The sequence below is a fragment of the Granulicatella seriolae genome (assembly GCF_024543085.1).
Classification (GTDB): domain Bacteria; phylum Bacillota; class Bacilli; order Lactobacillales; family Aerococcaceae; genus Granulicatella; species Granulicatella seriolae.
Genome location: NZ_JANHNZ010000001.1, coordinates 230685 through 461370 on the forward strand (window position 1 = coordinate 230685; position 230686 = coordinate 461370).

205 protein-coding genes, 2 tRNA genes, 1 other RNA gene, 2 pseudogenes, 1 riboswitch and 1 other annotated feature (1 of these 212 running past the window's edge) are annotated in these 230686 nt (G+C 37.1%); of the genes and pseudogenes, 44 read left to right on the plus strand and 166 right to left on the minus strand.

From position 1 onward, the window contains the following. Positions 1-221: 221 nt before the first annotated feature. From NPA36_RS01000 to NPA36_RS01010, 3 genes are all read right to left on the minus strand, one after another. Positions 222-911, minus strand: coding sequence for an adaptor protein MecA (locus NPA36_RS01000; RefSeq protein WP_256944252.1), 690 nt, complete (start codon positions 909-911; stop codon positions 222-224). Positions 912-1011: 100 nt separating this feature from the next. Continuing rightward, positions 1012-1578: an ECF transporter S component gene (locus NPA36_RS01005; RefSeq protein WP_256944253.1), complete on the minus strand. Its 567-nt coding sequence runs from the start codon at positions 1576-1578 to the stop codon at positions 1012-1014. A 30-nt stretch (positions 1579-1608) separates the two neighbouring features. After that, a complete protein-coding gene (locus NPA36_RS01010) occupies positions 1609-2457 on the minus strand; it encodes a pyridoxamine kinase (RefSeq protein ID WP_256944254.1) in 849 nt (282 codons plus the stop codon). A gap of 114 nt (positions 2458-2571) precedes the next feature. Between NPA36_RS01010 and pdxR the strand changes: the two genes are divergently transcribed. Next, positions 2572-4020 carry a MocR-like pyridoxine biosynthesis transcription factor PdxR gene (gene pdxR / locus NPA36_RS01015; protein ID WP_256944255.1) on the plus strand — a complete coding sequence of 483 codons (1449 nt, stop codon included), beginning with the start codon at positions 2572-2574 and terminating at the stop codon, positions 4018-4020. Between the two features lie 40 nt (positions 4021-4060). Here the strand turns inward: pdxR and spxA are convergent, their stop codons facing one another. After that, complete coding sequence (gene spxA / locus NPA36_RS01020) at positions 4061-4459, minus strand: transcriptional regulator SpxA (RefSeq protein ID WP_256944256.1); 399 nt, start codon at positions 4457-4459, stop codon at positions 4061-4063. Positions 4460-4810: 351 nt separating this feature from the next. Between spxA and trpS the strand changes: the two genes are divergently transcribed. Then, positions 4811-5803 (plus strand): tryptophan--tRNA ligase, encoded by a 993-nt coding sequence (gene trpS / locus NPA36_RS01025; RefSeq protein ID WP_256944257.1) that lies wholly within the window; start codon positions 4811-4813, stop codon positions 5801-5803. 369 nt (positions 5804-6172) lie between these two features. Here trpS and ssrA read toward each other — a convergent pair. Continuing rightward, positions 6173-6540, minus strand: a transfer-messenger RNA (tmRNA) gene (ssrA, locus tag NPA36_RS01030). A gap of 482 nt (positions 6541-7022) precedes the next feature. Between ssrA and NPA36_RS01035 the strand changes: the two genes are divergently transcribed. Together NPA36_RS01035 and NPA36_RS01040 are read left to right on the plus strand one after the other, a co-directional pair. After that, positions 7023-7496, plus strand: coding sequence for a hypothetical protein (locus NPA36_RS01035; RefSeq protein WP_256944258.1), 474 nt, complete (start codon positions 7023-7025; stop codon positions 7494-7496). A 32-nt stretch (positions 7497-7528) separates the two neighbouring features. Next, positions 7529-8563, plus strand: a complete 1035-nt coding sequence (locus NPA36_RS01040; protein ID WP_256944259.1) for a branched-chain amino acid aminotransferase — start codon at positions 7529-7531, stop codon at positions 8561-8563. A gap of 177 nt (positions 8564-8740) precedes the next feature. On the opposite strand, the gene NPA36_RS01045 is transcribed toward NPA36_RS01040, so the two are convergent. The 6 genes from NPA36_RS01045 to NPA36_RS01070 form a co-directional block, all read right to left on the minus strand. Beyond that, positions 8741-9463 carry a histidine phosphatase family protein gene (locus NPA36_RS01045; protein WP_256944260.1) on the minus strand — a complete coding sequence of 241 codons (723 nt, stop codon included), beginning with the start codon at positions 9461-9463 and terminating at the stop codon, positions 8741-8743. A gap of 473 nt (positions 9464-9936) precedes the next feature. After that, the gene (gene smpB, locus NPA36_RS01050; RefSeq protein WP_256944261.1) at positions 9937-10398 is read right to left on the minus strand and encodes an SsrA-binding protein SmpB; all 462 of its coding nucleotides are present in this window, start codon (positions 10396-10398) and stop codon (positions 9937-9939) included. A gap of 49 nt (positions 10399-10447) precedes the next feature. Further along, complete coding sequence (rnr, locus tag NPA36_RS01055; RefSeq protein ID WP_256944262.1) at positions 10448-12841, minus strand: ribonuclease R; 2394 nt, start codon at positions 12839-12841, stop codon at positions 10448-10450. A 42-nt stretch (positions 12842-12883) separates the two neighbouring features. Further along, positions 12884-13636, minus strand: a complete 753-nt coding sequence (locus NPA36_RS01060; protein ID WP_256944264.1) for an alpha/beta hydrolase — start codon at positions 13634-13636, stop codon at positions 12884-12886. A gap of 103 nt (positions 13637-13739) precedes the next feature. Beyond that, the gene (gene secG / locus NPA36_RS01065; RefSeq protein ID WP_256944265.1) at positions 13740-13973 is read right to left on the minus strand and encodes a preprotein translocase subunit SecG; all 234 of its coding nucleotides are present in this window, start codon (positions 13971-13973) and stop codon (positions 13740-13742) included. A gap of 116 nt (positions 13974-14089) precedes the next feature. Continuing rightward, on the minus strand, positions 14090-14701 hold the full coding sequence (locus NPA36_RS01070; protein ID WP_256944266.1) for a 50S ribosomal protein L25: 612 nt from the start codon (positions 14699-14701) through the stop codon (positions 14090-14092). Between the two features lie 186 nt (positions 14702-14887). On the opposite strand from NPA36_RS01070, the gene NPA36_RS01075 reads away from it, so the two are divergent. Continuing rightward, positions 14888-15655: a Cof-type HAD-IIB family hydrolase gene (locus NPA36_RS01075; protein WP_256944267.1), complete on the plus strand. Its 768-nt coding sequence runs from the start codon at positions 14888-14890 to the stop codon at positions 15653-15655. 182 nt (positions 15656-15837) lie between these two features. On the opposite strand, the gene NPA36_RS01080 is transcribed toward NPA36_RS01075, so the two are convergent. After that, entirely contained in the window at positions 15838-16149 is a 312-nt protein-coding gene (locus NPA36_RS01080) for a DUF2500 domain-containing protein (RefSeq protein ID WP_256944268.1), read from the minus strand. A 390-nt stretch (positions 16150-16539) separates the two neighbouring features. On the opposite strand from NPA36_RS01080, the gene NPA36_RS01085 reads away from it, so the two are divergent. Further along, entirely contained in the window at positions 16540-17679 is a 1140-nt protein-coding gene (locus NPA36_RS01085) for a hypothetical protein (RefSeq protein WP_256944269.1), read from the plus strand. Positions 17680-17830: 151 nt separating this feature from the next. Here NPA36_RS01085 and eno read toward each other — a convergent pair whose 3' ends face one another. From eno to NPA36_RS01125, 8 genes are all read right to left on the minus strand, one after another. Beyond that, the gene (gene eno / locus NPA36_RS01090; RefSeq protein ID WP_256944270.1) at positions 17831-19132 is read right to left on the minus strand and encodes a phosphopyruvate hydratase; all 1302 of its coding nucleotides are present in this window, start codon (positions 19130-19132) and stop codon (positions 17831-17833) included. Positions 19133-19235: 103 nt separating this feature from the next. After that, positions 19236-20765, minus strand: coding sequence for a 2,3-bisphosphoglycerate-independent phosphoglycerate mutase (gpmI, locus tag NPA36_RS01095; protein ID WP_256944271.1), 1530 nt, complete (start codon positions 20763-20765; stop codon positions 19236-19238). Next, positions 20765-21520 carry a triose-phosphate isomerase gene (tpiA, locus tag NPA36_RS01100; protein ID WP_256944272.1) on the minus strand — a complete coding sequence of 252 codons (756 nt, stop codon included), beginning with the start codon at positions 21518-21520 and terminating at the stop codon, positions 20765-20767. Before tpiA ends, gpmI begins: the two co-directional genes overlap by 1 nt. 76 nt (positions 21521-21596) lie before the next feature. After that, entirely contained in the window at positions 21597-22787 is a 1191-nt protein-coding gene (locus NPA36_RS01105) for a phosphoglycerate kinase (protein WP_256944273.1), read from the minus strand. Between the two features lie 146 nt (positions 22788-22933). Then, positions 22934-23935 (minus strand): type I glyceraldehyde-3-phosphate dehydrogenase, encoded by a 1002-nt coding sequence (gene gap / locus NPA36_RS01110; RefSeq protein WP_256944274.1) that lies wholly within the window; start codon positions 23933-23935, stop codon positions 22934-22936. 33 nt (positions 23936-23968) lie between these two features. Then, a complete protein-coding gene (locus tag NPA36_RS01115) occupies positions 23969-25012 on the minus strand; it encodes a sugar-binding transcriptional regulator (RefSeq protein WP_256944275.1) in 1044 nt (347 codons plus the stop codon). Positions 25013-25598: 586 nt separating this feature from the next. Further along, a complete protein-coding gene (locus tag NPA36_RS01120; protein ID WP_256944276.1) occupies positions 25599-26834 on the minus strand; it encodes a site-specific integrase in 1236 nt (411 codons plus the stop codon). A 59-nt stretch (positions 26835-26893) separates the two neighbouring features. Beyond that, entirely contained in the window at positions 26894-27172 is a 279-nt protein-coding gene (locus NPA36_RS01125) for a helix-turn-helix transcriptional regulator (RefSeq protein WP_256944277.1), read from the minus strand. A gap of 175 nt (positions 27173-27347) precedes the next feature. Between NPA36_RS01125 and NPA36_RS01130 the strand changes: the two genes are divergently transcribed. After that, positions 27348-27590 carry a hypothetical protein gene (locus tag NPA36_RS01130; protein WP_256944278.1) on the plus strand — a complete coding sequence of 81 codons (243 nt, stop codon included), beginning with the start codon at positions 27348-27350 and terminating at the stop codon, positions 27588-27590. A 66-nt stretch (positions 27591-27656) separates the two neighbouring features. Here NPA36_RS01130 and NPA36_RS01135 read toward each other — a convergent pair. From NPA36_RS01135 to NPA36_RS01150, 4 genes are all read right to left on the minus strand, one after another. Next, a tRNA-Arg gene (locus tag NPA36_RS01135) sits at positions 27657-27729 on the minus strand. Positions 27730-28183: 454 nt separating this feature from the next. After that, entirely contained in the window at positions 28184-28375 is a 192-nt protein-coding gene (locus tag NPA36_RS01140) for a helix-turn-helix domain-containing protein (RefSeq protein WP_256944279.1), read from the minus strand. A 34-nt stretch (positions 28376-28409) separates the two neighbouring features. Further along, complete coding sequence (locus NPA36_RS01145; protein ID WP_256944280.1) at positions 28410-28817, minus strand: sigma-70 RNA polymerase sigma factor region 4 domain-containing protein; 408 nt, start codon at positions 28815-28817, stop codon at positions 28410-28412. Positions 28818-28880: 63 nt separating this feature from the next. Beyond that, entirely contained in the window at positions 28881-29333 is a 453-nt protein-coding gene (locus tag NPA36_RS01150) for a hypothetical protein (protein ID WP_256944281.1), read from the minus strand. 585 nt (positions 29334-29918) lie between these two features. Here NPA36_RS01150 and NPA36_RS01155 point away from each other — a divergent pair. Continuing rightward, positions 29919-30257: a helix-turn-helix domain-containing protein gene (locus tag NPA36_RS01155; protein WP_256944282.1), complete on the plus strand. Its 339-nt coding sequence runs from the start codon at positions 29919-29921 to the stop codon at positions 30255-30257. 42 nt (positions 30258-30299) lie between these two features. Here NPA36_RS01155 and NPA36_RS01160 read toward each other — a convergent pair whose 3' ends face one another. The 7 genes from NPA36_RS01160 to NPA36_RS01190 all read right to left on the minus strand — a co-directional run bounded on the left by NPA36_RS01160 (position 30300) and on the right by NPA36_RS01190 (position 40625). Next, positions 30300-32831 carry a heavy metal translocating P-type ATPase gene (locus NPA36_RS01160; protein ID WP_256944283.1) on the minus strand — a complete coding sequence of 844 codons (2532 nt, stop codon included), beginning with the start codon at positions 32829-32831 and terminating at the stop codon, positions 30300-30302. Positions 32832-32846: 15 nt separating this feature from the next. Further along, a complete protein-coding gene (locus NPA36_RS01165) occupies positions 32847-33167 on the minus strand; it encodes an ArsR/SmtB family transcription factor (protein WP_256944284.1) in 321 nt (106 codons plus the stop codon). Positions 33168-33288: 121 nt separating this feature from the next. Further along, positions 33289-35241, minus strand: coding sequence for a heavy metal translocating P-type ATPase (locus NPA36_RS01170; RefSeq protein WP_256944285.1), 1953 nt, complete (start codon positions 35239-35241; stop codon positions 33289-33291). A gap of 151 nt (positions 35242-35392) precedes the next feature. Next, positions 35393-36715, minus strand: a complete 1323-nt coding sequence (locus NPA36_RS01175; protein ID WP_256944286.1) for a murein hydrolase activator EnvC family protein — start codon at positions 36713-36715, stop codon at positions 35393-35395. A 185-nt stretch (positions 36716-36900) separates the two neighbouring features. Further along, positions 36901-37215 carry a hypothetical protein gene (locus NPA36_RS01180; RefSeq protein WP_256944287.1) on the minus strand — a complete coding sequence of 105 codons (315 nt, stop codon included), beginning with the start codon at positions 37213-37215 and terminating at the stop codon, positions 36901-36903. Then, positions 37202-37531 carry an ArsR/SmtB family transcription factor gene (locus tag NPA36_RS01185; protein ID WP_256944288.1) on the minus strand — a complete coding sequence of 110 codons (330 nt, stop codon included), beginning with the start codon at positions 37529-37531 and terminating at the stop codon, positions 37202-37204. The genes NPA36_RS01180 and NPA36_RS01185 overlap by 14 nt, the downstream gene beginning before the upstream one ends. 397 nt (positions 37532-37928) lie before the next feature. Further along, positions 37929-40625, minus strand: coding sequence for a cation-translocating P-type ATPase (locus NPA36_RS01190; protein ID WP_256944289.1), 2697 nt, complete (start codon positions 40623-40625; stop codon positions 37929-37931). A gap of 354 nt (positions 40626-40979) precedes the next feature. On the opposite strand from NPA36_RS01190, the gene NPA36_RS01195 reads away from it, so the two are divergent. Genes NPA36_RS01195 through NPA36_RS01205 form a run of 3 tightly spaced genes read left to right on the plus strand, consistent with a single transcriptional unit; the run spans position 40980 to position 43058 of the window. Further along, positions 40980-42404: a Y-family DNA polymerase gene (locus NPA36_RS01195; protein WP_256944290.1), complete on the plus strand. Its 1425-nt coding sequence runs from the start codon at positions 40980-40982 to the stop codon at positions 42402-42404. Next, positions 42401-42769, plus strand: coding sequence for a hypothetical protein (locus NPA36_RS01200; protein WP_256944291.1), 369 nt, complete (start codon positions 42401-42403; stop codon positions 42767-42769). The genes NPA36_RS01195 and NPA36_RS01200 overlap by 4 nt, the downstream gene beginning before the upstream one ends. Then, complete coding sequence (locus NPA36_RS01205) at positions 42759-43058, plus strand: DUF5960 family protein (RefSeq protein ID WP_256944292.1); 300 nt, start codon at positions 42759-42761, stop codon at positions 43056-43058. Before NPA36_RS01200 ends, NPA36_RS01205 begins: the two co-directional genes overlap by 11 nt. A 53-nt stretch (positions 43059-43111) precedes the next feature. Here the strand turns inward: NPA36_RS01205 and NPA36_RS01210 are convergent, their stop codons facing one another. The 18 genes from NPA36_RS01210 to NPA36_RS01295 form a co-directional block, all read right to left on the minus strand. Next, positions 43112-44032, minus strand: a complete 921-nt coding sequence (locus tag NPA36_RS01210) for a conjugal transfer protein (protein WP_256944293.1) — start codon at positions 44030-44032, stop codon at positions 43112-43114. Positions 44033-44048: 16 nt separating this feature from the next. Then, complete coding sequence (locus NPA36_RS01215) at positions 44049-45068, minus strand: bifunctional lytic transglycosylase/C40 family peptidase (RefSeq protein ID WP_256944294.1); 1020 nt, start codon at positions 45066-45068, stop codon at positions 44049-44051. Positions 45069-45078: 10 nt separating this feature from the next. Beyond that, positions 45079-47292: a CD3337/EF1877 family mobilome membrane protein gene (locus NPA36_RS01220; protein WP_407932750.1), complete on the minus strand. Its 2214-nt coding sequence runs from the start codon at positions 47290-47292 to the stop codon at positions 45079-45081. Positions 47293-47301: 9 nt separating this feature from the next. After that, positions 47302-49749 carry a conjugal transfer ATPase TcpF gene (tcpF, locus tag NPA36_RS01225; protein ID WP_256944295.1) on the minus strand — a complete coding sequence of 816 codons (2448 nt, stop codon included), beginning with the start codon at positions 49747-49749 and terminating at the stop codon, positions 47302-47304. Beyond that, positions 49733-50125 carry a conjugal transfer protein gene (locus NPA36_RS01230; protein ID WP_256944473.1) on the minus strand — a complete coding sequence of 131 codons (393 nt, stop codon included), beginning with the start codon at positions 50123-50125 and terminating at the stop codon, positions 49733-49735. Before NPA36_RS01230 ends, tcpF begins: the two co-directional genes overlap by 17 nt. Before the next feature lie 57 nt (positions 50126-50182). Then, the gene (locus NPA36_RS01235) at positions 50183-50686 is read right to left on the minus strand and encodes an antirestriction protein ArdA (protein WP_256944296.1); all 504 of its coding nucleotides are present in this window, start codon (positions 50684-50686) and stop codon (positions 50183-50185) included. 108 nt (positions 50687-50794) lie between these two features. Next, positions 50795-51190, minus strand: coding sequence for an SRPBCC family protein (locus NPA36_RS01240; RefSeq protein WP_256944297.1), 396 nt, complete (start codon positions 51188-51190; stop codon positions 50795-50797). 52 nt (positions 51191-51242) lie between these two features. Beyond that, a complete protein-coding gene (locus tag NPA36_RS01245; protein WP_005881294.1) occupies positions 51243-51464 on the minus strand; it encodes a hypothetical protein in 222 nt (73 codons plus the stop codon). 13 nt (positions 51465-51477) lie between these two features. Further along, complete coding sequence (mobT, locus tag NPA36_RS01250; protein ID WP_256944298.1) at positions 51478-52683, minus strand: MobT family relaxase; 1206 nt, start codon at positions 52681-52683, stop codon at positions 51478-51480. Positions 52684-53071: 388 nt separating this feature from the next. Next, entirely contained in the window at positions 53072-53413 is a 342-nt protein-coding gene (locus NPA36_RS01255; protein WP_256944299.1) for a hypothetical protein, read from the minus strand. A 58-nt stretch (positions 53414-53471) separates the two neighbouring features. Next, positions 53472-53759, minus strand: a complete 288-nt coding sequence (locus NPA36_RS01260) for a hypothetical protein (RefSeq protein WP_256944300.1) — start codon at positions 53757-53759, stop codon at positions 53472-53474. Positions 53760-53779: 20 nt separating this feature from the next. Further along, complete coding sequence (locus NPA36_RS01265) at positions 53780-54064, minus strand: hypothetical protein (protein WP_256944301.1); 285 nt, start codon at positions 54062-54064, stop codon at positions 53780-53782. Further along, positions 54054-55430, minus strand: coding sequence for an FtsK/SpoIIIE domain-containing protein (locus tag NPA36_RS01270; RefSeq protein ID WP_256944302.1), 1377 nt, complete (start codon positions 55428-55430; stop codon positions 54054-54056). The genes NPA36_RS01265 and NPA36_RS01270 overlap by 11 nt, the downstream gene beginning before the upstream one ends. A gap of 3 nt (positions 55431-55433) precedes the next feature. Beyond that, positions 55434-55805 carry a YdcP family protein gene (locus NPA36_RS01275; RefSeq protein ID WP_256944303.1) on the minus strand — a complete coding sequence of 124 codons (372 nt, stop codon included), beginning with the start codon at positions 55803-55805 and terminating at the stop codon, positions 55434-55436. 15 nt (positions 55806-55820) lie between these two features. Continuing rightward, entirely contained in the window at positions 55821-56135 is a 315-nt protein-coding gene (locus NPA36_RS01280) for a YdcP family protein (protein ID WP_256944304.1), read from the minus strand. A gap of 145 nt (positions 56136-56280) precedes the next feature. Continuing rightward, positions 56281-56688, minus strand: a complete 408-nt coding sequence (locus NPA36_RS01285; RefSeq protein ID WP_256944305.1) for an antirestriction protein ArdA — start codon at positions 56686-56688, stop codon at positions 56281-56283. A 2-nt stretch (positions 56689-56690) separates the two neighbouring features. Next, positions 56691-56918: a hypothetical protein gene (locus tag NPA36_RS01290; RefSeq protein WP_256944306.1), complete on the minus strand. Its 228-nt coding sequence runs from the start codon at positions 56916-56918 to the stop codon at positions 56691-56693. Continuing rightward, positions 56911-58014 (minus strand): DNA cytosine methyltransferase, encoded by a 1104-nt coding sequence (locus NPA36_RS01295; RefSeq protein WP_256944307.1) that lies wholly within the window; start codon positions 58012-58014, stop codon positions 56911-56913. Before NPA36_RS01295 ends, NPA36_RS01290 begins: the two co-directional genes overlap by 8 nt. Before the next feature lie 555 nt (positions 58015-58569). On the opposite strand from NPA36_RS01295, the gene clpP reads away from it, so the two are divergent. Continuing rightward, complete coding sequence (gene clpP / locus NPA36_RS01300; protein ID WP_256944308.1) at positions 58570-59163, plus strand: ATP-dependent Clp endopeptidase proteolytic subunit ClpP; 594 nt, start codon at positions 58570-58572, stop codon at positions 59161-59163. A 243-nt stretch (positions 59164-59406) separates the two neighbouring features. Here the strand turns inward: clpP and NPA36_RS01305 are convergent, their stop codons facing one another. The 21 genes from NPA36_RS01305 to NPA36_RS01405 form a co-directional block, all read right to left on the minus strand. Beyond that, a complete protein-coding gene (locus tag NPA36_RS01305) occupies positions 59407-60045 on the minus strand; it encodes a GOLPH3/VPS74 family protein (RefSeq protein ID WP_256944309.1) in 639 nt (212 codons plus the stop codon). A 61-nt stretch (positions 60046-60106) separates the two neighbouring features. Further along, positions 60107-61279 carry a DUF2325 domain-containing protein gene (locus NPA36_RS01310; protein ID WP_256944310.1) on the minus strand — a complete coding sequence of 391 codons (1173 nt, stop codon included), beginning with the start codon at positions 61277-61279 and terminating at the stop codon, positions 60107-60109. 222 nt (positions 61280-61501) lie between these two features. Next, positions 61502-63292, minus strand: a complete 1791-nt coding sequence (locus NPA36_RS01315; RefSeq protein WP_256944311.1) for a M20/M25/M40 family metallo-hydrolase — start codon at positions 63290-63292, stop codon at positions 61502-61504. Positions 63293-63543: 251 nt separating this feature from the next. Then, positions 63544-63738, minus strand: coding sequence for a DNA-directed RNA polymerase subunit beta (locus NPA36_RS01320; protein ID WP_256944312.1), 195 nt, complete (start codon positions 63736-63738; stop codon positions 63544-63546). A gap of 3 nt (positions 63739-63741) precedes the next feature. Then, entirely contained in the window at positions 63742-64815 is a 1074-nt protein-coding gene (mreB, locus tag NPA36_RS01325; RefSeq protein ID WP_256944313.1) for a rod shape-determining protein, read from the minus strand. A gap of 23 nt (positions 64816-64838) precedes the next feature. Further along, positions 64839-66161: a UDP-N-acetylglucosamine 1-carboxyvinyltransferase gene (gene murA, locus NPA36_RS01330; protein WP_256944314.1), complete on the minus strand. Its 1323-nt coding sequence runs from the start codon at positions 66159-66161 to the stop codon at positions 64839-64841. 55 nt (positions 66162-66216) lie between these two features. Next, positions 66217-66462: a DUF1146 family protein gene (locus tag NPA36_RS01335; RefSeq protein WP_256944315.1), complete on the minus strand. Its 246-nt coding sequence runs from the start codon at positions 66460-66462 to the stop codon at positions 66217-66219. An 831-nt stretch (positions 66463-67293) separates the two neighbouring features. Beyond that, on the minus strand, positions 67294-67722 hold the full coding sequence (locus NPA36_RS01340; protein WP_256944316.1) for a F0F1 ATP synthase subunit epsilon: 429 nt from the start codon (positions 67720-67722) through the stop codon (positions 67294-67296). Positions 67723-67734: 12 nt separating this feature from the next. Beyond that, positions 67735-69153 carry a F0F1 ATP synthase subunit beta gene (gene atpD / locus NPA36_RS01345; RefSeq protein ID WP_256944317.1) on the minus strand — a complete coding sequence of 473 codons (1419 nt, stop codon included), beginning with the start codon at positions 69151-69153 and terminating at the stop codon, positions 67735-67737. Between the two features lie 58 nt (positions 69154-69211). After that, positions 69212-70153: a F0F1 ATP synthase subunit gamma gene (locus NPA36_RS01350; protein ID WP_256944318.1), complete on the minus strand. Its 942-nt coding sequence runs from the start codon at positions 70151-70153 to the stop codon at positions 69212-69214. 26 nt (positions 70154-70179) lie between these two features. Beyond that, positions 70180-71694, minus strand: coding sequence for a F0F1 ATP synthase subunit alpha (gene atpA / locus NPA36_RS01355; protein ID WP_256944319.1), 1515 nt, complete (start codon positions 71692-71694; stop codon positions 70180-70182). Positions 71695-71698: 4 nt separating this feature from the next. Next, positions 71699-72241, minus strand: coding sequence for a F0F1 ATP synthase subunit delta (locus NPA36_RS01360; RefSeq protein WP_256944320.1), 543 nt, complete (start codon positions 72239-72241; stop codon positions 71699-71701). Then, positions 72238-72750 (minus strand): F0F1 ATP synthase subunit B, encoded by a 513-nt coding sequence (gene atpF, locus NPA36_RS01365; protein ID WP_256944321.1) that lies wholly within the window; start codon positions 72748-72750, stop codon positions 72238-72240. Before atpF ends, NPA36_RS01360 begins: the two co-directional genes overlap by 4 nt. Positions 72751-72792: 42 nt before the next feature. Next, positions 72793-73008 (minus strand): F0F1 ATP synthase subunit C, encoded by a 216-nt coding sequence (gene atpE, locus NPA36_RS01370; protein ID WP_256944322.1) that lies wholly within the window; start codon positions 73006-73008, stop codon positions 72793-72795. 56 nt (positions 73009-73064) lie between these two features. Continuing rightward, positions 73065-73781: a F0F1 ATP synthase subunit A gene (gene atpB, locus NPA36_RS01375; RefSeq protein WP_256944323.1), complete on the minus strand. Its 717-nt coding sequence runs from the start codon at positions 73779-73781 to the stop codon at positions 73065-73067. A gap of 141 nt (positions 73782-73922) precedes the next feature. Further along, entirely contained in the window at positions 73923-74558 is a 636-nt protein-coding gene (gene upp / locus NPA36_RS01380) for a uracil phosphoribosyltransferase (RefSeq protein ID WP_256944324.1), read from the minus strand. Between the two features lie 100 nt (positions 74559-74658). Further along, the gene (locus tag NPA36_RS01385; RefSeq protein ID WP_256944325.1) at positions 74659-75909 is read right to left on the minus strand and encodes a serine hydroxymethyltransferase; all 1251 of its coding nucleotides are present in this window, start codon (positions 75907-75909) and stop codon (positions 74659-74661) included. 103 nt (positions 75910-76012) lie between these two features. Further along, positions 76013-77032, minus strand: a complete 1020-nt coding sequence (locus NPA36_RS01390) for an L-threonylcarbamoyladenylate synthase (RefSeq protein WP_256944326.1) — start codon at positions 77030-77032, stop codon at positions 76013-76015. 18 nt (positions 77033-77050) lie between these two features. Further along, positions 77051-77962, minus strand: a complete 912-nt coding sequence (gene prmC / locus NPA36_RS01395; RefSeq protein WP_256944327.1) for a peptide chain release factor N(5)-glutamine methyltransferase — start codon at positions 77960-77962, stop codon at positions 77051-77053. Beyond that, positions 77949-79028 (minus strand): peptide chain release factor 1, encoded by a 1080-nt coding sequence (prfA, locus tag NPA36_RS01400; RefSeq protein ID WP_256944328.1) that lies wholly within the window; start codon positions 79026-79028, stop codon positions 77949-77951. Before prfA ends, prmC begins: the two co-directional genes overlap by 14 nt. Before the next feature lie 54 nt (positions 79029-79082). Further along, a complete protein-coding gene (locus NPA36_RS01405) occupies positions 79083-79661 on the minus strand; it encodes a thymidine kinase (RefSeq protein ID WP_256944329.1) in 579 nt (192 codons plus the stop codon). Between the two features lie 201 nt (positions 79662-79862). Here NPA36_RS01405 and NPA36_RS01410 point away from each other — a divergent pair, with 201 nt between their 5' ends. Both NPA36_RS01410 and NPA36_RS01415 read left to right on the plus strand, forming a co-directional pair. After that, complete coding sequence (locus NPA36_RS01410; RefSeq protein WP_256944330.1) at positions 79863-81212, plus strand: Mur ligase family protein; 1350 nt, start codon at positions 79863-79865, stop codon at positions 81210-81212. After that, entirely contained in the window at positions 81209-81862 is a 654-nt protein-coding gene (locus NPA36_RS01415) for a type 1 glutamine amidotransferase (protein WP_256944331.1), read from the plus strand. The genes NPA36_RS01410 and NPA36_RS01415 overlap by 4 nt, the downstream gene beginning before the upstream one ends. Before the next feature lie 67 nt (positions 81863-81929). Here NPA36_RS01415 and NPA36_RS01420 read toward each other — a convergent pair whose 3' ends face one another. The 16 genes from NPA36_RS01420 to NPA36_RS01495 all read right to left on the minus strand — a co-directional run bounded on the left by NPA36_RS01420 (position 81930) and on the right by NPA36_RS01495 (position 99753). After that, positions 81930-82514: a glucosaminidase domain-containing protein gene (locus NPA36_RS01420; RefSeq protein WP_256944332.1), complete on the minus strand. Its 585-nt coding sequence runs from the start codon at positions 82512-82514 to the stop codon at positions 81930-81932. A 10-nt stretch (positions 82515-82524) separates the two neighbouring features. Beyond that, positions 82525-83295 carry a prepilin peptidase gene (locus NPA36_RS01425; protein ID WP_256944333.1) on the minus strand — a complete coding sequence of 257 codons (771 nt, stop codon included), beginning with the start codon at positions 83293-83295 and terminating at the stop codon, positions 82525-82527. 10 nt (positions 83296-83305) lie between these two features. Further along, a complete protein-coding gene (locus NPA36_RS01430) occupies positions 83306-84361 on the minus strand; it encodes a VanW family protein (protein ID WP_256944334.1) in 1056 nt (351 codons plus the stop codon). Beyond that, positions 84342-85283 carry a hypothetical protein gene (locus NPA36_RS01435; protein ID WP_256944335.1) on the minus strand — a complete coding sequence of 314 codons (942 nt, stop codon included), beginning with the start codon at positions 85281-85283 and terminating at the stop codon, positions 84342-84344. Before NPA36_RS01435 ends, NPA36_RS01430 begins: the two co-directional genes overlap by 20 nt. A gap of 4 nt (positions 85284-85287) precedes the next feature. Then, positions 85288-86637, minus strand: a complete 1350-nt coding sequence (locus tag NPA36_RS01440; RefSeq protein WP_256944336.1) for an SSA_2305 family type IV pilus system protein — start codon at positions 86635-86637, stop codon at positions 85288-85290. Between the two features lie 51 nt (positions 86638-86688). Continuing rightward, the gene (locus tag NPA36_RS01445; protein ID WP_256944337.1) at positions 86689-88278 is read right to left on the minus strand and encodes a hypothetical protein; all 1590 of its coding nucleotides are present in this window, start codon (positions 88276-88278) and stop codon (positions 86689-86691) included. Further along, positions 88271-88858 carry a PilN domain-containing protein gene (locus NPA36_RS01450; protein ID WP_256944338.1) on the minus strand — a complete coding sequence of 196 codons (588 nt, stop codon included), beginning with the start codon at positions 88856-88858 and terminating at the stop codon, positions 88271-88273. The genes NPA36_RS01445 and NPA36_RS01450 overlap by 8 nt, the downstream gene beginning before the upstream one ends. 2 nt (positions 88859-88860) lie before the next feature. Then, complete coding sequence (pilM, locus tag NPA36_RS01455) at positions 88861-90234, minus strand: pilus assembly protein PilM (RefSeq protein ID WP_256944339.1); 1374 nt, start codon at positions 90232-90234, stop codon at positions 88861-88863. Between the two features lie 21 nt (positions 90235-90255). After that, positions 90256-91746, minus strand: coding sequence for a type IV pilus modification PilV family protein (locus NPA36_RS01460; RefSeq protein WP_256944340.1), 1491 nt, complete (start codon positions 91744-91746; stop codon positions 90256-90258). A 13-nt stretch (positions 91747-91759) separates the two neighbouring features. Continuing rightward, positions 91760-93070, minus strand: coding sequence for a VWA domain-containing protein (locus tag NPA36_RS01465; protein ID WP_256944341.1), 1311 nt, complete (start codon positions 93068-93070; stop codon positions 91760-91762). A gap of 16 nt (positions 93071-93086) precedes the next feature. Then, positions 93087-93563: a type IV pilus modification PilV family protein gene (locus NPA36_RS01470; RefSeq protein WP_256944342.1), complete on the minus strand. Its 477-nt coding sequence runs from the start codon at positions 93561-93563 to the stop codon at positions 93087-93089. Positions 93564-93680: 117 nt separating this feature from the next. Next, positions 93681-94130: a prepilin-type N-terminal cleavage/methylation domain-containing protein gene (locus tag NPA36_RS01475; RefSeq protein ID WP_256944343.1), complete on the minus strand. Its 450-nt coding sequence runs from the start codon at positions 94128-94130 to the stop codon at positions 93681-93683. Positions 94131-94219: 89 nt separating this feature from the next. Next, positions 94220-95437 (minus strand): type II secretion system F family protein, encoded by a 1218-nt coding sequence (locus NPA36_RS01480; protein WP_256944344.1) that lies wholly within the window; start codon positions 95435-95437, stop codon positions 94220-94222. A 10-nt stretch (positions 95438-95447) separates the two neighbouring features. Then, a complete protein-coding gene (locus NPA36_RS01485; protein ID WP_256944345.1) occupies positions 95448-96506 on the minus strand; it encodes a type IV pilus twitching motility protein PilT in 1059 nt (352 codons plus the stop codon). Beyond that, entirely contained in the window at positions 96503-98182 is a 1680-nt protein-coding gene (locus tag NPA36_RS01490; protein ID WP_256944346.1) for a GspE/PulE family protein, read from the minus strand. Before NPA36_RS01490 ends, NPA36_RS01485 begins: the two co-directional genes overlap by 4 nt. 353 nt (positions 98183-98535) lie before the next feature. Further along, the gene (locus NPA36_RS01495) at positions 98536-99753 is read right to left on the minus strand and encodes an AI-2E family transporter (RefSeq protein ID WP_256944347.1); all 1218 of its coding nucleotides are present in this window, start codon (positions 99751-99753) and stop codon (positions 98536-98538) included. A 170-nt stretch (positions 99754-99923) separates the two neighbouring features. On the opposite strand from NPA36_RS01495, the gene NPA36_RS01500 reads away from it, so the two are divergent. Continuing rightward, the gene (locus tag NPA36_RS01500) at positions 99924-100952 is read left to right on the plus strand and encodes a lactonase family protein (protein WP_256944348.1); all 1029 of its coding nucleotides are present in this window, start codon (positions 99924-99926) and stop codon (positions 100950-100952) included. Positions 100953-101063: 111 nt separating this feature from the next. On the opposite strand, the gene NPA36_RS01505 is transcribed toward NPA36_RS01500, so the two are convergent. Continuing rightward, positions 101064-101582, minus strand: a complete 519-nt coding sequence (locus NPA36_RS01505) for a PTS sugar transporter subunit IIA (protein WP_256944349.1) — start codon at positions 101580-101582, stop codon at positions 101064-101066. A gap of 656 nt (positions 101583-102238) precedes the next feature. Here NPA36_RS01505 and NPA36_RS01510 point away from each other — a divergent pair. Further along, positions 102239-103060, plus strand: coding sequence for an undecaprenyl-diphosphate phosphatase (locus tag NPA36_RS01510; protein ID WP_256944474.1), 822 nt, complete (start codon positions 102239-102241; stop codon positions 103058-103060). A 160-nt stretch (positions 103061-103220) separates the two neighbouring features. Here the strand turns inward: NPA36_RS01510 and NPA36_RS01515 are convergent, their stop codons facing one another. Then, positions 103221-103838: a histidine phosphatase family protein gene (locus NPA36_RS01515; RefSeq protein WP_256944350.1), complete on the minus strand. Its 618-nt coding sequence runs from the start codon at positions 103836-103838 to the stop codon at positions 103221-103223. A 272-nt stretch (positions 103839-104110) separates the two neighbouring features. Here NPA36_RS01515 and NPA36_RS01520 point away from each other — a divergent pair, with 272 nt between their 5' ends. Beyond that, positions 104111-105982, plus strand: a complete 1872-nt coding sequence (locus NPA36_RS01520; protein WP_256944351.1) for a heavy metal translocating P-type ATPase — start codon at positions 104111-104113, stop codon at positions 105980-105982. A gap of 354 nt (positions 105983-106336) precedes the next feature. Here NPA36_RS01520 and NPA36_RS01525 read toward each other — a convergent pair whose 3' ends face one another. The 6 genes from NPA36_RS01525 to glgB all read right to left on the minus strand — a co-directional run bounded on the left by NPA36_RS01525 (position 106337) and on the right by glgB (position 116331). Continuing rightward, a complete protein-coding gene (locus tag NPA36_RS01525) occupies positions 106337-107716 on the minus strand; it encodes an aspartate kinase (protein ID WP_256944352.1) in 1380 nt (459 codons plus the stop codon). 592 nt (positions 107717-108308) lie between these two features. Continuing rightward, positions 108309-110714 carry a glycogen/starch/alpha-glucan phosphorylase gene (locus NPA36_RS01530; RefSeq protein WP_256944353.1) on the minus strand — a complete coding sequence of 802 codons (2406 nt, stop codon included), beginning with the start codon at positions 110712-110714 and terminating at the stop codon, positions 108309-108311. Between the two features lie 11 nt (positions 110715-110725). Then, the gene (gene glgA, locus NPA36_RS01535) at positions 110726-112165 is read right to left on the minus strand and encodes a glycogen synthase GlgA (RefSeq protein ID WP_256944354.1); all 1440 of its coding nucleotides are present in this window, start codon (positions 112163-112165) and stop codon (positions 110726-110728) included. Positions 112166-112178: 13 nt separating this feature from the next. After that, a complete protein-coding gene (locus NPA36_RS01540; RefSeq protein ID WP_256944355.1) occupies positions 112179-113222 on the minus strand; it encodes a GlgC family sugar phosphate nucleotidyltransferase in 1044 nt (347 codons plus the stop codon). A gap of 2 nt (positions 113223-113224) precedes the next feature. Next, complete coding sequence (locus NPA36_RS01545) at positions 113225-114358, minus strand: glucose-1-phosphate adenylyltransferase (RefSeq protein WP_256944356.1); 1134 nt, start codon at positions 114356-114358, stop codon at positions 113225-113227. A 62-nt stretch (positions 114359-114420) separates the two neighbouring features. After that, the gene (gene glgB / locus NPA36_RS01550) at positions 114421-116331 is read right to left on the minus strand and encodes a 1,4-alpha-glucan branching protein GlgB (protein ID WP_256944357.1); all 1911 of its coding nucleotides are present in this window, start codon (positions 116329-116331) and stop codon (positions 114421-114423) included. Between the two features lie 784 nt (positions 116332-117115). Between glgB and NPA36_RS01555 the strand changes: the two genes are divergently transcribed. Both NPA36_RS01555 and NPA36_RS01560 read left to right on the plus strand, forming a co-directional pair. Beyond that, positions 117116-117364 carry a hypothetical protein gene (locus NPA36_RS01555; protein WP_256944358.1) on the plus strand — a complete coding sequence of 83 codons (249 nt, stop codon included), beginning with the start codon at positions 117116-117118 and terminating at the stop codon, positions 117362-117364. Next, the gene (locus NPA36_RS01560) at positions 117351-117713 is read left to right on the plus strand and encodes a hypothetical protein (protein ID WP_256944359.1); all 363 of its coding nucleotides are present in this window, start codon (positions 117351-117353) and stop codon (positions 117711-117713) included. The genes NPA36_RS01555 and NPA36_RS01560 overlap by 14 nt, the downstream gene beginning before the upstream one ends. A 93-nt stretch (positions 117714-117806) precedes the next feature. On the opposite strand, the gene gloA is transcribed toward NPA36_RS01560, so the two are convergent. Then, positions 117807-118187 (minus strand): lactoylglutathione lyase, encoded by a 381-nt coding sequence (gloA, locus tag NPA36_RS01565; protein ID WP_256944360.1) that lies wholly within the window; start codon positions 118185-118187, stop codon positions 117807-117809. Between the two features lie 254 nt (positions 118188-118441). Here gloA and NPA36_RS01570 point away from each other — a divergent pair, with 254 nt between their 5' ends. After that, complete coding sequence (locus tag NPA36_RS01570) at positions 118442-119338, plus strand: zinc ribbon domain-containing protein (protein ID WP_256944361.1); 897 nt, start codon at positions 118442-118444, stop codon at positions 119336-119338. 207 nt (positions 119339-119545) lie between these two features. Here the strand turns inward: NPA36_RS01570 and cdd are convergent, their stop codons facing one another. From cdd to NPA36_RS01595, 5 genes are all read right to left on the minus strand, one after another. Continuing rightward, positions 119546-119938 (minus strand): cytidine deaminase, encoded by a 393-nt coding sequence (gene cdd, locus NPA36_RS01575; protein ID WP_256944362.1) that lies wholly within the window; start codon positions 119936-119938, stop codon positions 119546-119548. Beyond that, entirely contained in the window at positions 119935-120414 is a 480-nt protein-coding gene (locus NPA36_RS01580) for an S-ribosylhomocysteine lyase (RefSeq protein ID WP_256944363.1), read from the minus strand. The genes cdd and NPA36_RS01580 overlap by 4 nt, the downstream gene beginning before the upstream one ends. Before the next feature lie 400 nt (positions 120415-120814). Next, entirely contained in the window at positions 120815-121777 is a 963-nt protein-coding gene (locus NPA36_RS01585) for a DUF1002 domain-containing protein (protein WP_407932756.1), read from the minus strand. Positions 121778-121934: 157 nt separating this feature from the next. Next, positions 121935-122504, minus strand: coding sequence for a hypothetical protein (locus tag NPA36_RS01590; protein WP_256944365.1), 570 nt, complete (start codon positions 122502-122504; stop codon positions 121935-121937). A 105-nt stretch (positions 122505-122609) separates the two neighbouring features. After that, positions 122610-123128, minus strand: coding sequence for a transcription repressor NadR (locus NPA36_RS01595; protein WP_256944366.1), 519 nt, complete (start codon positions 123126-123128; stop codon positions 122610-122612). Between the two features lie 215 nt (positions 123129-123343). Between NPA36_RS01595 and NPA36_RS01600 the strand changes: the two genes are divergently transcribed. Next, positions 123344-124408, plus strand: coding sequence for a PTS sugar transporter subunit IIC (locus NPA36_RS01600; protein ID WP_256944367.1), 1065 nt, complete (start codon positions 123344-123346; stop codon positions 124406-124408). Between the two features lie 41 nt (positions 124409-124449). Here NPA36_RS01600 and proC read toward each other — a convergent pair whose 3' ends face one another. The 6 genes from proC to NPA36_RS01630 are packed head-to-tail and all read right to left on the minus strand — an operon-like array spanning position 124450 to position 131165. Next, positions 124450-125268 carry a pyrroline-5-carboxylate reductase gene (proC, locus tag NPA36_RS01605; protein WP_256944368.1) on the minus strand — a complete coding sequence of 273 codons (819 nt, stop codon included), beginning with the start codon at positions 125266-125268 and terminating at the stop codon, positions 124450-124452. 10 nt (positions 125269-125278) lie between these two features. Continuing rightward, entirely contained in the window at positions 125279-126541 is a 1263-nt protein-coding gene (locus NPA36_RS01610) for a glutamate-5-semialdehyde dehydrogenase (RefSeq protein WP_256944369.1), read from the minus strand. A gap of 17 nt (positions 126542-126558) precedes the next feature. Beyond that, positions 126559-127686: a glutamate 5-kinase gene (gene proB / locus NPA36_RS01615; protein ID WP_256944370.1), complete on the minus strand. Its 1128-nt coding sequence runs from the start codon at positions 127684-127686 to the stop codon at positions 126559-126561. A 47-nt stretch (positions 127687-127733) separates the two neighbouring features. Then, entirely contained in the window at positions 127734-129203 is a 1470-nt protein-coding gene (locus NPA36_RS01620) for a TrkH family potassium uptake protein (RefSeq protein ID WP_256944371.1), read from the minus strand. A 28-nt stretch (positions 129204-129231) separates the two neighbouring features. Beyond that, on the minus strand, positions 129232-130584 hold the full coding sequence (trkA, locus tag NPA36_RS01625) for a Trk system potassium transporter TrkA (RefSeq protein ID WP_256944372.1): 1353 nt from the start codon (positions 130582-130584) through the stop codon (positions 129232-129234). Between the two features lie 53 nt (positions 130585-130637). After that, on the minus strand, positions 130638-131165 hold the full coding sequence (locus NPA36_RS01630; RefSeq protein WP_256944373.1) for a SprT family protein: 528 nt from the start codon (positions 131163-131165) through the stop codon (positions 130638-130640). Positions 131166-131344: 179 nt separating this feature from the next. On the opposite strand from NPA36_RS01630, the gene NPA36_RS01635 reads away from it, so the two are divergent. Next, positions 131345-131428, plus strand: a tRNA-Leu gene (locus NPA36_RS01635). Positions 131429-131712: 284 nt separating this feature from the next. Here NPA36_RS01635 and NPA36_RS01640 read toward each other — a convergent pair. The 6 genes from NPA36_RS01640 to NPA36_RS01665 all read right to left on the minus strand — a co-directional run bounded on the left by NPA36_RS01640 (position 131713) and on the right by NPA36_RS01665 (position 140536). Continuing rightward, positions 131713-132120, minus strand: coding sequence for a hypothetical protein (locus tag NPA36_RS01640; protein ID WP_256944374.1), 408 nt, complete (start codon positions 132118-132120; stop codon positions 131713-131715). A gap of 29 nt (positions 132121-132149) precedes the next feature. Then, on the minus strand, positions 132150-133895 hold the full coding sequence (locus NPA36_RS01645) for a pre-toxin TG domain-containing protein (protein WP_256944375.1): 1746 nt from the start codon (positions 133893-133895) through the stop codon (positions 132150-132152). Positions 133896-134949: 1054 nt separating this feature from the next. Then, positions 134950-135837 carry a CPBP family intramembrane glutamic endopeptidase gene (locus NPA36_RS01650; protein WP_256944376.1) on the minus strand — a complete coding sequence of 296 codons (888 nt, stop codon included), beginning with the start codon at positions 135835-135837 and terminating at the stop codon, positions 134950-134952. Between the two features lie 16 nt (positions 135838-135853). Next, positions 135854-137461, minus strand: coding sequence for a hypothetical protein (locus tag NPA36_RS01655; protein ID WP_256944377.1), 1608 nt, complete (start codon positions 137459-137461; stop codon positions 135854-135856). Beyond that, positions 137451-138284, minus strand: coding sequence for an ABC transporter ATP-binding protein (locus tag NPA36_RS01660; protein ID WP_256944378.1), 834 nt, complete (start codon positions 138282-138284; stop codon positions 137451-137453). Before NPA36_RS01660 ends, NPA36_RS01655 begins: the two co-directional genes overlap by 11 nt. 38 nt (positions 138285-138322) lie before the next feature. Further along, the gene (locus tag NPA36_RS01665; protein WP_256944379.1) at positions 138323-140536 is read right to left on the minus strand and encodes a Tex family protein; all 2214 of its coding nucleotides are present in this window, start codon (positions 140534-140536) and stop codon (positions 138323-138325) included. 376 nt (positions 140537-140912) lie between these two features. On the opposite strand from NPA36_RS01665, the gene NPA36_RS01670 reads away from it, so the two are divergent. Both NPA36_RS01670 and NPA36_RS01675 read left to right on the plus strand, forming a co-directional pair. Then, positions 140913-142376 carry an NCS2 family permease gene (locus tag NPA36_RS01670; RefSeq protein ID WP_256944380.1) on the plus strand — a complete coding sequence of 488 codons (1464 nt, stop codon included), beginning with the start codon at positions 140913-140915 and terminating at the stop codon, positions 142374-142376. A 319-nt stretch (positions 142377-142695) separates the two neighbouring features. Then, positions 142696-145359: a cation-translocating P-type ATPase gene (locus NPA36_RS01675; RefSeq protein WP_256944381.1), complete on the plus strand. Its 2664-nt coding sequence runs from the start codon at positions 142696-142698 to the stop codon at positions 145357-145359. 132 nt (positions 145360-145491) lie between these two features. On the opposite strand, the gene NPA36_RS01680 is transcribed toward NPA36_RS01675, so the two are convergent. After that, positions 145492-146577: a branched-chain amino acid aminotransferase gene (locus NPA36_RS01680; RefSeq protein WP_256944382.1), complete on the minus strand. Its 1086-nt coding sequence runs from the start codon at positions 146575-146577 to the stop codon at positions 145492-145494. A 353-nt stretch (positions 146578-146930) separates the two neighbouring features. Between NPA36_RS01680 and NPA36_RS01685 the strand changes: the two genes are divergently transcribed. Next, on the plus strand, positions 146931-148328 hold the full coding sequence (locus NPA36_RS01685; RefSeq protein WP_256944383.1) for a deoxyguanosinetriphosphate triphosphohydrolase: 1398 nt from the start codon (positions 146931-146933) through the stop codon (positions 148326-148328). Between the two features lie 186 nt (positions 148329-148514). Beyond that, entirely contained in the window at positions 148515-151043 is a 2529-nt protein-coding gene (locus NPA36_RS01690; RefSeq protein ID WP_256944384.1) for a transglycosylase domain-containing protein, read from the plus strand. Positions 151044-151083: 40 nt separating this feature from the next. On the opposite strand, the gene NPA36_RS01695 is transcribed toward NPA36_RS01690, so the two are convergent. From NPA36_RS01695 to zapA, 17 genes are all read right to left on the minus strand, one after another. Beyond that, positions 151084-153183 (minus strand): BglG family transcription antiterminator, encoded by a 2100-nt coding sequence (locus NPA36_RS01695; RefSeq protein ID WP_256944385.1) that lies wholly within the window; start codon positions 153181-153183, stop codon positions 151084-151086. 30 nt (positions 153184-153213) lie between these two features. Then, positions 153214-153843 carry a beta/alpha barrel domain-containing protein gene (locus tag NPA36_RS01700; RefSeq protein WP_256944386.1) on the minus strand — a complete coding sequence of 210 codons (630 nt, stop codon included), beginning with the start codon at positions 153841-153843 and terminating at the stop codon, positions 153214-153216. A 24-nt stretch (positions 153844-153867) separates the two neighbouring features. Then, the gene (gene dapA, locus NPA36_RS01705) at positions 153868-154740 is read right to left on the minus strand and encodes a 4-hydroxy-tetrahydrodipicolinate synthase (RefSeq protein WP_256944387.1); all 873 of its coding nucleotides are present in this window, start codon (positions 154738-154740) and stop codon (positions 153868-153870) included. Between the two features lie 17 nt (positions 154741-154757). After that, complete coding sequence (locus tag NPA36_RS01710) at positions 154758-155354, minus strand: SIS domain-containing protein (protein ID WP_256944388.1); 597 nt, start codon at positions 155352-155354, stop codon at positions 154758-154760. A gap of 87 nt (positions 155355-155441) precedes the next feature. Next, entirely contained in the window at positions 155442-156713 is a 1272-nt protein-coding gene (locus NPA36_RS01715) for a PTS ascorbate transporter subunit IIC (RefSeq protein ID WP_256944389.1), read from the minus strand. A gap of 23 nt (positions 156714-156736) precedes the next feature. Beyond that, positions 156737-157021 carry a PTS sugar transporter subunit IIB gene (locus NPA36_RS01720; RefSeq protein ID WP_256944390.1) on the minus strand — a complete coding sequence of 95 codons (285 nt, stop codon included), beginning with the start codon at positions 157019-157021 and terminating at the stop codon, positions 156737-156739. Beyond that, complete coding sequence (locus tag NPA36_RS01725; protein WP_256944391.1) at positions 157022-157486, minus strand: PTS sugar transporter subunit IIA; 465 nt, start codon at positions 157484-157486, stop codon at positions 157022-157024. It abuts the gene before it with no gap. 209 nt (positions 157487-157695) lie between these two features. Then, the gene (pepT, locus tag NPA36_RS01730) at positions 157696-158937 is read right to left on the minus strand and encodes a peptidase T (RefSeq protein ID WP_256944392.1); all 1242 of its coding nucleotides are present in this window, start codon (positions 158935-158937) and stop codon (positions 157696-157698) included. Between the two features lie 170 nt (positions 158938-159107). Beyond that, a complete protein-coding gene (locus tag NPA36_RS01735) occupies positions 159108-159326 on the minus strand; it encodes a hypothetical protein (protein WP_256944393.1) in 219 nt (72 codons plus the stop codon). A gap of 481 nt (positions 159327-159807) precedes the next feature. Then, entirely contained in the window at positions 159808-159969 is a 162-nt protein-coding gene (locus NPA36_RS01740; protein WP_256944394.1) for a hypothetical protein, read from the minus strand. A 120-nt stretch (positions 159970-160089) separates the two neighbouring features. Then, positions 160090-160362 carry a zeta toxin family protein gene (locus NPA36_RS01745; protein WP_256944395.1) on the minus strand — a complete coding sequence of 91 codons (273 nt, stop codon included), beginning with the start codon at positions 160360-160362 and terminating at the stop codon, positions 160090-160092. Between the two features lie 402 nt (positions 160363-160764). After that, positions 160765-161124: a 50S ribosomal protein L20 gene (gene rplT / locus NPA36_RS01750; protein WP_256944396.1), complete on the minus strand. Its 360-nt coding sequence runs from the start codon at positions 161122-161124 to the stop codon at positions 160765-160767. 61 nt (positions 161125-161185) lie between these two features. Beyond that, positions 161186-161386 (minus strand): 50S ribosomal protein L35, encoded by a 201-nt coding sequence (gene rpmI, locus NPA36_RS01755; protein ID WP_256944397.1) that lies wholly within the window; start codon positions 161384-161386, stop codon positions 161186-161188. A 22-nt stretch (positions 161387-161408) separates the two neighbouring features. Continuing rightward, positions 161409-161912 carry a translation initiation factor IF-3 gene (gene infC, locus NPA36_RS01760; RefSeq protein ID WP_256944398.1) on the minus strand — a complete coding sequence of 168 codons (504 nt, stop codon included), beginning with the start codon at positions 161910-161912 and terminating at the stop codon, positions 161409-161411. A 45-nt stretch (positions 161913-161957) separates the two neighbouring features. Next, positions 161958-162082, minus strand: a sequence feature (ribosomal protein L20 leader region). A 97-nt stretch (positions 162083-162179) separates the two neighbouring features. Further along, entirely contained in the window at positions 162180-164543 is a 2364-nt protein-coding gene (locus NPA36_RS01765) for an endonuclease MutS2 (RefSeq protein ID WP_256944399.1), read from the minus strand. A 62-nt stretch (positions 164544-164605) separates the two neighbouring features. Beyond that, positions 164606-165238 (minus strand): CvpA family protein, encoded by a 633-nt coding sequence (locus NPA36_RS01770; RefSeq protein ID WP_256944400.1) that lies wholly within the window; start codon positions 165236-165238, stop codon positions 164606-164608. A gap of 12 nt (positions 165239-165250) precedes the next feature. Next, positions 165251-165613 (minus strand): cell division protein ZapA, encoded by a 363-nt coding sequence (gene zapA, locus NPA36_RS01775; protein WP_256944401.1) that lies wholly within the window; start codon positions 165611-165613, stop codon positions 165251-165253. A gap of 179 nt (positions 165614-165792) precedes the next feature. Between zapA and rnhC the strand changes: the two genes are divergently transcribed. After that, positions 165793-166734: a ribonuclease HIII gene (rnhC, locus tag NPA36_RS01780; protein WP_256944402.1), complete on the plus strand. Its 942-nt coding sequence runs from the start codon at positions 165793-165795 to the stop codon at positions 166732-166734. Positions 166735-167849: 1115 nt separating this feature from the next. Here rnhC and pheT read toward each other — a convergent pair. The 16 genes from pheT to NPA36_RS01860 form a co-directional block, all read right to left on the minus strand. Further along, positions 167850-170264: a phenylalanine--tRNA ligase subunit beta gene (gene pheT, locus NPA36_RS01785; RefSeq protein WP_256944403.1), complete on the minus strand. Its 2415-nt coding sequence runs from the start codon at positions 170262-170264 to the stop codon at positions 167850-167852. Positions 170265-170268: 4 nt separating this feature from the next. Continuing rightward, the gene (gene pheS / locus NPA36_RS01790) at positions 170269-171324 is read right to left on the minus strand and encodes a phenylalanine--tRNA ligase subunit alpha (protein WP_256944404.1); all 1056 of its coding nucleotides are present in this window, start codon (positions 171322-171324) and stop codon (positions 170269-170271) included. Between the two features lie 430 nt (positions 171325-171754). Next, complete coding sequence (locus tag NPA36_RS01795; RefSeq protein WP_256944405.1) at positions 171755-172273, minus strand: HD domain-containing protein; 519 nt, start codon at positions 172271-172273, stop codon at positions 171755-171757. A gap of 80 nt (positions 172274-172353) precedes the next feature. Then, complete coding sequence (locus NPA36_RS01800) at positions 172354-173127, minus strand: TrmH family RNA methyltransferase (RefSeq protein WP_256944406.1); 774 nt, start codon at positions 173125-173127, stop codon at positions 172354-172356. Between the two features lie 136 nt (positions 173128-173263). Next, entirely contained in the window at positions 173264-174565 is a 1302-nt protein-coding gene (locus NPA36_RS01805; RefSeq protein WP_256944407.1) for a murein hydrolase activator EnvC family protein, read from the minus strand. Between the two features lie 708 nt (positions 174566-175273). After that, positions 175274-176683: a dipeptidase PepV gene (gene pepV / locus NPA36_RS01810; protein WP_256944408.1), complete on the minus strand. Its 1410-nt coding sequence runs from the start codon at positions 176681-176683 to the stop codon at positions 175274-175276. Positions 176684-176861: 178 nt separating this feature from the next. Further along, complete coding sequence (locus NPA36_RS01815) at positions 176862-178523, minus strand: sensor histidine kinase (RefSeq protein WP_256944409.1); 1662 nt, start codon at positions 178521-178523, stop codon at positions 176862-176864. Next, positions 178510-179205 (minus strand): response regulator transcription factor, encoded by a 696-nt coding sequence (locus NPA36_RS01820; protein WP_256944410.1) that lies wholly within the window; start codon positions 179203-179205, stop codon positions 178510-178512. Before NPA36_RS01820 ends, NPA36_RS01815 begins: the two co-directional genes overlap by 14 nt. Before the next feature lie 57 nt (positions 179206-179262). Then, on the minus strand, positions 179263-180666 hold the full coding sequence (locus NPA36_RS01825; protein WP_256944411.1) for an ABC transporter permease: 1404 nt from the start codon (positions 180664-180666) through the stop codon (positions 179263-179265). After that, positions 180626-182191, minus strand: a complete 1566-nt coding sequence (locus NPA36_RS01830) for a COG1361 S-layer family protein (protein WP_256944412.1) — start codon at positions 182189-182191, stop codon at positions 180626-180628. The genes NPA36_RS01825 and NPA36_RS01830 overlap by 41 nt, the downstream gene beginning before the upstream one ends. Further along, positions 182184-182906, minus strand: coding sequence for an ABC transporter ATP-binding protein (locus tag NPA36_RS01835; protein ID WP_256944413.1), 723 nt, complete (start codon positions 182904-182906; stop codon positions 182184-182186). Before NPA36_RS01835 ends, NPA36_RS01830 begins: the two co-directional genes overlap by 8 nt. Before the next feature lie 418 nt (positions 182907-183324). Further along, positions 183325-183624, minus strand: a complete 300-nt coding sequence (locus tag NPA36_RS01840; RefSeq protein WP_256944414.1) for a rhodanese-like domain-containing protein — start codon at positions 183622-183624, stop codon at positions 183325-183327. A gap of 23 nt (positions 183625-183647) precedes the next feature. Beyond that, positions 183648-184379, minus strand: a complete 732-nt coding sequence (locus NPA36_RS01845; RefSeq protein ID WP_256944475.1) for a pseudouridine synthase — start codon at positions 184377-184379, stop codon at positions 183648-183650. Positions 184380-184386: 7 nt separating this feature from the next. After that, complete coding sequence (locus NPA36_RS01850; protein WP_256944415.1) at positions 184387-186081, minus strand: putative polysaccharide biosynthesis protein; 1695 nt, start codon at positions 186079-186081, stop codon at positions 184387-184389. A gap of 592 nt (positions 186082-186673) precedes the next feature. After that, positions 186674-187036: a hypothetical protein gene (locus tag NPA36_RS01855; protein WP_256944416.1), complete on the minus strand. Its 363-nt coding sequence runs from the start codon at positions 187034-187036 to the stop codon at positions 186674-186676. Next, complete coding sequence (locus NPA36_RS01860) at positions 187033-188448, minus strand: Y-family DNA polymerase (RefSeq protein ID WP_256944417.1); 1416 nt, start codon at positions 188446-188448, stop codon at positions 187033-187035. Before NPA36_RS01860 ends, NPA36_RS01855 begins: the two co-directional genes overlap by 4 nt. Positions 188449-188723: 275 nt before the next feature. Between NPA36_RS01860 and NPA36_RS01865 the strand changes: the two genes are divergently transcribed. Then, positions 188724-190106, plus strand: a complete 1383-nt coding sequence (locus NPA36_RS01865; protein ID WP_256944418.1) for a glycoside hydrolase family 1 protein — start codon at positions 188724-188726, stop codon at positions 190104-190106. Here the strand turns inward: NPA36_RS01865 and NPA36_RS01870 are convergent. Continuing rightward, positions 190100-190894, minus strand: a complete 795-nt coding sequence (locus NPA36_RS01870) for a MurR/RpiR family transcriptional regulator (protein ID WP_256944419.1) — start codon at positions 190892-190894, stop codon at positions 190100-190102. The two genes, NPA36_RS01865 and NPA36_RS01870, sit on opposite strands and share 7 nt — an antisense overlap. A gap of 28 nt (positions 190895-190922) precedes the next feature. Here NPA36_RS01870 and NPA36_RS01875 point away from each other — a divergent pair, with 28 nt between their 5' ends. The 3 genes from NPA36_RS01875 to NPA36_RS01885 are packed head-to-tail and all read left to right on the plus strand — an operon-like array spanning position 190923 to position 194504. Beyond that, positions 190923-192236 (plus strand): PTS sugar transporter subunit IIC, encoded by a 1314-nt coding sequence (locus NPA36_RS01875; RefSeq protein ID WP_256944420.1) that lies wholly within the window; start codon positions 190923-190925, stop codon positions 192234-192236. Continuing rightward, positions 192226-193590 carry a glycoside hydrolase family 1 protein gene (locus tag NPA36_RS01880; protein ID WP_256944421.1) on the plus strand — a complete coding sequence of 455 codons (1365 nt, stop codon included), beginning with the start codon at positions 192226-192228 and terminating at the stop codon, positions 193588-193590. The genes NPA36_RS01875 and NPA36_RS01880 overlap by 11 nt, the downstream gene beginning before the upstream one ends. Positions 193591-193604: 14 nt before the next feature. After that, entirely contained in the window at positions 193605-194504 is a 900-nt protein-coding gene (locus tag NPA36_RS01885; protein ID WP_256944422.1) for an ROK family protein, read from the plus strand. 224 nt (positions 194505-194728) lie between these two features. On the opposite strand, the gene allD is transcribed toward NPA36_RS01885, so the two are convergent. From allD to fdrA, 5 genes are all read right to left on the minus strand, one after another. Continuing rightward, positions 194729-195796 (minus strand): ureidoglycolate dehydrogenase, encoded by a 1068-nt coding sequence (allD, locus tag NPA36_RS01890; protein ID WP_256944423.1) that lies wholly within the window; start codon positions 195794-195796, stop codon positions 194729-194731. A gap of 65 nt (positions 195797-195861) precedes the next feature. After that, positions 195862-197088, minus strand: coding sequence for a dicarboxylate/amino acid:cation symporter (locus tag NPA36_RS01895; protein WP_256944424.1), 1227 nt, complete (start codon positions 197086-197088; stop codon positions 195862-195864). Positions 197089-197139: 51 nt separating this feature from the next. Continuing rightward, entirely contained in the window at positions 197140-198387 is a 1248-nt protein-coding gene (locus NPA36_RS01900; protein ID WP_256944425.1) for an MFS transporter, read from the minus strand. Positions 198388-198414: 27 nt separating this feature from the next. Continuing rightward, positions 198415-199242 (minus strand): DUF2877 domain-containing protein, encoded by an 828-nt coding sequence (locus NPA36_RS01905; RefSeq protein WP_256944426.1) that lies wholly within the window; start codon positions 199240-199242, stop codon positions 198415-198417. Then, entirely contained in the window at positions 199208-202216 is a 3009-nt protein-coding gene (gene fdrA, locus NPA36_RS01910; protein ID WP_256944427.1) for a bifunctional FdrA/YlbE family protein, read from the minus strand. The genes NPA36_RS01905 and fdrA overlap by 35 nt, the downstream gene beginning before the upstream one ends. A 120-nt stretch (positions 202217-202336) precedes the next feature. Here fdrA and NPA36_RS01915 point away from each other — a divergent pair, with 120 nt between their 5' ends. Continuing rightward, entirely contained in the window at positions 202337-203917 is a 1581-nt protein-coding gene (locus tag NPA36_RS01915) for a PucR family transcriptional regulator (protein WP_256944428.1), read from the plus strand. Positions 203918-204298: 381 nt separating this feature from the next. Here NPA36_RS01915 and NPA36_RS01920 read toward each other — a convergent pair whose 3' ends face one another. From NPA36_RS01920 to NPA36_RS01950, 7 genes and pseudogenes are all read right to left on the minus strand, one after another. Continuing rightward, entirely contained in the window at positions 204299-205336 is a 1038-nt protein-coding gene (locus NPA36_RS01920; RefSeq protein ID WP_256944429.1) for an oxidoreductase, read from the minus strand. A 2-nt stretch (positions 205337-205338) separates the two neighbouring features. Then, positions 205339-205824, minus strand: coding sequence for a zinc-binding dehydrogenase (locus NPA36_RS01925; RefSeq protein ID WP_256944430.1), 486 nt, complete (start codon positions 205822-205824; stop codon positions 205339-205341). Next, positions 205817-207175: an IS4 family transposase gene (locus NPA36_RS01930; RefSeq protein ID WP_256944431.1), complete on the minus strand. Its 1359-nt coding sequence runs from the start codon at positions 207173-207175 to the stop codon at positions 205817-205819. The genes NPA36_RS01925 and NPA36_RS01930 overlap by 8 nt, the downstream gene beginning before the upstream one ends. Before the next feature lie 131 nt (positions 207176-207306). Further along, a pseudogene (locus tag NPA36_RS01935) lies at positions 207307-207888 on the minus strand (alcohol dehydrogenase catalytic domain-containing protein); the annotation flags it as partial. After that, positions 207888-208523, minus strand: coding sequence for an ABC transporter permease (locus NPA36_RS01940; protein ID WP_256944432.1), 636 nt, complete (start codon positions 208521-208523; stop codon positions 207888-207890). The pseudogene NPA36_RS01935 and the gene NPA36_RS01940, both read right to left, overlap by 1 nt. Beyond that, positions 208520-209287 (minus strand): ABC transporter ATP-binding protein, encoded by a 768-nt coding sequence (locus tag NPA36_RS01945; RefSeq protein ID WP_256944433.1) that lies wholly within the window; start codon positions 209285-209287, stop codon positions 208520-208522. Before NPA36_RS01945 ends, NPA36_RS01940 begins: the two co-directional genes overlap by 4 nt. Beyond that, the gene (locus NPA36_RS01950; RefSeq protein ID WP_256944434.1) at positions 209268-209912 is read right to left on the minus strand and encodes an ABC transporter permease; all 645 of its coding nucleotides are present in this window, start codon (positions 209910-209912) and stop codon (positions 209268-209270) included. The genes NPA36_RS01945 and NPA36_RS01950 overlap by 20 nt, the downstream gene beginning before the upstream one ends. A 118-nt stretch (positions 209913-210030) precedes the next feature. Between NPA36_RS01950 and NPA36_RS01955 the strand changes: the two genes are divergently transcribed. The 5 genes from NPA36_RS01955 to NPA36_RS01975 all read left to right on the plus strand — a co-directional run bounded on the left by NPA36_RS01955 (position 210031) and on the right by NPA36_RS01975 (position 217629). Next, entirely contained in the window at positions 210031-210918 is an 888-nt protein-coding gene (locus tag NPA36_RS01955; protein ID WP_256944435.1) for a glycine betaine ABC transporter substrate-binding protein, read from the plus strand. A gap of 666 nt (positions 210919-211584) precedes the next feature. Further along, positions 211585-212445 carry a MurR/RpiR family transcriptional regulator gene (locus tag NPA36_RS01960; RefSeq protein WP_256944436.1) on the plus strand — a complete coding sequence of 287 codons (861 nt, stop codon included), beginning with the start codon at positions 211585-211587 and terminating at the stop codon, positions 212443-212445. 154 nt (positions 212446-212599) lie between these two features. Beyond that, on the plus strand, positions 212600-214534 hold the full coding sequence (locus tag NPA36_RS01965) for a beta-glucoside-specific PTS transporter subunit IIABC (protein WP_256944437.1): 1935 nt from the start codon (positions 212600-212602) through the stop codon (positions 214532-214534). A 24-nt stretch (positions 214535-214558) separates the two neighbouring features. Beyond that, entirely contained in the window at positions 214559-215983 is a 1425-nt protein-coding gene (locus NPA36_RS01970) for a 6-phospho-beta-glucosidase (RefSeq protein WP_256944438.1), read from the plus strand. Positions 215984-216333: 350 nt separating this feature from the next. After that, positions 216334-216407: riboswitch (Fluoride riboswitch) on the plus strand. Positions 216408-216450: 43 nt separating this feature from the next. Beyond that, positions 216451-217629, plus strand: coding sequence for a cation:proton antiporter (locus NPA36_RS01975; protein WP_256944439.1), 1179 nt, complete (start codon positions 216451-216453; stop codon positions 217627-217629). A 346-nt stretch (positions 217630-217975) separates the two neighbouring features. Here the strand turns inward: NPA36_RS01975 and NPA36_RS01980 are convergent. Next, a pseudogene (locus tag NPA36_RS01980) lies at positions 217976-218565 on the minus strand (TMEM175 family protein). A 217-nt stretch (positions 218566-218782) separates the two neighbouring features. Here NPA36_RS01980 and NPA36_RS01985 point away from each other — a divergent pair. Both NPA36_RS01985 and NPA36_RS01990 read left to right on the plus strand, forming a co-directional pair. Then, positions 218783-219847, plus strand: a complete 1065-nt coding sequence (locus tag NPA36_RS01985) for an ABC transporter permease (protein ID WP_256944440.1) — start codon at positions 218783-218785, stop codon at positions 219845-219847. 11 nt (positions 219848-219858) lie between these two features. Then, the gene (locus NPA36_RS01990) at positions 219859-220530 is read left to right on the plus strand and encodes an ABC transporter ATP-binding protein (RefSeq protein ID WP_256944441.1); all 672 of its coding nucleotides are present in this window, start codon (positions 219859-219861) and stop codon (positions 220528-220530) included. Positions 220531-220708: 178 nt separating this feature from the next. Here NPA36_RS01990 and NPA36_RS01995 read toward each other — a convergent pair whose 3' ends face one another. The 3 genes from NPA36_RS01995 to NPA36_RS02005 all read right to left on the minus strand — a co-directional run bounded on the left by NPA36_RS01995 (position 220709) and on the right by NPA36_RS02005 (position 223951). After that, positions 220709-221560 (minus strand): carbohydrate ABC transporter permease, encoded by an 852-nt coding sequence (locus NPA36_RS01995; protein ID WP_407932752.1) that lies wholly within the window; start codon positions 221558-221560, stop codon positions 220709-220711. A 15-nt stretch (positions 221561-221575) separates the two neighbouring features. After that, positions 221576-222475, minus strand: a complete 900-nt coding sequence (locus tag NPA36_RS02000; RefSeq protein WP_256944442.1) for a carbohydrate ABC transporter permease — start codon at positions 222473-222475, stop codon at positions 221576-221578. A gap of 162 nt (positions 222476-222637) precedes the next feature. After that, the gene (locus NPA36_RS02005) at positions 222638-223951 is read right to left on the minus strand and encodes an ABC transporter substrate-binding protein (RefSeq protein ID WP_256944443.1); all 1314 of its coding nucleotides are present in this window, start codon (positions 223949-223951) and stop codon (positions 222638-222640) included. Positions 223952-224218: 267 nt separating this feature from the next. Between NPA36_RS02005 and NPA36_RS02010 the strand changes: the two genes are divergently transcribed. The 4 genes from NPA36_RS02010 to NPA36_RS02025 all read left to right on the plus strand — a co-directional run bounded on the left by NPA36_RS02010 (position 224219) and on the right by NPA36_RS02025 (position 226877). Continuing rightward, positions 224219-225055: a helix-turn-helix domain-containing protein gene (locus tag NPA36_RS02010; protein WP_256944444.1), complete on the plus strand. Its 837-nt coding sequence runs from the start codon at positions 224219-224221 to the stop codon at positions 225053-225055. Between the two features lie 15 nt (positions 225056-225070). Next, positions 225071-225715 (plus strand): hypothetical protein, encoded by a 645-nt coding sequence (locus NPA36_RS02015; RefSeq protein ID WP_256944445.1) that lies wholly within the window; start codon positions 225071-225073, stop codon positions 225713-225715. Positions 225716-225949: 234 nt separating this feature from the next. Further along, positions 225950-226357, plus strand: a complete 408-nt coding sequence (locus NPA36_RS02020; RefSeq protein ID WP_256944446.1) for a GNAT family N-acetyltransferase — start codon at positions 225950-225952, stop codon at positions 226355-226357. 31 nt (positions 226358-226388) lie between these two features. Beyond that, positions 226389-226877, plus strand: coding sequence for a prolyl-tRNA synthetase associated domain-containing protein (locus NPA36_RS02025; RefSeq protein ID WP_256944447.1), 489 nt, complete (start codon positions 226389-226391; stop codon positions 226875-226877). 114 nt (positions 226878-226991) lie between these two features. Here the strand turns inward: NPA36_RS02025 and tnpA are convergent, their stop codons facing one another. The 3 genes from tnpA to rplM all read right to left on the minus strand — a co-directional run bounded on the left by tnpA (position 226992) and on the right by rplM (position 228509). Then, complete coding sequence (tnpA, locus tag NPA36_RS02030; protein ID WP_256944448.1) at positions 226992-227465, minus strand: IS200/IS605 family transposase; 474 nt, start codon at positions 227463-227465, stop codon at positions 226992-226994. Positions 227466-227659: 194 nt separating this feature from the next. After that, positions 227660-228052, minus strand: coding sequence for a 30S ribosomal protein S9 (gene rpsI, locus NPA36_RS02035; protein WP_256944449.1), 393 nt, complete (start codon positions 228050-228052; stop codon positions 227660-227662). 13 nt (positions 228053-228065) lie between these two features. Continuing rightward, positions 228066-228509: a 50S ribosomal protein L13 gene (gene rplM / locus NPA36_RS02040; RefSeq protein WP_256944450.1), complete on the minus strand. Its 444-nt coding sequence runs from the start codon at positions 228507-228509 to the stop codon at positions 228066-228068. Positions 228510-229506: 997 nt separating this feature from the next. On the opposite strand from rplM, the gene NPA36_RS02045 reads away from it, so the two are divergent. After that, positions 229507-230686, plus strand: partial view of an MFS transporter gene (locus NPA36_RS02045; RefSeq protein WP_256944451.1) — the 5' portion only. Its footprint extends 110 nt past the window's final position; 1180 of the gene's 1290 nt are visible here — the first part of the coding sequence; the start codon lies at positions 229507-229509; the stop codon falls past the right edge of the window.

Below are 230686 nucleotides of genomic sequence, written 5' to 3' on the forward strand. Positions count from 1 at the left end.
CGAGAAAAGTTAAGCCATACTTCGTTTTTTTTGATTTTTTAAAATGAGTAAACATGGCCTGAGTATACACGAGTCTCCTTGTTAACTTTTTAAAATCGGAAACTCTCTTATAATTTAGAAATTCATTTTATTCGTTATGTACTTCTTGCCAAGTCAAGGCAACAAAAAAACTGCAAAAACCAAATATGATTTTTGCAGCATTATTTCATCACAATATTAACCTACTTAAAATACTCTCTAGCGATGTCTAGCGCATTATCTTTCATAATGACGGTCCCATACTCGGACAGGAACTCTGGCGATAACCTTGCTGGTTCACCATATTCTAAGAGCAAGGCAATATCTGTTGAAGGGTCCTCTTCCTTTTCTAATTGATCAAACACATGAAGCACATAACGCCCTTTGTAGTGGTATAAAGTGGCTTCATCTAAGTCATATAGATAGTGTTTTGCTAATTCAAAGAAGTCTTCAATCGATTCAAACACAATAGTTTGGTTCAAGCTAGCCATTTTTTCTTCTGGTTTATGTTGAACCGAACTGCCTTTTTCCTTGCTTGAGTCTTCCTTGCTATTCTTAGCAGACGATGAAGAATTTTCCTTAGAGACAGTGTTATGAATTGATTCAAGAATTTTTTTCATAACATCATTTTCCTCGATATTGCTCGCTTCGTCTGTCCAATTTTTTGAGATATAGACTTCGATCCCTTCTGAGTTGGGCATCACCTGAAAAGAGAGTGCTTCGGAACCGATAAATTGGTCATCAACTTCAAACTCTTCCAAAATTTCTTGAAAGAATGCCTCGATTTGTTGCGGATTTCCAAACAAATCCATTACGGTCATTCCACGTTCTTGAAGATCTCGATTCTCAATTTTTATTAAAATAGTATTATCATTGATCCGTTCCATTTCCATCATATACACCTCACTTATCTTAATCTATTATCTCATTGTAAATCAAATACCAGAAAAGTAAAGTAATTAGAATTATGACGGTTTGGAAAGATAGGTTTGTCTATTGACCAACTGGATGGAAGCGTTCCACTACTCGTTTCATCGGGAAATAAAGAATTGGCACTAAAATAGCTGTAACAAATGCAGTAAAAACAGAGGCTGGTAGTGCTGAAAAAGCAACAATCATAGCAGCTGTCACGTTTAAGCCTAGAGCCATTTGTGCTAATAAAAATTTAATGTAAATAACAACTAACTTAGTTAGTGCAGCCACAATTCCGGTAATGATAATATTGGCAGGCTTATCATTGCCCTTTAGCAGTTTGAAGAATACCAAATGGATCATCAAGATAACAATCAAGGACTCTAAAACGGTGAATGGGGCACTGGTTGCGTACCCTGCTGTAATATCAAAAATTAACAATCCAATAGAAGCGGCTATTGCACCTCTTTTTGAACCCATTAACAAGGCTCCAACCGCTACTAAAGCATTACCCATATGAACAAATGAGTTGCTAATAGCTGAGGGCATTGGGAAACGGAAAAAATAGATACCAATAATAATAAGTGCTGCATATAATGAAATTTCGATTAATTGAAATGTGTGGTTACTTTGTTTTGTCTTGTACATGTTTATCCTTCTTTCTTACTTAATTTTTTCTTAAACGTTACACAATTCTCTCATCGCAAGGCCTAAGTCTATCAATAGTGGCTCTATGGACAAGCCATATTTGATTGGTTTGCCACTGGCCAATGAGCGCTCAAGAATGGTGTGCATCCATTTGACCGTGAATTCTAACGTCTCTTGGACATTGACGCCTTTTATCAGCAGGCTGGAGATGAGTGCGGTTGACAAATCACCCGTCCCATAAAAATCTTCTTGGAACCGTTCGTGTGATACATAGATTCTGCTGGACTTGTCAGAGGCATAAAATCCAATCTGCTGTGAGTCAAAACTAATCCCAGTTAAAATAACCCTCTCTGGACCCAAAGCATGTAACTTATCCACCAATTGGTCTACCTGTTCCAAAGTGTAGTCATCACCTAAATATGGTGTATCCGTTAATAAACAGGCCTCGGTAATATTGGGTAGCAGGATGTTAGCTTTATGGACCAAGTTTTTCATTACTTGCGGATACGACACATCAAAACCTCGGTAAAGTTTTCCTTTGTCAGCCATCACTGGGTCGACGATGACTTGTGCTGACGTCATGAGTGGCTGCTTCAAGTTATCAATTAAAGTTTCAATTTCTTGATTCCCGGCAAAATATCCTGTCACTACATGGTCAAAAGAAATTGGTAGACTATTCAAATGGTCAAGTGAATCCTGCATGATTTGCGTCATAGGATGAATCACATTTGATGGAAAGCCACCGGTATGCGTGGATAAATAGACTGTTGGCAAAAAAGACACATTGAAGCCTGCTATGGAAAATATAGGAGTCATCATGGGACCAGCAACTTTTCCCACAGTTACCCAATCGTGCACTAGTAATATAGAGTTCTCCATAAGTTTTCTTCCCACCTTTCTTGTCAATTGACTAGCTCTACTATCTATTTTAATATCAGTCTGGTACTATTAACAGTATCAATACTAAAAATCTTTAGGTACCAGGAGGCGTTTATGTCTAAGTTCAATCAAACATCATTTACCAATGAGTCTCTTGCCAAGGACAAGCTGACACTCTATGTGGAACTCTATAAACGAGTAAAGACTTCCATCCTTCATGGAGAGTTTCCTGCTGGTTCAAAGCTTCCTAGTAAGAGAAATCTCTCTATCCAAACAGGTTACAGCATCAATACCGTCCTTAAAGCCTATGAGCAGCTTGAAGTAGAAGGATATATTTATAGCATGGAACGCAAAGGGTATTTTGTTGCCGATATTAAAACACTAATCCAACCTATTCAGCAAATACAGGAAATGAATCAAACAACCCATTCACAAACACAAGAGATTCGCTTTGACTTTACCAGTTCCATTCCCGACCAAGAAAACTTTCCCTTTACTGACTTGAGAAAAGCCTTTAACACCATTCTTATGGAAGAAGATGACTCCATCCTGAAAACTAGTCCACTAGCCGGAGACGACTCACTGCGCCAATCCATTCAACAGTACTTAAGCCTTTCTAGAAATGTACCTTGTCGCATGGAACAAATCGTCTTAGGACCAAGTTCTCAGTATCTTTTTACCCTCTTGTGCCAGATAATAGAGCCTAAGTCATGCTTTGCCTTTGAGGATCCGGGTTACCATCGCTTTATGGAGCTTATTGAGCTGCACCATTTCCAAACCTGTGCCTTACCAATCGATCAGCATGGGTTATCTATAGAAGAATTGCATCAGTCTAAAGCGAGCTTGGTCTACCTGTCACCCAATCATCAATTCCCTACCGGTAGCATTATGCCAATTGAAAGACGACAGGATTTGCTGGAATGGGCTAGTCAAGATGAACATCGTTACCTGATTGAGGATGACTATGACAGTGAGTTTCAGTATGCAGGTAAACCGATTCCTTCTCTTAGCTCGCTAGACCAAAAAGGGAAGGTTATTTATATGGGAAGCTTTTCTCGTTCCTTGGCTACCGGCTTTCGAATGTCCTATATGGTCTTGCCTGAGCAATTATTAAACGCCTTTAAGCGCATCGAAACGATGTTTACCTGCCCGATTAGTAGTTTGACGCAAAAAGTCATGGATAAGCTGATGAGGTGTGGGCAATTTGAACGTCACCTCAACCGTAGTCGCCTTAGAAATAAACGGAAAAGAGAGAGCTTGCTTGCTGCTATAAGTCAACATGACCATCAGGCAAAATTAATCGGTGCTCCAGCCGGACTTCACATTCTGCTCAAACCTAGTTTGCCATTCGATACTGAACCGCTAAATGAAGCTTTAAAGATGTTAGGGCTTAAGATAGCCTTTCTAAATGATTTTTTGAATAAGCCTAGCTGGCTAAAGAACTTTACAGAATATGAAAATACCATCTACCTTGGTTTTTCTAGTCTAAGTCTTACAGAAATTCCGCAGGCTGTTGACTTGCTCTATCAAGCTCTTAGACAACAAACAAAAAAAGTCAGGTAACAATTGCTGTTACCTGACTTTCGACTATAAGGTTTTGGTTCTAAAAATTAACGAGTTTTTGTGCTTGGCTTAATTCATAAGCACGGACTTCTTTTGGTAAGAAGCGACGAATTTCATCTTCGTTATATCCTACTTGAAATCTCTTTTCATCCAACATAATTGGACGTCGTAACAATCCAGGGTGTTCTTGAAGTAGTTGGAATAGTTGGTTTAGAGGAACTTCATCTAAATCAATATTTAGTTCCTGGAAAGCTTTTGAACGAGTAGAAATAATTTCTTCTGTACCGTCTTCTGTCATGCGCAAGATATTCTTGATTTCTGGAATTGATAATGGGTCAGAGAATATATTTCTTTCAGTGAACTCAATATTATGTTCTTCCAACCATGCACGCGCTTTGCGACAAGAAGTACAACTAGGTGACGTATATAAAGTAACCATTTAAACCACTCCTTTATGAGTATGATTCGGCAAATGCCTAAACTCATTTACAATTAACATTATATAACATTTTTCGGAATAAATCTATATAATCTTGACATAAATTTGTCTTTTTTTAAAGAATTTTTTTTACTAGATTTTTGTAAATTTCATGTAAAGCCCAATCCTATAAGTAAATATTAAGTAAATTATTTCATCCCAGCTTACTAGATTAGATTAATTATCATCTGTAAGCCTAGTCATAGTTTTTACCCAAGAGATAGGATTCCTTAGAAAAAAAGACTTTTTATAGGAATACGACTTATCTTCCTGTATAATAACCTTATGATTTGAACGTTAGGAGAAGAATTTATGAAGAAAAAAATATTTTCGGGGGTTCAACCCTCTGCCATCCCTACTATTGGAAATTATATTGGTGCTATGAAGCATTTTGTGGCTTTGCAAGATGATTATGATTGTACTTACTGTATCGTTAATCAACATGCGATAACGGTCCCTCAAAACCCAAAAAAGCTTAAAGAACAAACTCGCTCTCTAGCAGCACTCTACCTTGCTTTAGGGATTGATCCAGAAAAATCGATTATTTTTGTTCAGTCTGAGGTTCCTGCTCATGCTCAAGCCGCTTGGATTGTCCAATGCAATGTGGGTATTGGGGAATTGGAAAGAATGACACAGTATAAGGATAAGTCTCAAAAACAAGAATCCGTTTCTGCTGGTTTACTAACTTACCCACCATTGATGGTAGCTGACATCATTTTATACAATAGCGAATTTGTTCCAGTTGGTGAAGACCAAAAGCAACATATGGAGCTTACACGTGATTTTGTACTACGTTTCAATAGCCGCTACGGTAATGGCAATGATCTTCTTGTCTTGCCTGATGCTATCATTCCTAAAGAAGGCGCACGTGTTATGAGCTTGCAGACACCAAATAAAAAAATGAGTAAATCTGATGATAATGTCAAAGAATATATCTCCCTTCTGGATGAACCAGCTGTTATTCGCAAAAAAATTAAGAGTGCGGTTACTGACTCTAGTGGTGTGATTGAATACAATCCTAGTGAAAAACCTGGCATTTCTAATCTATTGACTATTTTTTCTGCTTTTACTGATCGTTCAATTGCGGATTTAGTTGAGCAATATGCAAGTTCTGGTTATGGAAACTTTAAAGCTGATTTAGCGGAAGCGATCATCGCTGTTTTAGAACCTATGCAAGAAAGATACAAGCAGTTATTAGCTTCTACTGAGTTGGATGATATTTTAACAGATGGTGCTAAAAGAGCTAACGCCATTGCTAGCAAAACTCTTAAAAAGATGGAGAGAGCTGTTGGATTAACTCGTTAATATGTACGAAAAGAACTGGGTAATAAATCCAGAAAAAACAAAAACTATTTCTAAAACGCAAAAGAGTTATCGGAAAATGTTACCTGAAATAAGAACGGTGGCACCGTCGTGAGCCTTGGTCTCACTGCTTGGCTGTCTACGTGGCTGTAATCGGCTGAAGCCGAAACATCCACTGTGCGTCAGCTATGCTTTACACCGTTATTTCAGGTAACATTTTCCGACAACTCTTTTACTTTAATTTGGCTTGTTTAAAGTTAAGTCTTTTAATTATTGGTGTTTTGTATAACTATTAAAAAACTAGATTCTAATAGGTTACAAATACTGATTGAATAACAGTCGTAACCTAATAAAATCTAGCAATAGTTAGCTTTATGGAGCCGAGGGGAGTTGAACCCCTGTCCAAGCATAACGATACATCCACTTCTACATTCATAGTTTATCTATTTGGAGGTTCGCTGCATATTAGCTGATAAACAAGCGTCATATTTAGCTAGTCTGGTTATCTCTGTTTAACTTAGACAGACGGAAAAGTTAACCGTAGCCCACTGAAAGTGAGACCCGGATTCGAGCACATGGGCGATGCCGAGCGGATCTTAGCTAGCAGGTATTAAGCTGCGAAAGCTAAAGTGTTTGTTTGTTTTTTGTCAGTTATATTTAACTGTAACGTTTTTACGTAGCCGTAACCTACGAAATGCGATGAATGCTCGACCTATACCTGTCGAATCCGTAACGACCCCTGAAATAAATTGAGCATAATTATCATAACAAATTGCCTACATACAAGCAAGTTTTACATACTCAAAGCATCGGATAAAAAAACACTACTAAATAGAAATAGTTTTCAAGATACTGTAGATTCTTAAGATAATTTGTCAAAAATCAAAACGATGGCAACGACTTGGGCCAAGGTCTCATGACTTATCTGTCTTCGTAGTTGTAAGGGGCTAGGCAAAAAGTCCAGGCTGCTATTCAAACAAAAGGGTTTTGCCCAGCCCCAACATCCACAGTGCGAATAGCTATGCTTACACACTGTTATTTCTGGCACATTACCTTAAGACTTTACTCATTGAATAATAAAACAAGCTCATTCATCTCTACATTTTTCAAGCGCTTTATTATGTCAGAGATTTAGACTTTTTTAAAATTACCTTACAGACCTTTACTTTTTGTTTGGTGATGTTATCATGAAGGTTGAATAAAAAAAGGAGTTGTTTACCAAATGAAAAAAAATATAACTATACTGTTAACACTTACTGCTTCTTCCCTACTCCTTGCTTCTTGTGGTGAGCAACCAACTGAAACCATAGAATCTTCTGATACTGTTACTATTTCTACGAATTCTGAAGCACCAGCTTCATCTGCAACCATAGATTCCTCGTCTACTCAAAAGCCTAACGAGTCAGCAAAAAGTGATTCCGCAGCCAACTCTACTAGTAAATCAACAGCTAGTACAGAACAAAATGCTCTAGGCAAAGAAGCCATGCGTAAAATAGAAAAAGCCAAGAATGTTGCTTTTGATGATTCTTATCTTATGATTATTCAAGAACAAACAGACGACATGATAGTCATTAACATCCGCAAAGAAAATGATTCCGTAACTACTAACTATGGCATTTTCCGTTATACAAAATCAAAGAATACCATTGAAGAAATTGATGAAACCACTGGAGAATATAAAGTTCTTCCAGAATAGATTCTACGAAAATAACTAACGAGGTGCAATGAATGGAAAAACAAGTTGAATTAGATTGGGAAAATCTGGGATTTACATACATCAAAACAGATTTACGTTTTATCTCATACTACAAAGATGGGCAATGGGACGAAGGAGAATTAACAACCGATAACAAAGTGCGAATCAGTGAAGGGTCAACGGCCCTCCATTACGGACAGCAATGTTTTGAAGGCTTAAAAGCCTACCGCTGCAAGGACGGCTCTATCAACCTTTTTCGTCCTGACCAGAATGCTGCTAGAATGGCAAGGTCTTGCAGACGTCTACTTATGCCAGAATTCCCTGCTGAACGATTTATTGAAGCTGTCAAACAAGTCGTTATTGCCAACCAACACTGGATTCCTCCATATGGAACAGGTGGCAGTCTGTATTTACGCCCCTATATGATTGGAGTTGGCGACAATGTTGGTGTGAAACCCGCAGAAGAGTATATCTTCTCTATCTTTGCAACACCTGTTGGGGCTTATTTCAAAGGTGGGCTTTCTCCTGCTAATTTTATCGTTACAGACTATGACCGAGCAGCGCCATCAGGTACAGGTGCTGCAAAAGTAGGTGGCAACTATGCCGGTAGCTTACTTGCAAATAAGGAAGCTAAAGCTAGAAATTTTAGTGATGCCATATACTTAGACCCAGCTACTCATACTAAGATCGAAGAAGTCGGTGCTGCAAACTTTTTTGCCATCACTGCCAATAATCAATTCATCACTCCTCTTTCCCCATCGATATTACCAAGTATTACCAAATACTCACTGTTGTGGTTAGCTGAACATCGTTTAGGAATGACTGTTTCCGAAGGCGATATCTTTATCGATCGCTTAGATGATTTTGTTGAGGCTGGTGCCTGTGGTACAGCAGCAGTGATTACTCCAATTGGTGGTATTCAATATGGAGACCAGTTCCATGTCTTTTATTCTGAAACCGAAGTTGGACCTGTCACCAAACGTTTGTATGACGAACTGGTTGGTATACAATACAGCGATGTAGAAGCACCAGAAGGCTGGATTGAAAAAATTATTGTAGACGACTAACTTTCACTTGTATACGAAAAATGACCATTTAGCATTGTTTCAAAAAACAATGCTAAATGGTCATTTTTTATAATGTACGGTCAAATCAGGTCCAAAGTTCTTAGTTTCTGTTGCTTGCACTTGGCTTATTGGTGGCACTAGGTTTATAACTCACATTTGTTTTCCTTTTTTGCATTTTTATTTAAACATTTCTTGTGGAATCAAATCAAATTCACGTTCAACAGCCTTTTTACGGTGTGCAAAATGATTAGTTTGGTTGAGAGCTTTTAGATGATATGCACCATTTGAATACTCTACGATATTCAATGAAGAATTATGGATTGGTTCAGACAATTGAAAATCTGGGATAAGTTCGTGCAACATATTACGGATGGTCATACCGTGACTGACAACTAGAATATTTTGATTTGTATCACGGTGGCGTTGAATTAACTTCAACAAGCCCTGTTCAACACGTAGCCAAAACTCCATAAAGTTCTCACCTAAATGATCTGGGTCCAACTCTTTTAGAGCATTAAGTTCATCTTGTATATTACGACCGCCAACCTCATCAAATGACCGTTGGAGGGTTTTATATAATTCATTCCAAACTTGCACAGAATCTTGCCCTTCTAAACTGCCAAAGAAAACCTCACGAAATTCTGGCATCATCTGAATCGTTAAATTATCTTTTGATGGATGGTCTCTAAAGAAAAGTTGTGCCGTTTCAACGGTTCTACGTAAATCACTTGTATAGACTGCGTCGAACTGAACATCTCGCATGCCTAAACCACTACGAATAGCGTCTAAACGTCCTTCCTTTGTTAATGGCATATCTGACCAACCTTGCATTCTTGCATAACGGTTAAAATAAGTTTCTCCGTGTCGCATAAAATAAAGTGTTACTCCATTTTTACCCATCTTTTATCCTCCTTAAGACCCTGTTAAAATGAATATTCTATCAGGCTTCTTATTGGTTATATTTACTTCTCTATTGTACCGAATTTTTCCACTTCTGTCATGTATGGTGACGATAAATCAAGTTTTGCTTTTAGAATAAAAAGATTAGTCTTGAACACAAAATCTTACCAGGGGCTGGGCAAAAAGTCTGTAATAAAATAAAAAAATTTCTAAATCATAAAATAGTTCCCCAGAAATCTATCAGAAATGGAAACGGTGGCACCGCCGTGAGCCTTAGTCTCACTGACTTAGCTGTCTACGTGGCTGTAAATCGGCACAAGCCAACATCCACTGTGCGTCAGCTATGCTATACACCGTTCTGTACGGGTAGATTTCTGGGGAACTATTTTATTTGGTTATCATTTAGACTTTTTACCCAGCCTCAACAATCACTGTGAGTCAGCTTGCTTCATCCTCATAAGCTAAAAACCTTATTAGCGAATTTTTAAAGCTCGGTCCATTTCTCGTTTCATATCTTTTTGCTTTAGGGCTTCCCGCTTGTCATAATTCTTCTTCCCTTTAGCAATCCCAATCAACAGTTTTGCCACGCCATTTTTAATGTAAACCTTTAACGGCACAATGGTATTTCCTGATTGCTTTACTTCCTCGGAAAGACGTTTAATTTGACTCTTGTGGAGCAAAAGCTTTCTAGTACGTAAGGGGTCATGGTTAAAGAGCGTTCCCTGTTCAAATGGACTAATGTGTACATTGACTAGGAAAACTTCTCCATTGCGAATACTACAATAACCATCCTTAAGATTGATTCTTGCATTTCGAACAGATTTTATCTCTGTACCAGTCAAAACCATTCCCGCCTCAATTGTATCAAGAATAGTATAATCATGACTAGCTTTTCGATTTTGTGCTAATACTTTATCAGTTTGACCTTTTGGCATAGTACCTCCTCATGCTTAACAGTGGCATAGGCTTATATCAAAGTGCCACTTATTTTTGTCGAATGGTAAAGGAGCGTTTGGCTTTTTTATTCTTTTTGCCATTTTTGCTGCTTGGTCCATTCTTTTTACCTTTGTTCTTTTCTTTTGAAATTTGTCCAGATTGCTTTTTGCCAGATTTAGCTCTAGCAGTTTTTGACGAGTTTGAATTTTGGTTCATTTTCTTATCATTGAAGACTTGTTGTCTTGCTGTTTCTAACTGGCTATCTTCTTCTAAGATAAAATCAATCTGTCTGCTATCACTATCTACTTTTACTAGCTTCACTTTAACCTTGTCCCCGATACGGAAGGTTCTTCCAGTACGTTCACCAATTAAGAGTAAATGGCTTTCAACAAAGTTATAATAATCTGAATTCATATGTGAAATATGGATTAAACCTTCAACTGTATTTGGCAACTCTACAAAGATACCAAATTTAGTAACAGAACTAATGACTGCTTCAAAGCTTTGTCCAATCTTATCCTGCATAAATTCTGCTTTCTTCAAGGCATCCGTTTCTCTTTCAGCAGTGACAGCTTTTCGTTCCATCTTAGAGGATTGGTCTGCAATTTCTTGCAAACGTGCTTCAAGCCCATTTATCTGCTCCTGAGAAAGGTTTTTGCCATGCTTAAAGTAGTAACGCATCATACGATGAACAATTAAGTCAGGGTAACGTCTGATTGGAGAAGTAAAATGCGTATAGTCCCTGGAAGCTAATCCGAAATGTCCACTAGGTTCAATATCATACTTAGCCTGTTTCATGGAACGAAGCATCATCGTCGAAACAACTGCTTCATACGCTTCCCCTTTAATTTGTTCTAAAGCTTTTTGAAGTTTTTTGGGACTAATACTATCCGAACTTCCCTTAATAGAAATACCAAAAGCTGTAATAAACTCTAAGAAGCGTTGCATTTTGTCCTCATTGGGCTGCTCATGAATCCGATAAATAAATGGTACATGCAAATTATCATGGTGTTTGGCTACTGTTTCATTAGCTGACAACATGAAGGATTCGATCAATCGTTCTGAAACGCCACGTTCTCTCACTTGGATATCAATAGGGTGCCCTTTGTCATCGACAATAATCTTGGCTTCATGGGTATCAAAATCAATGGCCCCACGTTCCTTACGACGACGTTCCAAAATATGATGAAGGTCTTTCATATCCTCTAACATAGGAACAATTTCATGGTACTTATCTCTTAAAGCCTTATCCCCGTCATAAATGGCATTCACATCCGTATAAGTCATCCGATAATCCGATTCAATAACCGATGGGAACAAGTGATAAGAATAGACAGTTCCACTTTGGTCAATTTCCATTTGACAGGTCATGGTTAGACGGTCTTCATTAGGATGAAGAGAACAGATGCCATTGGATAATCGTTGCGGTAACATTGGAACAACTCGGTCGGTCACATAGACACTGGTGCCTCGTTCAAAGGCCTCTTGGTCCATGGCACTATTTTCCTGTACATAATGAGATACATCGGCAATATGAACCCCCAACAGGTAAGTTTCATCTGGTCGTTTGGTTAGGGAAATGGCATCATCTAAGTCTTTGGCATCAGCGCCATCAATAGTAATCGTCAAGTCTTTTCTGAAGTCTTGTCTTCCTTCTAAATCTTGAGCACTGATTGTATCCGGTGTGCGTTTGGCTTCTTCTAGAACGGCCTCAGGAAACTCAGTTGGGATTCCTAATTGGTAAAGAATGGTTAGGATATCCATCCCCACTTCATCTTTATAACCAATTTCTTTGGTGATAACACCTTTCATCACCGGCTTGCCACCCAGGTCCGGATAGCTTGTAATCTCAACAATTACAACCGTTCCATCTACAGGAAAGAGTCCACCGGCTTCAATAACACACTCATATTGAGCTAACTTATTATCAGTTAGGGCTACCGTTCCGTAATCTGCTCTTTCATTAATGTCTTTACTAGAATATCTAGTAAAGATACCCACAATTTGTGTTGTTTTTCGTTCAATAATTTCCACTACTTGAGCTTCTTCACCGCGGTCTGAGTAGGAGTTGGCTTTTTTGGTAATCTTAATGACTACTAGGTCTCCCTCCATTGCAGTAGCAGTACTTCCTTTAGGTATAAAAATATCTGGCTGACTTGGGTCAACCGTTACAAAACCAAACCCTCTTTCATTGGCACGAAAGATTCCTTGCAGCTTTCCTTTATTGTTTTTTAGGCCAAAACGTCCATATTTGTTTAACACAAGAAAATTAGCTTCTTCTAAAGCTGCTAATATTTTTACTAAAGATTTAAAACTGGTAGAGTCGTCTGCTTGAAAAATTTGGCTAAGCTCTTTCACCAAGAAACTTTCTTGTGGATGCTCTTGAAAATAATCTTTGACAGATTGCTCCAGCATAGAATATTGGTCTTTTATTTCTGACATGTTATCACTTCCTTTGTCTTTCATTTTCTATTTTCTAAGTTTTTATTGTTGGGTCACTTTTTCTATAAATTTTTTGACACTTTCTTGAAATGCCAAACGGTCTTTACCGACACTGATCACGTGAGGGCTGTCTTCAAACCAGTGGAAATCCACTTGACTTTGAGTCAAGGAGTCGCGAAATGTTACAGAAGCCATTGGGTCAACGAAGGTATCCTTACCACCTTGGGCAATATAGTATGGGACATCAATCTTTTCTACCTTTTGAGCCGTATCTTTGGTTAAGTCTTCTAAAGCTTTTAGATTGCTTTTAGCAGACTTCTCAATCTTGACTAATTTATCTGCAATTTCTTCTTGACTGAAGCCTTGTAATTGGTAGGATTTTTCAGCATAAGCCAAAAAGTTCTTGTATAGGGTTTGGGACAGAGTAGTTTCAAGAGTTACTGGTGAACAAAAACTACCGGCAGCCAAAACATCATACTCTTCAGCCGCACGTGCCGCCATCATACCACCCATGGATAATCCCATAACGATAATCTTTTTATAGCCCTTATCTTGTAAATACTGGATAGCCTCTTGAGTATCTAGCCACCAATCCTCAGCAGAGTAAGCTAAGATGTCCTCTACGTTGACAGTTCCATGGCCGCGGTAAATGGGTAGATAGACCGTATAGCCTTGGCGAGATAAGTCTTGTGCTAAGAGTCTAAGGTCATTTGATGAACCGGTATAGGCATGCAGTAAAAGAATGGCAATATCGTTTCCTGCTATAAATATTTCTTGTGGCGCTTTAATAGACATAGAATTACTCTCTTTCTCTAATAGTATAGACTATTGGTCTTTAGATAAACTATGCAAAAAAGCACAATGGTCTGGAATACCAAACGCACTGTGCTTTTATCGGCTAGTTAGATGACAAGAAGACTAATAAGCTCGCTAGGATTAAAAATGCAGCTCCTAAAACGACGGTTACACGAATTAAAAATGCTTCAAAGCCTCTTGCTTTTTGCTTTCCAAAAAGTTGTTCAGCACCACCAGTTAAAGAACTAGCAGCATTTGTCTTTGATGGTTGCATTGCTACAATAATAATCAGTAAAACACTGACAATAAGCATACTGGTTAATACAATATTGTACAAGGACTATTCCTCCTTAGTGATTGATTCCTAAGAAAGAGTGTACCATAAAAATAAGGGTAAATCTATAGCCAAAGCCCTCTTTATCAGATAGAAGTCAAGTATTACTGGCTATAGCCTTATTCTTCTTCACCAACGACCTGAACTTCTTCAACAAGCTCTTCTTGACCAGCAGAAGATTCTAATTCTTTATCACTTCTAAATGGAGATACCCCAGCAATAGAAGCCCCTGCTTCTGTTGTATAGGTCACACCATCAATTTTTGGCAACTCTTCCACCGTAATGGTTTCACCAACAGTTAGTTTAGAGGTGTCAACCGTAATTTCACTTGGGATAGCATCTGGTTTAGCTTCTACCGTTATAGTTAATAAATGTTGGTCAAGCACCCCGTCACTACGTTTATCGCCATCCTGTAATACAATTGGTACTTCAACCGTTAGGGTATCTGAGGCATTTACAGCATGTAAGCTGACACTATATACTTCATTTTTCAATGCAGCACGTTGGATTTCAGCAAGAATAACTTTATGTGTTTTGCCATTTAGGCTAACATCAAATACTGCATTTTCTCCCTTGCTACGAATAACTTCTTCTAACTCTTTGCGATTAATAGAAACAGAAACGGCATCGATATCTGAGCCAAATAAAGTTGCAGGTACCAGTTGTTCTCTTCTAACTTTTCTTGCCGCACTTGTTCCGACATGTTCTCTCTTTTCGATCTTTGTAGACATTTTTGTTTCCTCCTCATATTGACTAATAAAAAATCTTATACATTAACCATACCGAATTAATCCTCATAATTAAAGGAATAAGGTCTGAAAATCAGTCAATGATCGAAATAGTGTTCTTTCATGACTATTTTCGGTATACTAGTAGTAATGTACTATAATATTACCCGTATTGAGAGGAAGGTATTGATGAAAGGACTTGTATTCTTTGACCTAGATGGAACTTTGTTAAACGGTCAATCAGCCATAAGCGAAAATGTGGCTCAAGCAGTCAGACAACTGAAAGCCAATGGTTTTGAACCAGTTATCGCTTCAGGTAGAACACATGTAGAAATAATTGATATTATGAAGGAAGCTGATATCGAATCAGCCATTCTAATGAATGGTCAATTCGTACTGTTTAAGGGACAACCATTGATTGCCAAAGAAATAAGTAAGAGCTTAATAGCTGACCTATCTAACCACGCAAAAAAACTCAATCATGGGCTAGCCCTATACAATGATAAGGCAATAAAAATAGTGGTTCCTTCTGACTTAGCTGTAAAAACTTACGACCACATCAGTTCACCTGTCCCAGAAACCAGTAAAGATTTCCATCATCATAATCCAGTATATATGGGCTTAATCATATCCGAATCCGGCCAAGATGAAAGCTATACACAGACATTCCCTCAATTGCGTTTTGTGCGTAACGCTCCTTATTCCATCGATGTTATTCATGCAGGCGTCTCTAAAGCCCTTGGTATCCAAGAACTACTGACAGCTTTAGAACAAGAAGATATTGAAACCTACGCTTTCGGTGATGGATTAAATGACCTCGAAATGTTTCAAGTCGTCGATCACCCAATAGCCATGGGAAATGCCATCCCACAACTAAAAGAGATTGCCGAATACATTACTGGCGACCATAAAGCTGATGGGATTGTTAGTGGCTTGAAGCACTATGATTTGATTTAAAGAATGCTTGGTTAACAAAAGCTCCTAACAAATAACTCAATTCCAAGGCATAAAAGAGTCTCCAGATACGAATTAGAAGTAACGGTGTAAAAATTGCTACCGCTTTGACTTCTAATTCGTACCTGGAGACTCTTTAATAGATTTAAAAATCGTTCTACCAAATAACAATTCTTGCCTATTTTCTAAATCTGAAAATCATTCATTCGTTTTCTTTGAAAGATTAAGACTCCCTCATCCCCAACAATATATTTTACATATTGTCGATGATTGACGATAAATGTTCTTCTTTCTTTATTTTCAAGCTCAAAAGTTAACATAAATCTAGTATACATACCATCTCTATTTCCGCTTGTTTGCGAGGTTTTATCAATTAAAACAGCCTTAACACTCTCTTTTTCAGCCATAGAATTGAGTAATATATCTCCAAGTTTGAAAATCAATACTCCAGCGAAAATAAATAATATTACATAGATACCTATGTGCATTGTTGTCATAGCATTCCCTCCATATCATTAATAGTATAAGAATCAATCTCAACTTGATAGCACTATCTCTAGTTTCATTATACCATCCTTGTCTTGCTTCGTCATACGGAGAATTAGCATAGGCCTTAATGAATAGGAATATAAAAAACTTCGCCTAGCCTTTAAAAGAGCTATCAAGTATTTTCACTGAAAGAATTTTGTAAGTGGAATCAGAAAAGAGCTAGCGTGTCGTTACTATTTATTTTTTACTCAACAAATAGTATACTTCAATCAATGATCAGATAACTTACTATTCTTGCTTATGAGCAAACTTAGTATAAAATTAGAACATTCAACAACCTTACACAAAGTAATTGACCTATTTAGTTTGATGATAATAATTGGGAGGATTGACTATTTATGAAAAAGATTAGAATATTGACCCTATCACTACCCATAATTTTATTAGTAGCCTGCAATAACATCACTAAAGAAGAAAGCTCATCAACCAGTATAGTATCATCAAATAATGAAGTTTCTTCTAGTAAGACTGCCGATAGTGCCAAAAAATTAGGCGTTACAATATCAGATGTTGTCAAACAAGATTTTGAAAAGTTCCAAAAAGTTGACCTCTTCAAAAATAATAAATTTTCAAAAATTGAGTATGCACAAAGCGAATATGGAACAATGGGTCTGTATGCTTATTATAATAACTCTGACTATCCTAGTGCTATTGTCTTAAGAGGTAGTGTTAACAACGATACCGTAAAAAGTCAATTTGATAATATGGCACAATCAATAAATAAAACATATTTTTCTGATAAACCACTAGTATCTATAGAAATACCGACAGATATTGAAGGGGACAACGATCATTATCTCATGTTCGTTTTTGACAAGGAGTACACATTTTCTGACCTACCAATATACATGAGGGATATAGACCCTGATTCATTCCTAAGCAAGATGGACAATATTGAAACACTTAACAAGCTCTTAGAAAAAGCTCAATTTGCTGAAATACAAACTATTCTCAACCAACATAAAGATGATAAATCACTTGACCCAATTAGAGGATGCCTAGATATCATTCTGCCTCTTTTAACGGATACCACTACTGAAACAGATAGTTTAACCGGAAAAGTCACTATGTATTACAAAGATATTAGAACTGTTAACCAAAAGACACATTTTGCTACTTTCTATTCCCCTATCGGTTCTGTAAAAACTATAATCGGTTTTGTCAATGATAATTGGTTGTTTTGGGACAAAACATATATCAAGGTTGATGAGAACGAACCTTTAAGTGAATCAACACCACAACCTAAACGTGATATAAATGACGATGGAACAATTACAGAAAGTAGTGAATTTGTTGCCAATAGAAGAATTCTTGAACAACTGAAAGAAAATAGTAAGGTCACCGTACGTTTTGAAGGTCTTGAGGGAATTCTTGACTATGACTTGTCTAACGATGAAGTACAAGCTTATAAAATATTCAAGACGATTTCAGATAATGCTATAGACATATCCAATTACCTTTTTATAAGAGCAAACTAAGATGCCCTGACTTATAGTTCTTTCACTGTTTTGATTTTCTGGCAAACCTATTGGGAGTCCCTTTTCGTAGTATAGACAGCCACTTTTTTTGTATACAAAAAGCCCTTCTCATGTCGGTAAACCGACACGAGAAGGGCTCTTCATTTAGAAATTATTTATTTTTTAGGTTGTAGAAAGCTTTTAATCCTTGGTATTCAGCTAATTCACCTAATTGGTCTTCAATACGTAACAATTGGTTGTATTTAGCAATACGGTCAGTACGGCTTAATGAACCTGTCTTGATTTGGCCAGCGTTTGTTGCAACTGCGATATCAGCAATTGTTGAATCTTCAGTTTCACCAGAACGGTGAGAAACTACTGCAGTGTAACCAGCTTTTTGAGCCATTTCAATCGCATTGAATGTTTCTGTCAAAGTACCGATTTGGTTAACTTTGATAAGGATTGAGTTACCGATGTTTTGATCGATACCACGAGATAAGATTTCAGTATTTGTAACGAACAAGTCGTCACCTACTAATTGAACTTTTGAACCTAAACGTTCAGTCAATAGTTTCCATCCATCCCAATCGTTTTCGTCCATACCGTCTTCGATAGAAAGGATTGGGTATTTGTTTACTAATTCTTCTAAGAAGTCTACTTGTTCAGCAGAAGTACGTTTTGCTCCACCTTCTCCTTCGAATTTAGCATAGTTGTATACGCCGTCTTCGTAGAATTCAGATGCTGCACAGTCAAATCCTAGGTATACATCTTTACCTGGTGTTAATCCAACAGCCTTGATTGCTTCTAAGATTGTTTCAACTGCATCTTCAGTACCTTCAAATGTAGGTGCAAAACCACCTTCATCCCCAACAGCTGTTACTAAGCCACGGCCTTTAAGGATTTTAGCTAATGCGTGGAAGATTTCTGCTCCCCAACGTAATGCTTCTTTAAATGTTGGAGCTCCAACTGGTAAGATCATGAATTCTTGGAATGCAATAGGAGCATCTGAGTGAGATCCACCATTAACGATGTTCATCATTGGTGTTGGCAATACTTTTGTATTGAATCCACCTAAATAGTGATATAGAGGTTGTTCTAGGTAGTCAGCAGCTGCACGTGCTACAGCGATTGATACGCCTAAGATAGCATTAGCTCCTAATTTACCTTTGTTAGCAGTTCCATCTAAATCGATCATTAATTTATCGATTGCCATTTGTTCACGAACATCGTAACCGATAATTGCTTCAGCAATAATGTTATTTACGTTGTCAACAGCTTTAAGTACACCTTTACCTAAGTAACGGTCTTTGTCTCCATCGCGTAATTCTACTGCTTCGTATTCACCAGTAGAAGCTCCTGAAGGAACCATACCGCGTCCGAATGCACCGCTTTCTGTGTAAACTTCAACTTCAATTGTTGGGTTACCACGTGAATCTAGTACTTCTCTTGCAAAAACATCTGTAATAAATGGCATGATTTATTAACTCCCTTTTCATTATTTTTACTTGCATCTTTATTTTATTAAAAATAGGCCAAACTTTCAAACATTTCTATAAAAGAAAGCCTTTTCTAATCAATTATTTAGCGATTAGTGACTCGCCTGTCATTTCTTCTGGTTTTTCTACTCCAAGTAGGTCTAACATGGTTGGAGCAATATCTGCTAAACGCCCACCTTCACGCAATGTTACACCAGCTTTTGTAACGATAACTGGTACCGGAACGGTTGTATGAGCTGTATGCGGTGTACCTTCTGGCGTGATCATAGTTTCTGAATTACCATGGTCAGCAAAGATAATCGCTGTTCCACCTCGTTCAATGATGGCATCCACTACTTTACCAAGGTTTTCATCTACTGCTTCAATGGCCTTAATCGTTGGCTCTAGCATACCTGAGTGACCAACCATATCTGGGTTAGCAAAGTTTAATAGGATAGCATCGTTTTCATTGTTAACGATACTGTTGTATAGAGCATCTCCTACTTCATAAGCACTCATCTCTGGTTTAAGGTCATAGGTTGCAACTTTTGGTGAAGGAATTAGAATTCGGTTTTCACCTGGGAATTCTTCATTACGCCCACCATTCATAAAGAAGGTTACGTGCGGGTATTTTTCTGTTTCTGCAATACGCAATTGTTTCAATCCATGTTTAGACAAAACTTCACCTACAACATTGGTCATAGGAATTGGAGCAAATGCGACTTCTGCATCAATAGATGGGTTGTAAAGTGTCATGGTAATGAACTTGACATTTTCAGCACGTTGTCCACGGTCAAAATGTGTCCATTCTTTATCTGTAAAGGCATTAGAAAGTTGAATGGCACGGTCAGGACGGAAGTTGAAGAAAATAATTGCGTCATTGTCTTCAATCTTAGCAACTGGTTTACCATTATTTACGATAACAGATGGAATAACAAATTCATCTGTCACGCCTTCAGCATAACTAGTTGCAACAACATCTTGTGCATGTTCAAATTGTGGTCCTTGTGAATGAGCGATAGCGTTATAAGCTAACTCCACACGTTCCCAACGAGTATCTCGATCCATAGCGTAGTAACGACCTGATACTGTTGCAATTTGTCCAAGTCCAACTTCTTCTAACTTGTCTTCAAGTGTTTTAATATAACTTGGTCCAGCTTTAGGATCCACGTCACGTCCATCTAAGAAAGCATGGATGTATAATTTTTTGATCCCTTTTTCTTTAGCAGTTTCTACCAATGCCAAAACGTGATTGATATGGCTATGAACACCACCATCAGATAGAAGTCCAAATAAGTGAAGAGCTGAATCATTTTCTAGAACGTGATTGTAAGCATTGTTTAAAGCAGCATTTGTAGCAAATTCGCCTTCTTCAATAGCTTTATCAATACGAGTCAGACTTTGATAAACAATACGTCCAGCACCAATATTGGTGTGTCCAACTTCTGAGTTTCCCATTTGCCCTGCTGGTAAACCAACATCTAAGCCGGCTGCCTTTAAGGTTGTATGAGGGTAATGGTTATAGTAACGATCAAAATTTGGTTTGTTTGCTTGAGCAACAGCATTCCCTTCCACTTCTGGTCTCCAACCAAAACCGTCAAGGATGATAATTGCTACAGGTGATTTTGTCATTATTTTACTGCCTCCAATAATGCTAAGAATGAATCAGCTTGTAAGCTTGCGCCACCAACTAATGCACCATCAACGTCTGGGCACGCCATATATTCAGCGATGTTTTCTGGTTTAACAGAACCACCATATTGAATCCGTACAGCATCAGCAACGTCTTGACCGAAGTCTTTTGCGACAACTTGACGTACAGTTGAGCACATATGTTGTGCATCATCTTTAGTAGCTGACTTACCAGTTCCGATAGCCCAGATTGGTTCATACGCAATGACAAGTGATTTCACTTGATCATCACTTAAGCCTTCTAGTGCAGCAGAAATTTGAGCACCTACGAATTCGCCGGCTTTACCTGCTTCATAAGTTTCTAGCGTTTCACCACAACATACAATTGGTGTCATACCATTACGGATAACGGCATGTGCTTTTTTGTTAATGTCTTGGTCAGTTTCGCCAAAGTATTCACGACGTTCTGAATGTCCAATAATCACATAGTCAATTCCTAGAGCAGCTAGAGCTTTTGGACTGATTTCACCAGTGAAGGCACCTTCATCTTCAAAATAAGCATTTTGTGCCGCTAGTTTAACTGCTGATCCTTCAAGTCCTTTTTTCATACCTTCTAAGAAAAGTGCTGGTGCTCCAATTACTGTGTCAACAACATCACTTGATGGTACCTTATCCTTTACTGCTTCAACAAATTCACGTGCTTCTACATTTGTTTTGTTCATTTTCCAGTTTCCTGCAATGATCGGTTTACGCATATTGCCATTCCTCCTTGATTAATTTCTTATTCTTTAAATAGACTCAATCAAAGGGTGAAAAATCACCCTTCATGTCTTATTTATCAGAGATTGATGCTACACCAGGAAGTTCTTTTCCTTCTAGGTATTCTAAAGATGCTCCACCACCAGTAGAGATGTGAGTAAATTTGTCAGCAAAGCCTAAAGAAATAGCCGCTGCTGCTGAATCTCCCCCACCAATAATGGTTGTAGCTCCTTCAAGGTTTGCAATGGCTTCACAGATACCGATAGTACCTTTAGCAAAGTTAGGCATTTCGAATACACCCATTGGTCCATTCCAAACAACTGTCTTAGCGCCTTGTAATAGAGAAGCAAACAATTCGACTGTTGCAGGTCCAATGTCTAATCCCTCTTGATCAGCTGGGATTGCATCTGAAGAAACAATAGTGATTGGTGCATCATTGTCAAAATCTGGAGCAACTTTTGTATCGATTGGCAATACTAATTTGTCACCAGCTTTTTCTAACAAACCTTTTGCTAATTCTACACGATCAGCTTCTAGAAGTGATTTACCGATTTCTTTGCCTTGTGCTTTGTAAAAAGTATAGGCCATTCCACCACCAATAAGAACTTTATCAGCCTTATCAAGTAAGCTTTCGATAACACCAATTTTGTCAGAAACTTTAGCTCCACCCAAGATAGCGATAAATGGACGTTCTGGATTGTCAACAGCGCCACCGATGAACTTGATTTCTTTTTCCATCAAGAAGCCAGCTGCTGAATCTAGTTGGCTAGCAATCCCAACGTTTGAAGCATGCGCACGGTGAGCAGTACCAAATGCGTCATTCACGAATAGGTCACCTAGGCTTGCCCAGTATCTTCCTAATTCAGGGTCATTTTTAGATTCTTTCTTGCCATCTAAGTCTTCAAAACGAGTATTTTCAAATAACAATACTTGTCCATCTTCTAGATTAGCAATCGCATCTTCTAGTTCTTTTCCACGAGTAACTGGTACGAAAGTAACATCTTTCTTCAATAATTCTGATAAACGAGTAGCTACTGGTTTCAAGCTCAACTTAGCTTTATCCTCTTCTGATTTTACTTTACCTAAGTGAGAGAAAAGAATTACTTTCGCGTTATTTTCTAATAAGTACTCAATGGTTGGCAAAGCTTGAACGATACGGTTATCATCCGTAATCACTCCGTCTTTCAAAGGTACGTTAAAATCAACACGAACTAATACTTTCTTTCCACTTACATCTAAGTCGGTTACTACTTTTTTTGCCATTGGCTTTCCTCCTAAAATTAGTTTGGAGCGAGAAAAATCTCACATGTTAAAAAATAATCCAAAATAGAAAAACTTATGAAAAAAGAGCGCGGAAGCGAATGCCTCCGTCGCTCTTCCTTTCGACACGATTTTGTTATTGAAGTAAATTATAGTTTAGCAAAGTATTCTAAAGTACGAACTAATTGTGCAGTGTATGACATTTCGTTATCGTACCAAGAAACTGTTTTAACTAATTGTTTGTCGCCAACAGTCATCACTTTTGTTTGAGTTGCATCAAATAATGAACCGTAAGTGATTCCAACAATATCAGATGAAACAATTTCATCTTCTGTGTAACCATAAGATTCGTTAGCAGCAGCTTTCATAGCAGCGTTAACTTCTTCTACAGTAACTGGTTTTTCTAATACTGTTACTAATTCAGTTAATGAACCAGTTGGAACTGGAACACGTTGAGCAGCACCGTCTAATTTACCATTTAATTCTGGGATTACTAAACCGATAGCTTTAGCAGCACCAGTTGTGTTAGGAACGATGTTAGCAGCTGCCGCACGTCCACGACGTAAGTCTCCACCACGGTGAGGAGCATCTAAAGTATTTTGGTCACCTGTATAAGCGTGAATAGTTGTCATCAAACCTTCAACAACGCCAAAGTTATCTTGTAATGCTTTCGCCATTGGTGCTAAACAGTTTGTAGTACATGAAGCACCAGAGATAACTGTTTCGTCACCAGTTAAGATATCATGGTTAGTGTTGAATACAACTGTAGGAACATCGTTACCACCAGGTGCAGAGATAACCACACGTTTAGCTCCACCTTGTAAGTGTAACTCAGCTTTTTCTTTAGAAGTAAAGAATCCAGTACATTCTAATACGATATCCACGCCTAGGTCACCCCATGGGATTTCAGCAGGATTTGGGTTAGCAAATACTTTTAATTCTTTTCCATTAACTGTGAATGAACCTTCATTAACAATAACTTCACCGTTGAAACGACCTTGAGTTGTGTCATATTTTAACAAATGAGCTAATTGTCTTGCATCTGTTAAATCGTTAACCGCAACTACTTCGATCCCTTCTAAATCTTGGATACGGCGGAATGCTAAACGTCCAATACGTCCAAAACCGTTAATACCTACTTTTACTGTCATAATTTGATTTCCTCCTTGGAAATAATTTTATTTTTAACGAGTTGCCTCGCTTAAAACCAGATTAGCAACACCTTGATCAACCACAAACCATGTTTTTAACCTTGGTGCTAGTTTGGCATAGGCTTTTAAGGCCTCTACCTTTTCTATTCCCGTTACAATTGCAACTGAGAAAGGAATAGATGTTAAATCACTCAAATGCAGCCCTACTCGTGGCAACTTATAAACCACTTCTCCGGACGCAGTAAAAAAACAGCCGAAAGCTTCACCGATTGCTTTTTTTTCATGGATGAGTTCTAAATCCTCAGATTTAAGTCCTCGTCTCTCTCCCATTATTTTAGCATCTCCGACACTATATAACAAACAGTTTGCGTGTTTCATCAAATTTATTGCTTTAGATATAGTCGGTTCTTGCATAAGAGGAAGATATGTCTCCTTGCTGACATGTTCTGGAATATAGAGAGAATAGTGTTTACCACCAGTTCTACTGGCCATCATCTCACTAACACTAGAGGCTTGAATGATGGTAGATCCACCTACACCACCTCGTGCAGGAACAAATGTCAGACTTCTATGTTTGGATAGCTCCTTAGTAAATCGACTAGCTAAACTCGCCATAGTCGTTCCACCCGTTACCGCTAGGATAGAATCTCCAAGAGGTAAAATCTGTTCTAAAATGGCTTGAACCGCATCCCCAATGGATTGGTTGAGCAATTCCTGATAACCATCTCCTGTGGTTTTTTCAACAATACGACAAAAGGATACTCCTAGTTTGGAAGCTAGTTGTCTCTCCAAATAGCTCATTGTAATCAGGCAGTTCGCTTGTGCACTCAACTGTGTTAGAAGCTCCGCACCTACATCTGTCAAGACCATCCCTTTAGACTGAATATCTATCAGTTTTTGGTCCTTGAGCAAATCGGTTTCAGTCCTAAGTGTCCTCTCAGTCATCTCTAGCTCTTTGGCTAAAGAACGTCTGCCAATTGGTTGATGGTTAGCAATCATCTGAAGAATCCTAAACCGAACTCTCATGCTAACAAATGACTCAGGCACAAGGTCCTGCATCAATGAAAATGCATCCATAGCAGACTCCTTTCAAAGGGTTCACTAACAGGGTCTAAAAACGTCCCTCTTAATTTCTAGATTGAATTTCAGACACTTCCAGTAAAATGACTCATATATCATTTACTACACGTTCATTCTATCAGTAATTATTTTAAAAATCAAGCCTAAACTTTCCCTTTAGAGAAAGATGTTAGAAAAAGTAAAATTAAAACCGGTCATTTATCTGGACGTTTTTTGTCCCATATTAATAAATTTGTTTTTGAGCATTCATAACAACTTAACAAGAAAGATTCTGATTTGAAAAGATTTTTTATTTCTATATCCTATGAATTGCTCAAAAACGTTTTTATCTGTAATTTGACAAAATAGCAAATAATATAAGACTTACATATATTTGTTCGTGACTCTTGATATTTGTTAGGGAATCAGATAAAATTATTCTATTGTCGTCACCTTAGTGTAATGGATATCACATAAGATTCCGGTTCTTTTAATACAGCGTGTCCAAATATCTAGTTAAAATGCTTATATATCAATGTTTTTCAGCACTTTTTTTGACAGAGAAAAGTGCTATTTTTGTGCGATAGATACATAAATAGATACATCATGCTTCAATTTTAGCCTCATCCAATGTTTTTTTAAATCCTGAGTATACAGTTAAACCGACAACGTCTTCAGTATTTACATAAGTACGAGTGATTTCTGTATCAGAATGGGTGAGAGCACTAGAAATGTCATTCATCGTTACACCAGCCTCTCTAGCAAGCGTTGCAAAGGTGTGTCTGAGCTTATGGGGTGTTAGATGGGCTAATTCAGGGTGACGCCTCTCCATAGCCTCTAAGCGTCTATTAAGATAGCATGCATGAACTTGCTGATTCATTTCACCTTTTCTATTAGTAAAAGTGAATAGAAATTGTTCTTCATCTTGTTTTACACCCATTTTAAATAATTCTTTCTTTTGAATTCGTCTCCATTTAAGCAAAATTTTATAGAGCTCATCAGGAATTTGAAAGATAGTTTTCTTACGGCCTTTTGTAGGAACTACTGCAGCATTTCTATCTTGAGCCTGAACTAAACGAATACACTTCTTTTTAAACAGAATATGCTTCCATTGTAGGGCATAGGATTCAGATTTTCTATCTCCTAATATCATAGTGATCATAAATAGGGCATAATCTTGAAAAATAATATCCCCGTTGATTAAGTCCGTGCTTAATGCTTCCAAATATGCATTTAATTCTTTTGCTGACAATGCTTTATTCTTATGATATTTTTCTTTAGCTAATTCATCTTTTTTAGGGGAGGTTAATAGATTCATAACTTTATCTAGCCTATTATATTCGATATATCCAAAAACTTCAGCAATATCAAAAACCTGGACCAAATATATTTTTATTTGATTGATATTCGCATACTCCATAGATTTTTTTCTCATCTTTGCAGAAACAATTTCTAATCTGTCATTCAAATAATTCAATGAAAAATCACCAAACATTGGAAGCAAATGATTCTTAAAAATTCTCTGAGTATTTTCAACTGTAGCTGAGGATGGAGATTTTTTTGTTCGACTCGTTTGTCCAACTAAATACATATCCCACCAAATTTCCTCAAAAAATTTTTTAAATTTTATGTTTCCCTTAAGTTCTAATGATCGAGCAGAATTATTTTTGATAACTTTATCTATACTTTTTTTCATATCTTTTTCGGCTTTCTCTGCTTCTTCGAAAGTGGAAAAAGTTTTTTGAAATCTAGTAGAGTCAATACCGGATATTTCACGAAATTTTACTGGATAAGGGACGTTAACTTTGAATGAACCGCTTTTTTGTTTTTTAATAGACATGTTTTTTCTCCTTTCTAAAAGCGGAACATAGTCTATCTACGCTCATATTGTACCATGATTTAGCTAATATTTGAACGCTCTGTCATCCATTGATCCACTTGCAATTTATCAAAACGTATTACACCTTGAATTTTTATTAAGGGAAAATCTTCATTCTTTATCATTTGGTCAAGTTTATTGTTTGACACTCCGAGATAGGAGCATACTTCAAATTTTTTCATATAACGAATTCCATGATAATCTTTAAACTTCTCAACTTCTTCGTTTAAAATTTGACGCAATTCTGTTTTAAGTGTTTCTTTTTGAGTGTTTGATAGTTCAAATCGAATTGTCTCCATAACAAAACCTCCTCGTGAAACAGTTTTAGAAACAATATCTAAAAGAAGTCCCCTATCGAAAAAGTGTGTTTTTTGACTAAATTAACAATTTTACCCCTACAGTACCCTTTTTTATACAAAAAATGCCCTTGTGGTGGTATAATGATTTTTGTGCAAGAAGGGAGGTTGAAGCCTTATGCAGCAAGGAATTGCTGATATTGCTAAAATTCACGAAATTTTGGAAAAAAAGACCGCAAATGACATTTCAAAAGGAACTGGAATCAGTTTAAGCTCTATTAAAAAGTTAAAATCTGGGGAAAGATCAATAGAAAAATTGAACTTAAAAGATGCAATAGTTTTAACAAATTTTGCAGTTGGTAATACATCAGCTGAGATAGAAATTTGGCAAAGAAAGTATATAGTAGAAGGGTCTGAATAGTACCTACACAATTATTAGGAAAATATAAAAAAGCTGAAACCCTAAAATATAAGGTTTCAGCTTTGACGCCCCCGAGAGGATTTGAACCTCTGGCCAACAGCTTCGGAGGCTGTCACTCTATCCACTGAGTTACGGGGACCAATTCACTTTTATAAGTCTAATGCTTTTAGTTAGTAAAATCAAGAGAAATTGGTTTATTAATCCTAAGTATTTACTGTTTTCTTATAATGTAAATCTTTAAGATTTGTAACTCAATGATTGAGAAGTTTTAATTCTTTATACAGTTTTTACATCTATTAGTTGCGATTGTCCATCGCCATAGGTTTTAGCAACCTCCCCCCAGTCTTTGGCGGCCTTGCGGAAGTATCATTATCCTCTAGTAAGTCTTAGCATCACAGAATTGACTAAAAACTATGACGATTGAAAGTATTTTTATCGCTCGTTGATTTGATCAAGTTAAGGCGATACTTCAATCTCGCTCGTACTAGATTAATGTAACTAATAGATTTATTCAGTTTTCAAAGATCAATTTGTGTTTCTACTTAATATAAATAAAAGTAAAGGAATAAATGATACACTTTACAAAAATTGTTTCATTCCCTTAATTCAAACTTTTCAATCGAGGCTATCAAAGCAACGACACATTCTTGGTAACAGTCTTTATCTAAAATGCCATTTTTCCTAGAAACTTTTTTCATTAATGGTTCAAATCGTTCAATTATTTCTGCTACAGCACTCGTTTGTCCTTGTCTTGCAGCAACATAAAGATCGTAAAGACTTTCCATGATAAACACTCCTTTTGTTACTTAATTCACATGTTTAGTTGAAGTAATGCTTCTTCCAGTTCTTTATAATCCTTTTATACATTCGATTCTTAAAATTAGTTACAGCAGGTCTCCCTACACCAAGTTTTTGACTTAGTTCTTCATCGGTTTGATCAAATATTACTTTGTTAATGAGTATAAACTTTTCTTTATCATTTAATTCTTCCAACACTTGTCTTAATTTTTCGTCTTTAATATACAATTTAATATTAAATATTACGATATTAGGAATTTCAAATGTATCATTCATTGATACTGGGTCTATAAATTCTCTTGAAGTATCATCTATTAGTATCTCTAAATTTTGTTCTCGAATTTTCTTGTAATTATATTGTGCAGCTCGATTTCTGATTACACGCACGAAATAGCTAGTCAACTGAGCGCTGTATACATCTTTTTTCATCTGAACCACTTCTCTTTCAAGTATTATTGAAAGAAGTAGCTAGGTTATTACCATGATGGATAGCTAATGAAGTCGATATTGCCAGTATCCTCTATATGCTCTTTCTACAGGTATATGCTTATCTTTATTCATTCTGGGTAAAATATTAACACTTAAATTTTTCATAGATACTTGGTAGTCTCCTTTTTCTTTTAAAATTGAATAAATCTCTTGATTTCTTAAAGGTGTTTGAGATTCTTTTAGTATTGAGGCAATAGTCAGACTTATTTGCTGATACGACACTATCTTTTTAGGAATAGAACGGTCAGTCATATATCTTTGAATTTCACTTTCCTTTTTTAAATCAATTTTTGAGCTTTTGCTGGTTTCTAAGTTAAATTGTTCATCATTGGAATCATTGTCCAATTGATTAAGTTTTTTTTTCAAATCATAATAAAGCTCAGTCAGTCGTCTCCTTTCCTCTATTATTAATCTCATCTGTTCATAGATATATTTTTTTTCATCGTATTTGTCCATCTGCTTCTCCTTTCGTAGTAATAAATAAAATAGGAGTTAAAAATGATACGGTTAACAGAAAATTTTTAGTCGAAGTAATATAAGATATATAGGCTGTATTCGATTCATACTCTCACCTCCTTTCGTAGCAAACACCTTAAAGGTGAGAATTGATTATTTTTCAACACTTTTGGAACAACGCAAAAATGCGAATTTACTGAATGATAGTCCAGAAAATTCGCACTTATAATTCCCTTAATAGGATTTGACAAATCACTTTTTTGAGCATTTTTACTCACTGATTTATAAATATTTTTTTTAACTGTATTACGGCTTTTTTTATTTTTTTATTTTCAGTATTAGAGTAATTCATAATAGTCGCTCCAAAAACTGATTATTTAGTTAGATAACAAAAAAAGACGATTTAGAAACCGTCTAATCTTATCTCGTTTAAAACATACAAAGAGAACCACTAAATGACAGTTTTTTTTTATCATTAGCAGTTAACTGTTATTTAAAATCAGGAACTATTGAAGGTGCATGCACATTATATAAGACCTGTTTCCTGTTTAAGAGGAACAGTATAATGTTATTGGGTGATATATAATGTTTGATGAAAATGAAAAATTTGATTTTCGACCTATTGGTCTTGCCATAAAAGAAGCACGTATGAATCAAGGTTTAACTCGTGAACAAGTAGGATCAATCATCAAGATTGCGCCTAGATATTTAACGAATATTGAAAACCAAGGACAGCAACCTAGTTTGCATATTTTATATCAGTTGGTAACACTACTTAATGTTTCTTTAGATAGTTTTTTCTTAGAGCAAAAAGATACAATAAAAAGTTCTAGACGAAGACAACTTGAAAGTATGTTGGACGAACTAAACGACGAAGACTTGGTCATAGTGCAAGATATAATCAAGATAATATTTAAGAAATAAAGAAAAAATCAACAAAATCTTACCTTGCTGAAGACTAATACTTTATTTTTTTATCTTAGCTAAGCGTAATGCATTCAAAGTGACAATCACTGCTGCACCAGAATCACTTAATACTGCCATCCATAAAGACAACCATCCAGGAAAAATAAAGACTAACGCAATCAATTTGATAACCAAAGAGAAAATAATATTCTGTTTAATAATTTTCAATGCACGTTTACTCAAATCAATCGTATAAGGTAATTTTTCCAAATTGTCGGCCATCAATACAATGTCTGCTGTTTCAATCGCTGTATCCGTTCCTGCACCACCCATTGCGATACCCAAATCGGCTATTGCTAGAGCAGGCGCATCATTGATTCCGTCACCAATCATGGCAACGACTTCTTGTTGCTTTAATTCTTCAATCGCCAATACTTTATCTTCTGGCAACAAGTTCGCTTTGACATCCGAAACACCAGCTTCGTTAGCAATTTTTTGTGCTGCACCTTGATTATCACCAGTCAACATAACTGTTTTACGAATACCGACAGAAGACAATTGGGTGATAGCATCTTTTGATGTTTGACGAATCTTATCCGCTACGCCAACCAAACCTATAATTTTTGTGTCAGTTCCTAGAAAAACAATCGTATGTCCAGTTTTTTCTAGGTTTTCTGCTGCTTGCCTATGTGTTGAACTAAATACCTTTTCGGAAAAAAGACTAGTTGAACCCGCATAATATTTTTGCCCATCGATTGTTGCTTCAATTCCTTTTCCTGTAATTGTTTGAAAATCAGTGGATTCAATCATGGACAGCTCTTGTTCTTCAACAAATGAAACAATCGCTTTTCCGATTGGATGGGTCGTGTGGCCTTCCAAAGAAGCTAAAATCTGTAAGAAGGTTTCTTTTGACCCTTCATAAACGGATACTTCTGTCACTTGTGGTTTGCCTTCTGTAATCGTCCCCGTTTTATCAAAAGCAATCGCTGTTAATTCGCCAGCTTTTTCTAAAAAAGTGCCCCCTTTGATTAAGACACCATTTTTGGCGGCATTGCCAATGGCAGATACAATCGAAACAGGTGTAGAGATAATTAAGGCACACGGACAGGCAACCACCAATAATTCTAAACCTCGATAAAACCAAGTCGCAAAATCCGCTTGAAAAACAACGGTTGGTAAAATCATCACCCCTAAAGCTAAAATAAAAACAATTGGTGTATAGATTTTAGCAAACTTATCAACAAACGCTTCAGACGGAGCTTTATTAGCTTGTGCGTCTTCGACCATTTGAATGATGTGAGCAATCGTTGAATCTTCTGACAAATGAGTCACTTTTATTTCTAATGAGCCTTCTTGATTAATCGTTCCCGCAAATACTTCAGCTTGTTCGGATTTATAAACAGGAATCGATTCTCCTGTGATCGGTGATTGATCCACCATTGAATTTCCTTTAGTTACTAGTCCATCCAACGGAATTCTTTCGCCAGCCTTTACCAGTAAAGTATCACCCAATAGAATATTTTCAACCGCTACTTCAACAAATGTCGTCCCACTTTTTACGAAAGCTGTTTGAGGTGTTAAATCCATTAATCCTTGAATCGACCTGCGTGTACGTTCCACAGCTTTATTTTGTAAATAGTTTCCAATCGCAAATAAGAAGACAACTAGCGCTCCTTCTCCCCATTCACCAATAATCCCTGCGCCAATCGCTGCCGTAACCATCAATACATTCATATCCAACGACTTACTTTGCACTGCATAAAAAGCACTTCTAGCCGGTCGCCAACCACTAATCATCATAGATGCTGCAAAGAAGAATGGCGCAATAGGAAGATTAATTGAAAAGACTGAGCTACCATACCCCAAAAGTAAAAGAATTCCTGACAAGATCAAATTTTTAGTGGCCGAATCGATCGTTCCTTTTTTAGCAATAGCCGTTTGTTCTTTTTCAACAACTCCTTGATAACCTAACTTCTTTAATTCTTTTTTAATCTCTGTTAACGGATTGGTATGTGCGACTACCATAGAACCATTCGCAAAACTTACAGAAACAGTATCTATTTCCTTCATCTTAGAAAAATGTTTCTCAATCGTTTGAGCGCAACCGCCACAATCCATCCCAGTGACTTTTAAGGTGTGTTCATTTTTTGAGAGCGTCTGGACCAGTTGATAACCTAATTTTTCGACGTGTTTTGGAATCGTGTTTAAAATATCATTGTTGCTGACAGTAACATTCATTTTTCCTGTACTAAAATTGACTTGTACCTCTTCAATACCAGACAGTTGTTTCAAACCTTTTTCAATTGTTAAAGCGCAGCTGCCACAATCCATTCCAGAAACTTGGTAGGTTTTCTTGATAGGGCTTGTATTTTCTTTTGATTCTTTTTCATAATGACAACAGTCGTCCACTTCTTCTTTATCTTCACTACAACAAGATGATTGTTCTTTCTCAAGACAACAATTCGATTCAGATGAAGAAGGAGTTGATTCACAACAGGAATCGGTCACTACTTTCGTCTGATTTTGACAACAATTTTCTTTTTCTCGATGTGTGTGTGATTCACAACAAGTTGATTTTATTTCCTTACTCATAACCATTCCTTCTTTCTATTCCATATGGTGTTTACATTCAATCACTTCGCCATCCCAATGAAAATCCTGAACCGTTTCATTAAGAAAATCCATGAGTTGAGTAATTTTTGGTGTGGTAATGGTATAAAAATAATATTTTCCTTCCGTACGTTTTTGAATCAAACCGCAATCGCGTAAACAGGCCAAGTGTTGAGAAACACTGGATTGTGAACCTTCTACTTGCTCGATCAACTCTGTGACATTGACTTCTCCATTCCTCAACACTTGTAAAATTTGATACCTAGTTTTGTTGGACAAACCATGAAGTAATTTTAGTTGTAATGTGTAATCTTTCATATACATCCACCTTTCAAATTAAGTTTTACTAATATAAAAATCATATTAACATTTTTTAATATGTACGACAACAAAAAACTTACTAAAATAATTTCAGTAAGTTTTTTTCTATTGATTTATTTTAATTATTTAAAAATTTTTTAGGAGTTCTTAATAATCGAATACCATTCAAGATAACAGCGATTGTGCTAAATTCATGTAGAATGACACCTAGCGCTATATCCATTTTTCCAAGGAAATTGAGAATAACTAAAGTCACAACTACAAACATTGAGAACCAGATGTTTTGCCAAGTAACTTTGTCCATTTTTTGAGATAGTTGATGTGCATAAACTAATTTTGATAAATCATTTTTCATCAATACCAGATCCGCCACATCCATCGCCACATCAGTTCCTTCTCCCATCGCTATTCCAATATCTGCAGTAACCAATGCTGGCGCATCATTAATACCATCTCCAAGCATGGCTGTCGTCCCATATTTCTTTTGTTGTTCTTGAACTATTTCGGCTTTATCTTCTGGCATAACGTTGGCCACAACCTCGTCGATACCTAATTGTCTTCCAATTGCTTCTCCAGTTAATTTAGCATCTCCAGTAATCATAGTGGTATGAATTCCTACTTGTTTGAAATAATCAATCGCTTTTTTAGCATGCTCATTAGGAAGATCCATTAATGCCACATAACCAATCACTTGTTCATTTTCAGCTATAAAGACGACAGTTTTTCCTTCCATCGATAATTTTTTTTCTTGTTCTTTATAAACAAAAGATACTTTATCAAAAGAAGATGGTTTTCCAATTCTATATTTCTTATTATCATAATTTGTTGATAAACCTTTACCCACTTCATTTGTGACCTCAATGTTTAATGTTCTTCTTTTTGGAAACTTATTAATAATTGCTGTCGCCAGAGGATGGTTCGATTGTTTTTCCATTGATACTACAAGATCAATCATTTCTTCTTGATCTAAATCTTTGTCAAATTCAAAATTAGTTACTTCGGGTTTACCATGAGTTAAAGTTCCAGTTTTATCAAATGAAATTGATTTTACATCAGAAAGTTTTGAAAGAAAAGCTCCCCCTTTAACTAATACTCCTTTTCTAGACAAATTTGAAATAGTAGAAAGTGTTGTAGGTACTGCACTAGCAGCTAAGGCGCACGGTGAAACTGAGATTAAATAAACCATACTTCTATATAAACTTAATTCCCAAGACCAATTAAAAATAAAAGGACCTGCTAATAAAACTAGTGGATACAACAATAAAACTATGGTCACATATCTCGGTTCTAATCGTTGAATCAACGTTGCAGTTTTTGTTAAACTCTTCTGAGATTGATTAACCAATTGTAAGATTTTTGAAAACACTGTTTCCGAACTATCTTTTGTTACTCTCATGGTAAATGATCCCGCACCGTTAATTGTACTACCAAAAACTTCATCACCAACATTTTTTTCTTTAGGAATACTTTCTCCATTAATTGACGATTCATCAACGGATGTAGAACCATTAAGTATCACACCGTCCGTTGGAATTTGATCTCCATTTAATACTTGTAGTGTATCGCCGACATTGACTTCATCCACAGGAACAACCTTAGTAGAACCATCAGATAAAATTATACGAGCTTCTGTCGGGTTTAAATTAAGTAAATTCGTAATTTCTCGTTTGCTTTTTCCATCTACATATTCTTCTAAAAAATGCGCTCCAGCAAAAATAACAATTAATAACGCACCTTCCTCAAAATTACCAATTAACACAGCTCCCGCAGTAGCTAAAGCCATAAGAAAATGAACATTAGGCATAAACTTCTTAGCTTTTTTTGTATTTCGAATCGTATCACCGATTCCTTCTCCAACGATGTGATAACCCGAAGTCATTATTGTCAAACTAAATGCAATATTTGCGATTAAACCATTAGTTCCTTCAAGGAAAAGACCTCCAACATATAAGAATAAACCAATGAAATACATTATAATTTGTAATTTCCCTCCATGATTGTGGTCATGATCATGAGAGTGATTATGATCATGTTCATGATTATGTTCATGATTATGATGTTTTTCTACCATTTAAAACAACTCCTTAAAAGTTTAATACAAATGATTGATTATTCATTTGTTAAATCTATTATAATTGAACGAGTATTCATATGTCAATACATTCATTTGTTTGAGTAAAAAAATACTACAAAAATGTAGTATTTTATTATTTTCATTTATTTTAAAAACTCAAGTATGATGATGGATTTTGAAATCCACTCCATAACCCAGATGAAATAGCAAAGTGTAAATGTACTCCTGTAGAGTTTCCAGTTGTCCCCATTCCACCAAGATAAGTACCTTGTGAAACAGTTTGACCTACAGAAACAGCTGGAGATGAATTCATGTGTAAATAGTAAGAATACAAACCATTTGAACCTCTAATAATTACATGATTTCCTGCGCTACCATCGTAACTTGCAGCAACTACTTCACCACTCGTCGCAGCATAAATTGGTGTGTTCACTCCTCCAGTCATGTCAATCCCATTATGTTGATTACCAGAAGAACCTGTTGGATCAACTCGATTACCGAACCCACTTGAAACATTAATTGAATCCAATGGTAATCTCCATCCTCCACTACTTTGAGGTTGTTGATTAGAAGATTGTGCTGGCGTATTATTTTCTACGGGTGATTCTGTTATAGTTTCTTTAGGAGTTTCACTGATATTGCTATTCGTCGTATTAGCACTGACTTCTGATTTAATTTCAGATTGAGCTACTTGTTGAGATAACCGAATTTGACGCTCTTTTTCCTCTTGTTCTGCTTTTTCTCTAGCTAATTTCTCTTGTTCTTTTTGTTTCTCAATCGCTCTTAAAGCTTCTTGACGTTTACGTTCTGCTTCTTCTTTTTCTTGTATCAAAGATTCTTTTTCTTGTTCCTCTTTGTTTAGCTTTATTTTTAAGTTTGCAATTTCAACTTCTTGATTAATTTGCAATTCAATTAACTCTTCTTGTTTACTTTTTAACTCATCTGTTTTAATAGCAATTTGTTCTAGTTCTGTTTCAAGTTCTGTTTTTGAAGCATCTAAATTTTGCATATCTTCAAATTGAGTTTTTACGATTTCGTTATTCGCATTGACTAAAGTGCTTGTGCTTATTGTTTGATTAACAAAATCAGAAACCGATTCAGCATTCAAAAGAATTGCAAGTATATTATTTTCTTTACCTGATGTCTGAAGCTCTCTTGCTTGTTTTCCAATTAGAACTTTTCTATTTTCAATTTTTTCTTCTAATTCTTTAATTTTAACTGTTAGCTCATTAACATTTTGTTCTTTAGTATTTTTTTCTTCTAAAATTAGATTGATTTCACTATTTAAGTTAGAAATATTTTGATTGGTCTGATTGATTAATTCCTCAACTGCGTTTGTCTCAGATTTAATACTGTTAATTTTTTGATCTTGTTCAGAAATTTTTTGGTCATATTCATCAGCTAAAATAATAGATGGATTAGCAATTAATAAACCTAAAATAAAAGTTGTAACTAATTTTCTTTTAAACATAATTTCCCTCTCTTTTACACAAGTATTCATTTGCCTTATAAACATCATTCTATCTAAAAAAAATAAAATATAGTACATGTATTAAAATTACAACATTTTTAAATCTGTTTGTAATATTCACGTAACAAAAAACATATCAACGTGCATTGATATGTTTTAATCTTTTGTTTAAATGTCATGAAACTTTATTCATTATCTTTCGTTCTCCAATAACCATTTTGTTTGCGCCATTCAATAAATTCACTAGGATCAAAGTATAGAGATTTTTGTATTTGTAAATTTGTTAAACCAATATTCAGTAAATACAGGTATTGCTCATCTGTAAAATTATCTAATGAAAAATAGATGTTCTTAGAACGCTCTTCACTTAGTACCTCGCCCAATGCTTGAATTTCCGAATAGACAGGTGACGTTTCATCTTCCATCCAATCAGGGTATTCATTTAATAATTGCATAAGTTCTTTACGAAGTTTTTTCTTAAGCTCCTTATCCATTTTCATTGCTGTAAACCTCATCAATCATAGAGTTATTTTTTTCTAATACATGTTCTCTTAAGGAAGATAGAATTTCATAGATATGTCTATCACTTAAAGAATAAATTATATTTCTTCCGTCTTTTTCGTATTTCACAAGATTTTCACTTCTTAGAACAGCAAGATGATGTGAAATGGCTGATTGTGATCTACTTGTAAGTTTTTGGAGTTCTTTAACATTAGCTGGACTATCTTTTAATAAAAATAAAATTTTAAGTCGTGTCAATTCATTAAAAGAATTTATTGAGCTGACAATCTTACTAATCGAATCATCAGACAACATTATTTTTCCCTCCTTTTTACTCAATCAGGTACTAAATTGAGATTGAATGTCCAATCAATCATATGTCTATACAATCATATTAATATTATTTAATATTTACGTCAATGAAAATTTATATCACTTATTCAAAATTTAATGGCTCACAATTTCTTAAACATTAAGATGAACCTAAATATGAAATATTTTCAATCTCCTCCTTCGCTACCAAACTTCATCAATTCTTTTTTAATCATTATTTACTAATAAAAAAGACAAACAATTTTTTGTCTGCCTGATATTTATCTTATTTTTAATATCCAACATAATTATCTTAATTAAGGATTAAAAAATCTTTACTACTATTTATAAAAAGTTGTCGTAAGATTAGATTAACTAATAAAACGACAACTCATTTTTTTTATTCTTTACCCACTGCACGTTGGACAGCTTTCACAATTTCAACCACTGGAATAATTGCAAAGGCTGCTGCTGAAACAATGGCCCATTGATACCAATTCAAACTTGTTACTTTAAAAATATCATTTAATCCTGGAATTAAAATAATTCCCATCATCAATACAAATGATAGCAGAATTGCCCAGTTAAAGGATTTATTTTTAAATGCTCCAACCTTAAAAATAGATTGATACACAGATTTTACGTTAAATGCATGAAATAGTTGCATTAATCCTAGAGTAGCAAAAGCCATTGTCAAGGCATCCGCATGAATTAAATCATACGCTTCATGGACTGGCCATTGGATTGCGGACCAATAAACAAATAAAACTGTTGCAGCTTCTAGAATACCTTGATAGATAATACTACTCATAACACCACCTGAGAAAAAGTTAGAATTTTTACCACGAGGTTTTTGAGACATTAAATCTTTTTCAGTGGGTTCCAAACCTAAAGCAATTGCTGGAAAAGTATCTGTTACTAAGTTAATCCACAATAAGTGAATAGGTAATAATGTCCCCCAACCTAATAGTGTAGCAATAAACAACGTTAAAACTTCTCCTAAGTTTGCAGCCATTAAGTATTGAATAGCTTTTTGAATATTTGAGAAAACTTTACGACCTTCTTCTACTGCAACTACGATTGTGGCAAAATTATCATCTGCAAGTACCATATCAGAAGCACCTTTAGAGACTTCTGTACCAGTAATACCCATTCCAACACCAATATCGGCTTGTTTTAACGAAGGAGCATCATTTACACCATCACCTGTCATAGCAACTACTTTTCCTTCGTTTTGCCAAGCTTTCACAATACGTACTTTATGCTCTGGTGAGACACGAGCGTACACTGAATATTTTGAAATATTTTTTGCTAATTCTTTATCAGTAAGTTGATTTAACTCAGTTCCTGTCAAAATAGCACTATCATCACCCGGTCGAATAATCCCTAAACGTTCAGCTATCGCTTCAGCTGTATCTCGGTGATCACCAGTGATCATGATTGGACGAATACCCGCTTCTTTTGCAACTCTAACTGCATCAGCAGCTTCAGCACGCTCAGGGTCAATCATTCCAACCAAACCAGCAAAAATTAAATTATTTTCTAAGTCCTCTGAATTTAATTTTTCAGGAATAGTTTCAATGTATTTATATGCCATTCCTAGCACACGTAAAGCTTGTTTAGCCATATTTGTATTGTTTTGCAAAATAGATTGTTTAACATCTGCAGTCATCACCGTTACATGATTATTTAGTAAAATTTCGTTGGTACGATCTAATAATACGTCTGGTGCTCCTTTAACTGCTACCAACAAACGGCCATCTTTTAGTTGATGGATAGTACTCATTAACTTACGATCTGAATCAAATGGTAAATCAGCTACACGTGGCTCTTCAACAATTTCCTCTAATATGTTAAAACCTTTGTCACGACCAAACTGAATTAAAGCAGTTTCTGTTGGATCTCCCATCAAATTACCCTCTTGACCAATTCGTGTATCATTGGCATAATTCATAATTTTAATTGCCATATTATCAGTTGAAATTGTATCTTTTGCGTCGTGTTGAAAATCATCAAAATAGAGTTTTTCGACAGTCATTTGATTTAAAGTTAAAGTCCCTGTTTTATCAGAAGCAATAATATCGGTTGCTCCTAATGTTTCAACAGCTGGTAATTTTCGAATCATTGCATTACGTTTGGCCATAACTTGTGTACCTAAAGCCAAAATAATGGTCACAATAGCGGGTAAACCTTCTGGAATTGCAGCAACCGCTAATGAGATAGAAGTTAATAACATTTCGACCCAATCACGACCATTAATTACAGTTCCTACAAAAAACATAATCACTGCAATAATTAAAATAGAAAATGTTAAGAATTTACCTAATTGATTTAAGTTCCGCTTTAATGGCGTCTCTGTTTCATTCGTATTTGCTAACATTCCAGCAATTTTCCCTACTTCGGTACTCATTCCAGTGTTAACTACAATCCCTTTACCACGACCATACGTTACGTTGCTATTTGAGTAAGCCATATTAATTCGATCGCCAATCCCAATATCTTTACCTTTAAGAATTGTAACTTCTTTTTCAACAGGAACAGATTCTCCAGTCAGGGCAGCTTCTTCTATTTTTAGTGAGCTCGCTTCGATAAGTCGAATATCAGCAGGAACTACGTCACCAGCCTCTAATAGAACAAGGTCTCCAGGAACTAATTCTGTACTACTAACAGATAAGCTGTGACCATTACGAAACACATTTGCATTTGGAGTAGACATTTCTCGCAAAGCCTCAATTGCTTGTTCAGCTTTAGCTTCTTGGATCACACCCATCACTGCATTAATAATGACAACTGATAGAATAATTAGCGCATCCACCCACTCACGATGTCCTTCTGCATTTGGTACCATTGCTGAGACACCTGCTGCAACTAATAAAATCAAGATCATTAAATCTTTAAATTGCTCAAAGAATTTTTGAAGCAATGATTTTTTCTTAGTTCCTTCTAATTCATTTGTACCATACAATTCTAAACGATCATTAACTTCTATTTCTGAAAGTCCTTCCGATTTTGTTTCAAGTAGATTGAAAACCTCATCTTCCGTTTGAGAATAAAAATCCTGAATTACCTGTTTTTTCTTTACATTTCTTTCTGACATGTTTTTCCTCCTTAAATTTGACACCATAAGTCTATTTTTAAACAAAAAAATAGACCTATGTATGTTTGACACATACATAAGTCTCATTAATTAAGGCAACACCAGAAAAAAATTTTTCGGTTGGTGATGTTACCACAGCTTGTCAACTGCAAGTTACTCCCTTATGAAAAAACTAATATAGGTGGAGTATACTAAAAGTTTTTTTAAATGACAATAAATTTGATTTTTGTTTAATATTAAAATTCTACGATTCAAATTTTCATAATTAATTAACAACAATTACACACTTGCAAAAACGAACGTGAGTTCGTATAATGGTGATATGAATAACGAATTTCATTGGAGGTAGGGACTATGGGAATAATTGATTATAGTAAAGAACCTAAATCAGATATTGCATTTTTTGACATAAAATCCTTTTACGCCAGTGTTGAGTGTGTTGAACGTGGACTGAATCCTCTAACTACCTCTCTGTGTGTTATGAGTCGAGCGGATAATAGTGAAGGTCTAATATTGGCAAGTTCTCCTACTTTCAAAAAAGTATTTGGCCGAGATAATGTTAGTAGAAGTTACGATCTTCCATTTGATATTCGAACGAGAAAATTCCGCAGTTTCATTGCGAAAAAAAATAATATCCCTATTACGAAAGAGTACATTCAATTTATTGAAAATTGGGCAAAGCGAACTCTGATCGTCCCACCGAGAATGACCTTATATATCGAACGAAATATTGAAATTCAGCAGATTCTACAGAACTACGCACCACCAGAAGAAATTTTACCTTATTCTATCGACGAAGGTTTTATAGATTTAACAAAATCTCTAAATTATTTTGTTAAGGACCCTAATATTTCTCGACGAGAAAAATTAGATTTATTATCAAGTAAAATCCAACATGATATTTGGAAAAAAACGGGTGTGTATTCGACTGTTGGCATGAGTAATTCCAACCCTCTTTTAGCAAAACTAGCATTAGACAATGAGGCCAAACATACACAAACGATGCGTGCTAATTGGTCATATGAAGATGTGGAAACTAAAGTTTGGAATATCAATGAAATGACTGATTTTTGGGGAATTGGCCATCGTACTGAACTTCGCTTAAATAAATTAGGTATTTATTCTATCAAAGAATTAGCTAATGCTAATCCTGATATTCTCAAAAAAGAATTCGGTGTAATTGGTGTACAACTTTTTTTTCACGCAAATGGTGTAGACGAAAGTAAAGTAACAATGCCATACAAACCTAAATCAAAAGGCATTGGGAACTCACAAGTCCTTCATAAAGATTATATCCATGAGAGAGACATTGAATTGGTTCTTTCTGAAATGGCTGAACAAGTGGCGATTCGTCTACGAAAAAGTCATAAAAAGACCACTGTTGTTTCAATCTATGTAGGTTTTTCCAGAGACATGGAGAAAAAATCTATCAGTGTACAGAAAACAGTTGATCCAACACAAAACACGCAAATTTTAATCAGGCATGTACTAGATTTGTTTAGGAAAAAATACACATATGGAGCTGTCCGAAATATAGCTGTTCGATATGATGGGCTAGTAGATGAAGCTTATACCGTCTATTCTCTTTTCGATAACGTAGAAGAGATCGAACGCATGGAAGCATTAGAAAAGACTATCGATCAAATTAGAGATAAACATGGATTTCTGGCTATTCAAAAAGCGACAGTCTTATTCGAAAACTCGAGGAGTATTGCAAGAAGTAAACTCGTGGGTGGTCATGCTGCTGGTGGAGCTGGTGGATTGGATGGATTAAAATGAGTGTCGATCGTAATTACTTACCATATAAATCCGCAAGAGAATATCAGGATCGCAATATGGCAAAATGGATGGGTTTTTTTCTTTCTGAACACTCGTCAGCTCTAAATGAACCTGGTCAATTAATCGATTTTAAAAACGCCTTATCGTTAGGCGAAAAAGTGTTGCTACTGAATCAAGCTTACACCAATAAATTGACAGTAAACTTTAATTATGTAGAAAACGAAAAAATAAAAATTATAACCGGTTCAATAAATCAAGTATCAATGGAAGAAATCAGCATAAGAACAAAAGAAAACTATTATTTAGTTAAAGTGGATGATTTAATCAACATTAGTTTAGCGGAGGCGATTGATAGTGAAAACTAAAAAAATTAGACAAAACGAAATTCAATTCGATTATTTTAGTGACAATTATCATCAATTTGAAGAAGATTTTTATGAATTTTCCGCTTTAAATACCCCTTTAACGTTTTTAAGTGATGATATTTTATTTTCTATGGCCAGTGCACAAAAAAATTACTTTAAATTAAATCGACAAAATGCAATTGATGCGCAAGATCATTATTACATTTTTAAAGTAAGAACACCGAATGAGTCCAAACAGATTCGAGTTTATGAATATCAAGGACAAACTCTGTATATCGATGATAAATAACAAAGAGGAAGCAATCAGATAAGTTTGATGCTTCCTTTTTGTCTATTCAATGATTAAGGTAATTGTGCAACGATCTTCCAATTATCTGCTTTCTCTAACACTAGTTGATATTGAGAGACAATTTCACTTTTGGTTTCACTGTCCAAGTATCTTATAGCTACTTTTACAATATATTGTTGCTCTTTCTTTTGAATGGAAGGGTAAATCAATTCTGAAAAAATCAACTCTTTGTTAATCATTGGTAAGGTGTTTTCTGCCATGTAATAAGTTAGTTCACTACTACTTGCGTTTGGATATAACTTAAAGAAGGTTTCTAAAAAAGCGATTATTTCTTGTTGAAGTGCTTCTTCAATACTGTTGTCATTTTCAAAAAATTCTGGTTGAAAATCAGACGTTTGAGGAGTGGTCCAAATCGTCGGATTGGTGGTAATAACTAAATCGGCTGTTTCATCTTGATGAACCGTGATACGATAAGATGATGTACTATATTTATTCTCTTCGCCTTCTGTAATCCGTTGGGTAACCGAGTAAATCACCTCAAAATTTTGTTCATCAATGGCTTGTATTTGCCAAATTTTGCGATCACTGACAGAAGAACTCGTTGGAATATCGGTCCGAATGGTATCTACATTTAATTCTTGTAATTCAGAAGTCAGGTAACGATTGATTCGTTCAGGTCGTTGTTCAATGGCTTCTTTGTTATTTTCCCAAGTATAATATTCTTGAATAAAATTAAGGGTAAAACTCTCAATCGCATGAGTATCAACCAGCATAGGTTCAATGATTGTTGTCTCATGAATGATGTGTGTATCAATGGCAGTAAAGTTTTTATAGAGACCAAAACTAAAGCTACCAATCAATAAGAGCCATAAGAAAAGGACACTCTTTTTGTGAGTGCCCAAGTGAATCGTTTTGACTTTATTTTGTTTAGATGTTTTATCTTTTTTAGGTTTGCGTTCAATATGAATTTTCATGAATTGTCCTCATTTCTTATTGTTTTATTCGTCCCGCACCAATTAAATGTTGCTGCCAATAGTTTTCGTTTAAGTCGGTGTAACCAATCGGATTGCCGGCATGGTACATTCTCATATCTCCTACATAAATCCCGACATGGGTCACATAATCGGCTGTCGCATAGGTCGAATGAAAGAAAATTAAATCTCCTGGCTCCGCTTGCGATAAAGGCAAGTGATCCATTACCTCATATTGTGCTTGGGAAGTACGAGGCAAAGTAATGCCCGCTTTTTGAAAGGTCCATTGGGTAATGCCGCTACAGTCAAAGGACGTATTTGGATTGGACCCGCCAAAGACATAGGGATACCCTTGATATTTCAAGGCTTCATCCATAATTGTCTGAACAGTTTGGTTATCAAATTTTTGCGAAGTGGTTTCTAAATATTGGCTAACTAATAACACATAGAACATATTGCCGTAGTTATAACGCCAGCCACCATTTTTAGGAATAGAAATTTCATTTCTATAAGTGACTCGTTGACCGTTGGCTTGTTCATTAGAAAAACTTTCCGCTAATTCAAAGGAATAGGTTCGCCCATTCTTTGCGACATAATTTAAAAAGCCACCACCGTAATTGTAGGCTTGGATCACACTTTGTTGGTCCAAGACTAATGATTCCGCAGAACGAACCAATCCTGCAAAATAGGAAACACCTTGTGCGATGGATTCTTCGGGGTCAGCAATCGTATTTGGTGATAAGCCTTTTGATTCCGACGATTGCATGACATCTTTTAGAGTTCCACCACTTTCAACTTGAATAATCGCTAAGAGAATATTGATGTAGTCCTCAATATTCTCTTGTTTTGCATATTTTTCTACTAAGGAGCGATACTTCAGAACCTCTGGTGAAACAGACAAACCACTTCCTTGAATAACGATTGATTCAGAAGAAGTATCTTGAGGTTCATCTGCCACAAAAATTGCCACAAAAGACAATAAGCCAAAGAAGGAAAGAAAGAGTGTCAAAGCCACCATTAATTTTAGTTTCCATTTCATAGCGATTGACCTACTTTCTTTTCATTGGACGTGTGAAACGGACATTTTTCTTTTGACGTGTATTTTGGGAATAACGGACTGTTGACGTTGCTTGTTTCTGATTTGTCCTATTCTTTGTCGGTTGCTTGTGAGAAATAGGCGCTTGTTGCTTAATAGAAGGTCGTTGTTTCATTAATCTATTCTTTTGTTTGGTAATTCGCTTTTGTACTTTGGAAGCAGTCTGTTCTTGTGGTACTGTTTGGACCTTATCCGACGGTTTATGTTGCACAGTTGGACGAGTGACAGTAGAACGAATTGGTTTCATTTCTTGTTTTGTTTTTAGAGGTTGAGTAATCGGACTGTTTTTATTCGTTACTGAATCTATTCGTTTGTCGGACATACTAGGTTGTTTGGTCTTGTTCGCTGCTTGAATTGAATCAACAGCTGGTCGTTGATGCTTTTTGTCAGTCGTAGAATTTGTTGTTCCTCGTTTTGTTTTTCGAGATTGCACAACGGGTCTGTTTTTACTTGTTACTGTTTCTGTTCGTTCATCTGACATCCCTTGTTTAAAATCAGAAATGGTTTGATGAAGATTCCCTGTAACTGTTTTAGGGAACTCTTTGACTTGTTGTGTCTTTTGAGTCACAAAATTGCTCGCTCGATGTTTACTATCCAAAACTTTACCAATTTGTTGCCCAGTCTGATAACTTCGAGTGGTCGGTCGTTGTGTGCGCTCATTATTTTGTTGATTAGAGGAAACAGAAGCACGAGAATTGGAAGGCGTTGTATCTGCAGTTGAAGGAAGTTGCTTAGCATTTTTTCTTCCTTTGGTTTTGCCTGCCAAATACCCAAGAGAGCCACCAATCATGGTCCGACTAATCGTTCGTTGAAGTCGTCTGGCTCCTCGATGCATATATTGTTTGGGTCGTCTCATGACACCACGACTAATTTGTTGGGAATCGTTGGCTTGAAGGTTAAACAAGCTCATAATATCGCCCATCTTTAAATAGATACCCGCAAAAGTCACGATTTGTAGAAAAGCAACAAGGAAAAAAGGATAACTAGTGGTTAGGCTATACAACATGGTCGATAGACTAAACGCCACCGTAATAATCAACGTGATACCAGCCCGCAACATAATGGTATTAAAGAGTTTCATCAAAGCTGCTTTTCCCATGCCACTAAAGGTTGGCAACATAGCCAATAAGAAACTAATCGGTAGAAACATAGCATAGAGAATAAAAAGGATTTGACTGAAAATCATGATACCAGTCAATAGGAAAACAAAAATGGAAATCCCGATATTAAACAAGACTAAAAAGCTAACTGTCCCTAATCGATTGACCGTTTTCGTTAAAGTCAGTTGTTGGTTGTCGTGTTCTTCAATTTCATTTTTAACCGCTTCTTCCCGATCCTTGCCATTATTGGTATCAGGATTGACTTCTAAAAGGGCATTGACCCGACTTTCGCCAATTTCTTCTTTATTAGAGTTATCAAATTGTAGTAATAGCCAAGGTTGTTCGACTTGTACCGAAAACAAGGTATCTCGAATACTGTCTACACTATCTGTTCCTTGTGAAGAGGAATGAGGAAAAATAATTTGAGCCCCTAAATCTAAACTTGCTTGCGAAATATCGGCAGAAAATTCATTGATTCGTTGGATATACGAAGGGGCAAAGGCAATGAAACCTGCCGACAAAACAAACACCACAAGAAAATTCGTGACTGCTTGAATCGCTTTGGATGTTTCTCGTTTAATCAGGCCGACATAGGCAACATACGCACCGACAATCAGAATAAACAACAAGAGAAAGCCAACATAAAAGCCAGTAGTAGAAAAGCCATTTTCTGATACACCTGCCAATATTTGAATGTTTTCGCCAATTTGATTGGCTGTATCAGAAATAAAATCCAGTTTGTAGGCTTGTTGGATCAAGTAACCCGTCGCATTGGAGAGATACAAACTAATGGTCCAAATAAAATCAGACATAGCATACAAACCATATTGCACTTGATTCCCAATGCCATCTTTCCAATTCCAGGGCAGCCAATCCCAACCGGTATCAACATAAAAATCTAATTGATAATGCGCCAATGGATAGTGCGAATAAAGATTTTGCGCGTCCACGGTATCATCAACTAGCCCAATTGCCTGAGCGACAGAACCGAAAAGCAAGAGAAATAAAAAAGTCATTCCTCCAATCAGAAGAATGACACCGAACATTTTTTTCAATTTTGGTTTCATGAATACACCTCACTCTTCTTGATGAACGGGGGGACGAGTATCAAAGGCATGGAATAAATCTTCAAAGACTGGATGGACTTGAATGGTTCCCACACGTCCATACAAATCTTGGATTAAGCATTGGCCATTTTCTAATTCTCTTAAACGCTTTTGGTTATCCTCATCGTCTGGATCAACACCAAAAAAGGCTAAAGTCTTTCTGATTTCTTGACTATCCGTTGAACGAAAAGCAAATTTTAAGCCAATATTGTTTTTCAATTTTTCATCGATTAAATCGTCCGCATTTTGCGTGACAAAATAAACACCCGCATTCATTGAACGCCCTGCACGAACTAAACGATTCGACAAGGTTTTTCCTTGCGCTACTTGTAAAAACGACCAGGCTTCGTCCAAATCAACAATTTTAAATTTGGTTCGATCAGAATGAATGAAATCCAAAGCAAAAGTCGAAATGACAATCAACATAGCCACACTCAATAATTCAAGCGTGGTGTAATCTGAAAAATTGGATTGAGCGTCTGGCAAGACTAAATCGGCGACTTGAATAATGTTCAATTGTTTGTCTAAACTAATCGAGTTTTCTGTGGTTCCATCACTAAATAGTAAATGGGCAAAGTCGTAATCGGTAAAACTTTCAATGTGATCTGCTATCGAATGCGATAGTGGGTTTTCATCTTCTCGTAATTCATCAATCACTAACCACAAACCACGAATTTCTTTTTGAGTGACGGAGCGAATTGCTTTTCGTAAAAGAGGGAAACGTTCGCCATCTCGACTAGAAATTCCAGTTAAAAAAGTCAGAATATCAATTGCTAAACTTTCCGCGTCTTTCTTACGCTTCATGAGAACATAGGGATCAAGCAAGCCTTGACTCTTCTCTTCACTGGTTAGATTGACAATATTGATTTCATTCGCCATGTCTGGCAAGGTTTCTTTCCAATTGCCACGTTCAGCTTTCGGGTCTACAATCAAGGCTTGTGCCCCAAATAAAACCGAGTAATACACCAACAAGTTATTAGAGAAGGATTTACCGCCACCTAAAGAACCAAGAAAAGCCGACGCCAGGGCGTTCGTCACAGAACCTTTGACCCCTTGACTCGCAAGACTAGGTTTAAGATAGACATTTTTTCCAGTCTCGATATTGTAGCCAATGTAAATGCCTTCGGTTTCTCCTAACATTTGTGACGCACCAAAACCTAAGCCAGCTAGAAAGTCCGAAGTCACATATTGTACATAATCATTGATGTATCGTTTACTTGAAGGAAGAAATTCATAATGTAAGCCCAACATATCGCCAAAGGGACGAACCAATTTAATACTCCAATCGTCATAGAAATCTTTGATTTCATTACAGCGACGTTTTAATTCTTCATAGGAAGAAGCTGCCACTCGAATAACATAGCTTAGTTTGTACATGGCTTCTTTAGTTTGATCCAGTTCGGCTTCTAACTCATTCACATCTTCTAAGGCTTCTAAGACATTGTTTCCTGTTTCATTGTCACTATTCCACGCGTGATCGTCCAAGTCTTTGAGTTCTTTTTTCTTGTTTCGAACGGTAGACAAAGCTTTTTTATTGGCGACAATTTCAATGTTCATATTAGTGTCAATGGGAAAATCAAATTGCTGTTGCTGGTAATAGAAAATCTCGTTGGAAGGGAAATCCAATTCTCCCACAATTGAATCAATCGTAAAATACGCAACATAGATAGTTGTCTCGTCATTTTGAATTTTCAAATAGCGTTGATTCTCTTCAATGAGAGAGCGAGTCGGTTTCAGTAAATCGTATCGTTTCACGAGTGTTTGGTGTTTCAACTTTTTGAGAGGCAAAGGGAACTCGTACTCTTCAAAAGAACTTGTTTCTTTGCCATATAGATGTTCAATCAAATAGCCAAAATCATTTTTATCTAAGGGTCTGATATGGAAACGACGTTCAATCTTTGCTTGTAAGAGGTCAGCCATTTTTGTGTAACGACGGACTTCATCTTGTGGCATAACGACAAAATCACCCATCAATTTTTGATTTACTTCTCTAAGAAATGTAGTGACCGTATTTTTGGCAGATTTTTTCAAATTCTTTAAGGACACTTCTTCTTCGTTGACTAGTAATTTAAAGCCAATAAAAAAGCGATAGTCCACTTGATTGTCGCCAATCATGTTTACTAACGCTTCGGTTTGTTCATCAATCCGTTGAAAAGCAAGGTCTTTCAATCGACCTGTGACTGTTTCTTTACTTTTTTGTTGTATCGAACGAATGGATCGTTCGGTACTTATTTGTAAGGCATGGATCTTGCCTTCACGATTTTGAGCAATTAATTGACGAAAATTTTGGTGGACTTGTAGTTTTTGTTCTGGGGTCAAAAAGGAATAGTTATAGGGCAACAATTCATAATAGGCAAAACATTCGCCTTCATGATTGAACACGAGGTTGTTTTCAATATATTTAATCGGATAGTTCAATCCACTCACTCCTTACAATAGTGGCAGTTTCATTCATTTTCTCTTTTTCAAATGTTACTTTTTTTCCAGCATAGGTTCGTTTTGGACGGAAGGCATAGGTGACAACAGTTTGAATGAAACGATAGGGTTTCTTTCCATCAAAAGTCTTTTGACTCATGAACCAAGTCAAACAAACAGGAATGCCGACATACTTCAATAACGCCCCCTCAATAAATGAAAGAGGTGGGACATCAGCCAATAGAATGACTGTAAACAGACTACACACAAACCAAGCCATCTGACTAAAACTAATTGGAAAGGGCAATTTAAAGTCATTAATTGCATAAATCACTTTTTCAACAGACCAAATACTGGTATAGCTTTTTAATTTTTTCAGTTTAAACACCTCCATAAAAAGGAGTTTCCACTGTTACATGCAGAAACTCCTTTATTGTTATCCTACATACTCAAATACACCATTACTTGTTATTAAAAAACTTCCCTCCAATTCCATATCTCGACCAAGTGAGTGATAGTCAATATAATTACGAAGATTGGCAGGTACTTCACCAAGTTGTCCTGTTTCTTCGACATAATAAGCCGCCACATCTTCCATCGAATCACAATCCGAATAACAGATAATCTCGTCTTTGTGTTCAATCAATTCTTCCAAACTAGAAAACCACATGCTTTGTATTTCTCTTAATTCTTTGAAAATGTCTGAATCCTCAATTTCTTCAATTAAGGCACATAATCGATTAATTTCTGAAATTGGAGTGTATTCGCCAATCTCAAAAGGTAACTCGTAGTCATGGATGGCATATTCTTCGTATTGATCATTCAGTCCGATTTTTTCTTTGACCTCTTCCATATCAATTGGCGGTTGAAACCAAGCGCCGACTAATTCGCCTTCGTTGTATTTGCCTAAATTGGAAATATAAACTTGCATATCGTCCATATGTTTACGTCCTTTCATGTCAATTAGGATAAAAAAATACAGCCAACTTTAAAAAGTTGACCGCATATAGCAATATTACATTTTTGTTTGATATTTTTTCTGGTTCGATTAAATATATGGAAGTTCTTTATCCTCTAAGAGTGCTTTCAAATTTGCTAGGGATTCATCATAATCCTCTGTATTGGCTTCAACTTTCACACTATTCTCTAATTCCTCCAGTACAAAGGAAATAATTCCTTCCATTGAATCGACAGAAAACGAAAATTCTTTATGGGGTATAACTTTCTCGATAGTTATATCCATTGGAAGTGCTTCTTTCAGGGAGTTATATGCATTAGGCATTAAAGTAAACAAGATTTTTTCGCCTTTAGCTAATTTAGGAATCTTCCAAGGAGAATTAGGAGCATACCATTTTGTCAGCATATCTTCATTGGTAAGTGCTTGCCAAACCTTGTCAATGTTTGCATTAACTATTACTTCACTATTTTTTTGGTTGTCTCCCATGTTCTTTCTCCTCCAAGATTTTTGATATTACTATTATAACATAGCGGTTTTATTAGGCTCCAATAATTCTATTGAAGAGATTCAATAAGACATCTTTTACCCCAGCGGCATTGAACACCAAGCCAACCGCAATCAAGGCAATAATCAAGAAACCAATCAATTTAGAAAATTCTCGTTTAAAACCTAAATACACACCAATCACTACAATCGCTAATAAGACTAGAGACTCCGCGTTGGAAAGAAACCAATTGTATAAATTTTGTCCAAAATTCATAAGACATTCTCCTTTATTTGATAATAACTTCCTCCACTGGAAGCGTTTGTTGTTGTAAAATCTTTTTTTGACGATCCGATAATTCCGCATAATCAATCATGTTTTGAATGACACTCGTTTGATTAAGCTTATCGATTTTCATAGCTAGCTTTAAAGTTGGAATGACTTGTCGCCCCAACCAGTTCAAGGTACGGTCAAATGAATAGGGTTCAGGTTCAGACGTTAATCGCAGTTTTCGTTGATTTTCGCCTAAGAAAAAAGCCCAATCAGCATTGATTTTCCATTGGCTCCGACGTTTGTTAGGGTCTTTATCAACAAATCGAATGTAACGATTGATAATGGAAAAGGTTGTGTCACCAACATTGCCATTATTCAATAAATCAATCACCGCATGTAAGGCACGCTCATTTTTTAAACGAATCTCAAAGCGATTCTTTACTGGATTTTCTTCTAAGGGAATGCCAAGTTTGACATATTGTTCATAGTCTTTCTGATAGATACAAAAATATACTTCTGATTTTAAAGAACCAATGTAAAGGGTATCGCCCATATCGGCTTTTTCGTTTTGGCGAACCAATTCGCCTGACCGATAATTCTTAAAGTTGCGAAAGACAGAAATACATTCTTCATTCTGGCATTTACGAGTGAGTTCAGGAATATTTAATAAACCGACTTTATCGTTGATTGCTAAATCTAAACGTTTATAAACACCATCTACAGAAAAGACATCTAAGAAAAAGTCAACCCACGTTCTACGTTGTGCTAGTAAGAAGTGTTCAAATTGCCGACATCCTTTGCCTTTCATTTCCACAAGCACACCTTTTTCAATATCATGAGAAACCATGACCGCAATATCGCCAAAGATATACTGTTCTTCATACGAGTAAAAAGCATATTCTTCATGTAACATGTACTTCATTTTTAGTTTGAGAATATTCTCGATTACACCTTCTGGATTGGTTGTCGGAAAACGAATCCGCACATAATCGAATAACATTTCTAAGGGGAGTTCTGGATTGAAACGTTCTAACATATCATCTAATTCTGAAAGTAAATCACTGGAAGGAATCACTTTCTCTGTTTCAATTTCACTTAAATACTGGCGAGAGATTCCCACAGCAGTGGCTAGTTTATTTTGGGAAACACCATAGGTTTTCCGCCGTTCTTTTAGTTCTAAAATTTGTTGCTTGAGGTTTGTCACAATCAATCCTCCTGTCATTTATTAGATAAACAAAAAAGATGTCAACTATTCATAAAAAGTTGACACCTTACAAAGTGAGACAAAGACTGTTACATCAAAGTTTCTAAGCCTTTTTTGCTTATTCTATTTGTATTTCTACCCCCCTGTTAGAATGGGGGGGTTAATCAAGGTGGGTGTGGCAAGCCACACCCACCAGGCTAGAAAAAGCCATGACTTATGCGCTGCCGTCATGACTTTTTCTGCCTGTGTTCCGTTTATTACATTGTTCTTTCCACGAATGGAGAGTGAAATTGTTGCTAGTCTTTCTTTTATACATTCGACTACGCTCATGTTTCCCCTCTAAATGATATGAAGGATCAGTTCCTTCGATCATTCACACCCTTTTTACGGGACGGTTAAATTCCTTCTACTTTCGATTGATAAAATAGACAAGTAGGATGCCAACTGGCGCAATCAACACACTAAAGAAGTAAATCAATAAAATTTTGATAAAGCCCCAAATCAAGGCAAACAATCCACTGGTGATCCACACGTTATCGCCCATCAAAAGTGAGACAGCCGAATCATACACAAACATAGCGAATGGATAGAGGAGAAAATTTACTCCTAGAAAAACATAAAAGGAAGTTGGGGCCGTACTAGGGCTTGAAAAATAGAACAAGGCAGTAACTACACCACTAAAAATATACTGACGAATCAAATAAAACGGAGGCAAACTAGTAACAACGGTACGAACAAAGTGAGACATGTCATTTCCTCCAATCTTGTTACATTTACTATACCGCAGGTTGTTAAAAATTTCCGCTTCAATCCTCCTCATAGTCAAAACCAATATAGGCAATAAGTGGTGGACGTCCTTCTTCTTCAAAGTGTGTCACACGAAAGTAAAAAATCACATCGGTACAATTAACAGTCGTTCCAGCTGGCATGATTAGGTGAAAATCAGGTTCATTTGTTAAAATTTCAAAAAAATCAGTGATTTCAGTTTCCTTATCTTGCGTAAAAGGAAACATGATTTCATTCTCAAAATCAGGTAGGTATTGTTCGTAACCAACAACTTGTTCAATGAATTTATAGTGATCAGATATATTCAACCTGTTCCTCTCCTTCCTAATTATAGGGTATAACCATAGACACCTTCTGATAGTAAGTCACTATACAATGCTTCAATCTTTGTTCGATCAAGAAGCGTGGTGGCTTGCTCCAACCCTGATTGTAAAGTAGAAAGAATCATAGTGAATGGGACACCATCTGTAATGCCACCTTCTTCAAGGGGAACTAAACCAGTAATCCCATTTTTACTGACATTAAAAGCCAAAAAGTGAAACCGCTGCTTTAACTCTTCATCATCGCTCCTTGAAATGTCGTACAACCGATAAATACATACATCAAAGTCCATCTTTGAATTCCTCCTTCTTTACTAATGGTTTAGGACGACACAAAGCACCAATTGTTTCTAAAAAATCATGTTCTTTAGGAACAAGAGGTGTGTAGAATTCACTAATGACATTGGTCCCAACATCTACGTAGCCACGACCTCTAATCTGTTTCAAAAAGAAATCTTTATCGACATCCCCAAACATCATGGAATACCCAAGCTCACTCATGCGCCCAAGTGCCACCCGAAAATTAAACTGATCACGAATCCCATCTTGTAAGTATTTTGCGTCGGGACGCTGACAAGCGAGGATAATAAAGAAACCTGCTTGACGCCCTAACATGACAATTTGTTTCAATTTATTCATGACCGCCATATTTTCTTTGGCACTTAACATTTCCATATACGCCACATACTCATCAAAGATAAGAAAATTCGGTTCTAAGTCTAGATAAGCGTAATTTTCGCCTGTTTTATAGTTAGTCATTTTCTTCATATCAAGACTACGAGCCATCATGCGATCATAAAAATCATCGATACATGCAGAGATTTCTTCTTTCTTGTAATAGACATTTTCCATCACGGTTCCTAAGTCCGATAAATCGGCATTCTTAGGATCAAGAATAAAAAGCTTTGCGTTAGTTTGAAGGAGTGATTCAATGATGGTTAGAATAAAATACGTTTTCCCTCCACCAGTCCCGCCTGCAATTAACATATGAGGCAAAGAATCGAAGGCCCATGCTACATTTTTCATCAATTGCATGGAACCATTTTTCACAGAAACCTCTTCAATTGAAAGTCGATTAGCAATCGTGTCATAAAGTAGGGTATATTCCACAAAAGAATCTTTGAGTTCTTTATCGACCAACTCGCAATACAAGCCGGATTCCAGTTTCTTTTCTAATCGCAACAATTGATCCTGATATTTTCCTAATGTAATCTCAACAGTAATGACAATCAATCCATCTTTCATACGATAATAAAATTTAGGAAAGTAACTGATTTTTTCTTTCTTTTTAGAGGGCGAATCTTCAAAAAGTTGAAATTCTTCCACTTGTTTGATTTCCAACCACCCATTTTCCAAAATCATTCGAGCCAGTTTTTGACGATGGGTTAAACTTTTATAGTAATCAAAGCAATAACGATAGAAAAGAAAACTAAAAATTAATACGATGACAATTGAAAAAATCAATGCCGACAAACCATATAAACTTAAGAAATGATACTCCAATTCCTCTAGCTGCCAAGTAGTCCGACTGATAAAAGCCAGATGAAAAGGAAGAAATGCAAGTAACCAACAACTTAATATAGAGACAAAGAAAAACTGAAAGACCAAGTGTTTATCGCTTGGTCTGATCCGTTTTCCTTTTCTTTCTAGAAGTTTCATGGGCTAGCCCTGTTTATTCTTTGGCTCAATCTTTGGGGCAGGTGTCGGTTTATTTTTTAGCACCAAATCATCAGCCTTAATGTACCAATCGACATCCGCTCTACGAAAAGTCGCATTGGCTACGGTGTCTGCGATTGGATTAATCAATTCTACTTCTGTGTTGTAATCAAACTCTCGTAATGGAATAGAAGCGGGAATACTGACTTGGATCATTCGTCCTTGTTCGCGTGATTTTAAGTCATAGGTTCGTTCTTTGACTTCGGTTGAGACTGTGCCATCTTCATTGGTTAAAAATACTTCCCGACGTAATTCGGAAAATTTTAACCGTCCAAATGTTTTTTCTTTGTCGATAATAATTCCTTGTGCTAATCTCATGTGTGTTTTCCTCCTTTAGGCTTTGACCATATCGTCCGCATGTAAAATGTAATTGGTAAATCCACGTTCGCCAATCTTATAACCTTCTGCGACAATACGTGGGTTGACTAGTTGAATCGGCTCTTCAAACTCAAAGAACTTTTCTCCAGCAGTATGAGGCAAAATGACCTCAATATCATCTGCGCGTTGCACGTCCGAATACAAATTGTAACTACGAGAAACAGTGGTGAGACGACCATTGACACGTCGTTGTTCGACGTTTCCTTCGCCCGCAAATTCTAAGTGACCAAACGTCTCTTTCATAATTGGTACTACGTGTTTTAATTCCATTGTTTTTCCTCTTTTCATTCAAAATTTTGTGTTGAAATAAGTTTAAATATCTTAAATCCTCGGTGGAGAACGTGAGGTATTCTTCACTGAAACACTTCCTTTCCAAACAAAAAAGCAGTTCAACTATTGGATTAGTCAAACTGCTTCAAATGGTAAAATAAGTGCCATCTGATAGCTCAAAGGTATCTTCCAAAACATCTGGATCAGTTGGTTTTTCTTTTAAGTGTGTTAATTGATTTAATCGCTTTAAGGCATCTTCGTGAGATTCAAAGACATCCAAGTCAATCAATTCATCCAAATAGGGAAATAGGTCATAGTGACTGTTTTCTTCGATTAAGAGCGCTAAACGATTGAGTGTCAAAATATCTCGATCATCCATTAATCGGAAAGGAGCTTCCCAATCTTCAATTTCATAACTTTCATCTGTTTCCAATTGTAGTTTTTCTCTCAATTCATCTAATGATACTGGTAAGGTGAGCCAAGCGGCAATAATCACACTATCATATTCATAACGACTTAAATTTGTCACATATACCTGAATTGTACAATCCATAGTTACACCTCCTTGTATAAATTCCGTATGGTTTGTATTTGATTTTTGACGATCAGAAGATATTCTTCGACTTCCACCAATTGTTCTGCGATTGCTTGTCGACCTCGTTCTTCTCGACCGTCAATGTGTTGTAAAAACTGGAAATTATTGACAGCCGCAGACAACTGGTTAATTGAGTTGGTACATAATAATTGTTGGGCAGCTTTTAACCGTTCACGTTCTCTAATCATGGGTTTCTCCTTTGTAATAAACCTTCGCAACATTTGATAAAATATATTCAGCACAAGGAACCACAATAGAATTTCCTAATGCTTTGTATCTTGCGGAATCACTGATTAATTGATGATCCATCCCATATTGAGTCCAATTTTCAGGTAAATCCATGATTCGTTCACATTCAAGGGGCGTCAGTTTCCGAACAAAGCCTTCTGTTTCTAACCCTTCTTGCCAATACGCAAAGACGTCAACAGTTCCAGCTAAGAGAGTGGGAAAAGGGTCAGTTGGTTGTCCGAAACTGGAGATGTATCCTTTGGCATTTTTTTCTTTACCATAAGAGCGCATTCGGCGCTCTTGGAAGGGATAGAGGAATAAGTGCCGCCCTGTTTCAGTAATAAAGCTTCGATGGTCTTTGGTGGGCGACAACCTGATTTTGTCGCAAGGGTTAGAATTCGCGTGCATTCCTTTGGGTTCAAATAGTATTTCTCTGGCACGGAAGTCTCTAAAATCTGCGACGAGAAAGATTCTTCGACGTCGTTGGGGCACTCCCCAGTATTGACTATCGAGGAGTCGCCAACACACATCAACATTTCTCCCTCGCACCATGCCGGCGTTTGCCCATTGACGAGAGAGAGGAATTGGAACTTCGGTTTGAACGAAGGCTTCCAAGACGGCCTTAAAATCCAGTCGGTTATTTGACGAAAAAGCTCCCATGACGTTTTCCCAAATAGCGAGAGTTGGATACTTTCCATTGGTTGTTTCCCTCATTTCTTCAATAATTCTAATCGCTTCATAAAATAGATTGGATTTCTTGCCAGCTAATCCTTCACGATTTCCAATGGTTGATAGATTCTGACAAGGCGATCCAAAAGTGACAATATCAACGGGTGGGATTTCACCACCGTGTAATTTGGTTAAGTCTCCTAAATGAATCATATGAGGAAACTGTTTCTTTGTAATACGAATCGGTGCCTTTTCAATTTCACTTGCCCATAATGGTGTGATACCATTTCTTTGAGCAGCTAAAGGAAAGACACCGATACCGTCAAAAAGACTTCCTAAAGTAAGATTTGTAATTGTTATCAACTCCTCTTCATACAAAAAAGACACCTCATTTAATATGAAGTGTCCAAATTATTTTTATTATTTAGTTAAAAATTTACTTTACTAAAACTTACTCATAAAACAATATTCCTTTAGAATATTTAAAAGTAAATAGCAATTAAGTTAAAATAGAGGATACGAATGTTAGTTTGAAATCAGTATATATTTTTTTATTTCTATTAAAGAGTATCGTCATTAATTCTAATTGTAGATTAGCTATGCTCCGTTATATGTTATATTATAGATACAAGTTGAGATACATCCTTAATGAAACTTATAGAAATCTATTGAAAGTTGATTTTTTTAATACATCGAAAATCCTATCATATCAACCTTAGTGACACTTATTGAAAAATCGAATTAATTTTCCGGTTCTTATGATGGGGGTTCGATTCCCTCAGGTGACATTGGTTTGACCTTCTACAAATTTTGCTATTATGTGTAAGTCCCCTCTAGTCATTTCCCAGTGGCTTTGGGGGCTTTTTCTTTCAATCATATTAATTGACCTTATTTGACCTTTTTAGTAAACTAATCCTATATGAATGAAATGGAGGAAATAAAATGAATCTAATACCTACAGTTATTGAACAATCTTCTCGTGGTGAACGTGCTTATGATATTTATTCTCGTCTTTTGAAAGACCGTATTATTATGGTTAGTGGTCCTGTGCATGATGATATGGCCAACTCAATTATTGCGCAACTTTTATTCTTGGATGCGCAAGACCCTGAAAAGGATATCTATATGTATATCAACTCCCCTGGTGGCTCTGTTACAGCTGGGCTAGCTATTTTTGACACCATGAACTTTATCAAAGCTGATGTACAAACGATTGCTATGGGATTAGCTGCTTCGATGGGTTCTTTCCTACTGACAGCTGGTCAAAAAGGCAAACGTTACGCTTTGCCAAATGCAGAAATCTTAATTCACCAACCTCTTGGCGGAGCACAAGGTCAAGCAACTGAGATTGAGATTGTGGCACGTCAAATCCTAAAAACTCGTGAACGTCTCAATAAAATTTTGGCTGAACGCACTGGTCAAAGTTTAAAACAAATTGAAAAAGATACTGACCGCGACAACTACATGACTGCTCAAGAAGCTTTGAAATACGGCTTAATTGACGGTATCATGGAGAATGCTAACGAGCTTAAATAAGGATAATGATGGCTTAGGCTGATGAATCTTAGCTTGAACATTATTTAAGAATACAAAAAATGCCTAGAATCAACGTTTATATGGACGTGATTCTAGGCGTTTTTGTATTCTTGGATTTTTTGACCCAATTAATAAATGTTTATATTCTAATTTCTTTGAAAAGGTAAAACTCTATTTACACTGAAGTTCTAACATACTACTAAAAAACAAGCATTTCCATAATAGAATCTTGATTGTTATTCTCTAGAGAAACGGCACAAGCATTGCTACAGAAAATCCATCGATACTTGCCAACATTTCTTTCACTATATTTTTGGAATCAGATTCACCAATCTCTTTAATCCTTTGTCGAATAACTTTTATCTCTTCTTTTGAAAAATAGAGTTTCAAAACTTTTACTGGATCCAGTATGGTTGTCAGAATAATAATTTGTTCGTCTTCCTTTTGCGTATCGATTAAGAAGGATGAACGAATATCACTAATAATCTGTTCCTTTGCCCTGTCACTACTTTGCCATTTTCCATTGTGGTCAACAAGAACCGTGTCCGTATTTTGCAAAGAGTCAAAAATACTGGTTTGGTACAGAGAAAAAGGATTCTTCAAAATACTTGTTACATAAATATTCGTTAAGTTCATAATACTCATTTTTTCTTTAGTTTTCAGAACGTCATATAAAGGCTTCAAGTACTTTAACTCATCAGTTAATCCTGAAATAACTGTAATTTTCTTATTTTCAATCTGAATGACACCGCCCATTTGTAAATCAATTAGCCCTGCAACAAGTAAACCTACCCCAACAGGTGCTTTTGTATTAGAAACTGAAAACTGACCTTTTTTTGGTAAAGCGACAATAAAATATTTTTGACTAATTCCTAAATTCATTTTTTCCTCCTTATTTATTTTGTTTTGACGTATAAATCTAAAAATATACAACACTTCATTTTTAGACTTGTTTCATAGAATCTTCCTCTAGCACTAACTTTTTCTTCATCACTGACAGTCTTCTAACCAATTCAATTCCACCTATATTTTTAGTATAGCCATGTACCTTGCCCATTTTTTTACAGTGTTCTTTTGCTAAATACATAGCCTCATGACTAATACTTTGAGTATAAATCATTATCAAATCAGCTTTTCTAATTTGAGAAATTATTGAAGCATGGCTCTCGTTACCAGACAAATATGAATATGTCCCATCTCTTTTAATAATTTCTTCTTTTGCATTTTTATGCAAATTTTTATTTGTTCCACCAATAGTTAAAACTGTTAATCCTTTGAAGATAGGTTTAACAGGTCGACCTTGTTTAGAAGTTTTACTAACTTTTTTCTTTTTCGAAACTACAGTATCTTTAGCTTCTTTTTTGGTTGGAATTTCCTCTATTTTATACTTCCAAATCACATTGCCAATCATTGAATTGTCTATTTGGTGAGCATAATCGATGATGTCTCCTTCTTCCAATCTGAACGTAGCCCTGTCTCCATCAGAAATAAGTGCTCTAATCTCAATTTCTGATTCCTTATCTGGGAATTCAATATACAAACGATTTAAATCCTCATGTTTCTTTACTGTCAGAAATGTATGTATCTCTCTGACTTTTTCACGTTTTGTAGTATTTTTTTGAAGAATCACAAAATCATAGTGTACTCGATTAGATTTTTTCTTATTTTCTATATCATAATAAGGACTTTTTGAAACATAAGTTGCACGGACAAAATCTCCCTCTTCAATACCAAGGTCCCTTATTGCTTTTTCTGGCACAAACAGTTCTTGCTGTTTATTAATGACTCCTCCTCTGATTTTTTGTTGGAAGTATCCTTCTATGATTTTTCCATTAGCACTTATTTTCTCTTTTCGATTTATTGTAGAAACTTTTGGAATCATTGGCTCAATTCTTGTTTTTACTCCATTAATTTCCTTATAAATCGCTGTATCCTTTTCGACCTCACTTCTTTGTTCGTTACTTTCTGATAGGAAATTAATATCTTTAATCACATCTAATATAGCTAGTTGCTCTTTTATTCTTGCAGAAATTTCTTCCACATTAAAACTTGTTAAATTATCTAAACAATATTGAATTTCTCCCTTAACCAACGAAATGAATTGATCTTTTTTCAAATTATTGCCTCCTAGTTAATTAAAAATTTTACTTATTTAATTATTATGACCTAAAAATATGTTTTTCACAAGTTCTTTAAGATTATTTGATAAAAATTATTATTTTACTTACCTATATCTGAAGATATTTTGATTAGCTTTACTATCTCCAGTAAATTTCAGACAAAAAAAGACCTCAACACAAAACAATCTGTGTGAGGTCTCCCGATTCTTTAAAACCTTCTATTTCTTAACAGTTTTCTTAGTTCTCAATTTCTCCGAAGCCATCAGCCCTAGTCCCGCAGCTAGGCCAAATAATGCCCAACCGGTACTTGATAGGTCTGTACCTGTTTCTGGCAATTTACCTACAGTACTTGCGGCTACTTTAACTGGTTTGGTTCCTGGTTTTGAACTTGTATCTTTTGTCGGTTTATCGTCAATGATAATTGGTTTAGATCTACGTTTAATCACTCGATTAGTCGGCAAGTTAGTGATTTGTGTCTCAACGATTACACCGTCAATAACTTTACTGGTTAATACGCCCTTTGTACCTTCTGTTACAACGACTTCCTCATTAGTTGTCAAAGTATCATCAATTTCATAGATAGTCTCAAAAGGAATATCTTCTGTTATATACTCAATTTTCGCATCTGGATTGGTAATATTGGTTAACAAATTGTACAAGATACTTGAGAAGCTATAAAGATGTGAGCTGACACGCCCAGGGAAATGCTCATTGAGAAAATCTAGATTGTCCATTCCTGTATGGAATATAGGACCAAACTCTTCTGTTTGATTATAACCATCTAAGTCACCAATATTCCAGTTTGTCGCTTCAAAATAAACAACAGGGATTCCAACTTCATTAAATGGTGCATGGTCACTCCAGTCTCCAGTTTCACCATAAGGATATTCTTCATTTAACCCTGGATTTGTTTGCATACCTGGAATATTTATGGCTTCAGCAATATCGAAAGCTTGGTCCCGTACCCAGGTCTTACCACCTAAGCCAGAATACATATACTTATAGTCTCCTGAAATTAGAGAGTCTAAATTAATCATAGCAAGAGTGTTGTCAATCTCCTCTTGCGACATCTGTGACACATGGTACTTAGAGCCTTGTAACCCAACCTCTTCTGCCCCAAAAGCAATAAAACGAATGGTATAATCAGTAAATTGACTATACAGTCGTTGCGCCATTTCTAATAGGATACCTGCTCCAGAAGCATTGTCATCCGCACCATGCGAACCACCTGAACTTACAGAATCATAGTGAGCTCCTAAGATCACTTCTTGAGAAAGTGCTCCTGGTTTTACAACAGAAATATTTTGCGAAGTGTAGGTAGTTCCTCTCCGTTCAAAACTAAACTCATCCGTAATAACTTCATAACCCATCTGTTTAAATTGGTCAATCACGTATTCTTGAGCTAATTTTTCGCCTTCAGTTCCCACAACACGACTGCCAATTGTCTCTGATAGGTATTCAACATGTTCCAAGGCTTTTTCGCCAAATGTTGGATCTTCTACCAGATTATCCATAATAAGTGATGGGTCATTTCCAACTTCTTTTGTTTCTACTTTTGGTTCTGCTGTTGCTTCGGTACTAGTTTTTTCAACCGGAGTACCTGTTTCTGGTAAAGCTTGGGTACTTGTTTCAGTAGGTTCTACTAACGGTGCAGCTTCATCAGCTTTTTCTGTGATTGTTTCTGTAGTAGATTCAGCAGAAGTCTCCTCTTTTGCGACCTCTGGACTAGCTTCTACTTCTGGAGTATTTTCACTTATGGCTACTGGTGCATCAACAAGTGTTCCTTCCGCCAGATCTTCCGATTCTTTTTCAGTAGGTTCTACCACTTCAGTCGTTACACTTGCCTCTGTCCCCTCTACTTGATTAGCACTGACTACTTGGCTACCGAATAAAAAGCAGGATCCAATCATAGCAGAAACTAAGCCAACTCGAAGTTTTCTTAGGGTAAAGGTTTTTGTCTTTTGCCCCATCTGCTTCTTACGCATGTCTTCATTGTTCTTCCCAAACATAAAATCACTCCTCTTAATTATTTGTAACACTTAACACCCAAAGTATACCATGTGTAAGCACTCTTTAAAAGCGTAGTCAAGGTTTATGAGAGAAATATCATTTTCATTAGCCATTGGATTTACTTTCATTTAATGAAGTACTTTTTCAAAATAAAGTAGCGACTGGAGAAACAGCCAAAAAAGGTACCGTTCAATCAGAACGATACCTTTTCCAAAGTCTTTTTTAGTTCTTAAAACATCACATTAACAGATTATTGAACAAAATCAATAATCTTCTGCCAAGTTTCTTGTTTGAAAATATCAGCAGGGTCGCCACCTTCACCAATCACGCTATAGCCAATCATTAAGCCAACAGAGAAGAGGATTATAGCAATTAATAGAAATAGTAACGTACGAATAATCGTAGACAAGAAAAAGTTTTTACTTGAACGAACACGATTTACCATAGATTATTCTTCTCCTTTTTCGTCGACCATATTAGCTGTCGGATTCATGACAACACGGTTGGTATTAAATAAATTTTTTATAAAATCAAACGGGCCAGATTTGGCTTTAATTCTTTCTAACAGAATTCCTGTTCCAAGAGCCACACTGTCCAGAGGATTTTCTGCTATCAAAACGGGCACCTGCAATCGTCCGTTAAGGAAGGTGTCGATACCATGTATCAAAGCTCCGCCACCTGTTACCATAATCCCACGCTCGATAATATCTCCCGCTAATTCCGGAGGTGTTTGTTCAAGGACTAGTCGTGCTTCTTCTGCGATTGTTTCTAAAATTTCTTTCATACAATCATAAATCTCATTAGAATGAATCGTAATAATTTTTGGCAGGCCACTTGCCATATCCCTACCCTTTATCATCATATCTGACTCATTTTCCAGCGGTATAGCCGTTCCCAGATTCATTTTTATATCCTCTGCAGTTCGATCTCCGATTAGCATTTGGTATTTATCCTTGATGTAAAGAGCAATCTCATGGTCGATATCATCGCCAGCTAACTTAATAGATCGGCTAGTAACGGCTGCTCCCATGGATAAAACAGCAATATCAGAAGTCCCACCGCCCATGTCGATGACCATGTTACCAATTGGGGAGAAAATATCCAGCCCAACACCAACAGCAGCAACTTTTGGTTCTTCTTCCAAATAAATAGATTTGCCACCACATTTAATAGCTGCTTGAATGATGGCCTTCTCTTCAACACTGGTAATATTGGTCGGAGTACAAATCAGTATGTCAGGTTTATGAAAAATACTTTGTAAGTTCAAGCGTCTGATGAACTGCTCCAATAATTGTTCTGTAATAGAAATATCTGCGATTACCCCACCTTTTAAGGGATGAATAACAGAAACATCTTTTGGCGTTCTACCAACCATTTTGTAGGCTTGGGCACCAATAGCAATCACTTGACCTGTTTTATCGTTAACGGCAACCAAAGAGGGCTCATTCAAGATGACACCGCGTCCTTGTAAATAGATTAGAATATTAGCAGTACCTAAATCAATTCCAATATCTCTTGCCATTCATATCCCTCACTTACATCAACTTATTTTTCTGTAGCCAATAATATATCTTCTAATTGTCCAAAGCTTAATGGTTGCACATCAGACTCTTCAATGCGCTCAATGCTTGCTCCAAGTGCACGTAGTTTGATATGGAAATCATAGTAGCCTCTATCTAAATATTTTAGTTCAGTAACACGGGTAATGCCTTCTGCACACATACCAGCAATAATCAAAGCGGCAGCAGCACGAAGGTCTGTTGCAGCTACTTCTGCTCCTTGCAACATAGATGGCCCAACCATAAAGGCAGAGCTTCCCTCAATTTTAAAGTTGGCACCCATACGTCTCATTTCTTCCAAATGACGGAAACGGTTTTCAAAGACAGTTTCGGTCATGATACTTGTACCACTTGACAATAGTTGAGCGATGGTCATTTGAGCCTGCATATCCGTTGGGAATCCAGGATGTGGCAAGGTTTTAGCGTCAACAGCTTTTAACTGTTTCGGTCCGATAACACGGATGCCATTCGCTTCTTCTTGGAAAATAACGTTCATTTCTTGGAGCTTTGAAATTAATGGTTGATTGTGTTCAGCGATAGCATCCTCAATCAATACATTACCTTCCGTCACAGCTGCGGCAACCATAAAGGTACCTGCTTCGATTCTATCAGGGATAATGGAATGTCTCGTCCCTTGAAGAGCTGTTACACCTTCAATACGGATAGTTTCAGTACCAGCACCGACAATCTTTGCACCCATTTGGTTTAATATGTTGGCAAGGTCAACGATTTCTGGTTCCCGAGCAACGTTTTCAATAAAGGTAGTTCCCTTTGCTAGGGTTGCTGCCATCATGATATTTTGAGTTGCCCCTACTGAAGGAAAGTCTAAATAGATTCTAGCACCACGTAATTGGTCAACACTAGCTTCCACAAAACCATTATTTGTGGTGATTTTAGCACCCATTGCTTCAAAGCCTTTTAAATGTAAATCAATAGGTCTTGAACCAATAGCACAACCACCAGGCATAGCAACTTTCGCATGACCAAAACGCGCCAAAAGTGGGCCCATGACTACCATAGAGGCACGCATCTTGCTAACATATTCAAAAGGTGCTTCTGTTTTAATCACACCTGTAGCATTTAAAGAAATTTCTTTGTCTTCAGGATTAAATTCACTGGTCACATTCAAGTATTCCAATACCTTCAACATAGTGTGCACATCTGATAAATTTGGTACATTGGATAAATGAGTCAAGCCATTTTCCGCCAAAATACTTGCTGCTAGAATTGGTAGAACCGCATTTTTAGCACCTTCTACCTTAACTGTTCCGTTTAGGCGAGTCCCTCCACGTACAATCATTTTTTCCATTAAAAATCCCTCCACTATTACGAGTTCCGTTATTCATTCGTTGTCAAATTTCATTCTAATTTGCTAATTGTAATAATAAACCGACAAAACTGTTTAACTGGTCTGCCACCAATAAAAAGAAGGAGCCCACAGCATAGCCGATTGCAATAGCAAGAAATAAAAATAAGAGTCGAACTTCTCCAACATGGTTTTTCCTTAAAATGCTTTCTATCTTGATGGACTTTAAAGACCATGATGCTAAATAGATAAAACCAAGATAAGTAAATAAGCGCAAAAGCGAACTTATTGTAAGAAGCGTCACAATTACTACCTCCAATATTATTTCAGCTTTCATCTTACCACAAGTAACCCATAAAAAAAAGCTTGAGAAGTTTACAAACAGACAAAGTTTGCATTACTGCTTTCTTAAAGCCTTTTCAAAATACAAACTTCTTGAAAAAGTGTAAAATTTGAACTTAGGAAAGAATTTTGTGAAGTATGTTTCCTTTACATAATTGGACGAGTCTTCAAGTTCACTGTGGGAAATCAAAACGGTGGCACCGCCTTGAGCCTTGGTCTCCCGGCTTAGCCGCCTACGTGACTGTAAATCGGCTGAAGCCGAAACAGTCACTGTGCGTCAGCTATGCTTGTACACCGCTATTTCCCACAGTGAACTTGAAGACTCTTCGTGCTTAGGAAATTGAGTCTGTATTAAGTCGTAATCACTTATAAAAGTATTTTTATCTCATAAATAATTTATTCTCCATATTCCACTAAAGTAAGACTAATAAGCACATTACTGATATCGATATATAAAAAGAATGGCACAGATAATTTATCGGTCAGTAAGCACTAAACAAAGAGTAAGATAAATAAGATTAAGTTTTATTATATGTATCTAAGCAGAAACCAAACGAGCCTGTAGCCCATACAAGCTCCAAGTCACGGTGCAAAGCACACCAGACGCACAGTGGCTGTTTCGGCTTCAGCCGATTTACAGCCACGTAGATTGGCGAGTCTTGAGACCAAGGCTCAAGATGGTGCCACCGAATTGACTTGGAGCTAGTATGGGCTACAGGATTGTGAATTGAACAATCAAAAAAGTACCTAGACCAGCTCATTTAAGAACTTCCTAGATACTCATCATTTTGATTTAATACCGCCTATGCTTTGAAACACCGATACGGTTAATCGCCTTGCTTAAAGCAAGCTTAGCCCTATCCATTTCATTCTTAGTCGCATTTTCTTTTTTCAAAGCTGATTCGGCTTCTGCCTTAGCATGTTCTGCACGCTCAATATCAATATCCCTTGCTCGCTCAGCAACGTTTGCCAAGATAGTAACCACGTTATCCCTGACCTCCATAACACCTCCACCAATAGCAATAAAATCTGTCGGAGAGTCATCCAAAAAACGTTTTACTTTTAAGGCACCAATTTTCAAAGGCACCATAATCGGGGCATGATTAGGAAGGATGGTTAATCCTCCATCTAATGTTTCAACGCTGACCGAATAGGACCTGTGATTATAAACCTTACCTTCTGGCGTGGTAACCACAACCATTAGTTCGTGGTGATCTAACATGGTGATTACCTCCTAGTTTCCTGCCGCTTTTGCTTTAGCAAGAACATCATCAATCGTTCCCACATTTCTAAAGGCATCTTCTGGAATATCATCATAGTCACCCTCGATAATACCTTTAAAACCACGAACAGTTTCTTTAATCGGAACATAAGAACCAGGCTGTCCAGTAAAGGCTTCTGCCACGTGGAAGTTTTGGGATAAGAAGAATTGAATTCGACGAGCACGATTGACAATCACTTTTTCATTGTCAGACAGTTCATCAATCCCTAAGATGGCAATGATATCCTTTAATTCACGATAACGTTGCAGCATTTGTTGCACTTCCATGGCCACCTTATAGTGTTCTTCCCCAACAATTTCAGGCGAAAGAGCACTAGATGTTGATGCTAATGGATCAACAGCAGGGTAAATTCCTTGCTCCGTCAATTTACGCTCCAAGTTGGTCGTTGCATCCAAATGGGCAAACGTAGTAGCTGGCGCTGGGTCAGTATAGTCATCGGCAGGCACATAAATAGCTTGAATCGATGTAATGGAGCCATCTTGAGTGGAGCTAATCCGCTCTTGTAGTTGACCCATTTCCGTAGCTAAGGTTGGTTGATAACCTACTGCTGATGGCATACGACCCAGTAAAGCTGATACTTCTGATCCAGCCTGAGTAAAGCGGTAAATATTGTCGATAAACAAAAGAACGTCCTGCTTTTCTTTATCTCGGAAATACTCTGCAATCGTCAAACCAGTTAAAGCAACTCTCATACGAGCTCCTGGTGGTTCATTCATTTGCCCAAAAACCATGGCAGTTTTAGCAGCAACACCTGATTCTTGCATTTCGTGGTATAGGTCATTTCCTTCACGAGTTCGTTCCCCTACACCAGTGAAAACTGAAATACCACCCAATTCTTCAGATATATTATGGATCAATTCTTGGATTAAAACAGTTTTACCAACACCCGCACCACCAAAAAGTCCAATTTTACCACCTTTTAAATATGGTGCAAGAAGATCTATAACTTTAATCCCAGTTTCTAAGATTTCATATTGGCTACTAAGTTCTTCAAACTTAGGAGCTTTTTTATGGATTTCTTCGCGTGGAAAGTCTGCTGGAAATGGTTCACCTAAATCAATTGTTTCTCCTAAAACATTAAAGACACGTCCTAGGGTTTCTGACCCAACCGGAACAGTAATTGTTCTTCCTAAGTCACGAACAATCATTCCACGTTGAAGGCCATCTGTTGATTCCATAGCAATGGTACGAACAGCGCCATCCCCTAATTCAACAGCCGTTTCAAGTGTAACAGTAACAGCTTTTTTTGTACCATCCGCCGCAACTTTTTCAACTTCCAAGGCATTATGAATGTCTGGAACTCCTGATTCGATTGGGAACAATACATCAACTACTGGTCCCACAACTTGAATAATTTCTCCAGTCCTCAATTTATCTCCTCCTTGTTAACTTGTCTAACACTACTTTATAGGCTTCCATCAGTCATTTCTAATTCATGTTTTCCAGAGCGCTTGCCCCTCCAACAATCTCAGAAATTTCCTGTGTAATTTGAGCCTGACGTTTTTGGTTCATTTCTTGTGTCAAATCACTAATTAATTCCTTGGCATTATCTGTGGCACTTCTCATGGCCGTCATTCTGGAAGCTTGTTCAGCCGCCTTGGCATCGATAATGGCTCCATAAATTAAGGATTCGGCATATTGAGGTAATAAGGTATCCATAATGATTTCTTTAGAAGGTTCAAAAATGTAATCCAATTCATACTGTTTTGCTTCTCCTTCATCCAAATCTATAATGGGCAACATTTTTTCTACCCGATAATTAGAAAGTAAGGCATTTCTGTGGTGATTGTAGCAAACATAGAATTCATCAAAGACACCCTTACGGAACATTTTAACGGCACCCAAAACGATTTTTCTTACTTCTTCAAATGAAGGGATATCACTAACATCATTGATTTCTACTACGACATCAATTCCTTGTTTTTTAAAGAAGCGGCTAGCAGCAGAACCAATGGTCATAATGACATATTCATCAGGCGAGTCATGGTCTGTTTCAAGCATTTCCATAGTCGCTTGGAAGATGGAAGAGTTGTAAGAACCAGCCAAACCTTGGTCAGAAGAGATGACTAAATAGCCAGTTTTTAGTACTGGACGTTCAATCAGTAGGTCGTGGTAATCTATCGCAAGTTCGTCACTATCTTCCCTATCGTAATCTTGATCTTCTTGCTCAGTGTCGACTTTTGGGCCGTGCGCATATAGCAAGTGTGTTACTACCTCACGAATCTTTTCTGCATAATCTTGATAGCGTCGAACGGCCAGTTCAGATTTTACAAGCTTAGAAGCGGATACCATCTGCATGGCACTTGTAATTTGACTTGTTTTTTTAGTTGATACAATTCTTTTTTTTATGTCATTTAAGGAAGCACCCATACTCAGTCACCTCTGCTTTCCTAATCTTATTGTGCACGTTCATAAAGATGAACTCGTTTAAACTGATCAATAACATTGTAAAACGTCTCTTCATCTGGCAAAACTTCTTCATAACGAATCACATCTAGCAAATCACTATGTTCAGCCTCCAAATGTTGGTAGAGAGCTTTTTCAAAGTTTTTCAAGCGTTCAACAGGTATTGAATCTAAAATGCCGTGCGTTAAGGCAAATAAAATAGAAACCTGATACTCTATCGGTAATGGATTATGCAAATCTTGTTTCAAGACCTCTACTGTTCGTTTCCCACGATTCAGCTTTTGTTGCGTTGACGCATCTAAGTCTGAGCCAAATTGCGTGAAAGCTTCCAATTCACGGTAACTTGCCAAATCAATCCGCAACGTTCCCGAAACTTTTTTCATTGCCTTAATTTGTGCTGATCCTCCAACACGAGAGACCGATAAACCAGCGGCAATGGCAGGTCTAACTCCAGAGAAGAACAAATCACTCTCCAAGAAAATTTGACCGTCTGTAATCGAAATAACATTGGTTGGAATATAAGCAGATATATCTCCTGCCTGCGTTTCAATAATAGGCAGTGCAGTGATAGAACCGCCACCTAATTGTTCATTCAGCTTGGCAGACCGTTCTAGTAAGCGAGAATGCAAGTAGAAAACATCACCCGGATAAGCTTCACGACCTGGTGGACGACGTAATAATAGCGAAATTTCACGGTAAGCAGCAGCCTGTTTTGACAAATCATCATAGATGACCAAAACATCTTTGCCAGCATACATAAATTCTTCTGCCATTGCAGTACCAGAATATGGTGCGATATACAGCATTGGTGCGGGTTGAGAGGCACTGGCTGATACAACTGTTGTATAGTCCATAGCGCCATAGCGTTTAAGTGTTTCAACAATAGCTTTAACCGTAGATTCCTTTTGACCAATCGCTATGTAGATACAAAGCGTATCTTTCCCTTTTTGGTTAATAATGGCATCAATGGCAATACTAGTCTTACCGGTTTTACGGTCTCCGATGATTAGCTCACGTTGGCCTTTTCCGATTGGGACTAGTGCATCAACAGCCTTTATACCAGTTGCTAAGGATTGATTAACTGATTGTCTTTCCATAACACCTGGAGCTTCGTTTTCAACCGGTCTTCTTTTATTAGTTGCAATTGGGCCTAAACCATCAATTGGACGGCCTAAAGCATCAACAACTCGACCGATTAAGGCATCTCCAACAGGAACGTCTAGAATTCTACCTGTACGTTTAACAGATTCTCCCTCATGAATATTTTCATAAGTACCGAAAATAATGACTCCGACATCAGCCTTTTCTAAGTTTTGCGCCATGCCGTACGTTCCATTTTCAAATTCAACCAGTTCCCCAGCCATCACATTGCTCAAGCCAATAACTCGTGCAATCCCATCACCAATAAAGGATACTTCTCCTATTTCCTCTATTTTTTGTTCCATTTCAAAGGATTTTATTTTATCGCGGATACCTGTAGTAATATCTCGGATTTCAGCGTTCATGTTCTCACCTCTTCATATCTGTCTGCTTGACAAGAGCGCCGAAAGAAGACAGTTTTTTTGCAATTGTTCCGTCTAGCAGATAATCTTTTGATTTTACCAATACGCCACCAATTAAATCTGGATCGACGATATTAACCAAAGAATCATACTCTTGGTGCGTTTTCTTTTGGAAGGCACTTGCAATTTGTTCAATCTCTTGCTCCGTCAAAGGAACTGCTGTTTTTATTTCTAATTTTGAAGAATTATAGATATCCACGAAAGCCTCAAGAGCGTCAACCAGATTTACCAGCCCACTTTGAGACAGATAAGGTCTGATATATTCTTGAGTACTTGGAGACAACATAAAGTCTTCCGCTTCAATTAAGTTACGTTTTTTCTCAAAACTGCAATTCTCCAAATGAAGTAATTGTCTAAATGAAGACTTGTTCTGAATACCGTCCAATAGTTCTTGAATTTCTTTGGTTACTAGTTGGAGCTGACCATCAAATTTAACTTGATTATAGAATTGGCTGGCATCTTTTAGAATTGTTTTATTGATCCGTTTCATTTGACATCCAGCCCTTCAATGAAGCTAGTAATCAGCTCTTGATGTTCCTTAGCAGAAATTTCTTTTTTCAAGATTTGTTGTGCTAATTCGATAGAAATGTCTCCAACTTGTGCTTGAAGTTCCATAACAGAACGCTGTTTCATATTGTCAATTTCTTTTTGGGCATCAAGTTTCATCCGCGTCACAACTTCACGCGCTTCTTTTATCATTTCGTCCTGCATTTTAGTGCTAGCTTCTCTTGAATTTGTCAAGATTGTATTTGCTTGATCCTCTGCATTTTGAATAATGGTGCTAGCTTGTGCCACTACAGACTCAGCTTCTTTTCGCTTAGTAGCAGCATTGTCTAAGTCCTGGCTAATCTTATCTCGTCTAGCTTCCATTACGCTAATCACCTTATCCCAAGCAAAACGCTTGATTAAGGCCATCAAAATGATAAAGGAAATGAGTACAAAGATAGTATCTCCTAAACTTGTTGATGCTGATGTACTAAGTGCTATAGTTTGAAGCATTCATCATCCCTCCTTCATCCATTGTCATTAGTTTGTGAAAATTTACTTCACAAACACTAGGATTAAGGCAATGATAACCGCGAAGATTGGCATCGCTTCGATCATACCAACACCAATAAACATGGTTGTTCTTAATTCTTTAGACATTTCTGGTTGACGAGTCATGGACTCAATTGTTTTTGTGATTACGGCTTGGTTACCATAGGCTGCGGCTAGGGCTGCTCCTACTACTGCGATTGCTGCTGCTAATTCTGTCATTTCTATTTCCTCATTTCTTTTATTCTTATTTATTGTATCTTTTACTCTTACTGTAACTAGCCTTCATGTTCAATCTTATGTGAAATGTAAACCATAGAAAGAGTACAAAATACAAAAGCTTGTAACAATCCAATGGCTACGGAAAATCCTTGCCAAATAATGGCTAAAGGAATTGATACTACACCGGTTATAATGCCACTACTTGCTGCCAACATGACAATCAAACTAAGTAGCACTTCACCCGCAAAAATATTCCCATATAAACGGAAGGCAAGTGTAATAACATTGGTAAACTCTTCTATAATCTTAATTGGCAAGATAAAGGCTGCCGGTGATAAAAAGGAATTCTTAATGTAGCCTTTAAAGCCCATTTTTTCAACACCGGAATAGTGAGTAATTAAGGCTATCATTAACGATAAGGCCAAACAAACTATTGGGCTGGCGGTTGGGCTACTAAAAAAGCTCTCTTCACCAAAATGGATAAATACTGCTAGACCTATGATATTGGCAACAAAGATAAAGGTGAATAAGGTAAAGATGAATAAGTGATATGCTTTTCCATCTTTCCACTCCATAGAGCCTTTTATAATTCCCTTTGCAAAGTCAATAATATATTCAAAAGCATTTTGAAGTTTACTTGGTCTTATACCTGTCTTGCGACTAGCAAGGATACAAAATATCAAAATCAATAGACAGGTAACACTAGTAGATACCAATACCGGAACAGAAAAATCTAGCCCTAAAAAGTGGATGACTTTTGATTCTGCTTCCATTCTTTCTTCTCCTAACATTATTCTTTCGTGTGGATAGACGAGACAAACACCACTCTTGGATACAAAAAACATTCCCAAAAGTGGTGTTTGATTATTGTCAGATTAGTGGCAATAGTCCAACCACATTGGTGTGACTAAAGATTACTTGGTTCCAAACAGACGATCACCTGCATCGCCCAAGCCTGGAAGAATATAACTGTTTTCATCTAATTTTTCGTCTAATGCTGCTGCGTAAATTTGAATATCTGGATGAGCGTCCTGAAGAACTTTCACCCCTTCTGGCGCAGCTACTAAACAACAAAACTTAATGGAAGATGGAACAGCGCCTCTAGCGATTAAAGAATCGATAGCTGCTACAGCCGATCCCCCTGTAGCTAACATTGGGTCAACTACAAATAATTGACGTTCAGAAATATCTGAAGGCAGTTTAACAAAATACTCAACAGGTTGTAAGGTATCATGATCACGATACATTCCAACGTGACCGACTTTTGCAGCTGGAATTAATTCCAAGATGCCATCAACCATTCCAAGACCTGCTCTCAGGATTGGAATAATTGCCACCTTCTTACCGGCAAGTGTCTTTTGAGTTGTTTTCATCAAAGGAGTCTCAATCACAAGATCTTCTAAGGGTAAGTCTCTTGAAACCTCGTAAGCCATAAGCATTGAAATTTCATTGACTACTTCACGAAAAACTTTTGTTCCACAGTTCTTTTCGCGAATCATCGTTAACTTATGCTGAATTAACGGATGGTCCATAACATGAAAATTGTTCATTTAATTTTTCTCCTTCCATTCTTAATACCACAGGATATTGTACCGAAAAGCGTTTAGAAATACCAGAGAAATCTTTTATTGAAAACGATTTTATCTAAAACTATTTCTTATCGCCCTCTTTTTGATACAAAGGATACTTTTCAACAAGCAATTTTACTGTTTGTCTTACCTTTTCTAGTTGTTCAGGATCATCATGTCCTAGCAAGGTATCTACAATTAATTGAGCTACTTGGGCTGCATCATGGGTTAAAAAGCCTCGACTTGTAATTGCTGGTGTTCCGATTCGGATGCCACTTGTTTTTGTAGGTGGCAAGGTATCGAAAGGAATGGCATTTTTATTCACTGTAATTCCAACAGTATCTAAGAGGTCTTGTGCTTCTTTTCCGTTTAAACCAGTTTCTGTGATATCCAATAAGAGCAAATGGTTATCTGTCCCACCAGAAATCATCTTAATTGGGCTATCTTTAAAAACAGATGCCATTGCTTTGGCATTGTCTACAACCTGATGTATATAGTCATCAAAATCTGTCGATAAAGCCTCATGGAAAGCTACTGCTTTAGCGGCAATAACATGTTCTAAAGGCCCACCCTGAATTCCCGGGAAGATAGCACTATTTAATTTTTTGGCAAATTCTGCCTTAGCTAAAATCAAGCCTCCTCTTGGACCGCGTAGGGTTTTATGAGTGGTTGAGGTAACAACGTCTGCATAACGCACTGGATTTTGATGGTAGCCTTTTGCCACTAGGCCAGCGATATGAGCCATATCAACCATAAAATAAGCATTAACTTTTTTAGCAATCTGACCAATTCGTTTGAAATCAATCGCACGTGGGTAAGCAGAAGCTCCCGCTACGATAAGTTTCGGTTGTTCTTTTATAGCTATAGCTTCCAACTGATCATAATCAATTGTTTCTGTCTCTCTTGAAAGCCCATAAGCAACAAAGTGGTAATCTTGTCCAGAAAAATTTACGCCTAAACCATGTGTCAAATGGCCACCATGATTTAAATCCATACCTAGAACTTTGTCCCCCGGCTCTAATAAAGCACGGTAAACTGCCATATTGGCCTGAGATCCAGAATGAGGTTGGACGTTAGCATATTCTGCATGGAATAATTCCTTGGCACGGTCGATGGCCAAATTCTCAATAACGTCAATATACTCACAACCACCATAATAACGACGACCAGGGTATCCTTCAGCATACTTGTTTGTTAAAACACTCCCTTGTGCCTCCATTACTTGCTCTGAGACAAAGTTCTCTGAAGCAATCAATTCGATGCCATCTTGTTGACGTTTCTTTTCTAAAGCAATTGTTTTAAATACTTCATTATCTCTTACTTCTACCTTCATTCCATCATCTCCAATCACAAAAGAATTCTTATTCGGTCTTAGAAAAATATCCAAACCAAATACACTCATAGTTTACCATAACTACAAGAAAAAAAGCAGATATTCAATCTGCTTTCACGGCTTTCTTTAATCGATTCATATACGCTAAGCCCAATTGAGAATCCTCACTAGATTCTACCAAAATAACTTGAGCTCCACTTTTATCTAGCTGGCGCAATCCATCGAACAAATGGTGAGCCATACTCTGGATATCACCCTCTTGCCCTAGGGAATAAGTTGCATGAACTTGAGAAGCAAAATGGTCAACCAAAGTTTGATTAGCTAGAATAGCTATTTTATTCCCTTGCTTGTTTAGGGACTTAATATGCGCTTGCCAAGCATCACCATTTGGAGACAAGGCCATAACAGGCGTTTCAGGAGCGTAATGGCGGTATTTCATTCCCGGTGCTCTTGGTGCCTCATCCTTTGCTGCTGATTCCTTCTCGCTAGCTACGTGAATATTCAGACCTAAGACTTCCTCAATAGCTTCCCTACTAACAAATCCTGGTCTTAGGATACTGAACTGTTCAGGGTCTGATAGATCAAGAACTGTTGATTCTAAACCAATCTGTGTCATGCCTCCATCACAAATGCCGGCAATTTGACCGTCAAAATCATCCATGACATGACTAACCTTAGTTGGACTTGGACGCCCCGATTTGTTGGCGCTAGGTCCAACAATAGGCTCCTGACAAGCACTAATCAAAGCTAGAGCCAAAGAATGGGCTGGCATGCGAAAAGCAACAGTCTTTCTTCCTCCTGTAACACTAGGCGCAAAAACTCCTTCCCTAACAGGCAAGATAATGGTTAACGGTCCAGGCCAAAAAACATTAGTAAGCTTCTTAGCAGCTAAAGGAAAAGATTCAACAACTTTTATTACTTGTTCTATAGTAGACACATGCACTATGAGGGGGTTGTCACTTGGTCTTCCTTTCACTTGGTAAACGGATGCCACAGCCTGATCATTGCTGGCAATAGCACCTAACCCATAGACAGTTTCAGTTGGAAAAGCGACAATTTGTCCGTTTTTAAGGGCTTGTCCAGCTTCTTCTATGGTTTCAATTGTATAGATTTTTGTTTCCATTATATACTCCTTACCAACTTAAAGTACTTTGACGTTTTGACTTCTTTGGGAAATACAAATCATGCGGTCCAAGCCAGACATGTCTTTGATTACCGTTACAGTACGACAAAAAACAACTGCTTCAAAAATAGCTTTGACGGCTGAGCCTTGCTGAAAACCAATCTCAAAAAAAGCCATGCCACTACCCACCAAAAATTCTTCCAAACGACTTGCAATTCGTTTATAAATGGCCAATCCATCATCCTCTGCAAATAAAGCTTGGTTTGGCTCAAAAGACAAAACACTAGCATCCATGTATTTTTTTTCGTTATCTGCAATATAAGGTGGGTTGCTGATAATGCAATCAAATTTAGTTCCAGCTGGGATAGAATCCCACACATCACTATTCAGCAATTGAACATTGCGTAAAGAAAACTGTTCCAAATTTTGTTGAGCTACCTGCAAGGCTTCACCAGAAATATCAGTAGCCAAATACTTGAGTTGCGGCGCTTCTATGGCCAATGTTAAACCGATACAACCCGAACCCACACCAATTTCCAATACTCTACCACGATCTAAACTAGTTAAATAGTCTAAGGCCATTTGGACTAACTCTTCCGTTTCTGGACGTGGGATTAACGTTGCTGGGGTTACCACAAAATCTCGTCCCCAGAAGTTTTCTTTGCCAATTACATATTGAATTGGCATACCCGTTGCTAATTGTTCTAAGTCCTTGCTTAAGTTTTCTTTGGTTAACTGGTCAAAGTGCTCCTGACTATTGAGTATCAAATCTGTTCTGGTCCAGCCCATTTTGTCTTGAACTAGAAGCTCTACCCATCTTCTAACGTCTTTTTGGTTGAATTCAAGCTGATATTGACTAGCTTCCTTCATCAAAAAATAGGAAGCCCATTTTAGGACCTCCTGGGTTGTAAGGGAATTATTCATTTCCATTATTTAATTGCTCCAATTTTTCGGTATGATCGAAGAGAATCAAGGCATCAACGATTTCGTCCAATTTTCCGGATAAGATTTGGTCTAGTTTTTGAATAGTCAGTCCAATTCTATGATCTGTAACCCGGTTTTGTGGAAAGTTATAGGTTCTAATTCGCTCTGAACGATCTCCTGTACCAACTGCTGATTTGCGGTTAGCATCATATTCCGATTGTGCTTCTTGTGAAATCTTGTCGTAGACACGGGCACGTAAGATTTTCATAGCCTTTTCACGGTTTTTCAGCTGTGACCGTTCATCCTGCATAGCTACTACAATACCAGTTGGTAAGTGGGTTAACCGTACAGCCGAAGCAGTTTTGTTAACGTGCTGTCCGCCCGCTCCAGATGCGTGGTAGATATCTACTCGAATGTCTTTATCTTCTAATTCAACCTCTACTTCTTGCGCTTCTGGCATGACCACAACCGTAGCTGTCGAGGTATGAACCCTACCTTGAGACTCAGTCGAAGGAACTCGTTGTACACGGTGGGCACCCGATTCGTACTTCAACTTAGAAAAGACATTATCTCCTGTAATCATCAAGATGATTTCTTTGTAGCCACCAATGCCCGTAATATTGGCTTCCATAACTTCAACACGCCAGCCTTGTGACTCAGCGTATTTGGAATACATGCCAAACAAATCACCAGCAAACAGAGCCGCTTCATCGCCACCAGCTGCCCCACGAATTTCCATGATGATATTTTTACCATCATTAGGGTCTTCCGGTAATAGCAAGAATTTAATTTGTTCTTCTAATTCTGCTTTTTCTTTTTTTAAGTCGGCCAATTCTTCCTTAGCCATCTCGGCCATTTCAGCATCCAAGCCTTCATTTAACATGTCTTCCGTATCTTTCAAATCTCTTACCACTTGTTGGTAATGTTTAAAGGTTTCTACTTTGACACGTAGACTAGCCTCTTCTTTAGTCAATTCCATTAAGCGATTGGTATCGTTAATCACTTCTGGATCACTTAATAATTCTGATAATTCTTCATAACGGATAATAAAACTATCCAATTGATCGAACATAACTTCCTCTCCATTCTTTTGCATTTAAAAATTTATTTGGGTCAAACGGCCAAGCTATGGACGTTGACTGTCTGGGTGAAAATAATGGTAGCGGCAAACTGGATAATAGGATTCATTGCCACCAATCTGGATTTGTTGACCCGTATAGATTGGCTTTCCGTCAACCACTCGCATATTCATATTCGCTTTTTTATGGCAATACCAGCAGATAGTTTTAATTTCCTCGATTTTGTCTGCATATAAGAGCAGGTATTTTGACCCCTCAAACAATTCATTCTGAAAATCATTTTTCAGTCCAAATGCCATAACAGGTACCCCTAACTCATCTACTATAGTCGCCAAGTCTAAGATATGTTGCTTGCTGAGAAATTGCGATTCATCTATCAAAATACAGGCTGGCTTGTTAGCTTGCTCTTTAACAATAGAAATGATATCCGTTTCATCAAAAATAGGAATTGCTTCCCTTCTCACACCAATACGACTAGATACGAAGCCCATTTGGTCCCGGTCATCGATTGCACTAGTAAAAAGCATGACTGATTTATTTTGTTCCTCATAGTTATGTGCTACCTTTAAAATTTCAATTGATTTCCCACTATTCATTGCACCGTATTTAAAAAATAATTGAGCCATGTCTTATCATTCCATTTCTATGAATTCTTCCTTATTCATATTAGTGTTATATAAGGTCATAGTCAACTATTTAAACAAAATTTTACTCAATATGTCTGGCAATGTGGTATGATAAGAAAAGTAAAAAATGAAATTTAAGGATAAAGAGCCATCTTTAATCATAGAGCTCTTAAACCAATCACTTTTAAGGAGAATACAACTGTGAGCATACGATCAAGCCTTGCCATTAATGCCGGCCGTTTTACCAAATGGGCTCTAACAACTTTCACCAGTGGCGGAAGTAGCCTACCAGGAAAAATTGCCCTAACCATTGACCCACAAGTTCTAAAACATCTAGCAGATAATTATAAAGTTATTATTGTCAGTGGTACAAACGGAAAAACCTTAACAACTTCCCTAATTGTTCAAATCTTACGACAAAAATATGAAAACGTCTTGACTAATCCAACTGGTGCTAACCTCAATCAAGGTATTATTTCTACTTTTTTGAGCCATACACCTTCCAAGAATGGCCAACCAAATATTGCTGTACTAGAAGTTGACGAAGCGACTATCGTCCACGTCACCAAATACATCAAGCCAGAACTGTTTGTTTTTACCAATATTTTCCGCGACCAAATGGACCGTTTTGGTGAGATTTATACCACTTACCAAATGATGTTGGATGGAGTGGCACAAGCTCCCCAAGCAGTCGTTTTAGCGAATGGTGACGCTCCGATTTTCAATTCTAAAGAAATCAGCAATAAACAGCTCTTCTATGGCTTTGATCATGAGGCTGACCAAGAGCTGATGGCTCACTACAATACAGATGGTGTCCTTTGCCCTCACTGCCACCAAATTCTTCATTACAAATCCATCACTTACAGTAATCTAGGCAAATACTATTGCCCAAATGGGGATTTTGAAAGACCGGACTTAGATTATGCTGTAACCAGCATTGATTCTTTGAGCTTGACGGATTCTCACTTTAAGATGGATGGTCATGATTTCTCTATCCCAATTGGGGGACTCTACAACGTCTATAATGCTCTTGCTGCCTATTCAGTAGGACGTTACTTCAATATTGACCCCGAGACCATTCAAAAGGGCTTTGATGCTTCAAAACGAGTCTTCGGTCGTCAAGAAGTCTTTACTATTGGAGACAAAGATGTCATGATCAATCTGATCAAAAATCCCGTAGGCTTCAACCAAATCGTACAGCTGCTTTCTTATGAGAAAGAACCATTTGCCCTCGCTGTCTTATTGAATGACAATTATGCTGATGGTCAAGATATTTCTTGGATATGGGATGGCGATTTTGAACAACTACATGAATTGCAGCCAAGCAAAACCATTATTGGCGGTATCCGTGTTGATGACTTAGGTGTACGGATGGAAGTTGCAGGTTTTGATGATTCTATAGAAAAAGTATCAAACAACCAAGAATTGATTCAATTATTAAAAAATGCTCCTAGTCAAAAAATCAATATTTTGGCAACCTATACTGCCCTCTTAGACTTGCGCAAGGACTTAGCTAAAGAAGGCTTTATCAAGGAGGGAATGAACGGATGAAACTAACAATCTGTCACTTATATGGAAATCTGATGAACACTTATGGAGATAATGGTAATCTCCTCATGCTCCAACACCGTGGCAAAAAGATGGGTTTGGATGTAGAAACTGTCTTAGTCAGTATTGGAGACAAATTCGAACCTAACCAATACGATATCGTCTTCTTTGGAGGCGGACAAGACTATGAGCAATCGATTGTATCTCAAGACTTACAAACAAAAAAAGAAGACCTCACCCATTACATTGAGAATAATGGTGTGGTCTTGGGAATTTGTGGTGGGTTCCAATTGTTGGGACATTACTACATCAATGCAGCCGGCCAACGCCTAGAAGGAATCGGAGCAATTGATTACTACACTTTAAACCAAGTTAACAACCGCTATATTGGAGACATAGAGATTCATAACGATGACGTAAACGAAACCTATCTCGGCTATGAAAACCATAACGGCAGAACCTTTTTAGGACCAACTGTCGCACCACTTGGACGAGTTGTAAATGGCTTTGGCAATAACAATGAAGATAAAACAGAGGGTGCAAGGTACAAGAATGTATTTTGTTCCTACTTCCACGGACCACTCTTGGTGCGTAACCAACATCTTGCCGACCGTATTATTCAAACGGCTATTAAAAGGAAAGACCGACAATAAACAACAATACCAAGGAATCCTGTGTTTGGGTTCCTTGGTATTGTTGTTTATTGAAATATCCCCCTGATTAATTTGCTAGAAATGCTCTAATTCTGGACATAATTTTTACAGCCCACTCTTGGTCAGTTGCATACTTAACATTAATTGCTGCAATACTGGTTCCATTGTAATATTGGCCACCTTGATTTAAATAGTGTTGTCCCAAATAGCGAGCAACATGGTCAATACCTGCTTCAAAACTTTCAAAATAACCTGCACTTGAAAATGGGCTAGAATCATATGCCATAAAACCAAACAGATTATTTTTTGCTTGTGCAATCATACTTTTGCCATAGTTTGATTCATGTATCGCTAGACCAGTCAAAAAAATTGCATTAACTCCATATTTTGCTTCAGCATTTTTAAAAGCCTGTCCTAAACCAGCCATCTCAGTCCCTGCCAATCGACGATTAATAAACTCTGCTGATACAGAACTAGGAATGGTAACATTTTCTGAATAAAGAACCATACCTCCACGCGCAGAGTTAAACTCTTCAGAGACATATACTTCCTTAGCTGTGATAGAAGAATTTTCTTGCGCATGAGGACTCTGATTATCTAAAACAGCTAGTACAGTAATCACAATAATACTAATAAGTATTTTCTTTTTCATTGTTACCCTCCTAAAACATCCAATTCATATATAAATCCTTCAAATTTGTCCCAACAAAAAACATAATTAAAGCCATAATTGACATAGCAGGCGCAAATGGTATTTCCTGATGTCGTTCAAGGCTCTTATGGACAAATGAACCTATTAAAAGAATACCAGCTACAAAAAATGCACCAAACGCTAAAATTACAACATCCAAAACTGAAAACCATAAGCCTAAAGCAAAAATGTAATAAATATCTCCCATACCAAATGCTTCCTGACCATAGATGATTTTAGCTACAATATAAATTATTCCATATAGAATTGCTCCAACAAAAGCAGACCAAATGTATTCCCAAGAAAAGTTACCTGTTAAAATGATTAAGATAAGCTGCCCTATAGCAAATACAAAAATTACATCTAGGGGGACATAATGTGTATCATAATCAATAAAGCTTACAATTATAGAAAGAGATACTAACAAACAACCTGAAATCGCCATCCATAAATTATTTTGATTAAAAAGATATGAAGCTAACCATCCTAAACCAGTTATCAATTCAACAATAAGATACCTTGGCGAGATCGGACTTTTACAATGGCGGCATTTAAACCCTAAAAACAAAATAGAAAAAATAGGGACTAATTCAATAGGTTCAAGTACGTGACCACATGATGTACACATAGAACGTCCAGAAACGATTGTTTTTTCAAGTGGGATACGATAAATAACAACATTAAAAAAACTACCGAAAATTGTGCCCAACATAAAGAATATTAGTGCGATTGTAATTATCATGCCCCACCTCCTATTTTTTTGCTATTATAATTAAGAATTGATCTTCATCTAAAATAGATGAAATAACAAGGTCTTGATTGGTATTGTTTTTTAGCTCAAGAACTCTTTCAAGATTGTCAACATTTCCAATCGAAAAAACTTCACCCTTATACCTTGTGATTGATAATACTGTATCATTTTCTGATGCTGCCAGGGCAAAAGCATCTACTAATTCATCAATACCTACACCAATTTTACTGTTCCCTTTACTATCTTCCATAGCGATAAATCCTCTGGAAATATCAACAGGACCAATCAGATCAGTTATAGAGACCGTTGCATTTGCAGGTATAAAAACATTTTGGATCGAGTAATAACCCGTTCTAATATTTTGTAACATGGTCACATTAGAAGAAAACTGAAATTGCTTTAGACCTATTAAATTTTGATAATGTGATAAAGGCTCAGCCTCTGTAGGATAGAGCAGCTCACTTTCGACATATCTTTCAGAAAAATCCCCATTAGCTTCAATTTCTTTGATAGCAGCAATAAAATTTTCTGGTTGCATTAGAAAGCCTGGACTAGCAGGTTTAACAACAAGTTGTCCTAATTGATCTACAATTAAATGTTCTTGTATCGGTTCTTTTTTAATCAAATTAGGATACTGGTTTAGTGTATCCTCAATTCGTCCATGAAGGTAAAGTTGATCTGAATAAATAGTAATTCTATTCTGGAATGACAAGTCAAAAAACTGCTTAATGCGATTAGAAAGATTGACACCACTTACCTGATTTAAGACATCAATATTCTTTTGCGAAAAATAACTCAGCCCTAATAATCTCGTATCCACAAGGATTTGATTGCCTTCATTCGTTTGAATAGTAGTCTGATATGGCAACTGACTATAAACCTCAACTTCAGCTTGTTCCTTAGAAGTTACCTTAATTAGTGGTCCATCATTAATTTGCATATCAATACTTGGTTGGTAGAAAAAAACTACATATAAAGCACTAAAGCAGAAAAAAATGAAAAATAGAAGAAGCGGAATTGAACGATAAAATAAATGATTAGTAGTTCCCTTCATCATCCACAACACATCCTGCTAATTTAACCAAAAGTTTGCGGTCAATTTTTCTTAATAAGTTAATAGTACTTTCTGTAATAATCGTACCTGCTTCAACCAAAACAAGTCCATCTTCATCGTATAAATCTTTGGACGTTTTTTGCCCAACTAAAAGTGATTTCTGCTGTTGACGATAGGAAACCTCTATGGGCTCTGGTTCTACAATATCCTCAATAATAGATGGTGAACCTTGGAAAAAGTCTTGCATTTCCATTGGTGAATTAAGTTCCTCTTTAGATACTTGCAATTCTTCAGCAACAATATCTTCCTCAATGTCTATATTAAATAGATTATCTTCCAACATATTATTAGTTTGAGTAGAAAATTCTGATTCTGAATTTTCCCCATGTAAAAACAAATCTAGTTCACTTGAAACATTGCTATCAGAAGGGGAGTGCCCAAGAACTTCTTTAAAATTATCTTTTATATTAGTATTTAAAATAATATATTCTTTGCCAATCATTTGAAGTTGATCCTTGTCAATTTGTAAGTTATTGCCTGTATCCGATTCGACTAGTAAGTACCCAATCTCATGATCACCATCGATAAAAAAATCAGTAACCTTACCAACTTTATCTCCTTCAATAGTAATCACTAGCTCTTCAACAATAGCACCTTGATTAGAAATCAACGTGTTTAACTCATCTTCACTAATAGATCTTAGAACTGATTGATTCTGTATCATGGCTGCATAATTACCAATACCGTAAATTTGACTACTAGGTAAAAGGGCATAGCTATTTGCCTCGTCGGTTGTTTTGATAATAAAGGTTAAAGAAACACCTTGGTCGACAACTACTTGTTGAACGGAGCCCAACCCAACTCCTTGTTCTATTTCTATTATTGAAGTTCCTACAATCGTTCGACAACTTAAGGCTTTATTCATCTCTTCAATTCTCCTTTACTTCCAATTCATTCCAATCACTAGTAACACTATCTGAGTCAAACAAGTCAATATCAATTAACTCTTTAGTAAGCATGTCAGACTTTGCTTCCAGTGAAAAATACTCTTCTAATAATCCCATAGCGTCCTTACGAAAAGCAGGGTCTTGACTATCTAACAAAATCTCTTTGATGTAGTTAATAGTTTCGCTAATTTCCCCATTCTCTAATAAGTCATGTATTTCAAATAATAGAAATTGATAATACACTTGTTTTTTTGAATTTTCTTCCTTTTCCGTTTGTAAATATTCTTCATTGGTGATTGATTCTTCTATAGGTTCTATGGGATTTTGTTCTTGAGAGTCTGTCAGAACAGATTGAATTCCAACAAATTCGTTATCTTTTTCTATGTTGAATTCAATTTCAGGCTCTCTTTCAGTATAAAGAACATCTTCTAACATTGAAACTTCATGTTCTAAATATTCAACTTGATCATCAGATCTAACATCAAGAAGAACGTTATCTTGCTCACCGATCTCCTTATTAGTTAATGAATCATTAACATCTAATACTTCCGGAACAACATCTATACCCTTAGTATTTTCAGAAAGTTCTTTAATTATAGGTGCTTCTTTACCAGATAATTCCGAATTTCCTAATAATTCATTGGCAAGATTAGCAGGTTTACCCACATTTTCTGGTATATTTCTACCATCAGTTTTAACCGTATTTAATGCTTCAGCGGATGCAAGCTTATCACCTATGGCATCATTTTCATGGAGTCGTTTCATAAAATCTTCCATCTCTTTCTCCACTTCTAAAGGTGCCTGGTTTAAATATTGTTCTTTTAATGGGTGGACAGACTCTGTTGGAAAGGATAATTTTTGATCACTAATTTCATCAACCATTTGTGATTTTAAGGAAGTTTCTAAAGGAGATAGGTCTCCTTGCAACAAATCTTTTTCCAAAATATCTCCTCCAAGTAATCCTTGCTCTCTTAGTTCTTTTTCCAAATGTTCTTCTTGTAATAATTCTTCTTGAATTCGATTCAATTTTGAAAGGCTTCTTTTAGTTCGTAACTCTTCCCTACTCGTAGATTTTTTCTTACCATTTTCTTTCTCAACTTTAGTATTCTTTTTACCAAGTAATACAAATGCATAGATGATGATAAAGGCTAAAGTTAGCAAACCAACCTCAAGTAAGGAAAGAAAATTAATTAAAAAAGGTAAGGATACAATATAGCCTGTCATTATTGTAGCTAAGATGACTCTTCTTAAAACAGAAACATTTTTTAAAAAAACTAGACTTATCCCATGTAAAATTACAAACCCTATCCCAAAGTATTGTAAATAAGTCATTTTACACCTCCTTTTCTGTAGTTTATCCATACAAATTCATTATGACATAAACTAGTTCGTAGTTAAATAATGTACAGCCAAATTATCCAATTTGAAAATCCCTTGAGTTTTTGCTGGATTCTCAAAATAGAATCCTTTAATCGTCACTGGATACGTAAACTTATCTATACTTTCTGGGTTGAAACTAATCTCCATCCAACCGGAAAAATCAACTGGGCTTAAAAGCTCTAGATAAAACTTCTCTTTGTTTGAATTCTCAACAATCATTCCAAGTCCACCAGACCACTGTTCTTGGCTATATAAGGCGAAACTAATATTTGTAGGAACTTTATTAAGTGTAACTAAAGGTTCTGGAAACTCCATTTCGAAAAGTGTTGATTTCTCTTGAGTTGGCAAAGTAATGAGATTTGAGCCTATACCTTCCTTCTTATCAGAATGATCAACTGGACTATCTATTAGCTCTCCGCTACCTATACCAACCAATTTTAATGGGGTATCAAAACGATAAACTGTTGTGGATGACATATTGGCAACTAGACTTGGCTTCGCACCATTATTTTGATTTAACCAATCTAAATAACTTGGTAAAAGTGCTTCCAGATAGGAGTTGGAATAGCCAGAGCTATTATTGCCCATTGCTGTAACAGTTGATGTAGTAGTGTTAGGTCCAGGCGATAATCCTATAGCATCACTACCTGATGCTTGTCCGTTTGCAACTTTGCTAACCCCCCAAGACTGTCTCATAAATGGTGAATGGACAGTAGCGAATGGTATTGCCAAAGCATCAACTTTACTAGCAGGTTTTTCAACATATTTTTCAACATCTACCACTTGATAAAAGCGTAACAGAATGGTTCCATCCATTTTTGAATCTTGGCTTTCCCCATCTACAGTTTCAATTACCTTATCACCATGCTTTAAAGTTAGTTGGCTAGAAACTATAGTTTTATCATTGAGATCTATTAACTCTAGTAGTTTTAAAATTTGTGAATAAGTCCCTACGAACTCGATGTTAGCAGTCATTTGTCGGATATTCTGAGTTTCATAAGTGAATTCCTCTTTTACTACCTCTTCATTTTGACTGGCTGTTTCCTCAGTATTGCTTGATTCTGTTGCAGATGAATCTGACGATGCAGTCTCTGCTAACGTTTGAGTCGGAATGGCTTCTCCTTGAATAGACTGTTTCTCGTCTGCTTTTGATTCTTCTTTTGCTGGAAGTTCTCCAGGCTTAATTTCAATCTTTTCAGTTTCATTAAAAGACACTGACTTTAAAACTATACCACTATCTACAATGAATTTATCAATAAGATAAATAAATTCTCCTTGATTAGTTGTGCCATAATAATTAACAGCTTTATCATGTGTTTGTCGATTAAGTTTATCCAAACTATCCTGCAGTGAAGCTTTCTGATTGATTTTGGTCATATTTTGTAACAACTCGAATTGAACTTGATTATTTTCTTCTGTTAGTTCTCTATTTTTTGTTAGTAAGTTATCTATCACCAGATAACAGCCTACAGCAACAAGTAATATTAGAACACCAATTAAAAGCTTTTGATCGCGTTTGCTCATACTCATAAAACCTTTTTTCAGTTTTGACTTTGAGTCTTGATTATTAGCCTTCTCTTCAAAATTATTCATCAAAACTCACATCCTTTGTCGTTATTTGAATATTAAAGGAGTAAACTGGATTAGTTTCTTCAAGTGTTAACTGATCATGAAGTGAGATATCATTTACCAAAATGTGATTAAATTTCTCAGATTTTCTCAGTTCTTCCTCAAACTTAGCGATAGACAATCGTTGGTTTGATAATCCTGCAATAGTGACTGAATCGTTGGTTATAGAGATTTCTTCAAAACTAATATTGGTCGTTAGCTTCTTTTGTAAAAATGTCATAAAAGCTTTGTTGACTCTATGAACTCGTTTAAAGTCGCCCTCTAGTCTTGTAAACAATTCTTGGTCTTTGCCAACTTCCATTAAAGACCCTTGAATGGCATTTACCTCAGAAATTTGTTTTGCTATTTCAGGGCTTTTTAAGGTTAAATTAGCCTGTGCAATCTCTCTGGATAGCATAGTATTTTGAGTTGTAAAATAATAAACCAAAAAAACCATCGCAGCCGTAGCAACTATTCCAGCCACATAAATTAAAACTTTTATTAGACTTGTCTTGGCTGGTGGTACATGTAACTTATTAAAAAAGTTTAAATCTCTTCTCGTCATGGTCAGGCCCTCCGTATCAGCATAGCCGTAGCTTGTATTAGATCTGGTGTACAAGTATGAGCATTAGCATTCATCCAAGAGATTCCTTGTAGTTGCGCTTCTTCGATATTGGTTAAAGTACGCCCAAAATGTTTCTCTAAGAAAGGAACTAACTCAGCATAAATGTTATCGTTCCCATAAACATAAAAGGTGTCTATGCTTGTTGCTTGAGTTCGACTATAGAATTCCTCCGTAGCCAGAATATGTTCCGTAGTTGCACTAGTCCATTCATTAATCGCATTTATTATTCCTGGATATTGGTGATCAGTAGGGTTAAGGTCATTAATTTTTTTTAACCTTTCCTCTCTTTCGAATACTTCAACAATAAACTGGTAATTAATGCGTGCATGATTATTTGTAATAAATTCTCCTTTAGAGTATAAATATACATCAACCGTTTGATTAGTAATTTGAATAAAGCCAATATTTTTTTCTGTCAAGGATACTGGTAAATTGTTTATTGATTCCACTCTTTGAGCCCATTTCTCGAGCCCATTTGAATGTATGTCCAATACATATGGAATTAACTTAAGTTTTTTTGCAATCTCAAACCGATTTTCAACCATTCCTTTAGGTACTGCATATACCAGAACATCTAAAAAGCGTCCTACTTCATCAAGATGGTTTAATGTTTCTTCGACACTATTTTGCTCTTGTTCAATCAGTTCAAACTCAATAATATAAGATTCTGTATCAATATCTAGATATTGTTCCAACTCAAAGTTAATCAACCCTTCAATATCCTTCTCTTCAACGAAAGGTATACGAATTTCTCTTCGAATAATCCTCTCACCATTAATAGAAAACATGGCGTACTTAGCTGATAAATTGTTAATCTCTATTGCAGATCTCAAAGCCTGAAAAACTGCCTCTTGATCAATAATATCACCATTAATGATAGAATTATCTGGCATTTCTGCATCTACTACTTGTAGAATTTCTAAATCATCTTTTTTATTTTTTGCCAAAATTAGTTTTGCACTCTTATCTAGAAGATCTATAGCTAACATATTCCCTTTAATAGCTTTACCAAAAAATGTATACGCTTCATTAGTTGTAACGTATTGACGTTCTTTTTCTTTTGGTTCTTTTTTAAAAAATAGTTTTTTCTTAGTTTGTTTACCTTCAATATCTTTATCTTTTTTTTGTGTAGATTGTTGTAGTTTTACCCGTTTATTAAATTCTTTGATATCTTGCCTTTCCTCTGTTGTTATGTCTTCATCCTTCTTTTTACCTATAGAAAAAAGAGAGCTTGACTTCTTACTGTTTTGATTATTCTTTTCATTTTGATCCAACAAATCATCAGAACTATTTTGTTTTTTTTGAAACAATCCCATACCTTGCCACATCCTTTTTTTCTATTGTGCAGTGAATTCATATTTATTCCTAAAATAATTGAGTAGAGTACTAAGTTCGTTATCTGTTAATGCCTTATTATAAATGGCAAGTTCATTAATTGTCGTATTACCAGAGATTTCTATTTGTCCATTGCTAATATTATGTGTTGTCGTACTTCGGCCACTATAATAACGAGTTGGTAGTGTACGAGAATAAATTATTATATCGTTTAAATAAAGACTGACCGTAATGCTATTTGTCCCAGCTGAAACCTTAGATATCAATGTTTTATCTTGATTATCATTGATTGAAGTTGAAAATTTTTGAGTATTATTATTGCTAGCAATAGTGTAATCAACTGAATCTACTTGGAGCTCCCCATTGTCTAAAAGAGCAACTGTCCAAAGAAAATTCTCATTAAAACGGAGTGTTAAAATATTTCCTCTTTGTTTTTGATTTGTTAATAAGAGACCTACAGTGGTTCCTTTAGAAAAATCATTATTAGAGAAAAGCAAACGTTGCGCTCCTTCTACTACTATTTCTTGTCTTTCTTGCTTAATTAATGGTTCGTATATTCGTCTGACAGCGATTGCTTTGTTAGCCAATTCTTGACCGGTTATATAGTTTTTTAAATCTGTATTTTGATAGTTTTGACCATCAGAAGGAATCATTTGTTTTTGCTCACCTGTTATCTTTTGTAAAGCTAAGTCTGCATCAATATGTACCCTTAACCCAGAAAGAACAGGCAAGCCCATTATCCATAATCGTTGACCTTCTTGATAACTACCTACCCTACCTCTAGATGAAATCGGTCTAGCAGAAAAAGTCAAAAAGCGTCCTAACATCGCTTCGGTAACCAATACACCTGATTGATTCCCACTTATTTTTTTGAAATCTGTTGGATTAAGTGGTAATGCTGTTTTGGGACTTATTGAAGTATCCGTTAATATAGATTCTTTTGGTAAAATGGTTCCAACTGTAACGACATCTACTAATTTTTGCTCTTGATTTGTTTCAATATATCGATTGCTCAAAAACCATCCTGATTCCAGAAAAAGTTTTACACTAGAATCGTAATTTAGTGTATAGGAGGCTGATGCTGTTGTTTCCCCTAGATAATAATAATCTCTATCTCCAACCTGAATCTTCATATCTTCGGGTATAGGAAGCTTAATTTCTTTTGCATTAGCAACAAACAAATTAATATTGTAGCCTCCCGAGGTTACATGACTTAAAGTTGTTCCTTTAACCTTTATTGGTACTTGACTACTAGAACCTACTTTATAAGTAAAATTAGCTATAACATCTCCGTTACTCCCATTTTTCTTAAAATCAGCAAGTTTTTCTTCAATATCTGCTTGAATTTCAAAGTTTTCAATATTTCTATCTCTTAAGAAGTAAATACGACTAAATCCATTAGAAAAAAACGAAAGCATACCTACAACAATGATGACTAACATAATCAAACTAATGATTACTTCTGTCAAGGTAAACCCTTTTTGTTTCTTCATGACATATTCCTCCTTATGGACCTACTAAGAACCACATATCTTCGCTTATCTGTGTTTTAATCTCTTCAAAAACAGCTTTTAATTCCTCACTTGATGCTGCATCAAAATATTTAGCATCAACAAATCTATTCTGAATAGCGTTTGTTAGGTTAGTTCCTAATTTTTTATCAGCTGCATCCCCAGAAAAACCAATTACGTTTATTCTTCGAACACCAGCTGCATACTTCTCAGATACATACTTAGAATATGCGATTGGGTTTACTGGATCATTATCTGAAGTCCGATTATAGAAATTTCCTGACTGACTTACTGTCATAGGGTCATTTAATACAAAGTATCCTTGATAAAGTGAATTATATCGAGAATAGGTTGCATGCGTGGGTACACCATCCGTTAAAAGCACAACATATCGAAGTTGACTTTTCTCAAACGATAAACTAGTTAAGCTATAGCGTAAGCCATCTCCTGGGTTGGTTCCCCCTGTTGGACGCAACAAATTAATCGCATTTATTATGGAATCTTTATTTTCCCCAACATTTATAAAGTCTTTTTCAACATAGTAGGCATTAGATTGAAATCCTATTAAATTTACACGTACTCCACCAACCGTAGACAGGTTATGAATCATTTCTTTTGCTTGTTCTTTCAAAACAGTCATTCTTATAGGATCTGATGGGTTTCTGTAACGCATGTTAAAACCCATTGAGCCTGAACTATCTAAGACAAAACTTATTGAAACATCAACTGCTTCATTAATTTCATCATCTCGATAGGCAATTGCGATTCCTTTTTTTGCTGTAGCTACTTTAGAAAAAATTTGTTTAGCATTCAATGATGAGATAGCGGATTCAACATTTATCTCATGGCCTCCGTCAGCATATTGTCCATGTAAACTATAGTTTACTAATCGATTATCTTGGTAATCTTTTTCAGGAACAAAATTTAAATCATAAGAGACATCATAAATTGATCTTGATAGAACACGCTTATTCCATGTCTGATTCGTCTTATCCCAGATAAACTGTAGGACTTGCTTCTTATCATCAGACATTCCTATATAATTCCATCCCTTAGTAAATTTTATCCCATTGCCATCATATTTTTGATCATCTAAAATAAATACAGCTGTTGCATCCTGAATCGCTCGGTCAACTGATAACATTGTCGTTCTAACGTCCGCCTGAATTGCTGCTTCTTTATCAATGAGTTCTCGACCTTGTAAAGCTGTTCGAAATACCGAAGCGATTACAAGCCAGAGCATTCCCATGATCATGATGGCCACGATTACCTCTGTTAATGTGAATCCTTTATGTTTTGTTTTCATATAAATTCTCCTACGACTAGTTATCTACCCCACCAGATTCATTACGAATACCATTAGTTTCCCAATTAAACTCAACAACATGTTTATAATTATCTTCGCTTAAGCCTATCTTTGCGATTGTTTCAATGGTGATATTGTAACGAGATGACATTTGAGAACCAGGTTCAAACTTACCTGTCATTGTTATTTGAGCAGTACCGTTCTCAAACACATGGTTAGCTGTCACTGCAGTAGTTGATTTGTCTTTCCCCATGGCTCGATTTTCAAATAGTTTATATAAATTATTATTACCATCATTCTCGTAGTAAGCTCCTAGAGCTAACTGTGTCCCTGAGGTAGCTACATATTTGGCATTCATAAACTCTGTTACACGTAGGGTTTGAGCATTGGCCGCTTGGATTGTCGTGGCAATAATGCCAGATAATATTGCAAGAACAACTAGTGCAATAATCACCATGGGTAAAGTAGACCCTTTACTTTTTCGTTTTTTCACCTTTTTCACCTGCTTTTTGATATTTCCTAAGAGCTTTTCTAACTGGTGTAGAAAAGCTCTTAGGAAATATCCGACTGCGAACAGTCGGAGTAGAGTTTTTAGTAAAATAGTTAACTATTATGGAGCAGCATCAGGACCAAAATTATATACTAAAGTAAATTCTGCATCGTTTTGTCCTGCAGGAATATATGTTGATACAATGGTAGTACCAGTAATTGTATGCGCAACATCTTGACCATTATGTGCCAAAGTATCTTCCAGAGTTGCTGTACCTTGTAAATTCATGAATGGTCCTAAATCCTCGTTAAGATTATCCAATTCCTCAGCTGCATTTGTTGGGTCAGTGCTGTTTGCGATAAACATTTGTGCTGCAGTTACTAATTCTCTGTGTTCTGCTTGAATACGTGCTCTGCGGGCACTGTCTTGGAAGGAAGTGATACGTGGGATGGCAATTGCTGCAATAATTGCAATAACTACGATAACCACAATTAACTCAACCAAGGTAAATCCTTTTCCTTTTTTCTTTAAATTTTTACGCATGTTCTGTAATTTTTCTAACATTCTCATTTCTCCTTATCCTTTTTATTCTTTTTATTTCTGTCCAAAGATTTGGACAGGTTAATTGGGAGACTCTACAAACTCCCAGTTCAACCAAATTAAGAGGTCCCCATCTTATAAACTGCATTATTGATTTCAAACATCGGGATCATAACTGAAGCTACGATAACTCCAATAATAACACCCATGACAATAATCATAGCAGGTTCCATCAGGGAGAGAAGTTGTTTGATAGCCGCTTCAAGCTCTTCGTCATAATATGCTGATGTTTTATTCAACATAGTTTCTAAAGAACCCGATTCTTCTCCAATCTTGACCATTGACAACATCATTGGCGGGAACAGGCCAGTTTCTGTCAACATAGTAGTCATTAACTTCCCTTTCTGAATTCCATCATTCGCGATTTTTATTTTTTCAATCACAACTTCATTGTTTGTTGTACGAGAAGCCGCATCTAGGGCTTCAACTAAGGGGATTCCGGCACTGATTAAAGTAGCCAAGGTACTAGAAAAACGTGCTGTTACAATCTTTTGCATTGGTCCCTTGATAACTGGGAAATTTAATTTTAATTGATCCAAAAATCTTTTCCCGGTATAAGTTTTTCTAAAACGAGTAAAACCTACTACTATCGCTATCATTATCCCGAGAAAGATATACCAGTATGCTTGCAACCAATTACTAGCACCAACTACTACTCTTGTAAGAAAAGGTAATTCCATGTCTGCTTGTTCAAAAATACCGGCAAAACTTGGGATAACCATGTATAGTAAGACGATAACCGCACCAAAAGCTAAACATGCTAAAACAATCGGATAAATCATAGCCCCTCGAACTTGATTATTTATTTTAATTTCTTTGGTATAGTGTTCAGACATCCTTTCAAGAACTTCGTCTAGTCTTCCGGTTTTTTCTCCAGATTCTATCATTCGTAAAAGTAACTCCGGGTAAAGACCATCTTGTTTAGCCATTGCATCAGATAACATATTTCCTTCTTTTAGCTGGCTATCTATTTTTTTTAAAGAGGTTTTGAGAACTTTGGATGTTGCTTGTGTCTCTAAAATACCTACTGCGTTGTTCAACGGCATACCCGCACCTAGCATAACAGATAGCTGCTTACAAAAAAGAGAGAGGTCCTTGACCTTAATTTTTTTTGTATTAAAGAGTAAAATCTCTTTGGATCCAGCAGGTTTTTCTACAACATTGATTGGTTTGCCCTTGAGTCGAAGTTGCATTAAGGCTTCTTGTTTACTCTCAGCCTTAATTTCAATATCGAAGACTCCTTTGCTATCTACATATCGGCATGCATAAATTGCCATAATACCCCCCCTATGCTAAAGTCGTTAATTTTTCTAGACGTTCACGGTCTACTGAATAGGAAAGCAAGGTTTTCTTATCGATGATACTTCTTCTGAATAGATTTAAGAGTGAAGTATCCATAGTTATCATGCCTTGTTGTGCTCCAGTTTGAATCGGTGTTAACAACTGATGGGTTTTTCCTTCACGAATCAAGTTTCGTATAGCTGGAGTTGATAACATCACCTCAAAAGCTGCTACACGTCCTTTTCCACCAATTGTTTGCATCAATTGTTGGGATACTACACCTTCTATTACGGAGGATAACTGTACACGGATTTGTTCTTGCTGTTCTGCAGGAAACACATCGATGATACGATCCATCGTATTTACCGCTCCAATAGTATGAAGAGTAGATAAAACCAAGTGACCTGTTTCTGCTGCACGTATGGCAATTTCTATTGTTTCCTTATCCCGCATTTCCCCTACCAGAATGACATCCGGATCTTGACGGAGTGCCCCTCTTAAGGCATTGCCAAAACTCTGGGTATCACTACCTAATTCTCTTTGGTTAATTAAACATGTTCTATGAGTATGCATGTACTCAATAGGGTCTTCAATTGTAATAATATGCTCATTACGGGCATGGTTCATATAATCAATCATTGTTGCAAGTGTTGTTGATTTTCCACTACCAGTAGGTCCGGTAACTAGGATTAAGCCACGACGTTTTCCAGCTAACTGTTTGATTACATTGGGTAGCCCTAGGTCTTCCATGGAAGGGATTTGATTAGGAATAACCCGTAAGGCTATACCGATATTATTTTTTTGTTTAAAAATATTTACCCGTAACCGATACCCTTCGCCAGCCTCATGAGCACAGTCAACTTCACCAACTTCTACTAAATGAGCTAGTTGTTTCTCATTTAATATTTCTTTAGTGAAGCCAATTGTATCTTGCGGCGTCAAAGCCTCACCAACAATATCTACTAATCGTCCGTGTAGCCTCATGGTTGGGTTCGCACCAACAGTTAGATGGATATCTGAAGATCCCGCTTTGATAGCTTGTTCAATTAAATCATTTACTTTCATTCTTGTTCTTCTCCCTCAATACTATGCGCAATTTTCATTGCTTCCTGAATAGTGGTAATCCCTTTTTTTACTGAATTCATAGCTTCTTGAGCTAAGTCATTCATCCCATATTTTTTAGCAGCATCTTTAACATCATTGGCTGTTGCTTCTTGATTAATTAAATTTCTAATTTCATTGGTGATAGGCATGATTTCATGGATGGCAATTCTGCCGAAATATCCTGTTCCATTACAATAGTTACAACCTGCACCTCTATATACAGTATCACCAGCATTTAGTCCAAAAGCAGCATAACGATTGGAATCAAGTTGGTAAGGCTGTTTACACTTTGGACAATTTCGTTTGATCAACCGTTGAGCAATAATTCCTACTGTAGCCGTTGATACTAAATACGGTTTTATTCCCATGTCCACCAAACGATTAATGGTACTAGCCGTATCATTTGTATGGATAGTTGATAGTACAACGTGTCCAGTGATTGCTGCTCTAACTGCAATACTAGCTGTTTCTTCATCTCGAATTTCTCCGAGAAGTACGATATCTGGATCTTGACGAAGAATACTTCTGAGCCCGCTAGCAAATGTAAGCCCCGCTTTTACGTTCACTTGTACTTGATTGACCCCATCTAAGCGATACTCAACAGGATCTTCAACGGTGATAATATTTTTCCCGATATCATTTAATTCACGTAAGGCGGTGTAAAGGGTTGTTGTTTTCCCACTACCTGTGGGTCCGGTTAAAAGGATGATACCTTCTGGAGCTTTTAGAATATTATTAAATAACAGTTCATTGCTTTTCGAAAATCCTAATTCTTCCTTACTCAATAAGGTGGCATTTCTATTCAGAATCCGGATTACAATTTTCTCTCCAAAAACGGTTGGTAAAACTGATACCCGCATATCTACTTCTCGACCATCTATAACTGTTTCAATTCGTCCATCTTGTGGAACTCTTCGTTCAGTAATATCCAAGCCACTCATGATTTTTATTCGCGTGGCTATTGCTGAATGTGTTTGAGGTTTTAGTTGCATATTCTCTACTAAAGTTCCATCAACCCTAAAACGAATACGAACTTTTTTTTCGAAAGGTTCAATATGAATATCACTAACTCGCGTTTTAATTGCCTGGCTTATGATTGAATCTACTAAACGAACTACTGGAGCATTCTTTATCTCTAAATCTTCTTCAGCACTTACTTTCTCAATGCCAAGCCCTTCAATTTCAGTTGCAGCTTGTTTAGCATCTTCTCCTTGACTATAAAATTGGTCAATATATTTAAGGATATCTTCCTTAAACGAAACGTATGGTAATACATCCATCTTTGAGGCAATCTTAACATCTTCAAGCGCTATGTAGTCTTTTGGATCCGCTGTTGCGACAATCAGCTTAGGATCGTATTCTCTAGTCAGTGAGATAGGAATAAGCGTATGTCGTCTGGCAATTTTCTCATTTATTTTTGCTACAGCTTCATTTTCTATGGTAAATTTCGCTAAACTAACATAAGGTGTTTTATAATAATAACCAAGAATTTTTAATAGTTTCTCATCTGTAATATAGCCTTGTCTAACGATATACCTCTCTACCGATTCACTAGTAGAATGCAAGGCCTTCTCAATTTCTAACCGCTGTTCATTAGTAATTAACGAATAATTCTCCAGAATATCTATTAATTCCATATCAACACCCCCATTCTTGAGTCTCTGTCTATAATATATAGGCCTATTTTAATGCACCAGATAAAGATTAGTCAATTATATTTCTGAAGTTTTTATGTATAAAAAATATTTTTTCACTATTTTTCTGAAAAATATCAATCACAGTTCACATAATAATATATACTATGCAATTATGTCTAAAATATTTATATTTATATATACTTTTAGTACGTTATTTGTATTACTTTTAAAAAATAAAGCGCTACATTTGGGTGGCAGATAGTTCAGAGTCTATTTTCTGAGTTTTTATGAATTTTTTGTGAACTTGTGCAGCAAAAAAAGCTATTCTCTTTCTTTGAGAATAGCTTTATTGCTTATTTAGTAACTTCTGTTGTATTCTCATCTATCTTCGGCTTTTGAAATTGAATCGAAGTTTCTACATCTGGATATAGTCCAGAATAATCTTTGTACCAAGCAAATAAATGAGTGGTAAAGACTTTTATAATGGCGTAGCCAGGGATACCTAAAATCAAACCTGTCAGTCCATACATTTTTCCGGCTGTTAATAAAATTACCAAAATAGTTACTGGGTGCATTTTTAAGCTGTTTCCTAAAATGAGCGGTGAAAGTATTCTACCTTCAATGGTTTGTTCGATAACGAAGACAATCAAAACTTGTAGAAGCATCATTGGAGAGTGTACAAAACCAACAATAATAGCGGGTACCATTCCGAAAAATGATCCTACATAAGGAATGATATTCAAGATTCCCGCAAAAAAAGCAATAGCTAATCCATATTGTAAACCAATGATGGAATATCCAATCATAAACATAACAGCAACCGCAAAAGCAACAGTGATTTGTCCACGAATATACTGACTAATCTGAGTGTTCATCTCAGCAAGAACTTCAGTAATTTTAGCCCGTGAAGCCGTTGGGAATACTTTTGAAACAGATGGCAAGATACGATCCCCATCCGTTAACAAATAGTAGAGTAAGATAGGCATAGTAATCAGTCCCACTACTAGGTTTCCTACAACTCCAAAAACACTACCAATACCTGAGAAAGTAACATTCAAAATATTATTCATTCGTTCTGTTAAGGTCTGAAGAAAGTTCATATTGATATCTTTTAACTGAACTTGTAATTGAGATAAAAATTCACTTTTCATCAAATCAGATATTTGAGCTGAAATAATTTCAAAATAACGTGGGGTTTGTCCAATAAATTCCATGATTTGTTGCTGCAGGATTGGAATGATACTAAATACTACTGCTAAAATAAGTAAGACCAATAAAACCAACATAATCCAAACGCCAATCCGTTTAGGGACCCCATGCTTAGTCAGTAGATCCATCCCAGGTTTCATCAAATAATATAGTATACCAGCAGCAACTACTGGAAATCCGATAATTTGTACAAAGGAGCCTATTGGTTGAAAAATATAGGCTATTTTTGTAAAGACCCAGATATTTATAAGAACAAGTAAAATGATGAGTAAGACACTAACAAATTGATTATTGACGACCCATTTCCATAGCCAGGATGGTCTTTTGTAAGTCTGTTTATTCAAACTGCGCTCTTCTTCCATCTTCTTACCCCCATTTACATTCGTTTTATGTTTTTAGTGTACCATATTTCTAAGGTATTTTTATAGGAGTTTGGCCCTTTTTACAAAAAAATTTATGCTATACTATAAGTATCAAATGGAGAGAGACTTTCTCCAAACAATTCCAATTATGACTACCGAGGAGGATTTTTATGAAAGAAAAATTTTATTTGGGTACGTATACCAAGCGTGAAAGTAAGGGGGTTTATTCTATTGAATTAGATACAAGTGCTAAATCCCTTGGAAATTTAGTGTTAGAAGCAGAGGTGGATAGCCCAACCTATGTTACTTTAGATAGCAGCAAAAATCTTTTGTATACAGTTTCTAAAGAAGAGGGTCTGGGTGGTGTGACTTCGTTCAAACGTGATACCACCGGACAATTTGTCAAAGTAGACCAAGATCACTTTGAGATTGCGCCTCCTTGTTACATTAGCCTTGAAGAAAACTCTTCCTTATTGGTAACCTCAAACTATCATGCCGGTTCAGTTGTCCTCTATCAAACCGATTCAAACGGCAAACTAGACCGACTGGACCTAGTAGAACACACTGGATCAAGCATTCATCCTAACCAAACCAAACCACATGTGCATTACTCCCAACATACTCCTGACAATCATTTTATTATTGCTTGCGACTTAGGAACTGACGAAGTGATAACTTATAAAGTAAGTCCTGATCAAGAATTACGTGCTATCGCTACTTACAAGTCAAGTCCAGGTGCTGGCCCTAGACACATTGTCTTCCATCCAACCTTATCCATTGCCTACTTAATCTGCGAATTAAATGCAAGCATTGAAGTCTTATTCTACGATACTAATACTGGTGAATTTGTGTTAAAAGACCGTGTAGATTTACTAAAAGATGACAACCAAGAGAAATGGGCGGCAGCTATCCGTATTACTGCTGATGGTCGTTTCCTCTACGCATCCAACCGCGGCTATGATGTCTTAGTATCCTACCTAATTCACCCAGAAACTGGTTTATTAACCTTTATCGAAGAAGTGGCAACTTACGGTAAAGTTGCTCGCGACTTTAACCTAAGCCAAAATGATGACTTTATTGTTGTAGCTCATCAAGAATCAGATAATTTGAGCTTATTTGAAAGAGACTCACAAAACGGTAAGTTAACACTGCTTGAAAGTGACGTTTACGCTCCCGAAGCAGTTTGTGTTTATCTGTAAAAATAAAATAAAAAAGTAGCTAGCTTTATGATATGGCTCCCCCCTCACTAAGACTTTATTCTTGTCTTAGATGAGGAGAGCGACTCATGAGCTAGCTGCTTTTTAAATGTTTTATTGTGCTTCGACAGAACCGATTTGGTCTTTTCCTACTGCTGTTCCTTCAGTAACTTCAAAAGATTTTACTTTATCCATATTGGTCAATACCACAACCATTGCGGTATCTTTACCAGCATCTGTAATGGCTTGTAGATCAACTGTTGAAATCAGCGTTTCAGGAGTAACCTGGTCACCTTCTTTAACAATTGTTTTAAATGGTTCGCCTTTCAATTCAACTGTATCCAAGCCCATGTGAAGTAAAACTTCGATCCCATTTGGCGTTTTGATGCCGACAGCATGTTGTGTTGGGAACACATTCATTATTTCTCCAGTAACTGGTGAAGTGATAATGCCATCCGTTGGCATAACAGCAAAACCATCTCCCATGAACTTTTGTGAGAACACTGGGTCATTTACTTGTTCAATCGGAATGACCTGTCCATTAGCAACTGCGTGTAAGGTAAATAATGGCTCAATAACAACTGGTTCTACTGGTGTTTCTTCTTTTTCTTTTTTCTTAAACAATCCAAACATATGATTCATCCCTTTCTATTTTTCCCGACTTTTGCACTTGAATGAAAGAAAACACCACCAAACCCCTTGTTACTAAAGGGTTTTAGTGGTGTTTTTATTTTTTTAAGAGTATATATACAGTTTTTTCAAGTTTTTAATGTCATCAATGAGGAATTCATTTCATTTTCAATATTTTTACATAGTCTTCAGTCAAAATTACTCTGTTTTCTCAAATGAAATAATAATTTTATGCATCTAAATTTGATAAATACTTATATCTTATAGGATAAATTTATCAAAAATCATATGATAAATTAGCTTTTTTATCAAAAAATAGTAAATTTATATACAAAACTTCTATTTAACCATTATAGCAAAACTACTGTATATATACAAGTGTTAATTGATTATATTTTGTGTAACCCTTGTGGCTGTAGGTGTTTGTCGACTTATTTTTTCCTGTAAGTGCAAAAGTCGGGGGTGTTTCTTCTTTTTCTTTTTTCTTAAACAATCCAAACATATGATTCATCCCTTTCTATTTTTCTATACCTTATGATACCATACTCAGGCATCTTTCTACATCAATACCCTTTAAGAATTGGTAAGATTTCTAGCCAAAACCACTTTAAAGAAGTATACTATCACCTAGAAGAAAATTTTGAGGAGTGAAGTGTGTGATAAGTATTATTGAACTGATAAAAACGATTATTCTTGGAATTGTAGAGGGTATTACTGAGTGGCTGCCTATTAGTAGTACGGGGCATTTAATCTTAGTGGACCAACTCATTAAGTTAGATGTCAGCAGTAGGTTTATGGATATGTTTAATGTGGTTATTCAATTAGGGGCTATTATGGCCGTAGTCATCCTCTATTTTGAAAAATTAAACCCATTCTCTGCTAAAAAATCTAGCTATGAAAAAAAAGAAACGATTACCCTATGGAAAAAAGTTATTGTGGGCTGCCTTCCTGCTGTAGTTCTAGGACTCTTAATTGATGACTATATGGAATTATATTTCAACAAACCGATTGTTATTGCAATTGCTCTTATTGTTTATGGTATTTTATTTATTGTGATTGAACGTCGTCATAAGCCTGAAGATACACATATTTCTACGTTTGAAGAATTAGATTATGGTACAGCTCTTAAGATTGGGCTATTTCAATGTCTTTCCTTAGTGCCTGGTACTTCTCGTTCTGGTTCAACGATTATTGGTGGGCTTTTAGTTGGTACGTCTAGATATGTTGCTACCGAGTTCTCTTTCTTCATGAGTATCCCAATTATGTTTGGGGCAAGTGGTTTGAAATTACTTAAATTTGGTTTCAACTATAGTATGGCTGAAATTATTATTTTATTAGTAGGTAGTTTAACTGCTTTTGTTGTTTCTATCTTTGCCATCAAGTTCTTACTCAACTACCTAAAACGCAACGACTTCCAAGCGTTTGGTTGGTACAGAATTATCCTAGGTTCCATTATCATTCTTTGGATACTTTTTGCTTAAAGATACGTAAAAGCTGCTACAATCTAAATATGATTGTAGCAGCTTTTTATGTGGTAAGAACTCCAAGCTAGCTCCTTATTTCGTCACAAAAGAGACCATACTTTGTTAAACAAAGTAAAATCTTTTATCCAGTTCTCTTCAAATCATTTATTATCTTAACCTAAGGAAGCAGGTTAAAAATCTGAACTGACTTAGTTCCGTCTTGACTCACCTCTACGACACTAACACTACCATTATGGATGATGCCATCTTTTCTAATATCAGGCAGTTCCGCTCCTTTTAAAGATTGTAGGAGACAGGTCAACATGACACCGTGTCCCACGATCAAATAGTTTTCATCATCGTTATAATCTAACTCTTCTAAAAAAGACTTCCCTCTAGCAAGTAGAGAGCGGTAGTCCTCGCCGCCAAATTCTGATGGGTCATAATCATTAGGATAGTACCGCAGATTTTGCACTTGTGGATGACTAAGTAAGGGTTCAAATAATTGCCCTTCCCATTGTCCAAAGAAAATTTCTCTTAAATGCTCATTATAAAAAATTGGTGTAGTATCTTGAAGCTCTTGGGAAACGATGTGCTTCATTGTATCAATAGCTCTTTGTTGAGGACTGACATAGATTTTGGAAAAAGCAATGCCCTGATTCTCTAAAAAAGCTTTCGTCTTTCTCAACTTTTTAATTCCTTCTTCTGTTAATGGAGAATGTGTATTACCTCCATTGAAGCGCTGTTGAGTATTGTTTTCTGTGATACCATGTCTAATAAAATACAATTTCATCATAAACTACCCCACCATCTTTCATTCTTCTATTAAATGCCTTCCTTTTAAAACAAATGTATTCATTAATCACAGTTTACCAAACATTCTTCTTAAATTGAATTTTTTAGCCATATCCAGACAACAGAAAATAAATTTGTCCACTTTATGATAATTGAGAATGACATTCAGTCCCATTAGATGATAATTACTATAATCTAGGGACACTAGCTGATATACTTAGGTTGGATAAAAGAGAATTATTCTAATCCAATTTATTAGTGGAGGTTACGACTATGAATACATTATTAAAAAATAAATCCATGCAACTAACCATTATTAGCGGTTTCTTAATTCTTTTAGGAATTATTATAGAACAGACTAGCTTTGCCTTTTTAGCCCCATATATTTTTATTCTTTCATTTATAATTGGTGGCTATAAGCAAGCTGTCAACGGCTTTAAAGATACCATTGAAAGCAAACGGCTAAATGTGGATATCTTAATGGTTCTTGCAGCTATCGGTGCTTCAATCATTGGTTATTGGCTAGAAGGCGCTTTGTTAATTTTCATATTCTCCTTAAGTGGTTCTTTAGAAGAATATGCGATGAACAAAAGTACCCAAGCAATTACGGCATTGATGAACCTTCAACCAGAAACAGCAAAACGCTTGAAAGACGATGGTTCCATAGAAGAAGTCCCTGTCGCTAGCTTACAAATCGGTGATAAGGTTCTTGTTCCTAAAGGTACCAGCGTTCCAATTGATGGTGAAATCCTTCAAGGAACTAGCCTATTTGACGAAGCTAGTATCACAGGAGAATCCATTCCTGTAGATAAAGGGGCAAGTGATTTAATCTTTGGTGGTACCATGAACTTATCTAACGGCATCACCATGACTGTTACCAAAAATCCCGATGATACCTTGTTTGCTAAAATCATTAAGTTAGTAAAAGAAGCCCAATCAACACCCTCTAAAACTGCTACACTTCTAAACAAAATTGAAAGTGTTTATGTCGTCATCGTTTTAATCTCAGTACCAATTGCTATTGCCATTTTCTACTTTGGACTTCATTGGACTTGGAATGAATCCTTCTACCGTGGCATGGTATTATTAACAGTTGCCTCCCCTTGTGCCCTAGTGGCATCCGCTACACCAGCTACCTTAGCTGCCATTTCAAATGGTGCTCGTCAAGGAATTCTCTTTAAGGGCGGAGCTTTCTTAGAAAATTTCGTGCAATTAAATGCCATTGTTTTCGATAAAACAGGTACGCTGACACAAGGACGCCCACAAGTCACCGATATGGTATTAGTGAATCATATCAACCAAGATACCGTTTTTAGCTTGGTAGCCGCAATGGAATCAACCTCAACCCATCCAATTGCTCAAGCCATCATGACCTATATAAACCTTAAGCCACAAGACTACGCCCTTATCACAGACTTAGCTGATCATACCGGTTCAGGATTATCTGCTAATTTCTTAGGCTCCGAATGGAAAATCGGAAAATTAGATTTCGTTAACTCTGAGTCTTTGACTGCTGACGACAAGGGAACTATCGTCTCCCTACAAGAAAGTGGTAAAACCTTGGTATTTGTCCAAAAAGACAATCAGGTCGTCACCTACTTTGCACTTTTAGATATGCCCAAAGCTGGTGCTAAGGAAATGCTGTCTTATTTTAACCATCAAGGCATCGAAACCATCATGATGACCGGGGACAATCAAAAAACTGGTCAAACCATTGGCAATCAAATTGGTATTTCACAAGTGTTTGGTAACTGCTTACCAGAAGAAAAAGTTTCAAATCTGCAAAATATACAAAAAAAATACCCTGTTATTGCCATGGTAGGCGACGGAATTAACGATGCCCCAGCCTTAGCCAACGCCAGTATCGGTATAGCCATGGGTGGCGGAACAGATATAGCTATTGAAGTTTCTGATGTTGTGCTAATGGATGACCACCTAGACAAATTAAGCTATTGTCACAAGCTATCTGCGAAACTCAGAAAAATCACCATACAAAATATGGTCTTCTCCATTTGTGTCATTCTCTTATTAATCACAGCCAACCTATTCCAATATATCAACCTCCCATTAGGAGTTGTTGGACATGAAGGCTCCACAATTCTAGTTATCCTAAATGGTTTAAGATTATTGAGAAAAATTGATTAGCTTTTAGAAGGATTATTAAAGAGTGGGACTGGAAGAATAATCCGGATTACAATAAAACAAAAGAGTTTCCGAGAACTGTATCAGAAATAGCGGTGTAAAGCACAGCTGACGCACAGTGACTGTTTCGGCTTTAGCCGATTTACAGTCACGTAGACAGCTAAGACCGTGAGACCAAGGCTCACGGCGGTGCCACCGTTCTCATTTCTGATACAGTTCTCGGAAACTCTTTTGTGATTTAGAAATAAATTATATACTTTACAGACTTCTTGCTCAGTCCCACTCTTTTAATACCGAAAGAAGATTTACCTATTCATAAATTTTCCAGTTTTCAAAAAATTTGCGGCCTACTCTCAATTATTTTTCCATTAATTGATAGTCAACTTTTTCTTCAAAGAATTCTTCATAAAGTGCTTTGACAGCAGCCTTTTCGAGGGATTCTTCAATACCAAACATCATAGAAACCTCTGAAGCTCCTTGGTTAAATACTTCTATATTGATTTGTTTTCTTGCTAGGGCTCTGGTTACTCGTGCAGTTGTACCTACCGCGTTGATCATCCCTTCACCGACCAACATGATCAGACACAAATATTTATTCACATATACTTGGTCAGCCTTCAGATCCGTTTTCAATTTGTTGAGAAGAGCATCAACATCACTCTCTTCCAATTGGTCAGCCCTCATTAAGACAGTAATATCATCAATACCCGTTGGCACATGCTCAACACTAATCCCAAAGTCTTCAAAAATTTGCAAAACACGTCTCAAAAAACCAACTTCATGGTTCATCAAGAATTTTTGAATATAAATGGAAATAAAACCAGATGAGCTAGCAATTCCCGAAATTGTATATAGAGAACTGCCTTTACCACGCAAAATATAAGTTCCATTCGTATCGATATTGTTGGTATTTCTGACATGAACCGGAATACCAGAAGAAAAAGCTGGATACAAAGCTTCCCCATGTAGAACTGAAAAACCAGCGTAGGACAACTCACGCATTTCACGATAAGATAAAACATCCACTGGTAAAGGATTTTTTACGATTCCCGGATGGGCAACATAGATTGCATCTACATCCGTAAAATTCTCATACAAATCAGCTTCCAGTGCTTTAGCCAGAATGGCCCCTGTAATATCAGAACCGCCCCTAGAAAACGTTACGATATTTCCCTCTTCACTCACACCAAAAAAACCAGGAAAAATAACTACTTGAGGAATATCCAAAAGTGAAACCAGTTCGTCATAAGCTTGCGGTAAAACTTGAGCATTGCCCGGCTCATCACTAACTAGTAATTTTGCTTGGCTAGGACTTACATAAAGAGATTCTAGTCCTTGCTCAGTAAAATATGCAGCAATCAACTTGGCATTATTGTCTTCTCCGCTAGCTTTATAAGCATCCAACAAATACGCTTCTGGTAAATCATCTCGCTGCCAAAGGTCTTGGTAATGTTGACGAATTTGGGCCATAACAGGACTTTTAATTTTCAATTCTTCTACAATCGATTGGTATCGTTCTAATATTTTTTCTAAAATTACAGTTCCGTCTTTTTTTTCGATATGAGAATTGGCTAATTCAATCAATAAATCAGTCACTTTTTCATCATCGTTATTTCGCTTTCCTGGAGCAGAAACAACCAGAATTCTTCTATCCGTATCGCTCTTCATGATATCAAATACTTTTTTTATCTGATCACCACTTGCCAATGAGCTACCGCCAAATTTTGCTACTTTCATGGACTGATTCCTACCTTTACACAAAAATTTAATACCATAAGAATAACAAACCTATTTAAGCTATTCAATAGAATTCTTTTATTTGCTAATGAAATTTTAACTATTTTTTCAGAATACTAAAATCCCTATCTAGACAAAATTTACTGAATAAAAAAGTAGGATTAAACAAAAAGTCTGAAATAAAAATCATTCTAAATCATAAAATAGTCCACAAAAACCTATTAAAAACAGGAGGGGGCTGGGCAAAAAGTCTGTAATAAAATAAAAAAATTTCTAAATCATAAAAGAGTTCCCCAGAAATTTATCCGAAATGGGAACGGTGGCACCGCCGTGAGCCAAGGTCTCACCGGCTTAGCTGTCTACGTGGCTGTAAATCGGCTGAAGCCGAAACATCCACTGTGCGTCAGCTATGCTTTACACCGTTCTATAAGGATAAATTTCTGGGGAACTCTTTTATTTGGTTACCATTTTGACTTTTTTGCCCAGCCCCTTTTGATTTGGATAGATTTCTCGGAAACTCTTTTCCTCTGTAATAATAAAAAAAGTGATTCTCAACATACTTGTGAGAATCACTTTTCATTTTCATTCCATTCTATAAGGAATGATCTCCTTTATAAGGATGGATTTTCCAAATTTCATCTGCGTAACGTAAGATAGTATAGTCAGCTGAAAATGGTCCTGCATTGGCTATATTGTTAAGAGACATTTGCAACCATTTTACTTGATCTTTGTATAAAGCATCCACTTCTAATTGTGTTGTTATATAGCTTTCAAAGTCTTTTAGAACGAAGTATTCATCGTTATAGGTCACTAAAGAATCAAAGATTTCTTGGCCTTCACCGTTCGCTCCAGGTACTGTACCGTCAATCAAAGCATTAAGAACACGGTGAACACGAGGGTTTGTTTCGTAGATATGACGAGCATTGTAATTACCGTTACGGTAGAACTCTTCTACTTCCTCATTGTCCATTCCAAAGGTCATGAAGTTCTCTGTACCAACATAGTCACGAATTTCAACGTTTGCGCCATCTAGGGTACCAACTGTAATTGCACCATTAAGCATCAGTTTCATATTACTAGTTCCTGAAGCTTCTTTCCCAGCCAAGGAAATTTGTTCAGAAACATCTGCTGCTGGAATAATTAGTTCAGCAAGTGACACACCATAGTTTTCTACAAATACAATCTTCAACTTGTCTTCGATATCTTTGTCGTTATTAATCATTGTAGCTAAGGCATTGATAAACTTAATAATGGATTTAGCGTAGCTGTAACTTGGCGCTGCCTTCGCTCCAAAGATGAAGACACGTGGTTGATAAGCAATTGTTGGGTCTTCTTTTAATTCCAAATAGCGGTGTAAGATATGCAAGGCATTCAATAATTGACGTTTGTAAGCATGTAGTCGTTTGATTTGTACGTCAAAGAGTGCATCTGTAGACAATACCACTCCATGTTTTTCTAGGGCATAGGCTGCAAATTTTTCTTTGTTGTGACGTTTAACAACGGCTAGTTTTTCCAATACTTCTGCGTTATTTTGGTAAGCCTTAAATAACTTCAATTCAGTATGATTGAAATGCCACTCAGTTCCGATTGTTTCATCTAATAAAGCTGTCAACTCTGGATTAGCCAGTTGTAGCCAACGTCTTTGCGTAATTCCATTGGTTTTATTATTGAATTTTTGAGGATACATAATGTAGAAATCATTCAGTGTAGATTCCATTAGAATATCACTATGCAATTTGGCAACCCCATTGATGGAATGACTACCAATAATAGCGAGGTTAGCCATCTTGATTTGACCTTGAGAAACAATAGCTGTTCTGTAGGTCAACTCTTCCCCATACAATGGAATTTTTTTAGCAATATGGCGACGATTGATTTCTAAGATAATTTGGTAAATACGTGGAAGTAGAGTTTTTACCATGTCTTGTGGCCAGCGTTCCATAGCTTCCTGTAAGATGGTATGGTTGGTGTAGCTAACTGTTTTCTTTGTAATCTCCCAAGCTTGGTCCCATGAAAGTTTTTCTTCATCTAAAAGAATACGCATCAATTCAGGAATACATAAGGTTGGGTGGGTATCATTGATATGAATCGCAATCTTATCAGGGAACTGGCTCCATGGAAGATCGAATTTTTTGAAGTAACGAATAATACTTTGAACACCTGCAGAAGAGAAGAAGTACTCTTGTTTCAAACGCAATAATTGTCCATCATAGTTAGAGTCATCTGGATAGAGAACCTCTGTAATTTTTTTAATTTCTTCTCGTTCCTTTTCCAAATTAAAGCGTTCTTCATCGCCGTAAGGGATTTCTGCTGACCATAGGCGTAAGTTGTTGACAACACCATTTTGGTAACCTACTTGAGCTACATCATAAGGAACTGCCAAAATATTTAAGGTATCTTTATAAACAACATCAAAACTGCCACCTACATTAGGAACTAATTGAACATCCCCACCAAATCGAACAGTCACTGCCTTGTTCTCTTTTCTAACTTCCCAGATATTTCCGTTTCTCAACCAATTTTCAGGCAATTCTACTTGGTAGCCATCAACGAATTTTTGTTTGAAAAGTCCGTAACGGTAACGGATTCCATTTCCATTCCCTGCTATACCAGTTGACGCAATCGAATCCATAAAGCAAGATGCAAGACGTCCGAGTCCACCGTTTCCTAAGGCAGGATCTACTTCTGCTTTAGCTAAGTCTTCTAGATCTAAACCTAGTTCCTTTAGTCCTTTTTCAACATCTTGTAGGATTCCTAAGTTTAGTAAATTACTTTTTAGCATACGCCCTGGTAAGAATTCCATTGAGAAATAGAAAACTTGTTTATCCTGATTAGCTTGGTAGCGTTGGTTGGTAGCAATCCAGTTTTCATTGATAATTGATTTTACCATTTCAGCTAAGATAGCTAACTGTTCAACTTTAGATCCTTCTTGATAGGTATAAGCGAATGTGTCGATGAACTTTTTCCTATATTGTTTTTCAAAATCTTTAACCTGCATGTGACTTCTCCTTATCCATTTAATAATTCAGTATATAATTGTTTGTATTGTGCAGCTGGTTTTTCCCAACTATAATCGCGAGTCATAGCTTGATGCATCATCTTTTGCCATTCTTGTGGGTGTTGGTGATAAACCTCCAAAGCCCTATAAATGGTATCCATCATCGCTTGGCTATTGAAATCATAGAAACTAAAGCCGTCCCCTTCCCCTGTAAAAACATTGTAGGGTTGAACTGTGTCTCTTAGCCCACCGGTTTCATGAACAAGTGGTAGAGTCCCATAACGTAATGAAATCAATTGTGACAATCCACAAGGCTCAAAAGCAGAAGGCATCAAAAACATATCACTAGCCGCATAGATTTCCTGAGCAAGTTGTACATTAAAGTCAATAATTGTCTTACACTTGTCTGGATATACATCTGCAAAGTAACGGAAGGAATGCTCGAATTCCGCTTCTCCACTACCCAAGATAACCACTTGAACATCTTGTTGCAGCAATTCATTTAGTTTTTCTTGAACTAAATGAAATCCTTTTTGATCGGTCAATCTTGATACACAAGAAATTAAAGGTATATCGGCATTTTGTGGTAAGTCAAGCCATTCTTGTAGTGCTAGTTTATTTTTTTCTTTCCCACTTAAATCATTGATAGAAAAGTGATATGGAATTAAGTCATCTGTTTGCGGGTTATTGATATCATAATCAATTCCATTCAAGATACCATGTAATTTCCATGAGTTGTGTCTGAGAACCCCGTCAAGGCCTTCACCAAATTCTGGTGTTTGAATTTCTTTCGCATAACTTGGACTAACTGTTGTGACACGATCAGAGAAATTAATACCACCTTTTAGATAATTAATCGTTCCACCATTATACTTGACACCATCATCCGTATAAAGGGCAAAGTTGGTATTAAACAAGCTACCTAGTACAACTGAGTCAAAAATTCCTTGAAAACGAATATTGTGGATAGTAATCACTTTACGGATGTTCTTATAGGCTTCAACCCAGTGATATTTGTCCACCAATAGGGCTGGAATCATTGCTGTATGCCAGTCATTTGTATGAATGATATCTGGAATAAAATCAATCTTCTCCATCATCTCAATAACTGCCATAGAAAAGAATGCGAAACGTTCGCCATCATCCCACTCACCATAGAGCTTGCCACGATTAAAGTAATCTTGATTATCGATAAAATAGTAAGTTACACCGTCCAAAACTAGTGATTTAACACCAACGTACCTAGTCTTCCACCCTACACGAATAGTAAACCAGTACAAATCTTGGATTGAATCCTTAAAACGCTCTGGCATGCTGGAATAATAAGGCGCAACAACACGAATATCAACGCCTTGTTTAACCAGCTCTTTAGGTAGTGCATAAGCCACGTCCCCTAGTCCACCAGACTTATAAAATGGCGCAACTTCACCAGTAACAAATAATACTCTCATGCTTTCCCCTTTCCTAATAGCTCATTTCTGGGACAGTGTCTTTGGTTACAATGACAAGATTATCTGGGGTTCCTTTAATGACTTGACCTGCTTTTACGACAACCCCTTTATCTAGAATGGCATAGTCTACTTGAGCACCTTCCTCAATGCGACTACCTTGCATAATAATTGAGTTTTTAACCGTAGCGCCTTCTAAAATATCTACACGTCTAAAGATTAAACTATGATCAACAGTTCCACGAATAACACAGTCAGTAGCTAAAAGACTAGTTCTTACTTTAGCCGTATCCGTATAGAAGGTTGGTGCTCCATGTTTTTCTTTCGTAACAATTGGAACGCCATTATTAAAGAGACCATCGAATTTATCGCCTTCTAACATATCCATATTGGCTTGATAATAAGCACGGTCACTGTTGATATTAGCAGTATACCCTTGATGAACATAGGTGTTGATTTCATAATATTTCAAATAATGACGAATCAAATCATCCGCTTCAAAATACATATCTTCTTCTACTGCTCTATCAATCAAGTCCATAAGAAAATCAACGGATACCATATACATGTTCATCAATTGACCTAATTGACTAGAAAACACACTGGTGATATCTTTTCCAGATTCCACATGTTTATCACGGATATCTTTAATATCCAAGGTCGCTAAAATTTGGCTACCAGAAATAAACACATGAGAGGTTTTTGATCGTTTAACAAACGTAATAAGATCTTCATAAAAACTACGATCAAATCCTAATTCTGCTCCGATTGAATATTTATAAAATTGTTGAGAAAAGGTAAAAATACCTCCAGAAATATGACTATCTAAATCCCATGGTTTCCCACTACGAATATGGTCATAAATGGAACGTCCAGATTTCCCAATAAAGAGTGCTAGAGAGCTAATATTGGCTTCTGAAGCATTGGATAGGGCAAAATCAATCAAACGATAACGACTAGCGAATGGTAAAGCCGCAATCGGTCTCTTTTCGGTAATAGCTTTTAAAGAAGAAGCTTCTTCTGTTAATGTATAAACTGCACAGATTCCTAGTTTTTTCATGATTACTCTCCTCCAACAACTTCATAATAGCCAACAACAGCAATTGCTCCTGGCTTACCTACAACTGAAGCGCCATCTTCGATAACCGCATTCTCACCAATAATAGCATGGTCAACCGTCACACCTTTTCCAATATGAACATTTCCCATCACTAGGCTGTCTTTAACTGTTGAACCAAATTTGACCTCCACTCCTTGAGACAGAATGGAATGAGAAACATCTCCAGCAACATAACACCCATCAGAGACCATTGATTCTACCACACTGGCCTGGTCTGCAATGAATTGTGGTGGTGATATACGATTGTTTGAGTAAATACGCCAATTACGATCACGAATATTCAACTCATGATTTTCATCTAAAAATTCCATGTTGGCTTCCCATAATGATTCAATAGTACCTACGTCTTTCCAGTAGCCAGGGAAGCTATAGGCATAGATAGATTCACCAGATTCCAAGTAAGCAGGTATAACATTCTTACCGAAATCTTCCATTTGGTTTGCCCCTGCTTGGTCATCCACTAATAATTTCCTTAGCTTATCCCAAGTAAAGATATAGATTCCCATAGATGCTAAATTACTCTTTGGTTGCGCTGGTTTTTCTTCAAACTCAATGATTCTTCCATCATCATCGGTATTCATAATTCCAAAACGGCTAGCTTCTTCCATAGTTACTGGAATAACGCCCACTGTTAGGCTAGCCTTCTTTTCTTTGTGGAAGGCCAACATTAGTTCATAATTCATCTTATAAATATGGTCTCCAGATAAGATTAAAACAAATTCTGGGTCTAAACGATCAATATAATCAATATTTTGGACAATAGCATGAGCTGTTCCAGCAAAGAACTGAGCTCCTTCTGAACTTGAATAAGGCTGCAAAATGGTAGCCCCACTATTGCGACCTTCCATCCCCCAGGCTTGTCCATTACCAATATGTGCATTCAATGATAAAGGCTGGTACTGAGTAATGACTCCCACATTATTAATGCCTGAATTTGCACAATTACTCATCGCAAAGTCAATAATACGATAACGTCCCCCAAATGGAACGGCTGGTTTGGCAATATTTTGTGTTAGTTTTCCTAATCTAGTTCCTTGGCCGCCTGCTAATATCATAGCAATCATTTCATTTTTCATATTTTCTCCCCCTATAGTGTCTTAGTTATCAACTATATCTGCCTCATTAGACAGATATCAACCTACTTCTTAGATATATATATTCTTTTAGGCTTGATATAAAGAGTGCCCAGACTTGGCACAATCACTTGGATTGAATAAGGTTGCCCTTGATGTGGGATCTCTTCAGCAACAAACTCACTTTGATTGGATGTCCAAGTTCCACCAAACTCTTCCATCTCTGTATTAAGCAAGGTCTCATACTTACCTGCAAATGGCACTCCAATCCGGTAACTAGTTCGTTCAACCGGAGTAAAGTTGGAGATGATTAATAGGAAGTCTCTGGTTTGATGCCCTTTCCTCATAATGCTGATAATTGTTTCATCACGGTTGTCAGCATCTAGAACCGTCAAACCCTCATAAGAATTATCAATTTCAAATAAAGCTTTTTGTTTCAAATACAATTGGTTCAAGTGCTTAATAAAATTATGATACTCCTGATTAAATTCTTGGTTTAAATCACCCCACTCAAGTTGAGAGTAAAAACGCCATTCCAAAAATTGCCCCAACTCATACCCCATAAAGTTTAGTTTTTTACCAGGGTGTGCCATCATATAGGCTTGTAGAGTTCTTAAAGTGGCGAATTGCTTGTAGCGATCCCCAGGCACTTTTCCTAATAAAGAATTTTTTCCATGCACAACTTCATCATGTGAAAATGGTAAGAGATAGTTCTCCTTAAAAGTATACATAAAGGAAAAGGTTAGTAATTGGTAGTTGTCTCTACGGAAATATGGATCCATTTCAATGAATTTCAAGGTGTCGTTCATCCAACCCATATTCCATTTGAACAGGAATCCTAAGCCACCATCATGGACTGGTCTAGTAATACCATCCCAAGAGGTACTCTCTTCAGCAATCATCAAAGTTTGTGGATTGCGAGCATAAACAATAGTATTAAGCTTTTGCAGGAATTGGATAGCTTCCAAGTTTTCGTTACCACCGTATTTATTTGGCAACCAGTTTGGATTATCAAAATCTAGATAAATCATATTGGATACGGCATCTACCCTCAAACCGTCCAGATGGCATTCTTCTAACCAGAAGATAGCGTTCGCTATTAAGAAACTGTGTACCTGTGTTTTACCTAGGTCAAAGTTCATAGTTCCCCAACCTCGGTTGTCCGCTCTATCTGGATTGTCATATTCAAAGGTTGCTGTCCCGTCGAAGTATGGCATAGCATATTGATTCCGATTGAAATGACCAGGCACCCAATCCATAATAACACCAATATTAGCTAAATGAGCTGCTTCTACAAAGTCTTGTAACTCATCAACACGACCCATTCTGGCAGCAACGGCATAATATCCTGTTATCTGATAGCCCCAACTAGCCTCTAGAGGGTGTTCCATCAAAGGTAGGAACTCAATGTGTGTATAGCCCATCTCCTTGACATAAGGAATTAATTCATCAGCCAATTCAGCAAAGCTATACCAAGAGCCATCCTCATGACGTCGCCAAGAGCTAGCATGAACTTCATAGATATTAATTGGTCTTTCTAAAGCTGACTTACGTGTTTTGTTGTGCTGCCAAAGACCATCGCGCCATTTTTTTTCAGGTGCTTGAAAGACAATGGATGCTTCTTTTGGTGGTACTTCAAACTCTTGCGCGAATGGGTCAATCTTGAATTCCTGAGAGCCATCATGCTTTTGAATAAGATACTTGTAGCAGTCTCCCTCTTTTGCTTCAAGATTGATGCCAGTCCATACTCCAGTCTGATCCATAAGTGCCAATGGTTCTGCCTGCCATCCATTAAAATCTCCCACTAGCAAAACAGCTTTAGCGTTGGGTGCCCAAACCGTAAACCGTATACCCTCTACACCATCGTGCATAGTTTTTTTGTTTCCAAATAAGCGATAAGCCTCAAAATTTTCACCACTATTAAATAAATAAATAGGTTCTTCTAATTGATGGTTATCAATGTCAGTAATTGTCATAAAACCACTCCTTTTTGTATCATTTTTAAAATACCTTGTAGGGGAAAAATAAACGGAACCTCTTTTAAAAAAACAGATAAGAAACACCCTTACGAACCATCTCTAGCTCCCAAAACAACAGAGATTTATTCCCAGATACTTCTTGTAAAACACTTCTTTCAAGAAAAAATTAAGCGTTTTATTTTTATGTAATAATTGTAACATATATTGCAAATTTTTTCTTCTTTTTATGAATGATTATTAAGAAAATGCACGAAAAAATAAAAAAAGAGCTAGGAATTTCTTCCTAGCTCTTGCGGCATATTTTCATATGTTTGATTCAAGTTCACATCTATCCTCAAAAGACAGCTACATCCTGTAGTGTGTACTAAAACACCCTGCTCCGCTTGCTCATGCAATCCTAGTTGTCGCCAAAAATAGTCTCCTATTCGATTGCAATTCGACTCATCGCATGTGGCTAGTATAACACATAGAAGCGTGTCTGTCTATTGAATCAGATGGAGCCTTTTGCGTAAGATATTCGAGTTTTAGGTATTGGATAAATATCAAATCAGCATCATTTGGAAACGTTTTAGTTCCTAGTTTTAGATGCACATGTTGCTGTAATTCTTATATGCAGTTACCCGAAACAGTTTACCTTAAGATAAAAACGCTTTATGCAAAAATTATTTTTATTCTATCCCAACTATATTTGTCTAAAATAGAATTATTAATACAAAATATTGAAATGTGAAAATATACGCTTTATACTTGTAGACTAAAAAATTTGAAAGGGAATTATAAAATGGAAACGGTTGTAACTGTAAGCTTTAAGGAACCTGCAAAGACATATGAGGTTTTGTCTACCCTAAAGAGAGAATCTTTTAACATTCTCACAGCTGGTATCTTGGAAAAAGAAAATGGTGTGGTCACTGCAAAAGATGGTTTTAGTTACGATACTGATGGAGATAATTGGGCAATCGGTGGTCTATGGGGTAGCTTAATTGGAATTATTGGTGGCCCCTTAGGAATTAGGAATCTTGTTCGGCGCTAGTCTCAGAATGATGATTGGTGACCTAACTGATATTGATGAACTATCTGACAAAGCTGACACCATTAAGGAAATCGGCTCCAATTTGGATAGTAATGTCCCTGTCTTTATCCTATTATTTCAAGAAATAGATTCAACTGTTTTAGATAACTATTTACTAGCCAATGGTGCAGCTGAAATCACTAGAGAAAGCCTTGCTTCCATTCAAGAGAAGATTGAAGCTATTGAAGAAGCTCAAAAACACTTAGAAGAAGAAACTAAAAAGAAAATTCGTGAACAAAAGAAACAAGAAAGTAAAGAAAAAGTTGACGCTAAAATTGCTGAAATCAAAGAAAGATTTGCTAATATATAAAAAGTTGCGCTCTAGTGTAGAGTAGACTAAAAGAATATCACCCCCTTAAACATTAGACTATTGTTTAAGGGGGTGATATTCTTTTAGCTTTTTTTATTTTGTTCGTATAACTTCGACTTTATAACCATCTGGATCAGTTACAAAATAATAGTTTGGTTTGTTACCAGGTAATCCTTTCAAATCTGTGACTGTGTAGCCTAATTCTTTGTGTTTGGCATGTAATTCTTCTAAGTTGTCTTCACTCAGGGCTACATGGGCGAAGCCATCACCAATTTCATACGGACCATGATCATAGTTATAGGTTAATTCTAATTCATAGTCATCACCCTCAAGGGACAAGTATACGATCGTAAATTTGTGATCTGGGAAATCCTTTCTTCTGGTTTCTACGAAGCCAAAAGCAGTTGTATAAAAATGAATGGACTCCTCAAGATTTTCAACACGAATGCAAGTGTGTAACATTTTACTAGCCATTATATCTCCTCCATTATTATATTTCTTTCCTAATCATACCTAATTAATGCTTTTTTATCAAAAGTTGTGAATCTCAACTTCTTTTCATAGCAGTAGACTTGATAATTTGCCTTGTCTGAATTATGCTAGATAGGTAGAAAAATTTTATAACGTACTTGGGAGTTCATTGACTCATCGTCAAGAGCAATTCCACTATATATTACTAGCTAATGACTATAGTTATCATATCACTACTATTTGGAGGAAACTATTATATGAAAACCTGCCCATTTTGTCATCAGGAAATTGATGAATTTGAAACAATTTGCCCACACTGTGGTATGAGCCTAACAGAGGAAGAAATCACCGATCATGCTGCTTACCAACCTTCATTATTTGAAGCGACTACTGCAGAGCTTGACAATGAGCCATCTACTGATGAAATAAATGAATCAAGCACTCCTGTAAATGCTGCTGAAACCGAAAAGAAAGTTGAAAAAGAGGAAAACCGTAAAGACAAAGAGTTTCGTATGAAGAATAATCCTGCTCCATATTTTTCTTTATTGGGAAAAATAACCAAATTCTTTACCTACTTCTTTGAAAAATTGATTAGCCCAAGTGACCAGTTTAAGCGTCGTCGATCAAACAACGGAAGTTACGGCTACATCAGTTTTGTGATTGCTTCTTTTCTATCTTCTTTTATCGTAACTCGTTTGGTTGAGACTGCCTTTTCTCGCTACACTCTTTTGTCTCAAATATCGATTCTTCCAAGCCTAGTTAATGGTCCTAATTATATTTTACTCTTTATCAAACTACTAGTCTTCTTTATCATTGTTTATCTCGCGTTTCCAACAATTGCCTTTTTCATTAAACGAGTTTTGCTAAAACGTCATCACATCTTCCACTACTGGGTGACGCAATACGCTGGTTTAAATGCTAGTGGTTTTATTATTTTATTGGTTGCTTTTCTCTTTTCTGTTGTGGCACCATTTTCTTTGGCTATGGTGATTATCTTTTTATTTACCTTACACATTCTCAGCTTAATCATTAGTTTTGTGGCATCTTTTTACCGCACCATTAATGATAGCAAGATTGATACCATCTACCTATGTTTACTTGGACTTAGTATCGAGTTCTTCATAATCTTCAGCCTATCAGCCCTCCTCTTCTAAATCAAGAGGCTGGACCATATCTCTATAACCAATAAAATCCATTTCTAAATCATAAAAGAGTCTCCAGATAAAAATCAGAAATCTAAACAGTGGCACCGCCATAAGCCTTGGTCTTCCGGCTTAGCTGTACACCGTTATTTCTGATTTTTTATCTGGAGACTCTTTCAGTGCGTTATCAGCGGATAGAAATATTGCCCATCCTCTTGTTTACATTTCTGTAAATGCCATAGGAACTAACTCTAAAATGCTAGTTTCTTTTAGTTGGCCATCTTGATTAGACAAATATACTGGCGTATCAATTGGACACAATTCCACTAAGACTTGGCGGCAAATAGAACATGGGGGCAAGAAATATGATGTCTTACCTGCTATAGCAATCATTTGGACATCTTCTTTTTTATACCCTTTTGTGATTCCTGTAAAAAGCGCTGTTCTTTCGGCACAGTTTGTAGCACCAAAAGACACATTTTCAACGTTCACCCCAGTAATGACTTGTCCATCCTTATATAAAATGGCACAAGCAACAGGAAAATGAGAGTATGGACTATATGAGTTCTCGATAACGTTTTGAGCTTCTTTTAGTAATTCTTGTGGTGTCATTGGTTTGCTCCTTCTTCAATTATTCTTGTAAATGGGTCAAGGCTTATCCCTTTTTCTAGCACGTCTTTTGCATATTCTTTTGCGCTGAACAAGGAATGGTCGCGGTAATTCCCACATTCTTTTGCTGTAATAGCTGGTACATCATTCGTTTCAACTACAAAATTCAAGACGGTTTTCAGAGCATCCCTCACTTCTTTCACACTTGGCTGTCCCCATACAATCATATAAAATCCTGTACGGCAGCCCATTGGTGAAATATCGATAATGTCAGCTAGATAATCCCGTAAGTTTACTGCTAAGAGATGTTCCAGTGTATGGATAGCTGCTGTTGGCATAGCTGATTGATTTGGTTGTAGGAACCGCAAATCAAACTTGGTCACTACTGCTCCAGATTGATGAACTTCTTGTCCAGCTTGTCTTACATAAGGAGCCAACACCTTATTATGGTCTAATTCAAAACTTTCTACTTTCGCCATTTTACTTCTCCTTTTGAACTCATGCGAGCCTATTCATGGTGAGGATAATTCCTCAATAGGTTTTCTTTTGACTTTTAATAGCTAAAACCCTTTCAAAAATTAGTTTATCATGAAAAAGGGCTAAATAGCTAATATTATTTTCAAAAAAATAATATATTCAATTCTCTAGCCTATCAATCAGAAATTAAAAACTAATTTATTAAGGGAACAAAAAGTCCGTAATAAAATAAAAGCATTCTAAATTATAAAATAGTTTCCCAGAAACCTATCAGAAATGGGAACGGTGGCATCGCAGCGAGACCAAGGGTCACAGCGATGCCACCGTTTTGATTTATATCCCAAGAACTAGAGACTTTTTATGTTAAACAAGAACTTGTTCTCAGGCTACTTTTATCTAATCTTATTGCCCAGAAAATAGGTTTTTAATGGATTCAAACAATTGTTGGAAGAATTGGCCAATTTTATCCAACCATCCCTCATTTTGAGCACGATTAACTAGTTCACCAAATTTTTGCGTAACGGTTTGTGACAACTGATTCAGTTGTTCTTTAACCTGGTTGGAGTCAATAGCACTAGTTTGTTGGTAATTAGAAGCAAAGTTAACAATTTGATTGATATTTTCTTGAGAAACAACAGATTGCAATTTGTTATTGGCTAAAGCTTCATTCACAATACGCTCGATATCTTCTTTGGTAGCCAGTTTGTCTGTTTGCGTCTTCAAATCAGCCAAGGCTTGTTTAATCTCAATCATGGCTTGGTCCAGTCTTGCAGGATCAAAACCTTCTGTCTTAGCATTTTCTTGACTAATCTTATTTGTGGTTTCCAACTCTTCTTGAGCAACCTCTGTACGAGACGTATCAAGGGTCTCTCCGTTTGCTTCAAAGGCTTTATACACTCCTGTAAGAGCAGATTCACCAGTCACTTTGCTGATACTTGCAACTTCTATCTTAGCATCTGTTACACCTGCCGTGATAGCCGCATTAGCATATTGTTGAGCGGTAATTAAAGTAATATTATCCGGTGTTAAGATTTGTACATCGACGCCTTTACCTGGATCCTGTTTTTGAACTAAAACGGATGAAATCATGGATGAAGAGTTTCCGTCTCCAGAACCAAGAAATTTGATCAAGTCTTGACCAGTAGCCACTTCCACATTGACATTTTCTTTGTTACTAATCTTCAAGAGTTTTGCCGTTTGGTCAGCTTGTTGGTCGGATAGTCCGCCTCCGTAAACAACGATGGGTTTGCCCCATTTTTCATTAATAACTGTTGTATCGATAGCAAAAACGGTGTTGGCTAAACCAAGACTAGCCACTCCAAGTGCAGTCAGTGTTAGTGCGAATTTTTTAAATAATTTCATGATATTACCTCCAAATGGTTGTATTGGTAACTAGCTCTTACTAGTTGGTCTTACAAGATAAGTGTAGCAAAACTTCTTATTACTACGGTTACCATCATATAACAAATAGCTAAAAACGACCCCAGACTAAAGTCCCAGAGCCGTTTAAGATTTTTTTAAGTTATTTCAAGATGGCACTATTTGGCAAATGGCAATGAATTTGCTTATAGACAGCTTGCCAGATACCTAAGGCCAAGACAAAATCCACTAGACTATGGAGAAAAGTTCCGCCACCTACTAAGGCTAGTACACTAATAAAGAATCCTTGCGATACGGTTGCTTGTGATAGATTCCCTGAAAAAAAGAACAAGGCTACCACCAAAAACTCACAAGCTGCATGGATTAGACCAGTAACAAGAGCAAACATCAACCTGCCTGACTGACTAATTAAGAGTCTTGGATTTTTTTGAATCCAAAACGCACCTACCATAACAAAAACCACTTGCGATAAAGCACGTAAAACAATTACTAGCGGAAAGGAGCTCAGCAAAAATCCTAAACTTGTTCCCAATACAACAGCCAAAGCAACTGCTGGCGATATAAAGATGCCTAAAAACAAAGCCACGTGACTTCCCAAGGTAAATGAAGCTGGACCAATTATAACTTTCGGCATAATCATTGGAACCAAGATGCCGATAGCAATTAATATGGAAGAAATAGTTAATGTAAACAGATTATTTTTTGAACGCAAAGGAATTCCCCCTAGTTTTCTTGAGTTAAGCTTCATTATACCTTACTCAAGGCGGGTGTCAAGACACTTGTCACGTCTGTTCCCTTTGTTTATCTTTGAAGTTTATTACTTAGTCATCTCCGTATACAGATATCCTTTTTGATTTAAAGCTTCCTTTATCTGATCAAACTCCTCTTTAGTCGCGGTCTCAATGGTATGAATATGAACACCATCCGTTAAGCCAGATAAAAGTGTGGCCTGCTTGTTTTCAATGTTTGCCATAAAATCCATAGCATCTTTTCGTGACCGCACTTTCAGTTCAACAACAATTTCTTTATAAATAGGATGGTCAATCCGAACATCAAGAACTGCTCCGCCAAAATCAACAATGGTAAATAATTCATCTAAGGTTTCTTCACTGCGATGTTTGCAGACAATGCGATTCGTCAAAACAGGATTATGAACATTGCTAGACAGAAGATAGCCCTTTGATGTTGACACAATAGCTTCTCCTTGCGCACGCAACAAAGCAATATCTCCCACCACAACCTGTCTAGAAACATGAAACTCCTTTGCCAATTGGCTAGCAGATATCGCTTGATGTTCTTGTGATAAACGTTTAAGAATAGCTTCTCTTCTTCCCATAGTATCTATGTCACCTCTCGTCCAATTCATTTACACTCAAAATACATGATTTGCTACTGATTATCAAGTATCTTACTGAGTAGAAAGCTGTTTATATGTTAAGTTTCACCATGTAAGGGTTATCTTTTTCATCTAGTTAAATTCTTAATTGAAAATCCTTTCACTTTACTTTATTATAGGTATGTTCTTCAAAAATTAAAAAAGGAGTTGTTCGTATGTCTTTAAAAACTGGTGAAAAACAGACACTAGGAAGCTTTGTAAATAAAGTTCTAGCTGGAACTGCTGTTGCGATTGTTGTAGCCCTCATTCCAAATGCCATTCTTGGCGAATTGTTTAAATATCTAATTACAAATCATGATGCAACATGGCTAGTTTCTTTAGCTCAAGCCGCTAGAATTTTCCAATTTACTTTATCGTTAATGGCAGGTGTTATGGTTGGTATCCAATTCAAATTAACCCCTATGCAATCACTATCTGTTGGTGGTGCAGCCTTCATTGGTTCAGGAGCATGGAAGGTCATTGAACTTGATGGTACCCCTATCTTCCAACTAAGTGGTACTGGAGATATGATTAATACCATGATTACTGCTGGTTTAGCTGTATATGCTATCCAATTGGTTGGGCATAAATTTGGCTCTCTAAATATTATTCTCTTGCCAATCGTCATAGGCCTAGGTGTCGGCTTTATTGGTTTACTTCTATACCCTTATGTTTCTGGTATTACTACCGCATTTGGTAATCTGATCAACACCTTCACTAATTTAGCACCTCTACCAATGTCAATTTTAATTGGTATGTCCTTTGCCTTTCTCATTATTTCGCCAATGTCAACCGTGGCTTTGGGGATTGCGATTGGCTTGAACGGTGTTTCTGCTGGTGCAGCAGCTATGGGTGTTGCCGCAACGACAGCTGTTTTAGTACTTTCAACAATGCGAGTTAACAAACCTGGTGTTCCTATCGCTATTGCTTTAGGCTCCATGAAAATGATGATGCCTAACTTCTTCAAAAAACCAATCATGATTGTCGCTATGTTGGCAAATGCTATCGTTTGTGCTATTCCAGTAGCTATCTTCTCAATTAGTGGTGTGCCTGCTAGTTCAGGGTTTGGATTGGTTGGACTTGTTGGACCAATTGCTTCCCTACCAGGCTTAGGACTACCTTTAATGATTATCTGCTGGATTGTCATTCCATTCGCTTCAGCATTCATCATCAACTATGTTCTTGTGAATGTGGTTAAATTATATAGCTATGACATCTTCAAATTTGAAGGTGTACAATAAAAATAAGCATTAAAAAAGAAGGCTGACATTAGCCTTCTTTTTTATTTACCTAATTCTTTCGTTTTCTTAACGGCACCGTCTATAGCTTCTATGACAGTTCCTCTAAAATGTTGCTTTTCTAAAATGGAAACTCCTTCAATAGTGCTTCCTCCTGGACTACATACCTCATCTTTCAATACAGCAGGATGCTTATCCGTTTCAGTCACCATTTGAGCGGCTCCAGCAACAGTTTTTGCCGCTAATTCTATCGCTAAGGCTCTTGGAATACCGTTTTTCACTCCTGCATCACTCATGGCTTCAATAAATTGATAGACAAAGGCTGGACCACACCCAGCTAACCCACTAAAAGCATCCATTAGGGTTTCTTCAATCAGATAAATTCCACCACCTTGGCTAAGTAGGTCCTCAAACTCTCTCCCAACTTGAAGTTTTTTCGCTTGCTCGTTTAGCGAATAAGCAATTAACCCTTGTCCAATAGCAACAGGAGTATTAGGCATCATCCGAATCCAAGGTGCCGGTTCAAGCTCACTTGTTTTAGTGAGCGTCTTTAAATCTACCCCCGCCATCATGCTGACAAAAATTTGTTTTTTTATGCTAGAGTCATAGCTCGTCTTTAGGCTCGGTACCAGCTCATGCAATTGTTTAGGTTTGACAGCCAGAAAAATCCAATCACAGGTCCTTATGATTTCTTCGTTAGTAGAGCTTTTGCCACCATACTGGTCAATAAAGTCATCTACTTTCTTCTGGCTACGATTGGATAGATAAAGAGATTGACTTGGAACTTGCTTTCTTAAAGCTATCGCAACAGCAGCACCCATATTGCCCAGACCGATAACCCCAATTTTTTTGCCTTCTACCATAAGCACACCCCTACTCTCTAATTTGTCCATCTCCATAAATAAGATATTTATAAGTTGTTAATTCCTCAAGACCCATTGGCCCTCTAGCGTGCAATTTTTGCGTTGAAATGCCCATTTCACATCCTAAACCAAACTGCCCTCCATCTGTAAATCGAGTTGAGGCGTTTAGGAAGACTGCTGCACTATCAACAGTATTAAGAAACTTCTCTGCTCTTGTTTTATCTTTTGTAATGATGGCTTCGCTGTGTTTACTGCTATGTTTTTCTATGTGTTCCAAGGCTGCATCTAGTGAAGGAACCACCTTAATTGCCAAAGTGTAATCTAAAAACTCTTGGTCAAAATCTTGTGGACCTGCTGCTTGACCAGAAATAAAGTCGCTCGCCCTGCTATCCAATTTCAACTGTACTGGTATGGCTTGACTAGCCATTCTATTCTCAACCAATGTTTTCTCTACTAGAGGCAAAAAATCAGCAGCTACAGCTTCATGAACCAGACATACTTCCACTGCATTGCAAACAGATGGACGACTCGTTTTAGCATTCAACAATATCCTAACAGCCATTTCTAAATCAGCTTGTGCATCAACATACAGATGACAAATTCCGCTACCCGTTTCAATGCAAGGAACAGTGGCTTCTCGAACACATGCTTGAATAAGTCCTGCACCACCTCTTGGAATTAACAAATCAATTTGTCCCTTAGCTTTCATCAGCTCATAGGCACTTTCTCTTGAGGTGTCCTCAATCAATTGTAAGATATCACTTGAGAGACCTACTTCTTCTAAGCCTAACTTCAAGCTCTTAACGATGGCTTTAGCTGAGTTGTATGCCTCTTTTCCGGAGCGCAGGACTACCGCATTGCCGCTTTTAATTGCCAAGGCTGCTGCATCCGAGGTAACATTTGGACGGCTTTCATAGATAATGGCGATAACCCCTAATGGAACTCGTTTTTTCTCAATATGGAGTCCGTTGTCTAAATCTTCTTGATGTAACACTTTTCCAATTGGATCAGGAAGAGCAATCAACTCCAAGATTCCAGATGCCATAGATTGAATACGTTCCTCTGTCAACAATAATCTATCCAACATTACCGGACTAATTGTCTCTTTAGCATTGATCATATCTTTTTGATTAGCTGCTAGAATCTCTTGACTTGCTGCCAACAAATGATAGGCCATTGCCACTAAAGCATCGTCTTTGCGTTCTGTGTCCGCTTGATTAATCTCATATTTGGCTTGATTCACTTTTGTCAGTATTTCGTTAGTAGTAAGCATGGTTAGTCATCCTTTCTTTAATCCAAATCTTGCACCCATAGAGCTTCTAGCTGTGGGTCTAAGGATATCCAGTTATCTCTATGAATAATAGGATTGCTTTTTACTTTTTGACTGATTAGCTCTTCCAAAACTGATCGACTAAAAGCAACTTTTCCTTTACCGACTAGCTCTTTATCCTCCACTTGCTCTCCATTTGTTAAGTAGACTGAAACAATATCATTCATTTTGAAATGTCCACTAACTTTTTGAATTCCAGAAAGAAGTAAGCTCTTGCCTTGTTGTCGTAAGGCGTCGGCTGCTCCTTGGTCAATATAGATGGCTCCATTGGATTTGGCATAAAAAGCCATCCATTGTTTGCGGTTTTTCATACTGGTTTGATTAGCTGTAAAGAGAGTTCCATGGTCAAAACCATTTGCAGCTTTTAATAAGGCATCCTTTTTTAAAGATGAACAGATGTATACAGGTACACCACTACTAGTTGCTAAATGAGCAGCCTTAAGTTTGGTGTACATACCTCCAGTGGCGTTCTTACTACTAGCAGCCCCTGCCATTAAGACTAATTCGGGAGTAATTTTTTCAACAGTAGCTATCTGTTTGGCTTGAGGATCTTGACTTGGATTTGCTGTATAAAGACCATCAACATCGGTCAAAAGAACCAAGAGATCTGCTTGTACCATGGCCGCTACTTGAGCACTCAAAGTATCATTATCTCCTACTTTCAACTCTTGAACCGCCACCGTATCATTCTCATTGATGATAGGAATAGCTCGCCTTTGAAGCAAAACAGATAAAGCTTGATAAGCATTCTTATACCGTCTATTATCTGCAAAATCATCTTGCGTCAAAAGCAATTGGGCAGAAACTACACCTTCTTTGAGGAGATTCATGGTGTACTCTTCCATCAACAAGCCTTGCCCAACAGCGGCACAAGCTTGTTTTTCGGCAATTTTACTTGGGCGTTTTTGAAAACCTAATTGTTTAAAACCTGCCGCAACAGCGCCAGAAGAAACGATAATTAAGCGCACACCTTCTTTATGAAGAAGAGCAATTTGTCTGGTAATATTTTGTATCTTTTCGACAGATAAACTACCATCTTCATGGGTTAAGGAGCTTGTCCCAATTTTAAATACGATTGTAGTACTCATCTTCCTCCTCCAATCTAAACATTTTATTGGCTAATCTTGACTGTTTGCTATTTACGATTACCTTTTACAAATTTCATCAATGTGGTTGGCGCGAACAGGAGAATAATTGGGTAAATTTCCAAACGACCTGCCAACATTCCTATAGACAAGAGTATTTTATTCCAATCCGAATAGCCAGAATAATTCTGAATTGGACCAACCTGCCCTAAGCCGGGACCGATATTGTTAAAAGTGGCTGCAACTGAAGAAAAGGCCGTTATAAAGTCATTTACTTCAAAAGAAACCGACAAAAGAATTACAATGAAAATCATTATATAAACCAATAGATAGTTGACTACCTTGGTCTCTACTTGTTGCGTAATGGGTTTGCCTGAAAACTTTGGTACGATGACACGCCGAGGTTGACCCGCACGCTTAAATTCAGCCACCAGAACCTTGAAATACATGACAATACGTGAAACTTTTATCCCCCCTGCTGTCGAACCAGCACAGCCCCCAATAAACATCAAAAGGAGTAGGAGCGTTTGAGAGAATAGGGGCCATTGTCCAAAATCAACAGTGCTGAATCCAGTTGTCGTAATCAATGACGCAACTGTGAAAAATACTGAGCGGATTGCCCCTGTTAGTGGTACCTGCATATGGTACAAATTAACAACAATCAGAATAACAGCTGAAGTAATAATACCTAAATAATATTTAAGCTCTTCGTCTTTGAAAACATCCTTTATATGCCCAATAAAGATTAAGAAATAAAGATTAAAGTTAATCCCAAACAGGAGCATACCGAAACCAATAATCCATTCGACCAAATGAGGATACTCATAAATTTGAAAACCACCATTATTAACAGAAAAACCTCCAGTTCCTGCTGTACCAAAAGCCAAAAGGAGTGCATCGAAAAATGGCACTTTAACCAAACACAAAATAAAAACTAGAATAGCTGTCATTAATAGATAAATACCATATAAAATTTGTGCAGTTTGTGACAGTCGAGAAACTAGCTTACCAAATATGGGCCCTGGAACTTCTGCTCGCATCAATTGAACGGAATCGGAGCCACTATTGGGTAGGATAGCCAAGGTAAAGACCAAGACCCCCATCCCACCAATTAGATGGGTAAAGCTTCTCCAAAAAAGAGACGAGTGATGCAGTACCGATAAATCCTGTAAAATACTAGAGCCAGTTGTAGTAAAACCGCTAGATATTTCAAAAAAGGCATCTACCAAATGAGGGATCTCTCCACTGATAACAAGAGGAAGTGCACCGAAAAATGACATCAAAATCCAACTCAAAGCGACTGAAATAACACCATCTCTAGCATGAATTTTAAAGTTTGGAGGTTGCTTCCAAGAAAAGGTAAAACCAATCAACGCTACCAAAGCAATCACACTTAAATAGCTTAATTGCTGACTAAGTGGTTCTTGATACAAAAGACTAACTAGCAAAGGAAGAATCAATAAGATGGCTTCAACCAATAAAATTCTTCCTAATAAATATCGCACAACCGATCGTTGCAAGATGTCACCTTCTTCTAATCAAATAATTTTATTTTAAAATTTCATCAATATCATCAAACGATTTTTCTCGAGTGACTACAATCACTCGGTCATGCGGCTGTAGCCTATCATTCCCAGTCGGATAAATGACATTTTGTCCTCGAATAATATGTGCTACCAAGAGGTCTGGTTTAGTTTGCAGTTGCGTTAATGGAATATCGCAGACTCGGCTACCCCTTTTTACTCGAAACTGAAGCGCCTCTACTTGGTTATCGGCAATACGGTATAAGGCTTCAACATTTGATCCTTGCGTATTAGCCCGTGCTCGAACAAATTGAATAATTTCACTAGCCACAATTTGCTTAGGAGTGATAAATGAACGTAGATTGATATTCTTTAGTACTTTTAGAATTCCAATCCGACTCATTTTTGTAATCACTTTAGGGACACCCTTATGCTTAGCGAAGATAGAGGCCATCAAGTTTTCTTCATCAACACCCGTTAGAGAAACAAAAGAATCATATTCATTAATCATTTGCTCTTCAAGTATATCATGGTCCGTTCCATCTGCTTGAATAATGGTCGCATTCGGAAACTCATGGCTTAAAAACTCACAGCGTTCTTCACTGATGTCAATAACTTTCGTCTCAACTCGACTCTGACTAAGCGCATGCAAGAGATAGTAGGCGATTCTCCCACCACCAACAATCAAGGTAGATTTCACCTGTTTATCGCCTCTACAAACAATCTTGAAAAAAGCTGCCAAATCTTGATAAGTACCTGTCACGTGAATGCGGTCCCCAACCTTCAAGAAGGTGCTCCCACTAGGAATAATAATTTCCTCGTCACGGTGAATAATACAAACCAAGACAGTCCCAAACCGACTACGGAAGTCCTTTAAACTCAAAGAATTTAATGGTGAATTTTCAGTAACTTCAATTTCAATTAAATTAACCTTATTTCCTGCAAACGACTCAACACTTAAAGCAGATGGATACTTCAATATTCTTGCAATATCCCTAGCAGCAGATAATTCAGGATTTATCATTAATGAAATTCCCAAGGTTTCTCGAACAAAGTTAAGCTGACTCGAGTATTCAGGATTTCTAACCCGAGCGATAGTGTATTCCGCCCCAATTTTTTTGGCTAAAATAGCTGCAATTATATTTACTTCATCCATTTCACTTGCCGCTATAAAGATATCAGCGGTTTGAACACCAGCTTCAATCTGAATATCATAGCTAGCTCCATTTCCTTCGATACCTGTAATATCAAATTTATTAATCAAGCGTTCTAAAATAATAGAATTTTTTTCAATCAGAATAATGTCATTTAATTCTGATGAGAGTTCGGCACATAAAACTTCCCCAACCTTACCGCCACCCACGATAACAATCTTCATTCTGTTTTACCCCCACTTTATTTATCTACCTAAATATATTTGTCAAATAGTAATTAGTCCAATTCTACCATTTTTATGAGCTTAAGACCATGGTGACATTTACCGCAGACAAAACGACTTGTATTAAGCTTTCTTCTACGCTTATATTGATGCTTACAAGCACTGCATTGATATAAATAATATTTTTTTATGGTATTTGGACGTCCAATCGCTTCTACATAACGGCTACCACCAACTTCTTTGAGCAAGCGTTTAAAGTCTAAGTCTTTGTGTTGGTAGCCACGACCTTCTAAATGCAGATGGTAATGGCAAAGCTCGTGTTTAATAACACCTATTAAAGCCTCAAAACCCAATTCGTTTTCTACCTTAGGATTAATATCAATATTATGACTATTCAGGTGATATCTACCACCAGTCGTTCGTAATCTTGCATTGTAATAGGCTTGGTTTTTAAATCTACGGTTAAAAAAACGGATTGAGATGTCTTCAATTAATGTCTGAAGCCATTCATCCGTTCGAGCTTCTTTTTGAATTCCATCATTATTTTTAATAAATGGACTATTCTCATTTGTTTTAGTCATGATAAGCACCTTTGCTATATAATATTAGACTAAATTCTACTCGTATATAGTGGACTTTGCAAGTAACAGTGACCAAAGCTTATCTTGGGGGACTTAAAAAATTTTCTTGACAATAAACCTAGCAAAATGCTATTATATCAATACATTGCGTTTGCAATGTATCTATTTTTTTAAACAATGCGGTCGTGGCGGAATGGCAGACGCGCTAGCTTGAGGGGCTAGTGGGAGGATCTCCCGTGGAAGTTCGAGTCTTCTCGGCCGCATCATTTTATATCTGAAAAACTAGATAAAAAGCACTAGGAATCACCTAATTTGGCTGATTCCTAGTGCTTTTTCTAATATATCAAAACTGGTTAACTTGTAAAATTAAATCATGATTTCTTAAACAATGAATACAGCCAACTTTTCACTAGCTATTGGCAACTTGATTAGTGGTGTTATACTTACTAATCAAGGCTGTCCTATCCGACTCCATTCAAATAGGACAGCCTTTTTTATTTTAAATTAATACTTTTATTCAAAATCTAGATACTATAATTTTATTTTATTAATCAATATACATTGGAGAAACATGCCCATCTACTTCTAATAAATCTTTTCGAAAGAAATCAAATAAAATATATTTATCTTCATCATTGAAAACTATTTCATCTTCCAAGATATAATATTCTTCCTCATCTAAATAAACTTTTAAAAATTTATGTTTACCAATTTTTATTGATCTTTCTTCTGCAAAAAATAATTTGCTTACTTCCTTATTCTCTTCTTTTGTTTGATCACCAATTAATAAAATTTTACACTCATATTTTGATCCAATTCTCATAAACAAGAAGTTATTATCATCACTATAACCTATTGAGTTGTCAAAGCATTCTTCCTCTTTTTCAGTAACAATATTTCTTAAATAAATATCTCTATCCATTATTCGTTCATCTATATCGGTTACTTCAAACATAATCTATTCACTTCTCTTTCTAAATAAAATTAAATTGGATATACAGAAACAATAAATCCATTCTTACCATACGCAATGAGATATTTTTTACCATTTATTAAGTAAATAGCATTCATTCCTCTTGAAGATTCTACAATACTTACTGGATTATTTTTTAGCATATCATGGATAAATTCTGGAATATTTTTAATACCTCTTTTAGAAAAATCGGTTGCATGGCGAATTTCAATATGATTCAATCCAGCTTTATTATTTCCGTATTCTAACCATAATAAATCTTTTTCAGTATTCTTTGTCACCATAATCACATCATCTGGATTATACTTTACACCACTTTTTGAAAGTTCATCTAATAAATCAGGATTTAACAGCCTTTCAGCCCCAGTAATATTTTTCGCTACATCATCCGCAAGACCACTACTCTTATTATAACCAGTTCCAGTATTCCAATTCAAACTAAAACTCTTACTAACATCTGAGCTAGAGGCTGCCATATCGGCCTTATTCAAAGAGACAAAGTCATCCAGCTTGCTTGTCAGCGTATCTATTTGACTAGAGCTTGTAGGGGGAACCCCTGAAACAAACTGAGGTTCTAGCCCAACGTTTAAACGGAAATTTTTCGCTACATCACTCAGCTGACTATCCACAGCTTTTAAGCCAGAACTCAAGTGTTCTGCCCCTGATACGACCGTTTTATTGGTGATATTGGCAAGCTGTTTACCAAAGTTGTCCACTTGTCCCACAACCTTGTCGCCAACCTTGTTGGCCAGCTTGACCACATTGTCCACGTTACGAGCCCCTTGTTCAAACCCTTCTTTGAGAGTAGCTTGAAGCAATTCCTTGGCTGCTAGCTTACTGCCTGATTTGGCCACTTTAGTGAGGTAACCAACCCCTGGAATTAAATCAAATAAGGCAAAGGAGCCTCGTAAGGCACGTTCACCATCACTCAACTCTCGTCCAGTTCCCCAGTCCTTGCCTGAGATAGTCGAATACGTTTCTACCGCTGCTAGAGTAATCCCTGCCGCAATACCTGCTGGTGGGCAGAAGATGGTCAGCACAATGACACCAGCTCCTAAAGCAAGGTCTCGCCACAGCTCGATAGTTTCCTGTTGATCACTAATCGAATCATATTGAAAGGCTCGGGTGTGATGACTGGCCATCAGATAATCAGAGGCGGTCAGTTTATGTTCCTGATAGGCATCACTCGTTTGATAAGCCTCATAGCTAGCCTCAAGGGCTGTTTTATAAGGATTGTCCACCTGGTAGAGATCCGCCAAGCTAATCTCCTTCGGTGTGACTTCAATGGTCGTGGAATGGCCATACATATCTGTGATTTGGTCTGTGCGCTTATACCCAACGGTATTACTAGTCTTGTAAGTAGAAATACTCAAAGCCTCAAGACTGGCGCCTACCTTATCCATGGCTTCATAAAAGGGTTTATCAATCTTATCTGTTATATATTTGGAGACATTGCTGGAATAGGTTTCCAGTTTTCCTAGTTTCGCTTGTAACGTCAATGCCTGTTCTTTCTCATCGTGATAGGAAAAGGAGACGACACCATCGCTATCTTTTTCAGCAATCAACTGTTTAGCTCTCTCGGATAAGTCAACCAAGTCTCTGATTTGTTTCCCGAAACCATAAGTCACTCCATAACCATTATAGCCGCCATAACCACCATAACCGGTAGAGGAGTACCCTCCTCCACCGGTAAGAGAGGAGAGGGCGTTTTTCATTTTACTCCAGGTGGACGTGTGTAATTCAACATTTTTGGTCATGAGATATCCCCTTCTATATCATAAACGTCTATTAGATTTTTAGTTGAATGTATTGCCAATACTTTATCAAACCTCTATTCCACTTGTACTCCTTGTTTGTCCATATTACTTTACCTCCAATTATCAGACCTAAAATAAAAATAGCTACACCTATGAGTAACCATTATTTCTTATCTTCCAATTGATACTCACCTACAATGATTCTTAGTTTTTTTAATAGTAACATAACATAAATTGTTTTTCTATTTGTTATAACCTGAACATAGAGCTATAAATAAGCGACTTTCCCAAAATTTTACCTAGGCAACAAAATAATAAGATATCGCTAATCAAACGTGCCTCTTATGGCTATCGAATTTTCGAGTATTTTAGAGAACAGATTTATGTTATTCAAAGACTAATTTTTGTTTAAAACACAAAAACCAATGGAGAACATTCTCCACCGGTTTCTGGCGATACTTTTATTCATTTTGAGTCCATCAACACTATTTGACGAACAACCTAAAATTAGGGCTAAACCACAAAAGAGTTTTGCACTTGAATGAAAGGAAACACCACCAAACCCCTTGTTACTAAAGGGTTTTAGTGGTGTTTCTATTTTTTTTAAGAGTATATATACAGTTTTTTTAAGCTTTTAATGTCATCAATGAAGAATTCATTTCATTTTCAATATCTTTGCATAGTCTTCAGTCAAAATTACTCTGTTTTCTCAAATGAAATAATAATTTTATACATCTAAATTTGATAAATACTTATATCTTATAGGATAAATTTATCAAAAATCATATGATAAATTAGTTTTTTTATCAAAAAATAGTAAATTTATATACAAAACTTCTATTTAACCATTATAGCAAAACTACTGTATATATACAAGTGTTAATTGATTATATTTTGTATAACCCTTGTGGCTGTAGGTGTTTGTCGACTTATTTTTTTCTGCAAGTGCAAAAGTCGGGTGATAAAATTTCTGTAAAACTCTTTTTTTGTATAGCAGAGTGGACTTTTTGCCCATCCCATTTCTGATTTTTTATTAGGTCATATTTTTTGTGATTTACAAATGGGTTTTAGTCTCTATGGACTTTTTACCCATAACTATGATAATAAGACAAGCAATTACTAATACAAGTGTGGTAAATATACTTCCCTCGGGACCAAATTGACCACCTGATAACCAGTCTGGACCGCTAGTTTTGAAAACAAAAAGTGAAGAATTTAGGGGATTGCCGCTAACAGGCAAGCCAAAGATACTTCCTTGGATACAATTCCAGGCTGCATGAACGCCACAAACACCCCAAATATTCTCAAATTTCAAGGCATAGAGACACATAAAAATACCAAACAAGCTGACATTAAGGATAGAAAGGAAAGTCACTCCTGAGTTGGCCAAATGCAACAGTCCGAATATGGTTCCTGACAAAATGATGGCTAAAGGCACATTTGACCTAACACCAATAACTGGCATGAGCCAACCTCTTGTGACAACCTCTTCCGTTCCACCTTGAACCAACCAACCTCCAAGAGATATTGTTAGGGCTAAAATACTTGAGCTAGAAATATTCATGGTATGGGCTTTAGAAAAACCAAAAACTACCATAATACCCAATACAAGTGAGAACATAGCAAAACCAACTAACCATCCCACCAGTAAATCTCTTAAAGCATGCTCTTTAAAGAAACCTAATGAAGAAATGTCCCTTTTCTCAACCAACTTAACCCAAAGAATGACTAAGAGAGAAATAGTGATAAAAGAAAATAGAAGCGCGAAAATCCCCCCATCTGGAAGACTAGCAAATACTGTTGTTAAAGGAATGATAACAGCAATACCTAAAGTCTGACCAAGTATGATAAACATAACCGCCATCAAAAGGGAAATAAATACAGGTAATATTCTCTTAGATTGACTAGCAGCTTGAAACAAACGATTATTTTTTGTAAACATCAATTTGACCCCTCTCCTATTGTAATTTCTTCCAGAATCGAGACTGGTAACTTAGGTGAAGCGTCCCAATCACTATAAAGAAAATAATTAATATTGCTATGGTAATTGCCAAAGCTACTTGACTATTGACAGCCAAAAGAACCGCTCCTAAAGCGAAAGTCGCTACTAATACTATCAAGGCAGAAATAATTTTGAAGACGAATTGAGACACTTTCCCAACTCCCCTACCCAGTAATTGCTCTACATTCTGCCAATTCAAATTAAGATTGTCATAATCAAGTTTAAAGATAACTTGTCCTAAATAATAAGCCATACCTAAGTATCCCACCATTGAAAAAAACATATAGAGAAGGGGTATCCTCATCATTAGCCCTAAAACAACTAATATGACAAGTGGGATTAGATTATGAACTAAGAAAGCTACGAAAAATTTTATTTTTAGATAGTACTCCATTGAAAAGGGCATAGCCTTGATAAAAGAGTAATTTTCCCTATCTAAGGATATACTTATTCCTAAAAATGAATTTTGCCCTGATAATAAGATTGCAAATGCAACTCCCAGAAATAGGCTAACCGCTAGAAATTGATTGCCTATTTCTGGAGCGCTTAGAATTATACTTGCTGCATTTAATAGAGAAAACAGCATAATAATAGGAAATATTAGCGGAGTGACCACAAAAGTTACAAAATTAGTCCTATCAAAGATAAGACCAATATTGTATTTGATAAGATTCTTTTGGATAGATTTTCTAGAAGATGTCTTTTTCGCTACTCGACTTTTCTTATTGGTTGTGGTCGCAATCTCATAACTAAGATCATAAAATTTTGGAAGAATAACCTTAACAACAATCGTGATTAAAGCTGCAACCAAACTCAGCCAGATAAGCAAATGCATAAAAAACTCTAATGAAAATGGGCTAAAAATGGACAGAAAATAAATACCTAGCGCCTTGTTAAAGATGGTAACATTGGTTAGATATGGAAACAAATTTTGCATAGCATAAAAAGAAAAGTAGCTGATAAATGTTAATAAGGGTAACACAATAGAAAAGATAGCTTCCTTATGTTTCTTAAATACCTTGGTATTCAGGGTTACATATACACTAATCAGTCCTAGTGAGACTAAAAATGTCAGAATTAGTATGCTCATAAATAAAGCCATTGGTAAAGTAATATACAAGGGATTATTCACCTTAATTGCCAAGATGAAGAGAAAGATGATTGGGGTAAATAAGTAAGGTCCTGAATAGACCAGAACAGAAATCCCCTTCCCAATAACCAATTCTTGACTTGTTATTGGTAAATGTCGATAAGAACCGAAATCCTTGCTCTCAAAAAAGACATTAATAATAGTCAAGGTTAAATTTAGAAAAGCAATCATGATAAATAGAGCAAAAATACTGGTAGAGGCATTTTGATTGCTCTCAATTGGAAATAAATAGAATATAACACTATAAAAAATCACAAGAATAAGAAAAGACCAAAAATTTTGCTGTAAAAGATAGCTACCCGTCGTTTTTCCTTTGGACTTTGCCTGTTTATCGCGAAAATTCTTAGCTTGTCTAGGTGGCAAAGTGTACAAAACATTTGTACGAATAATCTGTTGGATAACTTTAGTTCTCATGTTCGTCCACCTCTTTTACCAAAGAATCACCAACCATACCTTCCATTGGAGTAAGGTTGGTTTCTTCTTTATTCTCAAGGTCCAGTTGTTCAATAACATCAGGATTCTTCAAACCAGTCATTTCCAAGTAAATCGATTCCAAACTCGCTTGTGGATTGGCCGCTTTCAACTCCTCAACCGTTCCAAAAAAGATTAATTGCCCTTTCTTTAAGATGGCAATCTGGTCACAGAGAGTTTCCGCCACTTCCAATACATGAGTAGAAAAAATAACGGTATTACCTTCTTTAGCATGATTTCTCATCAATCCTTTTAATTCAAAGGCTGATTGGGGGTCTAAACCCGTCATAGGCTCATCCAAAATCCAAATATCGGGATTAGACAAAAGAGCTGCAATGACAAAAACCTTTTGTCGCATACCATGCGAAAATGATTCTATGACACCAAACTGTTCTTCTTTAAAATTAAAGAGAGTTAGCAGCCAATCTAGTCGTTTTTGGAAGTCTTCATCACCCATTTGAAAGGCAGACGCAACTAGTTCCCATACCTCAAAAGCTGTTAGTTTTAAAAAGAGATCTGGTGAATCGGAAACATAACCAATTTTTGACTTAATGGCTAAACGATTGGCAGACAATTCCAACCCATCAACCCAAATCTCTCCCTCACTTGGGTCAATGATACTAACAAGAGACTTAAGAGCAGTTGATTTCCCCGCTCCATTGTGTCCAATTATCCCAATAATTTGTCCTGATGGTATCTGAATCGAAAAGTCATTTAAAGCAACTTTTTTCCCATACTTTTTTGTAACCTGTCGAAATTCAATCATCTGCTCACTCCTATATCTTTTTGATTTACATAACATTCCTAATCTTTAGGGGCTATCATGGTTAGGGCGATTCTATTCTTGTGGTGGTCCACTTCTAAGACCCAGACTGTTACAATATCACCAACTGCTACAACGTCAGATGGCTTTTTAACAAAACCTTTTTTCAAGCGTGAGATATGAACTAATCCATCTTGTTTAACACCAATATCTACGAATGCTCCAAAATCTACCACGTTTCTAACGGTTCCCTCAAGCTCCATACCAACTTGGAGGTCCTCCATACTTAACACATCACTGCGTAGTATTGGGCCAGATACTTGGTCTCTAGGATCACGACCTGGTTTAGAAAGACCATCCAAGATGAGTTCAAAAGTTTCTTTCCCAATGGCTGCTTCTGCTAAAAGTTCTGCCTTTGGTAATTCCGCCAGACTAGTTTGGATTTTCTCCGTGCCAATATCTTCTTTCTTTAGACCAGCTTTTTCCATTAGGATTTTTGTAGCTGGATAGGACTCCGGATGGATTTCTGTGCTATCCAAAATATTCTTCCCATCAATAATCCTTAAAAAACCAACTGCTTGTTCATAGGCTTTTGGCCCTAAACGAGGAACTTTTTTCAGTTGTGCCCGAGAATCAAATTTTCCATTTTCATCACGATAGGTCACAATATTAGAGGCAATGCTTTTATTCAAGCCGGAGATATGTTCTAGCAAAATAGCACTGGCTGTATTCAGATTGACACCAACAGCATTCACGGCTGACTCAACCACTAGAGACAACTCTTGGTCCAATTCTTTTTGAGAAACATCATGTTGGTATTGGCCTACTCCGACTGCTTTTGGGTCGATTTTAACCAGTTCAGCTAGAGGGTCTTGTAAGCGACGAGCGATACTAACAGCAGATCGTTCTTCCACTTGGTAGTCAGGGAACTCTTGGCGTGCCACATCGCTAGCAGAATATACCGAAGCTCCAGCTTCGTTAACAATGGTGAATACAACAGGGAAATCTAAACCTTTGATCTGTTCTGCCACGAAGAGTTCTGATTCACGGCTGGCTGTTCCATTTCCAATAGCAACCATAGAAACCTTGTACTTGGTCAGTAACTGTCTAAAAATGGGTCCTGCTTGAGCTCGTTTGGCTTCTGAAGCTCCTTTATGAGGGTAGATAACTGCCTTATCTAGCACCTTACCTGTATCGTCTATGATGGCTAATTTACAACCTGTACGATAGGCTGGATCAAGTCCTAAAATAATCTGACCTTTCATCGGCGCTTGTAACAGTAAATTTTTTAAGTTTTCCCCAAAAATAGCAATTGCTTGAGCTTCAGCTTTATTGGTTAATTCATTACGGATTTCTCGTTCAATGGCTGGTCCAATGAAGCGTTTATAACTATCTTCAATAGCCGCAATGATCAGCGGTGCTGCTGGAGAGCTTATATTTTTAATGTAATCTGCTTTTATTTTTTCTAATTCAGCATCGATAGCAATTTCTAGACTAACACGAATAACTTCTTCCTTCTCAGCTCGATTCAAGGCTAGAATTCGGTGAGGCACAATGCTTTTGACTGGCTCCTCATAATCGTAATACATCTCATAGATTCCTTTTTCATCTTTAGATGCATCTTTTAAGGAAGCCTTAACTAACCCCTTTTGACGAGTGTATTGTCGAATTCGTTTTCGATACGAAGGTTGGTCACTAATCATTTCAGCAATAATCTCATGTGCACCTTCTAATGCCATTTGTGGACTTGTGATGGATTTTTCTTCATCCATATACGTAGCTGCCTCAGCTTCAAGGTCTACTTTTAGTGGGCAAGTCAGTAACCAATCAGCCAAAGGTTCCAGTCCTGCTTCTTTTGCAATGGTTGCTTTGGTTCGTCTCTTCTGTTTGTAAGGACGGTAAAGGTCTTCCAAGGCTGTTAGTGTAGCTGCATTTGTAATGCTATCATGTAGGTCTTTTGTTAGCTTCCCTTGTTCATCGATTAAACGCAAAACTTCATCTTTGCGTTTAAACAAATTCTCACTGTAGCGATGATAATCCTCAATCTCACGAATTTGAACTTCATCCAGAGAACCCGTCTTGTCTTTCCGATAACGAGCAATAAAAGGAACTGTATTGCCTTCAGCCAGCAAATCCAATACCGTATCGATTTGCACAGGCTTATAGGCATGTAGTTCTTTTTTAATAGAGTCAACGGCTCTTTGCTCCGGTGTTTGGCTAGCTTCTACGTAACTAAATGCTTTGTCATTAGTCATTTTATAATCCTCGATTCTTTAGTCTTTAGAACTTAATTCACTTTCTACAATACCATTTTTTCTAGTTTTTTTCATCTGAAATCCAAATACTCCCATGTACATATTTCCACCTATTAAAGGTTTCTTATTCTTTCCCCTCTAACTGCTTACTTCCATACATTTTTACTATTTACTATTAAACTTAGCTATTCAATAAAAAGATACAACTACTTTTGACTAAAACACGAACGTTTTATATATTTTTATCAACAATTATTCAGTTTTACTATTGCCTTACACTAGAAGTTAGACTATACTAAATTTATTCACATTAATCACTTGATGAACTTGCTTGCAAAAGTAAAGAAACATTAAGAAAAAAGGAGCAATTATTTTTATGGAAAAGTTTTTTAAGCTGAAAGAGAATGGTACCACGGTTGGAACTGAATTCATTGCAGGGCTGACTACCTTTTTCGCCATGTCATATATTTTATTCGTTAACCCAAGTATTTTAAGCCAAACAGGTATGCCCTTCCAAGCAGTTTTCCTGGCGACTATTATCGCTACCGTCATCAGTACCCTAATTATGGGCTTGTTCGCTAACGTCCCTTATGCACTAGCTCCAGGGATGGGGTTAAATGCTTTCTTTACCTTCACTGTTGTCTTCGGACTCGGATTTTCTTGGCAAGAAGCCTTAGCTATGGTTTTCATATGTGGACTATTTAACGTCTTTATTACAGTTACCAAGGTTCGTAAGAGCATTATCAAATCCATTCCTGTTAGCATGCAACATGCTATCGGTGGTGGAATCGGGATTTTCATTGCCTACATTGGTATTAAAAATGCTAATCTCCTTTCTTTCTTATCTGATTCCTCTACAATCACTTCCATTAATAATGCTCCATTTAATGCAGCAACCGAAGCTTATAACGGTGGCATTTTCTCTGTCGTTACTAATGGTGGTATCGTTCCATCACTTGTTAACTTTACACAATCCGATGCACTTTTGGCCGTCATTGGTCTTATCATCACGGTTATCCTTTTGATTAAAAATGTCAAAGGGGCCATCCTTATCGGTATTATTGCAACAACCATCCTTGGTATTCCCATGGGCCTTGTCAACTTAGGGGCAATTGATTTTGCTAGCAACTCATTATCTGCTTCGTTCTCTGACCTTGGCGTTACCTTTATGGCAGCATTTGGTCCTCAAGGTATGGGATCACTATTTGGAAATCCAGAAAAATTGCCACTAGTCTTGATGACTATTTTTGCCTTTAGTTTGTCTGATACCTTTGATACGCTAGGAACCTTCATCGGAACAGGTCGTAAAACTGGGATCTTCTCAGCAGAAGATGAACGACTATTGGAAGATGGATCAGGTTTCTCTTCAAAAATGGATAAAGCTTTGTTTGCAGATGCGATTGGAACCTCTATCGGTGCTATCTTTGGAACATCCAACACAACCACCTATGTCGAAAGTGCTGCTGGAATTGGCGTTGGCGGCCGTACTGGATTAACTGCTGTAGCTACTGCTGTTCTCTTCTTACTCTCTACTTTACTGGCACCTCTAGTAGGAATCGTCCCTGCAGCCGCAACAGCTCCAGCTTTGATTATTGTTGGGGTGATGATGTTATCCTCATTTGCTGATGTCAAATGGAACGACCTTGAAGAAGCAATTCCAGCCTTTTTTGCAGGAGTCTTCATGGCTCTATCTTATAGTATCTCTTATGGTATCGCAGCTGGATTTATCTTCTATTGTATTGTCAAAGTAACTACTGGAAAAGCCAAAGAAATCCACCCAATCCTTTGGGTAGCAACTGGCTTGTTTATTCTTAATTTTATCATCCTTGCCATTCTCTAAAAATGCTAAAATACAAGAAAATTCTAAGAATAGTTTAGTATTATTCTTGCAATCACTTTTTACTTTCGCTATACTATTTTCATAGATTGAATGGAATCTCCATAAGGGAGTAACTAGCAGCGAGTGCTGTGGTATTATCAACAACGCTAAGTGGGCTTTGTTTCACTGGTAATACCTTAAATAGTGAGACTTATGCCTAAGCTGTTAAAAAAGCTAGTGCATAAGTCTCACTTTTTTGTTTATTTGTACTACTTTCTAGTAATCTCCTATGAAGAAACCAAACAATCCATCAAACTACTTAAAAAGGAGTGTTTATCTGTTGGAAACCAATATTAAAAAACCATTTTATGCCCAAACAGAAGAAGAAGTCTTGCAAAACGTAAACAGCTCACTTGAGGGATTAACCAGTGATCAAGTGAAACAACGTTTGGCAGAAAATGGACCAAATGCTTTAGAAGAAGGCGAGAAGAAATCCTTAATCCAAAAGTTCTTTGATCAATTCAAAGACTTTATGATTATTGTCTTACTTGCTGCAGCCGTTATCTCATTATTTGCTCATGGAGGCTCCACTCCTGACCCAACCGATGCAATTATTATTCTAGCTGTTGTTATCTTAAACGCCATCCTTGGAGTTTTCCAAGAGGCACGAGCGGAAGAAGCCATTGATGCCTTGAAGAAAATGGCCTCACCAATCGCCAAAGTACGACGTGATGGAAATGTGATTAACGTTAATAGTGAAGATATCGTAGTCGGTGATATCGTTATCCTAGAAGCAGGAGACGTTGTCCCAGCTGATATGCGTCTGTTGCAAGTGAATACCATTAAGATTGAAGAATCAGCCTTAACTGGTGAATCTGTACCCGTTGAAAAAGACCTTGTCTTACACGAAGGTGACGATGTCGGCATTGGTGACCGTACTAATATGGCTTTCTCAAGTACTAGCGTAACTTATGGACGTGCCGTTGGGGTTGTTACCTCTACAGGTATGAATACCGAGGTTGGTCGAATCGCCCACATGTTAGCCAACACTGAAGAAAGCAAAACGCCATTACAAGAAAACCAAGATGCCTTAGGTAAATGGTTGACCATTATGATTTTGGTTATTGCAGCTCTAATTTTTGCTGTTGGACTCTTACGTGGTAACGAATGGACACACATGTTACTAACCGCAATCGCTATTGCCGTAGCTGCTATTCCTGAAGGCTTACCTGCTATCACAACCATCATACTAGCGCTTGGAACACAAAAGATGGCTCAAAGAAACGCTTTGGTTAGAAAACTTCCTGCCGTTGAAACATTAGGTGGTGTTGAAGTTATCTGTTCCGATAAAACAGGTACCCTTACCCTTAACCAAATGACTGTTGAAAAAATGGTCTATGACGACAAAATTCATGATGCTAAAGAAGATATTGATTTAAGCAATACAGCTTTACGCATGATGAATTTAGCCAATGATACTCAAATCGCACCAGATAAATCATTAATCGGTGACCCTACCGAAACCGCTATGGTTCAGTACGGGTTAGATAAAGGCTATGACCTTGGAGCAGAATTAGCTACAAGCCCACGTGTAGCCGAAGTACCATTTGATTCCACAAGAAAATTAATGTCTACTGTTCATGAATTAGCAGATGGTCGTTTCCTAATCGCTACAAAAGGTGCACCAGATATGCTTCTTGACCGTGTAACAAAAATTGAAAAGAACGGTCAAATTCTTGATTTTACTCCAGCTGACCATGAACACATTCTTAAACTAAACACTGAGATGGCTTCTCAAGCATTACGTGTGTTGGCTATGGCTTACAAATACGTGGACAGCATGCCTACTTCTTTAGATACTGCTGTAGTTGAAAAAGATTTAATCTTTGCTGGTTTAGTCGGTATGATCGACCCAGAACGTGCTGAAGCCGGAGCTTCCATCCGTGTGGCTAAAGATGCTGGTATCCGAACTGTAATGATTACCGGTGACCACAAAGAAACTGCTCAAGCCATTGCTAAACGTCTTGATATTTTAAGCCCTGACCAAGTTGGCGGCGTGCTAACCGGGGCTGAATTAAACGATATTTCTGATGAAGAATTAACCAAAACAGTTGAAAACTACTCTGTCTACGCTCGTGTATCTCCAGAACATAAAGTACGTATCGTAAAAGCATGGCAAGCAAATGGGAAAGTTGTTTCCATGACAGGTGATGGCGTTAATGATGCTCCTTCCCTAAAACAAGCTGATATCGGTGTTGGTATGGGAATTACTGGTACAGAAGTATCTAAGGGTGCCTCTGACATGGTCCTAGCAGATGACAACTTTGAAACAATCGTAGTTGCCGTTGAAGAAGGACGTAAAGTATTTGCTAATATCCAAAAAGCAGTTCAGTTCCTCTTATCTGCTAACTTCGGTGAAGTAATGACCCTATTCATTGCTACAATGGCTGGTTGGTCTATCCTAGAGCCTGTTCATATTCTTTGGATCAATTTAGTAACTGACGTTTTCCCTGCTATCGCCTTAGGACTTGAAGAAGCAGAGCCAGATATTATGAACCACCCACCACGTGGAAAGAGCTCAAACTTCCTTTCAAACGGTGTCTTACCAAGTATCTTCTACCAAGGTATTCTAGAAGGTGGAATCACCCTATTCGTCTTTTGGTACGCAACCCATGTCGCTAATTGGGAAAACCTTGTTGGTGAAACCATGGCTTTTGCAACCTTAGGATTAATTCAATTATTCCATGCTTTTAACGTTAAATCCGTCTACAAGTCAATCTTCTCAGTTGGACCATTCAAAAACAGAATGTTCAACTATGCGATTCTCTTATCAGCAGTATTACTACTAGCTGTTATGCTTGTCCCAGGTTTAACAGGATTCTTTGATGTAGCACCACTTACACCTATGCAATGGGCAATCTCAGTTGGTTCTGCCTTCTCTATCATCCCAATCGTAGAAATCATTAAAGCTATTCTACGTGCTACTGGAGCAGATAAAGACTAGGAAAGTGATTTTAAAATTATCCATTTCTTAAAAGAGAGAAACTCCCTTAGAGGGCACCAATTGTGCTTGCTCTAAGGGAGTTTCTTTGGCTTGTTATCAAATCAAGCTATGACTTCTTATAACCACTTATTTTTAAACCTTACAAACTTCTACAGACCAACCTTGAGGTCCTTCTTCTTTTCCTAATTGGATTGCCGTTAAGCGATCATAAATGTTACGTGCTCCTGGACCCGTTTTGAAGTCATTAACAACATATTTTTTATCACGATAAGCTAATTCCCCGACTGGAGTAACAACCGCTGCTGTCCCCGTTCCAAAAATTTCTTCTACCGATCCATCTTCAATACCTCCAAGCAGTTCCTCAATAGAAACATGTCGCTCCTCCACTGTTTCTCCAGCTTCCTCTAGTAATTGAATAACCGAGCGTCTAGTAATACCGGGTAGGATTGAGCCATTTAAGGCTGGTGTTACGTAAGTTCCGTTGATTTTGAAGAAGATATTCATAGCACCAACTTCCTCAATATATTTGCGTTCAACACCATCTAACCAAAGCGTTTGAGCATATCCTAAGGCTGCTGCCTTGTCTTGTCCTTTGTAAGAGCCAGCGTAGTTTCCAGCTGTTTTGGCATATCCCATACCACCTCTGACCGCACGAACATACTCTTCCTCCACATAGATCTTGGTTGGAGCCAGATCAGAAGAAAAATAAGCACCAGATGGGGAAAGTATTACTCCATAGGTCACTGTTTTAGCTGTATGTACTGCCAACGTTTTTTCAGTACTGAACATAAATGGACGAATATAAAGGGATGTCCCAGCTGAACTTGGAACCCAAGATTTTTCAATTTCTAATAATTTTTTTAGAGACGCTAGGGCAAACTCTGGATCCAAGTCAGGCAAGGACAATCTATCAGCCGAAATATTTAAGCGTTCAAAATTACAATCTGGTCTAAACAGTAGAATCTTGCCATTTTCGTTATAAGCTTTCATTCCTTCAAAAATAGCTTGTCCATAATGAAATACCGCTGTCGCTGGATCTAAGCTAAACGGTCCATAAGGGACAATTCTAGGGTCGTGCCAACCTTCTTGATCATCCCAATCTATTAACAGCATGTGGTCTGTATATACTGCACCAAAGCCTAGCTTATCTTCAGGCGTTTTCTCCTTTGTTTGTGCTACCTTTTCAAATCGGATATCTTTCACGTCTAGTGTTGCCATTCTCATCCCTACTTTCTCCGTATTCAGTATACATAATTCTTCTAATCACTTTCAGCCTAAAAATAGGAAATAGAGCCAGCTATCATCTAAAATAGTTTGGCTCTATTTCAAAATTTTGGTTTCAAAAGATTAGAGTCAGAGTATGAGTCGTTTGAAGTAGTTAGCTTGTTTTCTTGTTTAAGCATTTTCATCAATTCACTCCTCTGTTTATATTGTAAATAAATTAACATGGAACTCACTAAATGTCAAGCTTTTTCTAATCTTATTCTAATGATGAATATCATTATTTTTGTGTTTTACTAGTCTATTTTGATATGATAGTCTCATAAGATTGCTAGAAATGAGGGATGGTTATGGAATGGAAGAAACTTTTATCCAATCAGCGTTTGTCAGGTAAGGTTGGACCTTACCGCAATGAGTTTGACGATGATTACAAAAGAATTATTACAAGTCCAGCATTTAGGAGGCTACAAGATAAAACTCAGGTCTTTCCTTTAGAGCGGAATGACTTTATTCATACTCGCTTAACTCACTCACTAGAGGTTGCCATGATTGGTCGCTCTCTGGTGAAAGATATAGTGGCTGGTTTAGAAGAGGAGTTGGCAACTAAGGCTAATAGCCATTTAACCCAAAGTAAATTGGAAATGGTGGAACACGTCGATGAGATTGCTCGCATTATTGAATGTGCTGGTCTGCTTCATGATATTGGAAATCCTCCATATGGTCATTTTGGGGAAGATAGCATCCGACAATGGTTTAAACTACGGTTACCAAAATTTTTACCCAAAGATGACCCCATCTCAAAGCAACTCCTAGATAGTCCTTTTATCCATGACCTTTACAACTTTGATGGCAATGCACAAACCCTGCGTACCATCACCAAGCTCCATGAATTCAAGGGTGTTTTCGATGGTATGGACCTAACCATGGCCACTATGAATTCTATCATCAAATACACAAGACTTTCTGACCAAGAACCTGGTAAGGATATTGCTAGTAAGAAAATGGGTTATTTTTATGCTGAACGTGATATTTATGAGCGTATCAGCCAAGCGACAGGCGCGGTTAATGTACGACATCCTCTAACTTTTATTCTTGAAGCAGCAGATGATATTGCCTATCTAGTCGCTGATATCGAAGACGCCATTAACAAGGGTATCCTCAGATTCTCAGATGTTCGAAAAGCACTTTTGGAGAATCTAACAGAAGACACGAACAAAGCTCTCTTTTCTGTTCAAATTCGTCAACTGTTAGACGATAGCTACCGTGACGATTTTAGTATTAACCGCTTCTTTGTTGAGTTGCGAAATAAGCTAACCTCATCTGCTCAACATTCCTTTATTCAGCATTATGGAGATATTATGGAAGGAACTTACCAAGAAGACCTCTTTTACCAATCTTGGGCTGCTGATTTGTATAACTGTCTAAGAGAAATTTCTACAAACTATATCTATGACCACAAAAATGTATTGCGTTTGGAAATCTCGGGTTATACAACGCTAACCTCTCTTTTAGAAACGTTTATCCCACCTTTAATAAAATATGATACGGGTGCCACCCTAAGTTATGTTGACCAAAAACTGATTAAATTAATTTCAGATAGCCAAAAAGCCTCCTACCATTACTTTTCTCAGCATAAAACGCCTGTTGAAAAGCTCTACTTACGGATGTTATTGGCAACTGATTTTATTTCAGGGATGACGGATAGTTATGCTCAAAATCTCTATCTCAATTTACAAGGAATTAAATAAACTTTAATTTAAGAGAAAAATCAATAGCCTTCTGTTCTTAAGTGGTACTTTTTTTATGAAAGAAAGGCTGCTTTAAAGAGAAATATAGTCAATTCCTTGATTGTTTGGTATACTGTAGAAGTATTATTTTGCTTATAATGACTTATGTAGACAGAAAAAACTAGTGAATAGAAAAGAGTTGACAGAATGCCTCAAACAAATCCAGATAAGCCGTTTTCACAATGGGAAGAATCTTGGAAGAAAATATGGAACAGTACAATCTTTCGCAACATCCGTTTTTCTTTCAATATTGTCTACTCTGTGATAAAGAACATCTTTCTTGTCTTACTGGCAACTGCCGTATTACTTGGTCTCTTTGGTGGTGGAATTGGATTAGGTTACTTTGCTAGCCTAACAGCACATGAAACCCCTTTGACCCAAGAGCAAATGAAAACCGCTATCAATAATCTGAACCTAGTTTCAACAGTTTATTATGCAGATGGCTCTAAAGTGTCTGATGTTCGTACCGATGAATTGCGAATTATCACAAGCCTAGACCAAATTTCACAATTTGCTAAAGATGGAATCATAGCTACTGAAGATGGTTATTTCTACGAGCATAACGGAGTCGTTCCAAAAGCTTTGGTTCGGGCCCTTTTACAAGAAATCTTAAGCTCATCTGATGGCGCAACTTCAGGTGGATCAACTTTGACTCAACAGTTGATTAAACAGCAGATTCTAACTAGCGAAGTTACCTTTAAACGGAAAGCCAATGAAATTCTTTATGCCTTACGTTTAGAAAAATATTTTACCAAGGATCAGATTCTTGAAGCCTACCTGAATGTGTCACCATTTGGTCGAAATCATAATGGGTTAAATATTTCAGGTATCGAAGAAGCAGCTCAAGGTGTATTTGGCGTTTCAGCTAAGGACTTAACCCTACCACAAGCAGCTTACCTAGTAGGGATGCCACAAAATCCGATCGTCTACACACCTTATACTAACCAAGCTACACTTAAGGAAGACGTAAGTGCTGGTATTGAACGTATGAAAACCGTCCTTTATAGTATGTACCGTGAAAATAAAATTAATCAAGCTAATTATGAAGCTGCACTAGCATACGATATTACCAAAGATTTCCTACCAGCAGAGGAAGCAACCAAGAGCACTCAATCTTATATTTATCAAGCCATTAATCGTGAAACCATTAAGATTATCATGACCAAAAATGCCAAAGAGAAAAATCTAAGCTACGACCAGTTAGTCGTCGACGAAGAACTCTTTGAACGCTATTATGATCAAGCGTCAATAGAATTAAGTACTGCTGGATACAAAGTACACTCTACCATTGACAAAGCCATTTATGATGCCATGCAGGAAACTGTTGCCATCCACGGTGAAGACATTGGACCAACCTACTATGATGATTATGTTGACGAAACAAGTGGAGAAACCAAACAAAACATAGAAATGGCGCAAAATGGTGCCGTCCTAATCGAAAACAGCACTGGTAAAGTACTGGGTTTCATCGCTGGACGTGATTTTTCATTGAACCAAGTTGACCATGCCTTTTCAACCCACCGTTCTCCAGGTTCAACCATTAAACCATTAGTGGTTTACGCTCCAGCCATTGAGAACAATATCCTTTATCCAGCCTCTATGGTAGCAGATACTAAGATTAGTCTGTTGCAACCAAATGGAACCTATTGGGAGCCAACCAACTATGGAAATATGATTTCGAACCGTTTAATGACGGCAAGACATGCCCTAACTTATTCTTACAACAATCCTACTATTAAAATCTTCCAAGCTATGCTTGATCAAGGAATTATCGCTGGGGAATATCTAGGCAAGATGGGGATTAAAGGCATCGATGAGTCTGAATATCGAAATGTTGCCTTATCTATTGGGGGGACTGTTACAGGACCTTCTGTTGCAGAACAAACTAGTGCTTTCACCACACTTGCTAATAAAGGCGTCCATCAAGAAGCCTACCTTATTGATCGGATTGAAGATCACCAAGGAAAAGTGATCTACCAACATGAACTGACCCCTACTCAGGTCTTCTCTGAAGCAACTGCCTATATGACAACAGATATTTTAAGAGATGTTATTACTAAAAGTACCTCCTATGCGATTCGCTCAAATCTTGTTTTCTCTACAGATGTAGCCGGTAAAACAGGTACCTCCGAATTTGAAATTGATAACTGGTTTGTTGGATACACTCCTGAGGTTACACTTGGGTCTTGGATTGGTTATGATAATGCCTATAACTCTAGTCATGCCATTATCGGTTCTGATGGCTATGGTCCTGCGACCACTAGAAGTATGCGAAACTGGACCCATATTATGAACAGTATCTACAATGCTAAATCCGAATTATTTACCGGAGCTAACTTCGTTGAACCAGATACCGTTTACCATGATAGCGTCGTAGCAGCTACGGGTACTAAGCCAGGTTCTGTAACAGGTCCAAGTGGTCAAAGTTTATCTATCGGAGGCGCAACTAGTACTGATTTGTTCAAAACAGACAACGGTCCTCGTGCTGCAACCTATAACTTCGTTGTAGGAGGCTCTTCATCTGACGTTGCCTTATACTGGAATGCTTATCTACAAGCTATTGAGGCGCAACGTAGAGCTGCTGAATCAGCAGCTAGAAGTAGTTCTGCTGCAAGTAGTTCAAGTGCAGCAAGCAGTTCTGCCTCATCATCAAGTTCATCAACAACTAACCCATAAATATAAAAAATCCAGTTCACAGATTTGTGGACTGGATTTTTTAACTGTTTGAGTACTTTTCCTCATAGATGGTCTTTTCATCTTCGAATTGTTTGATATAATTTAACACTAGTTTTGGATCTGTTGCATACGAAAGCATGTCAAAAAATTCCTGTTCTGATAAGATGTTTACCAGAGTTGATAAGGCATTCAAATGAGATTCTTTGTCTACCGCACTTAGGCAAAAAATATATTTTACAGGGTCATTTTCATAATGGTCAAATCGCACATAATTACTCAGTACGGTAATACCAATTCCAATTTTTTGAGCCCCATCCTCTATCCTAGCATGGGGTAAGGCAACATGTTTGGCTATCACCATATACGAACTGTTTTCCATATTTTTCAACATGGCATTTAAATAGTTTTCTGAAAATACACCGTCCGCTAATAATGGTTTAGCGGCTTTTTTAACAGCATCATACTTATCTGTTGCATTCACACCAAGTTGAATATAGTCTAGCTTTATTAGAGACTGTAGTCTTGGCTTAGTTTCATCTGTGATTCTATGATTCTTGTTGGAAATTAAGGTATGTACTATCTCCTCTTCCACTGAAGGTATCATCGAGGGGTCAATGTATTTTTCAACTATTTGCATGATCTTGGAAATATCTGGTAATTGTTTTTGTTCTTGCCTTTTCAATGCATTTACTCGTTGTACAATCTGGTATTTTTCTTTATTCGTCATTACAGGATTAACGATAAAAACAGGAATTTCTTTATTTCCGATATCAAAATTTGTAGTAGTAGAAAAAATAAGATCAATGTCATTAATGATATCATTCAATTGAATTCTTTCTACAGGATCTAAAAACTTTATTTTTGGAAATAAAGATTGAAGTTGGGAATACAACATAACAGATGTCCCAAGACCATTTGGACAAATGACGCTAGCAGTAAATTCATATTTATGGCTACTTTCAAAATTTGAAATCAAAGATGAAAAGTGCATCGTCAAATAGGCAACTTCATCATCGGGAATTGCTCCTTTAAAGATATATCGAAAATCTTTTAAGGTTTGACTGACTAATAAAAATAAATCAGAATATTCCGATTTTATTTGCTGTGTATAGGGATTAATAATTGGAATTCTAAAATTCAAACGATAATATGCTGACTTGAAATGCAGAAATATTTGTTTAATAACTGTTTCTCTATTTTCAAATGTAATCCCAGAAATTGCTTCAAAACGGTTTAATATTTCTTTGACCAATTCAATAATCTTTTCATTCGTTTCTGTCTGATTAGAAAAATCTCCAAGAGAAGCTCCTAGTAGCCAAGCAGTCACATATATCTGAAGCTCTTTATCATGGATACTATAGTCATCTAGAAGCATCTTGGTAAATTTCCACTCGTTACTATTTTCAAATTCTGTTTGTTCCATTCCCAACTTTAGGTGACTCCCATTAGAAGTCCTTCTTTCTTTAAGAAATATAAACAAATAAACAAACTCGATAAGACGATTTTCTACAAAATGAATCTGGCATTGATCAGCAACCATTCGGATCTTAGCGTAAGCCATATCAAAATCTGTGAGATGGTTGTCTAAAATAAATTTATCCAATAATCTAGTGTTTCCATCAATCGAAATACAATCGATTAATAATCTCATCAACATGGACCGAATAGCCGATTCATCTCCATCCAAACGATAACCATGCTTTCTAGTGTAAAAAAGAGATATGTCCTGTTTTTCTAGCTCTTCCTCTAGCAACTTAATATCTTTTGATAGTGTTGTTTTTCCAACTTGTAAATGCTCAATCATATGATTCATTGAGATATATTCTTGGTTTAAAAATAGAAGTAAGCACAAATAGTTAATTCGTTCATTGGTATTGAGTAAATATCGCTCTATACCACCTTGGTGTGTTTCATTGAGTAAATGTATTAATCTGATTTGCGTTTCAGGGTTCACACTTAAATGGTTATTTATAAAACGTATGGGATCCAATGAATTTTCTTTTAACCAGTCATTTATTTTTTCGAGGGCATATTCTACTTGCCTTTTAGATAGGTTAGATAATGAAATTAATTCATTTTTTGAAGCATAGGGGAATTTTATAATAGTATTGACTATTTGAATCAGACGTTCTTCTAGCAACTTATTCATCCTCCCTTCTACTTCTGTTATCTATTTTCGATACTGATCTCTAGCCTGACATAAGAATCTAGCATTTTCTTCAATTTCTTCCTTACTGCCTTTAGTAAGTAAGGAACCCACACCTATACAATCCACTTGATGAACAAACCATTCATGAACATTGTCTTTGGTCACCCCACCTGAAGATAAGATTGGCATGTTTGGTAGTGGTGTTTTCAAGACAGACACAAAACCTGGTCCAAAATAATTAGCCACTGGAAAAACTTTAACAAATGCCGCTCCATACTCAAGAGCCTCTACCATCTCCGAATATGTCGAACAGCCCGGCGCATAAGGAATCTGATATCGATTACACATGACTGCAACTTCTCTATTAAATGTCGGTGCAATAATAAATTTAGCCCCAGCCAAAATAGCAATTCTAGCTGTCTGACTATCCAGAACAGTTCCAGCACCGACTAAAATATTATCTCCAAATGTCTTATCCAAATAGGCAATTACCTGACTTGCGTTATTGTTGGTAAAGCTAATTTCTAAAACATCTACTCCACCATTTATACAAGCCGTTGCGATTTCCTCTGCCCGTTCATTCGTTTCTACACGGACAATTGCCATGATACCCGTCCTATAAATTCTATCAGTTATCTCTACTTTGTACATGCTTAACCTCCCTTGTCAAAATTCTCACTTTAAAAATTCTTTGATTTTATTACGAACATCTTCCTTTGGCGCTTGAACTGGTAAACGAGCTGGACCAACATCAATTCCAGATAACGTGACTGTCTCTTTTAAAATAGAAGGAATTGTGCCTAAACGTTGAAGCTTTCTAAAAGGTTCAATGGCTAATTGATTTTCTCTAGCAGTTTTTAGATCATTTAATAACCAGTATTTGTAAATATTAACCATAGTATCCGTCATAATGTTAGAAATAGCTGTTACTGAACCATCTCCCCCGGCTTCTAACAAATCTAACGCCAAGGAATCAGAACCAGCAAAGACCATAAAATCTGGTCGTTCCTCTTTTATTTTTAAATATGACCATAGATTTTCTTTATTGCCACTACTATCCTTAATCCCAATTACTTGTTCATTTTGACTTAATCTTTTCAGTGTATCAAATTCAATGTTAATACCTGTCCTACTAGGCATGTTGTATAACAGAATTGGAATGCTAATAGCTTTGGTAAGATTTTGATAATGCAGAAACAATTCTTCTTGTGTAGGAGGAATAAAATAAGGTGTAATAACAGAAAGGTACTTAGCGCCCACGCTTTCCATTTTTTGAGCCAGTTCAATAGTTAATTTTGTACTATTTTCACCTACCCCAACATAGAGATCAACTCGTTCATCTACTAAATCGATAACATATTTGGCAAAAGCAACTTTCTCTTCGTTACTAAGCATATGTGCCTCTCCATTAGTCCCTAAGATAAATAATCCATTAACCCCCTTCTCTATCAAATGGTTAACTAAAACCTTAGTTTTCGCAAAATCAATTTCATAATTACTGTCCATTGGTGTTACCATCGCAGTAATGATACCTTTACTTATCGACATGACGCTCACCTTTTTCTTTATAGTTTGGTTTCTCCAATCGCACCACCTGGATGCCATTGAATATAAGTCTTCATATCCAGTTTTTTCTTATCCTGTAAGACAATACTGAGTGATTGCAAGACTATTACTTCTGCAAGGATAGAATTTCTTGGTGGCTTATTCAGCTCATCTCCCTCTTTCGTAACACTTGCAACCAGTACAACGTCCGCTAGCTTTGCTAATTCGGATTGGTCATTTCCTGTTACAGCAATAATTTTTGCTCCATTCGTTTTTAAAGTTTTACAAGTATATAAAAGTTCTTTAGTAGTTCCACTATTTGAAATAGCAATAACAACGTCCCCTGCTTTTACCTGACCAGATGAACCATGAATGGCTTCCGTCGCATGCAACTCATAGGTTGGTGTTCCAGTTGACGAAAATAATGATGCAATATAGGCAGCCACATGTCCCGGTTTACCTACTCCCGTGATGTGAATGCGTCCATTGTGCTTCTCACATTCTAAAATTAAGTGAGCAGCACTTTCTAAATTGTCTTCCTTAATAGTTTCAAGAATATACTCCAACTCTTGATTGGTCGTATTTAAAAATGATTTTAATGCATTTTTATCGGTCATTTTTCTTTCACCTCAATTAATTTTATAAGAAGAAAGTCCTTATTTAATATCAGATACGATATGCCATAAGGACTTATTTATTATTGTTTATCCAAAGATTGAGCGAACAAATCCTAAGATCCAATTGAGCAACATACCAACAACATTATAGTCTACGTTAGGGAAAGTTGAGCCTTCAATACCCATGCCAGCATAGACTGGATACAACACTACTGGTAGGAAAGCAAGTAAAAGTCCAACTACGAACGAACCAACTACTGCTCCACGCCAACCACCTGTTGAATTTCCAAAGACCCCTGCTGTACCACCAGAGAAGAAGGCGATATGAGCCGCTGGTATGATAACGACTGGAAACTTCAAAGCTGCCATGATAAAGGTAGCAATTAGTCCAGCTGCATAAGAAGAAAGGAATCCAACAATAACAGCTGTAGGTGCAAATGGGAAGACTGTTGGAACATCTAATGCTGGTCGTGAATTTGGAATGAATTTTTCAGAAATTGAAACGAAAGCTGTAGTAATTTCTGCTAAGAACATTCGAACCCCTGTCATTAAGACTGACATGCCGGCTGTAAACGTAAAGGCTTGAATCATTGGGAATACTAACCAATGAGTACTTCCAGCTAACTCTTGTGTCACTTCTTTTCCTGCTGCTAATGCTGAAACATAGAAGAGAACCAACATAATAACAGCCATCCCCATTAAGAAATCTCTAAAGAAAGATAACCATTTAGGAAAATTAATATCCTCAGTTGTCTTATCTTGATGCTTAGAGAATAATTTTCCAATATAACCAGATAGTGCATACCCAATCATGTTAAAGTGCCCGATTGCGACATCATCACTTCCAGTTATTTTACGCATAAATGGTTGACACAATTGTGGTAAAGCTGCCGAGAAGAATCCGAGCAAGGTACCACCTAAGATGATGGTTATTGTATCTGTATAGCCATATGATTTAATAATTAAGGCTAAAACACAGGCAAAGAAGAGGCTGTGTCCACCAGTGAAGAAGATATTTTTTAACGGTGTGATTCTAGCAAAAACTAAGTTCATGATAAATCCTAAGATTAATACGGACGAAACGATAAAGCCATACTGGTCTTGAGCAAGAGCCGTCGCTGCCTCAGGAGAAGCTACCACTCCAGTAATATGAAATCCCGTTTGGAACAAGGTGTTGAATTTTTGTAGTGCTCCTGACATTGCACCAGCACCTAAGCCAAAGATGATAAATCCAATAATTGTTTTAAAGGTTCCAATCATAACCTCCGTCATGGTTTTTTTCTGAGCAATTAAACCAATAAAAGCTACTAACCCAAGTAAAATAGCTGGATTACTAAATAAACTAACGATAAATTCCATTATTATTTACCTTCCCATTCTTTTTATTTTTGATTTTCTAAAAATTCAGTCAACTTCGCTAAGATTTCCTTTTTATCCATAATATTTACAACCCCAATAACTGATTGTTTAACCCCTTTTTCTCTTAATTCATCTGCTACATCCACCAGAGTAATAATGAGTTGCCCAGGGAATCCTGGAACCCCATCAAGAGATGAATGCTCCACTTGAATGGGAAGATTATTTGTTGTGATAACATCTTGTACTTTAATTTTTAACATTAAACTTGATCCTACTCCTGCTCGACAGGCAACTAGTGCTTTATACATTTACTTATCCTCATTTCCTTTTATAATTTCTTCAATATACTTTAATACTTGTTCTTCATCTTTTGCAGAAGCCATAGTAGTTAAAAAGTCTTCTTGTTCCAATAGGACGATTAATTCTGCTAGCATTTCTAAATGGGAACTATTGTCCACAGCTGATATACAAAATAGAAACTTTACGGGATCATTTTCCAAACTACCAAACTCAACTGGTGTTTCTAAAGTTGTAATGCTTAACCCAATTGCTAAAGCACCATCTGTTACAGGTGCATGTGGCAAAGCAACATGTTTCGTAATCACAATATAGGGACCAATCTCATCTACAATCTCGATAATCTTATCTGTATACTTCTGTGTTATCTTCCCAGATATCTCTAATGGTTTGGCTGCAATCCGAATTGCTTGTCGCCAATCCTCCGCCCTTTGATTCAGTTGGATCATATCTACTGAAAGGAGTTCTCGTAACAAAATTTCACCTCCATGATGTCATTTCTTTCATTCGCGCGATGAATGATTTTCTTTCTAAACCTAGTGTAGAGTTAACCGGTTACATAATCAATCACTTTTGAGTTCATCTTTTGTAAGCACTATCTACAAATAGTGGGACTTACACTGTATTGGTAAATAAAAAAAGACCACCAATCAAACTATTGCTTTTTGATTAGTGGTCTCACTTATTAATTTTTTGATGCTGCTACAAGGCTGATAATCTCTAGTACCATATCTCGCGCTTTCTCCATACTTTCTAAACTAACAAACTCATATGGTCCGTGTAAATTTTCTGCTCCAGTAAAAAGATTAGGGGTTGGAATACCTTTATACGTAATAATACACCCATCAGTCCCACCTCTAAATGGTTCTACTTTTGGCTCTATAGCTAAGTTTTTATAGGCTTGTAGTGCAATGTCAACAGGTTGCATATCATTTCTTAGGATTTCATACATATTGTAGTATTCGTCATAAACACGGCAGTCAATTCTTGGGTAATCATAGGTTTGGTTTTGTTGGTTGACCAATTCTTGGAAATAAGTTTTTCTAGCTTCAAACGACTCTTTTGAATGGTCGCGAATAATATAGGTTGCCTCCACTTGATTGATATCACCACTTTGTTTGGAAATCATGAAAAATCCTTGGTAACCGCTAGTTTTCTCCGGAACTTGGTCTTGAGGTAATCTGGCAAAAAACTTAGCTGACTCTGCCAAGGCATTAACCATCATCCCCTTGGCCGTTCCCGGATGCACGCTGGTTCCCTTAAAGGTTAGTTGGGCTCTAGCTGCATTGAAGGTTTCGTATTCTATACGACCAACCGTTCCACTATCTAAGGTATAAGCAAACTTAGCTGGAAACTTTTCTGTTTTAAAACGGTGTGCGCCCAAACCAATCTCCTCATCTGGTCCAAAAGCAAAGAAAATATCGCCATGCTCAATAGCAGCATTTTCTATTAAATGGATACCAGCATGGATAATGGAAACCAAACCAGCCTTGTCATCAGCTCCTAACAAAGTTGTCCCATCCGTTGTAATCACTGTTTGATTAAGATAGTTCTTCAGATTAGGGAACTCTTTTACTGAAAGCACCATATTTTTTTCTTTATTTAGTAGAATGTCCTTCCCATCATAGTGAGGATGCACTATAGGGGTGATTCCTTCTGAATTGTAATCTGCCGTGTCCACATGAGCGATAAAACCAATCGGATCAACGACTTGCCCTTGTTTAAGATTACTAGATAGTTTAGCTCTAAGAAATGCATCTTCAGGATCATACGCCACTTCCTCAAAACCCAGTTCAATTAATTCCTTAGCTAGCATTTTCAAAAAATCTACCTGTCCTTGTGTAGTTGGGATAGTTTTGGACCTGATATCACTTCTTGTATTGATTTTTGCATATCGAATGAATCGTTCTAATAATGTTTCTTTCATTTTTTCACCTCTTGCTTATATTGTATCAAATTTGAAATGCGGAAAAATATTATTCAGGTTTTTATTTTGATTATTTATTTATGTTATCACTCAGTTCAAACAAAAAAGCCCACTCTATCGAGTAGGCTTTTCTCATTTATGATTAACCTTGTCTGGCTAATAAGTGTTTATTACTTGTCATAATATAGTCTAAACTCGTCTAATTCTTCAACCGTTAAATCCTTAAAACTTTTATCAGTTTTTTTAAGGTATTTGCTGAGGTTACCAAAATGGAATTCAGCTGGGGCTGGTTTTTCTCCCTGGGGCACACCTATAAATTGCTCAGTTCCATCCAAAGAAACTAAGCCTTCCCAAGTCAAGCTATTTAATTTATTTGAAGAATCTGTCATAAAGCAACTCCGCTCCTCTCTCAAAAATTGCCATTCTAAAACTACTTATTATTTCTTCATTAAGTACCCTAGCATAGTGCTTATTTAAACTATAACCCTTTGTGTCAAAAAATACAACTCCTTCATACCCTCGTTCCATGCTTTCTTTTGCTGCCTTCGCAAATAGCTTGGCTGCTATCCCATCGTACTTTTTTCCTGGTCCGCGTTCAATAAAGGCTACGTAGAAAGCCTTGGCGTGGAGTGTAGGGCTAACTATATTAAGCCAACCCCTTCAACGCATCATAGAAAAAGCCCACTCCATCGAGTAGGCTTTTCTCATTTATAATTATTTAGCTAAAGCTTCTTTAGCTTGGTCAAAGGAAAACAAGATACTATTTAATGTCAACGAAACTAAAGAAAGTTGGTTAAAAAATTGAGGCACTTAGGGGAGAATTTTAATTTATTGAACAGTATATGCATCTTCCCTCACTTCTATAGTATATCACTTATCCAGTCCCGCTATCTTCCGTTGCTTGCGATTTGCTTCTTCTGCCACATATTTTAGCACCATACGAAATTCTTTTCGAGAAGCATTTTTTTGAAAGGTTGCATAGTTTCTTTCGTATTTATCGGCAATTTTTAGCGCATCTTCTTTTTTAATCATTTAACTTCTCCTCCAATTCTTCCGCTGTATATTTATTTAAAATCACTAATCCAATGTTTTCGACACCGTCAATAATGTCTGAAATAACATTTTGATAATCCTTCATTACAACAACTAACTCTACGCTATGAGTGAGAAACCTTTTTGGAATTTATCTGAATTATGACCATTATAGCCTGGGAAACAGGAATGGAAAACATCCGCATCAATAATAACAACATTCTTAAATATTTCTGCTAGACCCATCGCAACCTCTGTTTTACCTGCACCAGGACTTCCTGCCATAAATACGGCGATCTTCTTTCCTGGTTCTTCTGGTGTGACCCCTTCGACTAATCGCTCTAAAAATTGTTTTTTATTTTCTTTCGCAAATTCTATCGACTGATCTTCCATAGTTTCACATCCTAACCATTCTTTTATCATTATACTATATTCTGAGAAAGATATATATACAGGGACACCATTGACATGGGGCTGGGCAAAAAGTCCAAATGGTAACCAAATAAAAGAGTTCCCCAGAAATTTATTCGAAATAACGGTGTAAAGCATAGCTGACGCACAGTGGATGTTTCGGCTTCATCCGATTTACAGCCACGTAGACAGCTAAGCCAGTGAGACCTTGGCTCACGGCGGTGCCACCGTTCCCGTTTCGAATAAATTTCTGGGGAACTCTTTTATGATTTAGAATTTTTTTATTTTATTACAGACTTTTTGCCCAGCCCCATTATGGGAAGTGTTTCTATAAGAAACATCAAAAAAAGCCCACTCCATCGAGTAGGCTTTTCTCATTTATAATTATTTAGCTAAAGCTTCTTTAGCTTGGTCAGCAATTTTTGCAAATGCGTCTGCATCTGTAACTGCTAAGTCAGCTAACATCTTACGGTTCATTTCGATACCTGCAAGGTTTAAGCCGTGCATTAATTTGCTGTAGCTTAATCCGTTGATACGAGCTGCCGCGTTGATACGTGTGATCCATAATTTACGGAAATCACGTTTCTTTTGACGACGGTCACGGTAAGCGTACATGTATGATTTCATGACTGCTTGTTTAGCTGTTTTAAATAATTTTGATTTTGCTCCATAGTAACCTTTTGCTAATTTTAACGTACGGTTACGACGGCGACGGGTAACGGTTCCACCTTTAACACGTGGCATAGTAAATTCCTCCTTGGTAGTTCAGTCTCTTGCGACTGCTATAAAATAGTGCTTGCTTTGTTTAGCGCATTTGGCTTAGTTGTTGTCTGATACGTTTGATGTCTGAAGCGCTAACCATTGTTTGTTTACGCAAGTGACGACGTTGTTTCTTAGTTTTTCCATGGAATCTATGGCTTGTAAAAGCTTGAGAACGTTTTAATCCTCCGCCACCAGTACGTTTGAAACGTTTTGCTGAACCACGGTGTGTTTTTTGTTTTGGCATGAGTCTTTCCTCCTGTTACTTTTTACTTTTCAGATTTTGGTGCTAACATCAAGAACATACTACGTCCATCCATCTTAGGCTTTTGCTCAACTGTCGCAACTTCTGCTAAGTTTTCTGCCAGACGCTCTAAAACTTTTTGTCCGATTTCTTTATGAGTAATCGCACGACCTTTGAAACGAATAGATGCTTTCACTTTATCGCCTTTTTCAAGGAATTTTTGTGCTGCTCTAAATTTTGTATTAAAGTCGTTCTCATCAATTGTAGGACTTAGACGTACTTCTTTGATATTGATGACTTTTTGATTTTTACGAGCTTCACGTTCTTTTTTCTGTTGTTCAAAGCGATATTTACCATAGTCCATAATTCGAGCAACTGGTGGTTTTGCATTCGGTGAGACAAGTACTAAGTCTTGGCCTGCTTGTTCAGCAATACGAAGTGCATCTTGTTTCGTTTGAACACCTAATTGTTCGCCATTGTTATCAATGACCCGCAACTCACGAGCTCGAATTCCATCATTAACCATCATATCTTTTGCTATGATTGTTCACCTCCAAATTATTTGAGAGAAAAAAGCAATAAAAAACAACGGCAGTATTTGCATACCCCGCTGTAAATGTTTTAAATAAATGAACATTTCTCTATTAGCCCAAGGACAAAATCAACTTAGGCGAGAAGCGGGTGCTTCTGCTTGTTTTCTCAACTCATAAATCATATATCATCTAGCTCCAGAAGTCAACTGGTTTTTTTCAAAAAATCAGTTGACAGCCATTTTGAGCTAGATAAAACTTTAATTCTACTTAAATAGGACAATCGTCGCTCCTGTACCACCTGTGTTCATAGGCGCATATTCGAAGCTAGCCACTGAACGGTGATTCTTCAAGGCCTTATGCACCCCTTGTTGTAGAGCACCAGTGCCTTTACCATGAATAATGGTCACTCGTGGATAGCCTGCTAGAATAGCTGCATCCAAATATTGATCTAATTCTTTTAAGGCATTTTCGTAACGTTGCCCCCTTAAATCTAATTCTGACGAGACATGACTAGCATTGGCAGATCTTAGAATGACTTGGGATTTCCGATTCTTGTCCTTATCATCTTCTAGAGGAACTAGCTCATCTACGCTCATCTTCATTTTGATAATCCCCATCTGAACTACCCATTCTTTGGGTGAAACTTCTTCCACAAGAACACCCTTTTGTCCAAATGACGTAACATCTACCGTTTGCCCTACTTTTAAGGATTTCTTGACTTTCTCGCGTTTGAGGACCTTGTTTTTGGACAAGCTTCGTTCATGTTTTAGTTGCGACAGATTAGCTCTTTGTTCAATCATCTCATGTTCTTTAATCAAATTGGCTTGTCCTTTTAACTGCAAGTCCCTGATATTAGACAAGATGGCTTCTGCTTCAACCTGAGTCTTTTCAAGCAAATCATTAGCTTTTTCTTTAGCAGAATCAATCAGACGCTCCTTATTGGTTTGGTAGGCAGCATACTCTTTTTGCAGATTATCCAACAAGATTTGGCTGGCTTCTAGATTATCTTGCAATTCAATCGATTCTCTTTCAACTAGTCTTCTCTTTTGTTCTAAATCAGAAATCATTTCGTTCAAATCTTGGCTTTCTAGCGAAATGAAGCTGCGAGCCTGCTCAATAACTTGGTCTGGTAAGCCCAGACGACTTGAGATATCGAAGGCATTAGATCGTCCTGGAATTCCTAACAATAAGCGATAGGTTGGCTGTAAGGAATCACTATCAAACTCCATGCTAGCATTGATGGTTCCTGGTCGATTGTAGCCATATGCTTTTAGTTCAGGGTAGTGAGTCGTCGCTACAACAAAGCTATTTTTAGAACCAATGTAGTCCAGAATAGCAATAGCCAAAGAAGCTCCCTCTTGTGGGTCAGTTCCTGAACCAATCTCATCTAACAAGACTAAACTTTTGTCATCGATTTGGTCTAAAATATGAACAATGGTTGTCATATGCGATGAAAACGTGGAAAGGTTTTGTTCAATGGATTGTTCGTCACCGATATCAGCAAAAATTTCGTTAAAAATGCCGACCTGACTATTTTCATTAGCCGGGATATATAGACCAGCTTGAGCCATTAATTGTATCATTCCTAAGGTTTTCAGCTGGATGGTCTTCCCACCCGTGTTTGGTCCTGTAATCACGATTGCTTGGTACTCTTGACCAATAAGAATATCATTAGCCACTACTCGATCTGGGTCAATTAAAGGGTGTCTCCCCTGCCAGATAGCAATATGATTGTCCAGATTCACTCTCGGTCTTGTTGCTTTCAAATGGTGGGCATAAATAGCTTTTGCATTTATCAAATCGAACAAACCTAATAGGTAATGGTTCTCACGTAAATCTTCCGTATATGGTACTAGCTCCATAGATAATTCATAAAGAATGCGTTCCACTTCCGCTTTTTCTTGACTTTGAAGTTCCTTAAGTTTGTTGTTTAAGGTTACGACAGCTTGTGGCTCCATAAACAGTGTTTGGCCAGTTGAACTCTGGTCATGCACTATTCCTCCGAAAACATTGCGGTATTCAGCTTTGACAGGCACAACATAACGGTCATTACGAATAGTGATCAAATTGTCAGAAAGATAATTGGCTGATTTCCCACTGAGATAAGACTCTAATTGGCTTCTGACGGCTTGTTCAGCTCGGCTAATGCCTTGACGAATAGCTTTGAGCGCTGGTGATGCATCATCCAAAACTCGCCCATCTTCTGAAATGGAATCTTGCAAGGTTCTAGTAATTTCTGGCAAATGAACAATTTTATCCGCCAATGGATAGAGCCGTTTAAGATCAAGCTCTTCTTCCCTAACTTTATCAAAAAATTGACTGACTTGTTTGCTTGTCGTTAGGGTTCTTAAAATACCACTTAATTCCTGACCGTTTAGCACTGCCTCTAACTCAAGTCGTTTAATGGCCATAGATATATCTTTCAAGCGTGGAATGGGAATGCCATTTTTTAAACGATAAAGTTCTACCCCATCTCCGGTTTCATCTAAGGACTCTTGTATTTTTTGCGGCTGATTCATAACAGCAATGGTTTGCGCCATTTGTTTGCCTAGGTCTGTTGAGGCATAGCCAGCTAGACTTTGGCGAATTTTATGAAATTCGATAATTTTTTCTATTTTTGGATTCATATTTTCCCTCTTTTATTTAAAAATAGGCCTAGACTGAACTGTCTAAGACCCATTTCTTTTCTTTATTGATTCGTGGATTCTGTACTTGCGCTGCTTTCTGTTGCAGGTGATGATGTAGCAGCTTCACTACTTGCATTGTCAGCAGTGCTTGGCGTCGTAGACTCTAACCACATTTTGGTGACTTGTTTCGTTAAAACAGGTGTTTTATCAACAATCACATAGGCCAAAGAATTGTTAGCAAAAACATCTTGGGCTTGTTGGAAAGGAATCATGGTTAGGATGCTAAGTAGGAAAAAGATCCCCACATAGTTTAGCACGAAACCAAGAATAGCTCCTCCTAATGAATTAAATTGTTTCAGCACCGGTAAATAGCTTAATTCCGTTAGTAGGTAGCCAATAATTCGTGTCACTAACCAGCCGATAAATAATATCCCTACGAAAGAGATACCTCTGTAAAAAGCTTTATCCAAAGTTAAAGCTTGGATTTGGTCAAATAAGACAAATTGGGTTCCTGGTGTGAAGGAAGGATAAGGAACATACATTTCAATGTGTCCTGCAACGATTTGGTAGTAACGAATTGCTAAATAAAAGCTAATACCATAGCCTAAAAGGTAGACCAATTGTAAAATTAATCCTCGTCTGGCACCAGAATAGATACCCACTATAAGTGCAATAATAATGATATACGTAGCCATGAAAGACCTCCCTTATAAAAATGTTTCTTCTTGTTTAAATTGCTGATTGAGTTGCTTTTTTCTATCTTGAGCAATGCTAGTTCGGCGATTGATAGATTGCTTTTCCAATTTTGCAAGCTGTCTACGCACATCAGCCAACTCTTCTTGCGTTTGAATTAACTCACTTTGTTTATCTAATTGGTCTGAGATCGCATTGACACAAAGGAGGACAGTTTTTTCTTGAAGCGTCAGACTCGGACTAATCTTTTGCAATTGTTGCAGCTGTTCATTTATCAAGGTTTCTACTGTTTTCATGTGCTGGTCAGATTTAGTCCCCACAATTGTATATGTTTTTCCAGCAATAGTTGCTCGAAACCGTCTTTTTGCTTGCGCCATTCTTATCCCCACCTTCATCTCATCTACACATCAGATAGCCTATACACACGTATCATTAGTATTTTATCATGAAACGCTAATAATTACACCTTTTATTCGTTTTCAAGCTCTTTTTACAATGAGACTGTAGCAAAAGAGGAAAATATGGTAAAATGGTGATTCATCAGGAGGTAGTAGATATGGCAACTAAAGTATATCAATTAACAGCAAATCAAATAAAAGACCTACAACATAAATACCAATCTTATCTAGTCAAAACGCCACCCTACGCAGTCTTTCAGGCTAAATTATCTAAGACTACCTTAACTGCCTACCAATCTGGTAAGGTAGTCGTTCAAGGTCAAGATATTGAGGAAATCAACTTGCAACTTTCCAAGCTTGGTACAAGTATAGAAAAAAAGCCAACCCCAAATACCCAAAAAACAAACGGGCTTCCAGCAGGATTTGCTTCATGGAGCGTTGTGGGTAGCGATGAGGTTGGTACTGGTAGCTATTTTGGTCCGCTTACCGTTTGTGCTGCTTATGTATCATCCGACCAAATTAGTATTTTAAAAGAACTGGGTGTTAAAGACTCAAAAAGTTTAAGTGATAAGGAAATTCAAGCCTTAGCCAAACAATTAAAAGAACTAATCCCTTATAAATTATTGGTTCTCTGGCCTGAAAAGTACAATCAAGTGCAAACTAGTCATAATCAAAATGCTATCAAAGCTAAACTACACAATCAAGCTCTGGCTCTATTGACTAGTCAACTTCAAGAGAGCAACCCAGAATTAGCCATCGATGCTTACCTCATTGACCAATTTGCCACTCCAAAATCCTACTTTTCTTATCTAAAAGGCACATCAACCATTATTCAAGATAAGGTTTACTTTATAACTAAAGGAGAAAGTCATCATCTAGCTGTGGCAGCAGCATCCATCATCGCCCGTGACGCTTTCTTACAAGGCTTAGATAGCCTAAGCAAAGACTTATCTATCATTCTCCCTTCCGGAGCAGGAGCCAACGTCGATATAGTTGCTTCAGAAGTCTTAAAATTCGGTGGGATGGACTTATTGAAGAAAGTCGCTAAAGTTCATTTTGCGAATACCGAAAAAGCAGTGGCAATAATTCAGAACAGCTAAGAGTAAAGAAACGTAATCATCTATGGAATCACGCTACTCCATGTATTTAAAAAACTGACTAGAACAAAAGAAGTACTTAAACTTCAATCTGTCTTAGTCAGTTTTTTTATTTTTTGAAAGCTTGTCTAGCAGTAAAAAACAAGTCTCCAGCTCCTTCTCTCAGGAATAACGGTTCAAAGCACATCTGTACATAGCACAATAGCTGTTTGAGGACTCAAATCACTAATGAGTGGAACGAATTATGAGAAAATATATCTAATTTAATCTATTTACTGGGAATAGAGCACTTCTACTCCCAGTAAGTCACTGGATTTGGGTAGTTTTTCTCATAATCCATAATAACGGTAGGATATATTGCTATTTTTTATGGATTATCGGTCAAATTATGAGAAAGTGTACCTAATTTGAACCATTTACTGGGAATAGAGCACTTCTACTCCCAGTAAATCACTGGATTTAGCCAGTTTTTCTCATAATCTGTAATAACAGTAGGATATATTGCTATTTTTTTGGATTATCGGTCGAATTATGAGAAAGTGTACCTAATTTGAACCATTTACTGGGAATAGAACACCTCTACTCCCAGTAAATCACTGGATTTAGCCAGTTTTTCTCATAATCCATAATAACGGTAGGATATATTGCTATTTTTTGCGGATTATCGGTCAAATTATGAGAAAGTGTACCTGATTTGAACCATTTACTGGGAATAGAGTACTTCTACTCCCAGTAAATCACTGGAATTGAACTAGTTTTCTCATAATTCGTTAGTTACTGGGCAATAAGTCCGTGAAAAGTAATATCTATCTCTAAACTACAAAAGAGTTTCCAAGATCTATATCAGAGATCAAAATAAAGTGGAATCGAGGTTGGACATAAACTCCAGATACTAGCTAAATAAAAGAGTTCCACAGAAATCTATCCGGAATAATGATGACAAACATAGCTGCCTATGTGGCTGTTTCGGCTTCAGCCGATGACAACCACGTAAGCAGCTATGCCGGGAGATCTCGGCTCACGGTGGTGCCACCGCTATTATTTCTCATAAATTTATCAGGAGACTCGCTTATTTCAACAAGAAACTCAATCTTTTTCAGCAGCTATTGTACTTTCACCTAACGAATACTTACCCCTTCAAGCTTCAATAAGCCCTTAGTAACAGCATCCATGGCGTGATTAATCTCTTCTTCCAACAAGGTTGCTTGTGGGTTCAAGAAATCCAATGAATAGGCCAATGACTTAAAGCCAGGCTCTACACCTTGACCTTGGTAGAGGTCGAACAATTTGACTTCTTGTAAGAAATCTCCAGCTTCTTGTTTGATAATCTCTTCAATGCTAGCATTGCTAACCTCTTGAGGCAACAAAATAGCAATATCACGAGACATGCCCGGGAATTTAGGGACAGAGTGGATTTCTTTTTCTTTCATATACTCAGCTAATAAAGGTTCCAACTTCAACTCAAAGATAAAGGTAGCTTTCAAATCCAATTCCTTTTGCAAGCTAGGATGAACTTGTCCAAGAATACCAATCACTTGGTCATTTAAATAAATCAAAGCTGCTTGTTCGGGATGGAGTTGAGCAATAGCATCTGTGGCTTGGAAACGAACAGCATCCAAACAACCAATTTTCCCTAGATAGGTTTCTAATACCCCTTTCACGGTAAAGAAATCTACTGAACTAGCGGGATTTTGCCATGAGGCAGGAATCCATTGACCAGTAACTGCTCCTGCAATGACATCTTCTTCAAGATAGTCGTTATGCGCAATTTCTTGGAAGACACGACCAATTTCAAACAAGGCAATATCTTGTTGTGAGCGAGCCACATTGTATTGCACGGCCTCCAAAAGACTAGAAACAAGAGATTGACGTAAGACACTTCTTTCCGCACTCATTGGTAAGTCTAAGGCGATACTAGAATTATCTTCTAAGGTGAACCATTTGGCACGGTTCTGTGTGGTTAGTGCATAAGTGTAAGCCTGTGAAAGTCCAGCTCCTTGAAGAAAATGGCGTGTCCAACGAATGAAACTTTGTTTAGGGTTCAAGCCACCTTTCGTACTTTCAGTAGTTGGCAACGTTCTTGGGAGACGATCATAACCATAAATACGCCCCACTTCTTCCACCAAATCTGCCTCGATATGGATATCCCATCGTCTAGCTGGTACATGTACCGTATAATTTCCATCTTCTAAGTCAACATCAAAACCAAGTTGGTCAAAAATACGACTAACCGCTTCTTGAGACAGGTCTGTTCCTAAAACATGGTTAATTCTTTGCAATTTAATAGAAACATCTTTCGCTTTAGCATCAGTTGTTTGAACAGAAGCAGTGCCTTCTACAACCGTTCCACCAGAAAGCTCCGCAATCAGTTGCGCTGCTCGTTTCCCAGCCTGTACGATAGTCGCCTTATTAATTCCTTTTTCAAATCGACTGCTTGAATCACTTCTCAGGTTATGGGCTTGAGAAGCTTGGCGAACTCTGATTGGATGAAACAAAGCAAATTCTAAGGCGACATTTTTGGTTGTAGTGGTAATTTCTGAATCAAGTCCACCCATGACACCTGCTAGAGCGATTGGTTGGCTGCCATTCGTAATGACAATTTCATCGGTTAATGTGCGTTCAACATCGTCCAAAGTAGCCAACACTTCGCCTTCTTTAGCAGTTCGCACTAAAATCGTTTTAGAACCTAATTTGTCGTAATCAAAAGCATGAAGTGGTTGACCATATTCCAATAAGACATAGTTAGTCACATCAACCACATTGTTAATTGGTCGAATTCCTGAAGCAATCAGACGAGCTTGCATCCAGGTTGGGCTTGGTTTGATGGTCACGTCCTTTATAATCTGAATATGGTAGTCTGGTACATCGTCAGTATTTTCAACGGATACACTAATCCAATCCTCTAAGACAGAACCACCTGTTCTTTCATTGCGGTCCGCATCCAAATTATGGTCTAAACCATAGATAGAGCTAATCTCATGAACCGCTCCACGAACACTTAAAGCATCCGAACGATTTGCAGTTAAGTCCATCTCAACAATCGCTGAATCTAAGGTCAGTGCATGCAAAGCATCTGCCCCAACCTCAATGGCATCGTCTTTGAAAACATAGATGCCTTCTTCGTAATCTTTTGGTGTTAATGAACTTGGAATACCCAATTCTTGTAGTGAACAAATCATGCCTTGGGACTCTATACCACGTAATTTGCCACGTTTGATCTTATGCCCACCAGCGATTCTTGCCCCATGTAGAGCAACAATGACTTTTTGCCCTTTAGCGATATTTGGAGCACCACAAACGATTTGCAGTAGTTCTTCACTAGCAACGTCAACCATAGCAATGTGTAGGTGATCAGAGTCAGGATGATCACTCACTTCAGTCACCAAACCTACTACAATCTTGTCCATTCCTTGAGCAGGAACCGTCACGCTATCAACTTCTATCCCCGTCCGTGACATTTTTTCTCCTAATTCATCAGGAGTGATATGTGATAAATCAATGAATTCATTTAACCATTCATAAGAGAGTTTCATCTGTTTATTCCTTTCCAGTGAATTGACTTAAGAAGCGAATATCGTTGGTATAGAGGGCACGAATATCCTCGATACCATATTTCAGCATAGCCACACGGTCTTGTCCCAACCCAAAAGCGAATCCACCATAGACGCTAGAATCAACACCAGCTGCTTCCAAAACGTTAGGATGGACCATTCCAGAACCTAGGATTTCAATCCAACCGCTACCTTTACATACAGAACAACCTTGCCCACCACATTTGAAACAAGAAATATCCACTTCCAAAGATGGTTCGGTAAATGGGAAATAACTAGGACGCAGACGAACTTCACGATCCTCACCAAATAGGTGCTTAGAAAATGCCTCTAAGGTACCAATCAAGTCAGCCATAGTAATATTCTTGTCCACCACTAAACCTTCAACTTGATAAAATTGATGAGAGTGAGTTGCATCATCATTGTCACGACGGAAAACCCGTCCCGGACTAATCATTTTTAAAGGCCCTTTTGTAAAATCATGCTTCTCCATGGTTCTTGCTTGTACAGGAGAGGTTTGGGTTCGTAACAAATAATCTTGTGTGATATAAAAGGTATCTTGCATATCTCTAGCCGGATGGTCTTTTGGAAGATTCATCATCTCAAAGTTATAGTGGTCTGACTCGACTTCTGGCCCTTCAACCACTTGATAGCCCAGACCAATAAAGAAATCTTCTACAAGGTCAGAAACTTGAGCTAAGACATGAGAAGTACCACTAACTAACGGTCTGCCCGGTAAAGTAACATCAATTTTTTCATCCTCTAACGCTTGAAGTAAAGCAGCTGCTTCCAAACTTTCTTTAGCCTTACTTAGCTCTTCTTCAATTCGCTTTCTTAACTCATTAGCTAAGGCACCAACTTGTGGTCGCTCGCTTGGGTCTAAGTTCTTCACATTGCGTAGAATCTCAGTGATAGGGCCTTTCTTCCCTAAATATTGAATTCTAACTTGTTCTAAACCCTGAAGGTCACTAGCAGTCGCAATAGCTGTCAAAGCCTGCTCTTGAATAGCTAGAAAATCATCTTTCATTACTTGTAAACTCATGAATATCCTCCTAAAATTTATTTTCTTTCTTAGGATTTAAGAGAAACAAAAAAGCCCCTCCTATTTCCATAGAAGGGACGTATTGATTACATTTTCATCAAATCGCGGTACCACCCTAGTTCCTATTATTCTAACATAATAGACACTCGAAACTAAATAACGGTTAGTAGCCGAAGTATGTTTTGGACATGTCCATTACCACACTCACTCAAGAAGTGAAAAGTTTATCGCTCTATCTAGTCAGCTTGCAGTCTATGGCTGACCTCCCTGTATCAAAAGATAATAAACCCGTTTCTATCAACGATTTTTATATTATTGCTTTATACTATCAAGAAAATGTACAAGCGTCAACCATCTTATCTAATCCATTTGCCAATAAATGTAAAAACTCAGATGAGTTCCCTAAGGAAAGCTCATCTGAGAAGATGGATTATTGTGTTTTAGAAGTTACTCTAACTCTTTCTTTACCACCATTGAACCAAGAAGCGATTTTTGCTTTCACTGGTGACAATACTTCTGTAATAGCACAGTATTTATCAACCAAGGATACAATGTAACTTTCCTTATATTTAGGAAAAGCCACTGTCGCTAACCACATATGCTTGATGATGATGTCTCTTTCTAAATCTGACAACTCAGTCAATTTCTCTGCATTTTGGCAGGCAATATGCGGATGAACAAAGGCATGGGTGCCTTCGTCAAATTTTGTGGTGCGCCAATCGTAATAGAACAAGTCGTGTAACAGACCAGCACGTGCAACGGCACGTGTATCTAAGTCTAGTTTTTTAGCCACTAGATAGCTCCTATAGGATACAGAAAGTGAATGATCTAATCGATTGGTGGTGTAATGGTGTGTGTAATTCACGAGCGTTTGAACTTCTTCATATTGAAGTAAATCTTCAATTAAGGCACAATACTCCGAATCTTTTTTCCATTTTTCTTGATGCATGAAAAATCCCCTTTGTATTGGTCTATTACATAATCATTATAAGCCGTCCAGATAAAAAATACAAAACAAAGATGCTATGCTTACAAATTCTTAATACTTTCTTGTGCTTTATAAGTCAATAAAGCCGCTGCTACACCAACATTCAAAGACTCTGCTTTACCATAAATAGGGATCATGACCTTCTCGGTGCAAAGCTGTAAAACATCTGTAGAAATACCATTGCCTTCATTGCCTACAATAATCGCTAAATGGTCATGTCCTGTCACAATCTGATAGTCCCTTGCCTGATTATCCAAGGCTGAACCAAAAATTGGGTAGCCTGTTTTAGCATATTCTACTAGCCACTCTCGTAAGTCAGTTCTAAAAATAGGAATATGGTATTGGCTACCTTGCATGGACCGCAAAACCTTATCATTGTAAAGATCCACGCTTCCCTGACCTACAATAACAGCTGTAAAGCCCGCTGCATCAGCTGTACGAACTATGGTCCCCAGATTTCCCGGGTCTTGAACAGCATCTAGCACGAGATATTTCCCTTGTAAATTTTGATCAAGAGAAACTTCCTCCATATCTACTAAGGCGATTATCCCTTGATTGGTTTCGGTTGAGGACAAGAACTCCATCACTGAAGGCGATAGTAGAATAATGTTATAGGTAAGAACTTCATAATCTTTCAAATAAGAGAAATCCTCAGAAATAAAAAGATATTTGATAGCAGCATCAGCCTTTATAGCTTCGTCCACCAAATGGATGCCTTCCAGTAAATATGCTGCTTGAGCTTTACGACCCTTACTGGATTTCAGTTTATTGACTTGTTTAATCATTGCATTTTTTGTTGACCGTATGATGTTCATAACTAAACACGACTCCCTAATAAATTAATCTTCATCTCGCATTATAGCATAAGTAGCCACAAAACATACATAAGCTCCGCAACAGTTATAATAAAAAAGCAAGCAGCCTCAACCCTGAGACTACTTGCCATAAGTTTTATAGATAATTAAGTGGGTCAACATTTGAACCATTGATAATCACTTCAAAGTGTAAATGAACCCCAGTTGAATAACCAGTTGTTCCCATAACACCTAATTTTTGACCTTGTGACACAGATTGTCCAGCTGAAACAGATAAGCCAGAAACCATGTGAGCATAAAGTGTCTTAGTTTGAGCACCATTCATATTGCCATGATTGACGATAACATAATAGCCATAACCGCTATTGTATCCAGCAAATTCAACTGTTCCATCTGCTACAGAGACGATATTCCCTGAACCAGCAATATCTAATCCAGTATGCCAAACTGTTGAACTACCACCAAATGGATCTGGTCTCCAACCATAGTAAGACGAATAATATCCGCTTGCTGGCATCACAAATCCAGAACTTGTTGCTGGTTTGCTCGTAGTTGTGCTGGTGTTTGTTTGGCTTGAAGTGCTTGTAGTAGCGACTACTGCTGGACGGCTAGCTGCTTGCTCTGCTTCAATACGTGCTAATTCAGCTGCTTGTTGTCTTTCTAACTCAGCTTGACGACCTTTTTCTGCTTCAATGGCACTTGCCAAAGTAGATGTTTTCTCATTAATACTTGCTTGTTTTTGCGCTAAAGAAGCAGCTTCTTCTTGCGTTAAGTTAACAGTTGCTGCAATTTGACTAATTTTAGCGTCAACTTCACTCTTTTGCGCAATAACATTGCTTTTAGATAGTTCAATGCTTTGTTTTAAGCTTTCAATTTCTTGGCGCTCAATTTCAACTTGTGCTTGTTTTTCTTCTAAAAGTTTCTGGTCAGTTTCTTGACGAGTTAATGCATCTTTGTTGGCAGAAATAATGGTTGTTAACGCACTTGCTCGATTGAATAAATCCGTTAAGTCTTCGGCATCAAAGAGCATTTCAATCATTCCTTGTGCGCCGGCATCAGTTTGAACTTTACGAGCTTGCGAATGCAAAGCCTTTGTTCTTTCTGCAATGATTTTTTCTAATTTAGCTATTTCTGCTTTTAATGTCTCTATTTTTTGATTGGTTTCATCCAATTTGATTTCTTGTTGTGTTAATTGATCGACCAATTCTGAAATACGTTCTTGCATTTGACTTACTTCGCCTTCTAATACTGATTTAGAAGTTTGTAATTGGTTGATTTGATTAGTTTTATCATTAAGTTCTTGTTCCACGCTTGAAGATTGTTCTTGCAGTTGAGACTGTTGTGCCTGCATTTCCTCAATGGTTTCTGCTTGAACTGGTTGAGTAAGTAGTACACTCGTTAAGGCCATAGCCGATAATGAAAATATAAATCGTTTCATAAGTTATTGTTCTCCTTTTCCTAGTGACTTAAAAAAGTATAACATAAGAAAGCCAGTTATGGGTTAAGGTTATGTAACAAGTGTCTTGCCATATATTACAATCAGGTTTCACATTTCTTATGCTTTTCTTTATTTTTTCTTAATTTGTTTGGTCACATTGGATGCGCAAAAAGTCCGTAATAAAACAAAAGCATTCTAAATCATAAAATAGTTCCCCAGAAATCTATCAGAAATGGGAACGGCGGCATCGCCGTGAGCCTTGGTCTTTCGACTTAGCTATCTACGTATCTGTAAAGGGCTGGGCAAAAAGTCCAGATTGCTATTAAAACAAAAGAGTTTTGCGAAAATTTTATCAGAAATAACGGTGTATAAGCATAGTTGGCGTACAGTGGATGTTTGGCGCTTTCGCCAATTACAGCCACGTAGACAGCTAAGCCAGTGAGACCTCGGCTCATGGCGGTGCCACCGTTCTTATTTCTGATAAAATTTTCGCAAAACTCTTTTGTGCTTTTAAAAAAAGATATTAGTCATTATGGACTTTTTGCCCAGCCCCAAAATCACTATACGTCAGTCATGCTCTATACCATCATTCCCAACAGTGAAACTGGAGAGTCGATTTTCTATGGAAGATATACTTATTAACCTCTTCTACTATAAATAAAAAGCACCAGGCGAAACATCACCTGGCACCATTTTGTATAGATAGTTTTATTTGGTTAATTCATAAATCGCTTCTGCATAGATGGCTGCTGAACGCAATAAGTCGTCCATGGTCATGAACTCATTAGCCTGATGCATTGTATCTTCATAACCGGGGAACATAGCACCATAAGCAACCCCACGCTCGAAAATACGGCCATAAGTACCACCTCCAATAGATTGCTCGTGAGCTGGCAAACCAGTTTGGCGATGATAAACATCTAGCAGCGTTGACACCAATGGGTCTTCCGGAGACACATAGTGAGGTGTTTGTGTCTTACCTCTTCCAACAGTCATACCATAAGAGGCCACCGCAATCTCTGTTTTAATCTCTAATCCCTCAGCACTCAATCCTTGTGGGAATCTAAAGTTTAAAACAATCGTACCGCCCAACTCAGGAGTATAGGTGAAAATACCTGCATTCATGGTCAAAGGCCCCATCACACTATCCGTATAGGCTAACTTCAACTTAGTTGCAAAAGGATCATCATGGAGTAATCTAGCCGTTAAGTCCAAATATTTTTTAGCTGTCCCTTGGAAATTATAGCCATTGAGGAAGACTGCCAAATAAGTTCCAGCATTAACTCCAGCTTCTGGATGAGACCCGTGAGCTGATTTACCAATCACATCTAGAACGACTAGGTTATCATTAACCTCAACCGTTCCAAGAATTGGGTTAACTGCTAAAAAGGCTTGGAATTGGTCAGCAAATTCATATGGGTTAGGAACTAAAACTTCCGCATGCGCGTCTTGAGGAACCATATTTTCACGCAACCCAGCATCAAAGCTAAGCAAACGATAGTCCCCTTCTGGTTGATTCCCATGCGTTTCTAGATGGAGTGAGACAATTCCTTTTTCACCATTAATGATGGGAAATTCAGCGTCTGGAGAAAATCCAAAGGTTGGCATCTCTTCCGTTTTAAAATAACGGTCCATACATTTCCAACCAGATTCCTCATCCGTACCAATAATAAAACGCACTCGTTTTTGTAGCGGTAAGCCAAGATCTTTGATAACTTTTAAGGCATAATAAGCTGCCATACTCGGTCCCTTATCATCACTTGAACCACGAGCAAAAATTTTGCCATCAATAATCTGTGGCTCAAATGGGTCCGTATTCCAACCGGTCCCCGCTGGAACAACATCAACATGGCCTAAAACTCCTAACGTTTCTGTAAAATCAGGGTTTGGTGCATACTCAATATGTCCTGCCAAATTACCGACTTGCTTGGTGACAAAACCATCTCTTTCTGCAATTGCCAAGAATTTTTCTAACGCTTCTTTTGGTCCAGGTCCAACAGGTTGATCCTCATTAGCTAATTCATCATTACGAACACTATCAATACGAAGCAAATCAAACAAGTCAGCCAATAAGTCTTCCTTGCGATCTTCGATTTCCTTTTTCCAGTTAATTTCCACTGTGCTTCCCCCATTCTCTTCTTAGTCAAACTTTCTTCTTCCATCTTATCACTTTTTCCAACTGAGTAAAAACAATTACAGCCATTTCTCAAAAAAAGATGGCTAGAAGATAAGCCATCTTTTATGATTTAGAAACTAATTTTATTTAGTAGAGACATCTCCCCCAATTGCTTTAACCTCATTCTCTTCTAGCCACACGATTCATGACAGGCAGAACAATCCGGAATTCTGTTTTGTAGTTAGCACATCTTGGTTGGATTAAGTCAATAGTACCACCATGCTCCTTAATAATTTGCGCTACAATAGCCAACCCTAACCCAGAACCTTGCCCATTAGAACGAGCTTCATTCCCCGTAACAAATGGTGCAAATAAACTTTGAGACTTTTCGATAGGAAGGCCAACGCCATCATCCGCTATATAACAAATAAGTTCTTCGTCACTTTTTGTAATTTCAAATAAAAGCGTAGTCCCTGGTGGATTATACTTAAGAAAATTCCCTAGCAAATTATCCAAAGACCTAGTGAAAATAGCAGGATCAATCTCTACATTGATACTTTCTTCTGGAATTAAAACTTCCAAACCATAACCAGCAATCTCAAACTCATTGTAAGCCGAGGCAATATAAGACCTAGCAAACTCACAAAAATCCAACGCCTGCTTATGAAGTTGAAATTGCGGGTGTTGTATCTTACTGTATTCATAAAATGAATTGATAAGCTGATTTAAAATAGATGATTTGCTATAAATGGTTTCCAAATATTTAGTTTGCTTATCTCCTTCTACCAATCCATCAACAATGGCTTTAGAATATCCTTGAATCACCGTAATCGGTGTTTTTAAGTCATGAGAGATATCTGCTAACATTTTTTGCTTTTCTTCTTCTAGAGTCTTCCTCTTCAACTCACTAACCCTTAGTTGGTCAGCCATTGTATTAAAACTATTACAGATATCAACAAACTCTTTAGGTCCTTCGTAATTCACACGGCTATCCGATTGACCTTGAGCTAGGCTTGAAATCGCTTGGTCTAAGAGTTTCAAGGGACGATTAACTTTTCGGCGAAAGAAAAATACAAAAACAATCAGTAGCGTAATATAGATAGTCAAAAATATGACTGTTCCTATGATAATAATCTGGTCGAAACGTCTAGATTCTCTCTCCGAATAATAAGGTTGATAGACCAAGAGCGTTTTTTCTTCCCCATTAGAGTCTTTAAATCCATAGTAACTCATCAAATAATCTGATTGATAGGTTTGCGTTAGAAGTTGATAATCCTTTTCCGTTAACTGCTTTTTTTCCAAGGCTAAGCTGGTCGATAGAATCGTTCTATCCTTTGCCATCAAAACAAAATCAACTTGTTCAGAAGCCCCAAAATAACCAAAGCTACTACCATCTACCGTTGCGGCATCCGCTTCTTGCATAATTTCCACAAGAATTTGTTCCTGCCCATTTTCACCAATAAACTGACTAATTTGGCTATATTGATTTTTACCAAACTTAGGAATTAGGGTTAATTCTTCACTGGTAAAACTATCATCTTTATGAATGGAACTATTGTAGATAACGTGACCATTTTTATCTAAAATTTCAAAATAGCTATCTGTTCCCAACACTTTGTCACTAGGAAATTTTTTATAGTCTTGCTTTTCCAAGAAGTGTTTGTAGCGTTGCAATTGATCCTCTCTTTGTATAAGGGTCATATTGTTCAAAGCAAGGCTAGTTAAACCGAAAATAGCAATGGCTGTGACAACAATGATTAAGGTAAACCAGATATAATTCCGCATTAAAAGTGCGGTTAAACTCCCTTTTTCTTTTTCACGTTCTTCCCTAGGTTTTCTCAATCTTATACCCTACTCCCCTAACCGTTTTTATGTACTGAGGATTTCTAGAATCATCCTCAATCTTATCCCTCAGGTTGGAAATATGCACCATCATGGTATTGTCATCACTAACATAATCTTGTCCACTCACTTGTTCATACAGTTGAACCTTGGTAAAAATATGTCCTGGAGACTTCATTAGCATCGCTATTATCTTAAATTCAGTAGCTGTTAAAGCAATTGGTTGCCCATTCTTTTCTAAACTAGCTTTTTCCATATTAAGACTTAATTGACCTAGAGTTAGGGTACTGAGCACTTGATTGTTGCTAGCGCCTAACTCATAATAACGCCGTAAATTTGATTTGATACGAGCGATAATCTCAAGTGGGTTAAATGGCTTGGTCATGTAGTCATCCGCTCCCATGTTAAGTCCCAATATTTTGTCCATGTCTTGTGTTTTAGCTGATAGGATTAAGATCGGAACATTACTTTGCTCGCGAATGGCTTTGGTAACATCATAGCCGTTCAACTCTGGCATCATAATGTCTAAAACCACCATGTCAATATGGTGTTGTTGAAATAGCTTGATGGCTTCCGTACCATTACTAGCTGCATAAACTCTATAATCCGCACTTTCTAAATACAAAGTTAATATCTCGATAATATCTTGGTCATCTTCTGCAATCAGTATTGTATAAGACATCTTATCCCCCCTTATTTTGATTTGATTATATCATATTTCCGCTTGACTGAAACTAACCTATCCATTAATAGCAACCAAAGGACTAAGTTTCATGGCTCGTAACGCTGGGAAATAACCAGCCAGCATCCCAATCAGAATAGAGAATCCAACCGAAACTAGAACTAACCAAATAGGAATTTGTGACAAACTGCCACTAACGCCTATACCCTCTCCCGCTCCAGCTGCAAAGGTATTAATCATGAATGACACGATAAAACTTAATACATTGCCAAGAAAGCCACCCAAAAATCCGATAAAGGCTGCTTCAATCAGAAACATTTGCTGGATATTTTTTAAGCTACACCCTAACACCTTGATAACGCCGATTTCTTTGGTTCGTTCATAAATGGACATCATCATGGTATTGGTGATACCGATAGCTGCAACAAAGAGAGACACTGCCCCAATGGCAGCCAGAACCCCTTGAATAGTAGCAAATTGTTTCTTACTAGAATTAATCAGTTCCATGTTGCTGCTGACCTGATAGCCCAAAGACTTAACTTCTTTCATTATGCTGTCCACATGCTCTACGTTATCAGCTTTCAACACGATACTTGAATAAACCAGATAAGGATACGGTTTCCCTCCTTTTCTCGTTGGTTGCCCTGGAAGGACACCATTTTTCATTTGTTTTTTCAAAACCCCTAATAAGTTTTCCATTGGAACATAGACATTATTCGAATAGGAAGTCCATTCACTACTGGTTCCTTTTAAGATACCACTAGCCTTTACCAAATATTTCTTAGCTGGTTTAACAGATGTAGCTAAGCTCATGGTAGATCCCATTTCTTGGCTACTTCCATCACTATTATAATCTGTGATGCTCAAGAAAACAGAGTCTTTGGTAAAGTCAACTGGGCTTTTAGGATCTGTTGTTTCTGAATCATCTGTATACATGCCTAAGCCTTCTTCATTTCCCTTCTCATGAAAATTATTGGCTACCATGTTCCCTACTAGTAGTTCCATATTAGCAGATTGATTATTTGGTAGACTACCACTTGCTAAAGGGAAGTTTAGATCTTTTATAGCTTGTTCGCTCATACCGGTTAACTGTACGCTTGCTGTGTATGCTCCTTTTTGCAATTGAGCAGGGACTGTTAATATTGGAGAAAGAGATTTGACGTGAGCGATCTCCTGTAACTCTTTTATACTGGTATCAGTGACACGTTTTTCTTTTTTGGTGCTTTGCTTGCTAGTTGTTGCGTCCATGCCTAGATCAGTGGAGGTGACTGTAATATTGGTTAAACCACCTGATTCCTCAGCCGTTTTATAGACGGATTGTTGTAGCCCAATGCCTAAAGATACCATGACAACGATAGAGGCCGTTCCAATTACAACGCCTAATACGGTCAGCATTGTTCGTAGTTTTCTTCGAACTAGACTATTTTTGCTCATGACCAAAAGATCCATCAAACTCATCATCATCGACATCCTTTGCTTTCTTTTTTCTCATCCATAGCCATGCAGATATTCCTGCTACCAGTACAGAAGTAGCAATTACTATGGGTAGTATTGGGAAACCTGATTCCTTTGGTTCTTCTATTTCGCTCACATCTATCGGCGTACTGGCTATGACTTTCACTTCAAACTCTTTTTTGGTTTCAATCGTCTTGCCATCACTATCCTCATATTGGAAGACCAGATTGACTTTTTCTCCCTCTTTCGTTTCAGCCAAGCCTTTTAACATCATATCAATCGTTGCTGTAGCACCAGAATCAATATTTCCTAGAAAAATTTCATTTGCACTGACTGACTTGCTTTCAATTCGTACTTTTGCATTAAACAACTTGGTTTTCCCCAAGTTATATAGGTTGGTCGTTAGATTAGACTCTTGGTCGACTGTGATTTCTGTTGGAGTTAACTGAATAGCGGCAAACTCAAATCTTGCTGCTTGTTTGATAGGAATAGACAAACTAGAAGTAGCATCATATTGCGTACTATTGCTGTCTTCATATTTCATTGCTAATTCAATGCTATATGGTTTCTGAATCAAATCGTGCTTGGCATTTAATTCCATGGTGATCGTTTGTTCTTTACCGGCAGCAATGCTATCAATATAGATAGTATTCGCTCCTGATGACGCCAAGAAAGCTGGGCCTGTATTATCATCTTTCCCCTCTGTTGGTGCCGTAAAACCAACAATCATATTACGGACAGCTGTAGTGCTAGACGTATTTTTTACTTGGATACTTAGTTTAAAGTTAGAACCCGCCCTGACTTCTTTAGGGTCCGTTGTAAATCCCGTAACAATAACTCTTGGCACAGAGGAAGGACTAGCTGGCGTTCCACCACCACTAAAACTTACCTCACTATTCATAATGCCAGCTTCATTTGTGGTTTCATCTGTAGCAGCTGGTTCAGGCGCTGAGGCACTTATTGGCTTCTCCTCTTTGTCTTCTGCTTGAGAACTTTGAGAGGATGATAGATTTTTATCTGCTACTGTTTTGACATAAATATTTTTCTCAACTTCCTGCTGACTAGTCCCGTCAAAATAGCTAATGATAAAGATAAGGTTGTTGTAAGTAGAGCTAACATCTTGGCGAGCAGTAAACATCCATTCACTAGCCATGGATTGATTGGCAGCTAAGTCACCAATCGGATTACTATAGTCTTTATTTTCCAGTTCAAATGGCCATTCATTAGTGGCCGCTGAAACTTTGGGCCTGATACTAACTTTTGTCACCTTACTAGTACTTTTATTGGTTAGTTGTACACCTATCTTTTGGCTTTGACCTGCTTGAAAACTTGGAATGGCGGGACCAACTAGGCTCAATTGGAAATCCACCATTTGCGGACGACTAGGTTTTTCTGGCGGGATGGAACTTTCTGTAGATGAACTGTCTGGTTGGGAGCCATTTTCCTGTGCATAAATGGATATTGGTGATAAGCACAAAAGAAGACTGCTAAGCATACAAGATATTTTGATAACTTTTTTGACTTTATTCATTGATTGAAACCTCCATTTGACTAACTATATTTTCTTTAACCGTAATCGATACAATTTTGCCATCAATAATTTTAATGATGCGATTGGCGTAACTGGCTAGGGCATCATCATGTGTGACCATAATTAAGGTTCGTTTCTGTTTCTCGACAATTTCTTTCATCAGAGTCATGATATCTCTTGACGTTTTCGTATCCAAGTTACCAGTCGGCTCATCGGCAAAAATAATTTTCGGTTCCATCACTAAAGCTCTGGCTACCCCAACTCTTTGCTGCTGACCACCTGACATCTGAGATGGCATATGACTCATATGCTCTTGTAAATTCACTAAATCCAACATTCTTACTGCTTTTTTCTCCCTAACTTTTCGTGGAACTCCTCTAAAGCTTAAAGTCAAAGCCACATTTTCCAAAGCTGTCATGGTTTGTAGTAACTGATACGATTGAAAGATAAAACCAATATTATTCCTTCTAAAGCTGACCAATTCATCTTCTCCTAGTTTTTCCAAATGACGCTGGTTAACGATAATCTCCCCATGACTAGGCGGCTCCAAACCAGCTAATAAATTAAGAAGTGTTGATTTTCCTGAGCCAGATGTCCCAACAATAGCGCAAAACTCTCCTTCTAAAATTTCAAAATCAATCCCATCAAGCGCTTTAACCACTTCTTGCCCAACCTTATAATATTTGTAGACATTTTTAACTTCAATGACTTGCAAGAGAACACCTCCACATTCAAACTAGAACCAGTATACTCTTCCACTCTTAGTTAACCCTTTATGTAACCTTAATCTTCCTAAAGAATAAGAATTCTATAAAATGTCCGAAGTGGGCAAAAAGTCTGTATCAATAAAATTTATTCCTAAATCACAAAAGAGTTTCCTAGAACTGTATCAGAAATAAAAACGGTGGCACCGCCGTGAGCCTTGGTCTCATGGCGGTGCCACCGTTCTCATTTCTGGTAAGGGTTTCGCAAAACTCTTTTGCGATTTAAATATAAATAGTAATCATTATGGACTTTTTGCCCAGCTTCGCAAGCTGTCATCATTAAAGAAACACCTAGAATCAAGTTCTAATGAACATGGATTCTAGGTGTTTCTTTAACGTTTAATGATTAGATTCTAGTCTGACAAGGGCTTAATATTCCAATCTCCCTGGCCATTGACTGGTGCCTTCTGCTACATTTGTTACTGGAAACCCATTATTGACAAGAAACTGACAGGCTCGTTGAGAACTAACCCCTGTCTGGCAGATAATATAATTCATTTTTTCGGAATCAAATTTATCTAGTTCTTGCGCAAGATTTTCTAGAGGAACATTGATAGCTCTTGACACGTGTCCACTTGCATATCGATTAGCTGCTCTCACATCAAAAACGGCTAATTCCTGGTCTTGAACTAAGTCGTAAAAATCCTGAATGGAAATAGATGGGTACATAAAAAGCTCCTTTATCAAATGGTTTATATATCAGAATAATAGTTTTTTAACATGTTGCGTTCCTGATTGGTTAAAACACGAAAATCTCCTTTTTGCAAATTGGGGTCCAAATGTAAATCTCCCATGGATAAGCGTTGTAAATCCATCACCGTCTTGCCACAAGCTTTAACCATACGTTTAACTTGATGGAATTTACCTTCTTTAATGGTAATTTCTACTAGAGAAGTCTCTTCTATGGCATTGCTTTCCAAAATGCTCAATCTTGCTGGCATGCATTTGAAACCATCTTCCAAGACAATGCCTTCTTGAAACTTTTCTTGGTCCTCTTGAGTCATAATGCCTTGAACAAGAGCACGATAAGTCTTAGACACGTGCCTCTTCGGTGATAAAAGCGCATGGGCTAAACCGCCATTATTGGTGATGAGCAAAAGACCATGGGTATCAATATCTAACCGTCCTACCGGAAAAGCTTCTTTGACCACAGCGATGGAATCCAACAAGTCCATCACCGTTGCATGCTTGTCATCCTCCGTAGCACTAATGACCCCTTTTGGTTTATTGAGCATATAGTATACATACTTCTCATAGTGCACTGGTTCCTGATTTACGGTTACTGAGTCCACTTGTGTATCAATAGATTGTTTAGGACTGGTCACCACGTGTTCATTGACTCGAACGGATTTGCTTCGAATCAACTCTTTGACCTGACTTCGGCTACCAAAGCCACTATCTGACAGGTATTTATCTAGCCGCATCTTCATCTTACTTAATTCTCAACTTTCTACGAATGGTCTGACTGCGATCTCCCAACATATCATCTGCGATACGTGTTTTTAAGGAAGCAATAACGTAAACTCCCCCTCCAACCAGAGCAACTAAGATGACAATAATAAATGCCGTCACCTTTCGTTCTGGCGATAACACCAGACTAGCTGGACGCAAGGTCAGATAAGCAGAAACTGCCATCAGAGCCGTTAAGCCTGAAATTTTTAGAACATCAAACATAGTTCCTTTCAAATCAAACTTCGTAATGCGATATAGTTGGGCTAACATATAAACAGATGACACAGTAAAGGCCAAAGTCGTTGCCCAAATCGGTCCAGCCGTTCCTAGGAAATAGACACAGACTGGTTGCCATAACACTTTGATGAGAAGACCCATCGCCAAACCTTTAATGGCTTCCCCATGTTCTTGAATAGCCTGAAGCATAGCGCTCAAAATAGTGTATGCCCCTAAAATAATACTCATAATACAAGAGACAACTAATAATTCTGCTCCTAAAGGATTAGGAAAATAGAAAATATTATAAATCGGTTGTGCTACAATCGCCATCCCAATAGCTGCTGGGAACATGATAAAGGCATATAGACCTATATTTTTACGAATAATCAACTTGGTCTCAGCTTTGTTGCCAGCTGAGAAATAAGTCGCCAACAAGGGGATGGCTGCCGCAGCTAAGCTAACCGCTAAAGAAATGATAATCATAATTAACTTATTACCATTTGATGCAAAAAGAGCATAATGGATTTCGATATCTGCCGTACTTAATTGAGGCATCATCAGCTGTGCCAATTGTTTAAAAGAAAATTGGTCAACCAAATAAGCTAGTTGAATTCCTGACGTAATAATAACAAAAGGTATAGATTCGCGAATCATCTCGAAAATAATGATTCGTGTTGGTTGTTGCCGAACAGGCTTACTTTTGGCCATTAGTGTCTCTAAATACGGACGGTCTTGCCATAATTTCTTAAAGAGATAACCCATAGAAGCAATTGCCCCAACAAAGGCAGCAAAGGTAGAATGCGCTACAGCAACACTAAAATCACCATTTAAAACGATCATAATCATAAAGGTCATAACCAACATATAAATAATACGCACAACCTGCTCGATTAACTGGGAAATGGCAGATGGCGCCATATCGTTAAAGCCTTGATAATATCCTCTAAGCAGGCTCATGGCTGGAATAATGACGACTGCAGGAACTAGTGACCTAATGACTAGAGTTCCTTGTGCCACGTTCTCTGATACACCACCAGAAGCTAGCAAAGGTGCAGTTGCATACATAACGATACCAGAAATTATTCCAGCACCTAACATAAACCACATACTACTTCTAAAGAGCCGCCAACTTGTTTTGTATTCACCACGGGAGTTATAGTCTGCCACTAATTTAGAGATAGCAGATGGAAATCCCGCTGTAGAAATTTGCAAGAAAATCCCATAAATTCCATAACCTACTGTAAACAGAGCATTAGCCCTTTCAGAATCTACTTGGTTTCCCATCATCATGACCCATGGAATAATATATAATGCCCCCAGCAAGCGGGAAATCATACTCCCTGCCGTTAGCCAAGCTGAGCTTTTTAACATGGTTTCCTGAGAAGATTCATTGGACTGGTCCAAATCCGCCAATCCGTGTTTTCTTCTTGTTCTTTGTTCTTGGTTATCTGCCATTTCAAGCCTACTTTCTTCAATAAACAGCCATAAGGTTTCATTTGATTGCGTTTCTTCTCAAGATTACCTTATAACTACAAAAAATACTAGAGTATCATTTAAGGATTTAGCAAAAATTAATGCTTTTGTATCGCTTGTCATAATGTTTATTTTTTTCTACAAAGCACATTTTAGTTCAAACTATTACAAATTGTATCAATAAAGTTGAGTATGATTCAAGTATAAGGCAGATTTTATCAATTAAATAGCCGCACATATTAGAGCTTATAGCATACAACCATATAAAGTTTTCTTCAAAAAGGAGCTGAGCAAAAAGTCCTTGCTGCTATTTAAACAAAAGAGTTTTGCGAAAATCTTACCAGAAATAACGGTGCAAAGATAGCTGACGCACAGTGGATGTTTGGCGCTTTCGCCGATTACAGCCACGTAGACAGCTAAGCCAGTGAGACCTTGGCTCACTGCGGTGCCACCGTTCTCATTTCTGATAAGATTTTCGCAAAACTCTTTTGTGATTTAAAAATACATATTAGTCATTATGGACTTTTTGCCCAGCCCCATCAGCTCCAAATTAGTTATATTATTGTTTGTTTTTTTAGTTCTCAGTTATCGCCGCTACATCAATAGCTACGATATCGTCTATGTTGAGCATATAGTGTTTATTTGGTGATTGAATCCCTACCTGTTCCGGTGTCAACTGGGTAATGTATCCTGACACTGACTCTCTCTTGTTTTTCTTTATAACAATGAAATTTAAGGTCAGTCCATTAGAATAGGCTTGATTAAGTAGCAGCACTTTTTCTGATAATGGTAATGTCGCACTAAAATCAATAGTATGCCCTGTCTCGTTTAAAGCAGTAGAATGTTCCGACAAGAAAAAGCCCATCCATTTCGCCATTTTCCGGTCGTTGTATTCTCTTGCTGACTTGAATGGTAGGTAGGAGCGATCAACTGTCATGTTAACCCATCCAATCCGCCCGCTGAATGACCACCAATAAGCTTGCTTCTGGCTACACTTCGTGAACTCTCTAAAAGTGAGTTGGCTTTTTGGATGGAAAGGTAACCAAACTTATCTCTAATGTCATCGACAGTTTTTTCTAGTCTTTCTTGTTTTTCTACTTCTTCTATATCATCAAATAAGGAAAGAATAGTGTAGTTCTCATCAACTAAGCCATCATATCTAACTGAAATATTTCGAACTGCCCCATTAGAATAATTCTTTCTGAATAAAGATAAGACATGGTTAGTCAAGTCTCGACTGCTTTGACTTGGTTCGATTTTTTTCTGTACACTAATGGATTTTCTTCTTTCTTGTCGAGAAAATCCTATATAGATAGACACAACTGTAGCCTTACGGTGTCGCTTTCGCAATCGAATAGCCACTTGTTCTGCCATTTCGGATAAGACCAATTCAATGTCTCTTTGCTTTACATAGTCTTTTGGCAGAATTTGAGCATTGCCTAGTCCGGTACTTTTTGCTTGATAAGGTTCGATAACTTTGCTTTCATCAACACCATTTGCATGAAAAAATAGCTGTAGGCCTATAAGACCAAACTCTTTTTTTAATAGGTCTGGATTGGTATTTGCTAAATCCTTGATGGTATAAATCCCCATCTGCTTTAAGCGTCTCTCCGTTCGATGTCCAATTCCCCAAAAATCTGTCATAGGCTCAATCTTCCAAACTTTTGTTTCTACATCTTCATAAGACCAATTTGCACGCATGCTTTTAGTATGTTTAGCCTCATTGTCTAAGGCCAACTTGGCCAAAAGTGGATTGGCATTACTCATCCCTACTGTCGAATAAACTCCTGTCTTAGTCCAAATATCATGCTGGATATTACGAGATAAAAGGTCTAGTTTCTCTCTTTGAGAAAGACTTTTATCCTTAATAAAATAAGGTAGAGACCTCGTTAAATCAATAAATCCCTCATCAATAGAGTAAGGCAAGATTTCCTCTTTTGGCGCATAATTTTGAAAGATTTCTTGAATTTCTAAATTTCTTTGAATATAAAGCCCCATCCTAGGTGGAACAATCCAGGTTTGTTTGGCCCAACTTTCTATAAACTGAATATAATCTGCTGTTGGCTCTATACCCTGTTTTTTAGCTATGGCCCAACGAAATTTTCGTGTTTTCATATCAAATGGCAAATCGTTGCTACGACCAACATTATCTCTACCAAATACTTTTTTAAATGTTGGCGAACTAGCCAAAATTAATCCATTGGTATGGTCAGCTCGACTCATCACACACAGTGATGTTGTCAAAGGGTGTAATCCTCTGTCCACACATTCAACACTAGCATAGAAAGACTTCATATCGAAAAATGCAATGTCCGACTTAGGTTCTCTACTGTAATCAATCCATCCCATCGTTAAGACCCCTTTATTTGTTGTTTACTTTAATCACATTATACGAACTTATGTTCTGCTCTTCAAGGGGAACATGGTTTAAATTTCATAGATAGAGAGTTGATGGTGAACAATATACCTGTCGTGAATAATGCTTTATTTCTCTAGCATAAAACTTTCATGTTTACGAAACTTTTATCTTCTTTTTGAAAATCATACTACTATTCTGGCAACAAAATTAGCCTAGGCTTCTATATACTAAATACGAAGACATCAATAAAGAAGGAGGACTTTAAATGGAATTGAAAGCTATACCAAAAAATTTTATGTGGGGGGGATCTACTAGTGCTTTTCAAGTTGAAGGTGCCTATCAAGAAGATGGGAAAGGATTGTCTATCGCAGATATCCGATCGTTCACAAAAAGTGGACAACAGTTAGACACTAAGGAGACTGCAGATCATTACCATCATTGGGAAGAAGACCTTGAACTGATGCGAGAACTAGGTATGACCAGCTACCGGTTCTCCATTAGCTGGCCACGAATTTTTCCAAATGGCGATGAGACAACACCTAATCAAGCTGGCTTAGATTTTTACCATCAACTCATTGACCGGTTACTGGAATATGGTATTGAACCAATTGTAACTATGTATCATTTTGACCAACCAATTGGCCTTATCAAAAAATATGGTGGTTGGGCTAATCGTCAATCAGTGGCTGATTTTGTTAAGTATGCTGATTGCTTATTAACTGAATTTGGTGATAAAGTTCGTTACTGGTTAACCATCAATGAACAAGCCGTTTTAGTTGTTGCCTCAGATATGATAGGAATCCATCCTGATTTACCGGCAGAACAACGGTTCCAACTGGCCTTTCAAGCCAACTACCATATGTGGTTAGCACAAGCCATTGTTTATAAAAAGTTTCATCAACAATTTCCTAGTGGCTTTATTGGTCCAGCAGTTTCTTATATCACCACACTACCTGCCTCAAGAAAATCTTACGATATGATGGCGGCCAAACAATTGGAAGACTTTTACTCTTTTGCTCAAATGGATGTGGCATTAAAAGGTAAAATTCCAAAATACTTCCAGAACGAATTAACTAAGATGGGAATAACCATCACTACTCAAGTCGGCGATGAAGAAATCTTATCTAACGGCAGGGCAAATTACCTAGGCATTAACTGGTATTGTACAACCATTGTTGAAGCAAACATGGATATAGACGAAAAAGCCCCAATCCTTCAACGTATGAAACGTATTGAAGATCCGGACTTAGTATATACGAAATGGGGCTGGAATTTTGACCCAAGAGGCCTACAATATGGCTTAAGGCAATTAATGGATCGCTACGGTCAGATACCGATTGTCATCACGGAATGTGGTTGGTCTGAGGAAGAAACTTTAGAAGATGGGAAAGTTCACGATTCTCAACGAATTGCCTATTTGCAAGAACATATCCAACAAATGGCTTATGCTATGGAAGATGGCGTTAATGTTATCTCATTTAACCCTTGGTCCTTTATTGATTTGTTAAGTGTAGGTGATGGTATGGAAAAACGTTATGGCATGGTCTTTGTCGATCGAACAAATTTTGACAGCAAGGAACAAAAACGATATAAAAAAGACAGCTTTTATTTCTATCAACAATTAATAGCTAGTCATGCCAATCAATGATTAACGTGGAAAACAAAACGCCGAACAAAGTAGTCAGAAAACAAGCGTAATGGATAATTTCCTACATTCAAATGGCGCTGTGAGCAAAGATACAGTGTCTGTTTAAAGGCAAAAGAATCCATTGAATAATAGTTTTGGGTGATAAGAATCACCGGAACTTTACGTTTGAGTAAGCTTTGATAAAAGTCATTATACAAATGGAAAAAATTCCCATAGTTTGACAAAATGACTACTAAATCTTTATCTGTATAGGTCGTAGCAATTTCCTTAAATTTGACTTGCGTTTTCGGAACTTCTACTAGTTTTCCAGCTGCCAAACACCCCAACTGGATATCTGTTGCAATATAACTTGAATCACTATAACCAACAAAGGTCACCTTAGAAGCAGCTACTACAGCTTGAACAATCAAATCCACCTCTTCAGTTTTAACCGTTTGACGTGTATCTTCAAGTGACCGAATAATTTGCTCGGTATAGTCATAGAAAAATTGAGTAGGCTCACTCATTAGACGCTTGACTTCTCCTGCTGACATTCGTAAAAAAGAATTACGAGAAGAATCTCCGATAACTTGGAAATATTTTTTAAAACTTTTATAACTGTCAAAACCTAAAAAATGAGTGAATCTGGTGATGGTAGCTTTTGAGACAAAAGTTTTCTCTGAGAAATCACTAATCGAAAGCTCTGGTAGTTGCTTAATGTGATTAAGGGTAAACTCTACTAAGGTATAATAGGTACTTTCTTGAGACTCTTCATTAAAGTATTGAAATAATTTCATAATTGGTTCCATAACTTCCTCCATAAGAAAGGTGAAAAACATGAGTACAACTTATAATACGTTCCAAAATTTTATCGATAAAAAAATACTACCAGTAGCCATAAAATTCGCTGGTAACAAAACTATTCAGGCTATTTCAGGTGGATTAATGTACACTTTGCCGCTAACATTAGGAGCTTCCTTATTTTCTATTCTAGCAAATTTCCCAATTCCTATCGTTAATGAGTGGTTAAGTGGACTTGGAGTAACAACTCATTTTAATGCTGTAATGGGTGGGACCCTAAACGCTATTGCACTATTGATTGCGTTTTCTATACCCTATACTTACACAAAATTAGCGAACAAGTCAAGCGCAAATCCAATCATGGCGGCCTTCATCTCCTTCTCCTCTTTTCTTGTATTGATGCCTCAAACAATTGGAGATGCTGAACAGCCAATTGCTGCCTTATCTTATAACTATCTAGGTAGTTCTGGTATGTTCGTAGCTATTATCGTTGGTTTACTTGTCGCTAAAGCCTATATCGCACTGGTTCAAAACCAACGGCTATTGATAAAAATGCCAGAAGGTGTTCCACCCATGGTTTCCCAATCTTTTGAACCTTTAGTGGTTGCCTTAATCATCTTAATTGGAGTTGTAGCTGTCCGTATCGGTCTTAGCTTCACTCCCCTCAACAACATTTTCTCACTAGTTCAAATGGTCATTGGTGAACCGTTAATGAAATTAGGTAGTTCAGCACCAGCTCTCATCCTGATTACTGTCATTGCAAATGGGCTATTCTTCTTCGGGATTCACCCAAATGCCATCAACACTGCTCTTGTTCCTTTACTAATGAGTATGGCGCTAGCCAACGTTGAAGCTTTTCAAAAAGGTGTCACCATTCCTTATAAAGATATTATGATTTTGAATAGTTTCTTGAACAATGACGCCGTTGGAAGTACACTAAGTTTATTAATAGCCATCTTGATTTTCTGTAAAAGTCAACGCTATCGTTCCTTTGCAAAAGTAGCTATTATTCCAAACTTCTTTAATGTCAACGAGCCTGTTATTTTTGGTATACCAATCATGCTAAACCCTGTTTTATTAATTCCATTTTTATTAAGTACCGTGATTACAGCTTCTATGGGATATCTTGCTTCGATAACTGGCTTTATTTCTTATTACAATCCAATTATCGGTATGGGCTTACCATGGACAACACCAAAAATGTTCGCTAGTTTACTGTCAATGGGTTGGCAAGGGTTTGCTTTACGGATTATCTGCTTGGTTGTTATGGTATTCGTTTATCTGCCATTTATTAAAGCACTGGACCGCAAAGAATTAGAAAAAGAAAAGGAGATGCCAAATGTTCAATAAAGACTTCCTATGGGGGGCTTCCACCAGCGCCTATCAAGTAGAGGGGGCTTGGAACGAAGATGGTAAAGAGCCTTCTGTTCAAGACATCCGACAAGTACCTGAGGACACCACTGATTTTAAGGTCGCTGCCGATCATTATCACCGTTGGCAAGAAGACGTAGCTTTGTTCAAAGAAATGGGTCTAAAAGCTTACCGCTTTTCTATCTCTTGGAGCAGAGTCATGCCAAATGGTGCTATCAATCCTAAAGGTGTAGCCTTCTACCAACAACTGATTGATGAATTAACAGCTAATGGCATTGAACCAATAGTGACTGTCTTTCATTTTGATTTACCTGCTTCACTAAAAGAAAAAGGTGGTTGGAGCAACAGAGAAACGATAGATGCTTTTTGCAATTATTGCCATTTTCTTTTTGATACCTTTGGCGGCAAAGTGACTTATTGGCAAACGATTAATGAGCAAAATATGCTTACTTTGGCTGGCAAAGTGTTATCTGGAAACCAAAAATCATGGAAAGATATTTTCCAAGAAAATCATCATATGTTAGTCGCTCAAGCTAAAGTCATGGGTATTTATCATGATGGTAACTATCCAGGAAAGATAGGACCAGCACCGAATATTTGTGCTATCTATCCAGCAACGTCTTCAGCTGAAGATCAGCTAGCAGCTGACTATATGAGTGCTATCCGCAATTGGCTATACCTTGATGCAGCAGTATATGGTATCTATAATCAACAAGCTATGCAAATCTTACGCGCCCTTGATGCTGAGCCTTTTATCAGCGAGGAAGATCGTCAGATTATGGCCAACAACACTTGTGATTATATTGCCTTTAATTATTACAATACAGCCTGTGCTAAAGCCTCCCCTCTTGATTCAGAAACCAAGCAAGGTGATCAACAAAAAGGGTTCTCAGTTGCAGGATTTTTCACTGGTGTCGAAAATACAAATCTACCAAAAACAGAATTTGGTTGGGCAATCGATCCAGTTGGTTTAAGAGTGACAGCACACCAAATCTATTCTCGTTACCATTTGCCAATGTTGATTACAGAAAACGGTTTGGGTGGTCGTGATATTTTAGAAGCAGATGGGCACGTTCATGACGATTACCGGATTGCATATTTGCGAGACCATATTGCTGAGTTACAAAAATGTGTTGAAGATGGACTACCCTTTATTGGTTATTGCCCTTGGAGTGCTATTGATTTGATTAGTACCCACGAAGGCATGCGCAAACGGTATGGCTTTATCTACGTCAACCGTAGTGACTTTGACTTAAAAGATCTGAAACGGTACAAAAAAGATAGTTTTTACTGGTATAAAAAATTGATTGCATCTAATGGGCAAGAACGTTAGGAGATGTGAGAACGATGAACCTTTTTGTCATTGATGTCGGTGGAACATTTATCAAATATGCTGTTTACCAAAGTAAAACTCATGAACTAAGCCATAAAGGAAAGGTGCCAACACCAACCACTAATCAAACTGATTTTTTAACAGCCATCGAACAAGTGAAACATCAACTACCACTTAAAATTGATGGAATTGCTCTTAGCCTTCCTGGTACTATTGATACGGATACTGGTTATGTAAGCCAAGGTGGCTCCTTACGCTATAATGATCGCGTCAACTTAAAAGAAATTATGGAGGATTACTTTGCATGTCCAGTCACTATTGAAAATGATGCTCGTTGTGCTGCACTAGCCGAAATCTGGCAAGGAAATCTAAAAGGAGTTCGTCATGGTTTGGTCCTAGTTTTAGGAACAGGGCTGGGTGGAGCCATTGTCATCGATGGAAAAATCTACAAGGGGGCTCATCTCTATGCAGGCGAACTATCCATATTTTTGACCAAAAATATCCGAAAGCATGGTAATAGTGCCATATTAGGAATGCAGGTTAGTATTCCTCGTTTAATGAAACACTTGAACCAAGTACACAACACTAACCTAGATGGCATCACTCTTTTAGACCAAATTCAAGATGGAGACGCTGAATTACAAGTTGTCTTAGATGAGTATTTGGATCAATTTTCACAACAATTATTTAACTTTCAAATGTCCTATGATCCAGAAGTTATATTAATTGGTGGTGGAATCAGTCAAAATCCATATTTTTACAAGAGATTGCTAGAGCGCATGTCCTCTTTTTATGAACTCTTACCTATTCCAATTCCACATGTCGAAATTAAGAGATGCCGGTTTGAGAATGATGCAAACTTGCTCGGTGCTGTTAAAAATTTTATGATGTATGCTTCTGAAAGTAGATTGTAATAGAAATCCTATTATATGGATTTAGGCAAAAATCTATAAAGAATAAAATCTAACCCTAAATCACAAAAGAGTTTCCAAGAAATGGATTAGAAATCGAAACGGTAGCACCGTTATTTTTGATCCATTTCTCAGAAACTCTTTTGTTTTGTTATACTATAGACTTTTGCCTAACTCCATTTTAACTTCTAGGACTTTTTCCAATATCTAGTTACTAATGCTCTATTCTATTCCTTCTCCGCAAAAGCATTGGATCCACCATATTTATCAAAATGAACTATATCACTTTTTAGATATTCATAAATATTCTTTTCAATTGGTATACCTTCATTCATGTACTCTTCAAAATTAAGCTGATTGATTTCCCCTGGATAATACACTTGCCTAAAACCTTCTGCCGCTGGAATAGCATGCAATTCATCCACCATTGTTTCAATACTTTTCTTAAATGTTTCCAGATCTGTAAACCGCTCTGGATCAATCAAGATATATATTTGACCCAAATCTCTTCCTTTAGTTAAATCTGTATACATAGAAGAGACATGTTTTCCAAAAGGTAAACCTAGTAGCATCCCTGATAAAATATCCACCATCATCATTAACCCAAATCCTTTTGGACCCGAAATTGGTAGTAGCCCATGTACATCATGTGGATTAGTCGTTGGTTGCCCTTTAGCATTCACAGCCCAAGTATCTGGTATCTCTCTATTCTTAGACCGAGCATCTAAAATTTTACCCCATGCTTGCACAGTCGTTGCCATATCAAAGACAACTGGTTCTCCATGTTTTCTCGGAGCACCAATAGCAATCGGATTAGTCCCGAAATAATTTTCCGTACCTCCAAAAGGAACTACCATTGGATCAGATTGGCACATACAAATACCAATCAAATCTTTTTGTGCAGCCCTTTTAACATAATATGATAAAGCACCGCTATGACTCATATGCTTAATACCGACAATCGCTACACCAGATTCTTTAGCCATATCCATTGCGTAATCTAAACCTTTTAGAGCTACAAATTGACCTACACCATTTTCACCATGAACAATACCCGAACTCGGTCCAGTTTTTTCAAACGTTATTTTCGGATCTAGATTCACGCCACCTTTAGCTATTCTTTCTGCATAATAATCTACACGAACCGCACCATGGGAATGAATTCCATTCGCATCGGCAAAAACAAGATGCTCAGCGACACTATTAGCATGACTAGACTTTAATCCTGCCTTTTCTAATTTATCTTGAATCAAGTCATGTAGCTCTTGAGCTTGTACAATTACTGTTTCGTTCATTATTCTGTCCTTTCATAAAGATAGGTTTTGAAATCAAGTTTTCAATTTCAAAACCTATCTATTCACTATATTTTGACTTTCCCATTAAAAATATCATAATCAATCTCATTGACAGATTTTGCTACAATAATAGCCGTGTAAACATCTGAGTTAACATTTAATATCGTACGAAGCATACCAACAAACCATTCTACTCCCGCAAAAATTGCAATACTTTCAATTGGTAATCCCATTTGTGGCACAATAATCGCTAAAGAAACTAATCCTGCTCCTGGAACAACAGCATTGGCCAGCGAGATAAATGTGGCTGCAATTGCGACATAAACTATTTGTTGGATTCCAAATTCAATATTATACATTTGTGAAATAGCTGTTACTGTGATAGCCATATGCATAGCTGAACCATTACTATTCAATGACATGCCTAATGGCAAAACAAGATTTGTAATTCTATCACTTAACCCCAACTTATACTTTGTCTCTTCCATTGCTATTGGTAAAGTAATCGCTGATGAAGTTGTTGCAAGTGCCATAATAGACATATTTTTCATATTGCGTACTAAACGAATTGGATTTACTCTTGCATATAATGTAATCACTAAAATCCATAGAATCATAAACAGTAGCGTAGCAAAGGCATATACTGTTAAATATTTTATTAAAGGTAAAATAATTTGAATTCCTAAGTTACTAATTGTGGATGAAATTAATGCAAAAATCCCAATTGGTGCTATAACCATCACATAACGGATAATCATAATAATCACATCATTGAAATCTACAATAATTTTAGCCAGTTGTGATTGTGGATCCTTTTCCATAAACTTATTTAATGCAACACCGAAGAATAAGGCGAAGACAATAATTTGAATAATAGAGCCTTTCGAAAGAGAATCAAAGATATTGATTGGGAAGAAGCCTAAAAGGGTTTCTGAAAAAGAAATTTCTTGTGCTTGTATGGATGAATTCTGTAATCCTGCTACATTAGAAGCGTCACCTGCCTTAAACACAAGTGCCATAAAAATTCCCCAAACAGCCGCCAGAAATGAAGAGATTCCAAAAACAAAGATCGTTCTTCCACCTAAACTTGTTAATTCTTTTGACTCAATGCTTCCTACAGCTTGTATAATTTGACCTAATATCAAGACTGGTATCACCATCTGCATCAACTTTAAAAATACATCTCCGAGTATTTTTAAATGTTGAGCAATAACCGGGAAAAATAATCCTAGTAAGATACCTAAAATGACAGCAATAACTATTTGGGTTATCATGGACACTTTTTTTGTCATTATAAATCCCCCTCTGTTACCGTCAGTAATCGACGGACCAAACCTTTCGCTCTATTGATTATCCGTTGCTTTCTCTTTTGCCATGACTGCAAATAAAACTAAACCTATAATTAACAAGATACTTGCTAAATAAAAACCTACTTGCATAGAACCTAATGTGTCTGCTAAAAATCCTGTAACATATGGTGCTAAAATTGATCCAGACATTCCAATAAAGTTATAAGCACTTAATGTTGTTCCTAAAGCTCCAACTGGCGCATTTCGAGTAACATAAGTAACGACGATTGGATCAAGTGCCAATTTCCCAGTCAATCCGTACAGAACCAAAACAGTGATTAAGAGCGTACGATCTTGTACGAATGCAATTGCAAAAACTGATAAAACTGCTAATGGTAACAATGTGTATACTAATGGTTTTGTCTTGCCCAATTTGTCATTGATTCTAGCAAAAAGTAAAGCGCCTGGAATCGATGCCCATGGAACCAGAGAAGAAATAAATCCAACACTAGTTCCTTCAAATCCTCGCTCAGTAATCAAAAATTGTGGTAACCAAGTAATGATTACAAAATTTGCATAAATACTACAGAAACACAAGATAAATGCCGCTACAAGATTACGGTTACTAAAAATTGTTCCTAAAGATACAGATTTTTTGATAGGTTCTTCCTTGATGGGTTTGTCAGCATCTTCCGGACGAATCACTTTCTCTTTCAACATAGTGTAAAAAATGATGCCGACAATCAACGTTGGAATTGCCATAATAAAGAATGGTCTACTCCAATGCTCACCATTTTCTAAAACCAGCTTACTAGAAAGTAAGTACCCACCAGAAGTACCAAATGCCATCCCACTATTGATAATAGCATTTCCAATAGTTCTTTTATTATCAGGAATCGCTTCGGTTGATAAAGCATATTGTGGTCCATAATATGCCCCTTGACCAATACCTGCAAATGCACGGATCATCAAGAAAATAATGAATGTAGTTGCAAGTCCAGTTAAATAAGTCATAATTGCCAATACGATAAATCCAATAGATATAACAAGTTTTCTACCAATCTTGTCTCCAATAACTCCAAATGGTATTTGAGCAATTGCATATGTTAGAAAGAATATACTATTTGCTAGTCCAAGTTGTGTGTTACTTAGCCCAAACTCTTTTCCCACAACTCCCATAATTGGATTGAAAATAGTCCTTGTTGCATACATCAAAATCCAGCCTATAAAGAATATCGCCACAACTTTTATCCAATAAGTGTTACTTACTTTAACCGCTTGTTGATTATTTGCATTTTTCATATGACCCCTCTTTTCTATAGTTATATTTTATTGAAGTCCTAAAAGTAATCCAAAACACATATCTTTTCCTGATGAATGACCAATATACATAAGTTTATCCACACTTTTTTGAATCTGTGCCTGTATTTGCTCCGTTGCTAAGTCAGAAAATAATTGAAAAACAAATGAGTTCACGTACCCTTGAATTGCCCCTAGAATATAAGCTTTACTGATATCAGTCGTTGCTAACGGAGAATGAGCTAGAACTGAAGATAGCACCTCAGCTCTAGAATCTCCTCTTACACGCAAAACAGAAAGATAAGTAGTTATAATATCATCTCCGCTTGGCGTAAGACCCTTGCCTCTACCAATCAAATAAGTAATTACTTCTTGCCATTGCTCTATACTTATTTTTGATGATGTCATAAGCGAAAAAATATATTTTGCTTGGTCATTCATTTCAAGCCCAATTAGTAATTCTAGTCTTTTTGATTTTAATATGTCTTGTAGCGGTTGAAGTTTTTGATTTTCAAGAGTAATAGTCGAAATATTAAGAGTAACGATATCAGCATCTTCTACAGAAAGTGTCACCACTCCTTTGTGACTATAGAAAGTAAATTGATTCTCTCTTATTTTGACGATATTTCCTTGTTGTACATATGGAAAAATTTGCTGAAAAATATCATCTGGTAAAGAAATTCCGAAACTCGATAAATACTCTGGAAAATTGGTAACATTAATTAACTGCCCTCCCCCTTCAATATTAAATGAATTTTCAAAAACACTGTGCACTCTGGCATTTCTTCCAAAACGATGGATTGGACAAATTAAACTACTGATTCTAGCTTTCAAAATCAATCCCCAATCCTCTTGCATAAGCTTCTAACGCCTTTTCGAAACAGCCTAAAGGCGCTCTTACAGTACCTGCACCAACTTGACCCACACCAGCCTTACGGTGAGCAATTCCCGTATTAATAATAGGTGTAATTCCTGTTTCTACAACTTTTCTAATATCAATACCTAAACATGTCCCCTTGAAGTCCCATGTTGGAATAGAGAATGTTGGGTTATGACCAACACAAATTTTTGCCATTTCATTCGAAATATCCAATGCATCTTGGAAACCGCCAGCTCCAACAAAACGTGTAACTCCTGGTGCGGCAACCATTGCCATACCACCAACACCAACTGTTTCAGTAATTGCGCTGTCTCCTATATCTGGATTCCCATCTTCTTCTGTAAATCCAGTGAAGTATAGACCTTTTGGTGTATTAACTGGTGCATTATGCCAATCATCTCCTGTTTCAGCAATACGAATACCAAATTCCACCCCATTCCGTGTCATAGTAGTAACGATTGTTCCCTTAGTACCTTTTCTAGCACCATCAACAATTGCTTTCCCAGTTGCCATCATAATATTTAAGAAGAATTGATCGGTAGTAGCTAAGAATTTTATAACTTCATATTTCTCTTCTTCTGGAATATCCAACTGAATAATTAAAGGAGAGATTTCCTTCAAGAAATTCAAGGAAGCAGCCATATTACGTTGATGGAACTCATCTCCCATAGTAATTGAACGAGCAATCAATACATTTAAGTTAATTCCCTCTTCTGAATTTCTTAAAGCTTTACCAATTGTTGGCCCTAGAACATCTTGTATCCAAATTAAACGATCAACAACTTCTTGGGAATAGGCTCCAAACCTCAGCACTTTCCCAATACCTTCATTCAAAATACAGTAAGAATGATTTCCTTCCGCGCGATTTTCAACGACGAATACTGGCATATTTGCAGAAGTAATTCCTCCCATTGGACCAACAGCTTGTACATGATGACATGGAATGAAACGAACATCCCCTGATTCTAACAAAGCAACTGCTTCCTCTTCACTTTCTGCCCATTTTTCAAAGAGTGCTGCCCCAATACAAGAGCCTTGCATCGGACCTGTCATCTCAGGAAAATTGATTGGCGGTCCAGCATGTAATAAAGTCTTCTTCTCTTCATTCAACTCAGGAATAACTGTTTTTGCTGGAACCACATCAATTAAAAATGGCTGTGCATTCTGGATTTTATCAGCAACTAAATGATTGTCTGATTCAATATTTTCTGCATGTTCTTCAAGTGCATCTAAAATACGAATCATTTTCTTATTTCCGCTGGCACGTGGGCGCCAATTAAATTGTTCAGAACTACCGCCATATTCTAAAATTGATTCATTGAAACTTTGCAAGCCAACATTGATAATGCGAGGTTTTGTCGTCAATAATTCCATTACTTTATCGCTAGCCTTTGGTACTATGAGTAATGGCCCTTCATAAGGAATAGTTTCTTTATCTGCATCTTGTAGGTCGATACCTTTAAGCAATAAAGCTAAACGTACTGCTTTGGCATTGCTATCTTCTACCAATACACCAGCATCTTCTAAGCGTTTCACTGTATCCAGATAATTTTGTGGGTCTTTTGTCGTTCCACAAACAGTTGCAATAAAATACAAATCACGTCCATCATCTTTTGCCGTTTCAATTGCTTCTTGAATAGAAGGCAATAAAGCTGATGCCATATCATCGTGTGCACCATAACCAAGTACAATATCTAAAAGGATAATACCTGTAGCCTTATCCTTTGCATATTCACGAATTTTACTAATACGTGTTTCTGGATCAATCATTGGGTGTGGTTTTCCTTGTGTATAAATATCATCACCCAAATCTATTACATCGTATCCACCAATTCTTAAAATATAGCCTTCTTCTTTAACTAATCCACCTAGATTTAAAGCTTCGGAAATTAGCATTCCTGCTTCTGATGCTAGTGTGCCCCCAGAATATAGCCCTTTTACAACTTTATCCTCGGATAATTCAGGTAGATTCGGTTTTTCAATTACTTCTGTATAGTTTGACTTCACTTTTTCTTCGTTAGCAAGGTCAACCGCAATGCGAGCAGTTTCTTCCAAGGTATGAGCTAAATAAACTTTTCCTTCATGTTTATCTGGCTTCTCGCCTAAGAAAATTGCTACTACCGGCTTAGAAATACTCTGTAAGAGTTGTACAACTTCATCTCTCACTTCTTTTGCAGGCGGTTTAGAAATGACACAGATAACATCAGTTGGTTCATGATTCTCTAAACCGATGATGGCATCCTTCATGGTAATCGCACCTACTTTATCGCTTAAATCACGACCACCAGTACCAATAGCGTGAATTACTCCACCACCTAAACGATCAATAATTGTTGTTACTTCCTGAATACCTGTCCCTGAAGCACCAACAACACCAATATTCCCAGGAGAAACGACATTAGTAAAGGCTAAGGGAATGCTTGAAATAATTCCTGTTCCACAATCTGGCCCCATCATCAACAGACCTTTTTCATGTGCCAGTTTCTTCAATCGAATCTCATCTTCAATAGCAACATTGTCTGTAAATGAAAAAACATGTAATCCATTTTTCAGTGCTTTTTCCATTTCGGCTGCACCATATTCTCCTGGAATACTAAATAAGGCCATATTGGCATCTGGTAGGGCCTCAAGTGCTTCCGCCCAAGATGTTGATGCTGTTTTTGTTTCCCCACCTTTTGAAGATAAGTCACTTAGAAATTCTTCAACAGTCGACAGTACCTCCTCCATAACATCTTCGTCGGCACTATCCACCACAATCATCAAATCATTAGGTGAGGCCGTCTCTGCTTCAGCTGTCAACAAATTTGTATTTTGTAAAATATCTTTATTGGCGTCCGTCCCCATCATAACTTGACTCATCGTAACATTTTCAAAATCATTGATTTTGTTTGTAAGCAACATCAAGTTGATAGAGTCCTGATAATTATTCTTTAAGATAACAGTATTTAACATTTTAAATTCCTCCTTCTCTCTACTTACTTTATTGTATTTATTAATGTTTACGTTTACAATTGAATAAAATCTAAATATAAAAGCTGTTTTTTATCCAAATAGCGCAAAAAGGAGAAAATGATGAAAATTAAAGAATTGATGGCTCTAGATCTTTTTAAAAAAAGTAAATTACTAACTGGTGACATTGGTTTAGAAAATGAAGTTAGTTCTGCAATGGTATTAGAAGCAATTGATATTGAAAAATGGAGTAAAAGAAATCAATTAATATTAACCTCATTTTATGCATTTCAAAATGTCCCTGAAAAAGAATGGGATAATTTTTTTGAAAAAACAAAAGAAATCGGTATTAGTGGTTTGGTTATAAAAATGGATCGCTTAATTACAATGATTCCTGAATCACTAATTGATTTATGTTTCCAATATGAGATTCCTTTAATTAAAATCATGGCAGATATCAGTTATGAAAAAATAATGTTGACCATTTACGAACCTATAATTTATGCACAAGGGCATCTACTTCGTGTTTACTATAATGTCCGTCAGCGTTTTGCAGAGTTGGGAAGAAATTTACAGTCGTTTGAGCAAATATTAGATGTCGTTTATCAATTAATGGAGGCTCCTTGTTCCTTGGAAATCCCTGGCTCGAACGTTTCTATTCACCGCGGAAGACGCTTTGAGAATTATGTCGTGACACAGAGTAATTATCTAAAAACAAACGAGTTTACTAAAAATAGCTACGAGCGTTTACTATTATTATCACCAGATCATTCTCAAGAATTGGTTGCCTATAAAACTACCATAATGACGAGAACCAATGATTACTGCACTTTGATGGTATACCAACAACATCAAGAAATTCGAGAATCCCATATATTAATTCTTGAAAATGCCATTGATGTGATTCATGAACATTTACAGTTACAATACCAAATCAAAAAAGATCGTCATACGCGTTTAAACAATTTAGCGGATGCGATATTGCAAAATACCCCCTCAAATATGGACGAGTTAAACAGCTTATTAGATGATGCAAATATGAACTCCTATCCCTATTATCAAGGTGTAGCCTTTACAAGACATAAAGGAGATCAAGTTCCTTTAGATAAGCTGATGGTAAAAAAAATTAGTTCCTTAAGGAAGAATACATTATTTTTTGAACACTATAACTACACCATCATCTTATATAATTTAAAAGAACGTAAGAGTATACTCACAAAAAAAGAACTACAACAACTATTTACTACTGAAATCCCCTTATCTAAAGGAGTTACTATCTCACTCAGCCAAATAAAAGAGAAAAATCAACTAAAACGAATTATGTTCGAATGTTTAAACTCATTACGATTTAATAATAAGCTTCATATTGGCCCTATTATTTCTTTTAAAGATTTAGGAATCTTCCAATACTTTATGGAAGATGAGCATTTTGAAAGATTAGAAGTTTTAATACCTGAAGAGTTGAAACTTCTACAATTAAACCATTATGACTTTTTTGAAACCCTGTATACTTTCTTCAAATGTGGTCGAAATTACAAAAGAACAGCTGAATTGCTCTTTCTGCATCCAAAAACCGTTAGGTATCGACTTAAAAGAATTGAAGAAATACTCAATATAGATTTATCAAATCCAATACAGTTAGTAAATTACGAGATTTCTACTCATTTACTTAAAATAAAAACTAAGAGAGAAAATACTCTCTGAAAATTCAACATCAAATAATAGTACTGGGGGTTGGGCAAAAAGTCCAAATGGTAAACAAATAAAAGAGTTCCCCAGAAATCTATCCGAAATAACGGTGTAAAGCATAGCTGACACACAGTGGATGTTTCGGCTTCAGCCGATTTACAGCCACGTAGACAGCTAAGCCAGTGAGACCTTGGCTCACGGCGGTGCCACCGTTCCCATTTCGGATAGATTTCTGGGGAACTCTTTTATGATTTAGAATGCTTTTATTTTATTACAGACTTTTTGCCCAGCCCCTTAAAATAAAAACAAAAAATCCTGCAAAAATCAGAAACGATTTCTGCAGCATTTTTATAAATCTCATAAATTATTATCATTCTACTCTCTTTACTAATCAAATCACTTATGTTGCCCTCTAAAATAAGATTGATTAAACACCTGAAACTCCTTATCTTTCAACTCTTTAGCAGCATCTGCCAACCAATTGACATTTCTAATTAGGGCACGTCCTTGTAGGATAAGGTCTGCTTGGTTATTTTGTAGGATATATTCACATATCCCTGGTTCTGCTAGTAAGCCAACAGCCGTTACAGGAATTGTCACTGCTTCTTTCATAGCCATTGTCAAGTGAACTTGATAACCGGGACAGATGGGGAAATTTGGTTTAGCTTCTGTCACCCCTCCTGCTGAAACATCGATACAGTCCACGCCATCTCTCTCCAACCATTTTCCGATAGTTTGCCACTCTTCTATAGAATTTTGTTGGCCAGCTTCAAGAAAATCTGTTAAAGATAGGCGAACCCATAGAGAGCCTTTGTAAACATGGCGTACAGATCCAATAATTTCCTCAAGAAAACGATAGCGGTTCTCTAGGCTTCCTCCGTACTGGTCCTGTCTTTTATTAGTTGCCGGAGACAAAAATTGATTGATGAGGTAGCCATGAGCTCCATGTATTTCAATCATATCAACGCCTGCTTCTACTGCTCTATTAGCCGCTTCAATAAACTTATCTTGTATGTCCTTAATATCCAATAAACTCATCTCTTTAGGTGTAGCAAAGTCCTTATTAAATGCTAGAGGACTTGGCGCTATAGGTTGAACAGCATCCTTAGCCTTACGACCAGCATGGGCTAGCTGAATGCCAACCTTAGTACCTAGAAAATGAAGACTTTCAACTAGAGCTTTCAGTCCGACGATTTGTTGGTTATTCCATAGGCCCAAGTCATAGTCAGATATACGCCCATCCGGGTCAACAGCTGTTGCCTCAATCATGATTAAGCCTACCTGAGAGATGGCACGCGCCCCATAATGAGCCATATGAAATGGTGTCACAATACCATCTTTTTTTCTTACTTCATACATACACATGGGTGCCATAACCACACGATTTTTTAAGGATAAATTGGCAATTTCAACTGGTGATAATAACATTGACATCATTAAACCTCATTTCTATCTGAACTTTTTTCTAATAACACAATGACCTTGCCGAAACTATCCTTGCTCTGCAAATAATCATGGGCTAGCTGTATTTGGTCTAAATGAAAGATTTTTTCTGGTTTAATGGAAATATGATAATTGGAAATATAGTGTAACAAGTCATTTATTTTCTGGCTACTGACATGACCAGAGTAGAAGCTAGTTAGGTAGGTATTCTCTTTGATATCCATAATCGGGTCAAATTCTTCCAGATACCATTGTCCGCCTAATTGTCCCGTACTACAAATAATCCCTCCAGCATTTAGATGCTTGAATGAATTTTTAATGGTAGCTGGACCAATCAACTCTAAAATTTTGTCATAAGAATTAGTTGTTTGTAATTGGCCATCTTTATCTTCTATAACTTCACTAAAACTTGAAACATCAAAAATGCCTATAAACCGCATAATATCAAGCAAAGGAACCATAAATTTAGTTTCAAGCAATCATTTTCAACTGGTTTTGTGTTGCCTTAGGCAATTTTTGGATAAACTGCTCCATGATGTGATGTAATACCTCTTCAGTAAGAACCATTTCGTTGGCAAATACCTCTTTAAACAGTTTCAACAGTTGGACAAGAGCCTCTGAAAAGCTGATATCTGATAGTTCCTCAATCATCAAATAAAACAACTCACCCATCGTTCTTTCATCTACTTGTTCACGATGTTGAACCGCTAAAATGAGGTAACTAACTGCGACCGTAATGGTATGCGCAAAAACACCATCATAAGAAAGTCCTTGATACTTGGCCAAACGAAGGTGTTGTTTACAGACTTTGAAATAGACTTCGATAGACCAACGTTTTCCATACAATTGGATCACTTCATCTTCACTCAAAGAAGTATCTGTTGTGGCGAGAACGAGATAATCATTGCGTTTATTGCGATTTCTGACATACACCAGTTTTATTGGAACTTCCTTGCCGTCCACTTCAGAAGCTACACAAACAGATAGTAAGTATCTAGAGCGACCTCTTCGCTTTTTCTCAGCTTGGAAAATGGTTTTGACATCTACCCAATTTCCCTTGTAGCCATAATAGACTTTCTTTGAGCGTTTGATCATACAAACAGCGTGTAGCTTGATGTCAGATAAAGCGTGAAACACTTTTGGGCTGGAAAACCAGGAATCAAATAGAACGTAGTTCGCCTTTATGCCTTCTTTTAGCGCAGCTTGAAGAAGCTCTACCAGCACCTCCGTTGCTTTCCGTTGGGCTTGAGCTTTTCTTTTCCCAGAGTGTGTGCGATGATCTAGTTTATCTGCTTCACGTGCTTTCTTACTGGAAGACAAGAGGCTAAATGAAACAGGCAAAAAGGTATTGCCATCACTCCATCCCAGTTGAAGAAAACGAAAGCCTTTCTTGTGTTTATGGTGGACATGATCATATTGCCAACCACACAGCTCTACTTGTTTGGCATTTAAACGTTCATACATGGAATCGTCTACGATAAACACCTCTTTGCGCTCCTCATCTGTCAATGGACGGATAAAGTCAATGACCTGTTTGGATAAGAGCATCAAGAATCGTTGCCAGTTGATTTTTCCGTTGTTTAACAGGTTGCGAAAGGTTTTATCACAGAAGCCTAGATGGCTTTGGCGGAGCTGGAAATCACGAAAGGTAGAACGATTTGAAAAGATTGTTGTCACCAGGTAGCTAAACAGTACCAGGAAACTGATGCCTTTTGATTTTTGTGCATTCGATTTTCTGGCAATAGCTGATACATTAAAGCGTTTGAAAAAATGATCGATAGATGACGAAATATCGTTTTTATTTGAGTTATTTGATGGTATACTAGACATGGCATGAACACTCCTTGGTAGATGGTTTTTTGACAACTCTATTTTACCAATTTGGAGAGGTTCATGCTATTTTTATGGCGTAAAAGTTAGGTATATCAAGGGTTAGACACGCTTTTTGATGTTTCAAGTTTTAGAACTTCATTAAATCCAGATCTTAGTAACAGCTCGCTTTTTGATAAACTACGGCTTGTTCCATCTACAATAATATCGGGGAAATGCCCCTTTAATAAATGAAGCAAGGCTACTCCAACACCACTTGTCGCACCACGAACTAGAACATGATCAGTCTGCTTGATTTGAAGGGTTAGCATTGACCCAAAAGCTGTATAGTAGGTTTCCGGGATGGTTGCTAATTCTTCCCAAGAAAGTTTGGTCTCAATGGGATAAATCTGCTCATTAGGCAACAAAACATATTCCGCATAGCTTCAATCAAAATCACGTCCCATTTCCCCCATGATGGAAATGACTTTTTGTCCTTTAGGTAGCTTATCTGAGTTGCTTGTTTCTTCAATAACACCCACACACTCAATCCCTAAGATTCTTGGAAACTGAACAGATGGTGACTTCCCTTCTCGAGTAAATATTTCTGAATGATTAATGCCAAAGCCCATGATTTTAACAAGCGACCATCCTGCAACAACCTTTGGCTTTGGTACTTCCGTAAGAACCAATTGCTTGCTATCCCCTGCTTGGTATACTACAACAGCCTTCATTAGCGTCCCTCCAAATATAGTTTTCTTAAGCAAACTCTCTCCAATAATTGAATCAGACCATTTGCCATTAAGCAAAGCAAAATGGTTAGAAGGGTCCCCCAAGCAATCTTGACTAAGCTTTGGGTTCGTAAGCCGTCGAATAGAATAACCCCTAACCCTCCTGCATTTATCGTTGCGGCGATGGTAGCAATCCCAATAATAGATGTCAGCGCCAATCGTATACCACTAAATATTGCTCTTGAAGAAAGAGGTAATTGAATGTTGAAAAAAACTTGTCTTTCTGTCATTCCCATACCGATAGCCGCTTCAATAATTTGAGGGTTAATCTCTTGGATACCCGTTAAAAAATTCCGTAATAAAATATACTCGCTGTATAAGGTTAATACCACAACAGCCGTAGTAAAACCCAAACCACTTAGAGGGATTAAGAGAGCGAAAAAGGCATAGCTAGGAACAGAGTACAAGACAGAAAAGAAATAGGTAATCTGCTTCAACCAGTTTTTGTGTTGAATAAAGGCATAGACTAGAACCATGCTCAATAATAAAGCTAAAAATAAGGATGTTATCACCAATTGAAAATGACCAATTGTAGCTTTCAATAAGTCATCATGATAGTTCATCAAGTATTCAATCATTTCAAACTCCTCCAAATAGCCTCTTCCTCATAGACAGTATCTAAGAGTTCTTTGACAAAAGCGGTTTGGGGATGTCGCACAATTTCTTCTGGGCTAGCAAACTGATGAATTTTCCCTTGGTCCATTATCATGACCTTATCGCCTAATTGAAAGGCTTCATTGATATCATGGGTCACGAACATAAAGGTTTTATCCCCTAATTCTTGATGAATTTTCTTGATTTGTTTTTGCAACACTTTTCGGGTAATGGCATCCACAGCGCCAAATGGTTCATCTAAGAGCATAATCTTAGGATTTGCTGCCAACGCTCTTGCTACACCAACTCGCTGTTGTTGCCCACCTGACAATTGATTAGGGTAGCGGTTATAAAATTCCTCATAAGGAAGCTGCACCAATGCCATAACTTCTTTGACGCGCGAACGAATTTTTTCTTTGTCCCAAGCCAATAATTCTGGAACGGTGGCAATATTTTTTTCAATCGTCATATGCGGAAACAAGCCTATTTGTTGCACCACGTAACCAATATTTCGGCGAAGCTCAATGGGGTCAATTGCTTTTATATTTCGTTCATTTATTTCAATGTTACCACTGTCTGCCTCAATTAGTCGATTGACCATTTTTAGGGTAGTTGTTTTTCCAGATCCTGATGACCCTAAAATACTAATAAACAATCCCTCTTCAATCTCAAATGACAGGTCCTCAATGATGTTCTGTCCGTTAAAATCCTTTGATACTCCTTCAAACTTAATAACTAGATTGGACACGATTCTTCAACACCTTTCCAATAATAAAGTCTCCTAATAGCATGGTCGATAGCGACAGGATCGCTACAGACAGTCCACCAATTAAAAGCAAATCCATGCGGTAAAGGCCTAAACCTGTCATAATAAGTGTGCCTAATCCACCAGCACCAATATAAACGGCTAAAGTTGCACTCGCTATAATTTCTACCAAGGCTAATTTAATACCATTTAATAAATAGGGCAGTGCTAAAGGGAATTCAATTCTTCTGAACAGCTGTCTAGAGGTCATACCCATCCCTAGCGCCACTTCTTTGCTACTAGCAGGGACTTCATTGAAGCCTAAGATTGTGTTAACTACGATTGGAGGTATGGCTAAAAAGACTAAGGCAATAATCGCAGGAAGTTTACCCACACCCAGTATTGGAATTAAAAAAAATAAAAGTGCCAGACTTGGTATAATTCGTAACAGTTGTGATGTCGAAATAATCCATTCAGAAAGCCCTTTGTGTTTATAAGTAGCCATTCCTAAAGGTAAGCCTATCAGTATGGCCATGACCAATGAAATAAGACTTAATTCTAGGTGTTCTACAACGTATTGAAGATAACTTGTCATATTGTTGCTAAAATAATCTATGATTTGATTCATGTTTCCTCCTATCAAGCTAATTGATGGGTAATATGAATGATAAAATACCCTTCAAAAACGCTATACTGTAAAAATTTTCCTTATTCCATTATACTAAAGGCATAAGGGGTGAACTATTATGAAAAAAACTCAAAAAATGAAGCTATTACTTTTGCTGCTACCACTACTGGTATTAGTAGCATGTGGTAATTCTTCTTCAGATAATACCATCAAGATTGGTTCAAAAGATTTTACAGAAAATTTAATCGTTGGTGAAATCTATGCATTAGCTTTGGAAGACCAAGGCTACAACGTCGAAAGAGTCTCCAGTATTGCTAGCTCCATCATACCTCAAGCAATTGAGAGTTCTCAAATAGACTTATATCCCGAATATACCGGTACTTCATTGCTATCCATCTTCAAGTTACCATTAGAAACAAATCCAGACCAAGTTGCCCAAACAATTCGAGAAAAATACGAAGAAGGTGGTGTCCTAACGACTTTAGACTATGCTCCTGCTAATGATTCAGCGGGAATTGCCATGAAGACTAGTGTTGCCAACCAATATAAGATTAAAACCTTGAGCGACTTACAAATGAATGCTGAAAACATTCGCTTTGCTTCTCAAGGAGAATTTGACCAACGGGAAGATGGCATACCTGGTCTAGAAAAAGTATACGGCCCTTTCAAATTCAAATCGTCTAAGGTATATGATAACAGTTTGAAATATCAGGTATTAAAAAGTGATGAAGCTGATGCTACTCCAGCCTATACCACAGAAGGTCAACTTTCTGATAAGGAACAGTTCACGATTTTAATTGATGATAAAAAGTTTTGGCCGCCATATAATATCGTGCCTATTGTTCGACAAGACCTATTAAAGAAATTCCCTAATGTACCGGAAACATTGAATGCCATCAATAAACATCTTACAACAGAGACAATGATTAAGCTAAACGCTAGTGTGGATATCGATGGAAAAGATTACCGACAAGTTGCTAAAGAATTCTATCAATCTATCAAATAAATGTTTGATACAAAAATGCTGTTTAAACAATCCTCTTAGGATTAAGGTTTAAACAGTATTTTTGTTGTTTCCTCATGCTTACTCCCTAAAGAAGCACAAGAAATATACTTCCTAACATTTAGACTTATTATTAGCTTACCGTATTTTATCGATAATCTCTAATCATTAATCTTCATTTTATCAAATTCAATTCAATCTTGTGGTCGGACAGGTAAAAAGTTCGTACCAATAATACCCTTTTTTAAATACAAAAGAGTTTCCGAAAAATCTATCCGAAATCGAAACGGTGGCACCGCCGAAAGCCTTGGTCTTTCGGCTTATCTGTCTACGTATCTGTAATCGACTAAAGTCGAAACAGCTACTGTGCGTCAGCAATGCTTTTCACCGTTATTTCGGATAGATTTTTCGGAAACTCTTTTGTTTCATTATAATTAGGAAGTTTTGGCGCAGCTCCTTAACTATATAGCATAACGTCACTTATGATAAAACTATCTGAAGTCTCTTTTATGTTTTAGGTAGCAATAATTCATTATAGACTTTTTTCAACCGTCCAGAGAATCAAACTCATCATTTCCCAAAAGCTTGGTCAATCGTGCTATAGTAGTCTTAAGAAGACTCATTCAAAGTATATTCCATCTAAGTAAAAATGAATTCTGGAGGGGAATCATGTTAATCCAACAACTGAAAGAGCAAGAAAACTTTACCAACCACGAAAAAGACGTTGCAGGCTTTATCTTAAAAAATATTGATACTGTTAGCGACTTGACATCTGAACAACTAGCCAAAGCCACATTTACCAGCAAAGCTACCATTGTACGCTTGTGCCAAAAATTGGGTTTGCATGGCTACAAACAATTTCAGATTAAACTAGTAGCCGAGATCAACCAGAACAATCGGATCCATCGTCTCTTAGCCAATGAACCAATCACGAATGCCAGTTCCTATACAGACATCATTGAAACCTTACCCGTTCTCTATGACAAAGCTATCACCAATACCAAGTTAAGTCTTAATAAAAACACCATGAACCGCATTCAAAATTATCTAAAAAATATCGAAACCATTACTATGTACGGAACTGGTATCAGTTACATGCTAGCCCAATCTGCTGCTTTTAAATTTGCTACACTAGGTATTGAATCTTCGGCTTATGAAAGTATTAATGCCCACGCCCTGTCCGCTAAAAAAGAGAAGAAAACCATCACTTTTTTGATTAGTTTCACAGGTGCAAATCGTACGGTTACTCGAATGGCCGAATACCTTAAACAAGCTACCAATACCTACATCATTGGTATCATGGGTCCCCACTCTGAGGACATTAGACAATGGTGCCATGAGATTATTGAAATTCCTAACAGAGATTCCTTACTTAGTTTGGATATCATCTCATCCTACACGGCTGCTAATTATATATTAGACATCTTCTTTTCCATGATCCTTGCCAACAATTACCAAGAACATGTCCAATCCTCCATCAAGATGCTAGAGCATGAAAACTTATTATTAAACAAACATCAAGACAACTAAACCTTTTAAAGAGCGGATTTTGGACCTTTGTTTCAAAATCCGCTCTTATTCCTTGCCCACTTATGAAACCTTGGAACTACTCGTTTGATAAGCCTTGTCGCCTCCAAAACGACATGATAGACTTCGCTTACATTAAACAATAGGAGGTCTCACGGTGGGCAAATATTATGATTTAGCAAACAAGATTGTAGAAAATGTTGGTGGTAAAGAAAATGTAGCTGGCTTGATCCATTGTATCACTAGATTACGTTTTACATTAAAAGATGAAAGCAAGGCAAATGATGATGTTCTAAAAAATATGGATGGTATCGTTACTGTCATGAAGAGTGGCGGACAGTACCAAGTAGTTATTGGCAATCATGTACCAGAAGTCTATGAGGATGTTATGGGTTTGCTTGATTTGCAAGAAACTAACCAAGAAAACAAAGAGCCTAAAAATGACAAATGGTTGGACCGAGTCATTGATGTTGTCTCTGGTATTTTCCAACCAATCCTAAGCATCATGGCAGCTTGCGGTATGATTAAAGGATTCAATACCTTGTTTGCTACCCTAGGTTGGTATAGTGCTACAAGCGGTGGTTACTTGATTATCAACGCTGCTGGAGATGCACTGTTTACTTTCTTACCCTTATTCCTAGGCTATACAGCTGCTAAGAAATTCGGCTTAAAACCTATGTTAGGTTTAGCCATGGGTGCCGCTATGTGTTATCCAGGTATTCAAGCTAGTGCCCTCTCAGCAAATGCTGAGCCATTGTACACTGTTTTAGGAAACACTATGTTCGCATCACCAGTTTACATTGACTTCTTTGGTATTCCAATCATCTCTATTGACTATACTGGTACAGTTATTCCAGTCATTTTAGCTGTTTGGTTTGCTGCAAAGTGTGAAAAACTCTTTAACAAATTCGTACCAGATTTGGTGAAATTCTTCTTCGTTCCAATGTTAACCTTATTGGTGGCTCTACCTGTAGCCATCATCTTCCTTGGACCTATCGCAACATTTGGCTCTACCTTAATCTCAGAATTCACCTTGGCTATCAGAAGCTTTAGCCCATTACTTGCTGGTGCGATTGTTGGTGGTACGTGGCAAATCCTTGTTATTTTCGGTATGCATTGGGGCTTTATTCCAGTCTATATCAACAATGTCATGACCTTGGGCTACGACAATGTGATGATGCCATTCTTTGCTTGTACCTTTGCGACAGCAGCTGTTGTCCTAGCTATCTTCTTCAAAACTAAGAACAAAAAAATGAAAGAAATGGCTATTCCTAACTTTATTTCAGGTATCTTCGGTGTAACAGAGCCTGCTATCTATGGTATGTTGCTGCCTTTGAAAACACCATTTATCATTAGTTGTATTGCTGGTGCGATTGGTGGTGCCTTTTACGGTCATTTTAACTTTAGAAAATTCATCATGGGTGGTATGGGAATCTTTGAATTGCCGAACATGATGAATCCAGATGGTACAATGGGCAATATTATTGTGGCTTTAGTCGGTATTGCCATCTCGATGACGGTCGGTTTTGTCTTAACCATGATCTTCTACAAGGAACCAGAAGTAGCCGTGGAAACTGTAGCTACAGACCCAGCTTCATCAGATGCCAGTTTGACAGAAGTAACTGACACAGTAAAAGAAATTGATATCTTCAGCCCCATTAAAGGAGAGGTCATCGCTTTATCAGAAGTAGAAGATGAAGCGTTCGCTATGGAAATTTTAGGAAAAGGTGCTGGCATTATTCCAAGTGAAGGAAAAGTTGTCTCACCAGTAGATGGTACCGTAACAACCCTATTCCCTACTCTGCATGCTATTGGAATCACTAGCAATGATGGTGCTGAGATCTTAATTCATGTCGGCTTAAATACGGTCCAATTGAATGGTGAGGACTTCACCGCTTTTGTTGAACAAGGTGATAAAGTAAGTAAAGGACAAACCTTGCTAGAATTTGATATTGAACACATTCAACAAGCTGGTTATCCAGTTACCACACCTGTCGTTGTTACCAACACGGCCTCTTACCTTGATGTTGTCAAAGAAGAGGTAGATGCTACTGAAAGAGGAGACCTATTGATAAAGGTCACTGTTTCCTAATCAAGAAAAGTGAGGAGTGTTAAAGTGGCTATCAGCAAAGAATTTTTATGGGGCGGAGCAACGTCAGCCAACCAATATGAAGGCGGCTATCAAGAAGATGGTAGAGGCTTGTCATCTATGGACATTGTTCCAGCAGGTTCCAAACGTTCAGATATTATTCGTGGTAAAATAAGTGATTTCTCAATCGACCCAAACTTATATTACCCTACTCATAAAGCAGTGGATTTTTACCACCACTACAAAGAAGACTTAGCCCTATTTGCCGAAATGGGTTTTAAGGCTTATCGATTAAGTATTTCTTGGACACGAATTTTTCCAAATGGAGATGAAGAAACACCTAATCAAGCAGGGTTAGATTTTTACGAGGCTGTATTTAAGGAATGCCAAAGATACGGCATTCAACCTATCGTGACAATTTCACATTTTGATGCACCATTGCATTTGGTCCAAACAATTGGCTCGTGGAAGAGCAGACAGATGATTGATTATTATTTGAAGCTTTGTAAGGTTTTATTTACCTACTATAAGGACTATGTTGATTACTGGCTTCCTTTTAACGAAATCAATATGATCCTACACGCACCATTTATGGCTGCTGGACTTACCTTTAATGGGGATGAAGACGAAGAACAAATTAAATACCAAGCAGCACATCATGAACTTGTGGCCAGTGCTTTGGCGACAAAAATGGCTAAAGAAATTAACCCTAAGAATAAGATTGGTTGTATGTTTGCTGCCGGTAGTGCCTACCCTTTTAGTTGCAACCCTAAAGATGTGTGGGATGCGATGAAGGTTGACCAGGAGAATTATTTCTTTGTCGATGTTCAATCACGCGGCAAGTACCCAAACTACGCGTTGAAAGAATTTCAATGTAAAGGCATTGAAGTAGTTATGCAAGAAGATGACGCAAGCATTCTTGCCGAATACCCCGTTGACTTTATCTCCTTTTCTTATTACAACAGTCGTTGTATTGCTAGCAAAGATAGCGATGCTGAACTGACAGATGGAAACCTCTTTGCAACAGCTAAAAATCCTTATCTAGAAACTAGCGAATGGGGCTGGCCAATTGACCCATTAGGTTTAAGAATTACCCTGAATCAAGTTTATGACCGCTATCAAAAACCAATGCTGATTGTAGAAAACGGATTAGGTGCAGTAGATACGGTAAATGAAGATGGGCAAATCAAAGATCATTACCGCATCAACTATTTATCTGAGCATATCAAAGCTATGGTAGCCGCTATTGAAGAGGATGGCGTAGATTTGTTCGGCTACACTGCTTGGGCAGCCTGCGACATTGTCAGCGCCTCTTCAGGTGAGATGAAAAAACGCTATGGCTTTGTCTATGTAGACGCAGACGATCAAGGTCAGGGCAGCTTCAAGCGATTGAAGAAAGATAGTTTTTATTGGTACCAAAAGGTTATTGAATCTAATAGGGATTTCATCTAGATTTGAAAGCATAATTGCTACTCTATTTGACTCTCTATTATTGAGGCTGGACAAAAAACCTGTATAAATAACTAAACAAAAGGGTTTCCGAGAACTGTATCAGAAATCAAAACGGTGGCACCGCCATGAGCCTTGGTCTCACGGTCTTAGCCGTCTACGTATCTGTAATCGACTAAAGTCGAAACAGCTACTGTGTGTCGGCTATGCTTTACACCGCTATTTCTGATACAGTTCTCGGAAACTCTTTTGTGACTTAAAATTAGATTTTACTCCTTACGAACATTTTATCTAACTTCATTCTTATTCAAAACAACATTTGACACACAGAACTTTTTATTAGATAATCTTACTGTTATAAAGGGAATGAATGTCTCCCTCAGTCTGTACTGAAACCGCAACTTTTGCTAATGACTTCTACCACTTTCTTTAGTGTGTAGAAGTCATTATTTTTATGTAAGGAGGAACTCATGTTAGTTAGTGTTGCTTTAGTCATCATCGTTGGTTTATTGTTAGGTAGTTTAGCACAAAAGGTAAAACTCCCTTCCCTAATAGGACTCTTATTTACCGGCATCATCTTAGGCCCTTATTGTTTAAATCTACTATCTTCGAATTTTTTAGATATCTCGTCAGATCTACGAACCATTGCCTTAATCGTAATCCTTACCAGAGCAGGGTTAGCCTTGGATTTGGCTGATTTAAAAAAGGTGGGTCGTCCTGCTGTATTGATGTGCTTTGTGCCTGCTCTCTTTGAGATTGTGGGAACAGTCATCTTGGCCCCCACCTTACTTCACATTTCCATTTCAGAAGCTCTTCTATTAGGAAGTGTCATCGCTGCCGTGTCCCCCGCTGTCGTTGTGCCTAGGATGATACGTTTAATGAGAGAAGGCTACGGTGTTAAAAAGCGTGTCCCCCAAATTATTTTAGCAGGAGCTTCAGTTGATGATGTCTTCGTTTTAGTCTTGTTTACTGCCTTTTTAGGACTAAATGAGGGTGGCAATTTCTCTGCAGTCCAATTGACTAGTATTCCCATTGCTATATTATCCGGTGCTAGCCTTGGGTTTCTACTTGGTTATCTGCTTGTACAATTCTTCAATAGAATTCATATAAGAGATTCCATTAAAGTGCTGCTTATGTTAGCAATTTCTTTCCTTTTAATGGGTATGGAAACTAGCCTAAAATCAGTATTCCCCTTTTCAGGCATGCTGGCTGTAATGAGTCTTAGCTTGATGATTTTCAGACAAAAAAGACCTCTAGCGGAAAGACTATCTGTCAAATTCAATAAGATTTGGATTATTGCTGAGATATTCTTATTCGTACTGGTGGGTGCCAGTGTCGACTTGTCCTATGCGGTTGCAGCTGGAGTATGGCCTATTGTCTTATTGATACTTATTTCCCTCTTTAGGATGTTAGGTGTTTATGTTTCTTTACTTCACACTAATCTGACCTTTAAGGAAAGAGTCTTTTGCATGATGAGTTATCTCCCTAAAGCTACCGTTCAGGCTGCTATAGGCGCCATTCCACTTTCTCTAGGACTAGCTAGCGGGGAAATTATCTTAACAGTGGCTGTTCTTTCTATATTATTGACTGCTCCAATCGGGGCTTGGTTGATGGATCGGTATTATTCGGTTTTATTGGAAAATGGATGACTAAGTGTAAAATGGACAAAACTTTCAATACAAGTATTGTCACTTCCTGAATCATAAAAGAGTTCCCCAAAAATCTATCAGAAATGAGAACGGTGGCACCGCCGTGAGCCTTGGTCTCACTGGCTTAGCTGTCTACGTGGCTGTAAATCGGCTGAAGCCGAAACATCCACAGTGCGTCAGCTATGCTTTACACCGTAATTTCGGATAGATTTCTGGGGAACTCTTTTATTTGGTTACCATTTGGACTTTTACCCAGCCGCTATTTCTAATTCTTTTCCCGGAAACTCTTAACTTTATTAATTTTGTTCATCCATAATCATTGGAGGCTTTAAATGCTTCACAAATGTTATAGCAAATGATGCTCTTTCTTAATATAACTAATCTGATTTGGAATAAATAATACAAGCAAGGTAACTAAAACAGCATACATCATAGCAGGTGGGAACCATAAGAGAGATATGACTAGGCCGATACATTTTATCAAAACATCACCTATAAGCCAGCGATTTCTCATATGTAATTGACGAACTTCTTCTGCATCATCATTGTTCCCTTTTGACAATGTATAGTATGATAGTATGTTCGCAAGTGTAATCATTAAAACAACAATGCCATAAAAACCTTGTGCTGCGCGATTATTAAAGTTTTCGGAAACAATAGAGGTTGCATATGGCAAGAGAGATGAAAAAATAATATGAGCATTGCTGCCCAGATTGTCTTGGTATTAATCCGCTTAATACGATACCACTCATTATGAAGATTAACCCACATAGCACCTAGCCAGAAAAAGGATAAAGCATAAGCAAAGAAATTCTCTCGCAAAGCTAGAAAACCATTCAAGCTGATGGGATCTGGTTTCCGTAATTCTAATACTAAAATAGTGATAACAATGGCTAATACAGCATCAATAAATGTTGCTAAACGTTCTTTATTCATAAATCTACTCCCTTACTATTTTTATTTATTTCCTAAAAAATCTATTTATCTTGTGTAACATTATAGCCTTTTTCCAACCAATTGAAAACAATTTAATGTTTACTAATAAGCTATAAATTCATCAGAACATTTCCCCTTTTCAATCATATAATTACCTGAATTCACAAAGTTATGCTATACTTTATCTGTTGATAAAAAAGTATAAGAGGTGAACGACGTGTTCTTAGCTATAAATGAAATTAAACATTCCAAATTGCGCTATTTCTTAGTGATTGGCGTCATGTTTTTAATTGCTTATTTGGTTTTCTTCCTGACTGGATTAGCGTATGGTCTGGCACAAGATAATCGTACAGCAATAGATAAATGGCAGGCTGATAATATTCTAATTGCTGAAGAGGCTAACGATCGCTTGGCCATGTCCATGATTACCAGAAAAGCCTATAATGATGTGGAAGCCGATGAAAAAGCAGAGTTGGCACAAACACCAGTTGTCATTTCTAAAAAGAGTGACAGTGAGACTATTAACGCAACCATTTTTGCTATTAATAAAGACCAGTTTTTAGTACCGAATGTTACAGAAGGAAACATGTTTGCCAAAGATGACGAGACTGTTGTCGATGATAGTTTACGTGAACGATATGGTTTAAAGGTTGGCGATGTATTAAAACTCTCTGGTAGCGACACAGAAATTACTATTACTGGCTTTACAGATAAAGCCAAAATTAGTGTCGGTCCTGTTTTATATCTTTCTATTGAAACCTATCAAAAGATTCGTTTTGAAAAAGAAGATACTTCGGATAATGCAAGAATTAATGCGGTAGTGACCAAAGGAAACGTGTCTAAGGTCCCTGACGGATTATCCAAAGTACCTATTGCCGAATTCATTAATAATCTTCCTGGTTACAGCGCTCAAGTGCTAACCTTTGCCTTTATGATTGGCTTTTTGATTGTTATTGCAGCTATTGTTATGGGGATTTTTGTCTATGTATTAACCATGCAAAAAACTGAAATCTTTGGTGTTATGAAAGCTCAAGGTATTTCTAGTGGCTATATCGCAAGATCCGTTATTATGCAAACCTTTTTACTGGCTGCATTAGGAGTGGGGATTGGTTTATTAGCTACAATTGGTACTTCCCTAGTGTTACCAGTTGCAGTTCCCTTTGAAATCAATGGACTCTTCCTTGCAGCCATTAGCGGCTTGATGCTTTTGTTCGCTGTTCTAGGTGCCTTTTTCTCAGTTCGAGCAGTCGTCAAAATTGACCCACTAAAAGCCATAGGATAGGAGTGAACGATATGAGCGTTATCGAATTTCAACAAGTTAAAAAAACATTTCAAGATGGTTCTAATACAGTAGTCGCTCTAAAAGAAACAAATTTTTCAGTTAATAAAGGTGAATTTGTCGCCATTATTGGCCCTTCCGGCTCTGGAAAGAGTACCTTCCTGACTATTGCAGGCGGCCTCCAACAACCTAGTGAAGGAAAAGTATTAATTAACAGTCAACCATTTAGCGAGAAAAAAGAAAAAGAACGTGCCCAACTGCGGTTTAAAGAAATTGGCTTTATCTTACAGGCCTCTAATTTAATTCCTTTTCTAACCGTTAAAGACCAATTAATATTGGTGGATAAGGTTAGGAAACAGAAACATATTCAAAGTAATCTATTTGAAGAGCTAGGAATCGAAAAACTCATCAATAAATATCCCGAAGATTTGTCCGGCGGTGAACGACAACGGGTGGCGATTGCCCGCGCTTTATACCATGACCCTTCTATTATCTTGGCAGATGAACCGACAGCCAGCTTGGATACAGAAAAAGCTTATGAAGTGGTAAAAATTCTAGCGCATGAAACAAAAGAAAAGAATAAAGCTACTATCATGGTCACCCACGACATGCGAATGGTTGACTTTTGTGACCGTGTGCTAGTGATGAAAGATGGTATTTTGACTGCTCAGGATATGAAGAAATAGTTTATAGACTAAATGAAAAATAGAATCCACCCCAGAACCTTTGATAGATGAGGTTTTGGGGTGGGTTATTTTTACATGAAAGTCAAGCTTCTTTCAAAACCACTTTTCTTTACATAGCTCTATTTACAACACAAAAACCGCCCCTATTTTCTTAACAGAGTGCGGTTTTATAGTAAGTTTAGCCTTTCATTCCTGAAGTGGCAACTCCTTCAACAAAGTATTTTTGCATGGACAGGAAGACAATTGCTACAGGAATAATCGATACAACTGAAGCAGCCATAATCAAAGAATACTCAGCGTCAAACTGTGACACAAACATTCTTAGCCCAAGTTGAATTGTTTTATTTTCAGTACTGTTCAAGTAAATAAATGGTCCCATATAGTCGTTCCATGTATTTACAAAAGTGATAATGGTCAAACTAGCGATTGCTGGTTTGGTTAGAGGTAGGACAATTTTCCAATAAATCCCCCATTCAGATAATCCGTCAATTCGAGCTGATTCGCAAAGTTCGTCAGGAATAGACATGTAGTATTGTCTCATCAAAAATACACCAAAGCAGTTAAAGGCCTGCATTAGGACTAGTGCCCATAAATTATCTGTTAAGCCTAACTCTTTCATCATGATGAATTGCGGAATCATATAGACTTGCCAAGGAACTGCGATTGTTCCAATATAGAGTAGAAATAGTGTATCTCTCCCCTTAAATTGTGCCTTAGAAAACCCATAAGCGGCAAAGCTACTCGTCAATAATTGAATTAATGTAATAACAACCGATAGGAAAACCGTATTTTTAAAGAAGGTAGCAAATGGAATAGTTTTCCAGATATTAATAAAATTTTCAAAATGAAATTCTTTGGGGATCCACTGAATTGGAACTGTAAACACTTGGTTGCTTAATTTCACCGAGGCTGACAGCATCCAGATAAAAGGAACTGATACAAATATGGATAATATTATTAGAGATGTGTAAAGCAGCAGTTTGCTAATTTTCTTACCATTTCTTTTACGAAATGTAGGTACTTGTTCCATCATTAAGCCTCCATTCTATGCTTGAGCACGTTTCTTGTCAATTTGGAATTGAACTACGGTGATGGTCAGCACGATGATAAATAATACGAATGAAATAGCAGATGCATAACCAAATCTGAAGTTTACAAAAGCTTCGTTATAGATTTGATAAACTAGTACATTCGTTGATCGCCCTGGTCCGCCTTCTGTCATTACTTGCACCAGATCAAAAACTTTAAAACTATTAATAGTCAACATAATCATGACAAAGAATGTAGTTGGTCGCAATGAAGGAATAGTCACATTAAGAAATTGGCGCCATTTACCGGCGCCATCCATAGAACTGGCTTCATATAGCTCTCTTGGAATACCTTGTAGTCCAGCTAAATACAGAATCATATAATAACCCATATTACGCCAAACGCTGACTATGATAATAGCTGGCATAGCCCACTGAGAACTTGAAGTCCATCCAGGGACAGTTGAAATAAAATTTTGAAGGAACTGGTTAACTGGACCCATGGTTGGATGAAATAGCATGTTCCATACAACCGCAACTGCTACAAGAGACGTAATATAGGGAAAGAAAAATATTGTTCTAAAAATTCCAATCCCTTTCACTTTTCGATTCAGCAACATAGCCAGCCCAAGTGAACACATCATGGTTAAGGGGACAACACCGATTGTATAATAGAAGGTATTTTTAAGAGCAATCCAAAAAGTATCGTCTTTCAACATCTCGGCAAAATTGTCTAAGGCGACAAATTTTGGCGCGGTAAAAGAATCCCACTCTGAAAAGGCCAAAGCAAAAGAAAATAGAATAGGAATCAAGGTGAAGATTAAAAATCCTGAAAAATTGGGTAAAATGAAGCTCCATGAAATAAGGTTTTTCTTTAACTTATTCCATCTATTTCTCTTAGGAAGACGTACGTCCATATAAATTTTCCTTTCTTCATTAAGTAAGTGACTGAGACAGAACTTATCCCAGTCACCTTAATTCGACATATGAATAAACCGGTCTAGAGTCTAAGATACATTTAGTTGATGAAATGGAATAGAAACCAAATTCTCACTAGCTTCTTCCAATAGCGAAACGATTTATTCTACAAGATCTTTCGTACGAGATTCCATCTCTTTAATGCCATCTTCGACAGATTTATCACCAACCATAATCAAGTCATGTTCTTCACCTAGAACTTTGGTAATCCCTGCTGCAGAAGCTTTTGCAGCATATTCTAAGCCATCTTTATCAGGAGTTAATGCTTTTTTAGATTCTTCATCTTGTGGCATACCTTCTATAGAAAATAGAGCATTTAAAGTTTCTTTATTCTTATAGGCTGTTGTAATTCCAAGTTTGGATAAAACTAAAGCCCCCTCTTTACCACTAGCAAACTCAACAAATTTTTGAGCCAATTCTGGATTTGCTGCATTTTTGTTAACAGCCATACCAGCTGGTCCACCATAGGTTATAGTTTCTTTTGAATCGGAACGCTGAGGAATAGTCGTCATACCCCAACTCATTTCATTTTCTCCAGATGCTTGTGCTTTTAGCAATCTCGAAATGTAGAATGACCCCATAATCATGGTAGCTGTTTTGTTTGTTTCAAATACAGAAGAGTAGGTTGTATTTGTTGTTTTGATTGTTGCATAGTCCATCACAGTGCCATCTTTTTGCATATTTAGGAAAATATCATAATAGTTTTTTAGGTAATCGTATTTTCCACTTAATAGGTCTCCACCAGTTTGATTTGCCGCAGTTGCTTGAAGAATAGGGAACCATTTATGATGATAACCACCATATACTTTTTCGGCTTCATTAGCCCCACTTGTCAATTTCTTTGCTAACTCTTGATAAGTATCCCAAGTTAAGTCTTTAGGGTAGTCAACTCCAGCCGCATCAAATAACTTTTTATTATAGAACAAGACATAGGTGTCTTTTCTAAATGGTAATGCATAAATTTTTCCATCTTCTGTACGATAGCTATCTAAACTCCCACCATAGTTAGCTAAGTCTTCAGCAGATAAACCCTCGGAGTAAGCAGTTAAGTCTACTAGTTGCTGTTTATTGGCGTAGTTTACATAACTCCCAACATCTTTCATGGACAGCACATCTGTCTTATCCCCACTCGCTAAGAGTGTTGTAATTTTATTTTCATAAGAACCCGGATCTATATCAACAACTTTTACTTTTGCATCGTATTTTTTCTCAAAGGCTTCAACAATTGCCTTAAATTCAACGTTTTGTTCATAGCCCCAAGCAGATAATGCGATTTCGTTGCTTGTTGCTGTTTCTGTAGGTTTATCTGCTGTACTCGTAGAGCTTTCTGCACTTCCATTTCCTGAACATCCTGCTAACGCCAAGACACATGTTGTTGCTGCTAAAGCCAAAAATCCAATTTTTTTCTTACTCATTGTCTATCTCCTCCGATAAATTTGATACCTTAATTTTAAGCAAACCAAAACTCATTGTAAACACAAAAAGAAACTCAATTAATACAAAAAAAACTAAATTAAACCCCTTACAATATAAAATTCCGTTCATTTATGTACAGGTAAGCCTTTTACTAGCAATTTTAAGGTAATACGGTTAGTTATTTTTTTGCATTATTTTATGATTTGAGTTATCCTATGAATAAGATATTCAGTAAAAACTTGAAGATAGGAGAAAGGATTTTGCTTATGGAATACAATATTGAGCATTTTACCAATAGTACCTTAAGTTCTCATGGGTGTACTAAAGAGACCATTCATTTTGCACCACATCTGCACAACCATTTTGAACTGAATCTATTTCTCCAAGGAGACATTCGCTTTTTCATTGATGGCGAAACATTTAAACCAACACATGGAGATTTATTTTTGATGAATAACACCCAAATTCATGGCCCAAAAATCATGTCCGACTCAACCTACGAGCGAGCTATTATCCATTTTTCACCTAAAATTGTTCAATCGTTTTCTAACCAGACAACAGAATTACTAAACATATTCCATCAAAAAAAAGGCCTCCATCTAAGTGAGGAGGAAATAAGTGAGTTTGTGACTATAACAGATAAACTAGTAGAGCTTGAAAGAGATGGTATGGAAGAATTTGGTAATAATTTATTGCAGCAAGCCTATTTGGCTCAAATTTTAGTTATGATTAACCGAAACAAGTACCGAAAAGTTCAAGAAGATAGCTTTCTTATCAATCACGAGCTTTCTCCTCTTATGCAAGAGATTATCCAATTCATTCAAAAACATTTAGACCAACACATTTCCCTTGCTATGATTGAAAAGTCCTTTAAGTTGAACAAGCATTATCTCAACCGAATGTTTAAAAAAGAACTAGACACTTCAATTTATAGCTTTATCCAGCTCAATAAAATTTCGCTTGCCAAAAAATTGCTGCATGAAGAAATGGATGTAAATACTGTTTGTGAACAGTTAGGTTATAAAGACTACACCACTTTCGCTAGAGCTTTTAAACGTGTTACTAATCTATCACCCAAAAATTATGTCAAAATTATTAAATAAAAAGGAGCCATTTCAATGGAAAATCATACCTTTTATAAGGTCAGTAACACAATTTATCAAGCTCTTTTATGCAATATCAGCTTCAGTCTGAGCAATTTACCTTTATTCTTGTTTATCATATTCTTTTCTGCAAGTGATGGTGTATTTTGGCTCACAATTCTTTTATTGCTGACGTTATTGCCAAGTATCAGCTCCTTAATCTTTTGCATTCATCAACTAGGTTTGGGTGAGAGCAAACCTCTAATTCCGATGTATTTTTCTTTTTTCAAAAAAATATTTCTTAAAACAGTCCCCTATTCCCTGTTAATGAGTGTCATCTCTTTTAACATGCTCTATTCCCACATTTTTAGCGGTAGCTTTTCGCAAATACTTACCTTAATTATTGCTTTTACAGGACTGATTGTATTGGGAATTCTTGTAACTTTTGCTTATTTTCTAGCCTTTAACCCTATGGAAAAAACGTTATCTATCTTCTCTTACAGCTTTTATCATTCGTTGAGAAAGTGGTATCTAACCTTGCTTACGATCGGAGTTTTCGTGGCGTTTTTTATGTGCTTATTCTTAATTCCTATCCTAGGGTTTCTTGTTATACCAGTGTTTTTTGGTGGATTTATTTATCTGATATGTCGAGGATTGACTGGTTCATTGAAGGGTGATTAGTTGAGAAAAAGGAAATGATGGATTAGGTTGAGGAAAAGATTTGGTTTGGTCATAAATTATTTCTTTTTACCCCTATTATTACCTCCACTTTTTCTTGTCTAAAAAACAAATCATATCAGCACGGGGTATAGAACCTAAATTCATAGTACTAATAAAATTGGTAATAAATAGGAACTATTTTGATGTGTAATTTTGGAACATACTCTTATTAAAAACTTTATTAGGAGGTTCAAGGTGATAACTTACAAAGAAAGCAAAGAAATTAAGCAGACAGATATAAAATCCTTGTATTCAAGCGTAAAATGGACAAACTACACAAATAACTTGGCGAAACTAGAAAATGCCATTAACCATTCCCTATCCGTCATAACAGCTTGGGATGGAGAAAAACTAGTAGGTTTGATCAGAGCAGTTGGTGATGGGGAAACAATCCTTTATATTCAAGATATTTTGGTGCACCCCGACTTTCAAAATCAGCAAATTGGCACCAACTTAATGAATCAAATGCTACATAAATACACTGACATTCGTCAAAAAGTTTTGTTGACGGAAGAGGCTCCAGATGTAAGACATTTCTATCAAAAATTTGGTTTTTCATCTTGTGATAAAGGTCAAGTTGTTGCTTTTTATAAAGCGTATTGATGGTTATAATCAATTGAAAGGAGTTTATCATATGGATTCATTTTTAACTGTAAAAGCCACCTTAGAAAATCTCGATATCCCCTATGAAATAGTAGAACACCCTCCAGCTTTGACAACCGAGGAAGCGGACCAGTTTATTGTTGGCATCGAAGGCGTAAGAACTAAGTCTATGTTCCTAACGAATAAGAAAAAAACTGCTTATTATTTATTAATTATGGACGATACAAAGCGTTTGGACATGGATAAATTTAAGGATCTAGTCAGTGCTAATCGCATAAAAATGGCTTCGTCAGACAGTTTGGCTGAGCAAATGAAGTTACCTCCTGGAGTTGTTTCCATATTTGGACTGCTTAATAATGACAGTAAAAACATACAAGTTTATTTTGATAAGGAAATCTTATCTGAACCACGAATGAGTTTTCATCCAAATGTAAATACCAAAACCATCTTTTTATCAACTCAGGATGTCCTAAAATTCATTCAAGCGATTGGTTATGATTATACTATTATAGATTTGTAGTACATTTATGGGTTAGGGAAATGATATCCCTAACTACTAACTCCCGCCTTATGTAGAAATAACACTAACCAATAAAAAACACTCTCTCGTCATGAGAAAGTGTAAAAAAGCGGTTTAAAAAAAAACTATTTTTTGTCCGGTAAACGGATCATACTCTTCGAATAAGGTTAGTTGATCTGCTACATAATCTTCTTGAACTTGATTTCGAATATAAGCTTCAATCTGTTTTTTATTTCGTCCTACGGTATCTACGTAATAACCACGACACCAAAATTTTCGATTCCCATATCTATATTTTAAATTGGCATATCTGTCAAAAATCATTAGACTGCTCTTTCCTTTTAAATATCCCATAAAAGCAGATACACTTAATTTGGGTGGAATGCTTACCAGTAAATGGATATGGTCTCTACAAGCATTGGCTTCTATTATCTCAACATCTTTTCTTTCGCATAGAGATCGAATAATCTCCCCGATACTCTTTTTATACTTTCCATAGATGATTTGGTGACGATATTTTGGTGCAAATACGATGTGATACTTACATTTCCATACCGTGTGTGATAAACTTTGATTGTCTTTGTGCATAAAGAACCTCCTAAAATAGTTGATAATGCGGTCGGGAAACCAATATTATCTTACCATTTTAGGAGGCTTTTTTAATACCTCGCTGGAAGCTCCATGGAACCACCCGCATAGCAGGTGGTTTTCATACACATATAAAAAAACACTCCATGGTGTGAACCATGAAGTGTCGATAAATGTTGTAATGTAGCTGTTTCTTAACGTTTTGAAAACTGGCTAGCCTTACGAGCTTTCTTAAGACCTGGTTTCTTACGCTCTTTCATACGTGGGTCACGTGTTAATAGACCTGCTGCTTTTAGAGGTGAGCGGAAGTCTGGGTCTACAGTTAGTAATGCACGAGCGATTCCGTGACGGATTGCTCCTGATTGTCCTGTAAATCCACCACCATTTACGTTAACATTGATATCGTAAGTACCTAATGTTTCAGTAATGTTTAATGGTTGTTTGATTACTTCGTGTAGGTATGGGAATGGGATGTAATCTTCGATTGGTTTTTTGTTGATAGTGATGTTACCTGTCCCTGGTACTAAGAATACGCGGGCAGTTGAATTTTTACGACGGCCAGTGCCGGTATATTGTGCTTGAGCCAATGTTGCTTCCTCCTTAGATTAGTGATTGAATGTCTACTTCTACAGGTTGTTGCGCTGCATGTGGGTGTTCTGCTCCACCGTAAACGTTTAATTTAGTAAATAGACGGCGTCCTAATGAGTTCTTAGGTAGCATACCTCTAATGGATAATTCAACTAATTTACGAGAGTTGTTTGAACGTAAATCTCCTGCAGTACGTGATTTCAATCCACCAGGATGGTTTGAATGGTGATAATAGATCTTGTCAGTTGCTTTTTTACCTGTTAATGCTACTTTGTCAGCGTTAATGATGATTACGAAATCACCTGTATCAACGTTTGGTGTAAATGTTGGTTTGTTTTTACCGCGTAAAATGCTTGCTGCAACAGCTGAAAGACGTCCTAATGGAACATCAGTAGCGTCGATAACAACCCATTTACGATCAGTTTCGCTAGCTTTAGCCATATATGTTGTACGCACGTTTGTTTCCTCCAAATTCTTATCTGTTTGTTTGATGACACAATTGAGTTTCCGGGGCTCTCTCGTGGGGCAAACAATACCATTGCTTATAATACTGGTTATCTAGCCAAAAGTCAACAAAATTCGTAACTAAACATATAAAAAAATTGAGTTTTTAATAAGCTCATCTATAAGTCATTTTATCAAGTTTCTAAGCAATAAGTCCACATACTATCAAAACAAAAGAGTTTCTGAGAAAATGTATCCGAAATAACGGTGTAAAGCATAGCTAACGCACAGTGGATGTTGGGGCTGGGCAAATAGTCCAAATGGTAACCAAATAAAATAGTTCCCCAGAAATCTATCCGAAATAACGGTGTAAAGCATAGCTGACGCACAGTGGATGTTTCGGCTTTAGCCGATTACAGCCATGTAGACAGCTAAGCCGTGAGACCAAGGCTCACGGCAGTGCCACCGTTCTCATTTCGGACAGATTTCTGGGGAACTATTTTATGTTTTAGAATGCTTTTATCTTATTATAGACTTTTTGCGCCCCCTTACAGCCACGTAGACAGCTAAGCCAGTGAGACCTAGGCTCACGGCGGTCCCACCGTTCTCATTTCAGATACATTTTCCCAGAAACTCTTTTATGATTTAGAACAACTTATTCCTTACAGACTTTTTATCCACAACTTATTCAAAGTATCATTCCCAAGTTAAAACCCACCTTAACTTGACAAGCCCATTTCAAAGCGTTACAATTTCACTAATAAAAATTTGGTAACTTTAATCGTGTCCTGTGAGACATGGAAGAACCGTTAACAAGCCTATCTATATGGTATGTGCTGTAACTTCATCATACCTTCTTTCATGTCCAGTGACTTCGGTTGCTGGCTTTTTTTGTCAGCTTTTAAGGAGGTTGAGTATCTATCTAGTCTGGTTTCATCGTTTAATAAAGAAGGTCTGAGAGCCTTCATTAATCTTGTGTACTAGTTACACAGTAAAGGGGAGTTTTCTTATGTCAAAGCTAGATAAAAACAATCGTCGTGCTCTTGTTGCCGCCATCGTCGCATCAGGTACAGATGACCTCAATGTCATGTTCCTATCCTTTTCACTGACTACCATCATGGCACAACTCAATATTTCTTCCACACAAGGCGGCGCCATCGCCACTATCACTAACATAGGTATGTTGGTCGGTGGTATCATATTCGGAATTCTTGCAGATCGCTATAATAAATTCAAAGTTTTCAAATGGACTATCCTTATTTTTTCAGTCGCAACAGGCTTAATTTTCTTCACACCGAACATCAGCTACCTCTACCTCATGCGCTTTATCGCCGGAATCGGAGTCGGTGGTGAATACGGAGTCGCCATTGCTATCATGGCTGGACTAGTACCAGCTAATAAAATGGGCCGTGTCAGCTCGCTAAATGGTGTCGCTGGACAAATCGGTGCCATCTCTTCAGCCCTCCTAGCAGGACTAATCGCTCCTATCTTTGGATGGCGCGGGCTTTTCCTATTCGGACTAGCGCCACTTCTCCTAGTAGCTTGGATGGTACTTGCCATTGATGACAGCAAGATTATCGATAAGGACGCTAAGACTAATACCAGCTCAAACAAGAAACAACGTGCTAATATCTCTGAGCTTTTCGCAACGCCTGCTCTAACCGCACAGACCTTAGCCCTAATGGTCATGACAACCGTACAAATCGCTGGCTACTTTGGTATGATGAACTGGCTACCCTCAATCATCCAAGCCAATCTAGGAATCAGCGTCAAAAACTCGTCCATCTGGATGATTTCTACCATCATTGGAATGTCCATCGGTATGCTAGTCTTTGGACAAATTCTTGACCGCTTTGGACCTAGGCTAGTTTACGGCATCTTCCTCATCGCTTCAGCAGTCTGCGTCTTCCTCTTCCAATACGCCAACACCATGACTAGCATGCTGATTGGAGGAGCTATCGTAGGATTCTTTGTAAATGGTATGTTCGCAGGATATGGCGCTATGATTACAAGACTCTACCCTCACCATATTCGCTCCATTGCCAACAACACCATCCTAAACGTGGGTCGTGCCTTGGGAGGATTTTCTTCCCTCATCATTGGTATCATTCTGGACGTGTCTAACAGCTCCATGGTTATGATCTTCCTTTCATCCTTATATATAATTAGTTTCCTAGCGATGTTGAGTA

Coding starts and splice junctions, on each gene's coding strand:
- NPA36_RS01000 (WP_256944252.1), bottom strand. CDS start 911: ATGGAAATGGAACGGATCAATGATAATACTATTTTAATAAAAATTGAG.
- NPA36_RS01005 (WP_256944253.1), bottom strand. CDS start 1,578: ATGTACAAGACAAAACAAAGTAACCACACATTTCAATTAATCGAAATT.
- NPA36_RS01010 (WP_256944254.1), bottom strand. CDS start 2,457: ATGGAGAACTCTATATTACTAGTGCACGATTGGGTAACTGTGGGAAAA.
- pdxR (WP_256944255.1), top strand. CDS start 2,572: ATGTCTAAGTTCAATCAAACATCATTTACCAATGAGTCTCTTGCCAAG.
- spxA (WP_256944256.1), bottom strand. CDS start 4,459: ATGGTTACTTTATATACGTCACCTAGTTGTACTTCTTGTCGCAAAGCG.
- trpS (WP_256944257.1), top strand. CDS start 4,811: ATGAAGAAAAAAATATTTTCGGGGGTTCAACCCTCTGCCATCCCTACT.
- NPA36_RS01035 (WP_256944258.1), top strand. CDS start 7,023: ATGAAAAAAAATATAACTATACTGTTAACACTTACTGCTTCTTCCCTA.
- NPA36_RS01040 (WP_256944259.1), top strand. CDS start 7,529: ATGGAAAAACAAGTTGAATTAGATTGGGAAAATCTGGGATTTACATAC.
- NPA36_RS01045 (WP_256944260.1), bottom strand. CDS start 9,463: ATGGGTAAAAATGGAGTAACACTTTATTTTATGCGACACGGAGAAACT.
- smpB (WP_256944261.1), bottom strand. CDS start 10,398: ATGCCAAAAGGTCAAACTGATAAAGTATTAGCACAAAATCGAAAAGCT.
- rnr (WP_256944262.1), bottom strand. CDS start 12,841: ATGTCAGAAATAAAAGACCAATATTCTATGCTGGAGCAATCTGTCAAA.
- NPA36_RS01060 (WP_256944264.1), bottom strand. CDS start 13,636: ATGTCTATTAAAGCGCCACAAGAAATATTTATAGCAGGAAACGATATT.
- NPA36_RS01070 (WP_256944266.1), bottom strand. CDS start 14,701: ATGTCTACAAAGATCGAAAAGAGAGAACATGTCGGAACAAGTGCGGCA.
- NPA36_RS01075 (WP_256944267.1), top strand. CDS start 14,888: ATGAAAGGACTTGTATTCTTTGACCTAGATGGAACTTTGTTAAACGGT.
- NPA36_RS01080 (WP_256944268.1), bottom strand. CDS start 16,149: ATGACAACAATGCACATAGGTATCTATGTAATATTATTTATTTTCGCT.
- NPA36_RS01085 (WP_256944269.1), top strand. CDS start 16,540: ATGAAAAAGATTAGAATATTGACCCTATCACTACCCATAATTTTATTA.
- eno (WP_256944270.1), bottom strand. CDS start 19,132: ATGCCATTTATTACAGATGTTTTTGCAAGAGAAGTACTAGATTCACGT.
- gpmI (WP_256944271.1), bottom strand. CDS start 20,765: ATGACAAAATCACCTGTAGCAATTATCATCCTTGACGGTTTTGGTTGG.
- tpiA (WP_256944272.1), bottom strand. CDS start 21,520: ATGCGTAAACCGATCATTGCAGGAAACTGGAAAATGAACAAAACAAAT.
- NPA36_RS01105 (WP_256944273.1), bottom strand. CDS start 22,787: ATGGCAAAAAAAGTAGTAACCGACTTAGATGTAAGTGGAAAGAAAGTA.
- gap (WP_256944274.1), bottom strand. CDS start 23,935: ATGACAGTAAAAGTAGGTATTAACGGTTTTGGACGTATTGGACGTTTA.
- NPA36_RS01115 (WP_256944275.1), bottom strand. CDS start 25,012: ATGGATGCATTTTCATTGATGCAGGACCTTGTGCCTGAGTCATTTGTT.
- NPA36_RS01120 (WP_256944276.1), bottom strand. CDS start 26,834: ATGTCTATTAAAAAACAAAAAAGCGGTTCATTCAAAGTTAACGTCCCT.
- NPA36_RS01125 (WP_256944277.1), bottom strand. CDS start 27,172: ATGGAGACAATTCGATTTGAACTATCAAACACTCAAAAAGAAACACTT.
- NPA36_RS01130 (WP_256944278.1), top strand. CDS start 27,348: ATGCAGCAAGGAATTGCTGATATTGCTAAAATTCACGAAATTTTGGAA.
- NPA36_RS01140 (WP_256944279.1), bottom strand. CDS start 28,375: ATGGAAAGTCTTTACGATCTTTATGTTGCTGCAAGACAAGGACAAACG.
- NPA36_RS01145 (WP_256944280.1), bottom strand. CDS start 28,817: ATGAAAAAAGATGTATACAGCGCTCAGTTGACTAGCTATTTCGTGCGT.
- NPA36_RS01150 (WP_256944281.1), bottom strand. CDS start 29,333: ATGGACAAATACGATGAAAAAAAATATATCTATGAACAGATGAGATTA.
- NPA36_RS01155 (WP_256944282.1), top strand. CDS start 29,919: ATGTTTGATGAAAATGAAAAATTTGATTTTCGACCTATTGGTCTTGCC.
- NPA36_RS01160 (WP_256944283.1), bottom strand. CDS start 32,831: ATGAGTAAGGAAATAAAATCAACTTGTTGTGAATCACACACACATCGA.
- NPA36_RS01165 (WP_256944284.1), bottom strand. CDS start 33,167: ATGAAAGATTACACATTACAACTAAAATTACTTCATGGTTTGTCCAAC.
- NPA36_RS01170 (WP_256944285.1), bottom strand. CDS start 35,241: ATGGTAGAAAAACATCATAATCATGAACATAATCATGAACATGATCAT.
- NPA36_RS01175 (WP_256944286.1), bottom strand. CDS start 36,715: ATGTTTAAAAGAAAATTAGTTACAACTTTTATTTTAGGTTTATTAATT.
- NPA36_RS01180 (WP_256944287.1), bottom strand. CDS start 37,215: ATGAAAATGGATAAGGAGCTTAAGAAAAAACTTCGTAAAGAACTTATG.
- NPA36_RS01185 (WP_256944288.1), bottom strand. CDS start 37,531: ATGTTGTCTGATGATTCGATTAGTAAGATTGTCAGCTCAATAAATTCT.
- NPA36_RS01190 (WP_256944289.1), bottom strand. CDS start 40,625: ATGTCAGAAAGAAATGTAAAGAAAAAACAGGTAATTCAGGATTTTTAT.
- NPA36_RS01195 (WP_256944290.1), top strand. CDS start 40,980: ATGGGAATAATTGATTATAGTAAAGAACCTAAATCAGATATTGCATTT.
- NPA36_RS01200 (WP_256944291.1), top strand. CDS start 42,401: ATGAGTGTCGATCGTAATTACTTACCATATAAATCCGCAAGAGAATAT.
- NPA36_RS01210 (WP_256944293.1), bottom strand. CDS start 44,032: ATGAAAATTCATATTGAACGCAAACCTAAAAAAGATAAAACATCTAAA.
- NPA36_RS01215 (WP_256944294.1), bottom strand. CDS start 45,068: ATGAAATGGAAACTAAAATTAATGGTGGCTTTGACACTCTTTCTTTCC.
- NPA36_RS01220 (WP_407932750.1), bottom strand. CDS start 47,292: ATGAAACCAAAATTGAAAAAAATGTTCGGTGTCATTCTTCTGATTGGA.
- NPA36_RS01235 (WP_256944296.1), bottom strand. CDS start 50,686: ATGGACGATATGCAAGTTTATATTTCCAATTTAGGCAAATACAACGAA.
- NPA36_RS01240 (WP_256944297.1), bottom strand. CDS start 51,190: ATGGGAGACAACCAAAAAAATAGTGAAGTAATAGTTAATGCAAACATT.
- NPA36_RS01245 (WP_005881294.1), bottom strand. CDS start 51,464: ATGAATTTTGGACAAAATTTATACAATTGGTTTCTTTCCAACGCGGAG.
- mobT (WP_256944298.1), bottom strand. CDS start 52,683: ATGACAGGAGGATTGATTGTGACAAACCTCAAGCAACAAATTTTAGAA.
- NPA36_RS01255 (WP_256944299.1), bottom strand. CDS start 53,413: ATGTCTCACTTTGTTCGTACCGTTGTTACTAGTTTGCCTCCGTTTTAT.
- NPA36_RS01265 (WP_256944301.1), bottom strand. CDS start 54,064: ATGGACTTTGATGTATGTATTTATCGGTTGTACGACATTTCAAGGAGC.
- NPA36_RS01270 (WP_256944302.1), bottom strand. CDS start 55,430: ATGAAACTTCTAGAAAGAAAAGGAAAACGGATCAGACCAAGCGATAAA.
- NPA36_RS01275 (WP_256944303.1), bottom strand. CDS start 55,805: ATGAGATTAGCACAAGGAATTATTATCGACAAAGAAAAAACATTTGGA.
- NPA36_RS01280 (WP_256944304.1), bottom strand. CDS start 56,135: ATGGAATTAAAACACGTAGTACCAATTATGAAAGAGACGTTTGGTCAC.
- NPA36_RS01285 (WP_256944305.1), bottom strand. CDS start 56,688: ATGGATTGTACAATTCAGGTATATGTGACAAATTTAAGTCGTTATGAA.
- NPA36_RS01290 (WP_256944306.1), bottom strand. CDS start 56,918: ATGATTAGAGAACGTGAACGGTTAAAAGCTGCCCAACAATTATTATGT.
- clpP (WP_256944308.1), top strand. CDS start 58,570: ATGAATCTAATACCTACAGTTATTGAACAATCTTCTCGTGGTGAACGT.
- NPA36_RS01305 (WP_256944309.1), bottom strand. CDS start 60,045: ATGAATTTAGGAATTAGTCAAAAATATTTTATTGTCGCTTTACCAAAA.
- NPA36_RS01315 (WP_256944311.1), bottom strand. CDS start 63,292: ATGTTTGGGAAGAACAATGAAGACATGCGTAAGAAGCAGATGGGGCAA.
- NPA36_RS01320 (WP_256944312.1), bottom strand. CDS start 63,738: ATGGTAAATCGTGTTCGTTCAAGTAAAAACTTTTTCTTGTCTACGATT.
- mreB (WP_256944313.1), bottom strand. CDS start 64,815: ATGGCAAGAGATATTGGAATTGATTTAGGTACTGCTAATATTCTAATC.
- murA (WP_256944314.1), bottom strand. CDS start 66,161: ATGGAAAAAATGATTGTACGTGGAGGGACTCGCCTAAACGGAACAGTT.
- NPA36_RS01340 (WP_256944316.1), bottom strand. CDS start 67,722: ATGTTAGATCACCACGAACTAATGGTTGTGGTTACCACGCCAGAAGGT.
- NPA36_RS01350 (WP_256944318.1), bottom strand. CDS start 70,153: ATGGGTGCTTCCTTAAATGACATAAAAAAAAGAATTGTATCAACTAAA.
- atpA (WP_256944319.1), bottom strand. CDS start 71,694: ATGAACGCTGAAATCCGAGATATTACTACAGGTATCCGCGATAAAATA.
- NPA36_RS01360 (WP_256944320.1), bottom strand. CDS start 72,241: ATGAAACGGATCAATAAAACAATTCTAAAAGATGCCAGCCAATTCTAT.
- atpF (WP_256944321.1), bottom strand. CDS start 72,750: ATGCTTCAAACTATAGCACTTAGTACATCAGCATCAACAAGTTTAGGA.
- atpE (WP_256944322.1), bottom strand. CDS start 73,008: ATGACAGAATTAGCAGCAGCAATCGCAGTAGTAGGAGCAGCCCTAGCC.
- atpB (WP_256944323.1), bottom strand. CDS start 73,781: ATGGAAGCAGAATCAAAAGTCATCCACTTTTTAGGGCTAGATTTTTCT.
- upp (WP_256944324.1), bottom strand. CDS start 74,558: ATGAACAATTTTCATGTTATGGACCATCCGTTAATTCAGCATAAGTTA.
- NPA36_RS01385 (WP_256944325.1), bottom strand. CDS start 75,909: ATGAAGGTAGAAGTAAGAGATAATGAAGTATTTAAAACAATTGCTTTA.
- NPA36_RS01390 (WP_256944326.1), bottom strand. CDS start 77,032: ATGGAAACAAAAATCTATACAATTGAAACCATAGAAGAAGCTGGACAA.
- prmC (WP_256944327.1), bottom strand. CDS start 77,962: ATGGAAATGAATAATTCCCTTACAACCCAGGAGGTCCTAAAATGGGCT.
- prfA (WP_256944328.1), bottom strand. CDS start 79,028: ATGTTCGATCAATTGGATAGTTTTATTATCCGTTATGAAGAATTATCA.
- NPA36_RS01405 (WP_256944329.1), bottom strand. CDS start 79,661: ATGGCTCAATTATTTTTTAAATACGGTGCAATGAATAGTGGGAAATCA.
- NPA36_RS01415 (WP_256944331.1), top strand. CDS start 81,209: ATGAAACTAACAATCTGTCACTTATATGGAAATCTGATGAACACTTAT.
- NPA36_RS01420 (WP_256944332.1), bottom strand. CDS start 82,514: ATGAAAAAGAAAATACTTATTAGTATTATTGTGATTACTGTACTAGCT.
- NPA36_RS01425 (WP_256944333.1), bottom strand. CDS start 83,295: ATGATAATTACAATCGCACTAATATTCTTTATGTTGGGCACAATTTTC.
- NPA36_RS01430 (WP_256944334.1), bottom strand. CDS start 84,361: ATGATGAAGGGAACTACTAATCATTTATTTTATCGTTCAATTCCGCTT.
- NPA36_RS01435 (WP_256944335.1), bottom strand. CDS start 85,283: ATGAATAAAGCCTTAAGTTGTCGAACGATTGTAGGAACTTCAATAATA.
- NPA36_RS01440 (WP_256944336.1), bottom strand. CDS start 86,637: ATGACTTATTTACAATACTTTGGGATAGGGTTTGTAATTTTACATGGG.
- NPA36_RS01445 (WP_256944337.1), bottom strand. CDS start 88,278: ATGAATAATTTTGAAGAGAAGGCTAATAATCAAGACTCAAAGTCAAAA.
- NPA36_RS01450 (WP_256944338.1), bottom strand. CDS start 88,858: ATGACGAGAAGAGATTTAAACTTTTTTAATAAGTTACATGTACCACCA.
- pilM (WP_256944339.1), bottom strand. CDS start 90,234: ATGGGATTGTTTCAAAAAAAACAAAATAGTTCTGATGATTTGTTGGAT.
- NPA36_RS01460 (WP_256944340.1), bottom strand. CDS start 91,746: ATGAAGAAACAAAAAGGGTTTACCTTGACAGAAGTAATCATTAGTTTG.
- NPA36_RS01465 (WP_256944341.1), bottom strand. CDS start 93,070: ATGAAAACAAAACATAAAGGATTCACATTAACAGAGGTAATCGTGGCC.
- NPA36_RS01475 (WP_256944343.1), bottom strand. CDS start 94,130: ATGAGAATGTTAGAAAAATTACAGAACATGCGTAAAAATTTAAAGAAA.
- NPA36_RS01480 (WP_256944344.1), bottom strand. CDS start 95,437: ATGGCAATTTATGCATGCCGATATGTAGATAGCAAAGGAGTCTTCGAT.
- NPA36_RS01485 (WP_256944345.1), bottom strand. CDS start 96,506: ATGAAAGTAAATGATTTAATTGAACAAGCTATCAAAGCGGGATCTTCA.
- NPA36_RS01490 (WP_256944346.1), bottom strand. CDS start 98,182: ATGGAATTAATAGATATTCTGGAGAATTATTCGTTAATTACTAATGAA.
- NPA36_RS01495 (WP_256944347.1), bottom strand. CDS start 99,753: ATGGAAGAAGAGCGCAGTTTGAATAAACAGACTTACAAAAGACCATCC.
- NPA36_RS01500 (WP_256944348.1), top strand. CDS start 99,924: ATGAAAGAAAAATTTTATTTGGGTACGTATACCAAGCGTGAAAGTAAG.
- NPA36_RS01505 (WP_256944349.1), bottom strand. CDS start 101,582: ATGTTTGGATTGTTTAAGAAAAAAGAAAAAGAAGAAACACCAGTAGAA.
- NPA36_RS01515 (WP_256944350.1), bottom strand. CDS start 103,838: ATGATGAAATTGTATTTTATTAGACATGGTATCACAGAAAACAATACT.
- NPA36_RS01520 (WP_256944351.1), top strand. CDS start 104,111: ATGAATACATTATTAAAAAATAAATCCATGCAACTAACCATTATTAGC.
- NPA36_RS01525 (WP_256944352.1), bottom strand. CDS start 107,716: ATGAAAGTAGCAAAATTTGGCGGTAGCTCATTGGCAAGTGGTGATCAG.
- NPA36_RS01530 (WP_256944353.1), bottom strand. CDS start 110,714: ATGCAGGTTAAAGATTTTGAAAAACAATATAGGAAAAAGTTCATCGAC.
- glgA (WP_256944354.1), bottom strand. CDS start 112,165: ATGAGAGTATTATTTGTTACTGGTGAAGTTGCGCCATTTTATAAGTCT.
- NPA36_RS01540 (WP_256944355.1), bottom strand. CDS start 113,222: ATGAAAAAACTAGGAATCTGTGCAGTTTATACATTAACAGAAGAAGCT.
- NPA36_RS01545 (WP_256944356.1), bottom strand. CDS start 114,358: ATGAAAAATGAAATGATTGCTATGATATTAGCAGGCGGCCAAGGAACT.
- glgB (WP_256944357.1), bottom strand. CDS start 116,331: ATGACAATTACTGACATTGATAACCATCAATTAGAAGAACCTATTTAT.
- NPA36_RS01555 (WP_256944358.1), top strand. CDS start 117,116: ATGGAAACGGTTGTAACTGTAAGCTTTAAGGAACCTGCAAAGACATAT.
- gloA (WP_256944360.1), bottom strand. CDS start 118,187: ATGGCTAGTAAAATGTTACACACTTGCATTCGTGTTGAAAATCTTGAG.
- NPA36_RS01570 (WP_256944361.1), top strand. CDS start 118,442: ATGAAAACCTGCCCATTTTGTCATCAGGAAATTGATGAATTTGAAACA.
- cdd (WP_256944362.1), bottom strand. CDS start 119,938: ATGACACCACAAGAATTACTAAAAGAAGCTCAAAACGTTATCGAGAAC.
- NPA36_RS01580 (WP_256944363.1), bottom strand. CDS start 120,414: ATGGCGAAAGTAGAAAGTTTTGAATTAGACCATAATAAGGTGTTGGCT.
- NPA36_RS01595 (WP_256944366.1), bottom strand. CDS start 123,128: ATGGGAAGAAGAGAAGCTATTCTTAAACGTTTATCACAAGAACATCAA.
- NPA36_RS01600 (WP_256944367.1), top strand. CDS start 123,344: ATGTCTTTAAAAACTGGTGAAAAACAGACACTAGGAAGCTTTGTAAAT.
- proC (WP_256944368.1), bottom strand. CDS start 125,268: ATGGTAGAAGGCAAAAAAATTGGGGTTATCGGTCTGGGCAATATGGGT.
- NPA36_RS01610 (WP_256944369.1), bottom strand. CDS start 126,541: ATGCTTACTACTAACGAAATACTGACAAAAGTGAATCAAGCCAAATAT.
- proB (WP_256944370.1), bottom strand. CDS start 127,686: ATGAGTACTACAATCGTATTTAAAATTGGGACAAGCTCCTTAACCCAT.
- trkA (WP_256944372.1), bottom strand. CDS start 130,584: ATGAAGATTGTTATCGTGGGTGGCGGTAAGGTTGGGGAAGTTTTATGT.
- NPA36_RS01630 (WP_256944373.1), bottom strand. CDS start 131,165: ATGACTAAAACAAATGAGAATAGTCCATTTATTAAAAATAATGATGGA.
- NPA36_RS01640 (WP_256944374.1), bottom strand. CDS start 132,120: ATGTTTGAAGTAACCGATATAGATGAACGAATAATGGATAGAGATATT.
- NPA36_RS01645 (WP_256944375.1), bottom strand. CDS start 133,895: ATGACCAAAAATGTTGAATTACACACGTCCACCTGGAGTAAAATGAAA.
- NPA36_RS01650 (WP_256944376.1), bottom strand. CDS start 135,837: ATGTTTACAAAAAATAATCGTTTGTTTCAAGCTGCTAGTCAATCTAAG.
- NPA36_RS01655 (WP_256944377.1), bottom strand. CDS start 137,461: ATGAGAACTAAAGTTATCCAACAGATTATTCGTACAAATGTTTTGTAC.
- NPA36_RS01660 (WP_256944378.1), bottom strand. CDS start 138,284: ATGATTGAATTTCGACAGGTTACAAAAAAGTATGGGAAAAAAGTTGCT.
- NPA36_RS01665 (WP_256944379.1), bottom strand. CDS start 140,536: ATGACTAATGACAAAGCATTTAGTTACGTAGAAGCTAGCCAAACACCG.
- NPA36_RS01670 (WP_256944380.1), top strand. CDS start 140,913: ATGGAAAAGTTTTTTAAGCTGAAAGAGAATGGTACCACGGTTGGAACT.
- NPA36_RS01680 (WP_256944382.1), bottom strand. CDS start 146,577: ATGGCAACACTAGACGTGAAAGATATCCGATTTGAAAAGGTAGCACAA.
- NPA36_RS01685 (WP_256944383.1), top strand. CDS start 146,931: ATGGAATGGAAGAAACTTTTATCCAATCAGCGTTTGTCAGGTAAGGTT.
- NPA36_RS01690 (WP_256944384.1), top strand. CDS start 148,515: ATGCCTCAAACAAATCCAGATAAGCCGTTTTCACAATGGGAAGAATCT.
- NPA36_RS01700 (WP_256944386.1), bottom strand. CDS start 153,843: ATGTACAAAGTAGAGATAACTGATAGAATTTATAGGACGGGTATCATG.
- dapA (WP_256944387.1), bottom strand. CDS start 154,740: ATGTCGATAAGTAAAGGTATCATTACTGCGATGGTAACACCAATGGAC.
- NPA36_RS01710 (WP_256944388.1), bottom strand. CDS start 155,354: ATGACCGATAAAAATGCATTAAAATCATTTTTAAATACGACCAATCAA.
- NPA36_RS01715 (WP_256944389.1), bottom strand. CDS start 156,713: ATGGAATTTATCGTTAGTTTATTTAGTAATCCAGCTATTTTACTTGGG.
- NPA36_RS01720 (WP_256944390.1), bottom strand. CDS start 157,021: ATGTATAAAGCACTAGTTGCCTGTCGAGCAGGAGTAGGATCAAGTTTA.
- pepT (WP_256944392.1), bottom strand. CDS start 158,937: ATGAAAGAAACATTATTAGAACGATTCATTCGATATGCAAAAATCAAT.
- NPA36_RS01735 (WP_256944393.1), bottom strand. CDS start 159,326: ATGACAGATTCTTCAAATAAATTAAATAGCTTGACTTGGGAAGGCTTA.
- NPA36_RS01740 (WP_256944394.1), bottom strand. CDS start 159,969: ATGATTAAAAAAGAAGATGCGCTAAAAATTGCCGATAAATACGAAAGA.
- NPA36_RS01745 (WP_256944395.1), bottom strand. CDS start 160,362: ATGGAAGATCAGTCGATAGAATTTGCGAAAGAAAATAAAAAACAATTT.
- rplT (WP_256944396.1), bottom strand. CDS start 161,124: ATGCCACGTGTTAAAGGTGGAACCGTTACCCGTCGCCGTCGTAACCGT.
- rpmI (WP_256944397.1), bottom strand. CDS start 161,386: ATGCCAAAACAAAAAACACACCGTGGTTCAGCAAAACGTTTCAAACGT.
- infC (WP_256944398.1), bottom strand. CDS start 161,912: ATGATGGTTAATGATGGAATTCGAGCTCGTGAGTTGCGGGTCATTGAT.
- NPA36_RS01765 (WP_256944399.1), bottom strand. CDS start 164,543: ATGAATCCAAAAATAGAAAAAATTATCGAATTTCATAAAATTCGCCAA.
- NPA36_RS01770 (WP_256944400.1), bottom strand. CDS start 165,238: ATGGCTACGTATATCATTATTATTGCACTTATAGTGGGTATCTATTCT.
- zapA (WP_256944401.1), bottom strand. CDS start 165,613: ATGGCGCAAGCAAAAAGACGGTTTCGAGCAACTATTGCTGGAAAAACA.
- rnhC (WP_256944402.1), top strand. CDS start 165,793: ATGGCAACTAAAGTATATCAATTAACAGCAAATCAAATAAAAGACCTA.
- pheT (WP_256944403.1), bottom strand. CDS start 170,264: ATGAAACTCTCTTATGAATGGTTAAATGAATTCATTGATTTATCACAT.
- pheS (WP_256944404.1), bottom strand. CDS start 171,324: ATGAGTTTACAAGTAATGAAAGATGATTTTCTAGCTATTCAAGAGCAG.
- NPA36_RS01795 (WP_256944405.1), bottom strand. CDS start 172,273: ATGCATCAAGAAAAATGGAAAAAAGATTCGGAGTATTGTGCCTTAATT.
- NPA36_RS01800 (WP_256944406.1), bottom strand. CDS start 173,127: ATGAACATCATACGGTCAACAAAAAATGCAATGATTAAACAAGTCAAT.
- NPA36_RS01805 (WP_256944407.1), bottom strand. CDS start 174,565: ATGAAACGATTTATATTTTCATTATCGGCTATGGCCTTAACGAGTGTA.
- NPA36_RS01820 (WP_256944410.1), bottom strand. CDS start 179,205: ATGTCTTATACAATACTGATTGCAGAAGATGACCAAGATATTATCGAG.
- NPA36_RS01825 (WP_256944411.1), bottom strand. CDS start 180,666: ATGATGAGTTTGATGGATCTTTTGGTCATGAGCAAAAATAGTCTAGTT.
- NPA36_RS01830 (WP_256944412.1), bottom strand. CDS start 182,191: ATGAATAAAGTCAAAAAAGTTATCAAAATATCTTGTATGCTTAGCAGT.
- NPA36_RS01840 (WP_256944414.1), bottom strand. CDS start 183,624: ATGTACCCATCTATTTCCATTCAGGATTTTTACGACTTAGTTCAAGAC.
- NPA36_RS01845 (WP_256944475.1), bottom strand. CDS start 184,379: ATGCGGCTAGATAAATACCTGTCAGATAGTGGCTTTGGTAGCCGAAGT.
- NPA36_RS01850 (WP_256944415.1), bottom strand. CDS start 186,081: ATGGCAGATAACCAAGAACAAAGAACAAGAAGAAAACACGGATTGGCG.
- NPA36_RS01855 (WP_256944416.1), bottom strand. CDS start 187,036: ATGACAGTTGATCGCTCCTACCTACCATTCAAGTCAGCAAGAGAATAC.
- NPA36_RS01860 (WP_256944417.1), bottom strand. CDS start 188,448: ATGGGATGGATTGATTACAGTAGAGAACCTAAGTCGGACATTGCATTT.
- NPA36_RS01865 (WP_256944418.1), top strand. CDS start 188,724: ATGGAATTGAAAGCTATACCAAAAAATTTTATGTGGGGGGGATCTACT.
- NPA36_RS01870 (WP_256944419.1), bottom strand. CDS start 190,894: ATGGAACCAATTATGAAATTATTTCAATACTTTAATGAAGAGTCTCAA.
- NPA36_RS01875 (WP_256944420.1), top strand. CDS start 190,923: ATGAGTACAACTTATAATACGTTCCAAAATTTTATCGATAAAAAAATA.
- NPA36_RS01880 (WP_256944421.1), top strand. CDS start 192,226: ATGTTCAATAAAGACTTCCTATGGGGGGCTTCCACCAGCGCCTATCAA.
- NPA36_RS01885 (WP_256944422.1), top strand. CDS start 193,605: ATGAACCTTTTTGTCATTGATGTCGGTGGAACATTTATCAAATATGCT.
- allD (WP_256944423.1), bottom strand. CDS start 195,796: ATGAACGAAACAGTAATTGTACAAGCTCAAGAGCTACATGACTTGATT.
- NPA36_RS01895 (WP_256944424.1), bottom strand. CDS start 197,088: ATGACAAAAAAAGTGTCCATGATAACCCAAATAGTTATTGCTGTCATT.
- NPA36_RS01900 (WP_256944425.1), bottom strand. CDS start 198,387: ATGAAAAATGCAAATAATCAACAAGCGGTTAAAGTAAGTAACACTTAT.
- NPA36_RS01905 (WP_256944426.1), bottom strand. CDS start 199,242: ATGCAAGAGGATTGGGGATTGATTTTGAAAGCTAGAATCAGTAGTTTA.
- fdrA (WP_256944427.1), bottom strand. CDS start 202,216: ATGTTAAATACTGTTATCTTAAAGAATAATTATCAGGACTCTATCAAC.
- NPA36_RS01915 (WP_256944428.1), top strand. CDS start 202,337: ATGAAAATTAAAGAATTGATGGCTCTAGATCTTTTTAAAAAAAGTAAA.
- NPA36_RS01920 (WP_256944429.1), bottom strand. CDS start 205,336: ATGTCAATGTTATTATCACCAGTTGAAATTGCCAATTTATCCTTAAAA.
- NPA36_RS01930 (WP_256944431.1), bottom strand. CDS start 207,175: ATGTCTAGTATACCATCAAATAACTCAAATAAAAACGATATTTCGTCA.
- NPA36_RS01940 (WP_256944432.1), bottom strand. CDS start 208,523: ATGATTGAATACTTGATGAACTATCATGATGACTTATTGAAAGCTACA.
- NPA36_RS01950 (WP_256944434.1), bottom strand. CDS start 209,912: ATGAATCAAATCATAGATTATTTTAGCAACAATATGACAAGTTATCTT.
- NPA36_RS01955 (WP_256944435.1), top strand. CDS start 210,031: ATGAAAAAAACTCAAAAAATGAAGCTATTACTTTTGCTGCTACCACTA.
- NPA36_RS01960 (WP_256944436.1), top strand. CDS start 211,585: ATGTTAATCCAACAACTGAAAGAGCAAGAAAACTTTACCAACCACGAA.
- NPA36_RS01975 (WP_256944439.1), top strand. CDS start 216,451: ATGTTAGTTAGTGTTGCTTTAGTCATCATCGTTGGTTTATTGTTAGGT.
- NPA36_RS01990 (WP_256944441.1), top strand. CDS start 219,859: ATGAGCGTTATCGAATTTCAACAAGTTAAAAAAACATTTCAAGATGGT.
- NPA36_RS01995 (WP_407932752.1), bottom strand. CDS start 221,560: ATGGAACAAGTACCTACATTTCGTAAAAGAAATGGTAAGAAAATTAGC.
- NPA36_RS02000 (WP_256944442.1), bottom strand. CDS start 222,475: ATGGACGTACGTCTTCCTAAGAGAAATAGATGGAATAAGTTAAAGAAA.
- NPA36_RS02005 (WP_256944443.1), bottom strand. CDS start 223,951: ATGAGTAAGAAAAAAATTGGATTTTTGGCTTTAGCAGCAACAACATGT.
- NPA36_RS02010 (WP_256944444.1), top strand. CDS start 224,219: ATGGAATACAATATTGAGCATTTTACCAATAGTACCTTAAGTTCTCAT.
- NPA36_RS02015 (WP_256944445.1), top strand. CDS start 225,071: ATGGAAAATCATACCTTTTATAAGGTCAGTAACACAATTTATCAAGCT.
- NPA36_RS02025 (WP_256944447.1), top strand. CDS start 226,389: ATGGATTCATTTTTAACTGTAAAAGCCACCTTAGAAAATCTCGATATC.
- tnpA (WP_256944448.1), bottom strand. CDS start 227,465: ATGCACAAAGACAATCAAAGTTTATCACACACGGTATGGAAATGTAAG.